Here is a 227,194-nt window from a genome sequence, read left to right as displayed (position 1 = left end):
CGGCGGCGCCAATCTCGGCGTCGGAGTAGGGCGCCACGTCTTCCTGCAGAAAGTCCACCAGGCGCGCCTCGCGCTGCAGCAGGCCCAGCAACTGCAGCGCGGCGGTGTCGGTGGCGACTTCGACGCGCTTTTCCACCACTTTCTCGACGGGCACCTCCACGCGGACCTCGACGATCTTCTCCACGATTGTTTCCACGGGCACTTCCACCCGCACTGCCTTGGGAGCCGGCGGCGCTACGTCGGCGGCCAGCGCTTCACCCGCGCGCAGGCGCTGGATGTCGGCGGCCAGGCGGCCGTTGCCCAGGATGGCGAAAAAGCTGCCGATGGCGATGGCCATGCGGCTCAGGAAGGAGGGGGGTGCTGGAGTGTTCATGGGCTGTCGCTGCAAGGGGGGCGCCGGGCCGAGGCGGCGCGGCGCACAGGGGCGGGTGCGGCGTTCGAGTGGTCCGGGAGGGGGGCGGTCGCCCGCGCGCGGCGCGCGAAGGCGGCGATGTTACCGAAAGGCGGCTATCCCTGGCCCGCGCGGGGTGGCGGGGCGGCCCGGCAGCGCGGGGGAATGGGGGACAATGCACGCGCCCTTCCTGGTCCGCTTCGCATGACGATCCATACCGACGACTTTGCCCCCTCTCCCCCTCCGGCGCGCGAGCGCGTGGTGTCGGCCGCGCCGGCCTCCTCGCAGGAGGAAGCGCTGGAGCGTGCGCTGCGCCCCAAGCTGCTGCAGGAGTACGTGGGCCAGGCCAAGGCGCGCGAACAGCTCGAGATCTTCATCGGCGCGGCCAAGAAGCGCGGCGAGGCGCTGGACCATGTGCTGCTGTTCGGCCCGCCGGGCTTAGGGAAGACCACGCTCAGCCACATCATCGCCACCGAACTGGGCGTGAACCTGCGCCAGACCAGCGGCCCCGTGCTGGAAAAGCCCAAGGATCTGGCAGCGCTGCTCACCAACCTGGAACGCAACGACGTTCTCTTCATCGACGAGATCCACCGCCTTTCGCCCGTGGTCGAGGAAATCCTCTACCCCGCGCTGGAGGACTACCAGATCGACATCATGATCGGCGAGGGGCCGGCCGCGCGCAGCATCAAGCTGGACCTGCAGCCCTTCACGCTGGTGGGCGCCACCACGCGCGCGGGCATGCTCACCAACCCGCTGCGCGACCGCTTCGGCATCGTTGCGCGGCTGGAGTTCTACACGCCCGATGAATTGGCGCGTATCGTCATGCGATCGGCCGGCCTGCTGGGCGCGCCCATCGATGCCGAGGGCGGCATGGAGATCGCGCGTCGCTCGCGCGGCACGCCGCGCATCGCCAACCGCCTGCTGCGCCGCGTGCGCGACTATGCCGAGGTGAAGGGTTCGGGCCACATCACTCTGGACATTGCCAACCGCGCGCTGACCATGCTGGACGTGGATCCGCAGGGCTTCGACGTGATGGACCGCAAGCTGCTGGAGGCCGTGGTGCATCGCTTCGACGGCGGCCCCGTGGGACTGGACAACATTGCCGCCAGCATCGGCGAGGAGAGCGGCACCATCGAGGACGTCATCGAGCCCTACCTGATTCAGCAGGGCTATCTGCAGCGCACCCCACGCGGGCGCGTGGCCACGCTGGCCGCCTACCGCCACCTGGGCGTGGCGCCGCCGCGCGCCGCGGGCGGGCTGTTCGAGTCCGCCTGATCGCTCAGGCCGCGTGGGGGGTGAGCGGCTGCGTCCGCGCGTCGGCTTGGTGCGCCGCGCCGCGGGTCAGCGCTGTGACCATCCCGCTCACGATGAGCACCTGGGCCGCATAGTAGGTGGCCAGCACCCACAGCTGCGACAAGGGCAGCGGCTGCACGAAGCGGTTGGTGGCCAGCAGCGAATCGCTGAGCATGAAGCAGCACGCGCCCAGCGCCACCGCAAGCGACGAGCGCTCGCGCAGCGCCGCGTGGCGCCCCCAGGCCTGCGCCGCCATCAGCGCGATCACCACCACATACACGGCCACCGGCACCCGCAGCGCGGCCGGCAATCCGCCGTGCCAGAGGAAGGCGTACATGCCGATGCCCAGCGCCAGCGTACCCCCGAGTGCCCCGCGGTGGCCGAACCACCCCACGCCCTGCTTGAACAGCGCGATGTAGCACAGGTGCGCTAGCAGGAAGCTCACCAGGCCGGGAATGAACAGGTGCTCTGACAGCATCAGGAACACGTCGCCCGCCAGCGAACCCAGCAGCGCGCCCAGCAGCAGCAAGTATGAGCGGTGCAAGCCAAAACGGCCTGTAGCGCTCATTGGATAAGCGCGAATAGCTACATAAGTGATAGCAATCGCCATGGTCAGCGGCTTGAACAGCAGGTGCCACGCTGTGAACCCCAGCGCGCTGGTCGCCGTGGCCAGCGCCCCGGCTTCGATCATCAGCGCCAACCCCATGCCAATGCGCCCCTGCATGGCCGCGCCCAGCGCCCACTGGCAGGCCAGCAGCGTGGCGAACCACACGGCGTTGGTCGCCAGCGGTGCGCCGTCGGCCTGCCACAGGAATGCCGCCACGCCCGCCAGCAGCAGCACGAACTGCACGCCGGCAAACCAGCGCAGCGGCGCGGACAGGGGCGGGTCGAACAGGGGCATGTCGTGGAGGTTGAAGGCCGGCTTGGGAAAGCGCTGCGCCACGTCGGCGGGGCGCCAGCCGGGGGCTTTCAGCCACACGCGCAGCTTGTCCGCCCAGCGGCGGGCGTGCCAGCTGTCGTGCAGCAGGCCTGCATACACCTGGGCGTTGGCCCAGAGCGGGTCCCAGCTGTTGAGCAGGCCGCGCGTGCCGTACACGCATTTCTCCCGCGGGTCCTCGTCCTTGAAGGTACCGAACAGGCGGTCCCACACGATCAGGATGCCGCCGTAGTTCTTGTCCAGGTAGCCGTCGTTCACGGCGTGGTGCACGCGGTGGTTGCTGGGGCTGCAGAACCAGCGGTCGAACCAGCCCAGCCGCCCCACCTGCTCGGTATGCACCCAGAACTGGTACAGCAGGTCGACCAGCCCCACCACCACGAACACCAGCGGCGGCACGCCCGCCAGCGCCATCGGCAGGTAGAACACCCAGCCCAGGACCGCGCCGGAACTGGTCTGGCGCAGCGCGGTGGACAGGTTGTAGTCCTGGCTCTGGTGGTGCACCGCATGCGCGGCCCACAGCACGGCCACTTCGTGCCCCATGCGGTGCAGCCAGTAGTAGCAGAAGTCGTAGAACACCAGCGCGATGAGCCAGCCGTACCAGGTGGTCCAGAACGCCTCGCTGCGCCACAGCGCCAGGTGCTCATAGGCCAGCGTGTACAGCCCCACGCGCAGCAGCACGGTGAACACCGCGCTGGTCTGGCTGAGCATGCCCAGGCTGACGCTGCTCACCGCATCGGCCAGCCGCAACGCGGGCCGCCCGCGCCAACGGCCGATGGCCCATTCCAGCGCCATGAGGGCGAGGAACACCGGGGTGACGAGGACGATGATCTGGCTGCCGGACATGGGAACGATTGTGGGCTGCAGCCAAGTCCGCCGCGAGGAGGGCAACCCTTAAGCGCCTGCGCCTGAAAATCGGGTAGGTGGGCCTGGTTGCGCTGAAGGGGGCCGCGCCCTTCCACGCCGCCGCAAGGCGACCCGCGTCGCCGTCATCGCTGTCCGTCCCCGCCGCCGGGGCCCGCGTCGTTCAGAACCGCTCCCACGGCTGCAGGTAGCGCCACTGCCCCTCGGGCACCTTGGCCAGGGGCACGCGGCCGATGCGGATGCGCTTGATGGCCCGCACGGACAGGCCCACGGCTTCGCACATGGCCGGGATCTGGCCGGGGCGGATGCCCTTGAGCGCGAAGCGCAGGCGTGTCTCGCTTTGCCAGCTGACCTTGATGGGCGGCAGCGGCCGGCCGTTGAAGCTCAGGCCGTGGCAGAGCTTTTGCAGGCCGCCGTCCGCGATCTGGCCTGCCACCTCCACGATGCACTCCTGTTCCAGCGTTTCGATGTCTTCCTGCAGCTTGCGGGCCATGCGCCGGTCCTGCGTGTAGACCACCAGGCCGCTGGCCTCGGTGGGCAGCGGCGTGAAGCATTCGAGCTGTTTGAAATGGCGCAGCAGCACGCGCGTGCCGGCGGCGTCTTCGGGCAGGTGCGACTGCGCGTTGAGCAGCGTGACGGCTTGCGGCGCGCCCTGGCTGCGGCTGCCGTGCGCGCCCGGTGCGCCGTGCGTCGCGCCAGTGACCAGGCCCAGCCCCGCCTCGTAGCCCGGCGGCTTGTGCAGCAGCAGGGTGACGGGGGTGAGTTCCATCAGATTGGCGTCTGGCGCCAGCACCACGCTTTGCGCGGACGCCACGCGCGCACCGGGCAGCTCGACCACCTGGCCGTCCACCGACACCCATCCGCCCTCGATGTACTGCTCTGCCGTGGTGCGCGAGCACTGGAACTGCTGCGCCACGCGCTTGGACAGGCGCACCGCGTCCGTTGGATGGCTGGACTCAGTCATTGCCGGGCTCCAGCATGCGGATGCGCTCTACATGCGCGAGCAGCGAGCGCTGCGCGATGGGCCACATGCGCGGCGGCACGTCGTCGTAGGCCAGGCGCACCCAGTCGTCCATGCTGCCTTCGGGCTGGGCCTGCATGGCGGCCAGCACCTTGGCCTCGCGCGCCAGGCGGTGGGCCTTCAGGCGTGCGATGGCGGTGCGCGCCCCATCTTCCGGGCCTCCCAGCACGTAGCCGTGCGCGGGCAGGATGAATTCGGCGCCGTGCTCGGCGCACAGCGCGTCCAGCCGGTCCAGCGAATCCAGGTAGTCCGCCATGTTGCCGTCGGGCGGGTCGATGACCGTGGTGCTGCCGTTCAGGATGTGGTCGCCCGAGAACAGCAACCCGTCCTCGCGCAGCAGCAGGCACAGATGGTTGGCCGCGTGGCCGGGCGCGTGGATGACCTGCAGGGTATGGGTGATTTCGCCGTCCGGCCCTTGTCCAGCAAGCGTGAGCAGCTCATTATCTTGTAGCGAGCGATCGGGCGTGAATTGGCTGGCTGCACGCGCCGTGGGCGCCGAGGGCAGTCCCAGGATGGGCGGTGCGGCGCGCCCGGCGCGCACGCACATCGCCTGCAGCGGCGCGGCGCCGGGAGAGTGGTCGGGGTGCGAATGGGTGCACACGATCATGCGGATGTCCCCCCCCGCGGCGCGCCAGAGCTTGTCCAGGTGCTCGGTGTCGGCCGGACCGGGGTCGATGGCGATGTAGCCCGTGGCCGGGTCGCCCACCAGGTAGCTGTTGGTGCCGGGGCCGGTCATCACGCCGGGGTTGGGGGCGGTGAGGCGCTGCACGTTCTTCAGCAGCGGCACGGGCGTCTCGCTCTGCCAGTCCAGCGCATGCTCGCCGCGGCCCGTGGGCGTGACCAGCGCCAGCTCGCCGAAAGGCGCCTCATCCTCCATGAAGCGGGCTTCTTTGCCGCCCAGCAGGCCCGAGCGCGGGCTGCTGACCCACAGAGGCTGCTCGTGCGCGACGGCGGCGAGCACGGCGTCTACGTCCGCAAACTGCGCCAGGCGCTGCAGCGTGCGGATGGTGGGGAAGATCATGAAGAACTGCCCCGCCTCGTGGCGCGCCAGCGCGTCGGCCGGGCTCACCCACACGGGCTCGAACTGCTCGGACTCGTCGGCCACGGGCTCCTGCCCCTCGGGCATGCGCGCGACGAGAAAGGGCACGGCGAAGCGCTTCGGTAAATTGCGGTCGGCCGTCCAGTGGGCCAGCCAGTACACGCGGTCGGCCGCCAGGCGCAGGCCGCGCGCGGCGCATTGCGCGGCGAACGTGGTGCCGGCCGGTGCTTGGCGTGCGATGGCGGCGATGTCGTCGGCCCCGGCCCAGCGGCCGTCGCCGTGGCGCGCCAGCAGCACGCCCAGCTCCTCGAAGCTTTCGCGGATGGCGGCCAGCGCGTCGGTCAGGCGCGCGGCGGTCTGCGCCGGGCGGTGGTCGGCCAGGGCGTGGGTGGCGGGGTCGGCGTCCTGCGTCTCGATGCCGCCGCCGGGGAACACGTAGGCGCCGGGCACGAAGCTGGCCTTGTCGGAGCGGCGCGTCATCAGCACCTGCAGCGTGCTGCCGCCGCCGGGTTGGGGCGCATCGCGCAGCAGCAGCACGGTGGCCGCGTGAAGGGGGGTGACCGGCTCGCGGTGGGGGTGTAGTTGTTGGCTCAGGCGTGGCATCGGCGCATTATCGGCAGGCGCACGCCGCCCGCCATCAGCCCTGCAGCGGGCGCAGCTGGGACAGGCGTTCCAGCACCGGGCCGATCAGCGGCTTGGCGCGCGGGATGCCCACGCTCCAGAGCATCTCCAGCAGCTCGATCAGCGCGGCGCCGTCGGCGCTGCGCTGCACGAGATGGGTGGCGGTGGCAACGTCTTCGGCATGCAGCCGGTCAAGTACGTCAACGGTCAGAGTCATGGTGGCCTCGCTCTCTCCTCGCTCTCTCTTTTCTGGGGGCGATCAAAGGGACAACCTGCCCATGCCGGCCGAACCGCATCCGCGGCGGACGTGTTCAATCCGTGGGACGCAGCTGCAGCAGCCGCTGGAGCACGGGCTCCAGCAACTGCGGCGCGCGCGGAATGCCGCAGTTCCACAGCATCTCCAGCAGTTCGATGAGCGCCACGGCGTCGGCGCTGTCTTGCACCAGTTCCGTCGCGGCATTCGGGTCGGCGGCATGCAGCCGGTCGAGTACATCCATCGTCAGGGTCATCGCACCTCCGTTGTCGTTATCGTGGCCCGCCGCGGCCGGCAGGGCGGCGCAGCGGGAACCCCGGATGCTCCCCATGCAGCCCAGGGGCGGGCTGATCGAAATCAATAGCCGAGCAAAAAACTCGGATGTCAGCCGTGCGGGGTTTCCCCGTGGTTGCACCCAGGCGACGCGCGCATGCGGCGGATAATCGCGCCATGCACATCCGCTTCACCAAGATGCAGGGCGCGGGCAACGACTTCGTGGTGCTCGACGAGACGCAGGGGCGCCTGGGGCTCACGCCCGCGCAGTACCGCTTTCTGGCCGACCGCCACTTCGGCGTGGGCGCCGACCAGATCCTCACCGTGCGCCCCTCGCCCGGCGCGGGTATCGACTTCGAATACGTGATCCACAACGCCGACGGCGGCCAGGTGGAGCAGTGCGGCAACGGCGCGCGCTGCTTCGCGCGCTATGTGCGCGACAAGGGCCTCACCGCGCAGGACACGATCCGCGTGCAGACCATGGCCGGCGTCATCGCCCCGCACCTGACCGCCGACGGCCGTGTGACGGTGGACATGGGCCGGCCCGAACTGGAGCCGGCGCGCGTGCCGTTCGACACCACGGGCCTCGCGCCCGTGTCGCAAGGTTCAGGCCAAAAATGGCCCCTGGCGCTTGATGGGCAGGCGTCAGCAGCTACGCTATTGGTAGCAGTGGTGTCCATGGGCAACCCGCACGCCGTCCAGTTGGTCGACGATGTGGACACTGCCCCCGTGGCGCAGACCGGCCCCTTGATCGAAAGCCACCCGCGCTTTCCCCAGCGCGTGAACGCGGGCTACCTGCAGATCGTGAACCGTGGTGAAGTGCGCCTGCGCGTGTACGAGCGCGGCGCGGGCGAGACGCTGGCCTGCGGCACGGGCGCCTGCGCCGCCGTGGTGGCCGGCATCCGCCTGGGGCTGCTGGATGCGCGCGTGCAGGTGCACACGCGGGGCGGCCTGCTCACCATCGACTGGGCCGGCGGCTTGCAAGACCCCGTGTTCATGACCGGCCCCGCTACCACCGTCTTCGAAGGCGAGATCGACATTCCGGACGCTTTATGACCTCTTCCTCTCCTGTATCCCCCATCACCGAAGACGACATCGCGCACTTCCTGGCGAACACGCCGGGCTTCTTCGAGCGCCATGCCGAGTTGCTGGCCAGTGTCACCATCGCCAGCCCCCACGGCCAGCGCGCCGTGAGCCTGCACGAGCGCCAGGCCGAGATGCTGCGCGAGAAGATCAAGGGCCTGGAACACCGCGTGATGGAGATGGTGCGCCACGGCACCGAGAACGCCGCCATCACCCAGAAGATCCACCAGTGGACGCGCGAGGTGGCCGCCGTGCGCGATGCGGCCCGCTTGCCGCGCGCCGTGGAGAACGGCCTGCGCACGCTGTTCGACGTGCCACAGGTCGCGCTGCGGGTGTGGAACGTCGCGCCCGAGCACGCGGGCCTCGTCGCCACCCAGCCGGTGAGCGAGGACCTGCGCCTGTTCGCCTCGTCGCTGACCATGCCGTTCTGCGGGCCCAACCTGGGTTTCGAGGCCACGGCCTGGCTGCCCCAGGCGGGCGAGGTGCAGTCGCTGGCGCTGCTGCCGCTGCGCGAAGGCGCGATCGACAGCGCCGACCAGCCGGCCTTCGGCCTGATCGTGCTGGGCTCGCACGACCCGCACCGCTTCGAGGCCACCATGGGCACGGAATTTCTCTCGCGCATGGCCGAGCTTGCCAGCTCGGCACTGTCGCGCATGCGATGAAAAAGTGAGCGGCTTGCGCTGAATGGATAAGGGTTTGCGTAGGTTTTTTGCCTGAAAACACCACGCATCAAGCGCAAGAAGCTCCTTATTCAGTAGCAAATGAACGACACGCCAGTTGCCCTGCACCTGCCGCCTGAGGCGTTGCAGTACCTGGAGCATGTGCGCGTGGAAAAGCGCCTGGCCGCGCGCACCCTCACGCTCTACACGCTGGACCTGCAGCGCCTGGCCGCCATGGCCGCGGGCGTGGATCTGCCGCTGCTGCGCCTGACCAGCGCGCACATCCGCCGCTTCGTGGCGCAGATGCATGCCGGCGGGCGCAGCGGGCGCGGCATCGCGCTCATCCTCTCGGGCTGGCGGGGTTTTTACACCTGGGCTGCGCGCCAGGGGCTGGTGCCGCACAACCCCGTGCAGGACGTGCGCGCGCCCAAGGCGCCCAAGCCCCTGCCCAAGGCCCTGCCCGTGGACGAAGCGGTGCGCCTGGCCGAGCACCAAGAGACGGGCGCCGACCCCTGGCTGGAGGCGCGCGACGCGGCCATCGTCGAGCTGCTCTACGGCTGCGGCCTGCGCGTGGGCGAACTGGTGGGCCTGGACGTGGCGCCCAGCCCCGCCGCGCACCAGCAGGGGCGCGGCTGGGTGGACCTGCAAGCGGGCGAGGCGCATGTCTTCGGCAAGGGCTCCAAGCGCCGCAGCGTGCCCGTGGGCCGTGCCGCCACCGCGGCCCTGCAGGCCTGGCTGGCGCAGCGCGCGCTGCCGTTGGGCGCCGCGGGCGCGGCGCGGCTGGAGCCAGCGCTGTTCATCGGCCGGCGCGGCGCGCGGCTGACGGCGCAGTCCGTCTGGTCGCGCCTGCGCCAGCGCAGCCAGGTGGCGGGCCTGACCACGCCCGTGCACCCGCACATGCTGCGCCACTCGTTCGCCAGCCACCTGCTGCAGTCCAGTGGCGACCTGCGCGCCGTGCAGGAGCTGCTGGGCCACGCCAACATCACCACCACCCAGGTCTACACGCGGCTGGACTTCCAACACCTGGCGCGGGTGTACGACGCGGCGCACCCGCGCGCGCGGCGCAAGTCCTAGGTGGGCGGCAGCGTGATCCGCACGCTCTGCGTCCGGCCGGGTGCGACAAAAGCGCTCACCCGCGCGCGCACAATCCGGGGATGAAAACCATTCGACTGAGACCCGGCAAAGAGCGTTCGCTGCAGCGCCGCCATCCCTGGATTTTTGAAGGTGCCATCGCCAAGGGCGGCGGCGACAGCGGCGAGACGGTGCGGGTGGAGTCGGCGGAGGGCCAGTTTCTTGCCTGGGCGGCGTTCAGCCCCCAGTCGCGCATCCGTGCCCGGGTGTGGAGCTTTGACGAGAAGCAGCGCATCGACGCTTCTTTTTTTATAGCTGCTTGCGCCCGATCCATAAGCGCTAGAGACCGTTTTCCCATTGAAAGCAATGGCGTGCGGCTGGTCCATGGCGAATCCGATGGGCTTCCGGGGCTGATCGTCGACCGCTACGAGGACACGCTGGTGGCCCAGTTCACCAGCGCGGGCACGGAGCGCTGGAAGGCCGTCATCGCCGATGCGCTGCTTCAGGCGACAGGCCTGTCGCGCCTGTACGAGCGCTCCGACGCCAGCGTGCGCCAGTTGGAAGGCCTGGCGCCCGCCACCGGCTGGCTGCGCGGGCAGGGGCCGCAAGAGCTGACGATCCGCGAGCATGGCTGGCGGCTCACGCTCGACATTGCCGAAGGGCACAAGACGGGCTTCTACCTCGACCAGCGCGACAGCCGGCACCATTTCTTTAGCACGGTGCAGCGCCTGGGCCTGCAGCGCGTACTCAACTGCTATTGCTATACGGGCGGCTTCACGGTGGCGGCGCTGGCCGGCGGCGCGGGGCAGGTCACGTCCATCGATTCTTCCGGCCCCGCGCTGGAGCGTGCGCGGGCGCACGTGCAATTGAACGGGTTCGACGCGGCGCGGGCCGAATTTCTGGATGCCGACGTGAATGGATCCCTGCGCCGCTTCCTGGCCGAAGGGCGGCGCTTTGACGCGATCGTGCTCGACCCGCCGAAGTTCGCCCCCACGGCGGCGCATGCCGAGCGTGCGGCGCGCGCCTACAAGGACATCAACCGTCTTGCGCTGCAACTGCTGGAGCCGGGCGGCGTGCTGTATACCTTTTCCTGCTCGGGCGGCATCAGCGCCGACCTGTTTCACAAGATCGTGGCCTCGGCGGGTGCGGATGCGGGCGTGGACGGCTACGTGCTGGGGCGCCTGGCCGGCGCGCCCGACCACCCGATGACGCTGGAGTTCCCCGAGGGCGAGTACCTCAAGGGTCTGGCCGTCATGCGCAAGCCGGCATGACGCTGCGGGCGCGAAGGTCTTGACAGGCTCTGTACACTGAAATTCGATTCCCATGCGGCGGTCGTCCAGGCCGCCGTTTTGCGTTTGCACTCCACGGAAAGCGACCCATGGCCCTGATTCCCGTCACCATCCTCACCGGCTTCCTCGGCTCCGGCAAGACCACGCTGCTCAAGCGCGTGCTGTCCGAAATGCACGGCCAGAAGATCGCCGTGATCGAAAACGAGTTCGGCGAGGAAAACATCGACACCGACATCCTCAAGACCGAGTCCAAAGAGCAGATTCTGCAGATGAGCAACGGCTGCATCTGCTGCACCATCCGCGAGGATCTGCGCGAAACCCTGCAGCTGTTGGCCGCCAAGCGCCGCAAGGGGCTGGTGGCGTTCGACCGCGTGGTGATCGAGACCACGGGGCTTGCCGACCCCGGCCCCGTGGCGCAGACTTTCTTCATGGACGATGAGATCGCCGAGACCTATCTCATCGATTCCATCATTACGTTGGTGGACGCCAAGCACGCCCAGCAGCAGCTGGACGACCGCCAGGAGGCACGCCGGCAGGTGGGCTTTGCCGACCAGATTTTCCTGTCCAAGACCGACCTGGTGAGCGAGGAGGAAAAGCACGACCTGATCCACCGCCTCAAGCACATGAACCCGCGCGCGCCCATCCGCGCGGTGCATTTTGGCGATGTGCCGCTGGCCGAGGTGCTGGACCTGCGTGGCTTCAATCTCAATGCCAAGCTGGACATCGACCCGGACTTCTTGAAGGAAGAAGACGCGCACGACCACAGCCATTGCGACCATGACCACGGGCACTGCGAACACGAGCACGACCATGGTCATGACCATGCGCACGGCGAGCACGGCGGCCACGACCATGGCCATGGCCATGAGCACAAGCATGACGAGCACTGCAAGCACCCGCATCACCACCACCATGACGACGACGTCAAGAGCTTCGTCTACCGCGCCGACCGTGCCTTCGATCCGGCCAAGCTGGAGGACTTCCTGGGCGCCATCGTCAATATCTACGGCCCGCGCATGCTGCGCTACAAGGGCGTGCTGAATATGAAAGGCACCGATCGCAAGGTGATCTTCCAGGGCGTGCACCAGCTCATGGGCAGCGACCTGGGCCCCCAGTGGGCCGAAGGCGAGGCGCGCCAGAGCAAGATGGTGTTCATCGGCATCGACCTGCCGCAGGACATCCTGCAACAGGGGCTGGAGCAGTGCCTGGTGTGAGACCCGTGGTGGCTGGCGGTAAAGTGCACTACGCCTGTGTGGTATCCACAACGTTTTGCGCTCGGCCAGCGCAGGTCTATACAATCGCGCCCCGGCAAAAACGCCCCCTGGGGCGCGTGCCATTCGCACCGTGCTGCACGAGGGGCCCTGGGCCCCGCACGCAGGCGGAAAAAGCCCGAACTGCGAGGAGACAGGAAGTGAAAGCCCAGTCCAGCAAAGCCCAGGCTGCGGCCCAGGCCAAGCGCGCGGGCGACGAACCCGCGCCGGTAACCGCGCGGCGCCTCCGGCCTTCTCCTTCCGGTTCCGGGCAATTGACCGTACCATCCAAGGCCACCGCGGCGGCGCCCGGCGCCCCCGAAGCCAGCTTTACCCAAACTATGCCTACGACCCTGCAAACCCCTGTGGCGGCCGCCAAGAAAGATCCCAAGCTGGCCAACAACTGGAAGACCAAGTCTGCCGAAGACCTGACGGACGCCGAAGTGCTGGCCATGCCCGAGAGCGAGTACATGAATGAGAAGCAGCTGGCGTTCTTCCGCCACAAGCTGACTCAGCTCAAGCAGAACATGCACCACAACGCGGGCGAAACCACCGAGCACCTGCGCGAGGACACCGTGGTGGTCCCTGATCCGGCCGACCGCGCGACGATCGAGGAAGAGCACGCGCTGGAACTGCGCACGCGCGACCGCGAGCGCAAGCTGCTCAAGAAGATCGAGCAGTCCATCGCGCGCATCGACGCCGGCGACTACGGTTATTGCGACGAGACGGGCGAGCCCATCGGCGTAGGCCGCCTGCTGGCGCGCCCCACGGCCACGCTGTCGCTGGAGGCGCAGCAGCGCCGCGAACTCAAGCAGAAAATGTTTGGCGACTGATCCAGCGGTCGATTGCCGCAAGACGCCCGCACTGCGCACGCCCATTTGCATCCATGAGCAAGGAAGACACCACCACATCCGGCGGCCTGCTGTCCAAGATGGTGCGGTTCGTGCGCAATCCCACCGTCAACTGGTCCGATCTCGATGCGATCGAGGCGGACCGCGAGAGCCAGTACAGCAAGCAGATGCTCAAGGAGATGATCGAGCGCAAGCGGCGCAACGATTTCGTGCGCCGCCGCGAGTTCGATCAGCTGCGCAAGCTGCGCCAGCGCGAGGCCCTGCACGGCCAGCGCCCTGAAGACATCACTGCGCGCACGTCGTTCTTCCAGACCAGCATGACCTCGCCCGATGAGCGGGCCGTCACGCTCAAGAAGATCGACGAAATCGAGGCGCAGATGTCGCAGCAATGGTGGAAGGGCAAAGGGTCGGGCGAAACCCCGGCCTCAACCCCTGCGGCGCCTGCGCCTGACGGTGCGGCGCTGCCCGCAGCGTCCGCAGCCCCCGCGCCGCGACCCGCACCGGTGGCTGGCGCGGCTTTTGCCGCTGCACCCACCGCAGGACAACCGTCGCCTGCGGCCGCGGCCATGGCGGCGGCGCTGGCCTCCAGCGGGCTGGCCGGCGACCCTGCGCGCGCCTTTGCGCCGACGGCGCCGCTGAGCCTGCCGCCGACGCTCGATAAGGCGCCCGCCGTCGAGCCGATGTTCCACGACGCGAGCCCGGTGGTCGTGCCCCCGCCGCTCGCGGAGGACGCGCCGCAGCCCGCGCCGTCCCAACCGGAGAAGTTCGTGCACGAACCCGACCTGGAAGAGGCCGCGATCCGCTTTGCCAATGGCGACTATGCCGGCGCGGAGTCGGGCCTGAAGGAAGTGCTGGTCCAACACCAGCACAGTGACCCCCAGCAGCAGCATGACATCTGGATGACCCTGTTTGACCTGTACCGGGCTACGGGCCAGCAGGAGCCTTTCGACGCGCTGGCCATTGACTATGCCGCTCGTTTCGGTCGCTCGGCGCCGCTGTGGTTCTCGTTGCCCGAACAGCTGGGTTTGAAGGCCATGACGCCTGACGTGGGTGCACCCGCCATCCCGCAGAGGGAACTGAGCTGGAGTGCGCAATCCACCCTCACGCAGCAATCGATTGCGGCGCTGCAGGCCTCGCTGGCGCGTTCCGCGCCGCCCTGGACCCTGAACTGGACGCGGCTGACCGCGATCGATCTGCCGGCGGTCACCGCGCTGGCCGAGCTGTTCGAGGCCTGCGCGGAGCGGGATGTGCAGATCCACTTCGTTGGCACCGCCGCGCTGCAGGGGGTCCTGCAGGCCCACACCCAGTCGGGGGACCGCGGCGCCGATCCACAGTGGTGGCGGCTGCGCATGGCGGCACTGCGGCTCATGGGGCTGCCCGATGAATTCGAACTCGTCGCGCTGGACTACTGCGTCACCTACGAGGTCTCGCCGCCATCGTGGGTGCCTCCGCGCTGCGGCTACAGCGGCGACGACGGTGCGCAGCCACCGGCCACGCCAGACGCGGCCGACAGCGCGCTGTACGCGTCGGGGTTCGCGCTGTCGCAGCCGGGCGGCGTGGACGAGGGGCCTGCCGCCACGCTCGAAGGCCACATCGAGGGGGATGCGGCCTCCGTCCTGGAGCCGCTGGAGCCTCTCGTGCGCCCCGGTGTGCCGCTGAACGTGGCCTGCGACCGGCTGATCCGCATCGATTTCGCTGCCGTGGGCTCGGTGCTGAACTGGGCGGCCACCCAGCAGGCGCAAGGGCATGTGGTGCAGTTCACCAACCTGCACCGGTTGGTCGCCGTGTTCTTCAACGTGATCGGCGTGAACGAGCACGCCTGGGTGGTGCCTCGCAAGAACTGAGGCCGCACCGGCTATTTGCTACTCCGAGGCCGTTGCCGAGAAGGTGCTCTGCCGTGCTTGCAAGGCGGCGCAGCGCCCCCATATGCACCAGCTATGGAACAGTACCACGGCACCACCATCCTCAGCGTCCGGCGCCAGACGGCAGACGGCATCCAGGTCGCCCTTGGCGGCGACGGACAGGTCACCCTGGGCAACATCGTTGTCAAGGGCACGGCGCGCAAGGTGCGCAAGCTCTACCAGGGGCGGGTCCTGGCAGGCTTTGCCGGCGCCACGGCCGATGCGTTCACGCTGTTTGAGCGTTTCGAGGCCAAGCTGGAAAAGCACCAGGGCCAACTGACGCGCGCGGCCATCGAACTCACCAAGGATTGGCGTACCGACCGCGTGCTGCGCCGCCTGGAGGCCATGCTGGCCGTGGCGGACCATTCCGCGTCCCTCATCATCACCGGCAACGGCGACGTGCTGGAGCCCGAGCAGGGCATCATCGCCATCGGCTCGGGCGGCGCCTACGCCCACTCGGCCGCCAAGGCGCTCTTGAGCAACACCGACCTGCCCGCGGCCGAGATCGTCAAGAAGTCGCTGGAGATCGCGGGCGAGCTGTGCATCTACACCAACATGCACCACACCATCGAGACGCTGTAGGCGTCGTGTGGTGGGCTATCTTTTTTGTAGCTGTTTGCGCTTGTCTATCAAGCGCTAGCGGCTCCTTTGACTCATAAAGACAGGCAGGCTGCAGCATGTCCTCCATGACTCCCCAGGAAATCGTCTCCGAACTCGACCGCCACATCGTCGGCCAGAACGGCGCCAAGCGCGCCGTGGCCATTGCGCTGCGCAACCGCTGGCGCCGCCAGCAGGTGGACGCCAGCCTGCGGCACGAGATCACGCCCAAGAACATCCTCATGATCGGCCCCACGGGCGTGGGCAAGACCGAGATCGCGCGGCGCCTGGCGCGCCTGGCGGACGCGCCGTTCATCAAGGTCGAGGCCACCAAGTTCACCGAGGTGGGCTACGTGGGCAAGGACGTGGATTCCATCGTCCGCGATCTGGTGGAAGTGGCCGTGAAACAGACGCGCGAAGCCGACATGAAAAAGGTGCGCGTGCGTGCCGAAGACGCCGCCGAGGACCGCATCCTGGACGTGCTCATTCCTCCGGCGCGCGGTGCCAGCGTCGATACCGCGCGCACCGGCGAGCCCGCGGGTGACAGCACGGCCCGCCAGGTGTTCCGCAAGAAGCTGCGCGAGGGCCAGCTGGCCGACAAGGAGATCGAGATCGACCTGGCGGATGCGCGGCCGCAGTTCGAAATCATGAGCCCGGCCGGCATGGAGGAGATGACCGAGCAGTTGCGTGGCATGTTCAGCCAGATGGGCCAGGAGCGGCGTCGCGCGCGCAAGCTCAAGATCGCCGAGGCCATGAAGCTGCTGGTCGAGGAAGAGGCCGCCAAGCTGGTCAATGAGGAAGAGGTCAAGACGCGGGCGCTGGCCAACGCCGAGCAGAACGGTATTGTTTTCATCGACGAGATCGACAAGGTCGCGTCGCGCCAGGAGGCCGGCGGCGCCGACGTCTCGCGCCAGGGCGTGCAGCGCGACCTGCTGCCGCTCGTGGAAGGCACCACGGTGTCCACCAAGTACGGCATGGTCAAGACCGACCACATCCTGTTCATCGCCTCGGGGGCGTTCCACCTCGCCAAGCCGAGCGACCTGATCCCCGAGCTGCAGGGGCGCTTCCCGATACGCGTGGAACTCACCTCGCTGTCTGTACAGGACTTCGAAGCCATCCTCACGCAGACCCACGCGTCGCTGGTCAAGCAGTACCAGGCGCTGCTGGAGACGGAAGGCGTCACCCTGGATTTCACGCCCGAGGGCATCACCCGCCTGGCCCACATTGCCTTCGAGGTGAACGAGCGCACCGAAAACATCGGCGCGCGCCGCCTGTCCACGGTGATGGAGCGGCTGCTGGACGAGGTGAGTTATGACGCCACGCGCCTCTCGGGGCAGACCGTGGTGGTGGATGCCGGCTACGTGAATGCACGGCTGCAGTCGCTGAGCCAGGACGAAGACTTGTCCCGATACATCCTGTGATGCCTGGTTGCGTGGGACGTCAAGCCTTCATAAACCACTTGCATACCTACAGCTAAGTGCTTAATCAATAAGGACATTTGCCCGATTCTCACCTTGGAAATCGGCGCTAAGTCCTTGATTTCATTGCAAAATTTTGTTGCGGCGCCTCTTGCCTGGTGTTCTTTTCCTGCTACAGTGCAAAAAAGTGCAATTAAGTGGTGAAAAGTGCCCTTTGTACCCTCTCTCGGGGTGGAAAGCGGCAGTAGCGGGCAAGGGGTTCCATCGGTGTTTCAAGGGGCGTCATCGCTGAGTCTGGATGCAAAGGGGCGGCTGTCCGTGCCGACCCGGCATCGTGACGCCCTCACGGCGCAGGCGGGCGGCCAGCTCACCCTCACCAAGCACCCCGATGGCTGCCTGATGGTCTTCCCCCGTCCCGAGTGGGAGAAGTTCCGCGAGCGCATTGCCCAGCTGCCCATGTCCGCGCAATGGTGGAAGCGCATCTTCCTCGGCAACGCGATGGACGTGGAGATGGACGGCACCGGCCGGGTGCTGGTCTCGCCCGAATTGCGCGAGGCGGCCGGCCTGTCCAAGGACGCCATCCTGCTGGGCATGGGCAACCACTTCGAGCTGTGGGACAAGGCCACCTACGAGGCCAAGGAAGCCGCGGCCATGCAGGCCGAGATGCCCGATGTCTTCAAGGATTTCTCTTTCTAGGGGCCGCGTGTGAACCAGCCCCTGCAACACACCACGGTCCTGCTCGACGAGGCGGTGCACGCCTTGCTGGGCGAGGGCGATGCGCCTGCGGGCACCTTCGTGGACGGCACCTTTGGCAGGGGAGGGCATTCGCGGCTCATCCTGCAGCGGTTGGGGCCGCAAGGCCGCCTGGTGGCGTTCGACAAGGACACCGAAGCCATTCAAGCAGCGGCGCGCATCACGGATGCGCGCTTTTCCATTCGGCACCAGGGGTTCAGCCATCTCGGGGAACTGCCCGCCGCCAGCGTGTCCGGTGTGCTGCTGGACCTGGGCGTGAGCTCCCCGCAGATCGACGACCCCCAGCGCGGGTTCAGTTTTCGTTTCGATGGTCCGCTGGACATGCGCATGGACACCACGCGTGGCCAGAGCGTGGCCGAGTGGCTGGCAGATGCCGAAGCGGCACAGATTGCGGAGGTGATACGTGACTACGGTGAAGAACGGTTTGCTGGCCCCATTGCAAAGGCGATTGTTGCTCGGCGCACGGAACGCGGCCCCATTGCAAGCACCGCCGAACTGGCCGACATCGTGGCTGGCGCGGTCAAGACCCGCGAGCCGGGCCAGAACCCTGCAACGCGCACATTTCAGGCTCTTCGGATTTTCATCAACGCCGAGCTTGAGGAGCTGCAGCATGCGCTAGAGGGTAGCCTGCATGTGCTGCGGCCCGGTGGCCGGCTGGTGGTCATCAGCTTCCACTCGCTGGAAGACCGCATCGTCAAGCAGTTCATCGCACAGCACTCCAAGGAGGTCTACGACCGCCGTGCGCCGTTCGCGCCGCCCCAGCCGATGCGGCTCAAGGCGCTGGAGCGCATCAAGCCAAGCACGGACGAGGTGGCCGCCAACGCGCGTGCGCGCAGCGCCGTGATGCGCGTGGCGGAACGCACGGAGGTGCCCGCATGAGCGACGCGCGGATGCGCCATGTGGCCACGCTGCACGCGCATGCACGGGGCGCGCTCGCTCCGCGGCACAGTCCTTCGAGCGTTGCAGGGCACGCGGGAGGCGGGCGATGACGCGCATCAGCCTTGTGCTGCTGCTGGCGGTGATGGCCAGCGCGCTATACCTCGTGCATACGCAATACCAGTCGCGAAGGCTGTTCACCGAACTCGATCGCGCGGTGGCTGAGTCGCGCCGCCTGGAGACCGAGCACCAGCGTCTGCAGGTGGAAAAGCGCGCGCAGGCCACGCCGCTGCGCGTGGAGCGCCTGGCGCGCGACCGGCTGCAGATGCGTACCGCCACGCCGGCCATTACCGAATACGTGACCGACGGCGGTAACGTCGTCGTGCCAGCTGGCGAGGGGCGCGCGCCGTGAGCAGCCGCAGCGTCAACTACACCTCCAGCCCTCTGCTGGCCAGCAAGACACCTGTCTGGCGCAGCAAGTTCATCGTCGCCCTGGTGGCGCTGGGTTTCGTGGGCCTGGCGGGGCGCGCCGCCTACGTGCAGGTGATTGGCAACGACTTCTTTCAGCGCCAGGGCGAGGTACGTTTTGCGCGCACGCTGGAGCTGCCGGCCAACCGGGGCCGCATCCTCGACCGCAATGGCCTCATCCTCGCTTCCAGCGTTCCGGCGGCCAGCATCTGGGCCATCCCTGAAGATGTGGAAATGGCCAAACCCGAGGTGCGCGCCAAGCTCAAGGACCTGGCGCGTCTCATGGACATGCCGCTGTCCACGCTGCAGGGCAAGCTGGCCGACGAGGACAAGACCTTCGTCTGGATCAAGCGCCAGCTCGACTGGGACGTGGGCCAGCAGGTCACCGCCCTGGGGCTGAAGGGCATCTACCTGCGCAAGGAATACAAGCGCCAGTATCCCGAGGGCGAAGCCGCCGCGCACGTGGTGGGCTTCACGAACGTGGAAGACCACGGTCAGGAAGGCATGGAGTTGGCCTTCGACAAGGATCTGGCGGGCAAGCCGGGGTCGCGCCGCGTGATCAAGGATCGCCTGGGCCGCGTGGTGGAGGGCGTAGGCGCCGAAGTGCCGCCCGTGGATGGCAAGGACATGCAGCTGTCCATCGACAGCAAGGTGCAGTTCTTCGCCTACCAGAAGTTGCGCGACACCGTGCAGGCGCACAAGGCCAAGGCCGGCAGCGTGGTGGTGCTGGATGCGCGCACGGGCGAGGTGCTGGCCTTGGCCAACTACCCCAGCTATGTGCCCGACAAGCGCCAGAACCTGACGGGCGAGCAACTGCGCAACCGCGCGCTCACCGACGTGTTCGAACCCGGCTCCACCATCAAGCCCATCACGGTGGGGCTGGCGCTGGAGAGCGGCCGCTTCAAGCCCGAAACCAGCGTGGACACCACGCCAGGCCGCTTGACCATCACCGGCTCGACGATCAGCGATACGCACAACTACGGGCTGTTGACCGTGGAGGGCGTGATCCAGAAGTCCAGCAACGTGGGTACCACGAAGATCGCGATGCAGCTGCCGGCGCAGGAAATGTGGGAAACCTTCTCTGCCGTCGGCTTCGGGCAAAAGCCGCAGATCGCCTTTCCGGGGGTGGCGAGCGGGCGGCTGCGCCCCTACAAGAGCTGGCGGCCCATCGAGCAGGCCACCATGTCCTACGGCTACGGGCTGTCGGCCAGCCTGTTCCAGATGGCGCGCTCCTATACCGTGTTTTCCAACGGCGGCAAGGTGATTCCCGCCACCATGCTGAAGACCCACGAAGCGCCCGTGGGCGTGCCCGTGTTCTCCGAACGCACCGCCAACCAGGTGCGCAAGATGCTGCAGATGGCCGCGGGGCCCGGCGGCACGGGCCAGAAGGCGCAGACGGTGGGCTATTCCGTGGGCGGCAAGTCCGGCACGGCGCGCAAGCAGGTGGGCAAGAGCTACGCCTCGGGCAAGTACCGCGCCTGGTTCACCGGGCTTGCGCCCATCGACCAACCGCGCATCATCGTGGCCGTGATGGTCGACGAGCCCAGCAACGGCGTGATCTACGGCGGTGCGGTCGCGGCGCCGGTGTTCAGTGAAGTGGTGCAGCAGACCCTGCGCATGATGGGCGTGGCGCCCGACATGGCTGTCAAGCCGCTCATCGTCTCCAACGGTGTGGAGGAATCGCTGTGAACGCACTGCACACGCTCACCACCCTGCAGGAGGCCGTGGACTGGCTGCGCCAGCGCGTCACGGGTACGCTGCAGACGGACAGCCGCCTGATCCAGCCGGGCGATGGGTTCATCGCGTGGCCCGGCGCGGCCACGGACGGGCGCGCCCACGTGGGCGACGCCGTGGCGCGCGGCGCTGCCGCCTGCCTGGTGGAGTGCGAGGGCGTGGAGCCCTTCGCCCTCGCGGGAGACCACATCGCGGCGCTGCGCGGCCTCAAGGCCGCGACCGGCATGATTGCCTCCGAGTGGTTCGGCCACCCTACCCAGCGCCTGCAGGTGTTGGCCGTGACCGGCACCAACGGCAAGACCAGCACGGCCTGGTGGCTGGCGGATGCGCTCAATCAGCTATCAAAAAAAGAGCTGCCAGCGCTTGCTGGATGCGCGCTGGTGGGTACTTTGGGTATGGGCGTGCCGCCAGCGTTGCAGACCACGGGCATGACGACCCCCGACCCGGTGCGCCTGCAGCGCGCCTTCGCGCAGTTTGCGGAAGCGGGCCATCGCGCCTGCGCCATCGAGGCATCGTCTATCGGCCTGGCCGAGCACCGCCTGGACGGCACACGCATTCACGTGGCGCTGTTCACCAACTTCACGCAGGACCACCTGGACTACCACCCGGGCATGGCCGCCTACTGGCAAGCCAAGCGCGCACTGTTCGACTGGCCGGGGCTGCGCGCATCCGTAGTCAATGTGGACGACCCGCAGGGCGCCGCTCTGCATGCCGAGCTGCAGGGCAGTGACCTGGATCTGTGGAGCGTCTCCCTGCAGGGCCCCGCCCGCCTGCAGGCCAAGCACATCGTGCACACGGGTGCCGGCCTGGCCTTCACGGTGGCCGAAGGCGCGCATACCGAGGTGCTGCAAACCCAGGTCATCGGCCTGTACAACGTGTCCAACCTGCTGGGCGTGATTGCAGGCATGCGTGCGCTGGGGGTGCCCCTGGCGCAGGCGCTCCAGGCCTGTGCGCGCCTGCGGCCCGTGCCCGGGCGCATGGAGCAGTTGGCGGCCGCTGGCCAGCCGCTGGTGGCTGTGGACTATGCCCACACGCCCGATGCGCTGCACCAGGCGCTGGCCGCGCTCAAGCCCGTGGCGGCGCAGCGCGGAGGGCGGCTGTGGTGCGTGTTCGGCTGCGGTGGCAACCGCGACGCCGGCAAGCGTCCGCTGATGGGAGCCGTGGCACAGCGCGAGGCCGACGAGGTCATCGTCACCAGCGATAACCCGCGGGGTGAGGAGCCGCAATCCATCATCCACCAGATCCTGCTGGGCACGATTGCAGGCACCAGCGTGCGTGCCGAGGTCGACCGCGCCGCGGCCATCGCGCAAGCGCTGGCCGAGGCCGGCGCCAACGATGTGGTGCTGATTGCCGGCAAGGGCCATGAGGACTATCAGGAGACGGCGGGCCAGCGTGTGCCGTTCTCCGACATGGCGCACGCGCGTGCAGCGCTCGCGCGCCGAGGAGGCGTGGCATGAGCCACCACCAGAACAACTCCCCCATGATGACGCTGCAACAGGCGTTTGATCTGCTGCGCGCCCGCATTCCTGGTGCGCGACTGATCGGCGAAGGTGCCACGCCGCTCGCGCGCGTGCACACCGATACCCGCACGCTGGCCGCAGGTGACCTGTTCGTGGCGCTCAAGGGTGAGCGTTTCGATGCGCACCAGTTCCTGTCCCAGGCGCGAGCGGCCGGCGCCGCGGCGGCCATTGCGCATGCGGGCCTGGCCGACGCCGGTCTGCCCGGCATCGAGGTCCCCGACACCCTGGCCGCCCTGGGAGCGCTAGCCGCTGGCTGGCGCGCGCAGCGGGATCTGCCGCTGATCGCCGTGACCGGCAGCAACGGCAAGACCACGGTCACGCAAATGATCGCGGCGGTGCTGCGGGCCTGGAAAGGCGACGCCGCGCTGGCCACGCAGGGCAACTTCAATAACGACGTGGGCGTGCCCCTCACGCTGCTGCGCCTGCGGCCGGGCCACGAGGCTGCGGTGGTCGAGTTGGGCATGAACCATCCCGGCGAGATCGCGAATCTGGCGGACATTGCCCGGCCCACCGTGGCCCTGGTCAACAACGCCCAGCGCGAGCACCTGGAATTCATGCACACGGTGGAGGCCGTGGCGCGCGAGAACGGCAGCGTGCTGTCTGCCCTGACGGCCGATGGCACGGCTGTGTTCCCGGCGGCAGATGCCTTCACGCCCTTGTGGCGCGAGCTGGCCGACACGCGGCACTGCCTGACCTTTGGCGAGGCCGCGGGCGAGGTGCGCTGCGCCGCAGCGCAATGGGGCGACGGCGCATGGCAGGTGCGCATCGACACCCCCAACGGCGCATTCGATACGCGGCTGGCCATCGCAGGGCGCCACAACGTCACCAATGCCCTGGCCGCCACGGCCTGCGCGCTGGCCGCGGGGGTGCCTCTGGCGAGCATTGCGCAAGGGCTGGCGGCTTTCGCGCCGGTCAACGGGCGCTCGCGGGCGCTGGCCGTGCGTTGCGGGGGGCGTTCCATCACGGTGGTGGACGACAGCTACAACGCCAACCCCGACTCGGTGCATGCGGCCATCGAGGTGTTGGCCGCACTGCCTGGCCCGCGCCTGCTGGTGCTGGGGGACATGGGCGAGGTGGGCGACCAGGGGCCGCAGTTCCACGCCGAGGCCGGCGCGCACGCCCGTGCGCGCGGCATCGAGCAGCTGTTTGCGCTGGGCGACCTAAGCGCCCACGCCGTGCAGGCCTGCGGGCCGACGGCACGGCATTTCAAGGACATGGCTGCGCTGCAGGCCGCGGTGGTGCAGGCCCTGCCCGCCGTGGGCAGCGTGCTGGTGAAGGGATCGCGATTCATGAAGATGGAACAGGTCGTGCAGGCGCTACAGGCCTTGCATGAGGGCGGCGCTGCGGGCGTCATCGTTGCCGCCGCTGCCGGGCAAGAGGGGGCTGCATGCTTGTAATGCTGGCGCAATGGCTGCAGGGCCTGTCTCCCGAATTCAGTTTTCTGCGCGTGTTTCAGTACCTCACTTTCCGCGCGGTAATGGCAGCGTTGACGGCGCTGCTCATCGGCCTGATTGCGGGCCCCAGGGTCATTCGCATGCTCACGGCGCTGAAGATCGGCCAGCCCATCCGCAGCTACGCCATGCAGACGCACCTGTCCAAGAGCGGCACGCCCACCATGGGCGGCGTGTTGATTCTGGGCTCCATTGCCATCTCCACGCTGCTGTGGTTCGACCTGTCCAACCGTTTCGTGTGGATCGTGCTGGCCGTGACGCTGGGGTTTGGCGCCATTGGCTGGGTAGACGACTGGCGCAAGGTGGTCAACAAGGACCCCGAGGGCATGCGTTCGCGCGAGAAGTATTTCTGGCAATCGGTGATCGGGCTGCTGGCCGCGCTGTACTTGGTGTTCAGCATTTCCGAGAACTCCAACACGCGGGTGTTCGAGCTGTTCATCACCTGGGTGCAGTCCGGCTTTTTGATGGACCTGCCGCCCAAGGCAGGCCTGCTGGTGCCGTTCTTCAAGGAAGTGAGCTACCCGCTGGGGGTGCTGGGCTTCGTGATCCTGACCTACCTGGTGATCGTGGGCTCCAGCAACGCCGTGAACCTGACCGACGGCCTGGACGGCCTGGCCATCATGCCCGTGATCATGGTGGGCGCCTCGCTGGGCATCTTCGCCTACGTGACCGGTAACGCGGGCTATGCGAAATACCTGCTGTTTCCTTATATCGCCGGCTCGGGCGAGCTGTTGATCTTCTGCGCCGCCATGGCGGGCGCGGGCCTCGCCTTCCTGTGGTTCAACACCCACCCCGCCCAGGTTTTCATGGGCGACGTCGGCGCGCTGGCTTTGGGCGCTGCGCTGGGCACGATCGCGGTCATCGTGCGCCAGGAGATCGTGCTGGCCATCATGGGCGGCATCTTCGTGGTGGAAGCGCTTTCGGTGATGCTGCAGGTGACCTGGTTCAAGTACACCAAGCGCAAGTATGGCGAGGGCCGGCGCCTCCTCAAGATGGCGCCGCTGCACCACCACTTTGAGAAGAGCGGCTGGAAGGAGACGCAGGTCGTCGTGCGCTTTTGGATCATCACCATGCTGTTGTGCCTCGTGGGTCTGACCACGCTGAAGCTGCGATGAACACTGGCCACCACGATCCCCTGCACCCCGACGCATTCGGCGCCGCAGCGACGACTGTGCCCCCGGCGCCCCCGTCCACGCCCACGCCCGGGGAGCGGGACGACGCGTTGCCGCAGGATGCGGCGCACGACAGTCCGCCGCAGGATCTATCGCCCTTGCCAGCGCCCGCGCAAGATGCAGCGGCGCGCTATGACTACACCGCACCCGCGGTGTCAGCCGCGGCCGCCGCGGCCGAGTTCGTGGCGCGCATCTTTGCCGACGCGGCTCCGGCGGACGGTGGCGCTGGCGCGTCTGCTGAAGACACACCCGTTTCTCCGGCTGCGGACCACGCCGTTGAGGAACCTGCCGTCGCGTCCGAGGAGGCCCCGCAGGCGCCGCCCGCGCTTGCCGGCAAGCAGGTGCTGGTGCTGGGCCTGGGCGCCTCGGGCCTGGCCATGGCGCGCTGGTGTGTGCGCTGTGGTGCGCAGGTCACCGTGGCCGACACGCGCAGCAGTCCGCCGCAGCTGGCGGTGCTGCGCGCAGAACTGCCGCAGGTGGAGTTCATCGCCGGCGCCTTCGATGAGACCCTGGTGCAGGGGCGCGCGCTGCACGCGGTATACCGCTCGCCAGGTCTGAGTCCGAATGAGATTGCTCCTGTTGTTATAGCTGCTCGCGCGTGCCAGATAAGCGTGGAAGGCGAATTGGGCTTGTATGCGCAGGCGCTGCGCGAGCTGCGCGCCGGTCAGGGCTATGCGCCCGCGGTGCTGGCCATCACCGGCACCAATGGCAAAACCACCGTGACCTCGCTCACGGGGCTGCTGGTGGAGTGCGCGGACAAGCGCGTGGCGGTGGCCGGCAACATCGGCCCCACGCTGCTGGATACGCTGGCGCAGCACATCGACGCGGGCACGCTGCCCGAGGTGTGGGTGCTGGAGCTGTCGAGCTTTCAGCTCGATGGCGTGCAGGGCTTCGAGCCCACGGCCGCGGCCGTGCTCAACATCACGCAGGACCACCTGGACTGGCACGGCAGCCTGCAGGCCTACGCACAGGCCAAGGGGCGCATCTTCGGCGAAACCGGCCTCATGGTGCTCAACCGCGAGGACGCGGAAGTCATGGCCCTGCTGCCGCCGCCAGTGCGCGTGAAGCTGCAAAAGCCCCAGTTGCGCGCACACGTGACCTTCGGTGGTGACATGCCGCAGCGCCCGGGGGACTTCGGCATCGAGGTGGTCAGCGGCATGGCCTGGCTGGTGCGTGCACACGAGGCGGACGAAACGGCCAAGCGCGGCAAGGCGCAGGACGCCGAGCTGCACATCCAGCGCCTGATGCCCGCCGACGCGCTGCGCATCCGCGGGCGGCACAACGCCATCAATGCCCTGGCTGCGCTGGCGTTGGCCCAGGCTGCGGGCTGCCCGCTCGCGCCCATGCTCTACGGCCTGCGCGAATACCGCGGTGAGCCGCACCGCGTGGAGTCCGTGGGCATCGTGCACGAGGTGGAGTACTTCGACGACAGCAAGGGCACCAACGTGGGCGCCACGGTGGCTGCGCTGACCGGGCTGGGCGCCGACCGGCGCCTGGTGGTGATCCTGGGTGGCGACGGCAAGGGTCAGGACTTCTCGCCGCTGGCCGCGCCCGTGGCGCGCTATGCGCGCGCGGTGGTGTTGATCGGGCGCGACGCGCCGCAGATCCGCGCCGCGCTGCAGGGCTGCGGCGTGCCGCTGCAGGACGCCGCCACGCTGCCCGAGGCCGTGCAGTTGGCCACACAGCGCGCCCATGTGGGCGACGCCGTGCTGCTGTCGCCCGCCTGCGCCAGCCTGGACATGTTCGACAATTACGCGCACCGCGCTCGCGTTTTCTGCGAAGCCGTGCAGGCGCTGGCCGAAGACGCCGGCCAGACGCTGGAAGGAGGGACGGCATGACCGCCGCGACCGCCGCTTCCCGTCCCTCGTTGTGGCAGCGCATGCGGGCCTGGGCGGGTGCCGCGCCGGCCGCAAACGCCGACGTCCTGCCCGTGCGCGTGGGCGGCACCGAATACCGTCGCACGGCCGCCACGCCCGCACGCGTGCTGGGCTTCGACCAGGCGCTGTTGTGGGTGGTGGTCCTGCTGCTGGCCTTCAGCGTGGTGATGGTGTATTCGGCCTCGATCGCCATGCCGGACAACCCGCGCTTTGGCAACATCGCGCCCACGCACTTCCTGCTGCGCCACGCGATTGCCATCGGCGTGGGGTTCGTCGCGGCACTGATCGCGTTCCAGGTATCGATGGACACTTGGGAGCGCATGGCGCCGTGGTTGTTCGTGGCCTCCATCGTGCTATTGATCGCGGTGCTGATCCCGCACGTGGGCACCATGGTGAACGGCGCGCGGCGCTGGCTCAGCCTGGGGTTCATGAACTTCCAGCCGTCCGAGCTGGCGAAGTTCGCGGTGCTGATCTACGCATCGGACTACATGGTGCGCAAGATGGAGGTCAAGGAGCGGTTCTTTCGCGCCGTGCTGCCCATGGCCGCCGCCGTGGCGGTGGTGGGTGCGCTGCTGCTGGCAGAGCCCGACATGGGCGCCTTCATGGTGATCGCGGTGATCGCCATGGGCATCCTGTTCCTGGGGGGCGTGAACGCGCGCATGTTCTTCCTGATTGCGGGTGTGCTGGTGGCGGCCTTCGCCATCATGATCGCCAGCTCACCCTGGCGCCGCGAGCGCGTGTTTGCCTACCTCGATCCGTTCAGCGAGCAACATGCCCTGGGCAAGGGCTACCAGCTCTCGCATGCGCTGATCGCCATTGGCCGCGGCGAGATCTTCGGTGTGGGGCTGGGTGGCAGCGTCGAGAAGCTGCACTGGCTGCCCGAGGCGCATACCGACTTCCTGCTGGCGGTGATCGGCGAAGAATTTGGCCTGGTGGGTGTGCTCACGCTGATCGTCGCCTTCCTGTGGATGACGCGGCGCATCATGCACATCGGCCGCCAGGCCATCGCGCTGGACCGCGTGTTCTCGGGCCTCGTAGCCCAGGGCGTGGCGATATGGGTGGGCTTTCAGGCCTTCATCAACATGGGAGTGAACCTGGGGGCGCTGCCCACCAAGGGGCTGACGCTGCCGCTGATGAGCTTTGGCGGATCGGCCATCCTGATGAACCTGGTCGCCATCGCGGTGGTCCTGCGTGTGGATTACGAAAACAAGCTGCTCATGCGCGGAGGCCGTGCATGAGGAACCTTATTCACCACCTCGGGCTGGTGGCAGTGCGTCGGTACTGCCGGCTTGCCATGCCCCTGCGCGCGCGCCGCGCACCAGGAGCGCCGACATGACGTCACGTTTCGGCCACAGCCAGCACCCCCGCCGTGGGCGATCCGCGCGCGCGCGGGCCGGACGGCGCGAGGGCGTTCAGTCCAACTTTCCCGCGACGCAGGTCCTGGAGCGCTCTGCGCACTCCCTTCCCGCGCGCCAACGCACGGCGCTGGTCATGGCCGGTGGAACGGGTGGACATATCTTTCCTGGCCTGGCACTGGCCGAGGCGCTGCGCGAACGTGGCTGGCAGGTGCATTGGCTGGGCACGCCCGGCAGCATGGAAGAGCGCCTGGTGCCGCCGCGCGGTTTTGCGTTCGAGCCCATCGATTTCTCCGGCGTGCGCGGCAAGGGCCTGAAGACGCTGCTGGCCTTGCCGCTGCGGCTGGCGCGCGCATGCCTGCAGGCGCGCGCGGTCGTGCGTCGGCTGCAGCCGGACGTGGTGATCGGCCTGGGCGGGTACGTCACCTTCCCTGGCGGCATTGCCGCGCGCCTGGCGCGCAAGCCGCTGCTGCTGCACGAGCAGAACTCCGTGCCCGGCATGGCCAACAAGCTGCTGTCGCGGCTGGCCACGCGGGTCTACACGGCCTTTCCCAATGTGCTGCCCGATGCGCAGTGGGTGGGCAACCCCATGCGGCGCGCCTTTACGCGCCAGCCCCGTCCCGAGCGGCGCCTTGCCGGGCGCGAAGGTCCGCTGCGCCTGCTGGTGGTGGGCGGCAGTCTGGGCGCCAAGGCGCTCAACGACATCGTGCCCCAGGCGCTGGCATGGATCCATGAGCAGGACCGACCCATCGTCACCCACCAGAGCGGAGAGTCCCAAATCGAGGCCCTGCGCCGCAGCTACGCGGCGGCGGGCGTCGAGGCCACGCTCACGCCGTTCATCGAGGACACCGCGGCCGCGTTCGCCGAAGCGGACCTGGTGCTGTGCCGCGCGGGCGCCAGCACGGTGACGGAGATTGCGGCCGTGGGGGCTGCGGCGGTCTTCGTGCCATTCCCGCACGCGGTGGACGACCACCAGACCACCAACGCGCAGTACCTGGTGAAGGTGGGCGGGGGCTGGCTGGTGCAGCAGGCCGACCTGACCGCCCACGGCCTGGCCGAGATGCTGCAGAACATGAAGCGCCAGGACCTGCTGGCCAAGGCGCAAAAGGCACGCACGATGCGAAAGATCAACGCAACCCGCGACATCGTCGCGGCATGTGAAAGGCTGGCACGATGAAGCAGGCCATTCGCCACATCCACTTCGTCGGCATCGGCGGCTCCGGCATGTGCGGCATTGCCGAGGTGTTGCACAACCTGGGCTATGTGGTTTCCGGCTCCGACCTGGCCGACAGCCCCACGCTGCGCCGCCTGCAGTCACTGGGCGTGGCCACCCATGTGGGCCACGCGGCGGCGCACATCGCTGGTGCGGACGCCGTCGTGACCTCCACCGCTGTGCAGGCCGACAACCCCGAGGTGCTGGCCGCGCGTGAGCGCAAGATACCCGTGGTGCCGCGCGCGTTGATGCTGACCGAGCTGATGCGCCTGCGCAAGGGCATCGCCATTGCCGGCGCACACGGCAAGACCACCACCACCAGCCTGGTGGCCAGCGTGCTGGGGGAGGCGGGGCTGGACCCGACCTTCGTGATCGGCGGGCGGCTGAACAGCGCGGGCACCAATGCCAAGCTCGGCCAGGGCGAGTACATCGTGGTCGAGGCCGACGAGTCGGATGGCTCGTTCCTCAACCTGCTGCCTGTGATGGCCGTGGTCACCAACATCGATGCCGATCACATGGAGACCTACGGCCACGACTTCGGCCGGCTCAAGCAGGCGTTCGTGGACTTCCTGCACCGTATGCCGTTTTACGGCACGGCCATCCTGTGCATCGACAACCCGGCGGTGCGCGACATCCTGCCGCTGGTGACCTGCCCGGTGACGAGCTACGGCCTGTCCGAGGATGCCGAGGTGCGCGCCGTGGATGTGCGTGCCGTGGGCACGCAGATGCATTTCACCGTGCAGCGGCGCAACGGCGTGACGCTGCCGGACCTGCAGGTCGTGCTCAACCTGGCCGGCGAGCACAACGTGCTCAACGCCCTGGCGGTGATCGCCGTGGCGGCCGAGCTGAACGTGCCCGACGACGCCCTGCTGCGCGCACTCGCTGGTTTCACCGGGGTGGGTCGGCGCTTCCAGCGCCACGGCGACCTGCCCGCGCAGGGTGGGGGGCACTTCACGCTCATCGAGGACTACGGGCACCACCCGGTGGAGATGGCGGCCACGCTTGCGGCCGCGCGCGGGGCGTATCCGGGGCGGCGCCTGGTGCTGGCCTTCCAGCCGCACCGCTACAGCCGCACGCGCGACTGCTTCGAGGACTTCGTCAAGGTGCTGGGCACAGCCGACGCGGTGCTGCTGACCGAGGTCTATGCCGCGGGCGAGGCTCCCATCGTGGCGGCCGACGGCCGGTCGCTGGCGCGCGCACTGCGCGTGGCCGGCACGGTGGAGCCGGTGTTCATCGACAACGTGGCCGACATGCCGCAGCGCATTGCCGCGGGCGCCCGGGATGGCGATGTGGTGCTGTGCATGGGGGCGGGCTCGATCGGTGGCGTACCCGCCAAGGTGGTTGATTTGCTACAAAAAAATGAGCTGCTAGCGCAGGAAGGACGGGCGCAATGAGCCAAAATGACCTCAAGATTGATGTGAAGGCGCTGGGCAAAGTGGCCGTGCTCATGGGGGGCACGTCGGCCGAGCGTGAGGTGTCGCTGATGTCGGGCGGCGGCGTGCTGCAGGCGCTGCGCTCGCGTGGCGTGGACGCGCATGCGTTCGACCCCGCGCACAGTGATCTGTCGGAGCTCAAGGCCCACGGCTACAGCCGCTGCTTCATCGCGCTGCACGGCCGCCATGGCGAGGACGGTACGGTGCAGGGCGCGCTGGAGCTGCTGGGCATTCCGTACACCGGTCCCGGCGTGATGGCGTCCAGCATCGCCATGGACAAGATCATGACCAAGCGCATCTGGCGCGCGGACGGCTTGCCCACGCCAGACTGGCGCCTGGTGTCCAGCAGTGCGGAGACGGCCCAGGCATTCCAGGAGCTGGGCGCGCCGATGATCGTCAAGCCCTCGCGCGAGGGCTCCACCATCGGCCTGACCAAGGTCACTTCGCTGGGGCAGTGCGAACAGGCATATCGGCTGGCCGCGCAGCATGACCCCGAGGTGCTGTGCGAGCAGTTCATCGATGGTGACGAGACCACCTGTCCCATACTGGGCCAAGGCGCCGAGGCGCGCGCGCTGCCGGTGATCCGCATCGAGGCGCCCCAGGGCAACTACGACTACCAGAACAAGTACTTCACCGACGTCACGCAGTACCACTGCCCGAGCGGTCTGCCCGAGGCCGATGAGCGCGAGATCCAGCGCATCGTCGTGCAGGCTTACCGTACGCTGGGTTGCCGCGGCTGGGCGCGCGCCGACATCATGATCCGCGCGAGCGATCGCAAGCCCTTCCTGCTGGAAATCAACACCTCGCCCGGCATGACCGGCCACTCGCTGGTGCCGATGTCGGCCAATGCCAGCGGCGTCAGCTACCCCGACCTGTGCCTGCGCATCCTGGCGAGCGCGTCGCTGGACGCGCTGCAGGGCCGGGCCGGTGCGGCAGGAGGACGGGAGCCGGTATGAACAACACGCTGCCCGCACCGCTGGACGTTCGCCTCATGAACATGACCGCCACGGTCCTGTTCCTGGGCTGCGCCCTGGCCGTGCTGGCGGTGGGCGGGGGCTGGCTGCTGCGCCATCCCGCGTTCTCGATCGGGCGCATCGTGGTGGAAGGCGACCTCGTGCACACCAGCGCGTTGAGCCTGCGTGCCAACGTTGCGCCGCAACTCGTGGGCAACTTCTTCACCATCGACTTGCAGGCCGCGCGCCGCGCCTTCGAGCAGGTGCCCTGGGTGCGGCAGGCCTATGTGCGCCGCGAGTTCCCCAGTGGCCTGCGCGTGCAGCTGCAGGAGCACGACGTGGTCGCCTACTGGGGCGCCGAAGGCAGCGACACCCTGGTCAATAGCCGGGGCGAGGTCTTTGAAGCCGACGCGGGCGACCTGGAGCAGGACAACCTGCCGCGCCTGATGGGCACGCCCGAGCGCTCCGCGGAGTTGCTGCAGATGTACCGCCAGCTGGCGCCCGCGTTGGCGCCGCTGGGTTCCGGCATCGACTCGTTGCAGCTCACGGGGAATGGAGGCTGGCGGGTCACGCTGGACAGCGGGGCGGTGCTGGAGCTGGGGAGTGGCTCGACGCAATTGCTGATGCAGCGCGTGTCGCGTTTGGTGCACACGCTGCCGGACGTGGCGCAGCGGCAGGGGCGTCGCGTGGATGCGCTGGAGTACGCCGACTTGCGGCATGAAAGCGGCTATGCGCTGCGCCTGCGCGGCGTCACCACCGTGAGTACGGATGCACAGAAGGCGGCTGCGCTGCGCGCGGCGTCGCATGCGCGCAGGGCGGGGCAGAACAACTGAGGGCAGGACAGAGAACTATGGCAAGAGAATACAAAGACGTGGTCGTGGGGCTGGACATCGGCACCGCCAAGGTCATGGCAGTCGTCGCTGAAGTGCTGCCCGGGGGCGAGCTGAAGCTGGCCGGCCTGGGCGTAGCCCCCAGCAATGGCTTGAAGCGCGGCGTGGTGGTGAACATCGACGCCACGGTGCAGAGCATCCAGCAGGCGCTGAAGGAGGCCGAGTTGATGGCCGACTGCAAGATCCAGCGCGTCTATACCGGCATCACGGGCAGCCATATCCGCGGCCTCAACTCCAGCGGCATGGTGGCCGTGAAGGACAAGGAGGTCACGCCGGCGGACGTGGCGCGCGTGGTGGAGACGGCCAAGGCCATCAACATCTCCAGCGACCAGCGGCTGCTGCTGGTGGAGCCGCAGGAATTCGTGATCGACGGGCAGGATGTCAAAGAGCCCATCGGCATGAGCGGCATCCGCCTGGAGGCCAAGATCCACATCGTGACCGGTGCGCAGAGCGCGGCCGAGAACATCATCAAGTGCGTGCGCCGCTGCGGCCTGGAAGTGGAGCAGCTGATGCTGAACCCGCTGGCGAGCAGCCAGGCCGTCCTTACCGATGACGAGCGCGAACTGGGCGTGGCCGTGGTGGACATTGGCGCGGGCACCACCGATGTGGCCATCTTCACCGGGGGGGCGATCCGCCACACGGCGGTGATCCCGATCGCGGGCGACCTGATCACCAGCGATATCGCGATGGCGCTGCGCACACCCACCAAGGACGCCGAGGACATCAAGGTGGAGAGCGGCTACGCCAAGCAGTTGCTCGCCGACCCTGAGGCGCAGGTCGAGGTGCCGGGCCTGGGCGACCGCAGCCCGCGCATGCTGTCCAAGCAGGCGCTGGCGGGCGTGATCGAACCGCGCGTGGAGGAGATCTTCTCGCTGGTGCAGCAGGTGATCCGCGAGTCCGGCTATGAGGAGGTGCTGTCCTCGGGCATCGTGATCACGGGCGGCAGCTCCGTCATGCCGGGCATGGTGGAGCTGGGCGAGGACATCTTCCTCAAGCCCGTGCGCCGCGGCATCCCGAAGTACTCCAGCGCGCTGGCCGACATGATTGCCCAGCCGCGCGCCGCCACGGTCATGGGCCTGCTGGAAGAGGCGCGCCTGGCGCGCCTGCGCGGCTTCAAGGTGGCAGCCAAGAGCGGCTCGGTGAAGACCGCGTTCGGCCGGTTCAAGGACTTCATCGTGGGGAACTTCTGACATGACCTTCCCCCCGCTCTGGATGGCACGCGCCAGTCCGCCGCCGCGGCGCCGCGGGCGATGGCGAAGTACCGCGCCTCCGCCCGACGGCAATGACCGTCCCCTAACAAACACCAACCTACGGCAATTGCAAATCACAACCCAAGTTTCAGGAGCACCATCATGACCATCGAAATGATCGAGTCCGAAGAGTTCAACCAGGGCACGCAGATCAAGGTGATCGGTGTCGGCGGGGGCGGCGGCAACGCCGTCGAGCACATGATCTCGCGCAACGTGCAGGGCGTGGAGTTCGTCACGGCCAACACCGACGCGCAGGCGCTCACCCGCAGCACGGCGCATCGCACCATCCAACTGGGCGCAAGCGGCTTGGGCGCGGGCAGCAAGCCCGACAAGGGCCGCGAGGCCGCCGAGGCTGCGCAGGAGGACATCCGGCAGGCCATCCAGGGCTCGCACATGCTGTTCATTACCGCCGGCATGGGCGGCGGCACGGGCACGGGCGCTGCGCCCGTGATCGCGCGCGTGGCCAAGGAGATGGGCATCCTCACGGTGGGCGTGGTCACCAAGCCCTTCGACTGGGAGGGCGGGCGCCGCATGAAGAACGCCGACGATGGGCTGGCCGAGCTCGAAGCCAACGTCGACTCGCTGATCGTCGTGCTCAACGAGAAGCTGCTGGAGGTGCTGGGCGATGACATCACCCAGGAAGAAGCCTTCGCGCACGCCAACGATGTGCTCAAGAACGCGGTCGGCGGTATCGCCGAGATCATCAACGAGTACGGCCAGGTGAACGTGGACTTCGAGGACGTGCGCACCGTGATGGGCGAACCCGGCAAGGCGATGATGGGCACGGCCACGGCCAGCGGCCCGGATCGCGCGCGCATCGCGGCCGAGCAGGCCATCGCCTGCCCGCTGCTCGAAGGCATCGACCTGTCGGGCGCCAAGGGCGTGCTGGTGCTGGTCACCGCAAGCAAGGGCAGCCTCAAGCTGGCCGAATCGCGGCTGGCAATGAACACCATCAACGCCTACGCCTCGCCGGACGCGCATGTGATCTTCGGCGCGGCATACGACGACACGCTGGGTGACGAGATCCGCGTGACCGTGGTGGCCACGGGCCTGTCGCGCCAGAACGCGCGCCGCCAGCCCATGCAGGTGGTGCAGGGCAGCCTGCGCACCGGCACGGACAACGTGGCGTACCAGATGCCGATGGCCGGCGCAGCGGTCGGAGTTTCCGCCGGCATGGTGGGCGGTGCGGCCCAGGCCGACTACGGCAGCATGGCCGTGCCGAGCGTCTGGCGCACCAACCGTTCCGTGGCCACGGCGCGCGTGGATGCGCTGTCTTCGGGCGGCATGGACGAACTGGAGATTCCGGCCTTCCTGCGCAAGCAGGCGGACTGAAGCTCCACCGGCGCCACGACCAAGGTGCCTGAATGAAAAAGCCGCTGGCGTGCCAGCGGCTTTTTCATGTGCGGTCGCGCATCCGCATGACGTGCGCTACACGGCGCGCACTGGCGCCTGTGAGTGCCGCACGGATCGGCGCGCGCCGCGGGGGCTGCAGCACGCGTGGGCGCCGTGGCGGGGCGGGGTCGCTGTACCTCGCCTGCCTGCACGCGGAACAGCGCCACCACGTCCGTCAGCTTCATGGCCTGCTCGCGCAGGCTGGCCGCCGCGGCGGTGGATTCCTCCACCAGCGCGGAGTTCTGCTGCGTCATCTGGTCAAGCTGGTGCATGGCGGTGCTGACCTGGGCAATGCCCTGGCTTTGCTCGGAGGTGGCGGCGCGCACTTCGCCAATGATGTCCGTCACCCGCTGAACGCTGCTGACGATCTCGGTCATGGTGCTGCCGGCGCTGTCCACCAGTGTCGTGCCGGAGCGGACCTTTTCCACCGAATCGTTGATCAACGCCTTGATCTCCTTGGCGGCTTGCGCACTGCGCTGCGCGAGCGTGCGGACCTCTCCGGCCACCACGGCAAAGCCCCGGCCTTGTTCGCCGGCGCGCGCGGCCTCCACGGCAGCGTTGAGCGCCAGGATGTTGGTCTGGAAGGCGGCACCGTCGATCACGCCGATGATGTCACTGATCTTGCCGCTGCTGGCGTTGATGCCTTCCATGGTGCTCACCACCAGGGATACCACGTCCCCGCCGCGTGCCGCCACCTGCGCGGCCGATGCGGCCAATTGGTTGGCGGTCTGGGTGGCGTCGGAGGTCTGGCGCACCGTGCTGGAGAGCTCTTCCATGCTGCTGGCCGTGGCCTGCAGGTTGCTGGCCGTGTCCTCGGTGCGATGGGCCAGGTCGTTGTTGCCCTGCGCGATCTCACTGGCCGCGGTGGCAATGCTGTCTGAGGCGCTGCGCACCTCAACCACGAGGCGGCGCAGCGAGGCCACCATCTGCGACGCCTTGCCATCCTTGCTGCGCTGCAGTGCGTCCGTGATCTGTTTGAGCAGGTCGTTGCCATCGCCGTCCTTGAGCTTGCCGGCCATGTCCTGGCCTTCCCACTCGGGCTTGATGGGATGCATCACGCCGCGGCTGTCCATGGTCCAGATGTAGAAATACTCGGTCTTGCCTTCCGCACCGCCGTAGCGCGACAGGCGCAGGGATTCCTTGGCGGCCTTCTGCGCGTCCTCTACGCTCATCGCGCCCTTGTCGGCCGCTTCCTTGTAAGCGGCGACGATGCTGTGCGCCGTCTGCACGGCGGTGGTCAGGGTTTCCTTGCGGGCGTCGATGATGAGCTTGCGCTCCTGCAGCAACGACAGGGTCGACATCACGATCAGCGCGAGCAGCGCCGTTCCCAGCATGGCAAGAATCTTCATCTTGAGGCTGAGCTTGGTCATGGGGGGCTTTCTCCGAAATTCGCCAAAATGGCGAGTTTTGTAAACATTTATTAACATAATTACCGCATTTGTTCCAATTTTGTTCGGCGACGCGCTCGTTGTCCGTATGTCAGCGCTTCTGCAGATCGACGCGCAGCGCAGGCGGCAGAACGTTTCGCTGCTATCAACGTCATAGAAAAGGGGTACTGCCGGCCCGTGTGTGGCGGACTAAAATCGGCGGATGCTTCAGCAACGCACCATCAAGACCCTGACCCGCGCCGTGGGCGTAGGCCTGCACGGCGGCCAGCGGGTCGAGTTGACGTTGCGCCCGGCACAGCCGGACACGGGGATCGTGTTCCGCCGCGTGGATCTGCCGGAGCCGGTGGACATTCCCATTACCGCCACGGCCGTCGTGGATACGCGCATGGCCTCGACCATTGGCGCTGGTGGTGCGAAGGTGCATACCGTGGAGCACCTCATGTCGGCCTGCGCAGGGCTGGGGCTGGACAACCTCTACATCGACATCACGGCGGAGGAGGTGCCGATCCTCGACGGATCGTCCGCTTCCTTCGTGTTCCTGCTGCAAAGCGCGGGGGTGGAGTTGCAGAACGCGCCCAAGCGCTTCATACGGGTCAAGCGCCCCGTGGAAGTGCGTGAAGGCACGGGCCAGCAGCTCAAGTGGGCGCGGCTGGAGCCCTACCATGGCTTCAAGCTGCGCTTCGACATCGACTTCGCCCACCCCGCCGTGGACTCCACCGGGCAGAGCGCGGAGTTCGATCTGGGCGAAGGCAACTACGCGCGCGACATTGCGCGCGCCCGCACCTTCGGCTTCACGAAGGACGTGGAGATGCTGCGCTCCAGCGGCCTGGCGCTGGGTGGCGGGCTGGACAACGCCATCGTCATGGACGACTACAAGGTGCTCAACGCCGATGGCCTGCGCTACGACGCCGAGTTCGCCCGCCACAAGATCCTCGATGCCATGGGTGACCTGTACCTCGTCGGCAAGCCGCTGCTGGCGGCCTATAGCGCCTTCCGCTCGGGCCACGCCATGAACAACCTGCTGTTGCGCGAACTGCTGGCCCACGAGGATGCGTGGGAGATCGTGACCTTCGAGAATGAGCGCCAGGCGCCCGCAGGTTTCACACAGCCGGTGCGTGCCTGGTAACGGACGGGGGACGCGTGCATGTTGATCTTCCGATGGGCTGTCCTTCTGCTGCTGCTGGCTGCCGGCGTGTCGTTTGCCTTTTTTGCCGCTACGGGACAGCAGCGCTACAAGCGTTTTGGACTGGTCATCGTCAAATGGACCGTGATCGCGGCGTCCATGTTCTTCCTGGTGCTGATCCTCGAGCGTCTGCTGTAAGGCACCTTGCTGGCGGTCAAGTCGCCTATACTCGGCCCCGCTCCGGGGTGCACGTAACGGCGTGCTGAGATGGCGGACCTGACCGCCGGAACCGCGAACTTGATCTGGTTCATGCCAGCGTAAGAAGAGCTGCAGTCGGATAGGGGGAAACGGGTACACCCGCAAGAAGGGTCGTGCTCCGTCCGTCCATCCGATCGATAGCGGAGCAATTCCATCCATCCCGCCGATGAAGGAGCTGCCCGCCATGAATGCCCCCGACAAGTTCGCCAGCCTGCTTGCGCTCACGCGCGAACCCTTTCCCGCTTCCACCAAGTCCTACCTCGCCGGCAGCCAGCCCGGGCTGCGCGTGCCGGTGCGCGACATTCAGCTCACCAACGGCGAAGTGGTGAGCGTGTACGACACGTCCGGCCCCTATACCGATCCTGCCGTGCAGATCGACGTGCGCAAGGGCCTTGCGAGCGTGCGGGGCAAATGGATTGCCGCGCGCGGCGACACCGAGGGCTATGAGGGTCGCGTGCGCAAGGCGCTGGACGACGGCCAGAAGGCCGAGGATGGCGACCGCCTGGCCCAGCTGCGCGCCGAGGCTGCGGCGCTGCAGCGCCAGCCGCTGCGCGCCAGGAGCGGCGCCAACGTCACGCAGATGCACTACGCGAAGAAGGGCATCGTCACTCCCGAGATGGAATACGTGGCCTTGCGCGAGAACGGTCGCCGCGAGTGGATGCAGCAATACATGCAGGACACCGCGCGCGAGCAGCGCCTGGCCGGCAACCCGCTGGGTGCGAGCATCCCGAAAATCATCACGCCCGAGTTCGTGCGCGACGAGGTCGCCCGTGGCCGCGCCATCATTCCCGCCAACATCAACCACCCCGAAGTGGAGCCCATGGCCATCGGGCGCAACTTCAAGGTGAAGATCAACGCCAACATCGGCAACTCCGCCGTCACGTCGAGCATCGAGGAAGAGGTGGAGAAGCTCGTCTGGGCCATCCGCTGGGGCGCCGACAACGTGATGGACCTGTCCACCGGCAAGAACATCCACACCACGCGCGACTGGATCGTGCGCAACTCGCCCGTGCCCATCGGCACGGTGCCTATCTACCAGGCGCTGGAAAAGGTCGGTGGCATTGCCGAGGACCTGACCTGGGAGATCTTCCGCGACACGCTGGTCGAGCAGGCCGAGCAGGGCGTGGACTATTTCACCATCCACGCGGGCGTGCGCCTGGCCTACATCCACCTGACGGCCCAACGCCGCACGGGCATCGTGTCCCGTGGCGGCTCCATCATGGCCAAGTGGTGCATGGCGCACCACCGCGAAAGCTTTTTGTACGAGCACTTCGAGGACATCTGCGACATCATGAAGGCCTACGACGTCAGCTTCAGCCTGGGCGACGGCCTGCGCCCCGGCTGCGCCTCGGATGCCAACGACGAGGCGCAGTTTGCCGAGCTGCACACGCTGGGCGAACTCACGCAGATCGCCTGGAAGCACGACGTGCAGACCATGATCGAAGGCCCCGGCCACGTGCCCATGCACATGATCCAGGCCAACATGACGGAGCAGCTCAAGACCTGCCACGAGGCGCCGTTCTACACCCTGGGCCCGCTGACCATCGATATCGCCCCCGGCTACGACCACATCGCCAGCGCCATCGGTGCCGCCATGATCGGCTGGATGGGCACGGCCATGCTGTGCTACGTGACGCCCAAGGAGCACCTGGGCCTGCCCGACCGCGACGATGTCAAGCAGGGCATCATTGCCTACAAGATCGCGGCCCACGCGGCCGACGTGGCCAAGGGCCACCCGGGCGCCCGCGCGCGTGACGATGCGCTCAGCCAGGCGCGGTTCGACTTCCGCTGGCAGGACCAGTTCAACCTGGGCCTGGACCCCGATACGGCCAAGGAGTACCACGACGAGACCCTGCCCAAGGACAGCGCCAAGGTGGCGCACTTCTGCTCCATGTGCGGGCCGAAGTTCTGCTCGATGAAGATCACGCAGGAAGTGCGCGAATTCGCCCAACAGGGCCTGCAGTCCAAGGCCGAGGAGTTCAACCGCACGGGCGGCGAGCTCTACGTGCCCATCCACCGCGCCGACTGACCCACGCAAAGCCGCCGGCCTGTCATGCCAGGCCGGCTCCAAGTGGCCGTATCAGGCCGCGGCCAGCAGCCGGGTGGGCATGGGCGACGGCAGTGCGTGCGCCAGTTCACCCGGCAGGCGGAAGCGGCTGACCTGCGCCGCCAGCTCATGGGCCTGGCCGCGCAAGCTCTCGGTGGCGGCCGCGGACTCTTCCACGAGGGCCGCGTTCTGCTGGGTCATCTGGTCCAGCCGCGACAGGGCCGAGTGGATGGAGAGGATGTCCTGCTGCTGCGCATGGTGGCTGGAGCGTATGTCGGCCATCGTGCGCGCGGCGTCCTGGATGGCCGCCACCACCTGCTCCATGGTCCGCTCCGCATCAGCGGCCAGGGTGGCGCCGGCATCCACCTGCTGCACGGACGCCTGGATCAGCGCCTTGATCTCGCGCGCGGCCTCGGCCGAGCGGTTCGCCAGGCTGCGCACTTCGCTGGCCACCACCGCGAAACCGCGGCCCTGTTCACCGGCACGTGCGGCTTCCACCGCGGCGTTCAACGCCAAGATGTTGGTCTGGAACGCGATCGAGTCGATCATGCCCGTGATGTCGCCGATCTGGTGCGCGCTGTGGGCCACTTGCTGCATGGTCTGCTCCATGCGCGTCACCACGTTGCTGCCTTCGTGCGCGGTAGCTGCCGCCTGTGCGGCGCGTGCCTCGGCATGCTCGGCGGTCTCGGCCGATTGTTGAACGGCGCGTGTCACATGCTCCAGCGCGGCGGCCGTTTCCTGCAGGCTGGCTGCGGCCTCCTCGGTGCGGGTGGACAGGTGGGCGTTGCCGTTGGCCATCTCGGACGAAGCCGTGTGCAGGCTGTGCACGGAGGTGCTCACCTGTCCGGCCAGGCTGCGCAGCGCGGACTGCATGACCGACAGGGACGTCAGCATGTGCCCGGTTTCGTCCCGGTCGTGGCCCACGATGTCCTGGCGCAGGTCCAGCCCCGCAACACGCTGCGCGGTGTCGCTGGCCAGTGCAATGGGCCGCGTGATGCTGCGCACCAGCCACAGCGCGAGCAGGGTGCCCAGCACCAGGGACAGGCTGCCGAACGCCAGCAGCGACCAGCGCGCCTGCTGGCTCCAGCCGCCCACGGCCAGGGCGGCCGTGTCGATGGACTGGCGCTGCGACTGCGTGAGCGCATCCAGCGACCCCAGCAATGCCTGAGACGCGGGCAGGAAGCGCTCGCCATACACCTGCTGAATGCGTGACGTGAGGCCGAAGTCGCGTGCCTGCACCAGTGCGGCCTGGGCCTCGTGGAAGTCGGCGGCCCGCGCCTTCACGCGGGACAGCAGTTCCTCGTCGGCTGTGCCGGCCAGCCGCTGTGCCAGGGTGGCTACCAGCCTGTCGTACTGCTGCTGCGTAGCGGCAATGTCGGCGCCGATAGCTTGTCCCACCTCGGGTTCTGAACTCAAGGCCACGGCCTTGTAGCGCTCGGCATTGATGGCCTGCAGCCGATAGGCGTCGGCCACCAGTCGTTCGTTGGCCACGCTGTGCTGAACCATGTCGTCCGTCGACTGGCCGATGTGCCGCAGCGACCACACGCCGATGGCCGAGCCGACCAGACTCAGCGCCAGCACCGTCATGAACAGGCCCAGCAGCCGGCGGCCCAGCGGGCCGATGGAAAGAGAGCGGGTAGGGGAAGAAGAGAAGGACATGCGCGTGTTCGGGGTGACCAAAGCCTTAGGGCCGAACCGCACTATGGACAAAGATTGTGACAATATGTTTTCTAGGCATGCCTTGCCGCGTTCCCTAAGCCCCATCTCACCAGAGACAACGGGACCGTGATTACCCTGCCTTGGGATTGAGCGCTTGCAACACACAGTTGCATTCCGGTCCGCCCACGAGGCGGTATCTCTGCCATGGCGTGGAACTTGCACACGCCGGTCATCATGTTCAGCAAAGGAATGCCATGAGGGTTCTGGGGCAGCTTTCCATTCGCGCGCGGCTGTATTTCGCCACGACTTTTTCCCTGGTCCTGCTGACTGCAGTGGGCGCTCTGGGCTACGTTGCGCTCGACCGCTCGCGCAGCACGCTGCAAGAGCTGTTCGCGCGCCAGGTGCAGACGCTCACCGACATGGCCGAACTTCGCACCGGCTTGGGGCACCTGCGCCGCGCCGAGAAGGACATCATCATCAACTTCAACAACGCCGTGGAGGTGCAGGCGCTGCGTGAGGGCTGGAGCCGCCAATTGGATGCGCTGCGCAAGAGCATGGCGCAGGTGCGCGAGGTGCAGGCCGGCAACGTGGAATTCACCGGCGCACTGGACAAAGCGCTGGCCGAGGTCGGGCAGTACGAAGGCGGGCTCGTGCCGATCTTCGACCAGATCGAGCGCGCCCTGCTTGATGGCGCGGGTGCGGGGGCGTATGCCGAGCGTTTCAAGGCCCACATGGACACCACCGATGCCCTGCTGGCCAGCCTGGCCACGCAGGCGCGCGGCCACATGGAAGAGGCGCGCGCCGCCCTGGACCAGCGCACCGCCACCATGTCCATGCTGATTGCTGCAGCCGTGCTGTTGGGGTTGGCGGTGCTGGTGCCGCTGACGTTGTTCAGCGTGCGTTCCATCACGCAATCGCTGGAGCAGGCGCGTGCGCTGGCCGAGCGCATTGCCGCGGGTGACCTGTCGCATGCGGTGCAGTCCCGCCAACGTGACGAGATCGGCAGCCTCGTGGCTGCCATGGGCCGCATGCAGGATGCGCTGCGCACCCTGGTGGGCCAGGTGCAGCAGGCTGCGGGCAGCATCGCCACGGCCAGTGACGAGATTGCCCTGGGCAACCAGGACCTGAGCCAGCGCACCGAGCAGACCGCCGCCAGCCTGCAGCAGACCGCCTCGTCCATGGAGTTGCTCACCGGCACGGTGCAGCACAGTGCCGAATCGTCCCGCCAGGCCAGCGGGCTCGCGGCCAATGCGGCCGAGGTGGCGGTGCGCGGCGGCGCGGTGGTTGCGCAGGTGGTGCAGACCATGGGCGAGATTTCCGACAGCTCGCGGCGCATCGGCGACATCACGGGCGTGATCGACTCCATCGCGTTCCAGACCAACATCCTGGCACTCAATGCCGCCGTGGAGGCCGCGCGCGCCGGTGAACAGGGCCGGGGCTTCGCCGTCGTGGCCAGCGAGGTGCGCAGCCTGGCGCAACGCAGCGCCGACGCCGCCAAGGAAATCAAGGCGCTGATCGGCGCCTCCGTCGAGCGGGTGGAGGGCGGCTCGCGCCTGGTGGCGCAGGCGGGCGAGACCATGACCGAGATCGTGGCCAGCGTGCGCCGGGTTTCCGACATCGTGGCCGAGATCACCAGCGCGGCCGCCGAGCAGGCGGGCAGCATTGGCCAGGTAGGCCAATCGGTCAGCCACCTGGATCAGATGACGCAGCAGAACGCCGCGCTGGTGGAAGAGTCCGCAGCCGCGTCGCAGTCGCTGCGCGACCAGGCGGGCCGACTGACCGAGGCGGTCAGCCGCTTCAAGCTGCAGGGCGGCGCGCCGCAGCCGGGGGCCGTGGCGTTGGCGCGCGCAACCACCGCTCGGGAAATGGCGGAGAAGGACGTTGGCTTGCCCGCGCTTGCTGCGTAGGGAAAGGCCCCAGAGGCAAGGGCCGCGTTCAGTCGTTCAGTAACTGCGCCCGGCCTTGTACATGGCGTGCTGGCGCCGCGTGAGCTGCGCGACCTCGCCCACGCGGGCCATGGCCGCGCCGGCGTGCGCGTGGGTGATGGCCAGGCCCAGGGCGTCGGCGGCATCGGTGCCCGGCAGGCCGGGCAACTCCAGCAGACGGCGCACCATCTCCTGCACCTGCGACTTGGCCGCGCGGCCGTGGCCTACCACGGCCTTCTTCATCTGCAGCGCGGTGTATTCGGCCACGGGCAGATTGGCATTCACCAGCGCGGTGAGCGCCGCGCCGCGCGCCTGGCCCAGCAGCAGCGTGGACTGCGGGTTGACGTTGACGAAGATGATTTCCACCGCCGCTGTGCTGGGCTGGTAGCGCGCTGCCACCTCGCTCACGCCGTCGAACAGCACCTTGAGGCGGCCCGGCAGATCCCCCAGCGCGAGGCCCGTGGCGCGCCCCGTGGTGCGGACGGTGCCGCTGGCCACGTAGCGCAGGCGATGGCCGTCCACGTCCACCACGCCGAAGCCCGTGGTCTGCAGTCCGGGGTCGATGCCAAGGATTCTCATGGACTATTAAATTTATAGCTGTTCGCGCTTGCTGCTATTGGTTTTGAGGCCGATTTTGCTTGTATGAATGACATGTGGTTCAGGGCAACTCGCTGCGCCCCATGCGCGCCAGCAGCGCGCGCGTGCGCCCGGCCAGGTAGGCCGAGCCGGGCGCCTTCTCGAAGCGTTTGGGCGCCGGCAGCATCACGGCCAGGCGCGCGGCCTCGGGCGCGGTGAGCTGGCGCGCGCTCTTGCCGAAGTAGCGCTGCGCGGCGGCCTCGGCGCCGAACACGCCTGCCCCCCATTCCACGTTGTTCAGGTAGATCTCCAGGATGCGCTGCTTGGGCAGGAGTTGCTCCAGCGCCAGGGAGAGCACGAATTCCTGCCCCTTGCGCACCAGGTTGCGCTCGCCCGACAGCAGCAGGTTCTTGGCCAGTTGCTGGGTGATGGTGGAGCCGCCGCGGATCTTGGGCGCGCGCCCCGTGGCCGACGGCCGGGCGGCCAGCTGCGCCTCGATGCGCGCATTGCGCTCCCAGGCCTTTTCGATGGCATCCCAGTCCACGCCGTCGTGGTTGACGAAGTTGTCGTCCTCCGATGCGACCACCGCGCGCTTGAGGTGGTCGGATATCTGTGCGTACGGCACCCACTGCTGGCGCCAGCGCATGCCGCTGCCTTGGGACCATTGCGCCCAGGCCTCGGACCGCTGGAAGGTGGTGGATTCCGGGTCGATCACCGCCATGGCCGCGATGCGCGCTACGAAGAACAGCTGCAGCGCCAGCAGTGCCAGCAGCACCAGCATGCACCAGCGCAGTGCGCCCCGCATGCCTCAGGCCCCCGCGGCGATGGCCGCGCGCAGCTCCTGCAGCACCGGGGCCGACGGCGGGCGCACGCCGCGCCAGAGCAGGAACGCCTCGGCCGCCTGCTCCACCAGCATGCCCAGCCCGTCGCGCGCGGTGGCGCCGTGGCCCGTGGCCCAGTCCAGAAAGGGCTGCGCCGCGGGGCCGTACATCATGTCGTAGGCCAGGCTGCCGGGGCGCAGCACGCTGGCGGGCACGGGCACCGGGCCGCCTTCCAGGCTGCTGGCCGTGGCGTTGATGATCACATCGAAATCGGCCCCTGGCGCTTGCATGTCCAGCGCCAGTAGCTCTGTTTTTTGTAGCGCTGCGAGCGCGGCGTGGCTGTCCACCAGTGCCTGGGCGCGCGCGGGCGTGCGGTTCACGACGGCGATGCGCCGGGGGTACTGCCGCAGCAGCGGGCCCAGCACGCCGGCGGCCGCGCCGCCCGCACCCACCAGCAACACGTCGCGCCCGGCGAGTGGAGCGCCCGCGCCTTGCGTGATGTCGGCCACCAGGCCCAGGCCGTCGGTGTTGTCGGCATGGATGTTGCCGCCGTCGAACACGAGGGTATTGGCCGCGCCGGCCAACTGCACGCGCTCGCTGCGCGTGGTGGCCAGCTGCGCGGCCTCCAGCTTGAACGGCACGGTGATGTTGCAGCCGCGCCCGCCTTCGGCGGCGAAGCTCTGCAGCGCCTGGGCGAAGCCGTCCAGCGGAACCAGGCGGCGCTCGTAGTGCAGCGACTGGCCCGTCAGTTGGGCAAAGCGCGCGTGGATCCACGGCGAGCGGCTATGGGCGATGGGATTGCCCATCACGCAGTAGAGGTCGGCGGCGGCGGTCATCAGCGCAGGTCGGTTTCCAGGGTCTGGTCGCGCGTGAACTTGAAGCGCGAGACCACGGCGATCTGATCGGCCTTGGCGCGCATCGCCGGGCCGAAGTGGCCAAAGGGCCCCGCGGCGCGGGCGATGGCCTCGGCGCGGCGGTCCAGCAGGCGGTTGCCCGAGCCCTGCACCACCTCGGTGGCCAGCACGCGGCCGTCATGGTTCACGGTCAGGATCATGATCAGCTCGCCGTAGAGCTTCTTGCCGCCCTGCTCGGGGAAGTTCTGCGTGCCCTTGTCCTCGACCTTGCGGCGCAGCGCGTCGTAGTACACGGCGTACACCTCTTCGCGCGTGGCGGGGCTGATGTAGCGCTTGCGCGGGCGGGCGTTTTCCTCGTTGATGCGCTTTTCGATCTCGGCCAGCAGCTTCACCAACTGGCGGCGCTTTTCTTCCTGGGCCTGGCTGTCGGTGCTCTGGCTGGGCTTGCGCGGGTCGGGCTCGGGCAGCACGGCGAGCTGCTTGCGCAGCTGGGCCAGCATCTGGGTCTGCTGCTCCAGCATCTGGTCCATCTTGCGCTGGGCTTCCTCCAGGTCGTCGCCGATCGTGGTGAGGGCCGAGTAAGGCAGGGGGCTGGTGGCGCGTCCCTTGGCGGCCTCGCCGCCACCGGCCAGCGACGCCTGCGCGATGGCCTGCGCCTTGTCGGGGCGCTCGTTGGACTGCGCGTTGACCAGGATCACCTCCAGCGGCGTGTCCTGGAACACGCGGTTGAAGCTCTCGGGGTCCACGAAGCGCACCGTGAGCAGTGCGGCATGCACGGCGATGGAGACGCCCAGCGCGATCTGCAGCGTCGTCAGGCGTTGAAGCAGGGTGGAGATTTTCATCGTCGGGCCGCCATCACTGCAGGCCGCGGCGCCCCTGTGGGGCGGCGCGCTGCATGGCGGTGGAGCAAGGGAGCGGTTGTCACGGCGCCCGATTATCAGCGGTGCCGCCGGCGCCCTCGCCCTCGGCCTCGTTGACATCGACCGCGATGGCGATCGGGCCGGCCACGGCCTCCTCGTCGCCCTCGTCCTCGTCCACCGGGCCGTCGTCGCTGGCATCCAGCGGGTCGTCCAGGCGCGCCACCAGGGTGCCCGCCACGTCCAGCGTGATCTCGTCGATCTCGCCGAGCTTGACGCGCACGCGTGCGCCGCGCGGCAGCTGCTGCGCGCCCAGCACGGGCAGCACCAGTGGCAGGGTGTCGGCGCGCACCAGGAAGCTGCCGTTCGGCCCTTCCTTGAACACGGTGGCGTCCAGCTCGGTGATCTGGTTCTGCTGCAGGTACTTGAGCGTCCAGAAGCGCTCCATGCCGGCCTGGTAGCCGTTGTAGGCGCTGTAGGCGGCATCGAAGCTGCTGATGATGGAGAACAGCTCCGCGTCCTTGGGCTTGAACGGTGCGGCCAGTGCAGCGGTCTTGCCGTGGCGCGCGCAGGCAATGATCTGCCACTGGTTCACCAGGTCCACGTAGCGGCGCAGCGGCGAGGTGGCCCAGGCGTAGCTCTTCACGCCGATGCCGGCGTGCGGCAGCGCCTTGGTGGACATGCGCACCTTCACACCGGGCGCCAGGCTCGCCTGGCTGCGGTAGATGCCGGGCACGCCGTGCTCGGCCAGCATGTTGCCCCAGGTGCTGTTGGCGACGATGGCGGCCTCGGCCACGATCAGGTCCAGCGGCGCGCCGCGCTTGCGGGTGGTGATGTGCACCTGTTCGCTGCCATCGGGCTCGGCGCCGTCGTTGCGGGGCTTGTGGGCCCCCACGCTTGCCGCTTCGCTGGCTGCGCTGCCCCCCGCGGGGGCGTTCGCGCCTTCGGGCGGCCGGGCGGCGCTCAGGCGGAAGGTGTAGTCCGGCCGGTTGAAGGTCTCGGGCTTGCCGCGCACCACCTCGCGCTGGGCCTTCAGGCTTTTCGCCAGGCGGTGCAAAAAGGAGAGCTGCTCGCGCAGATCCAGCAAGGCCTGTGGCGTGTTTTCATGTTGAATGGTTGGGTCGGCCAACCACTCTTCCGTCACGATGTGGTCGAGCTGGTCGTGGCGCAGGTTCACCGTCACGGGCACGCGCTCCAGGCGCGTCTCGGTGGCGGTGATGGCCAGCGTGGCCTCGTCGATCGTCACATACAGCGACACGGCCGGGTTGGCGCGGCCCTCGTCCAGCGTGTAGATCTGCACCACGTCGCCCGGCAGCATGGTGATCTTGTAGCCCGGCATGTAGACGGTGGACAGGCGCGTGCGCCCCAGCTTGTCCAGGTCGCCCCCGGGTTGGATCGCCAGGCCCGGCGCGGCAATGTGGATGCCCAGCGTCACGGTGCCGGTGCCCAGGCCCTGCACCGAGAGGGCGTCGTCGATCTCGGTGGTGGCCGAATCGTCGATGGAATAGGCCTGCACATCCGCCAGCGGCAGGTCGGCCGGCGGCTGGGGTGCCGCCAGCGGGGGAAAGCCCGTGCCCTTGGGGAAGTTGTCGAACAAGAAGCGCTTCCAGTGGAACTGGTAGCTGGAGTCGATCGCACCTGCGGCCTGCAACAGGTCCAGCGGAGCCTTCTGCGCGCTGCGGCTGGCCTCGACCACGGCCTTGTACTCGGGCGCGTTCTTGTCGGGGCGGAACAGGATCTTGTAGAGCTGCTCGCGCACGGGCTGCGGGCAGGTGCCGGCGACGAGTTCGGCGGCCCAGGCGTCGATCTGCGCCTGGATCTGCTTCTTCTTCTCGATGGCGGCGAGGGCCTGCTGCAGCACCTCGGCCGACGCCTTGCGAAAACGCCCCTTGCCCGCGCGGCGAAAGTAGTGCGGCGCCTCGAACAGCGCCACCAGCATGCCGGCTTGCTCGGTCACTGGCGCCTGGGCAGAAAAATAGTCGCGCGCCAACTCGGCGAAGCCGAACTCCTCCTCGGGCGCGAACTCCCAGGCCAGCGGAAGCTCCACGCCGGCGGCGATCTCGCGCGCCTGCGCCAGCAGCTCGGCCGGGGCGGGCTTGTCGAACTTCAACAGGATGTTGGCGGCCTTGACCTTGACGCGTTTACCCGAGTCGAGCTCAATCTGTGCCGAGCTGTCGGCTTCGGAGAGGATGCGGCCGGCCAGGAACTTGCCGGCTTCGTCGAACAGTGCATGCATAGGGGCGCGATTTTCCCATGGCGGCGGGCAGCGCCCCTGTTCGTGGCAGGTGATTGCGGGTGTTTGTCACGCCGGGCCTTCGGCGTGCGTCCAATGGGCAAAGGGTCTCAACGAAAGCGAGGCGAGCCATGCACCCATCCGAGGACCTGCCGCAGGCGGCGGTTGTCACTGCCACCCCCGCCGTCGACCGTGCGGCGGACGCGGCCCTGGTGGCCCGCGCCCTCGCTGGCGAGGCGGGAGCCTTTGCCGCCATCATGCGGCGCCACAACCGGCTGATGTTTCGCGCCGCGCGCGGCGTGGTGCATGACGACGCCGAGGCGCAGGACGTGGTTCAGGAGGCCTATTTGCGCGCCTTCACGCGGCTGCGGGCCTTCCGCGGCGATGCCGCGCTGGGCACCTGGCTGGCGCGCATCTGCCTGCGCACGGCCTTGGACGTCTTGCGCCGGCGTGCGCGCAGCGTGGCCATCGACCCCGCGCAGGCCAGCGACCAGGAGCCGCAGCCGGAGGATGCCATGTCCTATTTCGCCCCGCCCGACGACGCGCCCGACCAGGCACTTGCGCGTGCCCAGTTGCGCGCCCTGCTGGAGTCGGCCGTGCACAGCCTGCCGCCGCTGTACCGCAGCGTGTTCCTCCTGCGTGCCGTGCAGGAGATGAGCGTGCAGGAGGCGGCCTTTTGCCTGGACATCAGCGAAGAGCTGGTGCGTACCCGCTACCTGCGCTCGCGCGCCATGTTGCGCGACGCGCTGGGCGCGCGGGCGGAGGCCTGCGCCGACAGCGTCTTTCCGTTTGCGGGCTCTCGCTGCGACCAGGTCGTGCAGCAGGTGCTGGACGCACTGGCGCGGCGCGGGCTGCTGGCCTGACGGGCCGGCGCCACCCCGCCCACGCCTATGGCCCGTGCGCCGCTGTGCGCCGCGCCGATTTCCCGCGCCGCCGGCGCGGCCCTTGTCCCTTTCTTCAAGGAGATGACCATGAACCGCTCTTCCTTTCTCTTGACGCCTTCTTCCGCGCTGCTCGCGCGCCGCCGCACGTTGGGCGCGGCCGTGCTCTCGGCCTCGGCCGTGGCGTTGCTGGGTGGGCGCGACGCGCTGGCCGCCGCTGCCAAGACCGATGCGCGACAGCATGAGGCCGACGTGCGCATCCTCAACACCGCACTGGCGGCGGAGTACGAGGCCGTGGCCGCCTACCAGGTGGGCGCCGAGAGCGGTCTGCTCACCTCCGGCGTGCTGCCCCTGGCGCAGCAGTTCCAGGGCCACCACAAGGAGCATGCCGACGCCATTGCCGGCGCCGTGCAGAAGATGGGCGGCAAGCCCGTGCAGGCCAAGGCGCAGTACGGCTTCCCGACCGACAAGCTCAAGGCCGAAGCCGACGTGCTGCGCTTTGCCGCCGGACTGGAGCGCGGCGCCGTGTCGGCCTACCTGGGCGCGGTGCCGCTGTTTGCCGACCGTGCCCTGGCGCAAGTGGCCGCCAGCATCCTGGGCGACGAGGCCATGCACTGGGCCGTGCTGCGCCAGGCCCTGGGTGAGGCGCCGGTGCCCTCGGCGTTCCTGTCATGACCCGCGTCCAGGCAGGTGGGCGTAGGCGGGCCTGGGCGTTGGTGGGCGGATTGGCGCTTGGTGCTGCGGGCATGGCGGTCGCCGGGCCCGCACCGGCAACGCCAGCGCTGGCCGCGCCCCAGCCCATGGCGCCTGACGCGGCCCAGCTGGCGCGCGGCCAGCAGATCTACGCGCGCTGCGCGGGGTGCCACGCCATCGAGGGCCACCGCACGGGACCGCAGCACTGCGGCCTGTTCGGCCGCCGCTCGGGCACGGCGCCGGGGTTCGACGGCTACTCCCCGGCCATGAAGGCCAGCGGCATCGTCTGGGACGAGCGCACGCTGCAGCGCTTCCTGAAGGACCCGCCAGCCACCGTGCCCGGCACGTCCATGGGCTACGCAGGCGTGAAGGACGATGGCGAGCGTGCGGCGCTCATCGCCTGGCTGCGCCAGGCCACGCAGCCGGGGAGCGCCTGCACGCCCAGGTAGTCCATTGCTCTGCCTTTGATAGCTACCAGCGCTTGCTACAAAAGCGCTGGAGGCATTTTTGGCTTGAAGTGCGGCTGGTGCCATGGCGGCGCCTATGATGGGCGCCACCATGACGTCCACGATCGCCTTTGCACCACCACCCCGCCATGCGTCCTGATTTCGCGCCGCTGGCGGTTTTGGCGATGGCGCTGCCCTTCGTCTTTGGCATTACCGAGGCTCCGTACTCCAACTTTTGGCCGCTGCTGGCCAGCGGCGCCTGCGCCTGGCTGCTGGCGGCGCTGGCCTGGTGCGGCGCCTGGCGTCCCAGTGCCGCGCGCCTGGGCGCCCATCTGGCGGCGGGTCTGCTGCTGGCGGCGCTGGTGGCCGCGGCCATCGGCCTGGTGCAGTTCTTCATGGGCGACCCGGGGTGGGCGCCGTGGGTGCATGCCTCCAGCCCGGGCCTGGCCTTCGGCAACTTGCGCCAGCGCAACCAGCAGGCCACGTTGCTGGCGCTGGGCGTGTGGGCGCTGCTGTGGTGGGTGGCGCGCCTGCAGGAGCAGGTGGACGGCAACCCGGTGCTGGCAGGGCGCGGCGCGCGCTGGCCGGTGCTGGCGGCGGTCGCGGTGCCCTGGGCCATGGTGCTGCTGGCCACTGCGGGCGCGGCCACGGCCTCGCGCACGGGGGCGCTGGAGTGGCTGGTGGTGTTGGCGCTGCTCGCCGTGTGGCGGCGCAGCAGCGGCGCACTGGCGCTCGGCATGGCCGGCGTGGGGCTGGCGGTTTATGCGGTGGCCGCGTGGGGCTTGCCGCAGCTGTTGCTGCGGTGGACGGGCATGCGCATGGACGGCCTGTTCATGCGGATGGCCGATGGTTCCCAGACCTGCGTCGGTCGCACTACGCTGTGGTCCAACGTGCTGGAGCTGATCGCCCAGCGGCCCTGGGCCGGCTGGGGCTGGGGCGAGCTGGACTACGCGCACTACATCCACCCGTTTGCGGGAGAGCGTTTTTGCGTGCTGCTGGACAACGCCCACAACCTGCCGCTGCATCTGGCGGTGGAACTGGGCCTGCCGGCTGCGCTGCTGCTGTGCGGCGTGCCGCTGTGGGCCGCGCTGCGCGCGCGCCCCTGGCGCGAGGCGCAGCCCCACCGCCAACTGGCCTGGGGCGTGCTGGCACTTGTGGGCGTGCACAGCCTGCTGGAGTTCCCGCTGTGGTACGGGCCGTTCCAACTGGCCACCGCGCTGGCCGTGCTGGTGCTGCTGGCGCCCTGGCTGTCGCGTGCGGCGCGCTGGCGCCCCGTGGGTGCGGTGGTGGCGGGCGTGGCACTGCTGGCGGCACCGGCCATGGGGTTCGTGCTGGTACGGGACTACGCGCGCGTGAGCGCGCTGTACCGTCCCACGGCCGAGCGGCCCGCGGCGCTGCGCGCGCTGACGGCTGCCGACGCGGCGCGGCAGGTGTGGTTCTTCCGCGCGCCAGCGCAGTTCGCGCAGCTCACCACTGCGGTGGTCACGCCCGCCAATGCGGCCGAGATGCACGCCCTGGCGTTGCAACTGCTGCACTACTCGCCCGAGCCGCGCGTGATCGAGAAGCTCATCGCCAGCGCGCGGCTGCTGGGCCGCGAGGACGAGGTGGCGCTGCACACCGACCGCTACCGCCGCGCCTATCCGTACGACTTCGGGCGCTGGCAGCGCGGCCAGCCTTCCGGTGGCCCGCCGCTGGAGCGCTGATCAGACCAGGTCGCAGAACGCCAGCACCTCGGGCAGGTGCTGGGCGAAGTCGCTCAGCGCGTGGTCGCCGCCGGGCAGTACGCGCTGGGTGGCTTGCGGGTAGCGCGCGACCATCTCGCGCCAGTCCAGCAGTTCGTCGCCCTGCGCGGCGACCAGCAGCTCCGGCCCTGCGGGCGGCAGGTGGCGCACGTCCAGCGCCTGCAGCTCGGCGATGTACTCGGGGCGGAAGAAGAACCGCTCTTCGGGGTTGTGCCACGCGGTCTGCTCGCCGATGTAGCGTTCCAGGTCGCGCGCGGGGTGGACGGCGGGGTTGAGCAGCACGCTGGTACAGCGCGCCTGTTGCGCCACCCAGCTGGCGTAGTAGCCGCCGAGCGACGAGCCGACCACCGCCATGCCCGGTCCCTGCGGCCAGGTGGCGATGCCGCCTGCGACCAGCGCCATCGCCGCGCGCGGCGAAGGGGGCAGCTGTGGGCACCAGAACGTCACGCCCGGGTGGTGCTGCGCCACGTGCGCGGCCACCTGGCGGGCCTTGGTGGACTGGGGCGAGGAGCGAAAGCCGTGCAGGTACAGCAGGTGGGTGGTGGGCATGGCTGTCAGCGTCGGCGCTGTCGAAAGGCAAGTGCCGGTCCGGCAGCGGTTTTTAGTGGATGATGCGTGGATCTTGTAGCCAGCTTACGCCATGCCCGATTCCGTTTCCCGTCCGGCCACCCTGGGCGCTGCAGCGGGCGCCATGCCCGCTCGCCAGCGCCTGGGGCGATTCGAGTTGCAGCACGTGCTGGGCCGGGGTGCGCAGGCGACCGTATGGCTGGCGCGGGACACGCGCCTGCACCGCGACGTCGCGGTCAAGTGGCTGGCCGACGGCGGCGACGCGCAGGCGCAGGAGCAGTGGCTGCGCGAGGCGCGCCATGTGGGCCGGCTGTCGCACCCGCGCATCGTGCCGGTGTTCGAGGCCGACGTGCACGAAGGCCAGCCCTACCTGGTGTTCGAATATGTGCCGGGCTGCACGCTGGCCGAGCATCTGGCGCATCAGGGCCGCTGTGCGGTGCACGACGCGGTGGAGCTGATGGTGGACGTGCTCGAAGGACTGCAGGCGGCGCATGAGGCCGGCATCGTGCACTGCGACCTGAAGCCGTCGAACGTGATGGTGGATGTCCAGCGCCATGCGCGGATCATGGATTTCGGCATCGCCGCGGCCATGGCCAGCCCTGGGGGCGGCCCCATTGTGTGCGGCACGCCGGCCTACATGGCGCCAGAAGCGGTGGCGGGCGCGGCGCCCGCCACCGCGTCGGACATCTACGCCGCTGCGCTGGTGCTCGTGGAACTGCTCACCGGCAGGCGTTTGATTACTGAGCGCGATCCGGCGCAGGCGCTCGCGCATGTCGCCCGCCACGCGCCGCAGCTGCCCGACGATCTGGGTGCGGGCGTGGACGATGGGCTGCGCTCCATCCTGCGCCGGGCCCTGGCGCGCGACCCTGCCGAGCGCTACGCCAGCGCGCAGGAAATGTGCGATGCCTTGCGTGCCTGGGCGGCGCCGGTGAGCGCCCCTACGGCGGCAAGCAATGCCGCGCTGGACTTCCTGCTGCGGCGCATGCGCCACAAGAGTGACTTTCCGGCGCTGTCCGATTCGGTGGCGCGCATCCAGCGCATGACCCACTCGGAGGACGACAGCATTGCCGATCTGACCAACGAGATCCTCAAGAGCGTTGCCCTCACCAACAAGCTGCTGCGATTGGTCAACAGCGCCCCCTTTTCCCACCTGGGGGGCGGCATCGGCACGGTCTCGCGCGCGGTGAGCCTGGTGGGCTTCAATGCGGTGCGCAACATGGCGCTGTCGCTGGTGCTGCTGGAGCACATGCAGGACCGGGGGCACGCCAAGCAGATGCGCGAGGAATTCTTGCGCACCATGATGGCCGGCGCCGTGGCGGCGCAGCTGTGCGGGCCGAGCGACCAGCGCGAGGAAGCGTTTCTCGGCGCGATGTTCCAGGGCCTGGGGCGCATGCTGTGCTCGTTTTATTTCCCGGAGGAGGCGGCCCGGATCCGTGCGCTGGTGGCCTCTGACCGGCCGTCGGGGGGCGATGAAGCCGCGGCTTTGCAGGTGCTAGGACTGAGCCTGGAAGACCTGGGTGTCGGCGTGGCGCGTGTGTGGAGCCTGCCCGATTCCCTGCAGCGCTGCATACGGCCACCGCAGGGGCGGCCGCCGCAGCGCCGCCCGAGGGCGTGGAGCGGTTGCGCTGGGTGGGACGTGCCGCGAACGAGGCAGCCACCATCATGCTGCAGCATGAGCCGGAACCCGCGGGCGCCCGCCTGCAGCGGCTGGCGGCGCACTATGCGGTCGCTTTCTCGATGACGCAGCAGGAGTTCGTCAAGGCCACGGTGCTGGCACGCGAGCAGCTCATCGCCATGGCCGACGCCCTGGACTTGCGCGTGGACAAGGGCTCGCCCGCGGCGCGCCTGCTGGCTCCGCCCACCGCCCTGGATGCGCCGCCGGTATTGGCCGACCCGGCCACGGGCCATGAGCTGCATTACGACGCCCTGCAGACCCTGCCTCTGACGCTGGCGCAGTCCACTGATGCGGCGCCTTCCGCCAGCCAGGTGGCCGAGGTGCTGGCCGCTGGCATCCAGGAGGTCAGCAACGCCATGGTGGAGGACTTCCGCCTGAATGACATCGTGCGCATGGTGCTGGAAACCATGCTGCGTGCGCTGGGCGCGCGGCGCATCGTGTTCTGCCTGCGCGAGGTCAAGACCGAGCGCATGACCGGGCGCTTCGGACTGGGCGAAGGCAGCGCAGACGCCGTGCGCGCCCTGGCCGTGCCCCTGAAGGACGCGGATGACCTGTTTGCCGCCGTGTGCCAGCGGGGCGCCGATACCCTGATTGCCGACGCCACCGAGGAGCGTGTGCGAGCGCGTCTGCCGGCATGGTTCCTGGGCAGCTTCGATGCCACCAGCTTTCTGCTGCTACCGCTGTCGATCAAGCAGCGTCCCTTTGCTCTCATCTATGCCGACCATGAGCGCCCTGGCGGCCTGGTGGTGGACGACAAGGTGCAGGGGCAGCTGCGCACGCTGCGCAACCAGCTGGTACTGGCGTTTCGCCAGGCCGACTGATGCTTAGTCCTGGAATCACGCAGGGGGCCTGGCCTGGCGCCCGATAATCGCGCCCCATGGCCGCCGCTTTCGACAAACCTTCCCTGCCGCAACGCCTCCTGCCGCTGCTGCGCGGCTTTGACTGGCCGCTCATCGCGCTGCTGCTGGCGTTGTCATCCATCGGCCTGGTGGCCATGTATTCGTCGGGTTTCGATCATGGCACGCGCTTTTACGACCATGGCCGCAACATGCTGCTGGCCGCAGGCATCCTGTTCGTGGTGGCCCAGGTGCCGCCGCAGCGGCTGATGATGCTGGCTGTTCCGTTGTACACGCTGGGCGTGGCGCTGCTGGTGGGCGTGGCGCTGTTCGGCATCACCAAGAAGGGGGCGCAGCGCTGGATCAACGTGGGTGTGGTGATCCAGCCCAGCGAGCTGCTGAAGATCGCCACCCCGCTGATGCTGGCCTGGTGGTTCCAAAAGCGCGAAGGCCAGCTGCGTGCGCTGGACTTCGTGGTGGCGGGGGCGCTGCTCATGGTGCCCGTGGGGCTGATCATGAAACAGCCCGACCTGGGCACCTCGCTGCTGGTGATGGCCGCGGGGCTGTCGGTGATTTTCTTTGCGGGCCTGCCTTGGAAGCTGGTGGTGCCGCCGGTGCTGCTGGGCGCGGTGGGCATTGCGCTCATCGTCTGGTTCGAGCCGCAACTGTGCGCCGAGGGCGTGCGCTGGCCGGTGCTGCACGACTATCAGCAACAGCGCATCTGCACGTTACTGGACCCCACGCGCGATCCGCTGGGCAAGGGCTTTCACATCATCCAGGGCATGATCGCCATCGGCTCGGGCGGCGTGTGGGGCAAGGGGTTCATGGCCGGCACGCAGACGCACCTGGAGTTCATTCCGGAGCGCACGACCGACTTCATCTTCGCCGCGTTCTCCGAGGAGTTCGGCCTGGTGGGCAACCTCACCCTGATCGTCTGCTTTGTGCTGCTGGTGTGGCGCGGGCTGGCGATTGCGGCCAACGCCAATACGCTGTTCGGGCGCCTCATGGCGAGTGCCGTGGCGATGATCTTCTTCACCTATGCCTTCGTGAACATGGGCATGGTCAGCGGCATCCTGCCCGTGGTGGGGGTGCCGCTGCCGTTCGTCAGTTACGGCGGCACGGCCATGGTCACGCTGGGGCTTGCGCTGGGGGTGCTGATGTCGGTGGCACGCGCACAGCACCAGCCCGAGCAGGGGCCGCCGCGGGCGCGGTAGCGGGGCTGCGGGGGGAACCTGCGTGCACGCAGGGTCTAGGGCGCCTGCCTACAATCGGCCGATGATTTCCCGCGAACCCACCATTGAACGCCTGGGCCTGGCCCGTGAGCTGCTGCTCACCCCCTTCGGCCTGGACGAGTCCCACCTCTCCCGCGCCCTGGCGGAGATCCGCGCGCACCGCGTGGACGACGCCGACCTGTACTTCCAGTACACGCGCAGCGAAGGCTGGAGCCTGGAAGAGGGCATCGTCAAGACGGGCTCGTTCTCCATCGACCAGGGCGTGGGCGTGCGCGCGGTGAGCGGCGAGAAGACGGCCTTCGCCTACTCGGACGATATTTCCGAGGCCTCGCTGCTCGACGCGGCCCGTACCGTACGGTCCATTTCGGCTGCGGATAAGGTGGGACGTGCGCGAGTAGCTTCCAAAAAGATAGCAAACAGCCGTTCGCTGTACCCGCACATCGACCCCATCGCCTCGATGGACAGCACCGACAAGGTGCGCCTGCTGGAGCGCGCCGAGCAATGTGCCCGTGCCAAGGACCCGCGCGTGGTGCAGGTCATGGCGGGCCTGGCCAGCGAGTACGACGTGGTGCTGGTGGCGCGTGCCGATGGGCTGATGGCCGCCGACGTGCGCCCGCTGGTGCGCCTGTCGATCACCGTCATCGCCGAGCAGAACGGCCGCCGCGAGGTGGGCTCGGCCGGCGGGGGCGGGCGCTTTGGTCTGGCCTATTTCACCGACGAGCAGATCGGGCAGTATGTCCATGAGGCCGTGAATGCTGCGTTGGTCAACCTCGAGTCGCGCCCCGCGCCCGCGGGCGAGATGACCGTGGTGCTGGGCCCCGGTTGGCCCGGTGTGCTGCTGCACGAGGCCGTGGGCCACGGGCTGGAGGGCGACTTCAACCGCAAGGGGTCGAGTGCCTTCAGCGGCCGCATCGGCCAGCGCGTGGCGGCCAAGGGCGTCACCGTGCTGGATGATGGCACGCTGGCCGACCGCCGCGGCTCGCTCAACGTGGACGATGAGGGTCACGCCACGCAGCGCAACGTGCTCATCGAGGACGGCATATTGAAGGGCTACATCCAGGACGCGATGAATGCGCGCCTCATGGGTGTCAAGCCTACGGGCAACGGCCGGCGCGAGAGCTATGCCCACATCCCCATGCCACGCATGACCAATACCTACATGCTGGGCGGCGACAAGGACCCGCAGGAGATCGTCGCCAGCATCAAGAAGGGCCTGTACGCCACCAACTTCGGCGGCGGACAGGTGGACATCACCAGTGGCAAGTTCGTGTTCTCCGCGAGCGAGGCCTACTGGGTGGAAAACGGCAAGATCCAGTACCCCGTGAAGGGCGCGACCATCGTCGGCAGCGGCCCGGAGTCGCTCAAGAAGGTGACCATGATCGGCAACGACATGCGCCTGGACAGCGGTGTGGGCACCTGCGGCAAGGAGGGTCAGAGCGTGCCCGTGGGAGTGGGCCAGCCCACCATGCGCATCGATGGCCTGACGGTGGGCGGCACGGCCTGAGCGCCGCGGCCGGTTGTGTGCCATGCCCGTGCCACTCTCCAGCCGCCCGCAGACTTTCACCGATCCGGACCGTAACCCGCATGGCGGCGAGGCGGACGAGGACGCGCGTGCGCTGCGCGACAGCCTGGGCGAGCTGGCCCAGCATATCGAGGCCGCCACGCGCGCGCGCCGGGGGCAACTGGGGCCCGAGGCCGTGCGGCGCAGCGCCGAGGCGCTGGCGCATTGCGCAAGGCGCCACCAGTTGCACCTCACAGGGCTGGGGTCGGCCTGGCATGCGCTGTATGAATTCGGTGTCTACCAGCGCGCGTTGCGCGAATTGCGCGATGCCCTGGCGCAATGGCAGCAGGCCTTGCAGCAGCGCAGCCCCTCTGAGGCCGAGCGCTTCGGCGCGTTCGAGCGGCAGGCGTGGCGCACGCTGGGAGAGGCACGGCTGGTGCTCGACATCTATATGCAAGGCGACCCCTGCATGGAGCGATCGGCGCCCGACACCCGGCCTGCCGCGGAACGTCCGCCGCGTGCGCCACTGCTGGCGCGCCTGCGCCGGTGGTGGTTCGAGGGACGGCATCCGTAAGCGGTTGTAGCGCGACGGCAACACGGTGCCTATGTTGCGGTGCCGCAATACGTGCTACATTGGTTCGCATGTCAGTTCACAGCGCGTTTTACTTTTACTTTTGGTTCTCTGTCCCTGGCGGATGAGAGGTACGCGCGCACCCAGACTGAGCCCCCTTCTCTAAGAAACCGCCGAAGCTGAAAAGCCCGGCGGTTTTTTTTGTTATCTGTTCTCCGTTTTCCATCTTCACCCCCCCCCACACACCCGAGAGGAAGCACCCATGAACGCCCATGTCTCCAGCAGCGATGCCTGGTATCCCAACGTCGAGAAAACCAGCGAGACCGACGACCAACGCATCAAGGACATCACCGTGCTTCCTCCTCCAGACCACCTGATTCGCTTCTTCCCGATCCGCGGGTCGGAGGTGGAGTCGCTGATTGCCAACACACGCCGCAGCATCCAGCGCATCATGAGCGGCGAGGACGACCGGCTGCTCGTCATCATCGGCCCCTGTTCGATCCACGACCCGCACGCCGCGGTGGACTATGCGCGCAAGCTCAAGGCGGTGCGTGAGCAGTACAAGGACCAGCTGGAAGTGGTCATGCGCGTGTACTTCGAGAAGCCCCGCACCACCGTGGGCTGGAAGGGCCTGATCAACGACCCCTACCTGGACGGCAGCTACCGCATCGACGAGGGCCTGCGCATCGCGCGCCAGCTGCTCATCGACATCAACCGCCTGGGCGTGCCGGCGGGCAGCGAGTTCCTGGACGTGATCTCGCCCCAGTACATCGGCGACCTGATCAGTTGGGGCGCCATCGGGGCGCGCACCACCGAAAGCCAGGTACACCGCGAGCTGGCCTCCGGCATTTCGGCCCCCATCGGCTTCAAGAACGGCACCGACGGCAACATCCGCATCGCCACCGATGCCATCCAGTCCGCCAGCCGCGGCCACCACTTCCTGTCGGTGCACAAGAACGGCCAGGTGGCCATCGTGCACACCGCGGGCAACAAGGATTGCCATGTGATCCTGCGCGGCGGCAAGGCGCCCAACTACGACGCAGCCAGCGTTGCCGCGGCCTGCAAGGACCTGGAGGCCGCCGGCCTGCCGGCGTCGCTGATGGTGGACTGCAGCCATGCCAACAGCAGCAAGCAGCACGAGAAGCAGCGCGATGTGGCGCGCGACATCGCCGCGCAGATCGCAGGCGGCTCGCGCAGCGTGTTCGGCGTGATGGTGGAAAGCCACCTGCAGCCCGGAGCGCAGAAGTTCACGCCGGGCAAGGACGATGCCACGGCGCTGGAATACGGCAAGAGCATCACCGACGCCTGCCTGGGCTGGGACGACTCCGTTGCCTGCCTGGCCGAGCTGGCGGCCGCCGTGCAAGCGCGGCGCGCGCGCTGAAGCGGGCGCGGTGTAAGCTCGCGGCACGGGAATGGCGCGGCCGCGCCGTCCCGTTCACCCGTCAACACTATTCCATCAAGAGGCGAGACAGCTCATGCACAGCGAAGTATTGGTCACCCTGAGCCCCGATCAGGAATTCCGTCTGGACGCGCAGGGGGGACAGCCACTGTCGCACGAGGACGCGCGCCGCTGGCTGGACGATGAATTTCTACGCCTGGAATGCGAGCCGCTGCGCGCCAGCGGCAAGGTGCTGCTGGCCGACAAGGTGCTGACCGTGGCCCGCGCCGCGGGGGCGACGCTGCTGGCCGATCCTGCATGGTCCGGCCAGTTTGCCCGCGCCACCGTCGCTGCGCTTGCCAGGCCCGTCGTGCGCGTGGACGTGCCGGGCATGGCTGTCAGCTTCTAGGTCTCAAGCCAAAAAGGCTGCTAGCGCTTATTAATCAAGAGCTAGCAGCTATTGTTTTGATAGCTCTGCGAGCAGTTGGGCGTGCACTCCGCCAAAGCTGCCGTTGCTCATGCAGACGATGTGGTCGCCCGGCTGCACCGCCGCGCGGATCTGGCCCACCAGCGTGGGCAGGTCGCCCGCCGTCTGCGCGCGCGCACCCATGGGGGCCAGCGCCGCAGCGGCGTCCCAGTCCAGGCCGGCGGTATGGCAGAAGGCCAGGTCGGCCGGCTCCAGCGCCCAGGGCAGTTGCGCCTTCATGGTGCCCAGCTTCATGGTGTTGCTGCGCGGCTCGAACACCGCCAGGATGCGCCCGCGGCCTTCGCCCTTGGGGCCCACGCGCCGGCGCAGTCCGTCCAGCGTGGTGCGCAGCGCCGTGGGATGGTGCGCAAAGTCGTCATAGACAGCGATGCCCCGCACCGTGCCGCGCAGCTCCATGCGGCGCTTGACGTTCTCGAAGCGCGCCAGTGCCTCGGCCGCCTGGGCCGGCGTCACGCCCACATGCTCGGCGGCCGCGATGGCAGCCAGGGCATTGAGCTGGTTGTGCACGCCCGTCAGCGTCCACTGCACGCGTGCCACTGTGCGGCCCCGCTGCAGCACCTCGAAATCGTGCGGCGCGCCTTGCGCGCCGAAGTCGCTCACCGCGGTGCCAAAGTTGGCCACGCCGCTCCAGCAGCCGGCGTGCAGTACGCGTGCCAGGCTCTCCTCCAGCCCATTGACCACCACGCGGCCCGAGGGCGGCACCGTGCGCACCAAGTGGTGGAACTGCCGTTCGATCTGGCCCAGGTCGTCAAAGATGTCGGCGTGATCGAACTCCAGGTTGTTCAGCACGGCGGTGCGGGGGCGGTAGTGCACGAATTTGCTGCGCTTGTCGAAGAACGCGGTGTCGTACTCATCCGCCTCGATCACGAACAGCGGCGCCGTGGCGAGCGGTCCTGGCCCGGCCAGGGGCCGTACGGGTGCGCCCAGACGCGCGGATACGCCGAAGTTCATCGGCACACCGCCCACCAGGAAGCCGGGCGCCAGGCCCGCGCATTCCAGAATCCAGGCCAGCATGGACGTGGTGGTCGTCTTGCCGTGCGTGCCGGCGACGGCCAGCACATGGCGGCCCTGCAGCACATGCTCGGCCAGCCATTGCGGCCCGCTGGTATAGGGCGCGCCCGCGTCGAGGATGGCCTCCATCAGCGGAAACTTCGGCGTGCCGTCCGCCAGCCGCGCGCGGCTGACCACGTTGCCCACCACGAACATGTCGGGCTTCAGCGCGAGCTGGTCGGCGCCATAGCCTTCGATCAACTCTATTCCCAAGGCGCGCAACTGGTCGCTCATGGGAGGGTAGACGCCGGCGTCGCAGCCGGTGACACGGTGGCCCGCCTCGCGCGCCAGCGCGGCCAGGCCGCCCATGAACGTGCCGCAGATGCCCAGGATGTGTATATGCATGGCTCCCGATTCTATGGACCTCGGTGGAACCTCCAGGATTTATGAGAAAAATGGTTCTAACGCCCGTTGATAAAGCGCGAACAGCTATCGAATAAGGAGCAAATGGCGGATGCATGGTGCATTGCCCCTGCGGCGGGTGCGCCGTCAAGGTTGCGTCAACGGTATTGCGGGGCATTGGGGCGACAATGGACGTCCTGCGTTCTGGACCGTGCCGCCATGCAAAACGCCCTTGCCATCGAAATCGCCAATGCCGCAGCCCGCCTGGTGGTCGAGGAGGGGCTGGAATGGGGGGCGGCCAAGCGCCGCGCGGTCAAGGAACTGGGGCTGCCCCAGCGCACGCCGCTGCCCGACAACGACCTCGTCGAGGACGCCGTGCGGGAGTACATCGGCCTGTTTTGCGCCGATACCCAACCCTCCGAATTGCGGGCGCTGCGCGAATTGGCGCTGGTATGGATGCAACGCATGCAGGACTTCCGCCCCTACCTGGGCGGTGCGGTCTGGCACGGCACGGCCACACGGCTGTCCGACATCTACCTGGCGCTGTTCTGCGACGATCCCAAATCGGCCGAGATTGCCCTCATCGACCACCATGTGAATTACGAGCCGCGCACCGTCATGGGTTTCCGGGGCGAGCCGGTCGATGCCTTGAGTCTGAGCAGCCGATCCGCCGCGTTGCACGAAGAGATCGGCGTGCATCTGCTGATCTATGACCTGGACGACCTGCGTGGCGCGCTGCGCCCCGACGCCCGGGGGCGCGCGCCCCGGGGTGATCTGCAAGCCGTGCGCCGGTTGCTGCAGGAAATGCCTACTTCCACCCTGTCTTCATGAACGAGCCCACTCTTTCCTCTTCGGCGTCTGCCGATTCCGCAAAGGCGCCGAGCGCCCATCCGCTCCGCCGCCGCCGCTGGCTGCTGGTGGGGGCCGGTGCCCTTGCCGCCCTGGGGGGGGCGGGGCTGGCGGCCTGGCGGCTGCGGCCGGGCCCGGTGCAGGAGGGCGTGTCCGACGACGTCTGGGGCGCGCAGTTTGAAGGCCCGGCGGGCGAAGTGCTGTCCATGGCCGCCTTGCGGGGTCGCCCCCTGCTGTTGAATTTTTGGGCCACCTGGTGCCCCCCGTGCGTGGAAGAACTGCCGCTGCTCAATGCCTTTTATGGGGAACACCGCGCCAAAGGGTGGCAGGTTGTGGGCTTGGCGATCGATCAGCCTTCCAACGTGCGCAAATTTCTAGAGCGCATGCCTCTCGATTTCCCAATCGCCTTGGGGGGGCTGGGCGGCACCGACCTGGCACGCCGGCTGGGCAACGAAAAGGGCGGGCTGCCCTTTACCGTACTGTTTGGCGCAAATGGCAGCATTTTGAAGCGTAAAATGGGCCAACTGACGGCGCAGGATCTCCAAGGCTGGTCCACAACGTGGTGAGCGCCTGTGTTTCCTCAATGGAGATGGTGGCAATTGGGGTCGTTTCGGTGAAATAGTCCGAAATTAGGGTAAATTCGCTCCCCATTCCGTTTCTAGCCGTTGGAGCCCCCATGGATTTGCGAAAACTCAAGACCCTCATCGATCTGGTCTCCGAGTCGAATGTTTCTGAACTCGAGATCACCGAAGCCGAGGGCAAGGTCCGCATCGTGAAGAGCGGCGGGGCCGTGGTGCAGCAGTTCGTCGCCGCTCCCGTCCAAACCCCCATGGCCGCCGCGCCCGTAGCGGCCGCGCCCACCGCGCCCGTCGCCGAATTGCCTGCCCCCGCGGCGGCGGCCCCTTCTGGCCATATCGTCAAGTCGCCCATGGTGGGTACGTTCTATCGCGCGTCCAGCCCGGGCGCGAAGCCGTTTGTCGAGGTGGGCAGCAAGGTCAAGGAAGGTGACACGGTGTGCATCGTCGAAGCCATGAAGATCCTGAACGAGATCGAGGCCGACAAGTCCGGCACGGTGACCCGCATCCTGGGTGAGAACGGGCAGGCGGTGGAATACGGGCAGCCGCTGTTCGTCATCGAGTAAGCCGCGCATGAGCGCTTCAGCCCCCGCCGCATGCGCTCGTTGCGCATGCATGGCAGCACCAGGCGCTGGCGCGGGTTTTTGTCTGCATGCGGCCTTGAGCCGCGAGGCCAACCATGTTTAAGAAGATTTTGGTCGCCAATCGCGGCGAGATTGCCCTGCGAATCCAGCGTGCCTGCCACGAACTGGGCGTGAAGGCCGTGATGGTCTATTCCGAGGCCGACCGCGACGCCAAATATGTCAAGCTGGCGGAGGAGGCCGTGTGCATCGGCCCCGCGCCCTCGCCGCTGTCCTACCTCAACATGCCTGCCATCATTTCGGCGGCCGAGGTGACGGACGCCGAGGCCATTCACCCGGGGTATGGCTTCCTGTCGGAAAACGCCGATTTCGCCGAACGGGTGGAAAAGAGCGGGTTCCAGTTCATCGGCCCGACGCCCGACTCCATCCGCATGATGGGTGACAAGGTGTCGGCCAAGCAGGCCATGATCCGCGCGGGCGTACCCTGCGTGCCGGGCTCCGATGGCGAGTTGCCGGATGATCCGGTGCAGATCCGCCGCATTGCCAAGAGCATCGGTTACCCGGTCATCATCAAGGCCGCTGGCGGTGGTGGCGGCCGTGGCATGCGGGTGGTGCACACCGAGGCGGCGCTGGTCAACGCGGTGCAGATGACCAAGGCCGAGGCGCAGGCCGCTTTTGGCAACCCGGCCGTGTACATGGAGAAATTCCTCCAGAACCCGCGCCATATAGAGATCCAGATACTGGCCGACAAGTACCGCAATGCCGTGTACTTGGGCGAGCGCGACTGCTCCATGCAGCGTCGCCACCAGAAGGTGATCGAGGAAGCGCCGGCACCGGGTATTCCGCGCAAGCTGATCGAGAAGATTGGCGAACGCTGCGTGGCCGCCTGCAAGAAGATCGGCTACCGCGGTGCGGGTACGTTCGAGTTCCTGTACGAGAACGGCGAGTTCTACTTCATCGAGATGAACACCCGCGTGCAGGTGGAGCACCCGGTGACCGAGTGGATCACGGGCGTGGACATCGTGCGCACGCAAATCATGGTGGCTGCGGGCGAAAAACTGCCGTTCACCCAACGCCAAGTTCAGATCCATGGCCATGCGATCGAATGCCGGGTGAACGCCGAGGACCCCTACAAGTTCATCCCGTCGCCGGGGCGCATCACGATGTGGCACGCGCCTGGCGGCCCGGGCGTGCGCGTGGACTCGCACGCCTATACGAACTACTACGTGCCGCCGAATTACGACTCCATGATCGGCAAGATCATCGTGCACGGCGATACGCGCGAGCAAGCCCTGGCGCGCATGCGCACGGCACTGTCGGAAACGGTGATCGAAGGCATCAATACCAACGTGGCGCTGCACCGCGAACTCATGGTGGATGCCAAGTTCGTAGCGGGCGGCACCAACATCCACTACCTGGAGGAGTGGCTGTCGCAGCGCCAGCGCTGATCGTCAGCACTTCTGACCTGCCCGCTGGCATCCGGAAACGGATGCCAGCTTTTTTCATGGATCGCGTGCAAGGAGGCTGATCCCATGTTCGAGCTGAACCTGTTGTGTCCCGAGGAACGGGTGGAGACCGTGAGCGACGCGCTCGATGCGCTGGAAGCCTTGAGCGTCTCGGTGGAAGATGCTGACGCGCACACCGATGCCGAGCAGGCGCTTTTTGGAGAACCTGGCATGCCGGCCCCGCGTGAGGGTTGGCAGCGTAGCCGCATCACTGCCCTGTTTCCTACGCAAGAGGCGGCCGAGGAGGCGCGGCAACTGTTGCAGGCCCAGGATTTCTTCGAGGGCTGCATCGTGCAGGGGGTGAGTGTGGTGCAGGAGCAGGACTGGGTCCGGCTCACGCAATCCCAGTTCGCGCCGGTGGACATCACGCCCGATTTCTGGATCGTGCCGACGTGGCACGAGATGCCCGCGGCTGCGCGCCGTAGCATCCGCCTGGATCCAGGGCTGGCCTTTGGCACGGGAACCCACCCAACCACGCGCATGTGCCTGCGCTGGATTGCCAAACATGGCGACGCGGCCGGGCAGGCGCTGGGGCGCGTGCTCGACTATGGCTGCGGCTCCGGCATCCTGGCGATCGGCGCCGCGAAATTTGGCGCCACAGAGATCGACGCGGTGGACATTGACGCGGCAGCCGTGGAATCCACGCGACAAAATGCGCAAGCCAACGGCGTGCAGGTGAACGCGGGTCTGCCCGAGCGGGCGCAAGGGCAATACCAGACCGTGTTGGCGAATATTCTGGCGACGCCGCTGAAGGTGCTGGCGCCCTTGCTGAGCGGCCATGTTGCGCAGGGCGGGCACCTTGTGCTGGCCGGCATCCTGGAGCGGCAGGCGCAGGAGCTGCAGGAGGCCTATGCGCCGTGGCTGCAGTTGCAGGTGTCGGACCGTGAGGATGGCTGGATCCTGATGACCGCGCGTCGCTAACCGCGCGTCGCTGACCGCGCGGGCTGCGCGGGGGCCGTAGAGGGGCCCCTACAATCCACAGCCGATGAGCCAGATCACCCGCTGCCCCCACTGCTCCACCACCTTTCGGGTGGTTGCCGATCAGCTGCGGATATCGGAAGGCTGGGTGCGATGCGGGCACTGCAAGGAAGTGTTCGATGCATCGCAGCACTTGCAGGTGCAGGAGGCGGAGCCGTTGCTTTCCGACCTGCTTCTGGATGCGCTCAAGCCTCCGCCACAGCCCGTCGGTAAAGCTTCGGAAGGCATTCAGGTCTGGGGCAGTGCGCGGCATGTGGAGGCTCCAACGTCGCTTGCGCCGGACCCGGTGATGTCTGCAGCGGCCGCGTGCGCACCGCAGGAAGTGGTTCCCGCGGCGGATGAAGGCCTGCGTACGGAAAGCGAACCTCCACCATGGGTTCCCCCACCGCCCCCGGTCCCCGCCTTTCTGCTGGCGAATCCGGAGGGCGCAGCGCCTGCGAAGACGCCGAAAGCAATGGCTGCGCCCCCGGTGGATGCCGATGCGGCGCCCCTGTCTCCAGCCGCGCGCGATATTCCCGCCCCGCCAGTCCATACGCTCCCGCGGGGTTACGAGTTACCGGCGGCGCCTCTTGAGGAGGATGCGGAATCGGAGGAACCCAGCAGCCAGGAATCCGCGGAAGCATCTGCCGTCCTGGTTTCACCGATACCCACAGAGGAGGGGGGCACGTCCGCTGCGGGGAGGGCGGCGCAGGAGATCATCGAATCACCAGAGATGGCGCCCAGCCCGGCTGAACCGCTGGAGTCTCTGGCGCCATCGGAGGATGCAGGCGCGCCATCGCTGGCACAGGAAGAAGGACATGCCGACGACAGCACGGACCCCGTCATTGAACCTGGCTTCGTGAAGGCTGCGCGCCGCAACGCGTTCTGGCGCAGGCCCTCGGTGCGTGTGGGCCTGTCCTTGGTCGGCCTGACGTTGGTGGTGGCCTTGCTTCTCCAAATCACCATCCAGGAACGGGACGACATCGCATCGCGTCATCCCGCGGCCCGCGCATGGATGGAGCGACTGTGCGCGCGCTTGCAGTGCGTGCTGCAACCTCCACGGCACATCACGGCTGTGGTCATCGACAGCTCATCGCTTTTGAAGGCGCGTCACGACCCGTCCGGGTACCAGTTGCAGATGAGCATGAAGAATACGTCGACCCAGGCCGTTGCGATGCCGGCGCTGGAACTCACGCTGACGGATGCGCAAGACCAGCCGATTGTGCGGCGCGTATTGCTGCGTGACGAACTGGGGGCCCCCCTGGAATTGGCACCAGGTTTCGTGTGGAGCGGTGCACTGCCGTTGCAGGTGATCCAGGGCGCTGCGCAGGTGGCCGGCTATCGGCTGGTGGCCTTCTATCCCTGATTTTTTACTCTTGAGCTTTGACCCTATGGCTGCGCTGATTTGCGGTTCCCTGGCCTTCGACACCATCATGACGTTCGATGGGCGTTTTGCAGAGCAAATATTGCCCGAGCAACTGCATATCCTGAATGTGTCGTTTCTCGTTCCCACATTGCGCCGCGACTTTGGAGGATGCGCTGGCAATATCGCATACAGCCTCAAGCTGTTGGGAGGCAACCCGCTGCCCATGGCCATGCTGGGCGCTGATGGCGGCGAATACTTGGCGCGACTGCAGCAACTCGGCGTCGACACCCGCTTTGTCGGCCGCGTGGAGGATACATACACCGCCCAGGCGATGATCATGACCGATCGGGACAACAACCAGATCACGGCGTTCCACCCCGGTGCCATGATGCAGGCCCACCTGCACCGCATCCCGCCCGGGGCGGGTGCGCACGTGGGCATCATCGCGCCGGACGGCCGTGAGGCCATGCTGCAGCACGCGGCGCAATTCGTCGAGGCCGGCATTCCGTTCGTGTTCGATCCGGGACAGGGGTTGCCCATGTTCGATGGCGCAGACCTGCGTCGATTCATCGAGCAGGCGAGCTGGATCGCCGTCAATGACTACGAAGGCAAGATGTTGTGCGACCGTACGGGCTGGAGCCTGGCAGAGATCTCGCATCGGGTCCGCGGCCTGATCGTCACACTGGGAGCACAGGGATGTGAAATTTGGGAACAGGGTGTCAGGACGCATGTTCCCCCTGTTCAACCGGCGCAGGTGGTGGACCCCACGGGCTGCGGGGATGCCTGGCGTGGCGGTTTGCTCTACGGCCTGGAGAAGGGGTGGACCCTGGCACGTTGCGCTCAGTTGGGCAACCGGCTGGGCGCGCTCAAGATCGCGCAACGCGGCCCGCAGAATTACCAGCTGGACTTTCAACCTGACTGAGCGAGCGCCGGGATTGAAGCAGCGTTTCTGACTGCGGCTTTGCCATAAAAAAACCCGGTGCAAGCACCGGGTCGTAGGCTGGACTGTCCCGTAGCCTTATGGCTTGCCACCCGTAGGGAAGGGCCATGCGGCTTGCGGGTTCAGCGTTGTTTGCGCGACAGGAGCAGGCGCTGCGGCAGGAGCCTTAGCCTTCTTCGCGGGCGCGGCTGCCTTCTTGGCGGGCGCTGCCTTCTTGGCTGCTACGGCCTTTTTGGCAGGAGCGGCTGCCTTCTTGGCGGGTGCTGCCTTCTTGGCTGCTACGGCCTTTTTGGCAGGAGCGGCTGCCTTCTTGGCGGGCGCTGCCTTCTTGGCTGCTACGGCCTTTTTGGCAGGAGCGGCTGCCTTCTTGGCGGGTGCTGCCTTCTTGGCTGCTACGGCCTTTTTGGCAGGAGCGGCTGCCTTCTTGGCGGGCGCTGCCTTCTTGGCTGCTACGGCCTTTTTGGCAGGAGCGGCTGCCTTCTTGGCGGGTGCTGCCTTCTTGGCTGCTACGGCCTTTTTGGCAGGAGCGGCTGCCTTCTTGACCGGCGCTGCCTTCTTGGCTGCTACGGCCTTTTTGGCGGGCGCTGCAGCTTTCTTGGCTGGAGCCGTCTTCTTAGCGGGAGCTGCTTTCTTTGCAGCGGGTTTCTTCGCAGTTGCCATCATTTTCTCCTTGGGTCGATTTGCAAAGAGCACCCCACGCCTGCATTGGGCGTGGAGCGATCCATGGCGACGACTGAATATGCGTCACCACGAATGCGGAAACGCCCCAAGGCCGCAGCGCCGAACGGTGCTGTGTGCGCGGAGCGTGGTTGAAAAATCATGGCCTGGTCTACGAAGATGTCAGTCCCAGGACAAGGCGCCGCCCGACTGGTACTCGATGACGCGCGTCTCGAAGAAGTTGCGTTCCTTCTTCAGATCAATCATCTCGCTCATCCAGGGGAACGGATTTTCTTCATTCGGAAAGAGCGCTTCCAGCCCGATCTGTGTGGCGCGGCGGTTCGCGATGTAGCGCAGGTAGCCTTTGAACATGGAGGCGTTCATACCCAGCACGCCACGCGGCATGGTGTCTTCGGCATAACGGTATTCCAGTTCCACTGCCTTGATGAACAGGGCCTTGATCTCGTCCTTGAACTCGGCCGTCCACAGATGTGGGTTTTCGAGCTTGAGCTGGTTGATCAGGTCGATGCCGAAGTTGCAGTGCATGGACTCGTCGCGCAGGATGTACTGGTACTGCTCGGCAGCGCCGGTCATCTTGTTCTGGCGGCCGAGTGCCAGGATTTGCGTGAAACCCACGTAGAAGAACAGACCTTCCATCAGGCACGCAAAAACGATCAGCGACTTGAGTAGTGTCTGGTCGCTCTCGGGTGTGCCGGTCGTGAAGCGCGGATCCATGATCGCTTCGATGAAGGGGATCAGGAACTCGTCCTTGTCGCGGATGGACTGGACCTCGTTGTAGGCATTGAAAATCTCGCCTTCGTCCAAGCCCAGTGACTCCACGATGTACTGGTACGCATGGGTGTGGATGGCTTCCTCGAACGCCTGGCGCAACAGGAACTGCCGGCATTCCGGCGCCGTGATGTGGCGGTAGGTGCCTAGAACGATGTTGTTGGCGGCCAGCGAGTCGGCCGTGACGAAGAAGCCCAGGTTGCGCTTGACGATGCGCCGCTCGTCCTCGGTGAGGCCGTTCGGGTCCTTCCAGAGTGCGATGTCCCGCGTCATGTTCACTTCCTGGGGCATCCAGTGATTGGCGCAGGTGGCGAGGTATTTCTCCCACGCCCACTTGTACTTGAACGGCACCAGCTGGTTGACGTCGGTCTGGCCATTGATGATGCGTTTGTCGACCGCAGACACGCGGCGGTGTTGGGGTGCTGCAGACGCGGTAGGGGCAGTGCGCGTCGAAGTGCTGGCGACGGACTGCAACACGGGTGCTTGGAAACCGTTTGGCGGAGGCTCCACAGGGCGGTCGTTGGAGTGACTGCCGTCCAAGAGTTTTTGCGATGAGGGCTTGACTTCGTCGTCCCAGGTGAGCATAGGTTTTCCAGTGGTCGGATTATGGAAGCAGTGCTTCAAAATGAAAAGCACCGAAGCGTTGCCGGGCGTGATCTGTTGCTTCACGACACATGCGAACGAGGCGACGGAGTGTCACGCTGCGCCCGCATGCGCACGGCATCACTGGCAGGCTTCGCAGCCGGGGTCGTCAATGGCGCAGAACTTCACGTCGGTCGCAGGGATGGCAGCAGCCTGTGCCTGCGCTGCAGCCACGGCAGCGTTCAATGCCGAGCTTGGTGCCATCGTTCCCTCCCCCGTGTCGCTTGCGCCAGACGCGACGGCATTGAGCTGGCGTGTGTTCACGGTACTCATCTCCACATGCGTCGCGCTCTGCGTGCGCAGGTAGTAAGTGGTCTTCAGACCGCGTATCCACGCAAGCTTGTATGTCTCGTCGAGCTTCTTGCCTGAGGCGCCGGCCATGTAGATGTTCAGGCTCTGCGCCTGGTCGATCCATTTCTGTCGACGCGCCGCCGCTTCGACGAGCCAGGTGGGAGCGACTTCAAAGGCCGTGGCATACAGTGCCTTGACGGTGAGGGGAACGCGGTCGATCGCGTGCAGCGACCCCTTGAAGTGCTTGAGGTCCATGAGCATCACGTCGTCCCACAGGCCCAGCTGCTTCAGGTCGCGCACCAGGTACTGGTTGATGACCGTGAACTCTCCCGAGAGGTTGGATTTGACGGAGAGATTGCCGAAGGAGGGCTCAATGGAGGCGTCCACGCCAACGATGTTAGAGATGGTGGCTGTGGGCGCAATGGCGATGCAGTTGGAGTTGCGCATGCCGTCTTGCGCGATCTTGGCGCGCAGCATGTCCCAGTCCAGACGCGTCGTACGGTCCACCTCCACGTACCCGCCACGTTCCTGCTGCAGCAATTGCAGTGAATCCAGCGGCAGGATGCCCTGGGACCACAGAGAGCCCTGGTAACTGGAGTATTGGCCCCGTTCTTGGGCGAGATCGGTTGAGGCCCAGTAGGCGTAATAGCAGAGAGCCTCCATGGAGGTGTCGGCAAACTCCACTGCGGCGTCGCTCGCGTAGGGGATGCGCAGTTCATACAGCGCGTCCTGGAACCCCATCAGGCCCAGGCCGACGGGGCGGTGGCGCAGGTTGGAATCCTTGGCCTTCTGTACGGCGTAGTAGTTGATGTCAATCACGTTGTCCAGCATGCGCATGGCCGTGCTCACGGTTTTGCGCAGCTTGTCGTGGTCGACGCCTCCGTCCTTGAGATGGCGCGCGAGGTTCACCGATCCCAGGTTGCACACGGCCGTCTCGGCATCGCTGGTGTTGAGCGTGATCTCGGTACAGAGATTGGAACTGTGCACTACGCCTACATGCTGCTGGGGAGAGCGGACGTTGCACGGGTCCTTGAAGGTGATCCAGGGATGGCCGGTCTCGAACAGCATGGACAGCATCTTGCGCCAGAGGTCGACGGCCGGTACGCGTTTGAACAGGGGCAACTCGCCGCTCTCGGCCTTGGCCTCGTAGGCGATGTAGGCTTTTTCGAAGGCCTGTCCGTACAGGTCGTGCAGGTCAGGGACATCCGAGGGGGAAAACAGTGTCCACAGGCCCTTTTCCATTACGCGTTTCATGAACAGGTCGGGAATCCAGTTGGCCGTGTTCATGTCGTGTGTGCGTCGCCGGTCGTCGCCGGTGTTCTTGCGCAGCTCCAGGAATTCTTCGATGTCCAGGTGCCAGCTTTCCAGGTAGGTGCAGACGGCACCCTTGCGCTTGCCGCCCTGGTTCACGGCCACGGCCGTGTCGTTGACCACCTTGAGGAACGGCACCACGCCTTGCGACTCGCCGTTCGTGCCCTTGATGCGTGCACCGAGGGCGCGTACGCGTGTCCAGTCGTTACCCAGGCCGCCCGCGAACTTGGACAGCAGGGCGTTTTCCTTGATGGATTCGTAGATGCCCTCCAGCTCGTCGGGCACCGTCGTCAGGTAGCAGCTGGACAGCTGCGAGCGCAATGTGCCGCTGTTGAACAGCGTGGGCGTGCTGCTCATGAAATCGAAGGAGCTGAGCAGTTCGTAGAACTCGATGGCGCGGGCGTTGCGGTCGTCCTCGCGCAGCGCCAGGCCCATGGCCACGCGCATGAAAAAGGTCTGAGGCAGCTCGATGCGCGTTTTGCGCACATGCAGGAAGTAGCGGTCGTACAGCGTCTGTAGGCCAAGATAGTCGAACTGCAGGTCGCGCTCGGCCTTCAGTGTGCTTCCCAGGCGCTGCAGGTCGAATTCCATCAGGCGCGGGTCGAGCAACTCGTTGTCCACGCCCTGGCGGATGAACTGTGGAAAATTTTCGGCGTAGGCCAGGGCCATGTCGGCGGGATTCACGTCGCGGCCTAACACCTCGCGCACGATGGTGTGCAGCAACAGTCGTGCCGTCGCGTAGGTGTAGCCGGGATCTTTCTCGATCAGGGTGCGCGCCGCGAGGATGGATGCCTTGTACACCTCGTCCATGGGTACGCCGTCGTACAGGTTGCGCATGGTCTCCGCGATGATGGGCGCGGCCTGGACGTCCGATCCCAGGCCCGTGCATGCGGCTTCTACCAGGCTCTGCAGGCGCAGAATGTCAAGCTCCACGCGCTGACCTTGGTCCTGTACATACAGGGCCGGCATCTGGGGTAGCAGTTGTTCCTTCTTCTGTGCGCGTTCTTGCGCGCGGCGCTCGCGGTAGAGCACGTAGGCGCGTGCCACCTCATGATGGCTGCCTCGCATCAAGCCCAGCTCCACCTGGTCCTGCACGTCCTCAATGTGGAACGTTCCTCCCGCGGGGCGCGAGCGCATCAGCGCGCGCACGACTGCCTGGGTCAGCTGATCCACCACTTCGCGCACGCTCGCCGAGGCTGCTCCCTGTGCCCCGTGAACGGCCAGGAATGCTTTCATCATCGCCACGGCGATTTTTTGCGGCTCGAAGGGCACCACGGCGCCGTTGCGGCGAATGATCTGGTAGTGCATCAGTGGATGGGCCCCGGTCGGCGTGGCTGACGGGGTGGCCCGTGCAGGCGATGGGGTGTCAACAGGAACGGATAGGGGCGCAGCGTGCATGGAGGTCCTCGGAGGTGTTCGGAGAAATGGCCAGGCGGACGGGTAGTCACCTTCGGCCGGCGAAACGGCGGCTTAGACTGTCGCCGCACACTATATCTAGTGTGTCTTGATGGTTCAAGACACTAGGGGTAGTGTATCCCCGTAAGAGGCTGGCGAGATCGTTTCGACGTGATTGAACGCCTGGGCCTTCTACTGCCGTCGCAGCCCCCGTAGGATCAGGCCCGCATCCGACGGCTTGAGCCATGGTGCGGCATGCTGGCCGATCTTGCGCGCAAACGCGCGTGCAACTTCATCCTGAGCAGTGAAGGCGAGGCGAAGGCGCAAAGTGCGGCAATGCGTCCAGGTGCCTGGGAGGATCAACACCCTGGCGGAAAAAGAACACCCGTGCCGGCGAAGGCTCCATGAAGTACACGCCAGTCAAACCCAGGGCCTGGGTCGTGTTTGCGTTCAGGGGCGATGTGCTCATGTCCTGCGATGTAGCGCACGGGGTAGCGCTGCCGCAGCGCCTTGCAAAGGGTCACAAGGGTGGCGTACTGCGCTTGCTCGAAGCTCCCACCTTCCAGCCCCTCGAGCTCAACGCCGATCGAGTCGTCGTTGCAGGCATCGCGCCCCCGGTAGTGGGAACGGCCCGCGTGCCAGGCGCGTCGGCCCACGTCCACGAACTGCCACAGCACACCTGCGCGCGTGATGAAGAAATGCGTCGACACTTCCAGGCCGCGAATCTGCTGGAAATAAGGATGGGCGTCCCAGTCCAGCTGGTTCATGAAAAGCCGGTGGACATGGTCCCCGCCAAACTGCCCGGGGGGAAGGCTGATGGAATGCACCACGATGAGGTCCACGCTGGCCTGCGGGGGGCGTGGCCCGTGGTTGGGCGAGTCCATGCGTCTCGCATTCGCGAACCAGCCGCCGTGCCAGGCAGGCCGCCGGGCCGCAGGCTCAGGGCTGCGCGTCGCCATGGCTGTCGCCGTCTTGCGGTACCTCGATGTGCAGCCGGGCAATCCGGTAACGGATCTGGCGCAGGCTGATGCCCAGGCGGGCTGCGGTGGCCGTGCGGTTGAAACCCGCCTCGCGCAGGGCGCGCACGAGTATTTCCCGTTCCTGCTGGTCGAGCCAGGCTTGCAGATCGTTGGGCAGGGGCATGCCTTCGCTGATGCCGGACCAACGAGGGGGCGCGTGTGGCTCAGCGGGCTGCGCGATGGCTGGTGCGGACGGTACGGGCTGCGGTAGGGGCAGCGGTGCCTCCACGGTGGAGGCTGGCGCGCTTTCAACGTGCAGCTCATGGCCATCGCTGAGGGCTACCGCGCGGTGCAGCAGGTTTTCCAGCTCGCGCACATTGCCGGTGAGCGGGTGCTGTGCGATGCACTGCAGCGCTTCCTCTGTCAAGTGGGGAACGGCCACCCCCGATTCTTGCTCGATACGGGCCAGCAAGGCCTCGCACAGCGCGGGCAGGTCCTCTCGCCGCTCGCGCAACGGTGGGATCAGCAGTTCGATGACATTCAGCCGGTAATACAGATCCTGGCGGAAGCGCCCCGCCTGCACGTCAGCGGCCAGGTCTCGGTGCGTGGCGCTGACGATGCGCACGTCCACGGCTTCTTCCTGCGTGGAGCCCAGGGGCCGTACCGTGCGCTCCTGGATCGCACGCAGCAGTTTGGATTGCATGGGCAGCGGCAGGTCGCCAATTTCGTCAAGGAACAGCGTGCCTCCACGGGCGGCCTGGAAGTAGCCCTCCCGGTCGTGCGTAGAGCCGGTGTAGGAACCCTTGCGCGCGCCAAAGAACTCTGCCTCCAGCAGGTTCTCGGGAATTGCGCCGCAGTTGACGGCGATCAGTGGGCCTTCGGAGCGCTGGCTGCTGGCATGCAGCGCGCGGGCCACCAGTTCCTTGCCCGTGCCTGACTCGCCACGCACCAGCACGGGGGCCATGCTGCGCGCCACCTTGGCGATGCGCTGCTTCACATTGCGCATGGCTTCGGAGTCGCCGATCAGGCGATCCAGCACAGGATCTTGCATGTCCGGCCACTGCGTGACATTGCGTGCGCCGGGGCGGGTGGCTTTGGGCGCCGCCAGTACGGCGCCAATACCCTGCACCGCCGAGGCCACCACGGCACGGAATTGCTTCAGGTCCACGGGCTTGGTCAGGTAGTCGAACGCGCCCGCGCGCAGCGCCTCCACCGCGTTCTCGGCCGATCCATAGGCCGTCATGACCACGCAGCGTTCACGCCGCTGCTGGCTGCGCAGGTCGTGCAGCAAGTCCATGCCGAAGCCGTCGGGCAGCCGCATGTCGGTGATCACGACGTCGAACTTCTGCGTCTGCAGCTGTTGGCGCGCGTCGTCCACGCTGGCGGCGGTCTCCACGCGGTAGCCTTCGCGCAGCAGGGTCAGCTCATAGAGGGTGCGCAGATCGGGTTCGTCATCAACGACAAGAATGGAGGCGGTGGATGCATTCATGGTCTGTGGGCCGTGTCAGACCACGATTGTGTCAAACAGTGATGCGCTGTCCGTAGGGCGCGAAAGGCTGCGGAAGGTCACAGTGAAGGCGTTTCCCGCCACCTCGCCGCGCGCCAGGCTGCGTGTGGAGCGCTGGTGACCGATGTCCGCCCCGTGGCGCTGGCACAGCTCGCGGCAGATGTACAAGCCCAGCCCGCTGGAGCGGCTTTCGGATGAGAAGAAAGGCTCGAACAGATGCCGCTCCACCGATTTGTCCAGCGGTGCGCCATCGCTCCACACCTGCACGCCGGCCTTCCCGCCGGGGGTGGCGCGCGTCGCGAGGCACAGCGAATCGGGTTCGGGTCCCTTGTAGCGCAATGCGTTGTCCAGCAGGTTCACTAGCACACGCCGCAGGTGCTCGGCGTCGAACTCCACCTGCGCCGAGCCCGCGTCCAGTACCAGTTGCCCCTGGCGGCGTGCGGGGTCCTGCGCCGTCCAGTCGTTCCACACCTGCTGCACCGTGGCATCCAGTGCCACGGTGGAGGAGCTGGCCTGGTGGATCTGGTGCTGCACGCGCGCAATGTCCAGTACGTCCTCCGTGATGCGCACCAGCCGGTCGGCGTTTTGACGCACCATGTGTGTCAGGCGCTTCTGTGTGGGGTCGTCCAGGTCTTCTTCCAGCAGTTCGTTGGCCTGCACGATCGCTGCCAGCGGGTTGCGGATCTCATGTGCCACGGCGGCCGACATGCGCCCCATGGCGGCCAGCTTCTCGGTGCGCAGGCGCGCTTCCATTTCGCGCAGGTCGTGCAGGAACATCACGCACAGCGGCTCCCCCGGAGAGTCGTCCGGGGCGTCCTGCGTGTGGGTGAGCCATGCGCGCACGCGCAGGGCCATGGGGATCTGACCATCGTGCAGGACGTTGACATCGGCATGCTGGGGACGCTCCATCTGGAAAGTGGCGCACGCCAGATCCATGAGGGGTTTGAAGGCCGCCGTGTGCGTGAGCGTCAGGGAGGAATCTCCGGAGATCTTGTGGCCGAGCATCAGCAATGCCGCGGGGTTGGCCAGGCGGACCTGGCCATGCAGGTCCAGCACCAGCACGCCATCGGCCACGTGCTGCATCACCAGGGCACTGACCGCGCGGTGGGTGCGCGCATCCATCTGGCTGCGCCGGGCCATCTGCTGCTCGCTGGTGAGCTTGGCGGCCAGCAGGTGCACCAGATAGGCGACGATGAAGTAGCCGGTGCCTGTCAACGCCGCCTGCAGGTAGCGCTGCGTGCCGTCTCCGGCGCCGCCGTATGTGCCCAGCCACCAGGCCCAGGCCAGCAGCAGCAGCGTGGCGCCGGCCGTGGTTGCCAGAGCCAGTGTCAAGGATCCCAGCACGCCTGCCATCAGGACCGGAAGTCCGAACAACGGCGTGAAATTCAAGCCGCCCGACTGCTGCAGCGCCTGCAGCACGCTGACCAGCAACAGATCCAGCCCGATGGACGGCAACCACTGGATGCCGGGCCGCGGATCAGGGACGGCGCCGTGCCCCCACACCCGCAGCGCCACCGTGGCCACCAGGTAGCCCAGGCAGATGCTGAACAGCAGCGGTTCGCCGGCCTGGTTGAGTGCAATGCCCAGCAACTGCAGCAGCAGCAGCGCCAGCGCCACCATCACGCGCGCTGTGAGGAAGGCATTCCACAGGCGATGAAAGGGCGGGGGAGAGGCGGCGGCTGCCAGCTTGGAGGGCATCGGCTCAGGCGGGCCCACGGTCCCGGTGGGCGGTGCTGCAGTACATATGCGCCCCCCCGGGCACGGCATCGCCACGTGGCAGGTGCACGCCGCAGTGGGCGCAGCGCACCATGTCCTGTGGCGGTGCGATGGACGGGCGCTGGGTGTTGCCTTGCCGCGGCGCAGACGCACGGCGCTGCGCGCGCCACACTGCGTAGACCACGGCCAGCACAGCGAACAGGACCAGGTATTTCATGCCGCCCGCCCCAGCACCACTTCCATCACGAAGCGCGAGCCCACGTAGGCCAGCAGCAGCAGTGCCGTGCCTGCATACAGCACGCGCACGGCGCTGCGGCCGCGCCAGCCAAAGCGCGAGCGGCCCAGCAGCAGCACTGCGAATGTGATCCAGGCCAGCAGCGAGAACACGGCCTTGTGGTCCCACAGCCAGGCGCGGCCGTAGAGCTGCTCGCTGAACAGCCAGCCCGCCACCAGCGTGGCCGAGAGCAGCACAAAGCCCGCCGTCACGAAGCGGAACGTGAGCCGCTCCAGCGTCAGCAGCGGCATGCCGCTGTGCGAATCGGCTGCCAGGCGCATCTGGCGCTCGGCACGGCTCATGAGCCAGGCGTGCACCACCGCTGCTGCAAACAGGCCATAGCATGCAATGCCCAGCGTGAGGTGCAGCGGCAGCCAGGGCGAGGCGGATACGTGCAGTGGCCGGCCCGGAAACAGCGCCGCCACCAACACGGCCGCGCCGCCCAGTGCGCACAGCACCCAGCGCGCGCGCATCTGCGGAAACAGCTGCCGCTCAACGGCGTAGGTGGTCAGTACCAGCCAGGCCGTCATCGACAAGGCAGCGGCAAAGCCGAAATGCGGCGTGCTGCCCAGCAGGCCCCAGACCAGCGCGGCGCCATGCAGCGTCCAGGCAGGGGCCATGATGGCCAGTTGGCCGCGGCCTGTGGAGGTGCGCGGCGCCAGGGTTGCCGCCAGCGCGTAGGCGGCCGCGGTGGCCAGGGCGAGCAGCCAGCCGAGCGGGGAAGCACTGGGTAAAATCATGGGTTCGCAGTTTAGCCTTTCGCCCCTGGTCGTCGGGGCTGTGCCATCGGCCGGCATTACGCCCGGGCCGGTGCATCTGGAGCATTTGGCCATGGCCTCCGCACTCACCGAAAAACTCACCCGTCTCGTCAAGGAGATGCGCGGCCAGGCCCGCATCACCGAAGCCAACGTGCAGGACATGCTGCGCGAGGTGCGCATGGCCCTGCTGGAGGCCGACGTGGCGCTGCCCGTGGTGCGCGACTTCATCGCCCGCGTGAAGGAAAAAGCCCTGGGTCAGGAGGTGCTGGGCAGCCTGAAGCCCGGCCAGGCGCTGGTGGGCATCGTGAACAAGGAGCTGGCCGCGACCATGGGCGAGGGCGTGGCGGACATCAACCTCAACGCGCAGCCGCCGGCGGTGATCCTGATGGCCGGCCTGCAGGGTGCGGGCAAGACCACCACCACGGCCAAGCTGGCCAAGCACCTGATCGAAAAGCGCAAGAAGAAGGTGCTGACCGTCTCGGGCGACGTGTACCGCCCCGCCGCCATCGAGCAGCTCAAGACCGTGACCAAGCAGGCCGGCGCCGAGTGGTTCCCCAGCACGCCCGACCAGAAGCCGCGCGACATCGCCCTTGGAGCGCTGGACTACGCCAAGAAGCACTTCTTCGACGTGCTGCTGGTAGACACCGCCGGCCGCCTGGCCATCGACGAGGTGCTGATGCAGGAAATCAAGGACCTGCATGCCGTGCTGAACCCGGTGGAGACGCTGTTTGTCGTCGATGCCATGCAGGGCCAGGACGCGGTGAACACCGCCAAGGCTTTCAAGGAAGCGCTGCCGCTCACGGGCATCGTGCTCACCAAGCTGGACGGTGACTCGCGCGGCGGTGCGGCGCTGTCGGTGCGCCAGGTGACGGGCGCGCCGATCAAGTTTGCCGGCGTGTCCGAGAAGATCGACGGCCTGGAGGTGTTCGACGCCGAGCGCCACGCGGGCCGCATCCTGGGCATGGGCGACATCGTCGCGCTGGTCGAGCAGGTCACGGCCGGCGTGGACATGGAGGCGGCGCAAAAGCTCGCCGCCAAGGTCAAGAGCGGCGACGGGTTCGATCTGAACGACTTCCTGGCCCAGTTGCAGCAGATGAAGCAGATGGGCGGCCTGTCCAGCCTCATGGACAAGCTGCCCGCGCAGCTCACGGCCAAGGCCGGTCAGGTGGACATGGACAAGGCCGAGCGCGACATCCGCCGCAAGGAGGGCATCATCTGCAGCATGACGGCGCTGGAGCGCCGCAAGCCCGAGCTCATCAAGGCCACACGCAAGAAGCGCATCGCCCAGGGCGCCGGCGTGCAGGTGCAGGAGGTCAACCGCCTGCTCAACGAGTTCGAGCAGATGCAGGGCATGATGAAGAAGATGAAGGGCGGCGGCCTCATGAAGCTCATGAAGAAGATGGGCGGCATGAAGGGCGGCCTGCCGGGCATCGGAGGCATGCCGCGGTTCTGAACAGGGGAGCGGTGACCGCTCCTATAAATAGAGCTGCTCGCGCTGGTATTTCAAGGGTTTCAGGCGAAAAACCATCGGAAATCCAGAGGTAGCAAGCGCTGGTAGCTATGGTTTTTGAGGGTCATCCGACCGCGGTCGTGACCTCGCCCATCACCACCTCGCCGCGCAGCGTGTAGGTACGCGCCTCGGTGATCTTCACGTCGATCATCTGGCCGATCAGCCGCTCGTGGCCGGGGAAGTTGACCACGCGGTTGCATTCGGTGCGGCCCATCAGCTCGCTGCCGTCGCGCTTGGATACGCCCTCCACCAGCAGACGCTGCACCGTGCCCACGCGCTCCTGGCTGATCTCCAGGATGTTGCGGTTGATCACGGCCTGCAACTCCTGCAGGCGGCGCAGTTTCACCTCATGCGGCGTGTCGTCGTGCAGGTTGGCGGCGGGCGTGCCGGGGCGCGGGCTGAAGATGAAGCTGAAGGAATTGTCGAAGCGCACGTCGTCGATCAGCTTCATCATCTTCTGGAAGTCTTCCTCGGTCTCGCCCGGGAAGCCCACGATGAAGTCGCTGCTCATCGCCATGTCGGGGCGGATGGCGCGCAGCTTGCGGATGGTGCTCTTGTATTCCATGGCCGTGTAGCCACGCTTCATGGCCATCAGGATGCGGTCGCTGCCGTGCTGCACGGGCAGGTGCAGGTGGCTCACCAGCTTCGGGATCTTGGCGTAGGCCTCGATCAGGCGCGGCGTGAACTCGTTGGGATGGCTGGTGGTGAAGCGGATGCGCTCGATACCGGGGATTTCGGCCACGTACTCCAGCAGCAGCGCAAAGTCGGCTTTCTCCGCCGTGTCGCCCATGGCGCCCAGATAGGCGTTCACGTTCTGGCCCAGCAGCGTGACTTCGCGCACGCCCTGGTCGGCCAGGCCGGCCACTTCCACCAGCACGTCCTCGAACGGGCGGCTGACCTCTTCGCCGCGCGTGTAGGGCACCACGCAGTAGCTGCAGTACTTGGAGCAACCTTCCATGATCGACACGAACGCGCTGGCGCCCTCCACGCGCGCGGGCGGCAGGTGGTCGAACTTCTCGATCTCAGGGAAGGAAATATCCACCTGCGGCCTGGCCTTGGCGGCACGGGCGTTGAGCAGATCGGGCAGGCGGTGCAGCGTCTGCGGGCCGAAGACCACATCCACGAACGGGGCGCGCTTGATGATCTCCTCGCCCTCCTGGCTGGCCACGCAGCCGCCCACGCCGATGAGCACGCCCTTGTCCTTGAGGTGCTTGACGCGGCCGAGGTCGCTGAACACCTTCTCCTGCGCTTTCTCGCGCACCGAGCAGGTGTTGAACAGGATCAGGTCGGCTTGCTCCGGGTCGTCGGTGGGCTCATAGCCCTGGGCGGCGCCCAGCACATCGGCCATCTTGTCCGAGTCGTACTCGTTCATTTGGCAGCCGAAGGTCTTGATGAAAACTTTCTTGGACATGGCTTGTGTCTCTTCAATCTCGCGAAAGACCAGCCGCCGCGGCGCAGGCGGCAGCGGGGCGGTTGCGGGCTGGCCAGCGGGGCCGGCGAAACGCGAACGCGCGCCGGGCTTCAGCGCGGTGGATCAGCGCGGGTGTGTCAGCGCAGCGCGGCGGGCTTGGTGTCCCACTCGAAACGCACGTTGGTTTCCGTGTCGCTGCCCTTGCGGGGCAAGGCGGCCTCGGCGGGCGTGAGGATCCAGGCGGTGAGCAGCATGCCCGTGCTGGCCTCGGTCACGTAGTTCACCTTCAGGGGCTTGCCCTGCACGGTGTGGGTCATGACCAGCGCGTTCTGCGGGCTGAACAGGCGCATGCCCGGCGCCACCTGGATGGCATTGCCGTTGAGCAGGGCCGTCGTGCGGTCTTGGAAGTTCAGCGTGCCGCGCAGCGCATTGGCGGGGAAGGTGCGAGCAAGGCCGGTGGCCGCCACCGCCTGGGCCCTGGCGGCCGTGGGCGCGGTGCCGCCCAGCAGTGCCAGGCATGCGAGGGACGCCAGCCAGGCGCCGCGGGTGCGGGTGGACGCGAAGGTGCGGGTGTTGCAGCGATTCATGGTGTACATCCAGGGGCTGAAACGAAAATTCTAGTGGCAGGCGCCGGCCCGCCACGCGGCTAAAGAAAAACCCGCAGCACCTGGGGCGCTGCGGGTTGTATCTGGTGGTGGTACCGGGACTTGAACCTGGGACATCAGCATTATGAATGCTGCGCTCTAACCAACTGAGCTATACCACCGAAGCCGCGAATTATAGAACAAAAATTTATTGGTGCGTGAAGACTGCTGCGCGCTTGTTCACGAAGGCGTCCATGCCTTCCTTCTGGTCCTGGGTGGCGAACAGCGCATGGAACAGGCGGCGCTCGAACATCACGCCATCGCTCAAAGTCCCTTCGAACGCGCGGTTCACCGATTCCTTGGCGGCCATCACGGCGATCTGCGAGAAACCGCTGATGACGAGGGCCGCGCCCAGGGCTTCTTCCATCAGCTTGTCCAGCGGCACCACGCGGCTGACGAGGCCGGAGCGCTCGGCTTCCGTGGCGTCCATCATGCGGCCGGTGAGGGCCATGTCCATGGCCTTGGCCTTGCCCACGGCGCGCGGCAGGCGCTGCGTGCCGCCGGCGCCGGGGATCACGCCCAGCTTGATTTCGGGCTGTCCGAACTTGGCATTGTCGGCCGCGATGATGAAGTCGCACATCATCGCCAGCTCGCAGCCGCCGCCCAAGGCGTAGCCGCTCACCGCCGCGATGACGGGCTTGCGGATGCTGCGGATCTGCTCCCAGTTGCGCGTGATGTAGTCACCCTTGTAGGCATCGGCAAAGCTGTACTTGGCCATGGCGCCGATGTCGGCGCCCGCGGCGAAGGCCTTCTCGCTGCCCGTCAGGATGATGCAGCCGATCTTCTCGTCGGCGTCGAACGCCTTGAGGGCCTCGCCCAGCTCGGTCATGAGCTGGTCGTTGAGCGCGTTGAGCTGCTTGGGACGGGCGAGCGTGATGATGCCGACCTTGTCCGCTTCGGTGCGGACTTCGATGCATTCGTAGGCCAAGGTGATCTCCTGTTTGTAGTGGGTGGGATGCCGGGAATATACCCAAGCCTTCATGCCTGAGGACCCGGCTGGGCCGGCCCCAGCCAGCGCTGGGCCGCGGCGGCGTCCTGCACGTCCAGGCGCACCGTGTCAGAGGCCGCGCCGGCGCCTGGCAGAGTGAGCGCCAGGCGCATCAGACGCTGGTCGCGCGCCACCAGGGCCGTGATCTGGGTGGCGCTGGCGGCGTACAGCGGCACATCGTCCAACTTGTGCAGGCGCCAGGCCTGGCCCGGCGTTTCCAGCGCCAGCCATTCGTCGCCGGCCATGAAGCCGGCCGCCTCTGCCGCACCGCCGCGCAGCACGGTCTTGATGTGCACGCCGTGGTTCTCGTTCACGCGCAGGCCCAGGCGCTGGGCGATCTGCGCGGGCTCCGCCTGCAGCCGGATGCCATGGGCGGCCAGCAGCTCGGCCAGCGGCAGCTCCGCCGTGCCGTGCGCCCACTGCCCGATCTCGCCGGACCAGTCGCGCCCCGACAACTCCTGCAAAACGGCCAGCAGGTCGGCCTCGGCCATGGGGCCGCCGCCCGTGCGCTGCCACAACGCGCGCATCACGTCGTCCAGCGTGGTGCGGCCTTCGCGGCGCAGCGCGAGGTCCAGGCACAGGCCCACCAGCGCGCCCTTGGTGTAGTAGCTCACGGTGCTGTTGGGCGTGTTCTCATCCTGGCGGTAGTACTTGACCCAGGCGTCGAAGCTGGCCTGCGCCACCGACTGCACCTGGCGGCCCGGCGTCTGCAGCATCTGGTTGATGTTCTTGGTCAACAGACGCAGGTAGGTGGCGTGGTCCACCAGGCCCGCGCGGCGCAGCAGCAGGTCGTCGTAATAGCTGGTGAAGCCTTCGAAAAACCACAGCAGCTCGGTGTAGTTCTCGCGCGTGTAGTCGTAGCGCGCGAATTCGGCGGGGCGCAGGCGCTTGACGTTCCAGGTGTGGAAGTACTCATGGCTGATGAGGCCGAGCAGGGTGGTGTAGCCCTCGGGCGTGGCGGCCTCGCCCACGCGCGGCAGGTCGCGCCGGCCGCAGATGAGGGCGGTGGAGTTGCCGTGTTCCAGCCCGCCGTAGCCGTCGTGCACCACGTTGAGCAGGAACACATAGCGTGTGAACGGCGGCTGCTGCGCGCCATGCCAAAAGCGGATGGCCTCCTCGCAGATGCGTTGCACGTCGCGCAGCAGGCGCTCGCCATCCAACGACGGCGCGGCGCCGGCCACCACCAGCTGGTGCGTCACGCCGCAGGCGGTGAACTGGGCGCTCCAGAACGGGCCCATCTCCACGGGGCAGTCGACCAGTTCGTCATAGTTGCGTGCGCGGTACAGCCCGAAGCCGGACGGGGCGACCTCCACCGGCTCCAGCCCCGTGGCCAGCGACCAGCCGGCCAGCGCGGGCGGGCACGCGACCTCCAGCGTGTGCGGCGCCTCCTCTTGCCCGTGCACGCGCAGGCACAGGCTGGTGCCGTTGAAGAAGCCCCGCGTGGCGTCCAGCCAGGCGGTGCGCACCGAGGTGTCGTAGGCGGCCACCTCGTAATTCAGCACCAGCGGCGTGCCCGCCGTGCACTGCGCGCGCCAGCGGTGCTTGTCCAGCTGCTGCAGGGGCACGGGGGCGCCGCCCTGCTGCGCCTGCAGCGACTGCAGGTTCTTGGAGAACTCGCGCACCAGGTAGCTGCCCGGAATCCACACCGGCAGCGACAGCTCCTGCTGCGCCGCCGGCACCGCCACGGTGAGCGTGACGCGGTACAGGTGGGCGTGGGTCTGCGAGGGGTCGATGCGGTAGTGGACGGCGGCGGTGCTGGCGGCAAAAGACATGGCGGAATGCAGCGAGAGGGGTGATGTCAAAAAAAATAGCTGCTTGCGCTTACTACACAAGGGTTTCAATATGAAATGTATTGAAAGTCCTCAGTGAGCAAGCGCTAGCAGCTCTCATATTTGCAGCGCATGCGATGAAGGATGCGCGGTGGGCGGCAGTGGCGCCTTACTTCCCGGCAGCGGCCAGGCGCTTTTCCACGTCCTGCGCGCCGATGGCGCCGGGCACGCGCGAGCCGTCCGCAAAGATCAGCGTGGGCGTGCCGGTGATCTTGTGCTTGCGCCCGAACGCCAGGTTGCGCTGCAGCGCTGCCGTGTCGCAGCTGGCCGCTGCGGGCGTCTTGTCGCGCAGCATGTGGTCGTCCCACGCGGCCGCGCGGTCCTTGGCGCACCAGATGTTGCGCGACTTCTCGGCCGAGTCCGGGCTGAGGATGGGGTAGAGGAACAGGTACACCGTCACGTTGTCCACGTTCTGCATGTCCTTCTCGAAGCGCTTGCAGTAGCCGCAGTTCGGGTCCTCGAACACCGCCAGCTTGCGCTCGCCGTTGCCGCGCACCAGGGTGAAGGCGTCCTGCAGCGGCAGGGCCTTGAAGTCCACCGCCGTCAGCTTGTTGATGCGGTCCTCGGTGAGGTTGCGCCGCGCCTTGGTGTCGATCAGCTCGCCCTGGATCAGGTAGTTGCCCTGGGCGTCGGTGTAGAACAGGTCGGTGCCGATGCGCACCTCGTACAGCCCCTTCATGGGCGTGGAGCGCACTTCGTCGATCTGCTGCAGCTGCGGGATGCGCTCGGCCAGCGCCTTGCGGATCGCTGCGTCCTGTGCCGATGCGTTCAGGCCCAGGCACAGGGCAGTGGCGGCCAGCAAGGTGGGGAGGAGTTTCATTGCGTTGGTTTCCGTTCTACTCAGAAAAAGGGGCTCGTCGTATCAGTCAGCGCCCATGGCCTGGCGCGCCACCCAGGCCTTGAGCGGGCCGCTGCGCTCGAAGCCCTTCATGCCCCAGTTGCGCAGCGCGGCCAGCGCGCCCTCGCGCCGGGTGAAGAGTTGCTGCAGGCCGTCCATGGCCATGCCCATCGGCAGCAGCGCGGCCTTGCGTTCGCGCTCGTAGCTGCGCAGCAGGCGCAGATCGCCCACGCTGCGCCAGGCCGCGCGCTCGTGCAGCACACGCGCCAGCGTGCGCGCGTCGCCCAGGCCCAGGTTCAGGCCCTGGCCGGCCAGGGGGTGCACGTTGTGTGCGGCGTCGCCGGCCAGTGCCCAGCTGCGGCGCGCACCCAGGGCGGGCTGGCCGGGCAGGGCGCCGCACCAGCGGCGCGCCTGGGCCTGCTGCAGCGGCCAGCTGGCGCGCGGGCCCGCGAGCTGCAAAGCGCCCAGCGCATCGCGGCTGGCTTCGCGCAGGCGCTGGGTGAAGCTGCCCTCGTCGGCCTGCAGCCAGTGCGGAGCCTGCTCCTGCGGCACCGACCACACCACGGCCACGGCGCGCCCCTGGGCGCCGTCCAGCGGCAAGAAGGCGAGGATGCTGCCGTCGGGCAAGAACCACTGGCGCGCCACCTGGCCGTGGGGCCGCTCGCACACCAGCCGCGTGGCGATCGCGTGCTGGGCGTAGGGGGTGATGTCGAATTCGGCACCGAACTCGGCGCGCGTGCGGCTGGCGCGGCCTTCGCACACCACGGTGAGCGCGGCGTCCACGGGCGCGGCGACCGGCTCCACCAGCGGCTGAAAGCGCACGGCATCTGCCAGGCGCGCCTCCAGCGCGGGCACGTCCACGATCCAGGCCAGCGCGTCGTGGCCCTGCTGGGCCGCATCAAAGCGCACCTGGCCGTCCTGGTCGGCGTGCACCTGCATCTGCAGCACGGCCGTCGCATGCTGCGCGTCGGGCCAGCCGCGCACGGATTCCAGCAGCGCGCGCGAGGCGGCGTTGAGCGCGTAGGCGCGCACGTCGCCGTCGGAGGGGGCGCCCTCCGGCGGGCCCACCAGCGCCACGCGCAGGCGGTCGCGCGCCAGCAAGAGTGCCAAGGTGCGGCCCACCACGCCCGCGCCGCGGATACATACGTCAAATGTCTGCGCCATCCCGGGATTGTAGGAGCCGCGCTACGCCCCTGCGCCGGGTGGGGCGGCGGCACAATCGCGGGCCAATCCCCTCATCCATCGCCAGCGACAGGAGCAGCAGCGTGAGCTTTCGTGCAGACCATGATTTGACCGGTACCGTGGCCCGGCTGTTCATCCATCCCGTGAAGTCCTGCGCGGGCATCGAGGTGCAGCAGGCTCTGCTGACCGATACCGGGCTGGACCTGGACCGCGCCTGGATGGTGGTCGACGCGCAGGGCGTGTTCCTGTCGCAGCGCACGCTGCCGCGCATGGCGCTGATTCGCCCGCAGTTGCGCAGCGACGACCTGGTGCTGCGCGCGCCCGGCATGCTGGCGCTGCATGTGGCGCTGGACCGGGTGGAGCAGCCGGCCACCGTGCAGGTGTGGGACGACACCGTGCCCGCCTGGGACATGGGCGACCTGGCCGCGCAGTGGTTTTCGGACTTTTTGGGGCTGCGCTGCCGGCTGGTGCGGTTTGACCCGGAGCACCGCCGGCTGTCCAGTCTGCGGTGGACCGGCGGCATCGAGGCGCCCACCCAGTTCGCGGACGGCTTTCCGCTGCTGGTGGCGAGCCAGGGGTCGCTGGACGGCCTCAACGAGCGGCTGCTGGCCGCGGGCGAGGGGGCGGTGGGCATGGAGCGCTTTCGGCCCAACCTGGTGATTGCCGGGGTCGAGGCGCACGACGAAGACCGCATCGACGAGCTGTTCATCGGCACGGGCGAAGGCGAGGTGCGGCTGCAGCTCGTCAAGCCGTGCACGCGCTGCCCCATCCCCAACATCGACCCCGCCACGGCCGAGAGCACCCCGGCCGTCAGCACGGCCCTGCGCCGTTACCGCCAGGACCCGCGCATGGACGGCGCGATCACCTTCGCCATGAATGCCATCGTGCGCGAGGGCACGGGCACGGTGCTGCGCGTGGGCCAGCCCGTGGCGGCCAACCTGCGGTTCGACTGAGGGGGCCCTGCGGGGGGAGCCCGGCGAGGGGAGCGCCTGCGGGGCATTGGCGCGCGCGCTTCGCTTCATACCCCTCCCGTAAAATGGCGGGTTTGTCTCCCGAACCTACGAAAGCCCTGCCATGAGCCTGAAATGCGGCATCGTGGGCCTGCCCAACGTCGGCAAGTCCACCCTCTTTAACGCCCTCACCAAGGCCGGCATTGCCGCCGAGAACTACCCTTTTTGCACCATCGAGCCCAACACTGGCGTGGTGGAGGTGCCCGATCCGCGCCTGCAGCAGCTGGCAGAGATCATCAATCCCGAGCGCATCGTGCCCGCCATCGTCGAGTTCGTGGACATCGCGGGCCTGGTGGCCGGTGCCTCCAAGGGCGAAGGCCTGGGCAACCAGTTCTTGGCGCACATCCGCGAGACCGATGCCATCGTCAACGTGGTGCGTTGCTTCGAGGACCCGAACGTGATCCACGTGGCCGGCCGCGTGGACCCCATCGCCGACATCGAGGTCATCCAGACCGAGCTGTGCCTGGCCGACCTGGCCACCGTCGAGAAGGCCCTGCAGCGCTACAGCAAGGCGGCCAAGAGCGGCAACGACAAGGAAGCCGCCAAGCTGGTGCAACTGCTCACGCCCATCCAGGCTGCGCTGGATGAGGGCAAGCCGGCGCGCACCGTGCCCGTGTCCAAGGAAGACGCGCCGCTGCTCAAGCAGTTCTGCCTGATCACCGCCAAGCCGGCGATGTTCGTGGGCAACGTGGCCGAGGACGGCTTCGAGAACAACCCCCTGCTGGACAAGCTCAAGGCCTATGCCGAGGCCCAGGGCGCGCCCGTGGTCGCCATCTGCGCCAAGATCGAAGCCGAGATGGCCGAGATGGGCGACGAGGACCGCGACATGTTCCTGCAGGAAATGGGGCTGGAGGAGCCGGGCCTGAACCGCCTGATCCGCGCGGGCTTCAAGCTGCTCGGCCTGCAGACCTACTTCACGGCCGGCGTGAAGGAAGTGCGCGCCTGGACCATCCACGTGGGCGACACCGCGCCGCAGGCGGCCGGCGTGATCCACGGCGACTTCGAGCGCGGCTTCATCCGCGCGCAGACCATCGCGTTCGAGGATTTCATCCAGTACAAGGGCGAGCAGGGCGCCAAGGACGCGGGCAAGATGCGCGCCGAAGGCAAGGAATACGTCGTCAAGGACGGCGACGTGATGAACTTCCTGTTCAACGTCTGACGATTTTTGCTGGATCTCGGTGGCGTTCAGTAGCGCTTGGCGGACAGATTGGCCCGTTTCAAATCAATGGGTTACATAAACAATACGGTCTGCTGAGCGTTCCTATTGTTCATCGAGGTCTGAAAAAATCGGGGGTAGCGTTGGGGGTACCCGTGTTCAACCGTGGGGGTACATCTCCCCGCAGTGGAGTCCAACGATGCCCGAGAATCTACTCACTGATGCCAAGGTCAAGGCAGCCAAACCAACTGATCGAGACTGGAAACTTTCAGACGGCGGGGGCCTGTTCCTGCTGGTCAAGCCCACCGGCGGCAAGCTCTGGCGGTGGAAGTACCGGATGCAAGGCAAGGAGAACCTCTTTGCCATTGGCGGCTTTCCTCAAGTAAGTCTTGCAGAGGCGCGAGCGGTTCGAGAGAAGGCCCGCGCCTTGGTCAAGCAAGGCATTCATCCTGCCCATGAACGGCAGCAGGTCAAGCAGCGCAACCTTGAAGCGCTGGAGGAACGCAAGCGCGCAAAGGAAAGCTCGTTCGCCAAGGTGGCACAGGCGTACTTGGCCGAGATCAAGCCAGTCTTTGCGCTCAGCTCCTACCGCACGAAAGAGTCCCGCATCAGGAAGTACCTGTCGCCGAAGTTTGACGGGATGCCGATGAGCGATATCGGCGTGAAGCAGATTCGTCCGCTGTTGGAAGAGTGCAAGGCCCATGGCGCATGGGCGGCCATTCACGTCAAAGGTGATCTTTCGGCGATCTTCGAGTTTGCGGTGGTGCGTGGCCTGGTAGAGGCCAATCCAATTCCCAGTCTTCGCGGGCTGCTGCGCGTGCCGTTCAGCGAGAGCAAGGCGGCGATGACGCGAGAGCAAATCCAGAAGTTCTATCAGGAGTTGCGCGGCTACCGGGGTTATCCGGAAACCTCTTTGTGTCTGCGGTTGATTGCTCTGACCGCCTGCCGTCCAGGGGAAGCGGCGGATGCCGAGTGGGACGAGTTCGACTTTGAGGATGCGCTGTGGCGTCGGCCTGCGGCGAAGATGAAGGCGCGGCGTGACCATGTCAGCCCGTTGTCTGTGCAGGCTATTGCCGTGCTGAAGGATTTGCAGTGCATCACGGGCGGTGGCCGCTATCTGTTCCCACACCGGAGCGGCAAGGGCTTCACCACGCCCAATCGGCTGACCTACGCCATGCGCGACATGAACCTGGGCCGGGGCACAACGCCGCATTGCTGGCGGACGACCTTTTCGACCTGGGCCAATGAGAACGGGTACCGGCCTGATGCAATTGAGCGGCAGCTTGCCCACGCGGAAAGCAACAAGGTCCGGGCGACGTACAACAAGGCGCTGCTGCTGGATCAGAGAAGGACGCTGTTGCAGGACTGGGCGGACTATCTGGGTGCTGCGGAGGGCAGCGGCACAGCATAGAGACGGTTTGGCCGGGTATCGCAGCAGCGAGTGGGCAGAGCGGCCTTTTCCTTTTCTGGATAGGCCTGTTGCCCTTGAGTGCCGTTCCCTTGCCGTTTGCCTTTGCCCTGAGTTGGGCCTGGAAATGGGGTAAGCAATGGGGAAAATAGGGTAATTGTGAAATTATTGCCCTTTTTAGGCATTTCCTTCCTGATCGGCCATGCCGGCCCCTCGCGATCGGGCCTACGTTCAGGAAATGGGGTAATCAAACACATTTAATGAGGTATTTTTAGAGACAATGCCCCATTTAATGGCTATGATTACCCCCATTTAGACAGCCTGGGCTTACATTTACATGCACTCGCTCACACCCGAGTACCTTGCCGCGCTTCGCTTCGATGGCACCCAGGCCGCCACGTTGCGCACACTGGGCGAGTACCAGGGCAAGCAGCAACTCTACGCCGCGCAGTCGCCCGAAGCCCTCAAGGGCCTGCGCCAGATCGCGGTGGTGGAGTCCACCGAGTCATCCAACCGACTGGAAGGCGTTGTCGTCGCACCCTCGCGGTTGAAGTCTCTGGTCATCCGCAACGCAACGCCAAAGAGCCGTTCCGAACAGGAGATCGCCGGCTACCGTGACGCCCTGGAGCTGATCCACGAATCGGCCGCGCACATGCCCTTCAGTGAGGGCGTAGTGCTGCAACTGCACACCCTGCTGTACCGCTATATGCCGCAGGCGGGCGGGCGCTGGAAGGCTACCAACAATGACATCATCGAGCGTCACCCGGACGGCACTTCGCGTCTGCGCTTCCAGCCAGTCGCAGCGCACCTGACGCCGATGGTCATGGGCGATCTGTCCGGGCGCTACGCCACCGCGCTGGATCAGCACCTGGCCGACCCGTTGGTACTGGTGCCGCTGGCGATGCTCGACTTCCTGTGCATCCACCCTTTCCCGGACGGCAACGGTCGCATGTCCCGCTTGCTGACCCTGCTGCTGCTCTACCACTTCGACTATGCCGTGGGTCGCTACATCAGTTTGGAACGCATCTTCGAAGATACCAAGGAAGGCTATTACGAAACGCTGGAAGCCAGCTCGCTGGGTTGGCACCAGGGGCAGCACGACGTCAAGCCCTGGCTCGACTACTTCTGGGGTGCCTTGCTACGGGCCTATCGTGAGTTCGAGGAGCGTGTCGGGACCATCGAGCGAGGCCGTGGCAGCAAGGGCGACCGGGTACGCGCAGACGTCTTGGGTCGCAGTCTGCCGTTTTCGATTTCCGAGGTTGAAGAAGCCTGCCCAGGCGTGAGCCGGGATATGGTGCGGTTGGTGCTGCGGGCGATGAAGTCAGAGGGATTGATCGAATCGACCGGCAAGGGGCGAGGGGCGAAATGGATCAAGCGAGCGTAAGAGGAGCACGATGGAACTGATCGACAACATCAGCCGCTTGCTAGGCGACGATCTTAAGCAGACTCTCAGGACCGGCGCGCGCCTGAAGATCGCAGCCTCGTGCTTTTCAATGTATGCCTACGAGGCCTTGAAGTCCGAACTGGAAAAGATCGATGAACTGGACTTTATCTTCACCTCTCCCACCTTTGTGGCCGACGAAGTCACAGACAAGATCCGCAAGGAACGCCGCGAGTTCCACATCCCCAAGCTGGAGCGGGAGCGCAGCCTCTACGGCAGCGAGTTTGAAATCCAATTGCGCAACCAACTCACCCAGAGGGCGGTTGCCCGTGAATGCGCCGACTGGCTACGACGCAAGGCCAAATTCAGAAGCAATCGCAGCAAAGCGCCGATGCAGCAGTTCGCCTGCGTGCAGTCAGGCGGCACTGACACGGCTTATATGCCGCTACATGGCTTTACCGCCGTCGATCTGGGCTACCAACAGGGCAATGCCGTGTCCAACTTGGTCAACAAGATGGACGAACCCAGTTTCACGGCCACCTACCTGAGCCTGTTCGATCAAATCTGGAACGACCCGGAAAAGCTGGAAGACGTCACGGCCCAAATCTGCGATCACATCGCCTCGGTCTATCAGGAAAACGCGCCCGAGAGCATCTATTTCCTGGTGCTCTACAACATCTTCAACGAGTTCCTCGACGATATCGACGAAGACGTTCTGCCCAACGACCGCACCGGCTATCAGGACACGCTGATCTGGAACAAGCTCTTCAACTACCAGAAGGACGCAGTCACCGGCATCATCAACAAGCTGGAGACCTACAGCGGCTGCATCCTTGCCGACAGCGTCGGCCTTGGCAAGACCTTCACCGCGCTGGCCGTGGTCAAGTATTACGAACTGCGCAACAAGTCCGTCTTGGTGTTGTGCCCCAAGAAGCTGGCCGACAACTGGCTCAACTACAACCGCAACCTCAAGACCAACATCTTCGGCCGCGACCGGTTCAACTACGACGTCCTCTGCCACACGGATCTGTCCCGCACCAGCGGCGAGTCCTTCGGTACGCCGCTGAACCGGATCAACTGGGGCAACTACGACCTCGTCGTCATCGACGAATCGCACAACTTTCGCAACAACGACGCCTACAAGGATAAGGAAACCCGCTACCAGAAGCTGATGCGCAAGGTGATCCAGGAAGGGGTCAAGACCAAGGTACTGATGTTGTCGGCCACGCCAGTCAACAACCGCTTTACCGACTTGCGCAACCAACTGGCCCTGGCCTACGAAGGCGACTCCGAAAACCTCACAAAAAAACTGCGCACGGACAGAAGCGTTGAGGAAATTTTCAGAGGCGCACAAGCAGCCTTCAATGCGTGGTCGAAGCTCCCACCGGAAGAACGTACCGCGCGTGCGATCCTCGACTCACTGGACTTCGACTTCTTCGAGCTGCTCGACAGCGTCACCATCGCACGCTCGCGCAAGCACATTCAGACCTTCTACGACACCAGTGACAACGGTCAATTTCCGGAACGCCGCAAACCGCTGTCGTTTCACTGCCCGTTGACCGAGCGGTCGGACGTGTTGGGCTTCAACGAAATTTTCGAGCAACTCTCCCTGCTCAAGCTGGCCGTGTATGCGCCCATCAGCTACATCCTGCCAAGCCGTCTGAAGAAGTACGAGGAGATCTACGACACCAAGGTCGGCGGCAAGGGCACGCTGCGCCAAGCCGACCGCGAAAAGAGCCTGCAGGCCCTGATGACGGTCAACCTGCTCAAACGGCTTGAAAGTTCGGTGCAGTCGTTCCGGCTAACGCTGCAATCGCTGCGGGCCAACAACGAAGCCACCCTCGCAAAGATCGCCGCGTTCAACCAATCCGGTGGTGCGGCGACGGTGGGTGATCTCACGGAAGTGCTGGAAGGGCTGGATGCCGAGGACGACGACCTGCCGATGCCCGGTGGCGAAGGCAGTGAAATCGGCGGCAAGATCAAGATCAGCCTCGCCGACATGGACTTGCCATCCTGGGAGCACGAACTCAAGGTTGACTTGCAGGTTATCGACGCTCTGCTGGCCTCGATGAACAAGATCACCCCGCAGGACGACGCCAAGTTGCAGCACCTCAAGGCGCAACTGCTCGGCAAGATCGACAACCCCATCAACCCCGGCAACAAGAAGGTGCTGATCTTCACCGCATTTGCCGACACCGCCGATTACCTGTACGCCAATCTTGCGCCGGAGCTGCTGGCCAGGCACGCCATCCATACCGCCAAGGTCACCGGCAAGGGCGCACCACAGTCCACCCTCAAGAGCGGCACACACAAGCGCAGCTACGACTTCCAGGAACTGCTCACCCTGTTCTCCCCTCGCTCGAAAGAGAAGGCTGTAGTGCTGCCGGACGAGCCGCACGAAGTCGATCTGCTGATCGGCACCGACTGCATTTCCGAAGGCCAGAACCTGCAGGACTGCGACTACCTGATCAACTACGACATCCACTGGAACCCGGTGCGGATCATCCAGCGCTTTGGTCGGGTGGATCGTATCGGCTCGCCCAACACCAGCATCCAGCTTGTCAACTACTGGCCCGACATCTCGCTCGACGAGTACATCAACCTCAAGGAGCGCGTCGAGAGTCGGATGATGATCGCCGACGTTACCGCCACCGGCGACGACAACGTGCTGTCTGCGCAGGCCAACGACGTGTCGTACCGCAAGGAACAACTGCGCCGCTTGCAGGAAGAAGTCATCGAGCTGGAGGATTTGAAGACCGGTGTCTCCATCACCGATCTGGGCCTGAACGACTTCCGCATGGACTTGCTCAACTACGTCAAAGCCCACGGCGAACTGAACAATGCACCCAACGGTATGCACGCCGTGGTGCCCGCCAAATCTGAGATGGGGCTGCATCCTGGGGTGATCTTCACGCTGCGCAATCGCGCTCTTTCTTCAGAGGCGGGCGGGATCAACCTCAACCAGCACAACCGCCTGCACCCCTACTACCTCGTCTACATCAACCGCGAGGGCGAGGTCATCCACGACCATACCGAGGTCAAGCGCCTGCTTGATCTTGTACGCACCTGCTGCAAAGGACAGGACAAGCCCATTGTGGACGTGTGCCAGCGCTTCAATCAGGAAACGGCGGATGGCCGCCGGATGCAGCCGTACTCCGACCTGTTGGGCAAGTCCATCCGTTCGATGATCGAGGTAAAGGAAGAAAAGGATTTGGACAGCCTGTTCAGCGGTGGCAAGACCACGGCGCTGACTAACACCATCTCGGGCCTGGACGACTTCGAACTCATCAGCTTCCTCGTGATTCAGGAGGCTGGATGAGTCAAGGAGCGACCACACAAAAACCAGCGCTGATCGCCTACCCCAAACAAGCTGCTTTCGGACGCGTTCTGCCCAAGAATAAAATCTATGAGCACAGCGGGGCCAACACCCGGCTGAAGGAACTGTTCGTCGAGCAGGTCGAGCAGATCGTCTGGCAGTACAAGCTCGCCCCGGAGACGATCAACCTGCCTGCGCGCCTTGGCGTGCCGGAGATTCAGGTTTTCAGCATCCAGCTCAAAACGCCGGAACTGCACGCCGATGTGCTGCGCTGCATCGACGGGGCCATCCCGTTCCCCATTGTGTTCGAACTGACTTTCGACGGCAGAACGCAGGTTGTCGCCGCCTACAAGCGCCCGAACGAAGCCGACGCCAGCCGTTGGGTGCTCTCGGACTACTTTGCATCGGACTGGCTGCCAATGGATAGCGAACGCACTGTGATGCCCGTGGCCTTGCATCTGGGCGGCCTGTACGAGCAATTGCTGCACCGCTTGATCCCGCTGTTAGCGCGGCCACGGGAAACACTGGCCGAGCTGGTGGCGCGTGTCGAACAGGCACAAGCCAAGCAGCGCGAACTGGATAAGACCACGGCGCGGCTGGCCAAGGAAAAACAGTTCAACCGCAAGGTGGCAATCAATGCCGAACTGCGGAAGCTGAGAACCGAGCTGAACGGGTTAAAGTAACCAAGAATTGAGAGCCATGCTTCTGACAAGACAAGTACGGTTCTGAGAAAGGAGAAAGATCATGGCCACAGCCAAGTTGCTTAGACAACTTATTAAAACCGGAACCGAAGGTAATCAGGATGCCTTCAAACGTGTTTCCGAAGAGTTGATTCAGGAGGAGCGCGCTAAGAATCACCATTTGCTGGCGAACGACCTGGAGAGAATTCTCTATGGCCGCCGTAACGCTGGTGGGGCAGCCAACTCGCTGCTGATTGATCGCATACCTAAAGATAAAGAGCGCAACCTGCCTCTCTTACAGATCAAGGAGGCAGTCCGGCGCATGGAAGACATCGTCTTGTCGGATGAAAATGCGTCCTTGCTGAATGAGTTGCTGCAAGAACACCATCGAGCGGAAGCGCTGCAAAGCTATGGTTTGTATCCCGTAGATCGCCTGTTATTTTGCGGTCCACCCGGATGCGGAAAAACATTAACGGCAGAGGTGCTGGCCAGTGAGCTGGGCTTGCCGCTGGCAATTGTCCGCATTGATAGTGTGGTGTCTTCCCTTCTCGGGGAAACAGCAGCCAATCTGAGACAGGTCTTTGACTTTATAGCCACCGTGCCGATGGTTGTATTGTTCGACGAGTTCGATGCGTTGGCCAAGGAGCGTGCCGATACTGCCGAGCATGGCGAATTGAAGCGCGTGGTGAATGCCTTCCTGCAAATGCTGGATGCCTATGAAGGTAAAAGCATCCTGGTTGCCGCCACCAACCACGAGCGTATTCTCGATGCCGCCATCTGGCGCCGGTTTGATGAGGTATTGGTCTTTGAATCGCCCAATCTGGAGCAGTTGCGACGGCTGTTGACCATCAAGCTGCGTGGATTACGCCGTGAATTCGAGATTGAAGATGCCCGCATCACGAGCCTGTTCAAAGGCATGAGTCATGCCGATGTGGAGCGCGTTCTGCGTCGGGCAGCCAAAGACATGGTGCTGACTGGAAAAGAATTTCTCAGTGAGCGGCATCTGCAATCCGCCATTCGTCGTGAAGATGCCCGCAGGGCGCGCATACAAGGGAGCTAAGTCGTCATGGAGGAGAACTTTCCGCACCTGAACATACAACGAGAAGCACCAGTCAATGAAAAGCGAGCTGGACGTGCTATGTCTCCACCACCGCCAGCGGATGTTCGTGGCCATGGGCGTGGGCTGTTGACCAAACTGGTTCATGCACAAGAAGAAGCCAGTGAAGATGTAGGTGGCTTTGATGAGCGCAAGCTTTTCCGCTTTACGGTGCAGAAAGGATTCAACCCGGATGATCTGAGAAAGATTTCCACCGAAATCGAATTCGTCAGCCAGGAAGACGAAACCATCGTCATCGGCTTCGCCACCAATGCCGCATTGGCGCAGTTTGAAGCTCGGCTTTCCAGTATGGCTGCGGGTGAGCAGGTTACCAATAAAGAAGTGATCTATGCCCTGCAAAGCGTGGATGGCTGGAGTTCTGAAAATCGAAAAGGCTGGGCACTGAAGCAGCAAGGCTTCCCTGATCGGGATGAGTTCATGCTGGATGTTGAGCTATGGCCGCTGGAAGACAGTCATCAGGCGAGGCAGCAAGCCTGGCAAGCATTTGAAGGCTGGCTGGCAGAACAACATATCGAGAAGCTGGATCAGATCAAGAAGCCAGAGCTGACGCTTTATCGCGTGCGCTGCACAGCCGCACAGGCTGGCATGCTGCTTCAGCATCGGGATGTGCGATCCATTGACTTGCCGCCCAACTTTGCGCTGGAGCGCTCGGTCGTCTTTCAGGATATTCAGAAGATTCCTGATATCCAGGCTCCTTCAGTGCAAGCGCCGGGCGTGGTGGTGCTCGATAGTGGCATTGCCGATGGCCATCCTCTGCTGAAAGCCGCTGTCGGCGAGGCCAAGAGCTTCTTGCCGGGCGAAGGCCCGCACGATGAAAATGGGCACGGCACACATGTTGCCGGTTTGGCTCTTTACGGCGACTTTGAAAAACACCTGCGTGCCGGCACTTTTGTGCCCACCTTGCGCTTGTACAGCGGCCGGATTCTCGACAAACACAATGAGAACAGCACGGGCTTTGTAGAGAACCAGATAGAAGAAGCCGTTCGCTACTTCGTAAGAGATCACGATTGCAAAGTGTTCAACCTTTCTTTCGGAGATGCCAACAAGCCCTACTTGGGCGGACACCTGAAAGGCTTGTCGGTGACGTTGGATACCCTCTCTCGGGAACTGGGTGTGCTGTTTGTGGTGTCCTCTGGCAATCATCGAATCAATGAGCGCTCTCCCGACGGTTTGGAATGGCGTGATCAGTACCCTACCTATCTTTCGAGTGACGATTGGCGGCTCATCGAACCCGCACCGGCATTGAATGCGCTGACAGTTGGTAGTCTGGCGCGCCACAACCAAACCTTCAACAGCCAGTACCATTCTGCGGATCCTGCGGAACTACCGGTTGCACAGCCGGACCAGCCATCACCATTCACTCGTAGCGGCCATTCTGTCGATGGAGCCATCAAGCCCGAGCTAATGGCCTATGGCGGGAATTGGGCAATCAACACGCGCGCCAATTACGCACTGCTGGACAGGACTGCCGGGCTGGGTGTGGTATCGACCAGTCATCAATTTGCAAGTGGCCACCCTTTTATGGTCGATGTCGGCACCAGCATGGCCGCACCTCAAGTGGCGCATCTGGCCGCATCCGTACTGCATGAGCATCCGGATGCCACAGCCAATTTCGTGCGCGCTCAACTCTGTCTGAACGCTGTATTGCCGCAGGCCAGTCAACAACTGCTGGATGAGCATAAGGCGCTTAAATGTGCGTGTGGTTATGGGCAGGTGGATGAAACCGCACTACATCGCTCGCTGGAAAACGCCGTGACGCTGATTACGGATGGCAAGATCGAAAACAAGCGGCACCACTTCTACGAAATACCGGTTCCGCCGGAATTCACCAGCGGTGGCAAAAAACGCCTACGGGAAATCGCCGTCGCGCTGGCCTATACGCCGCCTGTGCGCTCAACACGCATCAAGTACCGCGCTACACGTATTGACTTCAGGCTGGTCGCTGCGCGTGACCTTGAACACGTCACGACCATGTTCAACAAGGCGACCAGAAAGGAAGATTACCAGAGCATCAAGGAGCTGGCTGGCGCCAGCATTGGGCAGGTGGCCCGCAGCAAAGGGACGGTTCAAGCCGATTTCTGGCGGTTCATACAGTTCCAGAAAGATTCGGCTCTACGAACCAAAAAGCTGTTTGTGGTGGTCACGCGCAATGACTTCCCGTGGGGTGAAAATCTGTGTGACAGCGAAGAAAGCTATTCGCTTTTGGTCAGCCTGCGTGACAAGGAGAACCTCCTAGCTCAACTCTATACCCAGATCAAGGCACGATTGGATGCCAGGGTTCCACCGTTGCGTGTCCGCACATAAACCAGATTTGTATTCATCAAAGAGGACAATTTATGGATATTAAATTCTTCAAAAAAAATGCTAGGCATGTGCTGCTTGAAGTCGAAGTCAATCCTGATCAAGCGGATAAATTTGAGGCGGACTATTTTGAAGCGACAAAGATACGCCCGGTCACAGGCCCACACTATCAACAACAGCCCAATAAGTGGGGCGCCGAATACCGCATCTACTTCAATTGCGATATAGATCTCACTGATGAGTTCAGGAAGATCGATATTCACGTGGAGCAAGCCGAACGCTTATACAGAGAAGAATGGAAATATCGAGTAAACAACAAAGATTTTTTCTGGGCGTTGATTTGCGCGGGCTATAGACTGGGGCAGAACTAGAATACGTCCATCAAATTAGAGAGCCGGTCTTATGGATACCCTAAAAATGCACTCGCCAAGCATCGTGGAAGAGAATATTGCCCGCATCCGGGAGATGTTCCCTCATTGCGTGACAGAAGCACGCGACGATGCAGGCAATCTAAGAAAATTAGTTGATTTTGAGAAGTTACGGCAAGAGCTTTCTCCCGTTATCGTGGACGGAATGCAGGAGCGATATCATTTAAATTGGCCCGGTAAGCGCGAGGCGGTGCTGACCGCGAATGCACCAATAGCCAAGACGCTACGGCCTGTCCGAGAGGAAAGCATAGACTTCGACACAACGAGAAATTTGTTTATCGAAGGCGACAACCTTGATGCATTGAAAATGCTGCAGGAGACTTATCTCGGGCGGATAAAAATGATTTACATCGATCCGCCGTACAACACTGGCAGCGACTTCATTTATGAAGATGATTTCGCTCAAGAGACCGAAGAATATCTACGCTCATCCAATCAAAAAGATGATGAAGGCAATAGGCTTAGTGCAAATACTTCAGCGAATGGTCGGTTCCATTCGGATTGGCTGAGTATGATGCTGCCGCGCCTTCGATTGGCACGGCATTTGCTGCGTGACGATGGTGTCATCTTCATTTCTATCGACGACTCCGAGGCGGCAAGCCTTAAGCTGCTCTGCGATGAGATTTTTGGTGCTCAGAATTTCTACTGCAACTTTGTTTGGAAGCGCCGCAGTGGTGCAATGGATTCAGTGGATAATACAAGCGTGGATCATGAATATGTCCTTTGCTACGGAAAAAACAAGGGAAGACTCGCAGGTATAGGGCGAACCTATGCGGGCTACACCAACCCTGACAACGATCCGCGCGGCCCCTGGAAAGCTGACAATCTGAGCGCCGGAAAAGCAGGCGGCGATGTTTATTACCCCATAAAAGATCCCGTTACGGGAAATGAATTCTTGCCGCCTCAAGGCCGCTATTGGCCCTACAGCCGGAAGACTATGGCAGAGAAAATCTCCGAAGGCAAAGTAATATTTCCCGCTGATGCATCCGGGCGCCCCATGTTGAAGCGCTTCAAGAACGAGGCAAAATTTGACACAGTTCCTGTGTCGACCTGGATGGTTTCAAGGGCGGATAACAAGGTTTCAAACTCATTGATCGCGCCGTCCAACACGCAGGCAACACGGGAGCTTCAAGACATATTAAATGCGAAGCTTTTCCCACATCCAAAGTCTACGCAACTCATCAAATCCTTAGCATCTCAGTGCCTTTCAGATGATGATGACGATGAGATTGTTCTCGACTTTTTTTCTGGTTCTGGCACAACCGCACATGCAATTCTGGCTCGAAATGCGACCTGCAGTACGAATACGAGATTCATCCTCGTGCAGTTGCCAGAAGTGTGCCCACCAGAAAGTGCTGCCGCAAATGCAGGATTCTCAACCATTGCAGATATTGCCAGAGAGAGAATCCGACGCGTTGGCGATCAATTCAGAAGCTCAGACGCAAAAGTGGACGTCGGATTTCGGAGCCTCAAGATCGACACCTCGAACATGGCCGACGTCTACTACGCACCTGATGCGCTAGACAAGGCCAACCTCGACCTGTTCGTGGACAACATCAAGCCCGACCGCACGGCGGAAGACCTGCTGTTCCAGGTGATGCTGGACTGGGGCGTTGACCTCGCCCTTCCCATCGAAAAGAAGGCCATCCAGGGCAAGGACGTGTTCTTCGTCGATGGCGATGCGCTGGCCGCCTGCTTCGATGCGCATGGCGGCGTGGATGAAGCCTTCGTAAAGGAACTGGCCACGCACAAACCGCTGCGTGTGGTGTTCCGCGATGCGGGCTTCAAGGACAGTGCCGTCAAGATCAACGTGGAGCAGATCTTCAAGCTCTTGTCGCCATCCACCGAAGTGAAGAGCATCTGAGGTGCGGCTATGACAAGGCTCACACCCGGCAGAAACTATCAGGATTTGCTGGAGCACATTTCCCGCACCTATACGGCAGGCCGTGCTGCGGCGCTGCAAGCGGTCAATACCCAGTTGGTGAATACCTACTGGCAGGTGGGGCAACACATTGTGGAGTTCGAGCAAGGCGGCAAAGACCGGGCCGAGTACGGCGCGGGGCTGATCACCAGGCTTGCTGCCGATTTGCGTCTGCGCCACGGCAAGGGGTTCAGCCGCAGCAACCTCATCTACATGCGCCTGCTGTACCTGCGTTATCCAATAGGTCAGATGCCGTCTGACTTATTGAGCTGGTCGCACTATGTGGAGCTTCTGATGCTGGATGACCCGCTGGAGCGCGGGTTCTATGAGCAACAAACCATTGCCGAACGCTGGTCGGTGGCGGAACTCAAGCGCCAAAAGGCCTCATCCCTGTTCTTGCGCTTGGCGGCCAGCAAGGATAAGGCAGGTATTTTGCAACTGGCGCAACAAGGGCAGGTCGTCGCACAACCCGAAGATTTGCTGCGTGAACCCTATGTGTTCGAGTTTCTGAAGATTCCTGAGACTGGGCAGGTATCCGAAACACAACTTGAAGCCGCACTCAGCCAGCATTTGCAGCAATTCTTGCTGGAGCTGGGCAAGGGCTTTACTTTTGTCGGTCGGCAGTACCGCATTACCTTGGGTGGCACTCATTACCGGGTGGATTTGGTGTTCTATCACCGCATTTTGCGCTGCTTCGTGCTGATTGATTTGAAGCTGGGTAATGTTCAGCACCACGATATCGGGCAGATGAATCTTTACCTGGGCTACTTTGCCAAGGAAGAAAACCAGCCGGACGACAACCCGCCAATTGGCATCATCCTGAGCAGAGACAAGGACGAGCTGCTGGTCGAGTATGCGACCTATCAGATGAACAGTCAGCTTTTCGTGCAGAAATACCAGCTCTACTTGCCGGATAGGGAAGAGTTGCGGCGTGAAATTGAGCAAACCTTGCGCGAGGCGGGCGAAGAATGACGATAAAGACCAAGCAATATCCACGCTGGGTATTTGTGCAGGCGGTGCTTGCACAAATGACAGCCAGCACGAGCTGCTTGTGGAGCGCAAAACCAGAACAGCGCTCCGCAATGCGCGGGGGAGTCGCATGAAGCTGAAATTCAAGACCCAGGCCTACCAGACCGCCGCCGTGCAGGCGGTGGTGGATTGCTTCAAGGGGCAGGTGCCGCATCATGGCGGCATTCGCTATCGCCTTGATCCCGGTACCCGCAAGGCGGCACCGGCCCACCCACAAGGGGCATTGGCGCTGGAGGCCGCGCCGGATGCGGCGGCAGAGCAGGAGGCGGCTTTCCGCAATGCCGACCTCACCCTGTCGGAATCGACCTTGCTGGATAACATCCACGCCGTACAGCGGGGGCAGAATTTGCCGCTGTCGGATGCCTTGGTCAAGACCAAGGTGGCCAAGGTCAATCTCGACATCGAGATGGAGACCGGCACGGGCAAGACCTACTGCTATATCAAGACCATCTTCGAGCTGAACAAGCAGTACGGCTGGAGCAAGTTCATCATCGTGGTGCCCAGCATCGCCATCCGCGAGGGCGTGGCCAAGTCGCTGGATATCACCGCCGAGCACTTCCTAGAGACGTACCAGAAGAAGGCGCGCTTCTTCATCTACAACTCCAAGCAACTGCACCACCTGGAGAGCTTCTCGTCGGATTCTGGCATCAATGTGATGGTGATCAACGTGCAGGCTTTCGCCTCACGAGGGGCAGACGCTCGCCGCATATACGGAACGCCAAGGGTGAATGCCAAAGGCGAGACTGAAATGGTCGGCTTGGATGATTTCCAATCACGTAAACCAATCGACATCATTAGCGCCAACCGCCCCATCCTGATTCTGGATGAACCGCAGAAGATGGAAGGTGCGGCCACTCTGAAATCGTTGGAAGAGTTCAAGGCGTTGGCGGTGCTGCGCTACTCGGCCACCCACAAGACCACCCACAACAAGATTCACCGGCTGGATGCGCTGGATGCCTACAACCAGAAGCTGGTGAAGAAGATCGCCGTGCGCGGCATCGCGGTGAAGGGGCTGGCGGGCACGGCGGGCTATCTGTACTTGCAATCCATCGAGATTTCGAGCAAGAAGCCACCCGAGGCGCGCATCGAGTTCGAGCAGAAGCTGGCGGGCGGCAACATCAAGCGCGTGGTGCGCAAGCTCGGCAAGGGCGACAACCTGTTCGAGATGTCGGGTGGATTGGATCAATACCGCGACTACGTGGTGGCGGACATCAACGCCAACACCGACACCCTGAGCTTTACCAATGGCGTGGAGCTGACGGTCGGCGACGCCATCGGTGACGTGACCGAGGCTGCGCTGCGCCGCATCCAGATTCGGGAAGCGATCAAGGCGCACTTCGACAAGGAACAGGCGCTGTTCCAGCAAGATGTGAAGGTGCTGACCCTGTTCTTCATCGACGAGGTGGCCAAGTACCGCGACTACGCGCAGGCGGACGAAAAAGGCGAATACGCTCGCATCTTTGAAGAGGAGTACACGCAGTACCTGAACGAGATGCTCGACCTGGACGAGACGGCCTACGTCAAGTATCTGAAGGGTATTTCGGCGGACAAGACCCACAGCGGATACTTCTCCGTCGACAAGAAGAGCAAGCGCGACGTTGATCCGAGCATTGCAAAGACAGGTGAAAACAAAGGTCTGTCGGACGATGTGGATGCCTACGACCTGATCTTGAAGGACAAGGAGCGCTTGTTGTCGCTTGCCGAGCCGGTGCGTTTCATTTTTTCGCACTCGGCCCTGCGTGAAGGCTGGGACAACCCGAATGTGTTCGTGATCTGCTTCTTGAAGCATCCCGACTACAACAACGAGGTCACACGTCGACAAGAGGTGGGGCGTGGCTTGCGGCTGTCCGTCAACCAGACAGGCGACCGGATGGATCATCCGGCAACCGTGCACGACGTGAACGTGCTGACCGTGGTCGCCAGCGAGAGCTTCAAGGACTTTGTGGCCGCGCTGCAGAAGGACATCAGCGATTCTCTGTCGGAACGTCCACGCGTGGCAAACGAGGAATATTTCACTGGCAAAGTGCTGAAAACGGCGACCGGCGACGTGCCGGTTACGCCGCAACTGGCGAAGCAAATCTACCGCTATCTGGTTAAGAACGACTACACAGACGATTCAGACCGGATCGCGGGTGCGTATCACGATGCCAAGAAGGCAGGAACGCTAGCCGATCTGCCAGACGAACTGAAGCCGCACGCGGCGCAGGTGTACCAGCTTATCGACAGTGTGTTCAGTGCCAGCCAATTGCCTGACATCGGCGACGACCGCAAACCCAAGAAGAACCCGCTCAACGCCAACTTCGACAAACAGGAGTTCAAGGCGCTGTGGAACCGCATCAACCGCAAGGCGGCCTACAGCGTCGATTTCGACTCGGACGAGCTGGTGCAAAAAGCGGTCAAGGAGCTGGACGCGGCCCTGCGCGTGACCCCGCTGCAATACACCATCCAGGCCGGCGAACAGATCGACCAGGTGACTGGCGAGGCGCTAAAGCGTGGAGATGGTTTCAAAGTTTCCGAGACAAAGACCGAATACAACAAGCAGTCGATCCATTCAGCGGTTAAGTACGACCTGATCGGCAAGCTGGCCGAAGGTACTCAATTGACTCGCCGCATGGTGGCGGAAATCCTCAAGGGTATTAACGTCGCGGTTTTTGCACAGTTCAAGACCAACCCGGAAAGTTTCATCGCCGAGGCCACGCGACTCATCAACGAACAGAAGGCCACGGTCATCATCGAACACTTGGCCTACGATCCCGTCGAGGACAAGTTCGACCTCGACATTTTCACCGCCGGGCAGACCAAACAGGACTTCAGCAAGGCCGGTGACAAGCTCCAGCGACACATCTACGACTATGTTCTGACCGACTCGAACATCGAGCGCGAGTTCGTGAAAGAACTGGACACAGCCAATGAAGTGGTGGTCTATGCCAAGCTGCCGCGCGGCTTCCTGATTCCCACGCCCGTGGGCGACTACAACCCAGACTGGGCGATCAGCTTCAAGGAAGGCGCGGTCAAGCACATCTATTTCGTGGCGGAAACCAAAGGGTCCATGTCCTCGATGGACCTGCGCGAGATCGAAAAGACCAAGATCAAGTGTGCCCGCAAGTTCTTCGACGAGATGAACCGCCGCTACGCCCCGGAGAACGTCAAGTACGACGTGGTGGACAGTTTCGGCAAGCTGATGGAGGTGGTGAAGTAGCGGATGCCAAGCTGTTTATCTTCCGAGATAAACAGCCGTAACTTGCAGCCGTTCGTGCCCAAGCTCTTGGCTGATGATTTGTCGTGCTGCGGTATCCTGGGTGCGCTGTGCATCGCTCAGCGCTCTGGCGGGTGGTCCTCCTGCTGCTGGTGCAGGCCACCCCGTCAGAGTCTCATAGCGGCTTTGCGCGTATTGATGCCGCAGCCCATGCATATTGCTCAGCCCCGCCGCCTTGCACTGACCATCGTAGATGTGCCGCTGCTGGATGAAGGTTTTGTGTGCCGGGATCAATGACCCTGTGCCGACCAGACGGTGCACGGCCTGGAGCACATCGCGTTGCTCTGTCGTGGTGATGGGCACAGTTCGTTCCCGACCGCCCTTGGTCCACGATCCCTTGAGGGCGATGTGGTCACCCCGATCCGCGTAACTGGGCTGGAACTTGATCGCTTCCTCCCGACGCAAACCAAAGGCGGCCTGTAACTGGAGACTCATGCGCACATGGGCATCCGTGATCTGATCGAGTCCCCTTCCCAGCTCGCGGGCCTTGCTGATGTTGGTCACATAACGGCGCTCGGCCACGCCAAGCTGCGTGTTGTCCGCTGGCAGGATGCCTGCCTTGCCGATCTTCTCGGCCCACCAGCGCAGGTGAGAGAGCCGATTCTTGATGGTGCCGGACGACAAGCCTTCGCCTTGCCAGCGGTCCAGCAGCGCCTGGACGTGCTTGCCCTTGAGCGACGACGCCTTCATCTGCCGGAAACCGGCTTCGCGCAGTTGCCGCGCGGCCAGCGACAGCGAACGTATCCGGTCGGCCTGCGTGGTGTAGCTGCCGTCACGGTTGCGCTGGCAAAGCTGCCGCAGGGTGTAGGTCAAGTCGTCCATCTTCCGGCCTCCAAGCAAAGCGCCGTACTGCGTTGTCCTGAAATTCAGTGGTTAGTGTTGGTGCCAACTCGCCAAAGCGAGATCCCGTGAGGACAAGGGCATGGTGTTCAGGAGACACCAGGGCCTCTAATGAGGCATCCGTCTTGCTTCCTGCGGGAAGCCCGGACGGAGGTACTACAAGACGAAAGTGATGTGAACGTGGACAAGTCCTCCTATGAAGTGAGTGAGATGAGAAATGCAGCAGGAGCCCTGTGCGTTGCACAGAGGTAATTGCCGCAAAGGACAGTGCGCTAGGCGGCGCGGTAGGGATGAGTTCAAACAGACGAAGAAGGCTCCGCCCTGGGTAGGGCCGGTATGCGGTCGGAGCCTGGGCATACCTGGGGTGGTTCCGCCCTGGCGGGCCAGCGCTTGCAGGAACCTGCGCTGTTGGGGCTGCCGATGTACGAAGCCCATCGGTCTTGGCAACTGCCCGGGCAGTTTAGGGCGGCCATCATCATGTATGCCGCACGCAATAGGAACTAGCTTTCGCCCGCATTGTTGGCGGCGTTGCGCGGGGCGTCACTGCGGCGTGCAGTGACGCCCCGTTTCGCGGCAGCATTTACTACACAGGATGCGGCTGCCATCCCCTGGCCTGCACTGCCTGCGCTGCGATGTCCCCAGCGTTCGTCGGGGCATTCAGCATCTTGCGGATGTTGGCGATGTGCGCCAGGGCGGTTTCACGCGATGCCGGTGGCTCAGTCGGTTCTGGGCGGTGTTCGGTGCGTGGCACACCGGCAGGCCGATTTTCGACAGGCCGTGGGGTGGCAGATGTCTCCTTACGACCTGCCCACAAGCGGAAATCGCCCGCAAAAACGCGCTTCACCAAGGCGAAGAAGTAGGCCACGACATTGCGTACGGTGCCGCTCTGGCTGCGTGCCTGCAACTCGTCGAGTACTTCCTGGCGATGCTGCGGCGGCAGCCGCCGCAAGGCGGCCTGCACGTCCTTTTGCTGATCTGCCTGGGCATTGCTCAGGCAGGGCGGCAAGCTCACCGACTGCGATGCCGTATTGCCGTCGCCTTCGCGCGCGCGGTACGTACGTTCTTTTTTATACATATACATCTTATACGTACTGCCCTGCTCAGCCGTCATGTGGCGAGCGTGTTCGGTCTGTTGCGGAACAAGCGTGCTGCCAGCGGAATCGCCAGACAATGGCAGTGGGTCGGCTGCCTCGCTCGCCTGCGATGGCGGCGTAGGGGGCAAATCATCGTCATCGTGACGCTGATCGTGGGTCGCAATGGAGGCGGCTTCAGGTGCCTGCGCCAGCGTTGCCTGAATGTGGACGGCCACCCGATCCACCTGGTTGTTTTCGTGGCCGATGGAAGATTGCAGAAGCGCGGACAGACTGGCATCGAGTGCGCAGGCTTGTTGGAAGTGCAGGGCGCTTTCGTGAACCCGATACAGGTCGCTGAGCACATGGCCGGTCAGAGGGTCGCGTTGCTGGCCCACCAGACTGATCCACCCCGTCAGCCGGAGCACGACGAGAACGCGCCAGGCCGTCTCGTACCCGGACCGCTGCCCCAACGGTGTAGTGGTGAGATAGCGGCGTAACTGCCCCAGGTTCGCCAGCGGGCTGATGCCCTCGGCAGAGCGCAGCATACGTAGAACCTGCCAGCCATTGCGCTCCAGCGGCGTGAGGCGGGCGTCGAGCATGAGCGAGGCAGGCGTGGTGAACAGGGCATCTTGCCCCAGCGGGTTGTGGTGGGTGTGATGGTCTGCCATGAGAGTTCTCCGAGGTCTGGGCCCCAGCGGCCCGTTCCCCTGCATCTCATCGCGTACCGTTCCAGACGTCAGCCAACAATGCGGTCTGCGCCATAACTGTTTTATCCGGCAGACGCAGCGCTGGCACCCGCATCCAGACTGATCTATCATCCCGATACCCCCTAGGGGTACAACTGGGGGTACTTCCAGCGATTCCCGCAAAGCCCGTGACGCGATTTCCCCGCGAAACCTAGCATTCACGGCCCTTTGCCGACCGATCAACGTTTAAACGTGTGATCAACGTCTGAGTCGCCAAGCCGTTTTCCTGATGTTTCATGAAACACCAGGAAAGCATGAAAACCCCCAATAAAACCGCGCAGTTGCGCGGTTTTATTGTTTCATAGCGCTGCTTCAAGTTTCCCGAGCAGTCAATGCATGCCTGAGTACGCTAGCGAGTACAGCTCTTGGAGTATGTACGAATAAGTGAGTATAGTGCCGCTGTCGCCATGACAAGGAGTCAGCCACCATGCTTACCGACACGCACTGCCGCAACGCCAAGCCCAGGGAGAAGCTCTACCGCTTGAATGACCAGCGCGGGCTTTACCTCGAAGTCAAGCCCAACGGAGTCAAGGCTTGGCGATACCGCTTCACACTGGATGGCAAGGCCAGCATGTTTGCGCTTGGCGAATACCCTGCTGTTACGCTCTCTGAAGCCAGGGAACGCAGCGAGGCCGCACGCAAACTGGTCAAGCAAGGCATCAATCCCGCGCAGCAAAGGCAGCTCGACCGCATCCGGAAAGCCAGCGAAGCAAAGAACACCTTCGAGATCGTCGCCAAGGAGTGGCTGCAGACAAAGGACTGGGAAGATGTCACCAAGAACCGGCGTCTGGATATGCTGGAACGCGTGGTGTTCCCCAGTATCGGCAATATGCCGGTTCGCGAAATAACGCCAACCCATGTCCTGGACATCCTGCAGAAAACAGCAAAGCGTGGCGCGCCCACGGTCGCCGCCGAGGCGCGGCGCACCATGTCCGCCGTATTCGAGTTCGCCGTCGCCACCTTGCGAGCCGACAGCGACCCGGTTTGGCCGGTGCGCAAGGCGCTACCGGCAAACAAGACCCAGCACAAGCCGGCACTGAGTAAAGAGCAGATCGGCAAACTGCTGAGCGACTTCGCAAACCACCGCTGCAGCTTTCAGGTAAGTCATTGCATGCAACTGATGTGGTGGACCCTAGCGCGACCGACCGAAGTGGCCGAGGCGGCCTGGGATGAGTTTGACCTTGAGAAGGCTGTTTGGCGTATCCCGGCGCAGCGCATGAAAGCGCGCAAGGAGCACGTCGTGCCTCTGCCACGACAGGCAGTGGAGATGCTCAAAGGACTGCATGCCATTACCGGCAACCGCAAGCACCTGTTTCCTGGCCGGGATGATCGCAACGCCCCTATGTCCGCCGCATCGCTTCGCCAGGCGCTCAAGGTTTTGGGGTGGAGTGGCGCTTATAGCCCACACGCCACACGGACCACCGGCAGTACCCGCCTTAACGAGATGGGCTACCGTCCCGATGCCATCGAAGCGCAGCTTGCCCATGCTGACCAGAACAATGTGCGTCGTACCTACAACCACGCCACCTATTTCGATGAGCGTCGCACCATGATGCAGGAATGGGCGGACAAGTTGGATGAATGGAAGGGGCAAGCATGAAGCCGATCAAAACATCAAGCGATGGGCATGCCTTTCTCCCCCTCGGTCAAATTGAATATGAAGTTTTCGCCCGCAGAACCCGTTGTGGCCTTCCTGTTTTCAGAGACCCCGCTGCTTTTTCCGAGCAGCTCAAAACTTTGGCGGCGTGGCATGCGGACCAAGTCAAGCCCCTCAGAGACGAAGAGAGAAAAAAACGCTACCAGGCCGTTGCCAAAGCCGTTCACCTACTGCAAGAAACATTGCTGGGTTTAAAGCCTGATGAAATCAAGTGGCTCCTAAGTGAGGAAAATCGATATTTGTCGTCAGGCACGCTTGATGCGGCAGCTAATGAGCCGGATGACGAGCAGTTGTGGGCGGAGCTAAATATCGAACCAGCACAATGCCATGAGCACGTCCTGATCCGACACAACCTACACACACTTCAAATGATTGCAGAAGGGCTCGCTTCTAACAAAAGAGGTAGGCCATCACTTACCGCCGAGCTTGATACCGCGGCGGAGTTCGTTTTGATTTGCCACATCGCTGGTTGGACGCTTGGCGTTGCAAATAGCGGGAGAGAGAGAAAACGGGGGGACCAAGTCCTAGCAGGCCGTTGAAAAATCCCCCGCCGACGCCCGCGTTGGCCGCTACGATCTGAAGCCATCGGTGAACGACCCAGACGAGGACGATGAGAGGCAGTCAAGATTTCCAGGGGGCGATGTTCAGCTACATCAGCCTTGAAGAGCGCGTGCCGCAGGCACACCCGCTGCGCAAGTTGCGCGCGGTGGTTGATGCGCTGCTGGCAACCATGAACCGCGAGTTCGAAGCGGTGTACGCCCGCCGTGGCCGCCCATCGGTGCCACCGGAGATGCTGCTCAAGGCCTTGCTGCTGCAGATCCTGTTCTCCATCCGCAGCGAGCGCCAGTTGGTCGAAGCGATCAACTACAACCTGCTGTACCGCTGGTTCGTGGGCCTGAACATCGAAGACAAGGTCTGGGACCACTCCACTTTCAGCGCCAACCGCGAACGTCTGTTCAACGAAGACCTCGCCCGCGCCTTCTTCGAGCGCGTCAAGCTCAGTGCCCAGTGGGGCAAGCTCGCCAGCGACGAGCACTTCAGCGTGGACGGCACGCTCATTGACGCCTGGGCCTCGCACAAGAGCTTCAAGCGCAAAGACGACGACAGCGGCACGCCGCCTGGGCGCAACCCCGAGGTGGACTTCAAGGGGCAGGAGCGCTGCAACGACACCCACGAGAGCACCACGGACGCCGATGCCCGGCTGTTCAAGAAGAGCCAGGGCGACAAATCCCGCCTGTGCCACATGGGGCACATCCTCATGGAGAACCGCAACGGGCTGATCGTGGATGTCGAGATCACCCACGCCAGCGGCACGGCCGAGCGCGAGGCGGCGCTGGCCATGTTGGAGCGTCGGGGCAACAGGAACAAACGGGCCACGGTCGGTGCCGACAAGGGCTACGACAGCAAGGCCTTCATCAAAGGCTGCAGAAAGCTCAAAGTCACGCCCCACGTGGCGGCCAAGGACAAACACTCGGCGGTGGATGCGCGAGTGACACGGCACGAGGGCTACAAGACCAGCCTGAAGGTGCGCAAGCGCATCGAAGAGGCCTTTGGCTGGATCAAGACCGTCGGTGGTCTGGCAAAGACCAAGCTGATCGGTCAGGCCAAGCTCACGGGCCAGGCGCTGCTGTGCTTTGCCACCTACAACCTTGTGCGAATGGGCAGCATCGGCGGCTGGTGGGACGCGCATCATGCGTGAGCCCAGGGATACGTGCGCCCGAAATGGGCGGGAGGGCCTGCAAACCGGCCAGATGGGCCGTTGCAATCGCTGCGCAGACGCGTCTGGGCAGCTCGTGTCTTCGCACTCAGCGTCCCTGATGCGTTCGAAAAGCACTTTTTCAACGGCCTGTTAGGCAGCTCATCAATAATGCTGGCTTCGGCGAGCGGCAATGCCAGTATCAGGGGCTTGCGGATGTCGATGGATTGGAAGCGATTTTCTGGATCTTCGACCCATTCGTTACCCGGTACACGTATGTAGTCAATACGCACCATGGGCAGCAATCTGCGCAAATCTAGCGGTTTACCGAACAAAACGATGCCAGCCAATGTGGGTTGCAAGGCACCATCCACACGCCTCAGTGCCCCCAGGGCTTCGAGCATGTCTTCGTCGCCATAGTCCAGCTCTTCCGCCTGGGGGTTGATGCGGGCACGTTCACGCCGATACGCGGCAATCGCGGTCGGGTCAAAGTCGTCGGCGCGGGCATCAGAAAGAATGCTTGAATCAGGGCCATGCAAGGGCTGGCTTTCACCGCGCAACACCCAGAGGTCTTCATCGACGCAGCGCTGGTCGCTTGAGCCGATGCGGCGGTAAGCGCCGCCTGGTAGGCCCGTGGCTTTTTTGTAGACGGGTTTGTGAGTGACGTCAGCCTCGGGCACATACACCACCAGCAGCGTCTTGCCACCCACTTGCTCCAACTGCATCTCTGGCCGCAGAGCGACGTTGAGCATGCTGGCACACTGGCTGGCGAGATCACGCTGCACCTTGTCCGGATCGGGCAACCCCACCGGCCGGTACACGGTATCGCCCTTGTCGTTGATCGCCCAGTCCACGCCCAGTAGCAGGTAGCCGCCATCCAGACCGGGCTCGTTGGCAAAGGCGATGACCGTTTCCATCACCGACTTACCCGTGTCGCTGGCACGCTTGGCTTCGATGCGGGCGGACTCGTCTACCGCATTGAGTTCATCCAGTAGATCGGTAGCGCTACGCATCGGCTGCCTCCTGAGCGACGAGGCCATCGAGCGTTTCGACCAGCGCATCCATCTGTTGCCAGAACGCGCGGCCATCGGTTTGCCATTGGTCCCAGGCCGAGCGCAGCGATACTGCGTCACCATTGCTGTCGGTGGCGATGGCGGCAGCAATGCGCTTCACGTACAGCGGGATCGACAGGTTGCCGGCATTGGCGCCGATTTCGGCCAGGGTGGCGACTTTGGCGAAACCGGGCACGTCCGCAAAGGTCTTGTAGGCGCTCAGGATGCGCTGCTGGTGCTCGGGCTTGAGAAAACTCTGCGCCCGCTCCCGGGTGACCTCGTTCACCGCGTCGATGAAGATCACCTTGCCCTTGCGAGCGGCGACCTTCTTGCGGTTGCAGATGACGATGCACGACTCCATAGGGGAGTTGTAGAACAGGTTGGGCCCCAGCCCGATGACCGCCTCCACCCAGTCTTGCTCGACCATCTTGGCGCGCATGGTCTGTTCCTCGTTGCGGAACAGCACGCCGTGCGGCCAGAGCACGGCACTACGCCCCTTGGCGGTGAGGCTAGTCAGGATGTGCTGCTGGAAGGCGTAATCGGCGCGGCCTTGCGGCGGCGTGCCCAGCGAGTTGCGGCCCCACTTGTCACTGCTCCAGGCCTCGCGATTCCACTGCTTGATGGAGTACGGCGGGTTGGCCAGGATCACGTCGAACTGGCGCAGGCGGTCGCCTTCGATGTGTTTGGGCTCGGCCAGGGTGTCACCCCGAATGATCTCGAAGTCCTCCACGCCGTGCAGGAACAAGTTCATGCGGGCGATGGATGAGGTAATGAGGTTGCGCTCCTGCCCGTAGAGCTTGAGCGTGCGGTACTCGCCTCCAGAACGCTTCACTTCGTCCAGCGCTGAAATCAGCATGCCGCCGGTGCCGCAGGTGGGGTCGTAGATGGACTCGCCGGCCTGAGGTGCAAGAAGTTGCGTCATCAAGTGGACGACGGTGCGGTTGGTGTAGAACTCGGCCGCCGTGTGGCCGGAATCGTCCGCGAACTTCTTGATCAGGTACTCGTAGGCGTTGCCCAACTCGTCCTCGGGGACGTTGGCTACCGAGAGCGTCTGCGTCGAGAAGTGCTCGATGAGGTTTTTCAGCGTTTCGTCGGGCAGACGCTCGCGGTTGGTCCAGGGCGCGTCACCGAAGATGCCGTCGAGCAGATCCGGGTTGGCGCTTTCGATGGCGCGCATGGCCTTCTGGATGGCGGCACCAACGTTCTTCGGGGTCTGGCGTATATCGTTCCAGTGCGCGCTCTCGGGAATCTGGAAGCGGTGGTTCTCCGCGAACTGCGCGTAGGAGAGGTCACCGCCTGAGTTGGCCAGCGCTGCCTGGTATTCCTCGTCCCAGACATCCGAGACCCGCTTGTAGAACAGCAGTGGGAAGATGAACTGCTTGTAGTCACCGGCGTCGATGAGGCCGCGCAGCAGCACGGCGGCGCCCCAGAGGTAGCTTTCGAGTTCTTGTTGGCTGATGCGTTTGCTTGGGTGACTCATTGCAGCCATCCCCCTTCAGTCATGACCTGCGCAAGCCGCGCTTCGGCTTCACGGCAGCGGGTGAGCGCGTCCTTGAATGCCGCGATGGCAGCGGGCAGCGGCGGGATGTCTTCTTGCAATGGTGGCAGGACATAGCGCGAAATGTTCAGCGTCCAGTCTTCGGCCTTGATCTCGTCGAGGCTGACCACGCGGGCCGCGTCCTGCACGTCAGCAAAGCCGCGATACCAGCTGAGGATTTCGGTGGCGTGCTCGGGCTCCAGATAGTTTTGCGCGCGGCCCCGGCGGAACAGGCGCGACGCATCGGCGATCAGCACCTTCTTCTTGTGCTTGGCCGGTTTGCGCTTGCGCAAGACCAGGATGCACGCGGCCAGGCCGGTGCCGTAAAACAGGTTGGGCGCCAAGCCGATTACGGCCTCGACCAGATCCATCTCCAGCAGTTTCTGGCGGATGTTGCCTTCTACTCCTTTGCGGAACAGCGCGCCCTGGGGCAGCACCACAGCCATCCGGCCGCTGACGTCGGCCATCGACTTGACCATGTGCTGCACCCACGCGAAGTCACCGCTGGATGAGGGTGGCAGGCCGGCAAAGTTGCGGCCGAAGGGATCGTTCAGCCACAGGTCCTCGCCCCACTTTTCCAGCGAGAAAGGGGGGTTGGCGATCACGCAGTCGAACGTGGCCAGTCGGTCGACCTCAAAGAAGGCCGGGTTACGCAGGGTGTCGCCGCGCACCACCTGGAAGTCCTCGATGCCGTGGAGGAAGAGGTTCATCCGCGCGATGGATGAGGTGGTGAGGTTCTTCTCTTGTCCGTACAGCTTGCCCCACAGCCGTTTCACGTCGCCATGCTGTTCCTTCACGTGCTGCACGGCAGCCAGCAACATGCCGCCGGTACCGCAGGCCGGGTCGTAGATGGTCTCGGCTTCTTTGGGATCGAGCATGTCGATCATCAGCCGCACGACGCTGCGCGGGGTGTAGAACTCGCCGGCCTTCTTGTTGGTGGCGTCGGCGAACTTCTTGATCAGGTATTCGTAGGCGTCGCCAAGCAGATCCGAGTTGACGTTCTTGTTGCCAAACGGCAGCTTGGAGAAGTGCTCGATCAGGTCCTTTAGCAAGGCATCAGACAGCCGGTCCTTGTTCGACCACTGGGCATCGCCGAACACGCCGTACAGGGTGTCGGGGTTGGCTTTCTCAATCTCGCGCATCGCGCGCTGAAGGGCCGTCCCGACATTGCTGGCCTTGGTGCGAACGTCGTTCCAGTGGCAGTCTTCCGGGATCTGGAAGCGGTGCGACTCGGGAAACCAGGCCAATTGCTCATCGCCAGTCTCATCGACGATCTCCTGGTACTCCTCGTCCCAGACGTCGCAGATGCGCTTGAAGAACAGCAGCGGAAAGATGTAGGTCTTAAAGTCAGCCGCATCCACCGGGCCGCGCAGGATGTTGGCGGATTCCCAGAGGTGGCTTTCAAGCTGGCTGAGTGTGATTGTCGAAGCTGCTTGCGTCATTTGGATGGCGTGCTCTTGACTGGCGTTTTCGCGAGGCCATCGGCGTGCAGATCGTGCGCGCGGGCGTACTCCAGCACCAGGATTTCGATCATCGAAGCCACCGAGCGGCGCTCGCGCTCAGCCGCCAAGCGCAAAAGCTGCTTGATCTCAGCGGAGGTGCGGATGGATAGGGTTTCGTCCTTCAGGCGTGACATGGCAGCGTCTCGTCAGTGATGTCACGCAAATGTACTGCATTTTGCCCCACCTCGCCACGATTCTCGTCAGGGCGTGGATTCCGTGCTTGAGGCGGCTCGATGACGCGGCCCCTTAGCAGGCCGTTGAAAAAGTGCTTTTCGAACGCATCAGGGACGCTGAGTGCGAAGACACGAGCTGCCCAGACGCGTCTGCGCAGCGATTGCAACGGCCCATCTGGCCGGTTTGCAGGCCCTCCCGCCCATTTCGGGCGCACGTATCCCTGGGCTCACGCATGATGCGCGTCCCACCAGCCGCCGATGCTGCCCATTCGCACAAGGTTGTAGGTGGCAAAGCACAGCAGCGCCTGGCCCGTGAGCTTGGCCTGACCGATCAGCTTGGTCTTTGCCAGACCACCGACGGTCTTGATCCAGCCAAAGGCCTCTTCGATGCGCTTGCGCACCTTCAGGCTGGTCTTGTAGCCCTCGTGCCGTGTCACTCGCGCATCCACCGCCGAGTGTTTGTCCTTGGCCGCCACGTGGGGCGTGACTTTGAGCTTTCTGCAGCCTTTGATGAAGGCCTTGCTGTCGTAGCCCTTGTCGGCACCGACCGTGGCCCGTTTGTTCCTGTTGCCCCGACGCTCCAACATGGCCAGCGCCGCCTCGCGCTCGGCCGTGCCGCTGGCGTGGGTGATCTCGACATCCACGATCAGCCCGTTGCGGTTCTCCATGAGGATGTGCCCCATGTGGCACAGGCGGGATTTGTCGCCCTGGCTCTTCTTGAACAGCCGGGCATCGGCGTCCGTGGTGCTCTCGTGGGTGTCGTTGCAGCGCTCCTGCCCCTTGAAGTCCACCTCGGGGTTGCGCCCAGGCGGCGTGCCGCTGTCGTCGTCTTTGCGCTTGAAGCTCTTGTGCGAGGCCCAGGCGTCAATGAGCGTGCCGTCCACGCTGAAGTGCTCGTCGCTGGCGAGCTTGCCCCACTGGGCACTGAGCTTGACGCGCTCGAAGAAGGCGCGGGCGAGGTCTTCGTTGAACAGACGTTCGCGGTTGGCGCTGAAAGTGGAGTGGTCCCAGACCTTGTCTTCGATGTTCAGGCCCACGAACCAGCGGTACAGCAGGTTGTAGTTGATCGCTTCGACCAACTGGCGCTCGCTGCGGATGGAGAACAGGATCTGCAGCAGCAAGGCCTTGAGCAGCATCTCCGGTGGCACCGATGGGCGGCCACGGCGGGCGTACACCGCTTCGAACTCGCGGTTCATGGTTGCCAGCAGCGCATCAACCACCGCGCGCAACTTGCGCAGCGGGTGTGCCTGCGGCACGCGCTCTTCAAGGCTGATGTAGCTGAACATCGCCCCCTGGAAATCTTGACTGCCTCTCATCGTCCTCGTCTGGGTCGTTCACCGATGGCTTCAGATCGTAGCGGCCAACGCGGGCGTCGGCGGGGGATTTTTCAACGGCCTGTTAAAGAGCAAATCGATGGGCCGACGGCGACCGCGCACCGACACCGGCTCGCCACGAATGACGGCAGACAACGAGGTCAGACGCTGTTGTCCATCGAGCAACAGGCGGGTGCTCTGATAAGGGTTATTGCTTTGGCTGACGGCAAAGCTTTGCAGGGGCACGGCCTCATCGGTTTCCCACAGCAGAATCGCCCCCGAGGGATAGCCCCGATACAGAGAGTCGAGCAAGTCGCGTACGCGCGTGGAGCGCCAGACATACTGCCGCTGCATTTCCGGCAAGCGCAGCTCACCGCGCTCGATCATCGAGACCAGTTCTTCAACGCTGGCTTCAGCCTTGGCCATGGTGCTTCCTTATCCTCTCAATCTCACTCAACTGCTGCGGGAGGCTCGGCAGCAGGGATGATCAACAACAGCTCGGAGTCATCCACTAGCCTGTAAACCGGCCGCTTGCCGGACAGCCGTTCACTTTGATCCAGAATGATCTGAACCCCTTCACCACGCTTGTCCATCATGGCGCTGCGGCCTGTGATCGCTTTGTCCGCCTCGGGCACGGAACATTTGGCCAGCAGGCTGGTGATGGCTTCGTTTCGCGCGGCCTGGCGGTAGGGAAGGCTCTCCACCGTCATGGTGTTGGGGATGGCGCCTGGCGAATACAGCTCCAGCCGGTCCGCAAACATCCGCAGGCGGATTTTGGCGCCATGGATCGAGTAATCCCGGTGTGCAACGGCATTGACCAGGGCCTCGAAGACGGCGGTCATGTCGTACTGCGGCAGATCGTGCCTGCCCTCATCCTTGGTGGCATAGACCTGCATGTTCTTGCGGACGAAGTGGCAAGCCGCCAGCACCTGGGCATCCAGCGGCCCGGTGATGTCCTGGGCGTCGAGCTGATAGGCCGTGTCGCCTTGCGGCAGCACCTCGGTGCCACGGTAGGCCACCGCCTGAATGAAGGCATTTGGCAGCCAGCGGCGGGGATCTGCGCTGGCCATCAGCACGCCGGCGATGGTTGGCCGAAGTGCGCCGTCGGTATCGGGGCGCGCCATGGCCAGTTTATCCAGCAGCACCGCACGCGTATCTTGCACGCGAGGACTGGCAAAACGTTGCCAGAGGTCATCTGCAAGGTCATCGAGCGTGGCGCCAGGCACCGGCTGCTCGTCGAAGCGGATGATGCGCGCCTGGCTGCGTTGCTGGAACAGCCGCGCCAGATAGTCCGGAGCCATTTCACGCTTGGCGCTGCCCACGCGGTGCAAATAGCCGCCGGGGCTTTTATGCACGAACAGGCTGCTTGCGATATCGACTTTCAATACAGGCAAGGGCTCGCCTGACGTGCTGGGCAGGCTCAGACGCTCGATCACCGGCGCGAGCGGCGGGGTGATGCTGTCCAGGCAAATCTGCCGGACGAAATCCTCCACCAGGTCCAAGCGCTCCAGCGGGATACCGAGCACTTCACGGGTGTCGTCCACGCCGAGCACGCACACACCACCCCGGCTGTTGGCGAAAGCGGCCAGCTCATCGGCCAGCGAATCTTTATGGGGTGCTGACACCTTTTGGCCAGCAAAGCGGACTTCCTTCAACTCCAGATAGGAGTCCTCTCCCAGGCGAATCTTGTCGATCAAGTCGGCGATGTTGTCGAACATGTCAAACCTCTCTTCCCAGGCGTTGGTAACGTCGTTCGAACGCTTCTTCGCCGCCTTCCATCACTTGGCAGACTTCGCGGCGCATAGCCTGATCCTGCAAAGAGCCGGTTTGCTTCACGTGGCACTGGTGGTTGAAGTCCAGTACGTGGATCAACTCCGCATCGCCATTGACCACGATGTTGGGGTTGTGGGTCACGATGATGAGCTGACGGCGCAGTTTGTTGCTGCGGATCTGCTGCACGACCAGTCCGTAGATCAGGTGGTTATCCAGGTCATCTTCTGGCTGGTCGAGCACCAGTGGCTCGTTGCCGTGCGCCAGCAGGAAGGCCAGCATGGCCGCCGCGCGCTGCCCGGCGGACGCCTGGCCGATGGACTGAAAGTCCCGCCCGTCACCTTTGCGGCTGTACTCCACCTGCAAACCGTCTTCGGGGAACCAGCACAGAATGTGATCGATGAATTCCGGGCGCTTGTCGGCTTCCGCTTTCAGGAAACTGTTAAATCGTGCGCCAAATTCGTCCTTTCCTACGGCTGCTTCAACGAGCCGCTTCTTCAGCGTCTCAATGGAGTTCTCGTATGCTTCGATGTCTTGGGAACTCGGCAACGTGTTTAAAGACAGCTCACTGAGCAGCATCAGATCGGCAACTACCCCTCGCGCCAAGCCCTCTTCCTGCGGTTCCTGATATATGTCGGCCTTGAAGCGCTCGTCGACAGCACCAAGCACCTCCCGCAAGGAGCGCTCGATGCCCTGCGCGTCCCGGCTGTACGGGATCAGCTCGATGCGCACAAAGGGATTGCCTTGCAGCGTTGCCTGCAGAAATGCGCTCCGTTGGGCGCTGATGGCGCGGCGGGCGGATTGCACCTGTTCCAGCAACGACTTGGCCTTCTCGCGCAACTCAGTGTGCTGCTTCTGCAAGGCTTCCAGCTTCTTCAGCTCGATTTCCTGGCGCTGCTTTTCTTGCACCAGACGACCGTACTCGCTGGGGTCGCTGACGCCTTGTTGCTGCAAGTCGGCCTTGAGCTGCTCGTAAGCCGTCTTGGCCGCGTCGATCCGCGCAAACCAGGGCGAAGCCTCCAGTTCACCTCTCAGGACTTGCCCACGCTCCTGCAGCACGTTTGCCGCGCGCTCGACGTCCTGCTGCGCCTTGGCGATGGCGGCGTGCAGCGCCTGGACAATGCTCAGTGCTGGTCCGTCTTCGGCGGTATCGAACAAGCCTTCCGGCAAGTCTTCCGCCAACAGATCGTCGGCAAGCGCTTTCAAGCGGGTTGCCAGTTCGGCGGAGGCGTCGAACTGGCGTTCCAGCTCGCGGCTTTGCCGGTTGGTGCGCTGATAGTTTTTCAGCAGGGCGGCATGATCGGCGCCCTCGAAGCGGGCCAGCTTGCGCTGAATATCTTGCAGGGCCAGCGTCAACGCTTCACGCCCTTGCAGCTTGCCATCCAGCTCGCGCATTTGCGCCCGTGCGGCCAGGAAGGCACGCTTGGCTTCCTCGAAAGCGGCTTGCTGCGATTGCGTGCCCGCCGCATCGTCAATCACCTTGAGCAGCGCCTGCTGGCTGTCACCGGCCAGCGCGGCGATCTGCCCCTGGCTGAACAGACGCACCGGAAAGCGTTGCTCGGTGACGGCCTGACTGGCCGAAGGCTTGAAACTGCCCGTAGCGGCGTTCCATTCCTCCACCGCATGGCCCTGGCCATCCTGCCGCCAGATCAGGCGATAGGGCATGCCATCGCGCTGCACTTGCACGCAGAGGCTGGTTTCCGCCCGTAGTCCGCCTTCGTCATTGCGGCCCCTGGCAACCTGATTGAAACGCTTGAAGGTCTGCCCGGCTTCCGAGCTGAGTGACAGCTCCTTCTCACGGCGATAAGCCAGACGCAGGGCATGCACGGTGGTCGATTTACCTGTGCCACGGCCACCTATCAAGGCATTGAAGTACGGATTGAGCGGCAACTCGGCAGGCTGCCTGCCGCGCCCCATGTAGCGAGCGTCGCGGATTTCAATCGACTCAATGAAATGCTCGGGCGTATTGAACGGCGCAAAGCCGTCGCTCTCATCGCTGCGCCGAACAGAGACTTCCTGCCCATCCAGCAAGGCAAGACGCAAGCCTTCCAAGCTAGGCCGCGCCATCTTGATCCAGGTGTAGCGCGAACCCGGAACAGCCGTACCTTGGAAGCTGTGGCAATCGCTGCCCACCACGCTGGCAAAGCGCAGTTTCAGCTCCTCCAGCACCATGGGCACAGGGCTGTTGGAGGCGGCCCACTCCAGCGCCAGGATGCCGGGCTCCTGCAAGATCGCCTTAACCGTATTGGCATCCATCATGCATTTACGCGTACCAGGTTCGACCTGTAGCAGCCCCTTGTCGCCTTCGACGTGTGCCGGAATGGCCAGGCCGCCCGCCGCCAGAATGCGCTCCACCACCTGGGCGGCACCGAGACGGGTAACGCCATCGCTGTCGCCACGCGTGCCTTGGTAATCCACCTGCGCTAGCAGGTCGCTGATGGTCTGACTGGTGGCGGACGGGTCAAAGATCGCCAGCAGATGAAAGCCGCCCTGCACCGAGATTTCCACACCGGGGAACAGGTGCAACTCACGGAAGCCGCCCGGCGGCGTGCCCGCGTCGGCCTCGCGCTTCATTTCCGCATAGGCCGCCTTGAGCCTGTCGATCCACTCGCCCGTGTTGTGGTCGGTGACGGCCACGCAGTCGATTTCGGCGGCCATGTATTTGAGCAGCCATGTCTGCGGCGTTAACTCATTCGGCGTGCCGATGGCTACCTGCCATGCCCCGGTATCCTTGGAAGCTGGGGTGTGGGTATGGAAGTCGAACTTCCACCAGCGTGCGCCGGGGTAAGGCCAGGATGGGCTTGCGTTGACGCTCATGTTCATTCCCTCAGTAATACTGCCGGATGTAGCTGTAGGCCTTCTCGAACAGCTCTTCATCCGCATGCAGCTTGTATTTGAAGAGGGCTTTGCGCAGGGCCTTCTTGACTTCACGCTCGCCGGCCTGCGTACCTTGCCAGCCCGGGAAGCGGACCAGTCGCACTATCTCGTCGATGTCCGTGACCACGCGTTCGACCATGATGGGCGTCTCAGAAGTCTTGACCTCGTTGAACAACTCGGTGAGAGCCGCCTTACCGCGATCCTCGTCCTCTTCGGACGGCACGTCCTTCTCGGCCTGCAGCGTCTCCTTGGCGATCTCCAGCAACTGACCTTGCCCCTGTTTCGTGTAGCTCTTAACCCACGGTTCACGCGGCCTTTTTACGCTGTGCCTCGTACCAGCGCTGCTCGTACTGCATCGGGCTGAGGTAGCCCAGCGACGAATGCAGCCTTCGGTGATTGTAGAAGGCCATCCAGTCCATCACCGCCTGCCTGGCCTGCTCACGGGTAGCAAATTTGCACCCATGTACGCTGGCTGTTTTCAGCCGGCCCCAGAAGCTCTCGGTCGGTGCGTTGTCCCAACAGTTACCCTTTCTGCTCATCGATGAACGCATGCCCCAGCCCTTCAAGGCATCCTGGAACTCATGGCTGCAATACTGGCTGCCCCGGTCGCTGTGGAATATCAGCCCAGGAGGCGGCCTGCGGCGCCACCACGCCATGGCCAGCGCGTCCTTGACCAGGCTGGCCTGCATGTGCGGCTGCAGGCTCCAGCCCACCACCTGACGGTTGAACAGGTCGATGACCGCAGCCAGGTACAGCCAGCCCTCGTCGGTTTGGATGTAGGTGATGTCGCCACTCCAGAGCTGGTTGGGCGCCTCGGGGTTGAAGCGCCGCTGTACCAAGTCGGGCGCCACCGGCAGGCTGTGGCGGCTATCGGTGGTCACCACGAACTTGCGTTTGGTCTTGGCCCTGATGCCGTGCTGCTGCATGAGCTTGCGCACCCGGTCTTTGCCCACTCGGATGCCCCGGGCCAGCAGTTCCTTGTGCATGCGTGGCCAGCCGTATTCCCCCTTCACCTCGGCGTGGATGGCGCGCATGTACGCCAGCAGGGCTTCGTCGCTGTGACGCCGGGCAGGTCCACCGTGGCCAGACTCACGCCGGCGCAGCCAGTTGAAGTACCCGCTCGCGCTGACCTCCAGCACCCCGCAGGACACACTCACCGGGTACAGCTTTCTCATTTGGTGAATCCAGGCGTACCTCGCAGCGTGTCCTGCGCGAAGTACGCCGCGGCTTTTTTTGCGATGTCGCGCTCCATGCGAAGGCGAGCATTCTCTGCACGCAACCGGGCTATCTCCATCTGCTCGGGCGAGACTTGGATGCCCTTGTCACCACCGCCCGCACCGTCCAATTCTCCCTTGGCTGACAGCCGCACCCAGTTGCCCAGGCTCGCTTTGGGGATGCCCAGTACCTTGGCCACCACCGCAATCGCCTGACCCGAGCGGACCTGCCGAACAGCCTCCTGCTTGAACTCTCGCGTGTACTGCGCACGCACCTGCTTGTCACTCATCTCTGAACTCCTTGTCGGTATCTTCAACAAGGGTTAAGAACTCCACTTTTCAGGGGCAACCTCAAACTGCTTCAGAAACTCGACGCTGTTGATCTGCCCGGATTCGAAGCGGTCCTTCAGCGCATCGAGCCGCTCCGACAGCTTCTTGAACTTGGGGTTGCCGCCATGCCCGCGCAGCCGGCGCTTGAGCTTGATCTCAATCTCCTTGGCCTTCTTCGGGTCTGGGTTCGACAGCACCGCTTCCAGCAGATCAGCGTCCAGCACCAAGGTGTCGAGGTCATCCCGCACCGCGTCGACATGCACGTTCTGGTGGATCAGCTCGATGGTCTTGGCGCCCAGCGAATGCCAGATCAACTTGCCGTGGCCACTAGAGGGCTGTACCGACTGGTACACCTGCGACAACCACTTGTAGTCCTTCTCGAAGGGGCCCAGAACGGTGTCCGGTGACAGCGCCTCCCAGATCTTGTTGAGCACGCTGTACTCGGCAGCAAAGTTGTCTCGCACCTCGTTATTGGGCAGACACTGCTGCGCGGCGATCAGGCCCTCGTAGCCTTGCAAACTGCGATCGCAGCCAGAGAAGAAGGCCAGGCACTTCTGCATGGCTTCGGGCAGCTTGTCCTTCAACTCCTGGATGTTGCTGACCACCTGCTTGACGCTCTGGTCGTCGAATTCCAGCGCCGCCGCGACGTCATCGAAGATGCCGAGGTAGTCCACGATCAGGCCGTGGGTCTTCTGCTCGGAGTAGGTACGGTTCACCCGGCAGATGGCCTGGAGCAGCGTGTGGTCGCGCAGCGGCTTGTCCAGGTACATGGCCTGCAGGATGGGCGCGTCGAAGCCGGTCAGCAGCTTAGCGGTGACGATGATCAGCTTCAGCGGGTCGGCCGGGTCGCGGAAGCGATCGAGCAGTCGCTCTTCTTCATCGCGGCTTCGGTCGTAAGGCGCGTACTCAGGGTGTTCTTTTTTGTCCGCCGCCTGCACCGACATCACGATGTCTGTAGCCTCGGGCGGCAGCAGCTTGTCCAGCTCGGCCTTGAACAGCAGGCAGGACTCGCGATCGAACGTTACGATCTGGCCCTTGAAGCCATTGGGCTCCACCTTGGCCTGAAAGTGCTCGACGATGTCTTCGCACACCTTGCGGATGCGCTCAGGCGTCTTCACCAGCACGGCCATCTTGGCGGCGGTTTTAGCGAGGTTGTCCTTGTCGAGATCCGACAGGCCGCCGGTCAGGTCTTTGTAGGCGGCGTCCAGCGCGGCCTTGTCGATGTGCAGATCAATCAAGCGCGGTTCGAAGTGCAGTTTTAGCGTGGCACCGTCGCGGATCGACTCCTCGAAGCCGTACCGGCTCATGTAGCCTTTCTCATCCTCGTCTGCACCAAAGGCGTAGAAGGTGTTGCGGTCGGCACGGTTGATCGGCGTGCCGGTCAGGCCGAACAGAAACGCGTTGGGCAGGGCTTCGCGCATCTTGCGGCCCAGGTCGCCTTCTTGCGTGCGGTGGGCTTCGTCCACCAAGGCGATGATGTTGCTGCGGTCGTTCAGGCTGCCCCCTTTTGTTGAGTTGGGGCCCTCGCCGAACTTGAAGATCGTGGTGATGATGATCTTGCGCACGTCCTGCGCCAGCAGCTGCTGCAGCTTCTCGCGGGTATCCGCCTTTTCCAGGTTGGGAATGTCCGCTCCGGTGAAGGTACCGGTGATCTGGCTATCAAGATCGATCCGATCCACCACGATCAGCACGGTGGGATTCTTCAATCCTGCGTGCATGCGCAGCTTCTGCGCGGCAAACACCATCAGCAGCGACTTGCCCGAGCCCTGGAAATGCCAGATCAAGCCCTTCCTGGGGTAGCCCGCCAGCACCCGCTCGACGATCTTGTTGGCCGCTTCAAACTGCTGGTACCGGCAAATGATCTTGATGCGCTGCTTTTTCTTGTTGGTGGCGAACAGGGTGAAACTGCCGAGGATGTCCAGCACCACATGCGGGCGCAGCATGCTCTCGGCCGACAGCTTGAGCGACTTCAGCGGATGGTGCTGACTATCCTCGCCATCACCATCCAGATGCCAAGGGCCCCAGTCCTTGACTGGTAGCCCGATGGAGCCATAGCGGTACGCCTTGCCCTCGGTCGCCACCGAGAACACGTTGCAGACGAAGAGCTCAGGCACGAACTTCTCGTAGTCATCGTGCACCTGCACCGCCGCGTCGACCCAGCTGATGCATTTTTTGACCGGGGTCTTGGCCTCGATCAGTACCAGCGGCAGGCCATTCACCAACAGCACCAGATCAGCCCGGCGTTCGGTGGGGCCTGCACGGTAGGTGTATTGCTGGGTGACGATGTAGTGGTTTTGCGACAGATCATCCAGGTCGATCAGCCGCACCGGCACATGCTCGTTGTTGTGGCCGAAGGGCATCGAGCGCTCACCGCGCATCCACGCGGTCATTTCCTCGTTGGCGCGAATCAGACCATCCGAGCGCACCGACAGCACGATGGCACGCAGCTTGTAGAGCACCTCGTCGGCCCGGTCCGGCTGGGCGGCGATCTCCGGGTTTAGACGAATCAGCGCGTCGCGCAGCCAGGGTTCAACCAGCACTTCCTGAATCTGGCGCGGCACCTCAGACGGAGCAGCGTAGCGCCAGCCGATGCCTTTGGGGCTGGGCCCGTAGCTAGCTTGGGGTTCCTGGGCGGTGTTGACTGGGGCAGCCTTGATGGGACCGGCGAGCAGATCACGGACATAGGCTTCGACGGTGTTGGATTCGTTAAACACTATGCCGCTCCCCCAATTGTTCTCATGGCAATGAGTCTTGTTAGCTGCCGCGCGGCATCCCAGCGTGCCTTTTGCGTTGCAATCGCGTTTTTAAATTGCTGCAGTTCATCGAGCGCCATTTCCTGGACATCAAGATCCGGCACGTTCAAGCGCACCTGCAGCAGGTTGGCACGATTGATCTTCTTCATGCTCGCACTGGTGCCCGCTGCAATTCGCATTAGGAATTCGCGGGCAGATGTGGTCTGTAACAAGGCCTCCAAGAAATGCGGGTGAACCAGTGCAGGGTTTGGCTGGAGGCGCATCATCGTGTCCGGAAAGGACACGTCATCACGGTTATCGCTGAAAATCCCAACGAACCCAACTCGATCCACTGTATTGGAGCGAGAAATCAGCATGTCGCCCATAGTGACCTTGCCCCTGTTTCGTGTAGCTCTTAACCCACGGTTCACGCGGCCTTTTTACGCTGTGCCTCGTACCAGCGCTGCTCGTACTGCATCGGGCTGAGGTAGCCCAGCGACGAATGCAGCCTTCGGTGATTGTAGAAGGCCATCCAGTCCATCACCGCCTGCCTGGCCTGCTCACGGGTAGCAAATTTGCACCCATGTACGCTGGCTGTTTTCAGCCGGCCCCAGAAGCTCTCGGTCGGTGCGTTGTCCCAACAGTTACCCTTTCTGCTCATCGATGAACGCATGCCCCAGCCCTTCAAGGCATCCTGGAACTCATGGCTGCAATACTGGCTGCCCCGGTCGCTGTGGAATATCAGCCCAGGAGGCGGCCTGCGGCGCCACCACGCCATGGCCAGCGCGTCCTTGACCAGGCTGGCCTGCATGTGCGGCTGCAGGCTCCAGCCCACCACCTGACGGTTGAACAGGTCGATGACCGCAGCCAGGTACAGCCAGCCCTCGTCGGTTTGGATGTAGGTGATGTCGCCACTCCAGAGCTGGTTGGGCGCCTCGGGGTTGAAGCGCCGCTGTACCAAGTCGGGCGCCACCGGCAGGCTGTGGCGGCTATCGGTGGTCACCACGAACTTGCGTTTGGTCTTGGCCCTGATGCCGTGCTGCTGCATGAGCTTGCGCACCCGGTCTTTGCCCACTCGGATGCCCCGGGCCAGCAGTTCCTTGTGCATGCGTGGCCAGCCGTATTCCCCCTTCACCTCGGCGTGGATGGCGCGCATGTACGCCAGCAGGGCTTCGTCGCTGTGACGCCGGGCAGGTCCACCGTGGCCAGACTCACGCCGGCGCAGCCAGTTGAAGTACCCGCTCGCGCTGACCTCCAGCACCCCGCAGGACACACTCACCGGGTACAGCTTTCTCATTTGGTGAATCCAGGCGTACCTCGCAGCGTGTCCTGCGCGAAGTACGCCGCGGCTTTTTTTGCGATGTCGCGCTCCATGCGAAGGCGAGCATTCTCTGCACGCAACCGGGCTATCTCCATCTGCTCGGGCGAGACTTGGATGCCCTTGTCACCACCGCCCGCACCGTCCAATTCTCCCTTGGCTGACAGCCGCACCCAGTTGCCCAGGCTCGCTTTGGGGATGCCCAGTACCTTGGCCACCACCGCAATCGCCTGACCCGAGCGGACCTGCCGAACAGCCTCCTGCTTGAACTCTCGCGTGTACTGCGCACGCACCTGCTTGTCACTCATCTCTGAACTCCTTGTCGGTATCTTCAACAAGGGTTAAGAACTCCACTTTTCAGGGGCAACCTCATAGAGAGTTTTGCCGCGACCATCTTGCTTGTTGGCTCGACGGGCTTGAAGTCCCCTGATACATATCCATCGCGAGACAGTGCAGCCAATCCGAGTACGAAATAGCCTGTGTCGGCATCCTTTGGCGGCGCACTGCAGCCGCTTTCCGGTGACCTCAATAAGAGGTCGCCCAGGAGAAAGGAATTTGCTAAGGACGATGTTTTGCGCAGAAGCAGTGAATCCTTGAACGACTGCAGCATCCGGCCTGCAGCGCGATGTGCAGCTTCGACGGCATGGCACTGGTCGGTTGCGGCGCTTAGTAGGGCTATGGCTGATTGCTGCTCATCAATGGGTGGCAGTACAAACTCAAACTTCGCCAAATCAGAAAAGTTGATGTAGGGATTGACTGATCCCTTTGAGTTCTTAACCGAGAAGTCGTTGAATGCCTCAGTCTGCATCAGGAACGGCAGAAACTCCGGCAGAAGTTCATTGGGGTTTTGCGGCTCCAACACGAAGGTCGTGTTCGCACAGATACCTTCAAAATCAGCTACCGCCACCTTTCGCAGATAGGTTCTGCGCGAGCCATAGAGAACTTGTCCGGGCTTGAAGCGCATGTGGAAGGCTGGCCCCAAGTAACCCGAGCCAATCTCACCCCAGCGACGGAGTCGAAGGTCGTCGGTGTCCATATGGTCACCAGCGATGTAACGCTCAAGGCCAGAGGTCTCGGGATCGGCCTTCTCTTTGCATTGGCGGACCACATCGCCAAACTTCACTCGACGCCAGCCAGGCTTTAAGTCCCTTTCAATCATTACTCTTGTCCTCTGGGGCAACATACGCCTGGTGTGGATGTTTGGCGCTTTCCGGGTAGCGGAAACGTAATTGGCCGTCACGCACCATGGGGATCAGATGCTTGTTACGCAGGTAGTCGCGGTCTTTTCCCAGCAAGGTTGCAAGTTGATCGCCGCTCTGGGGCGCCCACTGACACAGGCGGCGGATGCCGTCACGCAAGGCTTCGCTGCTGATCCGGCCCTGCAAGGTTGCAAGTAAGGTTGCAAGCTCAGGCGGCAAGGTTGCAAGCTGGGGGTTGCATGCTTGCTGGCCCGCTACCGCCTCTGCAGGCTGAGGCTGGCCAACAGGAGCGGTGAATGCTGGGAGATCCAGCGGCAGCTCTGACTGTGCGCTCTCCAGAGTCGGACGAGGCTCATTACCGGCCAGGGTGTAATAGGTGCGACTGCCTGCACCCCGCTTCTCAAGCAGGCCCCGGTCGCGCAGCCGGCGCAGTACCATGCTGGCGGCCAGGGTATCCGAGCCACAGAAGTCGCGGCAGGCGGTGTTATCCACCGCGCCGGTTGCCCGCACATAGATCAGCACCTTGGCTTCGTCGGGGCCCAGTGTGCTGCCGGCATAATTGCGCAGCCAGGTGTGGTCTTCTTCGGTGAGCAGGTTGTGCAGAAACAGGGTGAGCTTAAATTCATTGGCCTGCCGGTCTGAGTGGAACTCTGGCAGCGGCAAGCCTGCATCCGCAGCCAGGCGACGCATGGCACGAATCCCCGTACCCTTGGCTTCGGCCAGATGCAGATCATGCAGCACCGCTGCAATGGCTGGGTTGCGCAGACGTGAACCTGGCAAGCCCAGCTGCGCTGGCTCCTTGAGGGAGTAGCCGACGTTACGAATTTCGATGCGGTTGCTGTAGCGAATGATCTGCGTTGGGCTGTGTAGGGTGTAGTTGCGGTGCATGGCGGCATTGGCCAAGGCTTCGCGGATCACCTTGCGCGGCAGAATGGGCTCTTGCACGCTCTGTAGCTGGCCCTCCGGCAGGCGAAAGCCTTTAGCAGGCCGTTGAAAAATCCCCCGCCGACGCCCGCGTTGGCCGCTACGATCTGAAGCCATCGGTGAACGACCCAGACGAGGACGATGAGAGGCAGTCAAGATTTCCAGGGGGCGATGTTCAGCTACATCAGCCTTGAAGAGCGCGTGCCGCAGGCACACCCGCTGCGCAAGTTGCGCGCGGTGGTTGATGCGCTGCTGGCAACCATGAACCGCGAGTTCGAAGCGGTGTACGCCCGCCGTGGCCGCCCATCGGTGCCACCGGAGATGCTGCTCAAGGCCTTGCTGCTGCAGATCCTGTTCTCCATCCGCAGCGAGCGCCAGTTGGTCGAAGCGATCAACTACAACCTGCTGTACCGCTGGTTCGTGGGCCTGAACATCGAAGACAAGGTCTGGGACCACTCCACTTTCAGCGCCAACCGCGAACGTCTGTTCAACGAAGACCTCGCCCGCGCCTTCTTCGAGCGCGTCAAGCTCAGTGCCCAGTGGGGCAAGCTCGCCAGCGACGAGCACTTCAGCGTGGACGGCACGCTCATTGACGCCTGGGCCTCGCACAAGAGCTTCAAGCGCAAAGACGACGACAGCGGCACGCCGCCTGGGCGCAACCCCGAGGTGGACTTCAAGGGGCAGGAGCGCTGCAACGACACCCACGAGAGCACCACGGACGCCGATGCCCGGCTGTTCAAGAAGAGCCAGGGCGACAAATCCCGCCTGTGCCACATGGGGCACATCCTCATGGAGAACCGCAACGGGCTGATCGTGGATGTCGAGATCACCCACGCCAGCGGCACGGCCGAGCGCGAGGCGGCGCTGGCCATGTTGGAGCGTCGGGGCAACAGGAACAAACGGGCCACGGTCGGTGCCGACAAGGGCTACGACAGCAAGGCCTTCATCAAAGGCTGCAGAAAGCTCAAAGTCACGCCCCACGTGGCGGCCAAGGACAAACACTCGGCGGTGGATGCGCGAGTGACACGGCACGAGGGCTACAAGACCAGCCTGAAGGTGCGCAAGCGCATCGAAGAGGCCTTTGGCTGGATCAAGACCGTCGGTGGTCTGGCAAAGACCAAGCTGATCGGTCAGGCCAAGCTCACGGGCCAGGCGCTGCTGTGCTTTGCCACCTACAACCTTGTGCGAATGGGCAGCATCGGCGGCTGGTGGGACGCGCATCATGCGTGAGCCCAGGGATACGTGCGCCCGAAATGGGCGGGAGGGCCTGCAAACCGGCCAGATGGGCCGTTGCAATCGCTGCGCAGACGCGTCTGGGCAGCTCGTGTCTTCGCACTCAGCGTCCCTGATGCGTTCGAAAAGCACTTTTTCAACGGCCTGTTAATCTGGAGCATCCCGACCAACTGGCCGTCGTGACCGAAGTGGATGAGAACGGCGATGACGCCGAGGTCGATGAGGAAGGCGAACTGGGCGGCGACGAGGCCGACGCCAGCGAGGACGAACTGCTGACGCGCTTCAACAAAATGACCTTCGTGGTGGCGACCCGGAAGCTGGAGCAGTTGCCGCAGTGGGTGAAGGTATCCGAAGTCTTCAAGACCGACAGCGATGCGCCTTTCCTCAAACGTGCGGGCATCAGTGGCTTTGATGATCCGCGTTACGAGAAATACAGCCAGCGCCTAGCCCGGCTACGTGGCATTCGCAAGTACGTGTATCGCATGGACGTGCTGGAGCGAACACTGTCCTACGACGAGGTCACGGAAATCTTCGTGCGGGTCAACTCGCTGGGTGCCAAGCTGCGCAGCTCCGATCTGGCTCTGGCGCAGATCACGGCCAAATGGCGGCACTCGCTGCAGACCTTCCTGGACTTCCAGAATGCTTGCGCCCAGAACGGTTTCGAGCTGGATCTGGGTTTGCACCTGAAGAATTTGATGGCCTTTGCCACCGGGCAATCCCGTTTTCTGACCGTCGGCAGCCTGACCCTGGACGTACTGCAGCAAGCGTGGAAAGAAGCCTGCGAGGGGATGGAATTTGCCCTCAATTTCGCACGCAGCAATCTGGGTATCGACAGCCCTGCCTTGCTGTCATCGCCCTTCTTACTGGTGGTACTGGCCTACTTTGGACACCGCCGCGACTATGCCCTCAGCACGGAAGAGGCGCAGCAGTTGCGCTACTGGGCCTTGGCCGCCAATGCCAAAGGCCGTTTCTCGCGGGGTTCCAGCGAGACCATTCTGGATCAGGATTTGGCGACCATCCGCAATGGCGGCGGCGTCAATGAACTGATCGACCGGCTGCGTCTGCAGTTCGGCCGTCTTGACATCACGCCGGAAGAGCTGGAGGGGCGCAACCAGCGCAGTGCGCTGTTCAAGACCATGTTCCTGGCATTTCGTGCGGCAGGCGCCAAGGATTGGCGCAGCCACCTTGCCATTGCTCTGGACCACTCGGGCAGTCAGCACCGCTTGCAGTTTCATCACATTTTCCCCAAGGCATTGCTGCGCGGCAGCTACACCCCTCGCGAGGCCGACGACATCGCCAACCTGGCTTTCATCGGCGGCAAAACCAATCGTGCGATCAGCGACAAAGCGCCTGTGACCTACCTGTTGCCGCTGGTGGCGCAGCACGGTGAAACACCATTCGCATCACAGTGCATCCCGGTGGAGGAGGAACTGCTGGCACTGGATCACTACAAGGCGTTCTTGCAAGAGCGCCGCAAACGCATCGCGGCGGCACTGAATGCTTTCATCCATGCGACCGCTTGAGCTGTCAGTGCCACCGTGTTGCCACACTATGACCCACATGTCGCCACAATGCTGCCGCCATGTTCAACACAATGTTGCCACGCTGTTCACCACATTGACGCCACTTTGTGCACACAGTGTTGCCACCATGCCTGACACATTCCGGGTGGGACGCAGGCCGAGAGTCGCTTGTCCGCGGCGCGATGAGCACATTCTTTGTGCTGGCTCGCGAGAGCACAAAGAATGTGGCCGCTGGGCTCGATTTCGCCAGAAATCGGGCGCGGCGGCGTGGGGACAACGAATGGTCGATGCGTCCAGCCTGCACCTTATGAAACCCCGCTGCGGCCATGCGCCGGGTTGCCGCCCTGTGCGGCTGGCGGGTGAGAGCATGCCGCACAGGGCATGCCTGCTCGGTGGTGGGAGACTGAACTGACATGGCCAACCCTCGCTCGCTGGTCTACGCGCTTTACACCCATTGGGACACCGTGGAGCTTTTGGTGCGGCTGTCGCGCGAGTTTGCCGTGCTGACCAGCGATCAGGTGTTGAACGGCATTGCCAAGGTATCCGGGCAACGGGATGCCGAAACGCAGGGCGCGGTGCTACGTGCCTTGGTCAATGCGGACATCCTGCAAACCTTGCCGCGCAGCAGCGATCTGCAGCTCAATGCCTATGTGCTGGAGTTCGTGCGCGGCCTCACCCGTGAACATGAGCTGGGCCTGGCTGCCGTACTGCAGGCGCGTGTTGCGGCCATCCGTGAAGCCACCGAAGCACTCAATGAAGGGATGCTCGGGGCCGACATGGATCGCGTGCGCGGAGCCGCCAACAAGCTGGCAGAACTCTTCCGCCAGATCAGCCTGCAGCTCGATCAGGACCGGCACGCGCTCTTTGAACTGGCGGAAAACGCCAAAAGCGCCGACAGCAGCATGCCGATCAGCCAGCGCTACCGCGAGGTGCTGGAAGCCTACGATCATTATGTGGAGCCGATGAACCAGATGATGGACAGCGGCTCGCAGGGCACCTTCTATCGCTATCTGGAAGAAGCGGAGCGTGCGCTCGACTTGAGCCTGGAGCAATTGTCGGTACAGGGTGCGCTCTACTCGCATCGCCTGCAGTTGCGTCAGGTAGCGCACCAGGCCAAGGAGCTGCGGCGCTTTGGCCGGCTGGTTGCGCAACAGTGCGCCGATACACTGCTGCCCTTGCGCGAAGAGCTGCGTCAGCACAACGCCCTGACCAGTGCCATCAGCTTGCTGTTGGGGCAGGTGCGCAAACGCGGCCTGCGTCGCGCACTATCGCGCCCGGCGGATGAGACCGCACTCCCCGTCTGGCGCAATGAGCGTGGTTTCAAATTGCAATTGGGCGATGAGGTGCGGGCAGTCATGGCAGCCGCGCGCCAATACCAGCCGCAGGCGGTGGCCTTTCCGCAGGATGAACCCGGCGATGACGCTCCGTTGCTGGAGCAGGTGGACGAGACTGCCATTCGCGCGCATCTGGCCCGCAGCCTGCCGGTGGAAAATCTGCTCGATTGGCTGCACCGCCATTACGCCCATCTGCAGGATGCCACCCTGCTGCGCCTGTTTCATGACCTGCAACATGAGCCCGGCTGGCAGTTCGAGGCCGCCAGCCAGCCTGAAAAAACCACGCTGCAGACGATTCGCGTCCTGCATCACCCTCACCGCGTGAGTATCCCGCAATGACGATCCCACATGCTCTGGCAGCCGCGCTGTCACAGATGCCGGCATTGGCCGAGCTGTTCCGCTTGTTTCTCTCCGGCAAACACCTGAATCGAATGGCCGAGCCCACGCTGTGGGCGGAGCTGGAGCAGCACGAGGCCAGCTATGTCGGCTTGTTTGCCGCGCTGGGGTTCGAGCTGCGCCTGGATGCCAGGGGCTTTGCCTGGTTTCACAACAGCGACGCCAACAGCAACATTGGCAAGATCAGCCGCCAGCTGGCCTTGCTGTTCATGGTGATCTTCGATGCCCAGGCCAACGCCGGCAAGGCCCTGCAGCGCTTTACCGATTGGCTGATCGACAGCGCCTGGCTGGTCGAGGTCTACAAGCAACAGCAAGACCTGCTGGATGCCGAGGGCCTCAACCCCGACGCCCTGGTGGAGCTGCTGGGCCGCGCCTGCAACCTGGGCTTTGCCATGGCAGAGCCAGCGGGCTGGCGACTGCTGCCCGCTGTATGCCGTTACCTCGATCATTTCGAGAGCCTGGCGTTGACGGCCAAGACCGATGGCGACGAGCCGAGCGTGCCAACGGAGGATGACTGGGCTGCGGATGCACCAGACGACGAGGAGAACACCTGATGCAGTACGGCTTCCAACGTCTGGTCCTGCTGGGGAGTGCCGGCTACTCGCGCGCCGAGCTGCCGCTCGATGGTGCGGTCTCTCTGGTGGCGCCCAACAATACCGGCAAAACCAGCCTGATCAATGCCCTGCAGTTCCTGCTGATCATCGACCGCCGCCGTATGGATTTTGGTGCGCACGATGTGGATAAGAGCCGGCGCTTCTATTTCCCCAACAACAGCGCCTATGTGCTGCTGGAGGTGTCGCTGCCGGAGTCCGGCACCGTAGTGCTGGGCTGCGTGGGCAAAGGGGTAAGCTTCGAGTACGAGTATTTCGCCTATGCCGGGCCGCTGAAGGTCGAGGAGTTCTGCCTGCCGGATGGCACCTTGGTGGCACAACCGCAACTGGCCAGCCATCTGGCGAGCTTTGGGCGCCGGGTGTTCAGCTACAGCAGCAGCGAATTTGCCGACATGGTGTATGGCGGGCGCAGCCGCAAGCTCGCCAGTCAGCAGGACTTCTGCGTTTTCCGGCTGGAGCATGCCAGCGATGCCAGCGTTTTTCAGCGGGTGCTGACCCGCACACTGCGCTTGGACAAACTGCGCTCCAGCGAGGTAAAGGACTATCTGCTGCAGATTTTCCGCCGCGATCTGCCGGATGCCAGCATCGACTTCAAGGCCGAATGGGACAAGGCGTTTGCCGACCTCAACGCCGAACGCAGTCAGTACCTGGCCGCCGTGCGGCTGCAAGCCACTCTGAGCGAACTGGAACAGAAGCAGGAGGCCCGCTTGGTGTTGCGCGGCAAATTGCTGTGCTGGCGCCCCTTGATTGACACGGCACTGGGTCAGTGGCAACAGCATTACGAGTCCCGCCAGCAAGCCTTGCAGGATGAACTGGAACAGTGTGATGTGGCGCTGCAGCGCCTGCGCGAACAGGATATCCAGTCCGCACGCGAGCAGAACCAATGCGAGCAGGAACAACAACAGCTTCGCCAGCACAGCGAACAGTTGCGCGCGTTGCAGCAGCGTTTTGCCCTGATCCCCGACCGCGCCCTGCTGGAGGCGCGCCGCCGCGAGTTGCAGGAACAACGGGATGCGCTGGTGGTAAGGATCGGCCAGGCCCAGAGCCGCACGCCTGCGGCCATCGAGCGCGAGCTGGCCCGGATCGAACGGGAATCCGCGCAGCTGGCGCAGGAGTTGCGCACCCAAGGGCAGAACCTCTATCAGCAACTGGCTGGTGTCGTATCTGCGGAACAACTCAACGCGCTGAACAAGCTGCTGGCCAAGCCGGTACTGACCCTGGGCAGCGAGGATTTCCGCCTTGATGGCAAGGCCCTGCTTGCGGCCTTGGTCGATGCGAATGCCGGGCAATTCAATTTGCCTGGCCTGCAACTGCGGCTGGAAGCCCTGCCGGCACAGTATCAGCAACGGACCCTGGCGGAACTGAGCGAATTGCAGCAGGAGTTGCAGCAACAGCAGGCTCAGCTGCAAGAACAACTGGCCACCGCCCTGGCTCTGGAAAACGTCAAACAGCAACGCCAAGCGCTGGAGCAGCAACTAGCCGAACTGGATGCCGAGTTGCGGGACTACACGCACATGCAGGACTTGCAGCAAAGCGAGGCCGAGCGCGAGGAGCGGTTGCAGACACTGGCGCAAAAGCTCGCCGACCTCAGCGCCAGTCTGGCGCAGTCGGCAGAGCGGCACCGCGCATTGGATCAGCAGCGGCAGCAGCGGCAGCAGGATTTGGCGGCCTTGCAGCAGCAACACCGGCAGATCGAGCAACGCCGTCATCAGCGCATCGACCACGAAGGCCCCTTCACCTGGCTGGCCGACCTGCCGCACAGCCCTTGGTTGGCCCAGCCCGAGTTCGCGCTGGAACAGCTGGCCGAGCGCCTGCAGACCTATCAGGCAGACTGCCGCCAGTTGCTGGAGCTGGATGAGCAGATTCGCCATCTGCTGGGTGAAATCCATACCGCCGGATTGACCAAGTATCAGTTTGTCGGCGAACCGGAAAGCGAGATTGTTCGTCTCGTTGAATTCGCCCATCACCTGCCGCAGGAAGCCGAAGCCCTGGAAAAGAAAGTACGCTCGGCGGTGGTGAATGTGGCAGCCTGCCTGCGCGAACTGCGCGACGGCCTGTTTGCTTTCAAGCGCCGGATGCGCGAGTTCAACCGCAAGATCAGCGGCCGGCAACTTTCCGATCTGGCAGTGTTCAAGATCGAACCCGAAGACGAAACCATTCTGGTCGAAGCCATCGAACTGCTGATCAGTACCGCCGCCACTGTGGACAGTGGCGAAACCTTCGAACTGTTCAACCAGCAGAGCGTCCTTGACGACGAGCAGCTCAATCGCGCCAAGACCCTGCTGATCGAAGAGGGCAACGCCCGCCATGGCCTGCGTGTGGCCGACCTGTTTCGCCTGCGCTTCTGGGTCGGCAAGGCAGATCGCGAGCCGGAAGCCTTCGATGACCTCGACAGTGCCGCCTCCAATGGCACCGTGCTGATGGCCAAACTGGTGACGGGGCTGGCGATGCTGCATTTGATGCAGGATCAGCGTCGCCCTATCCAGGGCATCTGCTATCTGGACGAGGCACTGGCCCTGGACGCCCGCAATCAGCGCAGCCTGATCGACACGGCGGCGGAGTTCGGCTTCTCGTTGATTTTTGCCTCGCCCGCGCCGCTGACGACCGTGCGCTACTGCGTGCCGATTCACACGCGCAACGGCAGCAACCAGATCAGCCGCCATAGCTGGCAGATCATCGAACCGCTGGATGCCTGAGTATGGATCGAACCCTGCGCACAGCCTTGCTCAAGCTGCATGGCCAACAAACCCTGCCGGCCAGCCATTTCACCGCCGCTCAGCGCAGCGCTCTGGATCGCTTTGCCCGGCAGACAGGAGCGGTAATCTGCCAGCGTCAGGGGCGCGGGGATGTTTACCGTGTCAGCGATCCGCGACTATTCGATATCCATCTGAGCGCACTCTCCCCCCAGGTCGGGATGCTGGCCACGGACGACCTGCCGCTGCGGGCGCAACACATCGCCCACGCGCGCGACAGCAAAGCGCGCAATCATCAGCATGAGTGCTACTACCCCTTGCTCAAGGCCGTTGGCGAAAAGGTTCTCTGGCGGCAAGGCGAACACGGGAGCGAACTGCCACTCAGCCAGCTCACGCACCACTTCGGGGCTACCAGCCTGCGCATTGAAACTGGCGACACCTGGCAAAGCGGGCAGCCGCTCTGGCTGGTGGAGAACCAAGCACTGTTTGACCGCACAGATTGGCTGCCGGGCGGAACCCAGGGGACTCTGTTGTACTACGGTGGACAGCTTGATGGCCGACTCGTCGGCTGGTTAGCGCAGCACCCGCGTGCCAGCCGTGTCGTACTGTTCCCAGATTATGACGGTGTGGGACTGGCAAACTTCGCGCGACTTTACACACAGCTTGGCGACGCCTGCGAATGCTGGCTGATGCCCGACTGGCAAGGCAAGCTGGCACGTTATGGCAGCCAGCGGCTATGGCAGGATACGTTTCGGGAGTTCACCAGTGCTGTTCCGCAGTTACCTGATTATCTGGGCCCGTTAACCGAACAAATGCGCCAATCCGGACGGGCGCTCGAACAAGAAGCGGTCTGGCTATCTGTTCTGTAGATGCCCTTTGAGTAAGCTCGCAATGTCACCTGGGGCCAGGCCAGCCTCTAGGGACCGCCTCAGCGCCAGCTCCAGTTGTTGCCAGCCCTGCGCTGAAGAGACATTACTGCCTAATGTTTCGGTCAGACGGAACATCAGCCCTTCCAGCAGCTCTTCGTCACCCACGTCCGCTGCGGTCTGCTCCGCTAGTGCCAAGAGGACGTTGCGCGCAGATGCCAACGAGTCGATTGGCACCCCGGCCAATGCCGTAGGCGTAGTGATGACACGATCCACCCTGGCGACTGTCGCCAGATCAAGGGCCTGATCGACGCCCGGCTCGATCTTCATGCGGATCAGCACATCGCCAGCCAACAGAAAGCGCGTCTTGATAAGCCCCGGCTGCTCATCCTGAAACAACCACACCGGCTGGTTGTTGGTCTGCAACAGGCTTAGTACGAGCCTGCTGTCATCCAGTGCCCCGCGATCCTGCCACTGGTGCAACACGTCGGTACGCAGGCGGCCGCCTTCCACACCGAGGTGGTGCAGCAGGCCGATCAAACGTTTGGCGGAGATCACCTGTTCCTTGCCACGCAGCCAGACCGAGAGGTTGGCAGTACGGATGCCGGTGGCTTCGGCGATCCGCCCCAGCGTTTCCCCGCGCAGTCGTATCAAGGCGGCGGCAAAGCCTGGCAATTGTTCGTTGGCAATGCTTGGCATGTCGGGCTCTGTGAATTCACTGTAAATCACTATAAGACTTATTGACCGACAAGACGAGCGTGCGGAGTTTGGTGATTCGCGCAAACCACTGTTATAGTAATTTATAGTTAGGCTATTTGAGAGGCCATCATGCGTAAGCCAAAGCAAGCCCGTCCGTTGCGCCTGCGGGAATACGAAGCAGCCATTGCTGCACTCAAGGCGCAGCATCCCTGGCTTGCCCGGCAGATCGTCGAACCCGCGCCAGGGCATCTGGCCGTGGTGGCACATCTGTTTGCTCAGCTGGAATACCTGCTGCCGCCCACAGTGCTCGCACGCAAGGGCTCACTGTCAGTGAGCTGCAACCGGGATCGCCTGGCCATCCATTACCAGCCGCCGCGACGCCACAGCGAACGTGCAGCGGCCGTGCTCGATTTGATTGCCCAGACCAAGCATCTTTCGCAGCAACAATGCCCGGTTTGCGGTGCGCAGGTTGTCGGGGATGGCATCCGTCCGCAACGCTGTCCGCAACACGACGGCATCCAAGGATTGTTTGCCGAAGAAGTGCGCCGCAGCCGCCAGCTCATCGTCGAACAAGGTGTGCAGCAGGTGGTGCGCGACTTGGGCAAGGTAACGAGCGAGGATGCACGTGCCGCCGTGGCAGCTGAAAATGAGCCGGTCTTGAGTGAAGCCGAACCGGAGCAGGTTCAGGAACAGTCGACAGAAGCGGCCAAATCAGAGCCAGCGCCGAGCATCGTCTTTCTCGATGAAGCCGGGCTGGAGGCGTTCGTGGATCGCCACCGACCAAAAGGCGACGACAAGTTCAAGCGCGCACAGGCGATGGCAGAGCGGATCAAGCGGGCGGGCCATGGTAGCCGCCAACTGGGCCTGCTACCCCCGGACTGGAAAGCCCTGCTGGATGAGTTCGCGCAGGCTTTCCCAAACTTCCATGAACTGGCCGAGCTGCTGCGTGATCACTTCGCCTTGTCCAGTCTGGGCGATGGCCGCGTGTCCTGGCCTGCCGTGTTGCTGGTCGGCCCGGCGGGCATTGGTAAAACCGAGGCGGCACGCTGGCTGGCCGATCAGCTCGTGCTGCCGTTTCGGGTCTTCGATATGGCGAGCACGCAATCGAGTTCGCCGCTCGCAGGTTCCGAATCGTTCTGGAGCAATTCCGAGCCAGGCCAGCTCTTTGAGCTGTTGGCCTACCAGCCACTGGCCAACCCGGTGGTGGTACTCGATGAACTGGACAAGGCCAGTAACGGCAGACCGCAATACGATCCGCTGGCAGCACTCTATACATTGCTGGAACCGCGCAGTGCGCGGGATTTCATCGACCTGTCGATCCGCGACTTTGCCATTGACGCCAGTCATGTCAATTGGATGGCGACCGCGAATGAGCTGGAGGCGATTCCGGGGCCGCTACGCTCACGGCTGACGGTGTTGCACATTCAACCACCCAAGCCGGAGCAGGTCAGAAGCATCGCGCAGTCGATTTACAACCGACTCCGCGACGAGTCGAGCTGGGGCACGGCCTTTGCCGAGAGGCTGGATGATGATGTCCTGTCCCGTCTGCAAGCCTTGCCGCCGCGCAGTGTGCGTCTGGTTCTGCAGCGGGCCTTGGGTTCGGCAGCTCGTGATGACCGAGGAGTCGTCCAGGTGCAAGACATCAGGCCGCTGGTGGAGATCAGCCGCCGTGGCGTTGGCTTTGTCAGCGAGGGATGGAATTGAGGTTGGCGATCCAGGCCGCACCGGCGGCCAGCGCATCGGCCTCGCTGGCATAGGTTGTCGATGGGCCGCTGATGATGCAGGGCTCGGTTTCGCCGTCGCCTTCCACTGTCCATAGCTCCCAGGTTCCGTCGTTTTTCCAACTGGGGATGGCGGTGTAGGGTTTGTCTTTCAGCGCAGCCAGCGCGGCATCCACTTCGGGACGGATTTGCAGCTCACCCGAGTAGATATAAGGTGTCGCGCAGCGGGCATCAGATCGGCTCATGTTCCGTACTCCAGAAAAGTTCCAGTAGCGCACTCGCCTGCAGGTAAATACCGGGGTTGCGCGCTTCACTCGGGCCAGCAATGTTGAGAATAGCGATGGGATGGCTAAGCAACCAGCCTTGCCATGCCGTCAACAGATCTTCTGTAGGGTCATGCAAATCGCACAGCAGCAGCGGCTTGCCGTGTCCCGCCGCCAGATCGCGAGTGAGCAGGCTGCCGCCTTCGAGCCTGCCCCGGTAAAGGATCAGTGTGGCATCAGAGTCCAGCACATTGCGTTTGGTGCGCTGGCGGTAGCCGCTGGATTCGGTCTCCAGCAACTGGTAGCGAGCATCCAGTACGCCATCAGCGGCCCGTCGGCCTGCCGGGCACCAACCGCCGTGCGGAATCTGCCGGGCAATGGCGAAATCCAGCGCCGCCCGGTCTACGCCGGTCTGGCCGCCGGAGAGGATGCGCTGAATGCTCACCCTTGCTCCGTTGCGGCGACCGTGCAAGTCACTTGAACCTCTGCGCTGGGCTGATCTGCCGAGAGCTGGCCGATGCGCCCGCGCTGGCTGGCAAGCTTCAGTTGCTTGCGCACCTGTTCCAAGCTGCGCTTTTCGATCACTGCGGTATAGCTCGCACCCAATTCACCATCCGGGTCGATGAACAGCTCGATACGCGTCACCGGCAACCCGAACACTGTGAAGCTGCGTGCCGGTGTCAGCGACCAACTGCCGGGAGCATTGGGCGCAATGCCCTCCAGTACGTGCAACGGCAAGGCTTGACGGCATTCCACGGCGGCGACGATGGCTGGCTCGATTCGCAACCAGTGGTTGAGGTCTGGGGCAGTGCCATCCATCAGCACCACCGGCATGGCTGCCAGTAGAAACGCTTTCATCCCTTGATGTTCCTGATCCAGAAGCGGCGGTCATCGACCGTGAAGTTGGGGTCATAGCCGACCAGCGTCAGCAACGAACCAACATAGTAAAGGCCGAACTGATTTATCAGCCAGCGTTCCATCGCCGGGTCGCTGGGCAGCTTGCTGTACGGTGGGGTTGGCCCGTCACTGCGAACCTGGCCACTGGTTTTGCCAGTGATGGAAAAGCTCTTCCAGGTCAGCACGAAGTTGTTCGACTGTTTCGGCAACTCCGGTGCGCAAAGCGACAGATTGCTGAAGCGCTCGGAGCGCTTGGCATCGTGCCAGAGCACGGCGTCAAAGCGAATGCAATCACTGGCTTTGAGCGTGAGGCTACGGGTCAGCGTCATCTGATCGGCCGGAATTTGCAGATTGCTGATCACCACCTTGGGCCACTCCGGGGCGCGACCGTCGGTAGACAGATTCTGGCGCAGGGCGTTATGCAGCGGAGTGCCCAACAAACTGTTGCGGCTTGCTGCGCTTGCGGGCGTAGCCGCTTGCGACAGACTGGTTCCAATGGATTGTCCCAGTCCGTTCAGGGAATCCAGCGCCCCCTGCATGTCGGTGGTGGCACAGCCTGTCAGCACGAACGGCAGAAGCAACAAGCTCCGGTAGTGTTTCATCGCAGTTCCTCGCGAGGTTATCCGTTGAAGAGGGCATTGAGCCGGGCACACCAGGTTTCCGCCGCCCGGCGGCTCATGGGGAAACTGAGCACTGGTCGTTGCGGATCGGCGGTTTGCAGCTCGATGGCGAAGTCTTTCGCGCGCACCGTGCGCTCGAAGGTCGGCACGCTCATGCCGCTGGCGTTGACCTGACGGCTACCGCCGTTCATCTCCATGCTCTCGACCTCGCGCCAGGTCATCTGCCAGCCGAGCAGCCAGGAGAAGTCGTGCAGTTTGTATGCCTCATTGACCACATCGCAGGCCGCGATCTTGCGATTCCGGGAGTCAAAAACAAGGAATGCCGGCGCGGGATAACCCAGGAGATGTCCAGCATCGAATGACAGCCCCTGCTGGGCGTTGAGCTTGGCGACAAGGGCCTGGCAGCGGGCCTGCAGACGTGCCAGAAAGCGGAAGGACAGCGTGAAGATCGCCAGCGAAATCAGTAGATACAGCGCCCATTCGCTGGTCATCAAGGTCCACCAACTTGGCCTCCCCCACAGAGAGCCAGCTGGCCCCATGTTGGATAGCCCAGCCTGCACGATGATGAGCACAAACACCGCCGCCATCAGCCCAGCTATTCCCGCCACCGGAACTGCCAGCCCCGCCGCCACTCCCATCCCCGCAGACTTCCAGACGCTTGCCATACGTCATTCCCTCCATTTTGTTACTCATAGAGGTCATTTTATGGCGCATGCATTCAATTGTCACTTATAGTACGGGTACTTATCGGGCGTAGCCCTATAGAGGGGGTACTCATAGAGTCATTTCTCTTTAAGAAGAGAAAAATATGGCCCTTGATCCCCGACTACGCTTCGGCCTGAAGCTGATAGAAATCAGAAAGACCAGAGGGTGGTCGCAAGAACGCCTGGCACTGGAAAGTGGCTTGGCCCGTAGCTATTTGGGTGGGGTTGAGCGTGGTCAGCGCAACATCGCATTGCTCAACATCTTCAAGCTGGCCGAGGCGCTGGGGGTGGAGCCTTCAGTACTGCTGGAGGCGCCGGCGGCTGGACAGGAGCCTGCACCGTAACATCGTAGCGCTACGGTATCGTAACGTTACGATGGTCACTGCCTAGTCGCTCGCGGCAGCTATCGCAGCCATCTGCTTTCAAGAATAAGTAAAGTCCACTAAAATGGTACTTACGCAATTTCTTACGCGTTAAGGGTCATAAAAGTGACTTTTCATCTCTCGACTCCCGCTGAGATCCTGCACGCGCTGGGTGTTCGTCTGCGCGAGCAGCGGCTTGCCCAATCGCTTACGCAGCGTGAACTGGCGCAAATGGCCGGACTGTCCTTGGGGGCGTTGCGCAAACTCGAAAGCGACGGTCAGTGCTCGCTGGAAACGCTGGTCCGTGTCGCGCAGGCACTTGGCTTGCTGGAGGCGCTGGACGATCTCTTTGTACTCAAACGGCAATCCATCGCCCAGATGGAGCAGGTGGACCTTGTGAGCCGCCGCCAGCGTGCGCCGCGTAAGAAAACATCATGAAGCTGCTTACCGTACATTATTGCGGCTGGGGAGAAGACTGGCCGTTGGGACGCTTGGCCGATGACGGTCAATCCCTGCTCTTCGAATATTCTCCCGAGGCCTTGTCTCAAGGCTTGGAACTGTCGCCCTTGCACCTCAAGCTGCGTGCGGATGCCTACGGAGGTTTTCCGATCCATTTGCATCGCCTTCCGGGCCTGATCGCCGATAGTCTGCCTGACGGCTGGGGTTTGCTGCTGATGGATCGGTTGTTCCGTCAACACGGCTTGCGCCATCCCGGGCCACTGGACCGGCTGGCCTTCATTGGTGAGCGCGCGATGGGCGCGTTGCGCTTCGTTCCGGCAAGCGACGCCGGCGCCCACGAGCCCGACTGGTCCTTGCTGGCGCTGGCCGAGCAAAGCCGTCTCGCGCTCGCGGGCGAGGCGGGGGCAGCCCTGCGCGAGCTCGCGCTCACCGGCGGCTCACCGCAAGGGGCTCGCCCCAAGGCCTTGGTGCAGTACGACGCAATGACCGGGCAAGTCAGCACCCGTCCGGATGCGCCCGGCAGTCCCTGGCTGGTCAAGTTCCCGGCGCAGAACGAACACAAAGAGGTTTGCGTCATCGAGCAGCTCTATGCCGAGTTGGCTCGGGACTGCGGACTGGATGTGCCCGAAAGTCGTTGGTTCGACCTTGGCCCCGAACTGGCCGCCTTCGGCGTCGCGCGCTTCGACCGGGAGGGAGGGCAACGCGTCCCGGTGCACAGTCTGGCTGGATTGTTGCAAGTGGATTTTCGCCTGCCCGGTGCCACCGACTATACCGCCTTCCTGCGGGCTACCCGTTTCCTGACGCGCGACGAGCGCGAAGTGGAGAAAGCCTACGCACGAGCCGTCTTCAATGTGCTTTTCCACAACCGTGACGACCATCCCAAGAATTTCGCGTGGCGTCTCGGGCCTGACCGGCGCTGGCGTCTGGCTCCGGCATTCGACCTGACCTTCAGCGAAGGCCCGATGGGCCAGCATCACCTGGACGTTTGCGGCGAAGGTGCTGCCATCGAACGCCGGCATTTATTGCGTCTGGCGGAGGAAGGTGGCGTCCCAAGGAAACGGGCGGAAGAGGTCATCGAACGGATGTTGCTGCAGGCAAGCTCATTGGGTGAGCGGTTGGAGCGTGCGCCGATCAGGCAGATGCTGGCGCAACAGATAAAATCCAGTATTGATGCCTGTCGCCGGCGTCTGGAAAGCTGAATCCGAGCCGGCGCAACGGCGCCAGATCACGGTTGAACGTACTCAATGCTGAGTTTCTTGAGTACAAACATGAGTATGTTTTTTTAATGGAGCAGCATGGTGAACTGTTCATTCAATGACTTGCAGTCACAATCGCTGTTCAACGTCTGACCCGCACTTCGGCTGGCAGCGCCCGCTTGACGGGCACAAAGGCCCAGGAAAGCCCACGGTGCCTGGTGTGCATGCGCGGGAGCCAGCACCCGCGCTGCCGCACTTGCTGAAGCTGTGGCGCGCCGTGCGTCCCCTCGCGTGACCCCCGGCGCCGGGTGCGAGTGGCGCGCCCGTATGCCGTGCGATCAGGGATACAGCCAGCGTACCCAGTCGCCCGGCACCAGGTACAGCAGGCCGGCCGTCATGCTGGCATAGCGGAAGAACTTGCCAATCGCCATGTAAGCCAGGCAGGGCCAGAACGGCATGCGCAGCCAGCCGGCCACGGCGCACAGCGGGTCGCCCACCACGGGCAGCCAGCTCAGCAGGCAGGTCTTGGGCCCCCAGCGGCGCAGCCACACGCGGGCGCGCCGTTCGGTGCGGCTCAGTTCGCGGGCGGGCTTGGCGGGGGGCTGCGCATGGCCCGCGTGGCGGTGCCGGCGCGCGGCGTCCCAGGCGCGGTGCGCGCCCAGGCCCATCCACCAGCTGACCGCGCCGCCCAGCGTGTTGCCGGCCGTAGCCACCAGGATCGCGGGCCAGAGCAGTTCGGGGTTCAGCTTGACCAGGCCGAACACCGCCGGCTCCGAGCCCACGGGCAGCAGCGTGGCGGAGATGAAGGCCACGATGAACACCGTGCTCAGGCCGAATTGGGGCAGAGCCAGCAGGTCCAGCAGTTGGTGCATCCAGATTTCCATAGCAGGGCTGCAAGTGTAGGGGCAGCGGTGCGCTGGCTGCGTCGCCACCCGCGGGCGCAACATGCGCAATCCCAGTGCTGGCTTTTCGGTTGCTGAAATTTTGGGCAGGTAGAATCCGCCCCTTCGCCCACACACCCCCAGCCCGCCCGTACCGTCCATGCAGATCGGCCCCATTCCCTTGGCCAACCGCCTGTTCGTCGCCCCCATGGCGGGCGTGACGGACCGGCCGTTTCGCCAGCTGTGCAAGCGGCTGGGCGCGGGCTATGCGGTGAGTGAGATGGTGACCTCGCGCAAGGACCTGTGGAACAGCCTCAAGACCAGCCGCCGCGCCAACCACGAGGGCGAGCCCGGCCCGATCGCGGTGCAGATCGCCGGCACCGACGCGGCCATGATGGCCGAGGCCGCGCTCTACAACATCGACCGCGGCGCACAGATCATCGACATCAACATGGGCTGCCCCGCCAAGAAGGTCTGCAACAAGTGGGCGGGCTCCGCCCTGATGCAGAACGAAGCCCTGGCCGTGGAGATCGCCGAGGCCGTGGTAGCCGCCTGCGCACCGCGCGGCGCGCCCGTCACGCTGAAGATGCGCACCGGCTGGTGCCAGCAGCACAAGAACGCCGTGGTGCTGGCGCGCCGCTTCGAGGACGTGGGCATCCAGATGCTCACGGTGCACGGCCGCACGCGCGAGCAGGGGTACAAGGGCCAGGCGGAGTACGACACCATCGCTGCCGTGAAGGCCGCGGTGCGCGTGCCCGTGGTGGCCAATGGCGACATCACGTCGCCCGAGAAAGCCCGGGCGGTGCTGGCCGCCACAGGCGCCGACGCGGTCATGATCGGGCGCGCGGCCCAGGGCCGGCCGTGGATCTTCCGCGAGATCGGCCACTACCTCGCCACTGGCGAGCACCTCGCGCCGCCGCTGGTGGCCGAGGTGCGCCGCCTGCTGCTGGAGCACCTGCAGGACCACTACGGCCTGTACGGCGAGGCCAGCGGCGTGCGCAGCGCGCGCAAGCACATCGCCTGGTATGTGCGCGCGCTGCCGGGCGGCGAGGCACTGCGACAACACATCAACACCATCGAGGACTGCGCGGCGCAGTGGCAGGCGGTGGCCGATTTCTTCAGCGCGCTGGGCGCGCAGATGGACCGGCTGCCGTCCGCACACGACGGCGCCGACGCGGTCCCGCCCGTGAGGGAAACAGAGCATGAGCCGGAACAACATTGAACAATGCGTGCGCGAGAGCCTGCAGGGCTACTTTCGCGACCTGGGCGGCGAGACGCCCGACGGCGTGTACGACATGGTCGTGCGCCTGGTGGAAAAGCCGCTGCTGGAGGTGGTGATGAGCCACGCCGACAACAACCAGTCCCGCGCCGCCGAATGGCTGGGGCTGAACCGCAACACGCTGCGCAAGAAGCTGGTGGAGCACAAGCTGCTCTGATGTTGCTTCTAAAAGAATAGCTGGTGGCGCTTTCCCATCAAGCGCTACAGCCCGATTTCATCAAAACCATCACGAGTCCCCCATGAACGCACTCCTCTCCGTCTCCGACAAGACCGGCATCGTCGAATTTGCCCAGGCACTGCATGCGCTGGGCATCCGCCTGCTGTCCACCGGCGGCACCGCCAAGCTGCTGGCCGAGAGCGGCCTGCCCGTCACCGAGGTGGCCGAGGTCACGCAGTTCCCCGAGATGCTGGACGGCCGCGTGAAGACGCTGCACCCCAAGGTGCATGGCGGCCTGCTGGCGCGCCGCGAGCTGCCTGCGCACATGGCGGCGCTGAAGGAGCACGGCATCGACACCATCGACCTGCTGGTGGTCAACCTGTACCCGTTCGAGGCCACGGTGGCCAACGCCGGCTGCACGCTGGCCGACGCCATCGAGAACATCGACATCGGCGGCCCCGCCATGGTGCGCAGCGCCGCCAAGAACTGGAAGGACGTGGGCGTGGTCACCTCGGCCGACCAGTACGACGCGGTGCTGGGCGAGTTGAAGGCTGCCGGCAAGCTCTCCGACAAGCTGCGCTTCGCGCTGTCGGTGGCGGCGTTCAACCGCATCGCGCAGTACGACGGCGCCATCAGCGACTACCTGTCGTCCATCCAGTTCGACGAGGCCAAGCTGTCCGAGAGCTACGTGCCCGAACGCGCGCTGTTCCCCGGCCAGAGCAACGGCATCTTCACCAAGATCCAGGACCTGCGCTACGGCGAGAACAGCCACCAGCAGGCCGCGCTGTACCGCGACCTGCACCCCGCGCCCGGCTCCATCGTCACCGGCGTGCAGCTGCAGGGCAAGGACCTCTCGTACAACAACATCGCCGACGCCGACGCCGCCTGGGAATGCGTCAAGAGCTTCAAGCTGCCGGCCTGCGTGATCGTCAAGCACGCCAACCCCTGCGGCGTGGCCGTGGGCACGAGTGCGCTGGAGGCCTACAGCAAGGCCTTCCAGACCGACCCGACGAGCGCCTTCGGCGGCATCATCGCGCTGAACCGCCCCGTGGACGGCGCGGCCGCGCAGCAGATCGCCAAGCAGTTCGTCGAAGTGCTGATGGCACCCGACTTCACGCCCGAGGCGCTGGAGGTGTTCAAGGCCAAGGCCAATGTGCGCCTGATGAAGATCGCGTTGCCCGCCTCCGGCGGCGCCACGGCGTGGGAGCAGGGGCGCAACCTGATGGACGCCAAGCGCGTGGGCTCGGGCCTGCTGTTGCAGACCGCCGACAACCATGAGTTGCAACTGCCCGATGTGAAGGTGGTGACCCTCAAGCAGCCGACGCAGGAAGAGATGCAGGACCTGCTGTTCGCCTGGAAGGTGGCCAAGTACGTCAAGAGCAACGCCATCGTGTTCGTGAAGGGCGGCATGACCATGGGCGTGGGTGCGGGCCAGATGAGCCGGCTGGATTCGGCGCGCATCGCCAGCATCAAGGCGCAGGCCGCGGGCCTGTCCCTGCAGAACACCGTGGTGGCCAGCGACGCCTTCTTCCCGTTCCGCGATGGGCTGGACGTGGTGGTCGACGCGGGCGCGACCTGCGTGGCTCAGCCCGGCGGCTCCATGCGCGACCAGGAGGTCATCGACGCGGCCAACGAGCGCGGCGTGGCCATGGTCTTCACGGGCGTGCGCCACTTCCGTCACTGACACGCGCTGACCACGCCGCATGCCGGTGGACCCAGACCCGCTGCACGACGACACACCGCTGCCCCGGCCCCGCTGGCTGGGCTGGGCGCTGGTGGTGTTCATGGTGCTGGTGGTGCTGGGCGTGCTCAACGTGGGCTGGCGCATCCTGCAGCCGGGGCCCGCAGCCCAGGCGCTGGACGCCGCCCAGCAGGCGCACCCGGAACGGGCCGCGGGCCGCGCGCTGGTCGAGGCATCGGATTGCCTGCGCTGCCACGGCCTGGAGCGGCACGCCGTGGGCCCGGGCTTTCGCCAGATCGCCGCGCGCTACGCCGGCCGCAGTGATGCGGCCGCGTACCTGGCCGGCAGGATCCGCGAGGGCAGCGTGGGCGTATGGGGCCGCACGCTGATGCCGCGCCATCCCCAGATCACCGAGGCGCAGGCCCTGCAGATGGCGCAGTGGCTGTTGGCGCTGCCGCCCGCCGAGGGTGGTGTGCTATTGAATCAATAGCTGTTAGCGCTTATTAGACGGGCGTTAGAGTCAGAAAACGCTGTAAACCACTCGCGTGGACGGCGGCACCGCTTGCGCCGTCCCGCTCACACCTTCAGCAGGCTGCCCGGCGTGCCGGCCTGTACGGCCAGCGTGGTCTCGGCGCTGGTGGTGAACTGGCGGCTGGTGATGGTGTTCACGTACACCCACTGCGCACGGCATTCGGTGGCCGTGGCGGTCACCACCATGTAGCCGCGGCGCGCGGTGTCGCAGTACTTGAGCGGCTCCACCAACTGCAGCAGCGCCGCCGACAGCGTGGCCGGGTTTTCATTGGGCAGGTATTCCTCGAAGCCCGGTGAACTCACCGACGAGGTGGCGAACTCCACGCCCACGGGGTTGCCGTTCATGTCGTTCAGCTCGCTGGCCCAGGCATTGTGCGTGTCGCCCGCCAGCACCACCAGGTTCTTGTTCATGGCGCGAGCCATGCCCAGCACCGTCTCGCGGGCGGCCTGGTAGCCGTCCCACGCGTCCAGGTTGTAGGGGATGGAGGGCTGCGCCAGGATGGCTTGCTCCTCCGGCGTGAGCGTGGCGGGCGCCGTGCGCGCCTTGGCGACGATGGCCGCGTAGCGCGACACCGTCACACCGCTGCCGGGCTGCAGCGTTTCCATGAGGATGGGCGCGGGGATGTTCATGCGGCCCATCAGCACCTGCTGGCCCAGTACCTGCCAGGTAGCGCTGGAGGCGGCCATCTGCTGCTGTAGCCATTGCGTCTGCGCGGTGCCCAGCAACTGGCGCGCGGGATTGCCCACGGCCGCGGTGAAGCCCGCTGCGTCGAAGCCGCCGGGCTTGAAGAAGGCGGTGTAGTCGACCTGCGCATCGCGTCCCACCACGCGCGTGTCCAGCATGTGCAGCGCCAGCAGGTTGCCGAAGGCGAAGCTGCGGTAGATGACGTCCGGCTGCGCGTTGCGTGTGGGCATCCACTCGTGGTAGGCCTGCAGCGCCACGGCCTTGCGCGCGGCGAAGCTGCCTTCGGCGGCTTGGTGGTTTTCCGCGCCGTTCATCCAGGTGTCGTTGGCGATCTCGTGGTCGTCCCACACGGCGATCATGGGCGCGGCGGCGTGCAGCGCCTGCAGGTCGGCATCGGTCCGGTACTGGGCATGGCGCGTGCGGTAGTCGGCCAGGCTCAGGATCTCGTTGGCCGGCTGGGACAGGCGGCTCAGCGCCGCCGCGTTGCCCGAGGCGTAGCCGCCCTGGCCGTATTCGTAGAGGTAGTCGCCCAGGTGCACGGTGGCGTCCAGGTCGCCGCGCCGGGCGGCATCGGCGTACACGTTGAAGTAGCCGGCCGGGTAGTTGGCGCACGAGAACACGGCCAGCTTCACCTGGGCCACGCTGCCCGTGGGCAGGGTGCGGGTGCGTCCCGTGGGCGAGGTGGCCTCGAAGGCCTTGAAGCGGTAGTGGTAGGCGGTGGCGGGCTTCAGGCCCGTGGCGTCCACCTTGACCGTGTAGTCGCGCGCGGCGCTGGTGCGCACCTCGCCGCGCGCCACGATGCTGGCGAAGGCGGCGTCGCTGGCCACCTCCCACTGCACGGGGATCTCGGCACTGAAGTCGGCGGGCGGCGTGACGCGCGTCCAGAGCATGACGCGGTCGGCCAGTGGGTCGCCGCTGGCCACGCCGTGCGCGAACTGTACGGTGGGTGCGTCATCGTCGCCGCCGCCACAGGCCGCCAGGGGCAGGGTGCCCAGCGCGGCGGCGCCCAGCGTGATCTGCCGCACGAAACGGCGGCGCCCGCCGTCTGCGGCGGGCGGGGTGCTGGCGTGCGCAGCCTGCAGGAGGTTGGTGAGGGGCTTGGAATCGTCGTGTCGCTGCATGGCGGGCGGGTGAAAGGTGATGAACCCGCCAAGGCTCGCAGCAAGGGATGACGGTTTCATGAACCACCGTCGCGCACGCGTCAGTGCGCCCATCCGCCGGTCACCCGCAAGGATGGTCGCGGGCGAGTAAGCACGTTTTATGCCTCCAGCGCTTTCCCATCATGCGCTGGAAGCTATGAAAACTATAGCTTCTGGAACACGTCGCGCGCCACGGCCACGGTGTCGGCGATGTCCTGCTCGGTGTGGGCGGCACTCACAAAGCCGGCTTCGTAGAGCGCCGGGGCAATGTAGACGCCGCCGTCCAGCAGGCCGTGGAACAGCGTGTTGAAGCGCATGCCGTCGGTGTTGAGCACCTCGGGGTAGTTCTGCGGCAGTTGCGACAGCAGGAAGAAGCCGAACATGCCGCCCTGGGTGTCGCCGCAGAACGGCACACCCGCAGCGCTGGCAGCGCCCGCGAGGCCGTCGATCAGGGCGCGGGTGCGGGCGCCCAGGGCGTCGTAGAAACCGGGCTTGGCGATCTCGCGCAGCGTGGCCAGTCCGCAGGCCGTGGCCACCGGGTTGCCCGACAGCGTGCCCGCCTGGTAGACCGGGCCCAGCGGCGCAAGCTGCTCCATCACGGCGCGCGAGCCGCCGAAGGCCGCCAGCGGCATGCCGCCGCCGATGACCTTGCCGAGCACGGTGATGTCCGGCTTGAAGCCCGGGATGGCCTGGGCGTACAGGCTTTGCGCCCCGCCCAGCGCCACGCGAAAGCCGGTCATGACCTCGTCGATGACCAGCAACGCGCCGTGCTGCGTGCACAGCTCGCGCGCGCGGCGCATGAAGGGCACGCTGGCGCGCACGAAGTTCATGTTGCCGGCGATGGGCTCCATGATCACGCAGGCGACGTCGGGGCCGTGCAGCGTGAAGGCCTCCTCCAGTTGGGCCACGTCGTTGTATTCCAGCACCAGGGTGTGCTGCACCACCTCTTGCGGCACGCCGGCGCTGGTGGCGTGGCCGAAGGTGGCCAGGCCCGAGCCGGCCTTGACCAGCAGCGAGTCGGCATGGCCGTGGTAGCAGCCGTTGAACTTGATGATCTTGTTGCGCCGGGTGGCGCCGCGCGCGAGGCGGATGGCGCTCATGCCGGCCTCGGTGCCTGAGCTGACCAGGCGGATCATCTCCATGGACGGCACGTGGCGGATGATTTCCTCGGCCAGCTCCACTTCACGCTCGGTTGGCGCGCCGAAGCTGAAGCCCTCCAGGGCTGCTTTCTGCACGGCCTCCAGCACGGCCGGGTGGCCATGGCCCAGGATCATGGGTCCCCAGGAGCCGATGTAGTCGATGAAGCGCTGGCCGTTGGCGTCCCACATGTAGGCGCCCTGGGCACGCGTGATGAAGCGGGGCGTGCCGCCCACGGCGCGGAAGGCGCGCACCGGCGAATTCACGCCGCCGGGGATGAGCGCCTTGGCACGTTCGAAAAGGGGGAGATTGAGATCAGTGTTGTGTGTCATGGGGTGGCAAATCGAAGCCCTCCACGACCGCGGAGGGAGATACGTCGTCGTCGGTGTCCTCATCGTCGGGCTGGGCCCAGAACATGCGGTCGGGCAGCACATGGCCCATGCCGGGGCGGAATCCGTGCTGCAGGCAGCCGTCTAGGTAAGTGAGCGCTTCGCTCGTGGCCTCGCCCAGGTCGCTGCCGGTGGCAATGAGCGCCGCCAGGGTGGCCGACAGGGTGTCGCCCGCTCCGATGAAAGTCACTTCAAAGCGTTCGAAGCGCCCGCTGCCCAGCACCGTTTGCGGTGAGGCGAGCACATTGTCGATGTGCCGCTCCGCCGCGGGAATGCCGGTCACCAATAGATAGGGCACGCCTATCTCCGCGACTGCCATGGCCAGGTCGCGTGCCGAGGGTGGGCGCTCACTGCCCCAGTCCGGCAGCAGCCAGCGCCACAGGGTGCTGTGGTTTCCAACCAACACCGATGTCTGCGGCAGCAACAGCTCGCGGAAGGCGTCGTGGTACTGGTCGATCAGGTCGTCCTGCCACCACGACAGGTCCGGCATGAAGGCGATGACGGGCACGTCCGCATAGTCGGCGGCGATCTCGGAGATGGCGCTCAGGTTCTCGGGGCTCCCCACGAAGCCGACCTTGATCGCGTGCAGCGGCATGTCTTCCAGCACGGCACGGGCCTGCTCGGCGACCGTCTCGTCTTCGAAGGCGTAATGGTCGAATATCTCGGCGCTGTCACGCACATAGGTCCCGGTCACCACCGGCGCGACATGCCCTCCGACCGAGGACACCGCCGAAATATCGGCCGCCAATCCTCCCGCGCCGCTGGGGTCGTTTGCATTGAAAACCATCACGCAGATGGTGGGGGCGGTGGATTCGCTGTCATCCGCCGTCAAGCTTTGGCTGTCGGGTGCTGAAGGGGTATTCGATTGCATGGGTGGGTGCCAGCGTAACCGGTGGCACGAAAGCTGCATCCGGCAGTGATGACTAGATACAATCGTTGCATTCTATGTGAAGGCCCCTTAAGCTGTGACGGACCCAAAAACTTGGATGTGTTTGATTTGCGGTTGGATATATGACGAAGCTGCGGGCTGCCCCGAGCACGGCATTGCCCCCAACACCCGCTGGGCAGACGTTCCCATGAACTGGACCTGTCCCGAATGCGGCGCCCGCAAGGAAGACTTCGAGATGGTCGAGATTTGAGGCGCGGCTCCTGCCAGCGTTGTTTTTTCGTTCCTCAGGAGCAGCGAGAAATTGGCTACGACGACGACCGGTCCCACCTTCCGTGTCCTGGTGGTGGACGACAGCAATACCATACGGCGCAGCGCCGAAATTTTCCTCAAGCAGGGAGGGCACGAGGTTTTATTGGCCGACGATGGTTTCGATGCCTTGGCCAAAGTCAATGATTACCAGCCTCAGCTGATTTTCTGCGACATCCTCATGCCCAAGCTGGATGGTTATCAGACCTGCGCCATCATCAAACGCAACGCGCGTTTTGCTGATACGCCCGTGGTAATGCTTTCATCCAAGGACGGGGTTTTCGATAAGGCGCGCGGCCGCATGGTCGGTTGCCAGGAATATCTGACCAAACCATTTACCAAAGACCAGTTGCTGCAGGCTGTGCAGCAATTTGGAAATGCCCAATAAGGAGTTTTGTAATGCCGATTCAGAAAGTTTTGGTCGTGGACGACTCGAAGACCGAGTTGATGTTTCTGACCGACTTGCTGCAGAAAAAGGGCATGCAAGTGCGTACCGCCGAGAATGCCGAAGAGGCATTTCGCCGTCTGGCCGAGGAAAAGCCGGACCTGATCCTGATGGACGTGGTCATGCCCGGCCAAAACGGTTTCCAGCTGACCCGTGCCATTACCCGCGATCCGCAGTATGCGGATGTGCCCATCATCATGTGCACGAGCAAGAACCAGGAAACCGATCGCGTGTGGGGCATGCGCCAGGGCGCGCGCGGCTACATCACCAAGCCAGTCGATCCTGCAGAACTGCAGGCCAAGATCGACGCGCTGAACTGAGGCCGGCTGCATACCCATGGCTAACCGCGAAGCCCTGAAAGAGCTACAGACACGACTTGCCGCCCGGCTGCAGGCTGCCAGAGGCGAGGGTGTGTCCGTGTCGTCCTGGTTGGCCGTGGAGTCTGCCGGACGCTATTTCCTTCTTCCCCTTGGACAATCGGGGGAGATCTTCCCCTGGGGCGGGGTGCAGCCCGTTCCGTATACCCAACCGTGGTTCCTGGGCGTGGCCAACCTGCGTGGCGCGCTCACCGGCGTGGTGGATCTAGCGGGCCTCCTTGGCGCCGCGCAGATGCGCACGGAGCAGGCCTTGGCAGAGTCCAGCCTGCTGGCCTTCAATGGTGCGCTGGACGTGAATGCCGCCTTGCTCGTGGACCGGCTGTCCGGCCTGCGGGGAATGGAGGCCTTCGTCGCCTCCGAGCCGCCGGAGGCCGATGCGCCCCCCTATTTCGGCACCACCTATCTTGATGCACAGGGCACGCGTTGGCAGGAATTGAACCTGCACGCTCTTTCCCAGCATCCCGCTTTTCTCAGCATCAGCGCTTGATTATTTCTGTAAGGCAGCACCATGTCCGTCGTCAATCCATTTGGAAAATTGTTTAACCGCAAGCCCGCCGACCCGGATGCTGAGCTGAACCCCACTGACTTGGCGCAGCACCCGGCGGGCGGACTGCTTGCCGATGCGTACCAGACCGATGGCATGGCCAGCGTGCAGGGCGATCCCGGCGATGCGGCGCAATATCCCGAAGGGGAGTTTGCGGATGAAGACTTGGTCTCGCTGCCTCTGCTGGGCCGCGCAACCACTGCCGTCCACCAGCGCCGCCTGCTGATGCTGCTGGGTGTTGGCTTGGTGGTGCTCGCCTTGATTGCCGGCTGGGTGCTGCAGCAAGCCAACCGCTCGGCGCAGCAGCTGACGGCGACCGGCCAGTCGCTGATGCAGTCGCAGCGGCTTGCAAAGTCCGTGTCGCAGGCCTTGGTGGGCAGCCCCCAGGCCTTCCCCGAAGTGGTGGAGAGCTCGGGCGTGCTGGCGCGCAACGTGCGCGCACTCAACGGGGGCGACAACGAACTGGATGTGCAGGCACTGGGTGAGCCTTTCCGCCCCGAACTGGATGCCATCACGCCGTTGGTGGAGCGTGCCGAGCGCAACGCGGGCGTGGTGATGGGTCAGCAAAAGATCCTGACGCAGGTGGGCGACGCTCTGCGTACCATCAACCGCCAGTCCTCGGACCTGCTGGAGATCGCGGAGACGGTCTCGTCCCTGAAGCTTCAGCAAAATGCGCCGGCCTCCGAGATTTCTGCCGCAGGCCAGCTGGTGATGTTGACCCAGCGTATCGGCAAGTCGGCTAACGAGTTCCAAACGACGGAGGGCGTGAGCCCCGAGGCGGTGTTCCTGCTGGGCAAGGACTTGAACTCCTTCAAGGAAATCGCACAGGGCATGCTGGACGGTAGCGCCGACCTCCGCCTGGCTGCCACCCGCGACGCCCAAACCCGCGAGCAACTGGAGTCGCTCATCAAGCTGTATGAGCAGATGCGTACGCAAGCCGGCGCCATCCTGGGCAACCTCCAGGGTCTGGTATCCGCACGTGAGGCGCAGTCGGCCATCCTGGCAGACAGCGAACCGCTGCGCCGTCAACTGGAAGGTCTGCAAAGCAAGCTGTCGGCACAATCGGGCATGGGGGCGGGCCAGTTCGCCGCGCTCGCCGTGGCCGGTATCTTCGTGCTGCTGTGCGGCGTGGGTATTTCGCGCGTGCAGCTGCTGGACAGCCGCAGCCGCCAAGCCACGGCCGAAGCGCAGCAGCGTGATGCCAAGCGCCAGGAACAGGAAGCCAAGCGCATCAACGACGCCAACCAGGCGGCCATTCTGCGACTGATGAACGAACTGCAATCGGTCGCTGAAGGGGACCTGACGCAGGAAGCCACCGTGACGGAGGACATCACGGGCGCCATCGCCGACTCGGTGAACTACACGGTGGAAGAACTGCGCCAACTGGTGGGCAGCGTGCAGAAGACGGCAACCCGGGTGGCGCAGACGACGGCCATGGTGGACAACACCTCCACGGAGCTGCTCGCAGCGTCCACCGAGCAGCTGCGAGAAATCCGTGAAACGGGCCGTTCGGTGCTCGAGATGGCAAGGCGTATTAACGACGTGTCTTCGCAAGCGCAGGAATCCGCCTCGGTGGCCCGCCAGTCGCTGCAGGCCGCCGACCAGGGTCTGCAGGCCGTGCAAAACGCCATCGGTGGTATGAACGCCATCCGCGACCAGATCCAGGATACGTCCAAGCGCATCAAGCGCCTGGGCGAGTCATCCCAGGAGATTGGCGAAATCACCGAGCTGATCTCGGACATTACCGAGCAGACCAACGTGCTGGCTCTGAACGCGGCCATCCAGGCTGCCTCTGCCGGTGAAGCCGGTCGCGGCTTCTCGGTGGTGGCGGAAGAAGTGCAGCGTCTCGCGGAGCGCTCCGCAGACGCCACGCGCCAGATCTCGGCGCTCGTGAAGGCCATTCAGACCGACACCCAGGACGCGGTGGCCGCTATGGAGCGTTCCACCCAGGGCGTGGTGGAAGGAGCGCGTCTATCGGACAGCGCAGGAACGGCGCTTTCGGAGATCGACCGCGTGTCGCGGCGGCTGGCCGAGCTGATTGAGCAGATCTCATCGTCAGCCTCCCGCGAAGCGGACCTCGCCAACGGCGTGGCAGACAACATCCAGCATATTTTTGCGGTGACGGAGCAGACCGGAGAAGGTACCCGTACGACTGCGCAGCAGGTGCGTGAACTGTCTCACGTGGCCGAGGAACTGCGCCAGTCGGTGGCGCGATTCAAGATTGCCTGACGTCTTCCATTAACGAACTTGCTCCGGATCAGCCGGGGACGAATCCATGTCATCTGTTGACGCCGCAAACGCACAGGGCGCCGATTGGGCCCAGGGCGAGCAGGATCTTGGGCCGCTCGCATGGGTGCTCGATGAACTGCGCAAATCCTTGGATGGTGCCGTCAAGGCCATGCGCCGTTTCGTGCGCGATGCCGAGATAGCGCGGGAGTCCGATCTCGCCTCACTGGACGCGGGGCCCTTGCGCATCGCACGCCAGCAACTCCACCAGGCCAGCGGCGCGCTGGAGATGGTGGGGATGGCGCCTCCGGCCCTGGTGTTGCGCGCCATGGAAACGGCGGTCCAGCGGTTCGTTCAGCGGCCGGAGACCTGCAGCGATGATGCAGCGGCCGTCATCGAGCGCGCCAGCTTTGCCTTGATCGAATACCTGGAGCATGTGCTCGCAGGCAAGTCCGTGTCGCCGGTGGCGCTGTTTCCCCAGTACCGCGAGGCGCAGACGCTGGCGGGGGGCGAGCGGGTGCATCCAGCGGACTTGTGGCCCGTGGAGCGGCGCTTCCATGATCCTGACGTGCCGGTTGCCGCTGCGCCGCTGCCCTATGGATCGGAAGCGCGTGCGCGGCTGGACAGCGCGGTACTGCGGCTGGTGAAGAATGCGGACCCGGGCGCCGCTGCAGACATGCAGACAACCTGCCTGGGCTTCGCCGCGGCGCAGACCGACCGCCAGGCTCGCGCTTTCTGGAAGATCTGTGCAGGCTTTTTCGAGGCGTTGGCGCAGCAGGCACTCAATCCGGACCTGTATGCCAAGCGCGTCGCTTCGCGCGTGCTGATGCAATACGCCACCTTGGCCAAGGGGGACACGGCGATCAGCGACCGTCTGGTGCAGGATCTTCTGTTCTTCTGCGCCCAGGCCGTGGTGCCTGCGACGGCGGATGCAGCTTCCCGCATGCCGGTACTGACGGCCGTGCGGCGCGCGTTTGATTTGAATCGCTACCAGCCGGTGGACTATGACCAGCCGCGCTTCGGTCTTTTCGACCCTGCCATTCTTGCGCAGGCGCGCAAGCGCATTGCCGCGGCCACGGAAACCTGGTCCGCACTTGCGGGTGGAGACCGCAACAAGCTCAAACCGGCAGCGGACCAGTTCAGCCTGGTGTGCGATTCATTGCGCAAACTGCACCCGGACAGCGAAAGCCTGGCACTGGCCCTGACGCGTGCCCTGGAGGCCACCACGCGGTCGGGCGAGCCTCCTTCGGCAGCGCTGGCCATGGAAGTGGCCACCTCTGTGCTGTATCTGCAGGCGTCCTTCGAGGAACTGGATGCCGCCCAGCAGTACATGGCGGAGCGAGCTGCGCGGCTGTCCGAGCGACTGGACAGCGTGGTTGCCGGCGGGGAATCGCAGCCTCTTGAACCCTGGATGGAAGAGCTGTATCGCCGCGTCAGTGACCACCAGACCATGGGTAGCGTGGTCGGTGAACTGCGTGCGACTCTGGCAGAGGCAGAGAAGTCCATGGACCAGTTCTTCCGCAGCCCGGAAGACATGACCCTGCTTGCCTCCGTGCCTGGCAGCCTGCAGCAGATGCGCGGCGTGCTGTCCGTGCTGGGACTGGATCAGGCCTCCTTGGCCGTGGTGCGCATGCGCGACACGGTCGAGCGCATGCTGACCAACGACCTGCCCGAGGAAGAGCGCCCGCAGGTTTTCGAGAAACTGGGCAACAGCCTGGGAGCGCTGGGCTTTCTCATCGACATGCTGAGCTACCAGCGTGCCATGGCGCGCAAGCTCTTCGTTTACGACGAAGAGCTGGGCGAGTTGCGTGTCCTCATGGGGCGGGCGCGTGCGCAACTGCCTCATCCGGGCGCGCATGATCAGGAAGCGCCTGCCGTACCCGCGTTGGAGCTCCCATTCCCCGACGCACCCGAACCCGCGGCGGCGGCTGTGGTCGAGAGCGCCACGCCGTCTGCACTGGCGGACATTGATTTTTCGCTGCTTGACGTGGACGTGGCGACGTCGGAAGGCGCCGTTTCGGCGGTGGTCGCTCCGGAAGAGCCCGCGCTTCCAGTGGTTCCTTCGAGCAACGTCGCTGCCGCAGCCCTGCCGGAGGACGATGGCGAGGATGAACTGCTCGACATCTTCCTGGAAGAGGCGCGCGAAGTTGTCGCCACCGGCTTGTCGGCCATCGACGCGCTGCGTGCTGCACCGGGTGACCTGAGCGAGCAGACCACGCTGCGGCGGGCCTTCCATACCCTCAAGGGTAGCTCGCGCATGGTGGGGCTGAACGAATTTGGTGAAGCCGCGTGGTCCATGGAGCAGACGCTCAATGCCTGGCTGGCCGAGCAAAAACCCATCAAGGAAGCGCTGCTGCAACTCTCCTCCGAGGCGTTGGGCGCCTTTGGTCGATGGGCCGATGACATCGCAGCAGGAGCTGCCGACCCGTGGAAGGCCGAAGCCTTCCGGGTTGCGGCGGATGCGATGCGCACGGATGGCACGCTGCTGCCACTGGGCGTGCCCTCCTCCGATTCCGCGGACACCACTGCGGCCTTGGCGCCGCAAGTGCCCGCAGAACCGCTGCTGCCTGACGAGCCCGTGTTGTCGGTGCCAGACCTTCCGGAGCCCGCGGCCGAACCACAAGCATTTGCCATTGAACCGCCTGCACCGCTCGAAGCTGTTGACGCCCACGCCAACGCTGCCGCGCTGGAGTTTGATCTGGTGCTGCCGGATGTCGACGTGCCGTCTCAGGACGCGACGGCGGGCCATGAGGAAGTGGGCGGCGACTTTGTCGACACCTTCATCGATGCGGATGAGGCCGACCAGGCCGTGTTGCCGGTGGAGGAGGTGCCCGCAGCTCCCGAGACGGTGACGGAGGAGGTGGATTTCTCCCTGTTCGAGGCTGCGCTGCAAGCCACCGATGCGCCAGCACAGGAGGTCGGCCAACCCGCTTCAACAGTAGCGGCTGACACGGTGGCGGAGCCGGCGGATAACGCATCCGCGGTGCGGCAGGACGAGACATTCTTTATCGGCACGGATGGCGTCCAACCCGAGTTCATCCTGGACGAGCAGCCAGCGGCGGACGTACCGTCTGCGCAAGCCGCCGAAACCGCGGTTGGGACGGACGGTCCGGTGGAGGAAGCGGTCGACGAAGCGGTCAAGGTCATCGAGCACCTGCGCATCGGCATACCGCTGTACAACGTGTACCTCAACGAGGCCGACGAATGGTCGCGCCGCCTCGTGACTGCGTTGCAGGAATGGTCGCTGGAATTGCACCAGCCGCTGCCGGACAGCGCGGTGGCGTTGGCGCACTCGCTGGCAGGCAGCTCTGCCACTGTCGGGTTCTCGGCACTGTCCAATCTTGCGCGTACCCTGGAACATACGCTGCAGCATGTTCAACTGCTGCAGCAGGGTCTCCCCGAGCATGCGCAGGCATTCAACGCCGCTGCCGAGGACATCCGGAGGTTGCTGCACCAATTCGCCGCAGGCTTCCTGAAGGAGCCCAGCGCCTCGGTGCTGGAACAGCTCAACGAGATCCTGCAGACCGAAGTGATCAGCGGCATGGTGTCGCTGGAAGACCGTGCTTTCGCCGAGGCAGAGGCACAGGCACAGGCACAGGCACAGGCACAGGCACAGGCACAGGCACAGGCACAGGCACAGGCATTTGAGACGCTGGAGCCGGCTCCGGCAACGCCTCAGGGCACGGCGCATGCGACGGCCGTCGACGAGCCGACTGCCCCATCGCCCGTGGTGGCGCCTACGCTCCCCGTAGGCCACGACCGCGTGATTGGCGATACTGCCGCGCCTGCCGTGTCGACCACCGTCGATATCGATGACGACATCGATGCGCTGGACAACATCGACCCCGATCTGTTCCCCATTTTCGAGGAAGAAGCGGTTGAACTGTTGCCCACGCTGGGTGGGGCGTTGCGCCAGTGGTCGTCCCGGCCGGAGAACCTGGGCGCACGCAGCGAACTGCTGCGCGCCCTGCACACCCTCAAGGGCAGTGCGCGCCTGGCAGGCGCGATGCGGCTTGGCGAAATGGCGCACCGCATGGAAACGGCCGTGGAGCAGATCGACACGGAAACCGTGGCGGCCGCAGACATTGAGCCCTTGCTGGTCAACTTCGACGCGTTGCAGGCGAGTTTCGACGCGCTGCGCGCAACTGGAGCGGAGCCGGCGGTACCGGCCGCTGAGCATGGACAGGACGCACAGGTGGTCCAATCCGCTCCCGCTCCAGGGCTTTCCCAGCCGCTCGCTCCGCCCGTTGCGTTGCGTGCGCCGTTGGGTGCGGCCCCTGCGCCGGCCCCCCTGCGTGCGGCAGGTGGGCATTCCGTGCGCGTACGTTCGCAACTGCTCGACCGGCTGGTGAACCAGGCTGGCGAAGTGATGATCGCGCGTTCGCGGCTGGACGTGCGCATGTCGCAACTGCGCAGTTCACTGACCGATTTGTCGGGCAACCTGGAGCGCCTGCGCCAGCAGTTGCGTGACATCGAGGTACAGGCGGAATCGCAGATGCAGTCCCGCTTGGCCCTGTCCAAGGACATGGCGGCGGGCTTCGACCCGCTGGAATTCGACCGCTTTACCCGCGTTCAGGAACTGACGCGCATGATGGCGGAGTCGGTCAACGACGTGGCCACCGTGCAGCGCAACATGCAGCGTGCGATGGAAGACGCCGAAGACGATCTGATCGCCCAGGGACGCCAGGCACGTGAGTTGCAGCGCGACCTGCTGCGCACGCGCATGGTGGAGTTCGAGGGCATCTCGGAACGCCTCTATGCGGTGGTGCGCCAGGCATCCAAGGAAACGGGAAAGCAGATCAAGCTGGACATTTCGGGCGGTTCCATCGAAATGGACCGCGGCGTGCTGGACCGCATGACCCCTGCTTTCGAACACCTGCTGCGCAACTGCGTGGGGCACGGCATCGAGGAACCCGAGACGCGCGCTGCTGCCGGCAAGGCTCCTGTGGGCTCGATCTCCATCGACTTGCGGCACGAGGGCAACGACGTGTCGGTGGCGTTCCGCGACGACGGGGCAGGCCTGAACATCGCCCGCATCCGGGACAAGGCCGTGGCGCAAGGGTTGATTGCGCCCGATGCGCAGCTGAGCGATGGCGAGGCGGCCAACCTGATCTTCATGCCGGGCTTCTCCACGGCGTCGGAGATCACGGGCCTTTCCGGCCGTGGTATCGGCATGGACGTGGTGCGCTCGGAGGTGAATGCCCTGGGTGGCCGCATCGAGACCTCTACCGAGGCGGGCAAGGGAACGTCCTTCCGCATGGTGCTGCCGCTCACGACAGCGGTGACCCAGGTGGTGATGCTGCGCGCGGGCAACCTGACCATCGGCGTGCCAGCCAACCTGGTGGAGATCGTGCGCCGTAGTTCCGGCACCGAGCTCGACGCTGCCTACGCCAGCCATACCTTCTCGGATGGCCTGGAGAATCTGCCCTTCTACTGGGCGGGTGCATTGCTCCAGTCGTCCTCGCGCAGCACGGAGGTTACGGGCAAGAGCCGCCCCGTGGTGATCCTGCGCAGCGCGTCGCAGCGCATCGCGATGCACGTGGACGAAGTGCTGGGCAACCAGGAAGTCGTGGTGAAGAACCTGGGGCCGCAGCTGTCGCGTCTGCCAGGCCTCGCGGGCATGTCCGTGCTGGCTTCGGGCACCGTGGTGCTGATCTACAACCCGGTGGCGCTGGCCACGGTGTACGGCGACCAGGTGCGCGCGGCCACGCACGCACCGGCGGTGGACCAGGCCGGCGCGGTGGTGGCTGCCGAGGGCGGCACGCCCGCCGCTTCGCTGTTGGTGCCGGTGCAGCAGGTGCCGTTGATCCTGGTGGTGGACGACTCGATCACCGTGCGCCGCGTCACGCAGCGCCTGCTGCAGCGCGAAGGCTACCGCGTGGCCCTGGCGGCCGACGGCCTGCAGGCGCTGGAGCGCCTGCAGGAAGAGCGCCCCGCGGTCGTGTTGTCCGACATCGAGATGCCGCGCATGGACGGTTTTGACCTCGCGCGCAACATCCGCTCCGACGCTGCGCTGCAGGACCTGCCGATCATCATGATCACTTCGCGCATTGCGCAGAAGCACCGCGACCATGCGATGGAACTCGGCGTGAACCACTACCTGGGCAAGCCCTACTCCGACGAGGAGCTGATGAGCCTGGTGCGCCACTACGCCAGCCTGAACACGGAGGCAGTGACCGCCTGACGGCGACGCAGTCCAGTGTCACCCAGGCCCGGCAGGCTGCACGCCTGCCGGGCCTTGTCTTTTGTGCGCCGGGGCGATGCCCTCGGATAACGGGCCGATGCGGTGGTTGGCCGTAAAATTGCCGCATGCCTGCCGATACCGCGCCCATGAATCTGACGCACCACTTCCTGATCGCCATGCCGGGCGTGGAAGATGCCTCTTTTTCGCGCAGTGTGGTGTATTTGTGCGAGCACAGCGAGCGCGGCGCGCTGGGGTTGATCATCAACAAACCCACGCCTATCAGCCTGGAAGGGCTGTTCGAGAAGGTGGACCTGTCCCTCGGGCGAGAGGATCTCACGCTGCAGCCGGTATTCCAGGGCGGCCCGGTACAGACCGAGCGCGGCTTCGTGCTGCACGAGGCCATGCGCGGCCCGCAAGAGAGCGAGGACGAGTCGCCCTACGCCTCCACGATGACGATCCCCGGCGGGCTGGAAATGACCACTTCCAAGGATGTGCTGGAGGCGTTGGCCCATGGTGCGGGCCCACGGCGCGTCCTCGTGACGCTGGGCTACTCGGCCTGGGGCGAAGGTCAACTGGAGTCCGAATTGGCCGAAAACAGCTGGCTCACCGTGGGTGCGGACGTGTCGGTCATCTTCGAAACGCCTGTGCAAGAGCGCTATGACCGTGCCCTGGGGTTGCTGGGCCTGCAGTCGTGGATGCTGTCGCCCGAAGCGGGGCATGCATGAGCGGCCAGCCTGCTCCAGCCGTCGTCCCCGCGCATTTCCAATCCTTTCTGGCTTTCGATTACGGGCTCAAGCGCACCGGCGTCGCCGTGGGTACGCGCATGCTGCGCAGCGCCACGCCCCAGGGCACGATCCGCGCGGAGGGCGATGCCCGCTTCGCCCAGGTGGCCGAGCGCATCCGCGAGTGGCAGCCCGATGCCCTGGTGGTGGGCGTGCCGCTGCATCCCGACGGGGCTGCCCATGAGAACACCGCCCGTGCGCTCAAGTTCGCGCGCCAGCTGCGCGGGCGCTTCGGCCTGCCGGTCTTCGAGGTTGACGAGCGCTACAGCACCACCGAGGCCCTTTCTGCGGGCGCGGCTGATGCCGACGCCGCGTCGGCCTGCATCATCCTGGAACAGTTTTTGAGGAACCTGCCATGAGTTCTGCTACGACCCCGCCGGGTGCCACGCGCCCGGGCCATCTCACGCTGGATGCCGAGGCGCTGTACGCCGAGCTGCTGCGCGGCGTGCGCATGCTGCGCGAATCTGACACCTACTTGGCGGGCATCGCCTCGGGCGGTGCTTGGCTGGCCGAGCGTCTGCAAAAAGACCTGGGCTTGCCGGGCCAGGCCGGGGTGCTGTCGTCTGCCATGCACCGCGACGATTTCTCCCAGCGGGGCCTGGCCTCCAGCGCGCAGACCACGCTGCCGTTCGACGTGAATGGTGCGGACATCCTGGTGCTGGACGATGTGCTCTACACCGGCCGCACCATCCGCGCCGTACTCAATGAGCTGTTCGACTACGGCCGCCCGGCGCGCGTGCGCCTGGCGGTGCTGGTGGACCGCGGCGGCCGCGAGCTGCCGGTGGCCGCCGAGTTCGCTGCGGCGCGCGTGGCGCTGCCGCCCACGCAATCGCTGGCACTGGCCCGCAGCGAGGCCGGCGCTTTCCATTTCGACGTCAAAGAGGTCTGACGGTGCTGTACAAGCGCAACCCCCAACTCAACAAGAACGGCGAGCTGATCCACCTGCTGTCGATCGAGGGCCTGCCCAAGGACATCGTCACGCACATCCTGGACACGGCCACCAACTTCGTCAGCGTCCAGGAGCGCGAGGTCAAGAAGGTGCCGCTGCTGCGCGGCAAGAGCGTGTTCAACCTGTTCTTCGAGAACAGCACGCGCACGCGCACCACTTTCGAGATCGCGGCCAAGCGCCTGTCGGCCGACGTGTTCAATCTGGATATCGCGCGCAGCTCCACCGCCAAGGGCGAGACGCTGCTGGACACCATCGACAACCTGAGCGCCATGGCGGCGGACATCTTCGTCGTGCGCCACAGCGAATCGGGCGCGCCCTACCTGATCGCACAGCATGTGGCACCGCACGTGCACGTGGTGAACGCCGGGGACGGCCGGCACTCGCACCCCACGCAGGGGCTGCTGGACATGTACACCATCCGCCATTACAAGAAGGACTTCTCCAACCTCACGGTGGCCATCGTGGGCGACGTGCTGCATTCGCGCGTGGCGCGATCGGACATCCATGCCCTGACCACTCTGGGCGCAGCCGAGGTGCGCGTGGTGGGCCCACGCACGCTGGTGCCTTCCGACATGGCGCAGATGGGCGTGCGGGTGTTCCACAACCTGGAGGAAGGCATCAAAGGCTGCGACGTGGTCATCACACTGCGCCTGCAGAACGAGCGCATGAGCGGTGCGCTGCTGCCTTCCAGCCAAGAGTACTTCAAGAGCTTCGGACTCACGCCCGAGAAGCTGCGGCTGGCCAAACCCGATGCCATCGTCATGCACCCGGGCCCCATCAACCGCGGCGTGGAGATCGACTCCGCCGTGGTGGACGGTCCGCAGGCCGTGATCCTGCCGCAGGTCACCTTCGGCATCGCGGTGCGCATGGCGGTCATGTCCATCGTGGCAGGGAATGAAGCATGACCTCGCTGAGCCGCTTCGCGCAATCCCCCCGGGGGACGCCGCGAACGCGGCGGGGCGGCCCTTGCACGGCGGCCCTGACCTGGGTTGCGCCAGTTTCATGGGGTGTGGGTGGCGCACGGCGCCATGGATCACCAGCATGACTTATTTGCTATTGTGTTGATAGCTGCTAGCGCTTGTGGGACGGGCGCTAACGGCCAATTTGGCTTAGAACCATGAAAATCCTCATCCAGAACGGCCGCGTCATCGACCCCGCCAGCGGCCTCGACAAGGTGTGCAACGTGGCGCTGGCGGCGGGCCGCATCATCGCGGTGGACCGCGAGCCCCAGGGTTTCACGCCCACCCGCGTGATCGATGCCAGCGGCTGCCTGGTGCTGCCGGGTCTGGTGGACCTGGCGGCGCGCCTGCGCGAGCCGGGGCATGAGCATGAGGGCATGCTGGAGTCCGAGATGGCGGCGGCCGTCGCGGGTGGCGTGACCAGCCTGGTCTGCCCGCCCGACACCGACCCGGTGCTCGACGAGCCTGGCCTGGTGCAGATGCTCAAGTTCCGCGCCGAGAAGCTGCACCAGGCGCGGCTGTTCCCCTTGGGCGCAGTCACGCGCGGGCTGGCCGGCGAGGTGCTGACCGAGATGGCCGAGCTGACGGAGTCCGGCTGCGTGGGCTTCAGCCAGGCCGAGGTGCCGCTGACCAGCACCCAGGTGCTGCAGCGCGCGCTGCAGTACGCCGCGACCTACGGCTACACCGTCTGGCTGCGCCCGCAGGAACTGCACCTGGGCAAGGGCGTGGCCGCCAGCGGCCCCCTGGCCACACGGTTGGGCCTGTCGGGCGTGCCCGTGGCGGCGGAGACGATTGCACTGCACACCATCTTCGAGTTGCTCAAAACCACGGGCGCGCGCGTGCACCTGTGCCGCCTGTCCAGCAGCGCGGGGGTGGATCTGGTGCGGCAGGCCAAGGCGGCCGGCCTGCCGGTGAGCTGCGACGTGAGCATCAACTCGCTCATGCTCACCGATGCGGACATCGGCTACTTCGACAGCCGCGCGCGCCTCACGCCGCCGCTGCGCCAGCAGCGCGACCGCGATGCGCTGGCCGCGGCGCTGCTGGATGGCACCATCGACGCGTTGGTGTCCGACCACACGCCTGTGGACGAGGATGCCAAAGCTTTGCCATTTGCCGAGGCCGAGCCCGGCGCGACGGGGCTGGAGTTGCTTCTGTCCGTGGCGCTCAAGTGGTCGCAGGAAGGCGGCGCGCCGCTGCAGCGTGCGCTGGCCGTGGTCACCGCAGAGCCCGCGCGGGTGCTGGGCACGTCGCTGGGCACGCTGCAGGCCAGCGTGGGCCGCATTATCGAAGGCGGGGTGGGCGACCTGTGCGTGCTGGACCCTGCGGCGCATTGGACCGTGCAGGCCGACGCACTGGCCAGCCAGGGCAAGCACACGCCGTTCTCGACCTATGAACTGCCGGGCCGGGTGCGCTGCACGCTGGTGGGCGGCCAAGTCGCGTTCGAGCGCGGCTGAGCGACGCCGGCACACGCACATGCTGCGGGGATTACGGGCCTGCTGGCGGGTGTTGCGGCTGGTGCTGCACGCTGCACAGGGGCTGCTCGTGGTGGCGTTGCGCTTCCCACGCCTATCGGTGGAGCAGCAGCAGGCGCGGGTGCAGGCGTGGGCGCTGGGCCTGCTGGCCTGCGCGGGGGTCACGCTGGAGGTGCGCGGCACCCCGCCGAGCCAGGGGCCGGTGCTGCTGGTGGCCAACCATCTGTCCTGGCTCGACATCCCGGTGATGCATGCGGCGCGCTACTGCCGCTTCATCTCCAAGTCCGACGTGCAGGCTTGGCCCATCGTCGGCACGCTCGCCACGGCAGCGGGCACGCTGTACATCGAGCGCGCGTCGCGGCGCGATGCCCTGCGCATGGTGGGCAGCATGCGGGATGCCCTGTTGCGGGGCGAAATACTCGCGGTGTTTCCCGAAGGCACGACCGGCGACGGGCGCACGCTGCTGCCCTTTCACCCCAACCTGCTGCAGGCTGCACTGCAGGCGGACGTGCCCGTGCAGCCCATCGGCCTGCGCTTCGTGGACCGCGCAAGCGGCCAGACCACCCACGCCCCGAGCTATATCGGCGACGAAACGCTGGTGGGCTCCATCTGGCGCACGCTCACCGCGCCGCCCATCACGGCGGTGGCGCATTTCGGCATGCCCGAGCGTGCGCAGGGGCGCGACCGCCGGGTGTGGGGCCAGGCATTGCATGCCGCAGTGGACGATCTGCGCCAACGCTGAATAGCCTCCTGCTGTCGCCAAAAGTGCACATGTGTGTGCAACGGGGCTGTAACGGTCTGTTTACATCCATCGCATCGACATGCGCCTGCAGTATGGTGCGCCTCTTTGCCAATAACCGAGGGAGGGATGCATGCAACTGATGGAGCGCGTGAAGGGGATTTTGCTCAAGCCCCGCGAGACCTGGGCCGCCATTGATGGAGAGCCTGCCGATACGGCACGCCTGTTCACGGGCTACCTGATGATCCTCGCGGCCATTCCGGCCGTCTGCGGATTCATCGGCATGTCGCTGATCGGCATGGGAGGCTTTGGCTTCAGCATGCGCGTGCCGGTGCTCGCCGGGCTTGCCAACATGGCCGTGTCCTATGTGTTGAGCCTGGTCGGCGTGTATGTGCTGGCCCTGGTCATCAATGCGTTGGCACCCACGTTCGGCGGCACCCAGAACCAGGGACAGGCGCTCAAGGTCGCGGTCTACGCCAGCACGGCCGCCATGCTGGGCGGCGTGTTCAGCTTGTTGCCGGCGCTGGCCATCCTGGGCTTGGTGGCGGCGCTGTATTCGCTGTACCTGCTGTACCTGGGCCTGCCGCTGCTGATGCGCAGCCCGGCTGCGCGCGCCGTGCCCTATACGGCGGTGGTCGTGGTGGTGGCCATCGTGCTGGGCATCGTCATTGCGGCCATCGGTTCGCTGTTCATGCCGCATGGCCCCGCCATGTGGGGCAGTGCGGGCGGCCCGGCCGTGGTCATCGACACGCCGCGTGGGCAGGTCACGCTGGATACCGCCAAGCTGGAAGAGGCCGGCAAGAAGATGGAAGAGGCTGCCCGCCGTATGGAGCAGGCGCACAAGAGCGGCGATACCCAACAGATGACCGAAGCCGCAGGCCAGGCGATGGCGGCGGCCATGGGAAGTGCCAAGCACCAGACGGTGGGGGTCGATGCGCTCAAGGCCGCGCTGCCCGCCAAGCTGGGATCGCTGGAACGCACCAGCTATGAGGTCCACGACGGCGCTGCCACAGGCCTGCCGACCAGCCAGGCGGAGGCCGAGTACGGCAACGGTGACAAGGTTGTGCGCATTTCGGTCGTGGATGCGGGTGCATTCGGCCAGTTGGCCCAACTGGCAGGCATGGTGCAGGGCGAGCGCGAGAGCGACGGCATCGTGGAAAAGACCTGGCAGGAGAATGGCCGCACGTTGCACCACAGCTACGCCAAGGACGGCAGCCAGGCGGAACTGCGCGCGGTGCTCAAGAACGGCGTGGTGGTCACGGTGGAGGCCGAGAACCTGCCGTTGAAGGACGTACAGGGCTTCATGGGCCAGATCGACCTGGCCGCGCTGGAGAACCTGCCGCGCAAGGACAAGTCCTGAGCCTGGCGCCCCCCGACGGCAGGGGCGCTTGAGGGGGCCGCGGTCAGCGTGCGGCGCTCTCCCGTGCGAACGCCACCACGTGGTCGACCTGGGTGCGGATGCCGATCCATTCGCCCATGGCATGGTCATGGTGGCTGGGCACGTGGGCCATCACGGTGAGGCCGTTGGCCAGTTCCAGCGTGTACAGAAATTCCGAGCCGCGGAAGGCCTTGCGCACGATGCGCGCCCGCACGGGTGAGCTGTCGTCATGCACCACGTCGTCGGCACGCAGCAGCACGTCGCATTCGCCGCCGGGGTAGCTTGCCGGCAGCAGGCAGCCGTCGATGTCGGTCAGGTCGCCCAGCGGGGTGCGCGCCACCACATGGCTGCCCTGCTGCACCAGCGTGGCGGGGGCGAACACGCCATGGCCGATGAAGTCAGCCACGAAGCGCGTGGCGGGGCGGTGGTAGAGGGAGTAGGCATCGTCCCACTGGTGCAGGTGGCCGCCCTCCAGCACGCCGATGCGGTCGCCGATGGCGAAGGCCTCCAACTGGTCGTGCGTGACGAACAGTGCCGTGGCGCCGGCGGTCTTGAGGATGCTGCGCACCTCGTGGGCCAGTCGCTCGCGCAAGTCCACATCCAGGTTGGAAAACGGCTCGTCCAGCAGCATCAGCCGCGGGCGTGGTGCCAGCGCGCGCGCCAATGCCACGCGCTGCTGCTGGCCGCCCGAGAGCTCGTGCGGAAAGCGCGCCTCGCTGCCCTCCAGACCCACCAGAGCCAGGGACTCGCGCACGCGTTCAGCCTGCTCCGCGCGGGGGAGTGCGTGAATGCCGAAGGCCACGTTGCGCCCGACGCTGAGGTGCGGAAACAGCGCATAGTCCTGGAACACCATGCCCATGCGCCGCTGCTCGGGGGGCATGCTGCGCCCCGGTGCGCCCACCACCTCGCCCCCCAGGCGGATGGCTCCTTCGGCGACGGGTTCCAGCCCCGCCACCGCGCGCAGCAGGGTGGTCTTGCCGCAGCCCGAGGGGCCGATGAGCACACCGATCTCGCCGGCGGCCAGGCCCAGGGTCACGCCGCGCACGGCGGCTTGCGGGCGGTTGGCGTACCGCACGTCCAATTGAGACACTTCCAGAAACATGGCGTGAGTTTAGGGCGTGTCCTGCCCTGAATGACCCCACGCCGCAGCGCCGTACTGTGCAGGCGTGGCCCCGCGCTGCGCCGCCTGGGGCGCGCCGCACCAGGGCCCACATGCCGGCGGGGGCGCGGCCGACCTGCGGCCCGCGGTTGCGTAGAATTGTTCCCATTTGCATCACAACTGCCAGGGTTCACCGGGCAGGCGGTGGATGCGCTCTCTTCGCCTTGCACCTCGCTACCGGCCGTCCCTTGCTGCCACGAATCCGCCGCGCCCTGCGCTCCACTTCACTGATCCTGTTGGCCTTGCTGCTCACGCTGCCCCTGCTGGCCGTGCTGGGGGCTTGGCTGCCCTGGGGCGAGGGCGGCGCGCAGTCCGGCGCCATCCTGCGCGCCATGGCCACCACGGTGCTGCCGGGGTACCTGTGGACCACGCTGTGGCTGGGTCTCGCCGTGGCCGTGGGCGCGGCCGTGGTGGGCACGGCCTGCGCTGCGGCGGTCACGCTGTTCGACTTCCGTGGCCGGCGCTCGCTGGAGTGGCTGCTGCTGCTGCCCCTGGCCATGCCGGCCTATGTGACGGCCTACGCCTATACCGACTTCCTGCAGTTCAGCGGCCCGCTGCAGGTCTGGCTGCGCGCCACGTTCGGCCTGGAGGGCCGCCTGCTGCCCGAGGTGCGCAGCCTGGGCGGTGCGGTGTGGGTGTTCATCTTTTCGCTTTACCCCTACGTGTACCTGCTGGCGCGCACGGCGCTGGGCGAGCGTGCGGCGCACCTCATGGAGGCGGCGCGTCTGCTGGGCGCATCGCCCGCGCGGCGCATCCGCAGCGTGGCGCTGCCGCTGGCACGCCCGGCGGTGGCCGCGGGCGTGGCGCTGGTGCTCATGGAGACGCTGGCCGACTTCGGCGTCGCGGCGTACTTCGGCATCCAGACCTTCACCACGGGCATCTACAAGGCCTGGCTGTCCATGGACGACCGGCTCGCCGCAGCGCAGTTGGCCACCGTGCTGCTGGTGCTGGTGGTGCTGCTGCTGCAGCTGGAGCTGCGCGCGCAGCGGCGCATGCGCTTTGCCACGGGCGGCGTGGGCCGCGCCGGCTCGACCGAGGCGCAGCCCACGCGGCTGCACGGTGCAAGCGCCGTGGCGGCGTGGCTGGTGTGCGCCCTGCCAGTACTGATGGGCTTCGTGGCGCCGGTGCTGTTCATGCTGCGGCCGCTGGCGGCCGACTGGTCGGTGCTGCCCTGGTCGCGTTTCATCGAATGGGCGGGCAACAGTGTGCGGCTGGGGGGCATTACGGCCGTGCTGGCCGTGGGCATTGCCCTGGTGCTGGCGTTTGCCGTGCGCCGCCGGCGCGATGCGCTCACGCGTGGCGTGGTGCAGCTGGTCAGCCTGGGCTACGCCGTGCCCGGTGCGGTGATCGTCGTGGGTCTGCTGCTGCCCGTGGGCTGGATGCAGGCCGCGGCGCCCGGCTGGGGGCTGCCCGCGATCATCACCGCCACGGCCGTGGGCATCGTCTGGGCCTACCTGGTGCGTTTTTGCGCGGTAGCGCTGCAGTCGGTGCAAAGCGGCTACGCGCGCGTCTCGCCCAGCCTGGACGACTCGGCGCGCATGCTGGGCGTGGGCAGCCTGGGCGTGCTCACGCGCGTGCATTGGCCGCTGCTCAAGCGCTCCACCGCGGCGGCGGCGCTGCTGGTGTTTGTGGACGTGATGAAAGAGCTGCCGGCCACCATGGTGCTGCGCCCCTTCAACAGCGACACCCTGGCCGTGGTGGCCTACCAGCTGGCCCGCGACGAGCGCCTGGGCGAGGCCGCGCTGCCCTCGCTGGCGCTGGTGGCCGTGGGGCTGGTGCCGGTGATCCTGCTGAGCCGCACGCTGCGCGCGTCGTCGCGCTGACCCGGCGCCGCCTCATTGGACACCGAGGCGGCCCGGTACGGCCCAGCGTGGCGGCCTACACTGCGCGCATGACCCCTGCCGACATCACCATCTACCACAACGCCCGCTGCAGCAATTCGCGCGGCGCCTTGGCGCTGCTGCGCGAGCGCGGCATCGAGCCCACCGTCGTGGACTATCTCGCCCAGCCGCTGGATGCCGTCCAGCTCACCGCCTTGGTGGCGCGCCTGGGCGTGCCCGTGCGCGAAGTCATGCGCACCAAGGAGGCCGCCTACACCGCGCTGGATCTGGCCGACCCGGGCCGCACCGATGCCGAGCTTATCGCCGCCATCGCCGCGCACCCGGTGCTGCTCAACCGCCCCATCGTCGTGACGCCGCGCGGTGCCCTGCTGTGCCGCCCGCCCCAGCGGGTGCTGGAGTTGCTCTGATACCGGGCCATCGGAATTTCGGGTATTTCGGTTAAATTGGCCTGTAACGCTTATGTTTAAAGCGCTAATAGCTATTAAATAAATAGCAAAAAGACCCATTCCCTGGCGCCGCGCCGCTTTCCTACAGTCGCGCGCGGCGCCGGGCCGATATGCTGGGCGGCATGCTGCCTGTTCCGGGCCGTGGGAGAGCGCCATGACACCACCCGTACCGCCAGAAGAATGCGCCCCGCATGCGGGGCCCATGCATGCGGTCGCTGGCCGTGCGGCCGCGGCGCGCGCTGTGCAGCAATGGTCGTTGGCGGGCCCTCGCCGCGTGCTCCACCCCCGCGCATGATCCGCGTGGCCGTGCTCTCGGGCCTGGGCCACGCGATCTTCGTGGCCGTGGGGCTGCTGGTGTACGTGATGGGCACGCGCATCGGCCACCAGCGCCGCCACCCCTCGGCCGCGATGGGCTGGGTGCTGGGCATCGTCACGTTTCCCTATCTGGTCGTACCGCTGTTCCTCTTGTTCGGCACGCGCAAGTTCGCGCGGCCCGCGCGCCGCCCGCACGGCCCGCCGCTGGAGGCAACGGAAGGCGGGCCGCCCTGGGCCACGCGGCTGCTGGCCAGCCTGGAGCTGGCGCCCGCCGTGCGCAATGCGCAGGTGGTGCTGCATGCCGACGGCACGCAGGCGCTGCAGGGGCTGCTGGCCACCATTGCGTCGGCCCGCCACCGGCTGGACCTGTGCACCTACGTGTTTGCCTACGACGAGGTGGGGCGCGAGGTGGCGCGCGCGCTGCTGGACTGCGTGCACCGCGGCGTGCGCGTGCGCCTGCTGGTGGACGCCTTGGGCAGCATGCGCACGCCGCCCGGCATGCTGCGCGCGCTGCGGCGCCAGGGCCTGCAGGTGCGCCGCTTCATGCCGCTGCTGCACAACCCGCTGCGCGGGCGCACCAACCTGCGCAACCACCGCAAGCTGGTCGTGGCCGACGGCGAGCGGCTGTGGAGCGGCGGACGCAACCTGGCCTGCGAGTACTTCATCGACCGGCCGGGCCACCCCGCCTGGGCGGACTTGAGCTACGAGGTCCATGGCCCGCTGGCCGCGCAGGCGCAGGCCCAGTTCGCCACCGACTGGCGTGTGGCGCGCGGCCTGGTGCTGCGCCGCCGCCGCAAGGCGCGGAGCACCGCCGCGCCGGCGCTGCCCGCGCCGCCTGCACACGGCCCGTTGGCGCAGTGGCTGCCCAGCGGTCCCGACCATGCCGACGACACCGTGCATGCGCTGCTGCTGGCGGCTGCCTACCATGCCCAGCGGCGCATCGTGGCCGTCACGCCGTACTTCGTGCCCGACGACGCGCTGCTGGACGCCTGGTGCCTGGCCTGCCGGCGCGGCGTGCAGGTCAGCGTGGTGGTGCCGGCGCGCTCCAACCACCGCCTGGCAGACCTGGCCCGCGAGCGCGCGCTGCGCCAGCTGGCCGCCGCGGGTGCGCGGGTATGGCTGTCCCCGGCCATGGTGCATGCCAAGGCGGTGCTCATCGACGACGAACTGGCTCTCGTCGGCTCGCTCAACCTGGACGCGCGCAGCCTGTTCCTGAACTACGAGGCCATGACCGTGTTCTACGGCCCGCAGGAACTGCACTGGCTGGCGCAGTGGAGCGACCAGCTGCTGGCCCGCGCGCGCCCCTACCACGCGCGTGCGCCCTCCTGGCTGCGCGACGTCATCGAAGGCGTGGTGCGCTCGGTGGGTTTTCAGCTCTAGGCGGCTGCCGCGCCCGTTCAGGGCAAAGGCATGCCGGCGCGTTCGCTGCTGGGCGGCGCCGCTGTGATGGGGTAGTCGTGGTGCGCCGGTTGCCTGGCGCGGGTGCGCCGCACGTCCCTTCGGACCCATGGGGCGTGGGATGCGCGATCGGGGCCGTGCAGTGATGCGGTGGCGCCCTCGTCCGACACGCCTGCGGCCGGCTGGCGGGCACGCCCGCAGCCACCTCCACACTACAACGGGGGTATCGGGCGCACGCAGCGTGCGTCCACCACTGTTTTAAGGAGTGCGCCATGAACGCCACCGATCCGCGATTTCCCCAGAACCCACCCATCGACCCCGACCTGGCCGAACAGGCACGACCCGGCCACGGCGTGCCGTCGCAAGACCCGGAGCCGCAGGCACAGCAGCCCCTGCCGCCCGAAGACCAGGAGCGTGAATCCAAATCGGTGCTGATGGGCGGTGGCGCGATGGCGGGCGCAGCTGCCGGCGCGGCCGTAGGCGCTGCCACGGCGGGGCCGGTGGGCGTCTTTGTGGGCACCCTGGCGGGCAGTGTGGCGGGGGCGCTGGGCGGCGCTGCGGCGGGCCGGCTGGTGGACACCGACCCCACCGCACCTGAAACCGACCCCAAGTCTGGGACGGATGGCGAGCGCTAGATCCTGCGCCGGCATCTGCCCGGAAAGTGGTCCCTCCGACAGGAATCGAACCTGTATCTAGCGCTTAGGAGGCGCTCGTTCTATCCATTGAACTACGGAGAGGGAGGCAAGATTGTAAGGGCGGTGCCATGCCGCCCTTATGCTATTTATTTAATAGCTGCATGCGCTTGAAGGGAAAGCGTTACGGCCGATTTTTGGCATAGAACTTCAGTCGTAGCGCACCGTGTAGATCAGGTCCACCGCGCTTTGCATGCCCGTCTGGCCGCGCAGGGTAAGGTGCTGCGACAGGTCGTAGAAGATGTACAGCGTGCCCAGCACGCCCGAGAGGCTGCGCTCGTAGGTCACGTACAGGTCCTTGGACAGGCGTTTGCCGAAGGTGAGGGCAGCGGCGCTCGCGTCCTCGCCCGTGCCGGGGCCCTTGAAGCCGATCTCGTCCAGACCTACGCGCTTGGCGATACCGCCGGTGCCGCTGCCGGAGCCCCCGCCCAGCAGGGCCAGCGCGGCCTGCTGCAGCAGCGCGGCCTCGGCGCCGCCGCTGGCGGCGCTGCGGCCCAGCACCACCCACGAGAGCTTCTCGGCATCCGGCAGGTCGGGGTCGGCATACAGGCGCACGCGCGGCGACTGGGCCGTGCCGGTGACCTGCACGCCGGCGCGCACGCTGATGTTGGGCCGGATGGCCAGCACGTCCAGCGACGGGTTGTCGTAGGGGCCGTTGAAGCGCAGCAGGCCCGTCTCCACGTCCAGCGCCTGGCCCCAGGCGCGGTAGCGGCCCTGCACGGTGCGCACCTCGCCGGTCACGCGCGGCGGGGCGCCGGCCGTGCCGCTGCTGCGGATGTCCAGCTGCCCCGTCAGGCGTGTGGTGATGCCGTGGCCCTGCAGGGCGAAGTCGTTGCCCAGGTCCAGCGTGACGGCGATGTCGGGCGGGCGCGCGGCCTGCACCTGCCCGCCGGCCTCGGCCTTCTGGGCCTGCTGCGCGTCGCGCGCGGCCTTGGCGGCGGCTTGCTTGTCCAATGCGGCGGAGCGCACCACCACGTCGCTGCCCAGCGTGGGCGCGCCCGCCTCGGGCAGGATGATGGTGGCGCGGTCGGTAGTGAGCTGGCCGCGCAGCGTGAATTGCCCGCCCTGCAGCCGCGCCGTGAGGTCGCCCGAGACGCTGACCTGCCGGTCGGCGCGCACCAGCAGCTGCAGCGCCCGCGCCTGCGCGCGCAGGTCCATGCGGATACCGGCGCCACCTGCGCCTGCCGCGCCCCACGATACGGTGCCGCCGCCGGTGAGCGTGCCGCCGTCCTGCGGCGCCGCGGTGCGGTTGCCGCTGTAGCCCGCGATGCGTGCGCGGCTGCCCTGGCCGCCGTGCAGGCTCAGCTCGGTGATGGTGAGCCGGTCGCCCTGCAGCGCGGCGCGCAGGCGCCCGTCCTGCAGGTCCACGCCGTCCAGCAGCGAGCGGATGGCGAACTGGTCCGCCGCCAGCTGTCCGCTCCACTGCGGCGCGGTGCGCGTGCCGGACAGGCGCGCGTCGGCGCTCAGCGTGCCGCGCACGCGCCAGCCCGGCGGCGCCAGAGCGGACCACACGCCCACGTCGGGCAGTTCGGCACGCACGGTGGCGGCCAGTGGGGCCTCGGCGGGCCAGGTCCAGCCGTCGGGCGTGCGCGCCAGTTGGGTGCTGCCTTCGGCGTGCAATTGGCCGGCGCGCTCACTGTCCCAGTCCAGTCGGGCACGCAACGCCGGGCCTTCGGCGCTGACCGTGAGTTCGGCCCGGCGCACGCCGGCGGGCGTGCCGCGCGCGGGCACGGCCTGCGCCGCCTGGGCGCCCTTGCCCTGGCCGCTGCTGTGCACCACGGTGGTCGGCGTGGCATCCAGCGTGAGGATGCGCAGATCGCCGCCGCTGCGCCGCAGGCTGGCACTGGCGCGCAGCGTGTCGCCGGCGTCGATGTCCCAGGTGCCGTCCAGCAGCAGGTCGCCCGCCAGGCCCGCCCGCTCCAGCATGCCGTCGCCGTCCATGCGCCAGGCGTTGACCCAGTCCAGCGGCAGGCCCTTCAGTTCGCCCTGGCTGCGCAGCTGCAGGGCACCCTGCGCGCCCTGGGCATAGCGCAGGGGTTGCCAGCGCAGTTGCAGATGACCGGGCCGCGGCCCTTCGACGAAGGCCTGGCCGGCGCCGGCCTCCACCACCAGCTGGGGGAACTGGCGCAGCTGGATGGCCACCGGCTCGGCCAGGCGCAGCTTCCACGGGCCGGGCTGGCCGGCCGCGTCGGCCTGCATCTGCAGGGATTCCAACTGGGCCTGCCATTGGCCCGCGCCGCGGCTGGCCGCCGTGGCGCGCAGGCGCAGCTGGGCACGCTGGCCCGTGAGGGTGGCGCTGCGGGCGGAAGGGCCCTCGTCAGGCTGCGGGCCGTGGCGCAGCTCGCCATCCCAGTCGAGCGCGGCCCGCGCCAACGAGCCCTGCAGCGTGGCGGTGGTGCGCCGCAGCTCCAGCGTGAGCGGGCCCGCGTCCGTGCCGGGCTGGGGTGCGCGCGCGATCTGCAGGCGCGGCGCGGACAGCTGGGCCTGCAGGTCAAAGCGCTGCGGCGCGGTTGCGGCAGCCACGGCCGTGCCTGCCGGCAGGCCCGCGGCCTGCAGTTGGCGCTGCAGGTCGTGCCAGCCGCCGCGCCAGGTGGCGGCCAGCGTGGCGTTGCCGTCCAGACTCCAGCCCGCCAATGCAGCGGGCAGGCCCGGCAGGCCCTGCAGCCAGCGCTGCGCGCGTTGCGTGTCCGTCATGTGCAGGGCCAGCGTGCCATTGCCGCGCTGGGGTGCGAGTTGCCCGTCGAACTGCGCGCTGGCGCCGGGCAGCGTGGCCTGCAGCGCGCCTTGCACGGCCGGTCCCGCCAGGTCGATGCGCAGCGCCTGGGCGCGCACTTGCGCCCGCAGGGCGTCCAACTGCAGACGGGCGATGTCGATCCGATCGCCCTGCCACTGGCCCTGCACGGTCAACTGGTCCAGGCGCAGCGGCGCGGGGGTGCTCGCCTTCGCCGCGGCCGTGGGGGCGGGGCGGCCGGCGGCGCGCAGGTCGGCGCTGAAGCGCACGGCGCCGCCCTCGGCAGCATCGCGGCTTTCGGCGCTGGCGGTGCCGTTCACGGGCGCGGCGTCCAGCAGGGTGTGCAGCGCCGCAGGGTTGAGGGCGCGCACCTCGGCTTGGCCCTGCAGCGCGCGCGTGGCGGGTGTGTAGGCGCCCTGCAGTGCGACGCTGCCGCTGCCCACCCGCGCCAGCGATTCGGACACGGTCCAGGTGGTGCCGTCGAACGCGGCGCGGGCCTGCAGTGTGTCGACAGGCAGGCGCTGCTGGTCCCACGGGCCGGGCAGGGCGTTGCGCAGCGCGGCCTGGAACTGCCAGCCGGGCGCGTTGGCCTCGGCGGGCTCCAGCGCGGCGGTGCCGCTGAGCTGGGTGGCGGGCGCCTGCGGCCACAGCGCGGCGAGGTCCAGGGCCTGCACCTCGGCCGCGGCCTGCAGCAGCGGTTGGTCGGCCCAGGGGGCGATGCGCGCTTGCAGGTCGGCGCGCAGCGGTGGATGGGTGGGGCCTGCGCCATCGGTGCCGCGCAGCTGGGCCGTGAGCTGGATCTGTGCGCCCGCGCCGGCCAGCGTGCCCTGCGCGCTGGCCTGGGCCAGGGCCTGCAAGGGTTGCGCGCTGCCGGGCACCGGCGTGCGCAGCGTGCCGTTGAGCGTGGCGGTGAGCGCCATGGGTGCCTGGGCCTGCAACGTGGCCAGCAGCGCGTAGCGGCCCTGGGCCAGCGTAACCTGGTCCACCGCCAGGCGGTGTTGCTCGCCGTCGTAGCGGTAGGTGCCCTCCAGTTGCTCGGCGACGGTGCTGCCGGCCCAGTCGATGCGGTCCGCGTGGAAGGGCAGCTCGATCCGCAGCGGCAGCACCAGCTGCTGCAGCGGCGGGGTGGGCGGCTCCTGCGGACCGGGCGCGTCCTGCGGCGTGATGAGCACCTGCGCGGCCCGCACTTCGCCCAGGCGCAGTTGGCGGCGCAGCAGCGGCGCGACGCTCCAGGCGATGCGCGCGTCGTGCACCTCCACGGCCAGCGTGGGGCTGCTCCAGCGCAGCCAGCCAATCGTGCCGCCCGAGCGCAGCGAGCCGCTCACGTCGCGCGCCTGCAGGCTCTGCCCCTCGGGCAGGTATTGCGCCGCGCGCGCCAGTGCGCTGGCCAGCGAGGTGTTGCTGCCGGCCCACCACCACAGCCCGCCCAGCAGCACCAGCGCCGCCATGAGCAGGCCCCCCAGCGTAGCCAGCACCCAGCGCCCGGCGCGGCGGCGCGGCCGCCGCCGCGGCGTGGGCGTCGCGCCTGCGGCGTAGGGCTGGTGGCTGGAGGGGTGGGTCATGGAGGTTCAAAAACAATAGCTGCTAGCGCTTGCCAGCAAAGGAATTCGAAACGAAAACCATCAGAATCCCTTGTGTATCAAGCGCTGGCAGCTCACTTTTTTGCATATCAGAACGTGTAGCCCAGCCGTAGGTGCAGCCGTACCTGGTGCGTGTGCAGGCCATAGGCCAGGTCGGCCTGCAGCGGGCCCACCGGGCTTTGCCAGCGCAGGCCTGCACCCACGCCCACGCGCGCCGTGAGATCGCCAGGTGTGTCGGCCACGGCGCCGGCGTCGATGAACAGGGCGCTCTCAAAGTCGGTGCGGTTGCCGCGCACGGTGATGGGGCGCTGCCATTCGGCGCTGCCCACGGCCATGTAGCGCCCGCCGAAGAGCTTGTCCGCGTCGGTGCGCGCGCCGATGCTGCGGTAGCCGTAGCCGCGCACGGTGGTGTCGCCGCCGGTCAGGAACAGCTGGGTGACGGGGATGTCGGCGCCGTCGCGCGCCAGCACCGCGCCGCCCTCCAGGCGCAGCGACAGGCGGCTGCCGCGGCGCACGTTGTTCCCCAGGTCCACGCGGCCCAGGCCGACGAAGGACTGCCAGCGCAGCAGCGTACGCACGAAGGGGTCGCGCTCCGGGCGCAGCGTGGTGCCCACGCCCAGCTCGGCCGCCAGGCCCCAGCCGCGCGTGGGGTTGGTGTTGTTGTTGAAGTAGCGCCCCGTCCAGCCGTAGTTGGCGGAGATCGCGCTGCTGGACGGCGGCGCGTCCTCGCCGCCGTTCTTGGCCGTGTCGTGCTGCAGGAAGTAGCTGCGGTCGATGCGGTCCGTGCTCTTGGTGCGCCCGGCGCGCAGCCGCGAGCTGTCCACGTCGTAGCTGCCCGTGGCCTCGCGCTGCAGCTGCAGGCCCGCGAACCAGCGCCAGCCGTTCGCATGCGGCAGCCCGGTCCAGTCGGTGGACAGCAGCTTGCGCTTGTTGTCCACCGCCACCTTGCTCACGGCGCGCCAGCCCAAGCCCGGCAGGCGGTTGTGCGTGTGGTCCATGGACAGGCGCGGTCCGCTGTCGGTGGAGATACCGACGCCGAAGACCATTTTTTGCAGCGGTGCGTCTCGCACCTGGGCAATCACGGGGGCGGACTGCGGGTCGCCGTGCTCGGTGTCCAGCGTGAGGAACACCGCGTCGTAATAGCCGCTGCTGGCCAGGCGCTGCTGGGTGTCCAGCAGGCGCGCCTCACTGTAGTCCTCGCCCGTGGGCAGGCGCGCAATGCGGCGCAGGCCCTCGTTGTCGTAACGCTCGCCACCCTGGATCTGCAGGGTGCCAAAACGGTAAGCCGGGCCAGGCGCGTAGGCCACCTGCAGCTTGGCCTCGGCGCGGTCGGCGTCCACCTCGGCGCGGCTGCTGGCGATGCGCGCCGTGGGGTAGCGGCGCGCCTGCAGATCGCGCAGGCCCTGGTTCTTGGCACTGTCCCAGCCCTCCTGCGTGAACGGCTCGCCGGGCGGCAGCGACCAGCCGCGCTGCAACCGGGCCTGGCGGCGCGCGAGCTCGGTCGCGTCGGCACCCTGGCCGTCCTCGCCCATCAGCGTGATGTCGGCACTGGCGATGTGCGTGCGCGGGCCGGGCGACACGTTGACCAGCACGGTGCGCGGGGGCGCGTCGGCGTCGGTGGCCTGCTCGCGCAGCTCGATGGTGATCTCGGGACTGAAGTAGCCCTGCGTGGCCAGCAGGTCGCGGGCGTTCGCGTCGGCCGAACCCAGCAGCCGCGTGAGTTCATGCGCCTGCAGGTCGGGCAGTTGGCGAAAGCGCTGCAGCTCCAGATGGCGCGTGAGGTACTCGCGCAGGGTGTCGTCCTCCACCTGCACATCCAGCGCGAACGCATGGGGGCCGGAGTCCGGGACCGCCTCGGAGGTGATGGAAGAGGGTGCGTCGTGCGGCGCGGGGGAGGGGCGCTGCAGCAGGCTGCAGCCCTGCAAGAGGGCCAGGCCGATCAGCAGAAACAGCAACGCCGACCACCGGGCCGGCGCTGAGCTTGGCTTGGTCATGCGGGCTATTTTGACAAAAGCCGCATCGTTTCTTCGAGGCCTTTGAGTGACAAAGGGTACATGCGATCGCCCATGAGCTGCTGGATGATGCCAATGCTCTGGCGGTACTGCCACACGCCCTGGGGTTCGGGGTTGATCCACGCGAACCGGGGGAAGGCGTGCGTGAGGCGCTGCAACCACTCTGCGCCGGGCTCTTCGTTGTTGTATTCCACGCTGCCACCGGGCTGCAGGATCTCGTACGGGCTCATGGTGGCGTCGCCCACAAAGATGAGTTTGTAGTCCTTGTTGTACTTGCGGATGATGTCCCAGGTCGGGAACTTCTCCGCGAAGCGGCGGCGGTTGTTCTTCCACATGAAGTCGTAAACGCAGTTGTGGAAGTAGTAGAACTCCAGGTGCTTGAACTCGCTCTTCACGGCAGAAAAGAGTTCCTCCACGCGCTGGATGTGCTCGTCCATGGTGCCGCCCACGTCCATCAGCAGCAGCACCTTCACGTTGTTGTGGCGCTCGGGCACCATCTTGATGTCCAGCCAGCCCGCGTTGGCCGCCGTGGCGCGGATGGTGTCCGGCAGGTCCAGCTCCAGCTCATGCCCCTCGCGCGCGAACTTGCGCAGGCGGCGCAGCGCCACCTTGATGTTGCGCGTGCCCAGCTCCTGCGTGTCGTCGTAGTCGCGGTAGGCGCGCTGCTCCCACACCTTCACGGCGCTCTTGTTCTTGCCCGCGCCGCCGATGCGGATGCCCTGCGGGTTGTAGCCGCCGTGGCCGAAGGGGCTGGTGCCGCCCGTGCCGATCCACTTGTTGCCGCCTTCGTGGCGCTCCTTCTGCTCCTCCAGGCGCTTCTTGAGCGTCTCCATCAGCTCGTCCCAGCCCATCTTCTCGATGGCGGCCTTCTGCTCGGGCGTCAGCTCGCGCTCCAGCATCTTGCGCAGCCAGTCGGCGGGGATCTCCTTGCGGAAGTCGGCCAGCATCTCCACGCCCTTGAAGTAGGCCGCGAACGCGCGGTCGAACTTGTCGAAGTGCTTTTCGTCCTTCACCAGCGCGGTGCGCGCGAGGTAGTAGAAGTCGTCCAGGCTCCAGGCATCGTCGGACTTGGGGCCGACCACGCCGGCCTGCAGCGCCTCCAGCAGCGTGAGGAATTCCTTCACGGACACCGGCAGCTTGCCGGCGCGCAGGGTGTAGAAGAAGTCGATCAACATGAAACAGGCCTCCAGCGCTTATTCAGCGGGCGCATGGCGCTGCAGAAGGTATAGCAACTGCGCGCGCGCTTCGGGCCATTCGCCGCTGCGCATGCTGTACATCACCGTGTCGCGGATGGTGCCGTCGCGGCGCAGCGCATGGCCGCGGATCACGCCGTCCTTCTTCGCGCCCAGGCGTTCGATGGCGCGCTGCGATGCAAAGTTGAAGTTGTCCGTGCGCCAGCCCACTACGTGGCAGCCCAGCGTGTCGAAGGCATGGCCCATCATCAGCAGCTTGGCAGTGGTGTTCACATGCGTGCGCTGCACGCTCTGGCGATACCAGGTGTAGCCGATCTCCACCCGCTTCACGGCGGGCAGGATGTCGTGGTAGCTCGTCGTGCCCAGCACGCGGCCCGTGGCATCGTCGAGCACGGCAAACGCGAAACGGTTGCCCTCGTCGCGCATGCGCAGCGCCGTCTCGATGTAGGCGCGCGTGTCCTGCGGCTCGGGCACGCTGGTGACGCGCAGTCTCCACAGCTCGCCGTCGGCCGCGGCGGCGGCGAGGCCGGCTTCATGCGCCAGGGCCAGGGGCTCCAGCCGCAGGCCGCTCTGGCGCAGGGTGACGGGCTCGACGAAGGCCATGGACGGTTGCTCCTTGCTCATTCTTTCCGCGCGCTGCGGGCCGCACGCCAGCGCCGTGCCAGGTGCAGGCCCAGCCCGCCCCCGATGCCCACCAGGGCGATGCCTGCAATGCTGGCCGCCCCGTAGCCCTCGCTGAAGATATCCATCCCCAGCAGCAGGCCCACGCCATAGCCCGCGAGCGCGCCGCCCACGAACCCTATCGCGTCGGACGCACCTTCCATCAGAAGCCGCTGTGCAGTGCTCATGACGGGCTCTGGCTCAGCGGTTGCGCTGGTTCATGAAGACCAGCTTCTCGAAGAGGCTCACGTCCTGCTCGTTCTTGAGCAGCGCGCCCACCAGCGGCGGCACGGCCACCTTGTTGTCGGCGCTTTGCAGGGCTTCGAGAGGGATCTCCTCGGCCACCAGCAGCTTGAGCCAGTCGATGAGCTCACTGGTCGAGGGCTTCTTCTTCAGGCCGGGCAGGTTGCGCACGTCGTAGAAGGTCTTCATCGCCACGGTGAGCAGTTCGCTCTTGAGCGTGGGGAAGTGCACGTCGACGATCTTCTTCATCGTCTCGGCCTCGGGGAACTTGATGTAGTGGAAGAAGCAGCGGCGCAGGAAAGCGTCGGGCAGCTCCTTCTCGTTGTTGGAGGTGATGAACACCAGCGGGCGGTGCTTGGCCCGGATCATCTCGCGCGTTTCGTAGCAGTAGAACTCCATGCGGTCGAGTTCGCGCAGCAGGTCATTGGGGAATTCGATGTCGGCCTTGTCGATCTCGTCGATCAGCAGGGCCACCGGCTTGTCGGCCGTGAAGGCCTGCCACAGCACGCCCTTCACGATGTAGTTGTGGATGTCCTTGACGCGCTCGTCGCCCAGTTGCGAGTCGCGCAGGCGGCTCACCGCGTCATATTCGTACAGGCCCTGCTGCGCCTTGGTGGTGGACTTGATGTGCCACTGCAGGAGCGGCATGTCCAGCGCCTGGGCCACTTCCTCGGCCAGCATGGTCTTGCCCGTGCCGGGCTCGCCCTTGACCAGCAGCGGGCGCTGCAGTGTGATGGCTGCATTCACCGCGAGCATCAGGTCCTGGGTGGCAACGTAATTCTGGGATCCTTGGAATTTCATGGGCCTGGGAATAGGGAAATCGTTGATGAAAGGGCTTGACAAGCGCTGGCTATAATCGTCCACGAACTAGAACGCGGAGACAACCAATCGCCTGATTGTGCGCGCAAAATGAAGAAGACACTGACCACGATATTCGGCCTGTCTGTCGCTTGTGCGACCGGTTTTCTCCATGCCGAGGAGATCAAGGGAGATGCCAAAGCTGGGGCGCAAAAGATCGCCATGTGCATCGGGTGCCACGGCATCCCGGGCTACCAGGCCAGCTTCCCCGAAGTGCACAAGGTGCCGATGATTTCCGGCCAGGGTGCCAAGTACATCGCCTCCGCACTCGACGCCTACAAGAAGGGCGATCGCAAGCATCCCACCATGCGCGGCATCGCCGATTCGCTATCCGAGCAGGACATCGCCGATGTGGCGGCCTACTATGCCGAGCACGGCACGAGCGCCGGGGCACCCGCCAAGCCCTCGCGCGAACCCAATGCCCAGGTGGCGCAGCTGCTGCAAAAGGGCGCTTGCGTGTCCTGCCACGGCGAGAACTTCGCCAAGCCCATCGACCCGTCCTATCCCAAGATCGCGGGCCAGCATGCGGACTACCTGTTCGTGGCGCTCAAGTCGTACAAGACCGACAAGGGCGCGTACGTGGGCCGCAGCAACGGCGTGATGGCCGGCATCGCCAAGCAGTTTTCCAACGCCGAGCTGAAGGCGCTGGCGGGTTACCTGGGTTCGCTCGATGGAGACCTGCAGGTCGTTCCGCAACCGCGCTTTCGCTGACCGTGGCACGCACCCGAAGAAGCCCGCCAACGCGGGTTTTTTTACGCCCGGGTGAGGCACGCGGGCCGGGTTCCCTTATCTGGCACGCCCAGGTGCGGAATGGTTGCCCCGGAGGGAGGGACTTCCTACAATCGGCACTATGCGTTTCCTGGTTTCCACCCCGTGCGTCCGTATCGCGCGGCTTGCATCTGCAGCCGTCGTGATGGCGCGCGCCATGCGCAGGATGGGTGTTCTGAAACCAGCTTCGCCGGCCGCAGATCACTAGGCCCGGCGGTTCTCCACTCCTTTCATCCAAGCGTCACGCGTACCGCCGGGCAGCCAGCTCCGGTGCGCTGGGGCCTGCTTGCCGCGCGCGCCGCCGTGCGGCACCCCGGATGCGCACCTTCTCTTCCCGCCGATGACGCGCCGCTGACGGTCGCTTTGTGCGCCGTTGTTCCCGCTTGTTGACCAGGAGTTTTGACCATGCGCCTTCAGACCATTGTGGCCCTCACCGATTTCTCGACCGCGGCGGAGCATGCGCTTGACCGTGCCGCGCTGTTGGCTGCCGAGCACAAGGCGCGCCTGCATCTTCTGTTCGGTGCGGAGCAGCCGGACCCGAAGTTCGTCGACCCGCAGGCGCGGCTGGAGCAGCGCGCGCGCCAACTGGCGCGCCGCCACGACCTGCCGGTCAAGGCCCTGGCGTACCGCGGCGCCGGCGTGGTGGATGAGGTCTTGCGCGCGGCCGAGGGCGCCGACCTGCTGGTGCTGGACAAGCGCGCGCACCAGGGCGTGGAGCAGTTGTGGCGCGGTGGCACGTTGAGCCAGATCCTGCGGCGCAGTCCGTGCCCCGTGCTGGTGGTGCAGCGTGCGGCGCGCGAGGCTTATGCGCATGTGCTGCTGGCCGTGGATTTTTCGCCGGCGGCCGATGCCATGGTGCGCTACGCGAGCGGGCTGGACACTGCCGCTGCGGTGGAGCTGTTCCATGCCGTAGACCTGCGCGATGAGGCCAAGCTGCGCAGTGCCGAGGCATCGGCCCAGGCCGTGCGCGCGTGGCGCGCGCAAATGCAGCGGCATGCGCACGACCGGCTGGTGCGGCTGTCCGATGCCTTCGAGGCGCGGCGCAATCGTGTGGGAATGACCGTCGGCATGGGCGATGTGGCGCGGCAGGTGGCCGTGCAGCAGGAGCGCTCGGGCGCGGAGCTGGTGGCGCTGATGCACCGGCGCCGGGGATGGATGCTGGATCTGCTGCTGGGCAGCGTAGCCCAGCGGCTGCTGGGGGGCGTGGGCTGCGACGTGCTGGTGTACCCGCACGACTACGCAGGCGCCGCACCGCGCGGCACCACGGCTCAGCCCCGCGTGGCGCGCCGCTGGACGCAGGCGATATAGGCGTCGCCGTCGGGTGCCCGGCCCGCGCGCTGGGCCTCCCACAGCATGGTGCCCAGGCACTCCATGGCGGCGTGGTGCGCGTCGTGCAACGATCCCAGGCGCGCGGCCAGCAGTTCCACGGCCTGGCGGATGCCGCGCGGCTGGTCGATGCTGCACTGCTCGCTGATCGAGAGGTGCATCGACAGGTGCAGGAAGGGGTTGGTGCGGTCCGGCGTCTCGTCGTAGTTGCGCGCAAGGGCGGTGTCCACATCGGCCAGCTCGGGCTGGTACTCAGGATGCTCCGCGATCCACAGGCCGGCCAGCGTCTCGATGGCCTCCATGGGCTGGCCGGCCTGCTGCTTGGCATGCGTGGCGCAGAAGAAGCGGCGTACGTCGGCTTGGGTGGGATTGAACATGGATTCCAGAGTAGCATGCAACGCGGCGGCTCTGCCGCAGGATGTCGCGGTGGCCTCCTACGCCGGCGGGGTTACGCCCGGCTCTACAGTAGCAGCGGGCGCCGCTGGCGGTTGCCAACCCTACGACCAACATAAAAAAGAGGTGGACACCATGACGGGCATGCGCATTCTGGGCGTGATCTTGCTGATTCTGGGCCTGGCCGGGTTCTTCACCGGGGGCTTCAGCTTCACCAAGGAAACCACGCAGGCCCGCATCGGGCCGCTGGAGCTGTCGGTGAAGGAAAAGGAATCCGTCAATGTGCCGCAATGGCTCAGCATTGGCGCGATCGCCGTGGGCGCCCTGGTGCTGGTACTCAGCATGCGCAAGCCCTGACGCAGGTTCCATGGCCGCGCACGGTTCGCGCCGTGCGCGCGGGTGTTGGCCCAGGTCCTACGTGCGTCAGGGCCGGCGCGTGCCCAGCATGCGCGAGATGGTCTGGGCCGTGGCCAGCAGTTCGGGCAGCAACTGCTCGCGCAGCATTTCGGTGCTGGTGCGATTGGCCTGGCCGCTGATGTTCAGGGCCGCCACCACCTGGCCCGCCCGGTTCTTGAGTGGCGCTGCCACCGAAATCAAACCCTCTTCCAGTTCCTGATCCACCAGGCACCAGCCCTGGGCGCGTGCCTGGGCGATGCGCGCGAGCAGCGTCGCATCGTCCAGCACCGTGTGGCGCGTGAACTGCTGGCGCGGCAGCGCGGACAGCCGGGCGCGCAGGTCCTGCTCGGGCAACTCGGCCAGCAGCACGCGGCCCAGCGACGTCCAGAACGCCGGCAGGCGTGAGCCCACGGCCAGGTTGGTGCTCATGATCTTGTGGGTGTGTACGCGCAGCACATAGACGATGTCCAGCCCGTCCAGTACGGCGGCGGAGCAGGACTCGTGCACGCGGTCGGTGAGGGCCTCCATCAGCGGCTCGGCCAGGTCCCAGATGGGCATGGAACTGAGGTAGGCAAAGCCCAGGTCCAGGATGCGCGGCGTGAGGCGGAACAGCCGGCCATCGCTCTCTAGATACCCGAGCGTCTGCAGCGTCAGCAAGATGCGGCGCGCGCCTGCGCGCGTCAGGCCGGTGCGTGCCGCGACTTCGCTCAGGGTCTGCTGCGGCGCCGCCGCGCTGAAGGAGCGGATCACCTCCAGCCCGCGTGCAAACGACTGCACGTAGCTATCCCCCGGCTTGTGGGTATTACTTACGGAAAGGGGAGTGTCATCCATGGCTGTTCGTCCTAAAATTCATTATACGAACATTTGTTCTATATACGAACAAAGTGACACGATCACGACAGCCGGCCCGGGCCGGCTCCTTTTCCCCTCACTGGACCAGCAACACATGATCAACAAGATTGCGGATTCCGTTGCCGAGGCGCTCGCGGGCGTGCAGGACGGCGCCACCGTACTGATTGGCGGCTTTGGCACTTCGGGCAACCCCATTGAACTGATCAACGGCCTGATCGCCCAAGGCGCGCGCGACCTCACCGTGGTCAACAACAACGCCGGCAACGGCGATGCCGGCCTGGCCGCGCTGCTCAAGAGCGGGCAGGTGCGCAAGATCATCTGCAGCTTCCCGCGCCAGGTGGACAGCTATGTGTTCGACGAGCTGTACCGCAGCGGCAAGATCGAGCTGGAACTGGTGCCCCAGGGCAACCTGGCCGAGCGCATGCGCGCCGCGGGCGCTGGCATCGGCGCCTTCTTCTGCCCCACGGCCTATGGCACGCAGCTGGCCGAAGGCAAGGAAACCCGCGAGATCAACGGCAAGCACTACGTGCTGGAGTACCCCATCTACGGCGATGTGGCCTTGGTCAAGGCCGAGAAGGGCGACCGCTGGGGCAACCTGACCTACCGCATGTCGGCGCGCAACTTCGGCCCCGTGTGCGCCATGGCGGCCAAGTACACCGTGGCCACCGTGCACGAACTGGTGGAGCTGGGCGAGATGGACCCCGAGGCCGTGGTCACCCCCGGCATCTACGTGAGCAAGGTCGTCCAGGTGCCGCGCGTGGCCACCCAGGCCGGTGGATTCAAGAAGTAAAGCCCGTTCAGCCCAAGGAGATACAGCGTGAGCAGCTATCAAAAACGAACCAAGGACGAACTGGCCGCACGAGTGGCACAGGACATCTTCGACGGTGCCTATGTGAACCTGGGCATCGGCCAGCCGACCCTGGTGGCCAACCACATCCCCGCAGGCCGCGAGGTGGTGCTGCATTCCGAGAACGGCATCCTGGGCATGGGCCCCGCACCCGCCAAGGGCCAGGAGGACTATGACCTGACCAACGCCGGCAAGCAGCCCGTGACGCTGCTGCCCGGTGGCTGCTACTTCCACCATGCCGACAGCTTCGCGATGATGCGCGGCGGCCACCTGGACATCTGCGTGCTGGGCGCCTTCCAGGTGTCGGCCACGGGCGACCTGGCCAACTGGAGCACCGGCGAGCCCGGCGCCATTCCCGCCGTGGGCGGCGCCATGGACCTGGCCGTGGGCGCCAAGTCCACCTGGGTGATGATGGATCTGGTCAGCAAGACCGGCGAATGCAAGGTGGTCCAGGCCTGCAGCTACCCCCTGACGGGCCTGGCCTGCGTCAAGCGCATCTACACCGACCTGTGCACGCTGGAATGCACGCCCCAGGGCCTGCGCCTGATCGACACCGTGCCCGGCCTCTCGCACGAGGAACTGGAGCGCATCGTCGGCCTGCCGATCCAGCCCGCACAGCAATAAGTACCAAAACGGCCTCCAGCGCTTGATGCACAAGCGCTGGCAGCTCACTTTTTTGATATTCCCCTCGGAGACACCATGAGCAACGCCCGCCAAGCCTTCATCTGTGACGCGATCCGCACCCCCTTCGGCCGCTACGGCGGCGCCCTCTCCAGCGTGCGCACCGACGACCTGGGCGCGTTGCCCATCAAGGCGCTGATGGAGCGCAACCCCGGCGTGGACTGGGCGGCCGTGGATGACGTGCTGTATGGCAACGCCAACCAGGCCGGCGAGGACAACCGCAACGTGGCGCGCATGTCCAGCCTGCTGGCCGGCCTGCCCATCGACGTGCCCGGCGCCACCATCAACCGCCTGTGCGGCTCGGGCCTGGACGCCGTGGGCTCCGCCGCGCGCGCCATCAAGTCGGGCGAGGCGCGCCTGATGATCGCCGGCGGCGTCGAATCCATGAGCCGCGCGCCCTTCGTGATGCCCAAGGCGGAAAGCGCCTTCAGCCGCAGCAACGCGGTGTACGACACCACCATCGGCTGGCGCTTCGTCAACAAGCTGATGAAGGCGCAGTACGGTGTCGATTCGATGCCCGAGACGGCCGAGAACGTGGCCGACGATTTCAAGATCGAGCGTGAAGCCCAGGACCGCATGGCCCTGGCCAGCCAGCAAAAGGCCGCCGCCGCGATGGCCGCCGGCTACCTGGCCAAGGAAATCGTCAACGTCGTCATTCCCCAGAAGAAGGGCGACGCCGTCGTGGTCAGCCAGGACGAGCATCCCCGCGCCACCACGCTGGAGGCGCTGGCCAAGCTCAAGGGCGTGGTGCGCGAGGGCGGCACCGTCACGGCCGGCAACGCCAGCGGCGTGAACGACGGCGCCTGCGCGCTGCTGCTGGCCGATGAGGCGGCCGCCCAGCAATACAACCTGGTGCCCCGCGCCCGCGTGGTGGGCATGGCCGTGGCCGGTGTGGCGCCGCGCATCATGGGCTTTGGCCCCGCGCCCGCCGTGCGCAAGGTGCTGGCCCAGACCGGCCTGACGCTGGACCAGATGGACGTGATCGAGCTGAACGAAGCCTTCGCCGCACAGGGCCTGGCCGTGCTGCGCGACCTGGGTGTTGCCGATGACGACAAGCGCGTCAACCAGTGGGGCGGCGCCATCGCCCTGGGCCACCCGCTGGGGGCCTCGGGCGCGCGCCTGGCCACCACCGCCGTGAACCAGCTGCACACGCTGGGCGGCCGCTACGCGCTGTGCACCATGTGCATCGGCGTGGGCCAGGGCATCGCCGTGGTGCTGGAGCGCGTGTAAGCGCGCGGCGTGACCCGAGGAGCGAGCATGAACAAGCAAGAACGCTGGGTGGACGTGCAAGGCGGGCGCCTGCGCGTGTGCGTGCAAGGCCCCGAGGGCGCCCCGGCCCTGGTGTTTTCCAACTCCCTGGGCACCACGCTGGAGATGTGGGACGCGCAGGCCGCGCGCTTCGCCCAGGACTTCCGCGTGGTGCGCTACGACACGCGCGGCCACGGCGCGAGCGTGGTGACACCTGGCCCCTACACCTTCGAACTGCTGGGCGGCGACGTGGTCGCGGTGCTGGATGCGCTGCGGATCGAGCGTGCGCACTTCTGCGGCATCTCCATGGGCGGCTTCACGGGCCTGTGGCTGGGCGTGCACCAGCCCCAGCGCCTGCTGAGCCTGGCCGTGTGCAACAGCGCCGCCAAGATCGGCACGGCCGAAGGCTGGCAGGCCCGCGCCGCGCTGGTGCGCGAAAAGGGCCGTGACGCCATGGCGGAGCTGGCCGCATCGTCACCCGCGCGCTGGTTCACCCCAGCCTTCTGCGCGGCCGAGCCGGACGTGGTGCTGCGCGCGCAGAGCTGGATTGCCGGCATCGCCCCCGAGGGCTATGCCGCCTGCTGCGAAGCCCTGGCGCTGGCCGACCTGCGCTCGCAGGTCGGTGGCATCGACGTGCCCACGCTGATCGTGGCTGGCAGCGCCGACCCCGTGACCACCGTGGCCGACGGCCGCTTCATGCAGGCGGCCATTGCCGGTGCGCGGCTGGCCGAAGTGCCGGCTTCGCACCTGTCCAACCTGGAAGCGCCGCAGGCCTTTGACGAGGCCCTGGCGCAGTTCCTGCGCGGCTGAGACCGCAGGTAGCGATGCAGTGCGGCTTGCTGCGCTGCCCACGCCGCTCCCTTCCATTCATCCAATCCTAGAGAAAGAGGAAACAAGCATGACCAACCTTCGTCACACCACCCGCCGCACGCTGCTGGCCTCCCTGGCCGTGGCCGCCGCCGGCGCGCTGCCCCTGGGCGCCCTGGCGCAGAACTTCCCCACCAAGCCCATCACCATCATCGTGCCATTCTCGGCCGGCGGCACCACCGACATCCTGGCGCGCATCGTGGGCCAGGGCCTCACCACCGAGCTGGGCCAGTCCGTCGTGGTGGACAACAAGCCCGGCGCGGGCGGCAACATTGGCGGATCGCTGGCCGCCAAGGCCGCAGCCGACGGCTACACCCTGTTCATGGGCACGGTGGGCACGCACGCCATCAACCAGTCGCTGTACAAGAAGATGCCCTTCGACCCGGTGAAGGACTTTGCGCCGCTGTCGCGCGTGGCCACGGTGCCCAACCTGCTGGTGGCCCACCCCAGCCAGCCGTTCAAGACCGTGAAGGAAATGATCGCCTACGCCAAGGCCAACCCCGGCAAGATCACGTTTGGCTCGCCCGGCAGCGGCGCGTCGCCCCACGTGTCGGGCGAGCTCTTCAAGAGCATGACCGGCACCGACCTGCTGCACATCCCCTACAAGGGCAGCGCCCCCGCCATGACCGACCTGCTGGGCGGCCAGACCTCCGTCATGTTCGACAACATGCCCTCGGCCATCCAGCACGTGCGCTCGGGCAAGCTGCGCCCCATCGCCGTGACCACCGCCAAGCGCTCGCCCGAGCTGCCTGACGTGCCGACCATCGCCGAAGCCGGCGTGCCCGGCTACGAGGCAACCTCCTGGTTCGGCATGTTTGCGCCGGCCGGCACGCCCAAGCCGGTGCTGGACAAGCTGCACGCCGCGCTGATCAAGGTGCTGAACCAGGCCGACGTGAAGAAGAAGATCGCCGAGCAGGGCGGTGACGTGGTGGCCGAGACCCCCGCGCAGTTTGCCGCCTTCATCAAGGCCGAAAGCGTGAAGTGGGGCAAGGTGGTGAAGGAGTCCGGCGCGACGGCCGACTGACCCTTCGCTGAGCGGTTCAGCCGCTTACCCCTCCCTCACACGGGGTGTGGAGGGGTAGCGGTAATCTGCTATTGATACGAGAGCTTGTAGCGCTTGATAGGCGGGTGCTACAGGCTCTTTTGTTATGGAGCCTTGGGTGCCTGGGGCACATCGGGCGGCAGGCCGGCGCCAGCCTCCGCCGCGGCCATGCGTTCCTGGCGCTCCTTGGCCATCTGCTCCACCAGCTGGGCGCGGCCCTGCTTGGCGACGGCGATCATGGCCTCGCGGTCGTTGTGGTGCTCGTACATGCGGTTGGACAGCGCGATGTTGTGCGCGCGGAAGCGCTCGGCCAAGGTGTCGGCCTCTTGCGGCGACAGGCCGTTGAGCTCCAGCACCGTGCGTGCGGTGCGCAGGCTGGACTCGAACACCTCGCGCTCCACATGCTCCACGCCCAGATCGCGCAGCGCGTGCCAGTGCGTCACGTCGCGCGCACGCGCCACGATCTGCAACTGGGGAAAGTGCTTCTTCGCCAGTTGCACGATCTTGAGCGACTGCTCCGGCGCGTCCACCGCCACCACCAGGATGCGCGCATGCTCGGCGCCGGCCATGCGCAGCAGGTTCACGCGCGTGGCGTCGCCATAGAACACGCGGTAGCCGAAGGTGTGGGCCACCTCCAGCATCTCCACGCTGTGGTCCAGCACCGTGGCGGGCACGCCCTGCGCCAGCATCATGCGCGCCACGATCTGCCCATAGCGCCCGAAGCCGGCAATGATCACCGGGGCCGACTGCGGCTCGGAGATCTCCTGCACCTGCGGGGCGGTCTTCAGCGTGGCAAAGCGCTTGAGCAGCACCCGGTCCAGCAGCACCAGCAGCAGCGGGCTGATCAGCATGGACAAGGCTACCGCGCCGATCAGCAGCGACGCCATCTCGGCCGGAATCGCGCGAAAGCCCGCGCCGGCCTGGAACACCACGAAGGCGAACTCGCCGCCCTGCGCCAGCAGCAGCGTGAACACCGGCCGCTCCTGGTAGGGCATGGCGGTCACGCGCGCCAGCGTCCAGATCACCAGTGCCTTGATGCCCAGGAAGCCCAGCAGCAGCGCCAGCATGCCCCAGGGCGTGCGCAGGATCACGCCGAAGTCGATGCTCATGCCCACCGCGATGAAGAACAGGCCGAGCAGCAGTCCCTTGAAGGGCTCGATGTCGGTCTCCAGCTCGCGGCGGAACTCGCTGTCGGCCAGCAGCACGCCGGCAAGGAACGCGCCCAGCGCCATCGACAGGCCCACCGAGAGCATCAGCATGGCGATGCCCACCACCAGGAACAGCGAGGTGGCGGTGAAGATCTCGGGCGTCTTGCTCTTGGCGATCCAGCGCAGCAGCGGGCGCAGCGCGAGCCGCCCGCCGAGCACGATGGCGCCCACCACGCCCAGGATCTTGGCTGCCTCCAGCAGCAGATCCTGCACTTCGTGCGGATGGTCCAGCTCGGCCGCGCGCGCGGCCACGCCCAGCAGCGGCAGCAGCGCCAGGATGGGGATCGCCGCCACGTCCTGGAACAGCAGGATCGAGAAGGCCTTCTGCCCGCTGTCCGTGCGCATCAGGTTGCGCTCGTGGATCACCTGCAGTGCGATGGCGGTGGACGACAGCGCCAGCCCCAGCGCACCCACCAGCCCAACGCGCCATGGCAGCCCGAAGGCCCAGGCCGCGGCCCACAGCAGTGCGGCGCAGCCCACCATCTGCGCCGTGCCCAGGCCGAAGATGGGGCGGCGCAGGCTCCACAGGCGGCTGGGTTGCAGCTCCAGCCCCACCAGAAACAGCATCAGCACCACGCCGAACTCCGCGAAATGCAGGATGTCCTGCACATTGCTCACCAGCGCCAGGCCCCAGGGGCCGATGGCGATGCCCGCGGCCAGGTAGCCGATGATGGCGCCCAGCCCCAGCGCGCGGGCGATGGGGACGGCGATCACGGCCGCGGCGAGATAGGTGAATCCGTAGGTGAGCCAGACGGGGGCTTGGGCCATGGTGTGCAGGAAGAGGGCGCGAAAAGTGATGCGGGGAAGTGCGTGCGCCGCACTCGGGCGCGGGCAGAAATTGTGCACCCGGCCCGCGGGCGGCGCAGGAGCGGGGGGCCGCCGGGCGGGCAGGGTGCCGTGGATGCTCTGTTTTTGATAGCTGTTAGCGCTGGATGGAGAAGCGCTAGGCCGCGTTTTCATGCCGGACGCCCGAGGACCGCCGCGCAGCGTGCCGGCTGCGTCGGCCGATAGAATCGCCGCATTCCTTCCCCCCTCATTTCCCAACGGACCATGACATGGACTGGCATACCTGGATGGCTTTTTTTGCGGCGTCGTGGGTGATCGCCATCTCGCCGGGCTCGGGCGCCGTGCTGTCCATGAGCCACGGGCTGTCCTACGGCGTGCGCAAGGCGGGCGCCACGATCCTGGGGCTGGAGCTGGGCCTGCTGCTGATCCTGGTGGTGGCCGGCGCCGGCGTGGGCTCGCTGCTGGTGGCGTCGGAACTGGCCTTCAGCATCGTCAAGGTGCTGGGTGCGTGCTACCTGATCTACCTGGGCTTCATGCAGTGGCGCGCGGGCGCCGCCGGCACGCTGCAGGGCGACCTGCAGGCGCAGCCCGCGAGCTGGCGCCGCCGCGTGCTCACCGGCCTGCTGACCAATGCCACCAACCCCAAGGGCATCATCTTCATGGTGGCCGTGCTGCCGCAGTTCATGACCGACACCCGCCCGTTGTGGAGCCAGCTGCTGGTGATGGCTGTGACCATGGTCTGTGTGGACCTGGTCGTGATGAACAGCTACGCCGCAGGCGCCAGCGCCCTGCGCACCCTGATGCGCAGCGGCCGCGCCATGCGCACGCAAAACCGCGTGTTTGGTGGCCTGCTGATGCTGGTGGGCGCAGGGTTGTTTTTCGTCAAGCGCGGCACACAGCACGGGTAGTCGGTGGTTTGCTATTTTTATAATAGCTATTAGCGCTTGATGGGCGCGCGCTAAGGCCTGTTTTTGCTTATGTGGAGCCAGCGGCCGTGACCGCCGGCACTACGATGCGGGCTGGCCCCGCGCGGGTACGGAACACAGGAGGCAGGCATGACCGTGGTCGCAGTAGCAAATCCCAAGGGCGGCGTGGGCAAGTCCACGCTGGCCACCAACATCGCCGGCTACTACGCCAGCCGCGGGCATGCGGTGGTACTGGGCGATGTGGACCGCCAGCAGTCCGCGCGGCTGTGGCTGCAGCAACGCCCGGCCGCGGCGCGCCCCATCGGCGCGTGGGATGTGGAGCCCGATCGCTTCGACAAGCCGCCCAAGCATGCCACCCACGCCGTGCTCGACACGCCCGCGGGCCTGCACGGCTGGCGCTTGAAGGACATGCTCAAGCTGGCCGACCGCATCATCGTGCCGCTGCAGCCCAGCGTGTTCGACATCTTCGCCACGCGCCAGTTTCTGGACGAGCTGGCCGCGCACCGTCGCAGCGCGGGCGTGCCGATCGGCATCGTGGGCATGCGCGTGGACGCGCGCACCATCGCGGCGGACAAGCTGCATGCCTTCGTGGACAGCCTGGGCCTGCCGGTGCTGGGCTACCTGCGCGACACGCAGAACTACATCCACCTGGCGGCGCACGGCCTGTCGCTGTTCGATCTGTCGCCCGGCCGCGTGGCGCGCGACCTGGAGCAGTGGCAGGGCATCTGCGCCTGGCTGGACGGCGCCTGACGCGCGCGCTGGCCGAGTTCCGGCGCCTGGGCTGTCGCGGTGCCGACAGGCGCCCGCGCGCGCAGGCCGCTACAGTGGCCGCATGAAAACCTTCCGCAGCTATTCCGAAGTGGCCTCCTGCGTCGGGCAGGAAGTGGCCGTCACCGACTGGGTGGAAGTCACCCAGGCGCAGATCGACCGGTTTGCCGACGCCACGGGCGACCACCAGTGGATCCATGTGGACCCGCAGCGCGCAGCGCAGGGGCCGTTCGGCACCACCATCGCGCACGGCTTTCTGACACTGTCGCTGCTGCCGCGCTTCATGGAGGCATCGTTTGCCATCACCGGCGCGCGCATGGGCGTGAACTACGGGCTCAACCGGGTGCGCTTCCCCGCTCCCGTGCCCGTGGGCAGCCGGCTGCGCGCGCACATGGTGCTGGCAGCGGCCGAGCCCGTCGCGCCCGACGGCATGCAGATGACCTGGGAGGTGACCCTGGAGCGCGAGGGTGGCGACAAGCCCGTGTGCGTGGCCGAGGCGCTGGTGCGCAGCTACGGCGCACCCGCCTGACGGGGCTGCGCCGGGGGGGCTGCCGGTCCGGTTCAGGCAGGCTGGGTCTGCGTGGGCGGAATGAGAAAGCTGTTTTGCCGCCACGCCTCGTAGACCGCCACGGCCACGGCGTTGGACAGATTCAGGCTGCGCTGGTTGGGCAGCATCGGCAGGCGCAGGCGCTGCGCGGGGGGGAACGTCTCGCGCAGTTCCGGCGGCAGGCCGCGCGATTCGGCACCGAACACGAACCAGTCGCCTGGCAGGAAGCCCGTGTCGTACACCGACTGCGTGCCATGGGTGGTCAGCGCGAACATGCGCGACAGGTCGGGCTGCATGTCGCGCAGCAGGGCCGTCCAGCCCGGGTGGCGGCGCACCTCGGCGTACTCGTGGTAGTCCAGTCCCGCGCGGCGCATGAGAGGGTCTTCCATGGAGAAGCCCAGCGGTTCCACCAGATGCAGCATGCAGCCGGTATTGGCGGCCAGGCGGATCACGTTGCCGGTGTTGGGCGGAATCTCAGGCTCGACGAGGACGATGTGAAACATGGTGGCTATTGTCGGCGGCCCGCGGGTGGCAGGCTGACGGATGAGGCGGCAGATGGTAATGAATCGTATACCGGCGGCCATGCCCGCGCGTCACGGCGTGCGGGCCAGCACCAGCGCGCAGACCTGCAGCGCACCCGCATCGCGCAAGGGCGCTGCGGCCGCATGCAGCGTGGCGCCGGTGGTCATCACGTCGTCCACCAGCAGCACCCGCTTGCCGGCCAGTTGCGCGGCCCGCAGCGGGTCGGGCACGAAGGCGCCGCGCAGGTTGCGCAGCCGTTCGGCACGCGCCAGGTGGCTCTGCGCCTCGGTATCGCGCACGCGCAGCAGCATCCGCGCGTGCACCTGTGGATGGCCCAGCGCGCGCGCCAGCAGCAGGGCCTGGTTGTAGCCGCGCTGGCGCAATCGCTCGGGTGACAGCGGCACGGGCAACACCAGGTCGGCCTGGGCCAGCGCTGCCTGCGCGCCTGGGGCACGCGCCATCAGTTGCGCCAGGGCGCCGGCCCAGCCGGGCTCCGCATGGAACTTGAACTGGGCCAGCAGGTCGGCCCAAGGAAAGGCGTAGCTCACCGCGGCCACGCAGGCATTCAGCGGCGGAGGGTGGCGCAGGCAGTCGCCGCACTGCGCGACGCCGTGGGGCAGCAACCGCGCGCAGGTGGCGCAGCGCGGGAGCGGCGGAGCAAACTGCATGCGGCAGGCGTCGCACACGGGGCGCGCGGGCCAGGCATGGCAGACCGCGCAGCGGCTGGGCACTGCCGCGCCCATGCGGGCCAGGCCGCGCGATATCCCTGCCAGGTGCGTGGCCAGATGCGTGAATAGCATGGGCTCAATATACTCGCGGCCATTTGCGGCCCGCCATGTCCGAACACCTTCCGCCCACCATCGACCCGGTTGCCGCTGCACGCTGGCATGCCATGGTGCCCGAGGTCTCGCCCTGGTTGCACGAAGAGGTGGCGCAGCGCATGCAGGAGCGGCTGCAGTGGATAGTGCAGGCGCCGCAGGCCTGGTGCGACTGGGATCCGCTGCGCGGCGGCGTGCAGGGCCATGGCCTGGTGGGGCAGCATTTCGAACAAGCCACCAGCCATATCACCGAGACTTCATCACCCGCGGGGGAGGCGCTGGCGCGCGTGCGCTTCGCAAAGCCCTGGTGGAGCCCCGCGCGCTGGTCCGCGGCGGCGCCGCGCTTCGGGGTGCCGCCCGAGGGCAGCGTCCAGATGCTGTGGTCCAACATGGCCCTGCACATGGCGGCGGACCCGCAGGCGCTGATCACCCAGTGGCATCGGGCACTGGCGGTGGACGGTTATCTGATGTTCTCGTGCCTGGGCCCTGACACGCTGCGCGAGCTGCACGCGCTGTATGCCGAGCTGGGCTGGCCCGCCGCCGGCCACGCCATGACCGACATGCACGACTGGGGCGACATGCTGGTGCATGCGGGGTTTGCCGAGCCTGTCATGGACATGGAACGCATCACGCTCACCTTTGCCACGCCCGAGCGGCTGCTGCAGGAGCTGCGCGGCCTGGGGCGCAACCTGCATCCGCAGCGCTTTCCCGCGTTGCGCGGGCGCCACTGGCGCCAGCGACTGGAAGAGGCGCTGGCCCAGCGGCTGGCCGATCCTCGCCATGAGGGGCAGCTTGCATTGACCTTCGAGGTCGTCTACGGCCATGCCTTCAAGCCCGCGCCCCGCGTGCGCGTGGAGGGCAGCAGCGCGGTGTCGCTGCAGGACATGCGCGCCATGCTCCACGCAGGACGCACGCTGCCGCGCTGAGGGGGCTGCAGCGCAATTTGCGCTGTCAATGACCTCAATCAATGCAGGCTACAATTCTTTAAGATTGCAGATTCGGAACTCTCTTGGCGCGCCTGCATCGGGTGGTCGCCCGCGGCCGGCGTCGCGTCTTCTGGAGTTCTGATGGCGCCACGCGGCGCCCTCAGGCCTCCTTTCTGCGTCACTTCTTGGCAGTGTTCTCTCGGGACTAACGTGTATTGCAGCCATGTCCCGTGCTGGGCATGCTGAATGCGATCAAGAGAGTCCGTGTTGGATTGCGGAGACAACAGGCTGCCAGGAAAGCGGTCTGGACTGATTGGTGAAAGCGGGTGCACGGCATGCCCGCATGGCTTTGTGCGCCGCCTGACCCCACGCAGGCGCGCACCGAGGGATTGGTCAATTGGAGCTTAGAAGTAAGTGAGAACTATGAAGAGCATTTCCAACAAGCTGGCTTCTGGGCTGCTGATGGCCGGAGCATGGGTGGGCACGGCGGCCCATGCGGTTCAGAGCCTGCCCGGCGGCCCGGCGGTGAACCAGCTGAACTTGCACCCCCCCGTGACCAAGATCGCCGAGGAGCAGCACTTCCTGCATTGGATGATGCTCATCATCTGCACGGTGATCTTCGTCGGCGTGTTCTCGGTGATGTTCTATTCGATCTGGAAGCACCGCAAGTCGCGCGGCGCCCAGGCCGCCAATTTCCACGAGTCCGTCACCGTCGAGGTGGTCTGGACGGTGATCCCCTTCATCATCGTGGTTCTCATGGCCCTGCCGGCCACCAAGGTGCTGGTGGCGCAAAAGGACACGACCAATGCCGACCTCACGGTGAAGGTGACCGGCTACCAGTGGAAGTGGGGCTACGACTATCTGTCGGGCGAGGGCGAGGGCCTGTCTTTCATCTCCACGCTGGACAGCAGCCATCGCCGGATGTCCGACAGCGGCAACGTGGCCAACGCGCCAGCCGACTACCTGCTGAAGGTGGACGCACCCCTGGTGGTGCCGGTGGGCAAGAAGGTGCGCGTGATCACCACGGCCAACGACGTGATCCACGCCTTCATGGTGCCGGCATTCGGCATCAAGCAGGACGCGATCCCCGGCTTCGTGCGCGACACCTGGTTCCGCGCGGAAAAGGTGGGTGACTACTACGGCCAGTGCGCCGAGTTGTGCGGCAAGGAGCACGCCTACATGCCGATCCACGTCAAGGTAGTGTCCGCACAGGAATACACGCAGTGGGTGGATGGCGAGAAGAAGAAGGCCGCCGCCAAGCTGGACGATCCCAGCAAGGTCTGGACGCTGGACGCGCTGCTGCCGCGCGGCGAGAAGGTCTACGCTGCCAACTGCGCCGCCTGTCACCAGGCCAACGGCAAGGGGGCCGGCCCCATCAAGCCGCTGGACGGTTCGGCCATCGTCACAGACGCCGACCACGCCAAGCAGATCCAGGTGGTGCTCAAGGGCGCTGCCAACGGCGCCATGCCCGCCTGGGCGCAGCTCAGCGACACCGATCTGGCCGCCGTGGTGACCTACACCAAGAACGCCTGGTCCAACAAGACGGGTCAGCTGGTGCAGCCGTCTGAAATCGTGGCCCAGCGAGGCAAGTGAACCGCAACGCCCAACGCATTGAGGAATCGAACATGAGCGCAGTTCTGGACAATCACGGGCACGCCGGCGGCCACGCACACGACCACGGTGATCACCATCACGGCCCCACCGGCTGGCGCCGTTGGGTGTTTGCCACCAACCACAAGGACATCGGGACGCTGTACCTGCTGTTCTCGTTCACCATGCTGATGATCGGCGGCGTGCTCGCGCTGCTGATCCGTGCCGAGCTGTTCCAGCCCGGGCTGCAGGTGGTGAACCCCGAGCTGTTCAACCAACTCACCACCATGCACGGGCTGATCATGGTGTTCGGCGCCATCATGCCGGCCTTCGTGGGCTTTGCGAACTGGATGATTCCGCTGCAAATTGGCGCGTCCGACATGGCGTTTGCGCGCATGAACAACTTCAGCTTCTGGCTGCTGATTCCGGCGGCGCTGCTGCTGGTGGGCTCGTTCTTCATGCCCGGCGGCGCACCGGCTGCGGGCTGGACGCTGTATGCGCCGCTGACGCTGCAAATGGGCCCGTCCATGGACGCCGGCATTTTTGCCATGCACATCATGGGCGCCAGCTCCATCATGGGGGCGATCAACATCATCGTCACCATTTTGAACATGCGCGCGCCGGGCATGACGCTGATGAAGATGCCCATGTTCGCCTGGACCTGGCTGATCACCGCCTACCTGCTGATCGCCGTGATGCCGGTGCTGGCAGGCGCCATCACCATGACGCTGACCGACCGCCACTTTGGCACCAGCTTCTTCAACCCCGCCGGCGGCGGCGACCCGGTGATGTACCAGCACATCTTCTGGTTCTTTGGCCACCCCGAGGTGTACATCATGATCTTGCCGGCCTTTGGCATCGTCAGCCAGGTGGTGCCGGCGTTCAGCCGCAAAAAGCTGTTCGGCTATGCGTCGATGGTGTATGCCACCTCGTCGATTGCCATCCTGAGCTTCATCGTCTGGGCGCACCACATGTTCACCACCGGCATGCCGGTGACGGGCCAGCTGTTCTTCATGTACGCCACCATGCTGATCTCGGTACCCACGGCGGTGAAGATTTTCAACTGGGTGGCCACCATGTGGCGCGGCTCCATGACCTTCGAAACGCCCATGCTCTGGGCCGTGGGCTTCATCTTCGTGTTCACCATCGGCGGCTTCACGGGCCTGATCCTGGCCATGGCGCCGATCGATATCCAGCTGCAGGATACCTACTACGTGGTGGCCCACTTCCACTACGTGCTGGTGGCCGGTTCGTTGTTCGCCATGTTCTCGGCCTACTACTACTGGAGCCCCAAGTGGACGGGCATCATGTACTCGGAGACGCGCGGCAAGATCCACTTCTGGGGCTCGCTGATCACCTTCAACATCACCTTCTTCCCCATGCACTTTCTGGGGTTGGCGGGCATGCCGCGCCGCTATGCCGACTACCCCATGCAGTTTGCCGACTTCAACGCGCTGGCGTCCGTCGGGGCACTGGGCTTTGGACTGATGCAGGTGTACTTCTTCCTGTTCGTCGTGCTGCCGGCCATGCGCGGGCGGGGCGTGAAGGCGCCGCAAAAGCCCTGGGAAGCCGCTGAAGGCCTCGAATGGGAAGTGCCGTCGCCCGCGCCATTCCACACCTTTGAAGTGCCGCCCAAGCTGGACGCTACGGCCACGCGGGTGATCGGCTGACATTGCGGGAGATCGCCATGACCACGCCGGAGCAAAAAAAATCCAACCTGCGCATGGCGCTGATCCTGGCGTCGGTGGCGGCGGTGTTCTTCATCGGATTCATGGTGAAGATCGCCTGGCTGCATTGACGAAAGGGCGGGACCATGGGTGCGCGTAGCGAGAACCTGAAGATGGTGGGCAAGCTGGCCGTGGTGACGATCGGCATGTTCGCCTTCGGCTACGTGCTGATCCCGATCTACAAGCACATTTGCGAGATGACGGGCATCAACATCTTGTCGCTGTCGGAGCGGCAGGTGCCCGGCAACGGCACGGCCGGCCGCAACGCCCAGGTGCCCGCCAACAGCCAGGTGGACAAGACCCGCCTCATCACTGTGGAGTTCGATGCGAACGCGCGTGGTCCGTGGCAGTTCCGGCCCGCGCAGCGCTCCGTGCAGGTGCACCCGGGCGAGCTGGCCACGGTGATGTACGAGTTCCAGAACGTGCAGGACCGCCGCATGGCCGCGCAGGCCATCCCCAGCTATGCGCCGCGCCAGGCGGCCGCCCACTTCACCAAGCTGGAGTGCTTCTGCTTCAACCAATACACCCTGGAGCCCGGCGAGAAGAAGGAATGGCCCGTGGCCTTCGTGATCGACCCGCGCCTGTCCAAGGACGTCACCACGATCACGCTGTCCTACACCTTCTTCGAAGTCGGCGGCAAGACGCCGGCCGCGCCCCAGTCCACGGCCGCCGCACTGCCGGCGACTTCCGCGGAGGCCGGTTCATGAGCCCCACGCCCCCGCGTCCGCCGCGCAAGGGATCGCTGTTGCGCACCCTGCGTGCCGTGGCATGGTCGCTGATCGGGTTGCGCAAGGGGGATCAGTACCAGCGCGACCAGGAGATGCTGCAGCCGCTGCACATCGTGTTCGTGGGATTGGTCGCTCTGTTTGTGCTGGTGCTGCTGCTGATCGGACTGGTGAACTGGATTGCTTGAGGCCTGCCGCCGCTGATAACAACGAGACAACCGAGAACTTTGAGAACGAGGAGCTGAAATGAGTGCATCTACCCACGGCACGACGCCTTACTACTACGTCCCCGCGGAGTCTCGCCACCCCGTGCTGGCGGCGGCGGGGTTGTTCTTTGTCCTCCTCGGCGCGAGCCAGTGGATCAACGGCCATGACTGGGGCAAGTATTCGCTGGCCTTCGGCCTGGCGTGGTGGCTGTTCGTGCTGTACCAGTGGTTCCGCGATGCTGCGCGCGAGAGCGAGGGCGGGCTGTATGGCCGCAAGATCGACATCTCGTACCGCTGGAGCATGAGCTGGTTCATCTTCTCGGAGGTGATGTTCTTCGGCGCTTTCTTCACCGCGCTGTGGTGGGCGCGTGCGCACTCCGTGCCGGCCCTGGGCAGCCTGGACAACGCGCTGCTGTGGCCCGACTTCAAGGCGGTCTGGCCCAGCCTGGCGGCCGGGGCGACCGCCTCGCCGGCCAACACCGTGGAGCCGTTCCAGACCGTGGGCCCATTCTGGCTGCCCACCATCAACACCGCGCTGCTGCTGACGTCGGGCGTCACGCTCACCATCGCCCACCATGCGCTGCGCGAAGGCCAGCGCGCCAAGACCATCGCCTTCATGTGGGCCACGGTGCTCCTGGGCTTTGTCTTTTTGTGCGTGCAGGGCTACGAGTACTTTCACCTCTACACCGACCTGAACCTCAAGCTCACCTCAGGCGTGTTCGGTTCCACCTTCTTCATGCTCACGGGCTTTCACGGTTTCCACGTGTTCGTGGGCATGCTGATGCTGCTGTTCATCACGCTGCGCCTGCACAGCGGCCACTTCACGGCCGAGCGCCACTTCGGCTTCGAGGGCGCGGCCTGGTACTGGCACTTCGTGGACGTGGTCTGGCTGGGCCTGTACATCCTGGTGTATTGGATGTAATCCCGTCTCCGGATCGGGAAAAAGCGCCGCAAGGCGCTTTTTTTACGCGGAGGTGGTTGCTTCAAAAACAGGAGCTGCCTGCGCTTGATAGATAAGCACTTTGGATATAAATACTATTGAAAGCCCTGTGCACCAAGCGCAAGGCGCTCACTTTTTTGATGGCCATCGGCGTGCGCCTCAGCGCACTGCGGCGGGCAGCCCGGTTGGCTGGATGTACCCCAGCTTCCAGGCCAGCAGCAGGCACAGGAACAGCACGATGGACAGCCCCACGCGCAGCCCCAGCGCGCGGGCCATGCGCTTGCCCTGCTGCTGGTCGTCGCCCTTGCCGCGCATCATGAAAAACAGCGCCGAGCCCAGGCTTGCGATGATGGCGAGAAACGCCAATGCCACCAGAATCTTCATGAGGCCCATTATCCGGTGAACCCTGCCCGACAACCCTTCGGCCTGCGCTTCTGGCTGGTGACCCTCGCGGCGCTGGTCGCCATGGTGGTGACCGCGTCCCTGGGCCGCTGGCAGCTATCGCGTGCCGCGCAGAAGACCGCGCTGCAGGCGGCCATGGACGAACGCCAGTCCCGCGCACCGCTGCAGGGTGCCGAACTGGCACAGGCGCTGCAGTCGGCATCGCAGGAGGCCACCGCGCCGCTGCTGCACCGCCGCGCCGAGCTGCGCGGCCAGTGGCTGCCCGAGGCCACGGTGTTCCTGGAGAACCGCCAGATGTACGGGCGTCCGGGCTTTTTCGTGTTCACGCCCCTGCAACTGGCGGACAGCCCGCGCGTGGTGCTGGTGCAGCGCGGCTGGGCGCCGCGCAACTTCCTGGAGCGCACGCGCCTGCCGGAGATCACCACCCCTGCCGGACCAGTGCAGTTGGAGGGGCGGCTCGCTGGCCCGCCGGCGCGGCTGTACGAGTTCACCCCCACCGCCCAGGGCGAGGGGTCTTCGCGCATCCGGCAGAATCTGGACCTGGCCGCCTATGGGGCCGAGACCGGCCTGGCGCTGGCGCCCCTGACCGTCGTGCAGACCGGCGCCGCCAGCGACGGGCTGCAGCGCGACTGGGCGCCCATCGACAGCGGCGTCGACAAGCATTACGGCTACGCATTCCAATGGTTCGGGCTTTGCTGCCTGGTGGCAATCCTCTATGTCTGGTTCCAATTCGTCCGACGCTTCCTTCGCCCAGGCCGCCAGCGTGGTGCCTGAGACCGGCGGCCAGCAGCCGCTGGGCCTCACGGTGCACAGCCTGCCCCAGGCCGGCGATGCCATGGCGGCGCTGCAGCGCTCGCGCAGCGGCCGCTGGCAGATGCTGGGGCTGTTGCTGGTGTGCGCGGCGCCCGTGATCGCTTCGTACTTCACCTATTACGTGCTGCGTCCCGAGGGCCGGCGCAACTTTGGTGAGCTCATCGAACCCCAGCGCGCCTTGCCCGCGCAGGCCGCAGCCACCGCATTGGACGGCACGGCGCATACGCTGGGCGAGCTGCGTGGCCAGTGGCTGCTGGTGAGCGTCGCACCCGGCGCCTGCGACGACGGCTGCCGCAACAACCTGTACCTGCAGCGCCAGTTGCGCGAAACCATGGGCCGCGAGAAGGAGCGCATGGACTGGGTCTGGCTGGTGTCCGACGGCGCCGTGCCCCCGGCGGAGATCGCCCCCGGCCTGCAGGGCGCCACCGTGCGCCGCGTGGATGCCGCCACCTTGGCCACCTGGCTGCAACCCGCGCCCGGCCATACGCTGGAAGAACACCTGTACGTCGTAGACCCGCAGGGCCACTGGATGATGCGCTTTCCCGCGCGGCTGGACCGCGCTGGCGCGGCCAAGGCCAAGCGCGACCTGGACCGGCTGCTGCGCGCCTCAGCATCATGGGACCAGCCGGGCCGCTTGCAGGAGGCCCCGTGACGGACATGCAGCCGCTGTACGACCTGGCGCCGGCCCTGGAGCTGATGGCCCTGGGCATCGTGATCGCCCTGGGCCCGCTGGCCTGGGTGTGGTGGCGCGGGCGGGGCGGCACACCGGTGCGGCGTCTGCAGGCGCTCACCGTGCTCACGCTGTTCCTCACCTTCGACCTGGTGCTGTTCGGCGCCTTCACGCGTCTGACGGACTCCGGCCTGGGCTGCCCCGACTGGCCGGGCTGCTACGGCAACGCCAGCCCGGTGGGCGCGCGTGCGGAGATCTCCGCCGCACAGGAAGCCATGCCCACCGGCCCCGTCACCCACGGCAAGGCCTGGGTGGAGATGATCCACCGTTACCTTGCCACCGGCGTGGGCGTGCTGATCATCGCGCTCACCGTGGGCGCGTGGCGCCAACGCCGCGCAGCCGCACAGTTGCCTCAGTTGGCAGGGGCGGCGCCCGCGCTGAGCCCCTGGTGGCCCACCGCCACGCTGGTGTGGGTGTGCCTGCAGGGCGCTTTCGGCGCGCTCACGGTGACCATGAAGCTGTTCCCGGCCATCGTCACGCTACACCTCATCGGCGGGCTGGTGCTGTTGGCGCTGCTGTGCGTGCAGGCCGTGCGCCAGACGCAGATGACGCAGGGCGTGGTGCCCGTGGCGCTGCCACGCGGCCTGCGCTGGCTGCTGGGCGTGACGGCGGCGCTGGTGGCGCTGCAGGTCGTGCTGGGGGGCTGGGTCAGCACCAATTACGCGGTGCTGGCCTGCACCACTTTCCCGCAGTGCCAGGGCAGCTGGTGGCCCGACATGGCGTTTGCCGAGGGCTTTCAGGTCTGGCGCGCGCTGGGCCTGCTGCAGGACGGCAGCCACATCAGCTTCGCCGGGCTCACGGCCATCCATTACGTGCACCGGCTCGCGGCCTACCTGGTGCTGGCGGCGCTGGTGGTGCTGGCCTGGCGCCTGCGCCGCGCGGGCGTGTTGCGCGACCCGGCGCGCTGGCTCGCAGGCCTGGCGCTGCTGCAGTTTGTCACCGGCCTGTCCAACGTGGTGCTGGACTGGCCGCTGGTGGCCGCCGTGCTGCACACGGGCGGCGCTGCCGCGTTGGTGGTGGTGCTGACCTGGGCGCTCACGGCCAGCCGCGGCACCGCCGGCGCCACGGCTTCGCAGCCGCGCGCCGGTGCCGATTCCGTCGAGAGAGTTTCCGCATGAGTGCCGCTCCTGCTCCCGCCCCCGCCGCCGCAGCGCCGCGCGCTCTGCCGTCGCGGCTGTCCCAGTTCTACGCGCTGACCAAGCCGCGTGTGGTGCAGCTCATCGTGTTCTGCGCCTTCATCGGCATGGTGCTGGCCGTGCCGGGCATGCCCAGCGGCGCGCAGTGGGCGTTGATGGCCGTGGCCAGCGCGGGCATCTGGCTCGTGGCTGGTGCGGCGGCGGCGTTCAACTGCATCGTGGAGCAGGGCATCGACGCCAAGATGAAGCGCACGGCCTGGCGCCCCACGGCCAAGGGCGAGCTGTCCAACACGCAGACGCTGCTGTTCTCGGCGCTGCTGTGCGCGGCGGGCTCGGCGCTGCTGTACTGGTGGGTCAACCCGCTGACCATGTGGCTGACGTTCGCCACGTTTGTCGGCTATGCGGTGATCTACACGGTGATCCTCAAGCCGCTCACGCCGCAGAACATCGTGATCGGCGGCGCCAGCGGCGCCATGCCGCCCGTGCTGGGCTGGGCCGCGATGACTGGCGAGGTGGGCCCCGAGGCACTGATCCTGTTCCTCATCATTTTCCTGTGGACGCCGCCACACTTCTGGGCACTGGCGCTGTACCGCGTGGAGGACTATCGCAAGTCCGGCCTGCCCATGCTGCCCGTCACCCACGGCAACGAGTTCACGCGCCTGCAGGTGTTTCTCTATACCTTGATCCTGTTCGCAGGCTGCCTCATGCCTTTCGTGTACGGTATGAGTTCGTGGATCTACCTTGCAGCCGCCGTGGTGCTGAGCGCGGGCTTTTGCCTGTACGGCTTCCGGCTGTGGCGCGACTACTCCGACACGCTGGCGCGCAAGACCTTTCGTTTCTCGCTGATCCACCTGAGCCTGCTGTTCGCGGCGCTGCTGGTGGACCACTACCTCCTGTGAAGCAAGCTTATGGATAAACGTGATGCTCTGAAAAAAATAGCTGCTGGCGCTCTCTGGATGGGCGTTGCAGGCACTTTTGCCGCGTGTTCTCCGAAGGCGCCCAAGTTCCAGGGGGTGGACCTCACGGGTGCCGAGTACGCGCGCGACCTGCAGTTGACCGACCACAACGGCCAGCCGCGCAGCCTCAAGGACTTCGCGGGCAAGGTGGTGGTGGTGTTCTTCGGCTACACGCAATGCCCGGACGTTTGCCCCACGTCGATGTCCGAACTGGCCGACGTCAAGCGCGCCCTGGGCGCGGACGGCGACAAGCTGCAAGGCATCTTCGTCAGCGTGGACCCCGAGCGCGACACGCCCGAGGTACTCAAGGCCTACATGGCCAACTTCGATCCCAGCTTCCTCGCGCTGCGCGGCACGCCCGAGCAACTGGCCGCCGTGGCCAAGGACTTCAAGATCTACTACAAGCGCGTGGAGGGCCAGACCCCCACGAGCTACACCATGGACCATTCCGCCGGCAGCTATGTCTATGACCCTGCCGGCCGCCTGCGCGTGTACCACCGCTACGGCAGTGGGGCACAGAGCCTGGCGGCCGACGTGCGCGCTCTGCTGGACGAAACCCGCTGATTCCACGCGCTCCACGCGCCCAGGGGCTGGCGTGTGGCAAAAACCACATTGCCCGTAGGGCCTGAATTGACGTGTGCGTCACCTTGGGTGGCGATAGGCGCCAGGAGAGCGTCGCGCCTGCCTAGAGTGCACAGTGGCTGGCCGCCAGGCGCATCGACGGTGATGGCGCAGGCGCCGGCCACGGCCTCAACCTACCGACGCCCTACCGACGCGCCATGGATTCCTTTGCCCCTGCCGCCCGCCCCCGGTCCGAGGACGGCGTGACGCACCCGCCGCCCCATCGGACCGATGACGCCGCCGACGACAGTGCGGCGGCCTTCCTGCAGCGCATCGGCAGCCTGAGCGCGGGAACGCTGGAGCGCGCTGCCATGGATGCGGCGCCCGACGGCATCGTGCTGGCCGACCGACAGGGCCGCATCCTCATGGTCAACGCCCCCATGGAGACCATCAGCGGCTACACCAACGCGCAGTTGTGCGGCCAGTCCATCGACCTGCTGGTGCCGGTGCACGCGCGGCCCGAGCATGGCCAGCATATGCAGCGCTACCACCAGTCTCCCAGCCGCCGGCCCATGGGCATGGGGCGCGACCTGTGGTTGCAGCGACGCGACGGTAGCCAGGTGCCGGTGGACATCGCCCTCGGCCATTCCTCCTCCCACGGGGGTACGGTGGTGGCTTTTGTGCGCGACGTCTCCGACCTGCGGCGCCTGGAGGCGCGCATGCACTACCAGGCCACGCACGACACGCTGACCGGCCTGCTCAACCGCTGGAAGTTCGGCCAGCGGCTGGAACAGGCGATCGCGGAGCAGGCGGGAGCGCAAAGCCCGCCCTTCGCGCTGCTGCTGCTCGATCTGGACGACTTCAAAGCCATCAACGATGGCTACGGCCATGCCGCCGGCGACCAGGTGCTGCAGGAGGTTGCGCGGCGCCTGCGGGGTGCGCTGGGCACGGGCGACATCCTTGCGCGCCTGGGCGGCGACGAGTTCACCGTGCTGTTGCCCGGTGTGGCCTGCGCCGCGCAGGCCGAGGGCGTGGCCGCGCGGCTGATGCAGGCGCTGTGCGTGCCCTGCCGCGTGCAGGGGTTCGAACTGAACTTCGGCGCCAGCATGGGCATCGCGCTGTGCCCGCAGGATGCGGGCGACGCCGCCACGTTGCTGCGCTATGCCGACATGGCCATGTACCACGCCAAGCACCGCGGGCGCGCCAACTTCGCGTTCTACGCTCCGTCCATGGGCCGCAAGATGGCCGAGAAGATCCAGTTGCACGACCGGCTCAAGCTGGCCCTGGCCTACGGCGGGCTGACGCTGCATTACCAGCCGCAGGTCGATGTGGCCACCAACCGCATGGTGGGTGTGGAGGCCCTGCTGCGCTGGCACGACCCGCAGCTGGGCGAGGTGTCGCCCGAGCGCTTCGTGCCCGTGGCGGAGGCCACGGGACTGATCCTGGAGTTGGGCGCCTGGGTCATGGCCGCGGCCTGTCGCCAGATCGCGGCGTGGGAGCGCCAGGGCATGCGTTTGCGCGTGGCAGTGAACCTGTCCGCCCAGCAGCTGCGGCAGACAGACCTCGTCGAGCAGGTGGCGCGCAACCTGCGCATCCACCATGTCCCGCCCGAGTTGCTGGAACTGGAGGTGACCGAGTCGGAAGCCCTGGCCGACCCCGAGCAGGCCTGCCAGGTGCTGAACGAGCTGCGCGCGCTGGGCGTGGCCGTGGCGCTGGACGACTTCGGCACGGGCCACTCGTCGCTGGCCTACCTCAAGCGCCTGCCGGTGTCGCACATCAAGGTGGACCGGGAATTCATGCGCAACGTGCCTGCCAGCGGAGGCGACACCACGCTGGTGCGCGCCGTGGTCGCGCTGGCGCACACCATGGGGCTGCGGGTGGTCGTGGAGGGCGTGGAAACGCACGAGCAGCTGCAGTTTTTGCGCGAGATGCAGTGCGCCTGCTACCAGGGCTGGCTGTTTGCCAAGGCGCTGGCGCCCGACGACGTGGCCCTGCTGTACGCGGCCGGTGCCGACGTGGCGGCGGAAGGTGCGCTGGGCTGAGGTGCCGGCAGCGACGCTGGCTTACAGCGCGGCGTGCACCGGCGCTTGCGCCGCAGGGGTGGTGCGCGCAGCCGCACGCGCCTGGTACAGGTTGGCCGCCGAGCGGCGGCCGCCGCGCGTGAGCGCCAGCAGCGGCGCGCGCTGGATCTCGCAGTGCCAGCGGTCGCGCCGCAGCACGCCTTGCTCCTGCGCCAGCAGCGCCAGGGCGCGCGCCACGGACTCGCGCGTGGTGGCGAGCAGGGCAGCCAGCACCGTATGGCTGGGCAGGCGCACCAGCGTGCTGCGCTGCAGCTCGGCCAGTTGCAGCAGCGCGCCCGCCAGTTGGCCCACCACGCCGCGGATGCGGGCGATGCGGCCCCAGTCGGCCAGGCGCGCGTTGGCGTTCAGTTGTTCGCGCGCCAGTTCCAGCAGGAATTCGCCTTGGAACTGGCGACCGGCCCCCAGCAGGGGCGCCAGGTCCAGTTGGCAGACGCGCCCCGGCGTGACCGCCACGTAGGACAGGTCCGCCGGCTGCTGCAGCAGCGCGGGGGCGCCCAGGGCCTCGCAGCAGCCCGCCATGCCTACGGGGTGCTCCACTCCATCGTCGCCGCGGCGTTGCACCAGCAGCGTACCGATCTTGACCACCTGCACACTGTGGATGCTCTCGCCCTGGCGCTGCAGCATCTCGCCCTTGCGAAAGTGCCGTTCCGTCAGGTGCCCGCGCCAGCCCGCGCGCGTTTGCGGGTCCAGGCGGCCCAGCAGGCACTGCTGCTGGCAGGCGCAGTCGTTGCAGGTATGGCCGCCGGAGGACGGATGGTCGGTCATGAGTACAAGCCAAAATGGGCTTCAGCGCTTGTCTGGTAAGCGATGGAAGCTATGAATACCGTAGCGCCTCGCGGAGGGCCGGTCAACGGCCTCGAGTGCTGGGGATTGGCGGAGAGTGTGCAAGGCGGGGCCGTCCTGCCCCGTGACCTAGGTCAACGTTTGGGACCAAGTGCCTGCACTGCGCGCCCCCGGCCGCGCCCCCGGCCGGCCCTTACCGGCGTGGCCGCCGCGCTGCGGCGGTGCGCGGTCACTCGGCGCGGATGCCCTGTTCGCGGATGACGCGGCTCATGGTGGCCGTGTCGGCCTGGATCCGGTTGGCCAGCCCCTCGGCCGACGAGCCAATGGCCTGCCAGCCCTGCTGGAACAGCTTGGCGCGCACTTCCGGGCTGCGGGCGATCTCGCCGATCACGCGGGACAGCCGTGCGCGCACCGGGGCGGGCATGGACGCGGGTGCGGCAAAGGCGTTCCAGATCTCCAGCTGGAAGTCGTGCACGCCGGCCTCCGCCAGGCTGGGCACCTCAGGCGCCAGCGTGCTGCGGCCCGCGGAGGTCACGCCGATCAGGCGCAGCTTGCCCGCCCGTGCCTGGGCCTGCGCGAGCGCGGGCGGCAGCAGCGCCATTTGCAACTGGCCACCCAGCATGGCGGTGGCTACCTGCGGGTAGCCGGGGTAGGGTACGTGCACCGGTGCAATGCCGGTGCGCGCCTTGAGCAGCTCGGTGCCCAGGTGGCCTACGGTGCCCACGCCGGGGGTGCCGTAGCTCCAGCGGTCGCCCGCGGTGCGCGCGGCCTGCAAGAAGGCGCGTGCGTCGGCGCCCGCGGGCACGTCGGGCTGGTTTACGGGAGCGGTCAGGACCAGGGGCGATACGCCGATCAGCGACAGCGGCGCGAAGTCCTTCATGGGGTCGTAGGGCACGTGCGCGTTGAGCAGCTTGGCGATCGTCAGGTTGCCGTTGATGAACAGGCCGATGGTGTGGCCGTCCTGCGCCTTGGCGACCGCATCGGCGCCGATGTTGCCGCCCGCACCCACCTTGTTTTCCACGACCACGGGTTGGCCCAGGGCCTGGGACAGTGGCTCGGAGAAGGTGCGCGCCGTCAGGTCGGGCGAAGAACCCGGTGGGAAGCCCACGATGATGCGCAGGGGCTTGGCGGGCCAGCCGGGGGTGGCGGGCGCGGCATCCTTCTGGGCCACGGCGGCGCCGCAGGCCGAAGCCAGGGCCAGTGCCAGCAGGCCGCGGCGGGCGAGGGGGTGGGGGAACATGGGTGGCGATCTCCAGGTCTGGGCCGGGCAGCCAGGTGCGGCCCCGCCGGCAAAGAAAAAGGCGCGTAGCCGGTGAGGGCTGCGCGCCTGGATTATCTGCCCGCGATCCGGGCTGCTGGGCGAAGGCTCAGGCGTACTCGGCCAGCGCCTTCTTCATCTTTTTCATGGCGGCCACCTCGATCTGGCGGATGCGCTCCGCGCTCACGCCGTACTCGGCCGCCAACTCGTGCAGTGTCATGCCGCCCGAGCCATCGTCGTTCACCTGCAGCCAGCGCTGCTCCACGATGCGGCGGCTGCGTGCGTCCAGGCTGTCCAGGGCGGTGGCAATACCGTCCGTGGCCAGCGCGTCACGCTGGCGCGACTCGATCATGGCGGTGGGCTCATGGCCCGCGTCGGCGAGGTAGGCGATGGGGCCAAAGGCCTGCTCGCCGTCGTCGCTGGGAGCGGGGTCCAGCAGCACGTCGCCACCGGACAGGCGCGTTTCCATCTCGATGACTTCCTCGCGCTTCACGTTGAGCTGCTCGGCCACCAAGTCGATCTCGTGGTCGGATAAGGTCTCGCGGTGCGTGTCGGCGTCCAGCGCGTCGGCCTTGAAGCCCTGCTTCATGGAGCGCAGGTTGAAGAACAGCTTGCGCTGCGCCTTGGTCGTTGCCACCTTGACCATGCGCCAGTTCTTCAGGATGTACTCGTGGATCTCGGCCTTGATCCAATGCATGGCGTAGCTCACCAGGCGAACGCCCTGGTCAGGGTCAAAGCGCTTGACGGCCTTCATCAGGCCCACGTTGCCCTCCTGGATGAGGTCGCCATGCGGCAGGCCGTAACCCAGGTACTGGCGCGAGATGGACACGACCAGGCGCAGGTGCGACAGCACCAGGCGGCTGGCAGCCTCGACATTGTTGTCATCCTTGAGCTGGCGCGCGTAGCGCTGCTCCTCCTCCTGCGTGAGCAGGGGAAGGCGGTTGACGGCGGAGATATAGGCGTCCAGGTTGCCCAGCGGGGGAACCAGCGCCCACGGGTTCGCGGGCGAGAGGGTCGTCACGGAGGTTGCAGTCTGGAGTGCCATATCGGTAGTCCTTTCTTCCATGCAAATCATATTAGCACTCCATTGGATAGAGTGCTAAAGGCATAGTTCCCCTACGGATGTAGGAAATAACCACCAAGAGGCGCAACGACGGCCCTTAAAACGCAGGTGCGGCTGCTTCCCCGCGCGTCAAGGGCCGTTGTGCAGTTACGCCTTGTGCCAGACTTCGATCATGACATCTTCCCCAGACGCCCAGATCGCCGTTGTGACCACCACCGTGGGCGACGCCGCCGCCGCACACCGACTGGCCAGCGGCGCTGTCCAGGCGCGCCTGGCCGCCTGCGTGCAGGTGGAGGCCATCACCTCGCACTATGTCTGGCAGGGGGTGCAGCAGGCGGAAGCAGAGTGGCGGCTGGTGTGCAAGACGCTGTTGTCTGCCGCGCCCGCCTTGCGGGACTGGCTGCGTGCCCAGCACCCCTACGAAGTGCCGCAACTGCTCACCCATGCCGTGCAGGCAGAGCAGGACTATGTGCTGTGGGTGGCGCAGCAGGTGGACCCGGCCTCGATAGCCGGGCCTGCTCAAGCGCCGCGTTGAAGCAATGGCTGGCGGATGCCGCCTGCATCCGCCCACAGGGGGTAACTATCTCAGGTCAGCAGGGCCTGGGCGAATTCGCGTGCGCTGAAGGTCTCCAGGTCTTCCACTTTCTCGCCCACGCCAATGAAGTACACGGGCACGGGCCGCTCCTGCGCGATGGCGGCCAGCACGCCGCCCTTGGCCGTGCCGTCCAGTTTGGTGACGATCAGGCCGGTGAGTTGAAGCGCGTCGTCGAACGCGCGCACCTGCGCCAGGGCGTTCTGGCCGGTGTTGCCGTCGATCACCAGTAGCACCTCGTGCGGGGCGCTGGCATCGGCCTTGGTGACCACGCGGCGGATCTTCTTCAGCTCTTCCATCAGGTGCAGCTGCGTAGGCAGGCGGCCGGCGGTGTCCACCAGCACCACATCTTTGCCGCGCGCGCGGCCGGCGGTAACGGCGTCAAAGCTCACGGCGGCAGGGTCGCCCCCTTCCTGGCTGACGATCTCCACCGTGTTGCGCGTGGCCCAGACACCCAACTGCTCGCGCGCCGCGGCGCGGAAGGTATCGGCGGCGGCCAGCAGCACGCTCTCGCCATGGTCGGCCAGGTGCTTGGTGAGCTTGCCGATGGAGGTGGTCTTGCCCGCGCCGTTCACGCCGGCCACCATGATCACGGTGGGTGTGTGCTCGCCGATCACCAGCGGCTTTTCCAGCGGCCGCAGCAGGTCGGCCAGCGCATCGGCCAGCAGTCCCTTTACGGCAGCAGGCTCGGTGGTCTTGGTCTCTTTCACGCGGCGCTTGAGGTCCTCCAGCAGGTGCTGTGTGGCTTTCACCCCGGTGTCGGCCATGAGCAGGGCTTCCTCCAGTTCGTCGTACAGCGCGTCGTTGATCTGCGTGCCCGTGAAGACGGTCGCGATGCTGCTGCCGGTCTTGCGCAGGCCGGATTTCAGCCGGTCCATCCAGCCCTGGCGTGCGCCCCCGGGCTTCGGGGTGGGCTCGGGGACGGCAAGGGGCACGTCGATGGCTGCGGGGGCGCCGGCCGAAGGGGCAGCCGGCTCCGCCACGCTGGTGGCGCCTGCGCCAAAGGGCTTGCGCAGCCAGCCGAATGCTCCGCCACTGGCGGGGGCGTCGGCTGCGGGCGGCGCCGCAGGGCTGGCCACGTCCTCGGGTGCAAGGGCGGGTTCGGCGGGGGCGGGCGATTTTTTCTTGAAAAAACTGAACATTGGCGGGTTCTTAGAATCGCAGCCATTCTATGAAACGCGCTATCACCCTTGTGGGCCTGCTGGCCTGTCTGCACGCCTGGGCGCAAAACCCGGCGCATGTATCCCAACCTGCTGCGTCTGCCGCGGCGGCGCACGCCCAGGCCACCACGGCCAGCGGTGCGCAGCAATTCACCCTGAAGAACGGCATGCAGCTCATCGTGCAGCCCGACCGGCGCGCGCCCACGGCGGTGCACATGGTCTGGTTGCGCGTAGGCGCCATGGACGAGGTGGACGGCACCTCGGGCGTGGCGCATGTGCTGGAGCACATGATGTTCAAGGGCTCGAAGGCCGTGCCGCCGGGCGAGTTCTCGCGCCGCGTGGCGGCGCTGGGCGGGCAGGAGAACGCCTTCACCAGCCGCGACTACACCGGCTACTACCAGCAGATCCCGGCCGGGCGGCTGGCCGACGTGATGCAGCTCGAATCCGACCGCTTCGCCCACAACCAGTGGCCCGACGCGGAGTTCACCAAGGAGATCGAGGTCGTCAAGGAAGAGCGCCGCATGCGCACCGAGGACCAGCCGCGCGCCGCGCTCATCGAGCAGCTGTTCGCCTCCACCTTCATCGCTTCGCCCTACCGTCGCCCGGTGGTGGGCTGGATGAGCGATCTGGACTCCATGACCCCCGACGACGTGCGCCGCTTTTACCGCGACTGGTACGTGCCCGGCAATGCCGCCGTGGTGGTGGCGGGCGACGTGGACCCGGCGCAGGTGCTGGCCCTGGCGGAGAAGACCTACGGCACCATTCCCGCACGTGCCCTGCCGGCGCGCAAGCCGCGCACCGAGCCGGCGCAGCAGGGCCTGCGCCGCATCGCCTTCAAGGCGCCGGCCGAGCAGGCCTACGTGGCGCTGGCCTTCCGCGTGCCGGGTGTCACGCGCCTGGAGGACATGACCGATGCCGACCGTGACGGCCTGGCGCTGCTGGTGCTGTCGGCCGTGCTCAGCGGCTACGACGGCGCGCGCCTGGAGCGAGCCCTCACGCAGGGTGCGGACCGTGTGGCCGACGGCGCGGACAGCCAGGCGTCCATCCTCGGGCGCGGACCGGCGCTGTTTCTCATGACCGGCGTGCCCGCCGCGGGCAAGACCTCGGCCCAGGTCGAGGAGGCGCTGCGCGCCGAGGTGGCCCGCGTGGCGCGCGAGGGCGTGAGCGAGGCCGAGCTCTCGCGCGTGAAAACGCAGTGGGCGGCCTCCACCATCTACGCGCGCGATTCGCTTTACAGCCAGGCCAGCGATCTGGGCAGCAACTGGGTGCAGGGCCTGCCGCTGGACGCGGACGAGCGCATGCTCAAGCTGCTGCGCGCGGTCACGCCGCAGCAGGTGCAATCCGTGGCGGCGCGTTACTTCGGCGACGATCAGCTCACCGTTGCCACGCTGCTGCCCCAGCCCGTGGCGGCAGGCACCAAGCGTGCCGCCCCAGCACCCGACGCTGCCGGTGGCCGCGTGCATTGAGCCAAGGTGTCAGCGATGTACAAAACTCTTAAAACGATAGCTGCTCGCGCCTTTCTGATAAGCGCTGGAGCCATTTTTTATACCCAATCCGCGTGGGCGCTGCTGCCCATCCAGCACTGGACCGAGCCCAGCGGCGCGCGCGTGTGGCTGGTGGAAAGCCCGGCCATTCCCATGGTGGATGTGCAGGTGGACTTCGATGCCGGCGCGCGCCGCGACCCTGCGGCCCAGGCGGGCCTGGCCGCGGCGGCCGCGCTCATGAGCTCCAAAGGCGTGACCGCGGGCGGGCCGAACGAGCCCCCGATGGACGAGAACGACCTGGGCGAGGCCTGGGCCGACCTGGGCGCCAGCTTCGAGGCGGGCGCCGAGCGCGACGGCCTGGCGTTCTCGCTGCGCTCGCTGACCGAGCCCGACTTGCTGGACCGTGCCGCGCGCCTGGCCGCGCGCCAGCTGGGCCAGCCCAGCTATGCACCGGACGTGTGGCAGCGCGAGCGGGCGCGCTGGAGCGCCGCCATCAAGGAGGCCGACACACGCCCCGGCACCGTGGCCAGCAAGGCCTTCAACGCCGCAGTGTTCGGCGGCCACCCTTACGGCCAGCGCGCCACGGCCGAGACACTGAACAACATCCAGCCGGCCGATCTGCAGGCTTTCCATGCCCAGTACCTGCAGGCCTGCCGTGCGCGGGTGAGCATCGTGGGAGCCCTCACGCGTTCCCAGGCGCAAACGTTGGTGCAGACGCTGCTGTCGCGCCTGCCTGCGCCCCAGGCCGGGGCCTGCGCGCCGTTGCCACCCGTGGCCGAGGTGCAGCCGCTGGCACGCGCCGTGCAGGTGGATGTGCCCTTCGCTTCGGCACAGGCCCATGTGCTCATCGGCCAGCCGGGCTTTGTGCGCCGGGATCCGGACTTCCTCGCGTTGCTGGTGGGCAACCACATCCTGGGTGGCAGTGGCTTCACCTCGCGCCTGACCAATGAGGTGCGCGAGAAGCGCGGCCTTTCCTACAGCGTGGGCAGCAGCTTCTCGCCTGGCCTGAACGCCGGGGCCTTCGTCGTCGGCCTGCAGACCCGGCCCGATCAGGCCGCCCAGGCCGTGCAGGTCACGCGCGACGTGCTCGCGCGCTTCGTGGCCGAAGGACCCACCGAGGCCGAACTGCGCGCCGCCAAGGACAACCTCGTCGGCGGCTTTGCACTGCGCATCGACAGCAACCGCAAGCTGCTGGCCAACGTGGTCAACATCGCCTGGAACGACCTGCCGCTGGACTACCTGGAGCACTGGACCGACCGCGTGGAGGCCCTCACCGTGGCCGACATCCGCGCCGCCCTGCAGCGCAAGCTGCAGCCCGAGCGCATGGTGACCGTCATCGTGGGCGCGCAGCCGGCCGCCACGGCAAAGGCCCGGCCATGAACCGGCGCGCCGCGGCGCCAGCCGCCCCGCGCACAGCCCGGCGTTCGGCAGTGCGTGCGCCCGCCAAGGGCGCCGGCGAGGTGCGCATCATCGGCGGGCAGTGGAAACGCACGCGCTTGCCCGTGCTGGACAAGCCCGGACTGCGCCCCACGCCCGACCGCGTGCGCGAAACGCTGTTCAACTGGCTGGGCCAGGACCTGACGGGCTGGCGCTGCCTGGATGCCTTTGCCGGCACGGGCGCCTTGGGTTTCGAGGCCGCATCGCGCGGCGCGGCCAGCGTGCTGCTGGTGGAGGGCGACGCCGCACTGGCCGCACAGCTGGAGACGCTGCGCCAGCGCCTGCAGACGAGCGCCGTGCGCGTACATCGGGGCGACGGCGTGGCCGCGCTGCGCCAGTGCGCGCCGGCCAGCATGCACCTGCTGCTCATCGACCCGCCGTTTGGCGGCGAGCTGTTCGCCCCCGCGCTGCAAGCAGCCGCACAGGCCGTGGCGCCCGACGGCTTCATCTACCTCGAGGCGCCCGCAGCCTGGACGCAGGAGCAGCTTGGCCCGCTGGGGTTGGTGCTGCACCGGCACCTGAAGGCGGGGGCCGTGCACGCGCACCTGCTCCACAAAGCCTGATTGCTATTGATATAGGAGCTGCTAGCGCTTGTTGGTAGGGCGCTGAAGGCTGATTTGGCTTCAATCGCCCATGGGCAGGCCTGCGCTGCATAATCCGCCCCACGGAGCCCGTGCGGGCTCCGCCACTGCAAGGAGACCCCACGCCATGGCGCATGTGCTCGCCGTTTATCCCGGAACCTTCGACCCCATCACGCTGGGGCATGAGGATCTGGTGCGCCGCGCGGCAAGACTGTTCGACCGCGTAATCGTGGCCGTGGCCATTGCCCACCACAAGAAAACCCTGTTCAGCCTGGACGAGCGCATGGAGATGGCGCGCCAGGCGCTTGCCGACTGTCCGCAGGTGCAGGTCGAGTCCTTCGAGGGGCTGGTGACGGAGTTCACTGCCGCGCGCGGCGGCACGGCCATGGTGCGCGGGCTGCGCTCGGGCACGGACTTCGATTACGAGTTCCAGCTTGCCGGCATGAACCGCGCGCTGGTGCCCGGTGTCGAGACGGTGTTTCTCACACCCGCGAGCCAGTACCAGTTCATCAGCAGCACGCTGGTGCGCGAGATCGGCACGCTGGGCGGCGACGTGGCGCAGTTTGTCTCGCCCGGCGTGCACGAGCGCCTCTTGCACAAGCTGGGCCGCACCGCCGCGGCGTGATCAGCGCCGCGCCACGGTGTCGTGCACGAAGCGCAGCTTGCGCAGCGCGCCCGTGGACAGGGCAAACGGATAGGCATCGCGCTGGCCCATGCTGCGGTTCAGGCTGTTGAGCAGCAGCGTCAGCGGCATCCACGCCGAGACCATGGCATCAAAACCGGGCGCCGGCTGTGCAAACGGGTCGGGCATGGCGTAGTGCTGCGCGTGGTCGGGTGTCGTGCCGGGAATGGCCATGCGGGTCTGAAAGCTGGCGGCCGTCTCCAGCAGATCGACCAGGTGCAGGTAATGCGCCCACGTCTCGGCCCAGTCCTCCCAGGGGTGCGCGGCGGCATAGGCGCTGACGTGCTGCGGCTGCCATTGCGCAGCGGGCAGGGGGGCACGCTGGTAGTGCGCCTGCAGCGCCTGGGCGTAGTCGCGCCGCTCGTCGCCGAAGAGTGCGCGGAAGGCCTCCACATGCCCGGCGCGCAGCACCAACTCTTCCCAGTAGTAGTGGCCGGATTCATGCCGCAGGTGACCCAGCAGCGTGCGGTAGGGCTCATGCATGGCCTGGCGCCGGCGCGCGCGCTCGTCGTCATCGGCCTCGGCCACGTTGAGGGTCACGACACCCTGGGCATGCCCCGTCATGACGGGCGGCGCGCCCGCCACGTCCGCCAGGAATTCATACACCGGCCCGGGCTGCTGCGTGCTCAACAGTCCCAGGCGCGCCAGCGTGTAGAACAGGTGCCGCTTGGCGCTCTCTATCTGCGACCAGCGGCGCAGGTTGTCGGGCACGGACAGGTCCGGCAGCACGCGCGTCCGGCGGCAGGCGGCGCACAGCCCGCCATGCGCCTGGGCATCTGCGGCCGGTAGCGCAAAGGTGCAGGCGCCATAGGTGGTGCGGTTGGTGCATAGCTGGTACTGGGCCGGCGGCGCAGCACCGTCGCTGCCGCGTGTAGTAACGCGCTGCCAGGTGCGCGACAGGGCGTGGTCGCCGTCGTCCGCAGGCGCGAGCGCCAACATGGCCATGTCTTCGGGAGAGAACGCCAGCGTGCAGCCGCAGTGCACGCATTGCACGCTCTCGAAGAACACGAGGGAGCCGCATTGGCCGCAGTGGAACAGTCGCATGCGTAGGGATTCTGACGCAGGTAGTGCGCGTCACCTGCCAGTGAAAAAAAAACGCCGCCCAGAGGGCGGCGTTCCTGCGCAGTCGTGTGCGTCACGGGCGCACGACGATGCTGTTGCGCACCTCGCGCACATGCTTGGTGTTGCGCGCGATGGCTTCGGCGCGGTCCTTCTCGGCCTGGGTCTTGGCAAAGCCCGAGAGCTGGACGGTGCCGTTCAGCGTCTCCACGCTGATGGCGGTGGCAGAGACGCTCTTGTCCTCTGCCATCTTGGCCTTCACGGCGGTGGTGATACCCGCGTCGTCCACGTAGGAGCCCACGGTTTGCTGGTTGCGTGCTACCGAGCAACCGGTGGAAACGATGGTGGCACCTGCAAGCAGGGAAAAGGCGATGGCACGTGCGTATTTCATGGTTGTGTCCTTGGGTTATGGTTGAAAACACGGGTGCTGGGATAACCCCGCTGCGGCCTGTTGCACCCTCCGGTGGCCTCAACGGTTGGGAAAGGGAGGCTAGCGGTGCAGCCAGTCCTTCAGTTCATCCGCATGCTCCTCCTCGTCGGCCAAGATGCCTTCGAGCATGCGCCGCGTGGTGGGATCCTTTTCGCCGATCAGCTGGATCATCTGGCGATAGGCCTCCACGGCGATGCGCTCCGCCACAAGGTTGGCGCGCACCATGTCTTGCAAATCGGACGACTCATCGTATTGCGCATGGCTGCGCGACAGCAGCGTAGAAGGGGAGAAGTCCGGCGATCCGCCCAACTGCACGATGCGTTGGGCGAGCAGATCGGCATGGGCTGCCTCCTCGTTGGCGTGCACCAGGAACTCTGCCGCGATCGCCGGCGACTCGCGGCCGTCCGCCGTGAAATAGTGCCGCTTGTAGCGCAGCACGCAGACCAATTCGGTCGCCAGAGCGTCGTTGAGCAGGGCAATGATGGCATCGCGGTGTGGGCCGTACGCGGGCGTGACTGCGCCTTCGTCCAGATCCGCGGTGGCTGCCTGGCGCAGCGCGGCTTCGTCAAGCTGAAGCGGGCTGGCGTGGGTATCGCTGTGCATCATCGGGTCGGTTCCTGCGGTGGTCTCAATAACGCTCGCTGCGGTGCCGTGTCCACATCAACGCAGTGGCAAAGGCGGCGCCCACGGCTGCGGCGATCAGCAGGGACTTGCCGGGTTGTTCGGTGACGTAGCGGTTCGTGGCGTCCGCAGCCTGGTGGAACTGGCGCCGAGCGCGTTCGCCGGTGTGCGCGCAGTACGAAATGCCGCGCGTGGCCAGGTCCTGCGCCTTGGCGGCCAGGTCGTCGATCATCGGGTCCACGCCCTCTTGCATGCGCTGCATGCGGGTCTCGGCCTTGTCGATGGACTCATTGGTCATCCGGCGGGTGGACTGCAGTGTTTCGGACGCCTTGTCGAACACGCCTTCGGCCACGTTGTGCGCCGTCTCTGCCGCCTTCTGGGTGGTGGTTTGGATCGTCATTGGGGGATTTCCTTTCTGTGGTGGCATCTGCCTGGCGGGCCAGGTTGATGGGGCGTCAGCCCCTCTTCAACAAGCTGAGCACGAAGGTCACAACAGCCATGATCACGAACACGAAGAACAGGATCTTCGCGATGCCCACGGCACCGGCGGCGATGCCGCCAAATCCGAACAGGGCGGCCACCAACGCGATGACCAGGAATACCACTGCGTAATGCAACATAACCAGCTCCTTGTTTTCGGCGCGGTGCGCCGGGTGGTTGCGAATGCGCCTGAGCACATGGCTTGACTGTAGGGAGGCTGGCGTTGCATGAGTGCCGGTGGCTGGCGCACCCCGCTGTAGGACGCCACCGATCAGATGAGCAGCCCGGACGCAGGGCTGCGAACGCGTCAGGTCAGCGTGTGCGGCAGCACGGCGCTGACCAGGGTGCCCTCGCCGGGCGTGGACGTGACCGTGAGCTTGCCGCCCGCCGCCTCGACACGGTGGCGCATGCCGAACAGACCATGCGCGTCGGGGGCGATGCTTGAGATGTCGAACCCGTCGCCGTCATCCCGCACCTGTACCGATACATGGTTGGGATAGCTGTGCACCGACACCAGCACCTTGCGCGCGTTGGCGTACTTGCTGATGTTGGTCAGCGACTCCTGCACCAGCCGGTAGACGGTGAGCTGCGCTGCGTCGGACAGCTTGGCGGACTCCAGGCTGGTGTCTATCTGCAGGTTGCTGCGCTGCGCGAAGTCGCGCGTGAGGATTTCCAGCGACGTGTTGAGCCCGAGATTGGAGAGCGACGAAGGGCGCAGGTCCTCGATGATGCGCCGCTTGAGCGCGATGCCGCTGTTGAGCGTTTCGGTGAGGTGCTGCACGCGCTCGGCGTTCTCGGGGGTGTGCAAATCGATGCGCGACTTCAGGCGCGCCACGTCCAGCTTGGCGGCCGTGAGCAAAGCACCCAGCTCGTCGTGCAGCTCGCGCGCCAGGTGTGCGCGCTCTTCCTCGCGTACTTGCTGCAGATGGCTGGCCAACTCGGAGAGCGCGGCAGTGCGTTCACGTACCAACTGCTCCAGTCGGTCGCGTTCGCGCGCCAACACCTCCTGTTCGCGCGCATGCGCAGCCTGCAAGGCGCTGGTCTGGCGCAGGTACAGGTAGAACGCCAGCAGCCCCACCACCGCCACGGCGGCGATGCCGATGCGCGAGAGCATCAGCGAATGCAGGATCTCCTGCGTGCTGTGTTCCGTTTGCTGGGCGCTGCGCGCCACCAGTCGGGCTGCGATCGCCCGAATGGCATCCATGTTCTCCTTGCCCACGTCGGTGGAGAGCACGAACTTCCAGGCGTCGTCGTTGTCCTGGCGGCGCAGCTTGAGGCTGAGGTCGAGTTCGGAAAGCTTGCGCGTGATCTGCTGCGACAGCTGGGAAAAGTCGTCCAGGTCCTGCGGTGCGCGCCGGTAGGTCTGGCGCAGCTCATCAAGGTTGGTATTGATGGTGGCGACCGCCTGCTCGTAGGGCTGCAGATAGCGCTCGTCGCCAGTGAGCAGGTAGCCGCGCAGCCCCGTCTCGGCGTTGAGCATGTTCTGCAGCAGCCGGTCGAGCGCAGCGCGCGTGGCGTGCGAGCGAGCCAGGTCGCCCACGGCCGCGTGCGAGCGCATGTACCCGGTTTCGTTGATGCCGACCAGCAGGGCCACAGCCAGCAATGCCAGCGGCAGACTGACGGCGATCTTGCGCAAACGGGACCAACTCATGCTTGGGCTTCTCCACGGGGACTGGCAGGGCACGGTTGAAAATGCATATCATCGGCTTGCGCTGCCATGCTAGTGCAATGCAGAGCAGATGGGCAGATCTTCAGACCATACCTTACCGGGGAGCAAGGCGCTCTCCTCTTGAAAGAAGGCTCAATGATCAAGATTGGCATTGTGGATGACCATGCGATAGTCCGTGCCGGGCTGCGCCAATTTCTCTCGGAACATGTGGACCTGCGGGTCGTTGGCGAGGCAAGCAACGGCAGGGAAGCCATCGATCTGGTGCGCGTTCACGAGATCGACGTGCTGGTGATGGACCTGTCCATGCCCGGCCAGAGCGGCTTGGATGCGCTGGCCATGCTGCGCGCCAAGGCGCCCGACATGGGCATTCTTATCCTCAGCGGCTACCCCGAGGAGCACTATGCGATCAATCTGATCCGCCAGGGTGCGAGCGGCTATCTGAACAAGGAATGCGAGCCCAAGGAGATCGTGGAGGCCATCCGCACCATCGCCCTGGGTCGCCGCTACCTGACCCCGTCCGTGGCTGACCTGCTGGCCCAGCAGCTCAACCGCAAGG

General features: G+C 65.8%; 202 protein-coding genes, 2 tRNA genes, 1 pseudogene and 1 riboswitch (2 of these 206 only partly in view). Of the genes and pseudogenes, 124 read left to right on the top strand and 81 right to left on the bottom strand.

The window, feature by feature from the left end:
* Positions 1 to 373 carry the 5' portion of a DUF2760 domain-containing protein gene (locus K2L43_RS16155; RefSeq protein WP_220637988.1) on the bottom strand. Its footprint begins 266 nt before the window's first position, so 373 of the gene's 639 nt are visible here — the first part of the coding sequence; it begins with the start codon at positions 371 to 373; its stop codon lies off the left edge, out of view.
* A 222-nt stretch (positions 374 to 595) separates the two neighbouring features.
* Between K2L43_RS16155 and ruvB the strand changes: the two genes are divergently transcribed.
* Positions 596 to 1,666: a Holliday junction branch migration DNA helicase RuvB gene (ruvB, locus tag K2L43_RS16150; RefSeq protein WP_011806788.1), complete on the top strand. Its 1,071-nt coding sequence runs from the start codon at positions 596 to 598 to the stop codon at positions 1,664 to 1,666.
* A 4-nt stretch (positions 1,667 to 1,670) separates the two neighbouring features.
* Here ruvB and K2L43_RS16145 read toward each other — a convergent pair whose 3' ends face one another.
* The 5 genes from K2L43_RS16145 to K2L43_RS16125 form a co-directional block, all read right to left on the bottom strand.
* A complete protein-coding gene (locus tag K2L43_RS16145) occupies positions 1,671 to 3,464 on the bottom strand; it encodes a lysoplasmalogenase family protein (protein ID WP_220637987.1) in 1,794 nt (597 codons plus the stop codon).
* A gap of 181 nt (positions 3,465 to 3,645) precedes the next feature.
* Positions 3,646 to 4,446, bottom strand: coding sequence for an rRNA pseudouridine synthase (locus K2L43_RS16140; RefSeq protein WP_220637986.1), 801 nt, complete (start codon positions 4,444 to 4,446; stop codon positions 3,646 to 3,648).
* On the bottom strand, positions 4,439 to 6,145 hold the full coding sequence (locus K2L43_RS16135; protein ID WP_220637985.1) for an MBL fold metallo-hydrolase: 1,707 nt from the start codon (positions 6,143 to 6,145) through the stop codon (positions 4,439 to 4,441). Before K2L43_RS16135 ends, K2L43_RS16140 begins: the two co-directional genes overlap by 8 nt.
* Positions 6,146 to 6,179: 34 nt before the next feature.
* Positions 6,180 to 6,380, bottom strand: coding sequence for a hypothetical protein (locus K2L43_RS16130; protein WP_011806784.1), 201 nt, complete (start codon positions 6,378 to 6,380; stop codon positions 6,180 to 6,182).
* Between the two features lie 94 nt (positions 6,381 to 6,474).
* On the bottom strand, positions 6,475 to 6,672 hold the full coding sequence (locus tag K2L43_RS16125) for a hypothetical protein (protein WP_015914278.1): 198 nt from the start codon (positions 6,670 to 6,672) through the stop codon (positions 6,475 to 6,477).
* A 194-nt stretch (positions 6,673 to 6,866) separates the two neighbouring features.
* On the opposite strand from K2L43_RS16125, the gene dapF reads away from it, so the two are divergent.
* The 24 genes from dapF to ftsZ all read left to right on the top strand — a co-directional run bounded on the left by dapF (position 6,867) and on the right by ftsZ (position 35,085).
* Positions 6,867 to 7,745, top strand: a complete 879-nt coding sequence (gene dapF, locus K2L43_RS16120; RefSeq protein WP_088888328.1) for a diaminopimelate epimerase — start codon at positions 6,867 to 6,869, stop codon at positions 7,743 to 7,745.
* Positions 7,742 to 8,434 carry a DUF484 family protein gene (locus tag K2L43_RS16115; RefSeq protein ID WP_088888329.1) on the top strand — a complete coding sequence of 231 codons (693 nt, stop codon included), beginning with the start codon at positions 7,742 to 7,744 and terminating at the stop codon, positions 8,432 to 8,434. The genes dapF and K2L43_RS16115 overlap by 4 nt, the downstream gene beginning before the upstream one ends.
* A gap of 99 nt (positions 8,435 to 8,533) precedes the next feature.
* On the top strand, positions 8,534 to 9,505 hold the full coding sequence (locus tag K2L43_RS16110; protein WP_220637983.1) for a tyrosine-type recombinase/integrase: 972 nt from the start codon (positions 8,534 to 8,536) through the stop codon (positions 9,503 to 9,505).
* Positions 9,506 to 9,585: 80 nt separating this feature from the next.
* Entirely contained in the window at positions 9,586 to 10,773 is a 1,188-nt protein-coding gene (locus K2L43_RS16105) for a class I SAM-dependent rRNA methyltransferase (protein ID WP_220637982.1), read from the top strand.
* Between the two features lie 107 nt (positions 10,774 to 10,880).
* Complete coding sequence (locus tag K2L43_RS16100) at positions 10,881 to 12,005, top strand: GTP-binding protein (protein WP_220637981.1); 1,125 nt, start codon at positions 10,881 to 10,883, stop codon at positions 12,003 to 12,005.
* Positions 12,006 to 12,028: 23 nt separating this feature from the next.
* Positions 12,029 to 12,874, top strand: coding sequence for an RNA polymerase-binding protein DksA (gene dksA, locus K2L43_RS16095; RefSeq protein ID WP_370633115.1), 846 nt, complete (start codon positions 12,029 to 12,031; stop codon positions 12,872 to 12,874).
* A 53-nt stretch (positions 12,875 to 12,927) separates the two neighbouring features.
* Positions 12,928 to 14,736, top strand: coding sequence for an STAS domain-containing protein (locus K2L43_RS16090; RefSeq protein WP_220637980.1), 1,809 nt, complete (start codon positions 12,928 to 12,930; stop codon positions 14,734 to 14,736).
* A gap of 93 nt (positions 14,737 to 14,829) precedes the next feature.
* On the top strand, positions 14,830 to 15,375 hold the full coding sequence (gene hslV / locus K2L43_RS16085) for an ATP-dependent protease subunit HslV (protein WP_041836099.1): 546 nt from the start codon (positions 14,830 to 14,832) through the stop codon (positions 15,373 to 15,375).
* A 95-nt stretch (positions 15,376 to 15,470) separates the two neighbouring features.
* Positions 15,471 to 16,811, top strand: coding sequence for an ATP-dependent protease ATPase subunit HslU (gene hslU, locus K2L43_RS16080; RefSeq protein WP_220637979.1), 1,341 nt, complete (start codon positions 15,471 to 15,473; stop codon positions 16,809 to 16,811).
* 264 nt (positions 16,812 to 17,075) lie between these two features.
* Positions 17,076 to 17,504, top strand: coding sequence for a division/cell wall cluster transcriptional repressor MraZ (mraZ, locus tag K2L43_RS16075; RefSeq protein WP_011806773.1), 429 nt, complete (start codon positions 17,076 to 17,078; stop codon positions 17,502 to 17,504).
* A 9-nt stretch (positions 17,505 to 17,513) separates the two neighbouring features.
* Positions 17,514 to 18,440 (top strand): 16S rRNA (cytosine(1402)-N(4))-methyltransferase RsmH, encoded by a 927-nt coding sequence (rsmH, locus tag K2L43_RS16070; protein ID WP_220637978.1) that lies wholly within the window; start codon positions 17,514 to 17,516, stop codon positions 18,438 to 18,440.
* A gap of 106 nt (positions 18,441 to 18,546) precedes the next feature.
* Complete coding sequence (gene ftsL, locus K2L43_RS16065) at positions 18,547 to 18,849, top strand: cell division protein FtsL (RefSeq protein ID WP_088888337.1); 303 nt, start codon at positions 18,547 to 18,549, stop codon at positions 18,847 to 18,849.
* Positions 18,846 to 20,594, top strand: a complete 1,749-nt coding sequence (locus K2L43_RS16060) for a penicillin-binding protein 2 (RefSeq protein WP_220637977.1) — start codon at positions 18,846 to 18,848, stop codon at positions 20,592 to 20,594. The genes ftsL and K2L43_RS16060 overlap by 4 nt, the downstream gene beginning before the upstream one ends.
* A complete protein-coding gene (locus K2L43_RS16055; RefSeq protein WP_220637976.1) occupies positions 20,591 to 22,096 on the top strand; it encodes a UDP-N-acetylmuramoyl-L-alanyl-D-glutamate--2,6-diaminopimelate ligase in 1,506 nt (501 codons plus the stop codon). Before K2L43_RS16060 ends, K2L43_RS16055 begins: the two co-directional genes overlap by 4 nt.
* Complete coding sequence (murF, locus tag K2L43_RS16050) at positions 22,093 to 23,556, top strand: UDP-N-acetylmuramoyl-tripeptide--D-alanyl-D-alanine ligase (protein WP_047350617.1); 1,464 nt, start codon at positions 22,093 to 22,095, stop codon at positions 23,554 to 23,556. Before K2L43_RS16055 ends, murF begins: the two co-directional genes overlap by 4 nt.
* Positions 23,547 to 24,725: a phospho-N-acetylmuramoyl-pentapeptide-transferase gene (gene mraY / locus K2L43_RS16045; protein ID WP_220637975.1), complete on the top strand. Its 1,179-nt coding sequence runs from the start codon at positions 23,547 to 23,549 to the stop codon at positions 24,723 to 24,725. The genes murF and mraY overlap by 10 nt, the downstream gene beginning before the upstream one ends.
* Positions 24,722 to 26,620 (top strand): UDP-N-acetylmuramoyl-L-alanine--D-glutamate ligase, encoded by a 1,899-nt coding sequence (gene murD, locus K2L43_RS16040; protein ID WP_220637974.1) that lies wholly within the window; start codon positions 24,722 to 24,724, stop codon positions 26,618 to 26,620. Before mraY ends, murD begins: the two co-directional genes overlap by 4 nt.
* Positions 26,617 to 27,897, top strand: a complete 1,281-nt coding sequence (gene ftsW / locus K2L43_RS16035; protein ID WP_015914263.1) for a putative lipid II flippase FtsW — start codon at positions 26,617 to 26,619, stop codon at positions 27,895 to 27,897. The genes murD and ftsW overlap by 4 nt, the downstream gene beginning before the upstream one ends.
* 94 nt (positions 27,898 to 27,991) lie before the next feature.
* Positions 27,992 to 29,191 carry an undecaprenyldiphospho-muramoylpentapeptide beta-N-acetylglucosaminyltransferase gene (murG, locus tag K2L43_RS16030; RefSeq protein WP_011806764.1) on the top strand — a complete coding sequence of 400 codons (1,200 nt, stop codon included), beginning with the start codon at positions 27,992 to 27,994 and terminating at the stop codon, positions 29,189 to 29,191.
* Positions 29,188 to 30,621: a UDP-N-acetylmuramate--L-alanine ligase gene (gene murC, locus K2L43_RS16025; RefSeq protein ID WP_011806763.1), complete on the top strand. Its 1,434-nt coding sequence runs from the start codon at positions 29,188 to 29,190 to the stop codon at positions 30,619 to 30,621. The genes murG and murC overlap by 4 nt, the downstream gene beginning before the upstream one ends.
* Positions 30,618 to 31,616 carry a D-alanine--D-alanine ligase gene (locus K2L43_RS16020; RefSeq protein WP_220637973.1) on the top strand — a complete coding sequence of 333 codons (999 nt, stop codon included), beginning with the start codon at positions 30,618 to 30,620 and terminating at the stop codon, positions 31,614 to 31,616. The genes murC and K2L43_RS16020 overlap by 4 nt, the downstream gene beginning before the upstream one ends.
* Entirely contained in the window at positions 31,613 to 32,446 is an 834-nt protein-coding gene (locus K2L43_RS16015; RefSeq protein ID WP_011806761.1) for a cell division protein FtsQ/DivIB, read from the top strand. The genes K2L43_RS16020 and K2L43_RS16015 overlap by 4 nt, the downstream gene beginning before the upstream one ends.
* Positions 32,447 to 32,463: 17 nt before the next feature.
* Positions 32,464 to 33,693 carry a cell division protein FtsA gene (ftsA, locus tag K2L43_RS16010; protein ID WP_015914259.1) on the top strand — a complete coding sequence of 410 codons (1,230 nt, stop codon included), beginning with the start codon at positions 32,464 to 32,466 and terminating at the stop codon, positions 33,691 to 33,693.
* Between the two features lie 162 nt (positions 33,694 to 33,855).
* The gene (ftsZ, locus tag K2L43_RS16005; RefSeq protein ID WP_011806759.1) at positions 33,856 to 35,085 is read left to right on the top strand and encodes a cell division protein FtsZ; all 1,230 of its coding nucleotides are present in this window, start codon (positions 33,856 to 33,858) and stop codon (positions 35,083 to 35,085) included.
* A gap of 71 nt (positions 35,086 to 35,156) precedes the next feature.
* Here ftsZ and K2L43_RS16000 read toward each other — a convergent pair.
* Positions 35,157 to 36,515: pseudogene (locus tag K2L43_RS16000) on the bottom strand (methyl-accepting chemotaxis protein); the annotation flags it as partial.
* 220 nt (positions 36,516 to 36,735) lie between these two features.
* Here K2L43_RS16000 and lpxC point away from each other — a divergent pair.
* From lpxC to thiC, 3 genes are all read left to right on the top strand, one after another.
* Positions 36,736 to 37,659, top strand: coding sequence for a UDP-3-O-acyl-N-acetylglucosamine deacetylase (gene lpxC / locus K2L43_RS15995; RefSeq protein ID WP_220637972.1), 924 nt, complete (start codon positions 36,736 to 36,738; stop codon positions 37,657 to 37,659).
* Between the two features lie 18 nt (positions 37,660 to 37,677).
* A complete protein-coding gene (locus K2L43_RS15990; RefSeq protein ID WP_011806756.1) occupies positions 37,678 to 37,854 on the top strand; it encodes a hypothetical protein in 177 nt (58 codons plus the stop codon).
* Positions 37,855 to 37,887: 33 nt separating this feature from the next.
* Positions 37,888 to 37,997: riboswitch (TPP riboswitch) on the top strand.
* Between the two features lie 101 nt (positions 37,998 to 38,098).
* Entirely contained in the window at positions 38,099 to 39,943 is a 1,845-nt protein-coding gene (gene thiC / locus K2L43_RS15985; protein ID WP_220637971.1) for a phosphomethylpyrimidine synthase ThiC, read from the top strand.
* A gap of 51 nt (positions 39,944 to 39,994) precedes the next feature.
* Here the strand turns inward: thiC and K2L43_RS15980 are convergent, their stop codons facing one another.
* Positions 39,995 to 41,620: a methyl-accepting chemotaxis protein gene (locus tag K2L43_RS15980; protein ID WP_220637970.1), complete on the bottom strand. Its 1,626-nt coding sequence runs from the start codon at positions 41,618 to 41,620 to the stop codon at positions 39,995 to 39,997.
* A gap of 254 nt (positions 41,621 to 41,874) precedes the next feature.
* Here K2L43_RS15980 and K2L43_RS15975 point away from each other — a divergent pair, with 254 nt between their 5' ends.
* Positions 41,875 to 43,527, top strand: a complete 1,653-nt coding sequence (locus K2L43_RS15975; RefSeq protein WP_172208484.1) for a methyl-accepting chemotaxis protein — start codon at positions 41,875 to 41,877, stop codon at positions 43,525 to 43,527.
* Positions 43,528 to 43,563: 36 nt separating this feature from the next.
* On the opposite strand, the gene ruvC is transcribed toward K2L43_RS15975, so the two are convergent.
* The 5 genes from ruvC to K2L43_RS15950 form a co-directional block, all read right to left on the bottom strand.
* Positions 43,564 to 44,124, bottom strand: coding sequence for a crossover junction endodeoxyribonuclease RuvC (gene ruvC / locus K2L43_RS15970; RefSeq protein WP_011806752.1), 561 nt, complete (start codon positions 44,122 to 44,124; stop codon positions 43,564 to 43,566).
* 79 nt (positions 44,125 to 44,203) lie between these two features.
* Complete coding sequence (gene mtgA / locus K2L43_RS15965; RefSeq protein ID WP_220637969.1) at positions 44,204 to 44,926, bottom strand: monofunctional biosynthetic peptidoglycan transglycosylase; 723 nt, start codon at positions 44,924 to 44,926, stop codon at positions 44,204 to 44,206.
* Positions 44,927 to 44,929: 3 nt separating this feature from the next.
* Positions 44,930 to 45,778, bottom strand: a complete 849-nt coding sequence (gene aroE / locus K2L43_RS15960; protein ID WP_220637968.1) for a shikimate dehydrogenase — start codon at positions 45,776 to 45,778, stop codon at positions 44,930 to 44,932.
* The gene (locus tag K2L43_RS15955) at positions 45,778 to 46,638 is read right to left on the bottom strand and encodes an energy transducer TonB (RefSeq protein WP_041836422.1); all 861 of its coding nucleotides are present in this window, start codon (positions 46,636 to 46,638) and stop codon (positions 45,778 to 45,780) included. Before K2L43_RS15955 ends, aroE begins: the two co-directional genes overlap by 1 nt.
* A 79-nt stretch (positions 46,639 to 46,717) precedes the next feature.
* Positions 46,718 to 48,889, bottom strand: a complete 2,172-nt coding sequence (locus tag K2L43_RS15950) for a ribonuclease catalytic domain-containing protein (protein WP_220637967.1) — start codon at positions 48,887 to 48,889, stop codon at positions 46,718 to 46,720.
* Positions 48,890 to 49,017: 128 nt separating this feature from the next.
* Between K2L43_RS15950 and K2L43_RS15945 the strand changes: the two genes are divergently transcribed.
* The 4 genes from K2L43_RS15945 (at position 49,018) to K2L43_RS15930 (ending at position 52,609) form a co-directional block, all read left to right on the top strand.
* Positions 49,018 to 49,749, top strand: coding sequence for an RNA polymerase sigma factor (locus K2L43_RS15945; protein WP_220637966.1), 732 nt, complete (start codon positions 49,018 to 49,020; stop codon positions 49,747 to 49,749).
* Between the two features lie 108 nt (positions 49,750 to 49,857).
* Positions 49,858 to 50,442 (top strand): ferritin-like domain-containing protein, encoded by a 585-nt coding sequence (locus tag K2L43_RS15940; protein ID WP_220637965.1) that lies wholly within the window; start codon positions 49,858 to 49,860, stop codon positions 50,440 to 50,442.
* A gap of 71 nt (positions 50,443 to 50,513) precedes the next feature.
* Complete coding sequence (locus tag K2L43_RS15935) at positions 50,514 to 50,909, top strand: cytochrome c family protein (RefSeq protein WP_255580474.1); 396 nt, start codon at positions 50,514 to 50,516, stop codon at positions 50,907 to 50,909.
* Positions 50,910 to 51,055: 146 nt separating this feature from the next.
* On the top strand, positions 51,056 to 52,609 hold the full coding sequence (locus K2L43_RS15930) for a Wzy polymerase domain-containing protein (RefSeq protein ID WP_220637964.1): 1,554 nt from the start codon (positions 51,056 to 51,058) through the stop codon (positions 52,607 to 52,609).
* Here K2L43_RS15930 and K2L43_RS15925 read toward each other — a convergent pair whose 3' ends face one another.
* Positions 52,610 to 53,197: a YqiA/YcfP family alpha/beta fold hydrolase gene (locus K2L43_RS15925; RefSeq protein ID WP_172208472.1), complete on the bottom strand. Its 588-nt coding sequence runs from the start codon at positions 53,195 to 53,197 to the stop codon at positions 52,610 to 52,612.
* Between the two features lie 91 nt (positions 53,198 to 53,288).
* On the opposite strand from K2L43_RS15925, the gene K2L43_RS19255 reads away from it, so the two are divergent.
* The 7 genes from K2L43_RS19255 to K2L43_RS15895 all read left to right on the top strand — a co-directional run bounded on the left by K2L43_RS19255 (position 53,289) and on the right by K2L43_RS15895 (position 60,817).
* On the top strand, positions 53,289 to 54,956 hold the full coding sequence (locus K2L43_RS19255) for an HDOD domain-containing protein (protein WP_370632996.1): 1,668 nt from the start codon (positions 53,289 to 53,291) through the stop codon (positions 54,954 to 54,956).
* Entirely contained in the window at positions 54,878 to 55,711 is an 834-nt protein-coding gene (locus K2L43_RS19250) for a hypothetical protein (protein ID WP_370632994.1), read from the top strand. Before K2L43_RS19255 ends, K2L43_RS19250 begins: the two co-directional genes overlap by 79 nt.
* A 56-nt stretch (positions 55,712 to 55,767) precedes the next feature.
* Complete coding sequence (rodA, locus tag K2L43_RS15915) at positions 55,768 to 56,940, top strand: rod shape-determining protein RodA (RefSeq protein ID WP_011806742.1); 1,173 nt, start codon at positions 55,768 to 55,770, stop codon at positions 56,938 to 56,940.
* A gap of 61 nt (positions 56,941 to 57,001) precedes the next feature.
* Positions 57,002 to 58,462, top strand: a complete 1,461-nt coding sequence (gene tldD / locus K2L43_RS15910; RefSeq protein WP_103737173.1) for a metalloprotease TldD — start codon at positions 57,002 to 57,004, stop codon at positions 58,460 to 58,462.
* A 22-nt stretch (positions 58,463 to 58,484) separates the two neighbouring features.
* On the top strand, positions 58,485 to 59,033 hold the full coding sequence (locus K2L43_RS15905; protein ID WP_135148882.1) for a hypothetical protein: 549 nt from the start codon (positions 58,485 to 58,487) through the stop codon (positions 59,031 to 59,033).
* 259 nt (positions 59,034 to 59,292) lie between these two features.
* Entirely contained in the window at positions 59,293 to 60,411 is a 1,119-nt protein-coding gene (locus K2L43_RS15900; protein WP_047350663.1) for a 3-deoxy-7-phosphoheptulonate synthase, read from the top strand.
* Between the two features lie 94 nt (positions 60,412 to 60,505).
* Complete coding sequence (locus K2L43_RS15895; RefSeq protein ID WP_011806738.1) at positions 60,506 to 60,817, top strand: hypothetical protein; 312 nt, start codon at positions 60,506 to 60,508, stop codon at positions 60,815 to 60,817.
* A gap of 48 nt (positions 60,818 to 60,865) precedes the next feature.
* Here K2L43_RS15895 and mpl read toward each other — a convergent pair whose 3' ends face one another.
* Entirely contained in the window at positions 60,866 to 62,290 is a 1,425-nt protein-coding gene (mpl, locus tag K2L43_RS15890) for a UDP-N-acetylmuramate:L-alanyl-gamma-D-glutamyl-meso-diaminopimelate ligase (protein ID WP_172208468.1), read from the bottom strand.
* Positions 62,291 to 62,506: 216 nt separating this feature from the next.
* Here mpl and K2L43_RS15885 point away from each other — a divergent pair, with 216 nt between their 5' ends.
* The 7 genes from K2L43_RS15885 (at position 62,507) to K2L43_RS15855 (ending at position 69,042) form a co-directional block, all read left to right on the top strand.
* Complete coding sequence (locus tag K2L43_RS15885; RefSeq protein WP_103737170.1) at positions 62,507 to 63,118, top strand: hypothetical protein; 612 nt, start codon at positions 62,507 to 62,509, stop codon at positions 63,116 to 63,118.
* Complete coding sequence (locus K2L43_RS15880) at positions 63,115 to 63,702, top strand: TlpA disulfide reductase family protein (protein WP_196994998.1); 588 nt, start codon at positions 63,115 to 63,117, stop codon at positions 63,700 to 63,702. The genes K2L43_RS15885 and K2L43_RS15880 overlap by 4 nt, the downstream gene beginning before the upstream one ends.
* 110 nt (positions 63,703 to 63,812) lie before the next feature.
* Positions 63,813 to 64,277, top strand: a complete 465-nt coding sequence (gene accB / locus K2L43_RS15875; protein ID WP_011806734.1) for an acetyl-CoA carboxylase biotin carboxyl carrier protein — start codon at positions 63,813 to 63,815, stop codon at positions 64,275 to 64,277.
* 113 nt (positions 64,278 to 64,390) lie between these two features.
* Complete coding sequence (accC, locus tag K2L43_RS15870) at positions 64,391 to 65,740, top strand: acetyl-CoA carboxylase biotin carboxylase subunit (protein ID WP_011806733.1); 1,350 nt, start codon at positions 64,391 to 64,393, stop codon at positions 65,738 to 65,740.
* An 84-nt stretch (positions 65,741 to 65,824) separates the two neighbouring features.
* On the top strand, positions 65,825 to 66,718 hold the full coding sequence (gene prmA / locus K2L43_RS15865; RefSeq protein ID WP_011806732.1) for a 50S ribosomal protein L11 methyltransferase: 894 nt from the start codon (positions 65,825 to 65,827) through the stop codon (positions 66,716 to 66,718).
* A 64-nt stretch (positions 66,719 to 66,782) separates the two neighbouring features.
* A complete protein-coding gene (locus tag K2L43_RS15860; RefSeq protein ID WP_220637963.1) occupies positions 66,783 to 68,120 on the top strand; it encodes a zinc-ribbon and DUF3426 domain-containing protein in 1,338 nt (445 codons plus the stop codon).
* Between the two features lie 25 nt (positions 68,121 to 68,145).
* Positions 68,146 to 69,042 carry a carbohydrate kinase family protein gene (locus K2L43_RS15855; protein WP_047350669.1) on the top strand — a complete coding sequence of 299 codons (897 nt, stop codon included), beginning with the start codon at positions 68,146 to 68,148 and terminating at the stop codon, positions 69,040 to 69,042.
* Between the two features lie 96 nt (positions 69,043 to 69,138).
* Here the strand turns inward: K2L43_RS15855 and K2L43_RS15850 are convergent, their stop codons facing one another.
* The 8 genes from K2L43_RS15850 to K2L43_RS15815 form a co-directional block, all read right to left on the bottom strand.
* Positions 69,139 to 69,720: a histone gene (locus K2L43_RS15850; protein ID WP_220637962.1), complete on the bottom strand. Its 582-nt coding sequence runs from the start codon at positions 69,718 to 69,720 to the stop codon at positions 69,139 to 69,141.
* Between the two features lie 180 nt (positions 69,721 to 69,900).
* Positions 69,901 to 71,091: a ribonucleotide-diphosphate reductase subunit beta gene (locus K2L43_RS15845; protein WP_011806728.1), complete on the bottom strand. Its 1,191-nt coding sequence runs from the start codon at positions 71,089 to 71,091 to the stop codon at positions 69,901 to 69,903.
* Between the two features lie 138 nt (positions 71,092 to 71,229).
* Positions 71,230 to 74,148: a ribonucleoside-diphosphate reductase subunit alpha gene (locus K2L43_RS15840; RefSeq protein ID WP_220637961.1), complete on the bottom strand. Its 2,919-nt coding sequence runs from the start codon at positions 74,146 to 74,148 to the stop codon at positions 71,230 to 71,232.
* Positions 74,149 to 74,504: 356 nt separating this feature from the next.
* Entirely contained in the window at positions 74,505 to 75,104 is a 600-nt protein-coding gene (gene ampD, locus K2L43_RS15835) for a 1,6-anhydro-N-acetylmuramyl-L-alanine amidase AmpD (RefSeq protein WP_220637960.1), read from the bottom strand.
* Positions 75,085 to 76,593, bottom strand: coding sequence for a sigma-54 dependent transcriptional regulator (locus K2L43_RS15830; protein WP_220637959.1), 1,509 nt, complete (start codon positions 76,591 to 76,593; stop codon positions 75,085 to 75,087). The genes ampD and K2L43_RS15830 overlap by 20 nt, the downstream gene beginning before the upstream one ends.
* 15 nt (positions 76,594 to 76,608) lie before the next feature.
* The gene (locus tag K2L43_RS15825) at positions 76,609 to 78,309 is read right to left on the bottom strand and encodes a PAS domain-containing sensor histidine kinase (RefSeq protein WP_220637958.1); all 1,701 of its coding nucleotides are present in this window, start codon (positions 78,307 to 78,309) and stop codon (positions 76,609 to 76,611) included.
* 4 nt (positions 78,310 to 78,313) lie between these two features.
* Positions 78,314 to 78,544, bottom strand: a complete 231-nt coding sequence (locus K2L43_RS15820; protein ID WP_015914229.1) for a PP0621 family protein — start codon at positions 78,542 to 78,544, stop codon at positions 78,314 to 78,316.
* On the bottom strand, positions 78,541 to 79,341 hold the full coding sequence (locus K2L43_RS15815) for an inner membrane protein YpjD (RefSeq protein WP_172208452.1): 801 nt from the start codon (positions 79,339 to 79,341) through the stop codon (positions 78,541 to 78,543). The genes K2L43_RS15820 and K2L43_RS15815 overlap by 4 nt, the downstream gene beginning before the upstream one ends.
* A 91-nt stretch (positions 79,342 to 79,432) precedes the next feature.
* On the opposite strand from K2L43_RS15815, the gene ffh reads away from it, so the two are divergent.
* Entirely contained in the window at positions 79,433 to 80,812 is a 1,380-nt protein-coding gene (ffh, locus tag K2L43_RS15810) for a signal recognition particle protein (protein WP_011806721.1), read from the top strand.
* A 121-nt stretch (positions 80,813 to 80,933) separates the two neighbouring features.
* Here the strand turns inward: ffh and miaB are convergent, their stop codons facing one another.
* The 7 genes from miaB to K2L43_RS15775 all read right to left on the bottom strand — a co-directional run bounded on the left by miaB (position 80,934) and on the right by K2L43_RS15775 (position 87,743).
* The gene (miaB, locus tag K2L43_RS15805; protein ID WP_088888371.1) at positions 80,934 to 82,280 is read right to left on the bottom strand and encodes a tRNA (N6-isopentenyl adenosine(37)-C2)-methylthiotransferase MiaB; all 1,347 of its coding nucleotides are present in this window, start codon (positions 82,278 to 82,280) and stop codon (positions 80,934 to 80,936) included.
* Between the two features lie 137 nt (positions 82,281 to 82,417).
* Positions 82,418 to 82,867, bottom strand: a complete 450-nt coding sequence (locus K2L43_RS15800; RefSeq protein WP_220637957.1) for a hypothetical protein — start codon at positions 82,865 to 82,867, stop codon at positions 82,418 to 82,420.
* 102 nt (positions 82,868 to 82,969) lie between these two features.
* Positions 82,970 to 83,046: transfer RNA gene (locus tag K2L43_RS15795), tRNA-Met, on the bottom strand.
* A 26-nt stretch (positions 83,047 to 83,072) separates the two neighbouring features.
* Positions 83,073 to 83,852, bottom strand: a complete 780-nt coding sequence (locus tag K2L43_RS15790; RefSeq protein WP_015914224.1) for an enoyl-CoA hydratase — start codon at positions 83,850 to 83,852, stop codon at positions 83,073 to 83,075.
* Positions 83,853 to 83,902: 50 nt separating this feature from the next.
* Positions 83,903 to 85,684: a M61 family metallopeptidase gene (locus K2L43_RS15785; RefSeq protein WP_220637956.1), complete on the bottom strand. Its 1,782-nt coding sequence runs from the start codon at positions 85,682 to 85,684 to the stop codon at positions 83,903 to 83,905.
* 166 nt (positions 85,685 to 85,850) lie between these two features.
* The gene (locus K2L43_RS15780; protein WP_011806716.1) at positions 85,851 to 86,561 is read right to left on the bottom strand and encodes a DsbC family protein; all 711 of its coding nucleotides are present in this window, start codon (positions 86,559 to 86,561) and stop codon (positions 85,851 to 85,853) included.
* A gap of 42 nt (positions 86,562 to 86,603) precedes the next feature.
* Entirely contained in the window at positions 86,604 to 87,743 is a 1,140-nt protein-coding gene (locus K2L43_RS15775) for an FAD-dependent monooxygenase (protein WP_220637955.1), read from the bottom strand.
* A gap of 101 nt (positions 87,744 to 87,844) precedes the next feature.
* Here K2L43_RS15775 and K2L43_RS15770 point away from each other — a divergent pair, with 101 nt between their 5' ends.
* From K2L43_RS15770 to K2L43_RS15715, 12 genes are all read left to right on the top strand, one after another.
* Complete coding sequence (locus tag K2L43_RS15770) at positions 87,845 to 88,714, top strand: MOSC domain-containing protein (RefSeq protein WP_011806714.1); 870 nt, start codon at positions 87,845 to 87,847, stop codon at positions 88,712 to 88,714.
* Between the two features lie 121 nt (positions 88,715 to 88,835).
* Positions 88,836 to 89,930: a redox-regulated ATPase YchF gene (gene ychF, locus K2L43_RS15765; protein ID WP_011806713.1), complete on the top strand. Its 1,095-nt coding sequence runs from the start codon at positions 88,836 to 88,838 to the stop codon at positions 89,928 to 89,930.
* A 196-nt stretch (positions 89,931 to 90,126) separates the two neighbouring features.
* A complete protein-coding gene (locus K2L43_RS15760; RefSeq protein ID WP_220637954.1) occupies positions 90,127 to 91,338 on the top strand; it encodes an integrase arm-type DNA-binding domain-containing protein in 1,212 nt (403 codons plus the stop codon).
* A 334-nt stretch (positions 91,339 to 91,672) separates the two neighbouring features.
* Positions 91,673 to 92,719 carry a Fic family protein gene (locus tag K2L43_RS15755; RefSeq protein ID WP_220637953.1) on the top strand — a complete coding sequence of 349 codons (1,047 nt, stop codon included), beginning with the start codon at positions 91,673 to 91,675 and terminating at the stop codon, positions 92,717 to 92,719.
* A gap of 10 nt (positions 92,720 to 92,729) precedes the next feature.
* Positions 92,730 to 96,035: an SNF2-related protein gene (locus tag K2L43_RS15750; RefSeq protein WP_220637952.1), complete on the top strand. Its 3,306-nt coding sequence runs from the start codon at positions 92,730 to 92,732 to the stop codon at positions 96,033 to 96,035.
* Positions 96,032 to 96,715, top strand: a complete 684-nt coding sequence (locus tag K2L43_RS15745) for a DUF4391 domain-containing protein (RefSeq protein WP_220637951.1) — start codon at positions 96,032 to 96,034, stop codon at positions 96,713 to 96,715. The genes K2L43_RS15750 and K2L43_RS15745 overlap by 4 nt, the downstream gene beginning before the upstream one ends.
* Before the next feature lie 61 nt (positions 96,716 to 96,776).
* Positions 96,777 to 97,772 carry an AAA family ATPase gene (locus K2L43_RS15740; RefSeq protein WP_220637950.1) on the top strand — a complete coding sequence of 332 codons (996 nt, stop codon included), beginning with the start codon at positions 96,777 to 96,779 and terminating at the stop codon, positions 97,770 to 97,772.
* A 6-nt stretch (positions 97,773 to 97,778) separates the two neighbouring features.
* Positions 97,779 to 100,133 carry a S8 family peptidase gene (locus K2L43_RS15735; protein ID WP_220637949.1) on the top strand — a complete coding sequence of 785 codons (2,355 nt, stop codon included), beginning with the start codon at positions 97,779 to 97,781 and terminating at the stop codon, positions 100,131 to 100,133.
* Between the two features lie 32 nt (positions 100,134 to 100,165).
* Entirely contained in the window at positions 100,166 to 100,501 is a 336-nt protein-coding gene (locus tag K2L43_RS15730; protein ID WP_220637948.1) for a hypothetical protein, read from the top strand.
* Between the two features lie 31 nt (positions 100,502 to 100,532).
* Positions 100,533 to 102,422 carry a site-specific DNA-methyltransferase gene (locus tag K2L43_RS15725; protein ID WP_220637947.1) on the top strand — a complete coding sequence of 630 codons (1,890 nt, stop codon included), beginning with the start codon at positions 100,533 to 100,535 and terminating at the stop codon, positions 102,420 to 102,422.
* 9 nt (positions 102,423 to 102,431) lie between these two features.
* The gene (locus K2L43_RS15720) at positions 102,432 to 103,451 is read left to right on the top strand and encodes a YhcG family protein (protein ID WP_220637946.1); all 1,020 of its coding nucleotides are present in this window, start codon (positions 102,432 to 102,434) and stop codon (positions 103,449 to 103,451) included.
* A gap of 127 nt (positions 103,452 to 103,578) precedes the next feature.
* On the top strand, positions 103,579 to 106,707 hold the full coding sequence (locus K2L43_RS15715; protein ID WP_220637945.1) for a type III restriction-modification system endonuclease: 3,129 nt from the start codon (positions 103,579 to 103,581) through the stop codon (positions 106,705 to 106,707).
* A gap of 15 nt (positions 106,708 to 106,722) precedes the next feature.
* Here K2L43_RS15715 and K2L43_RS15710 read toward each other — a convergent pair whose 3' ends face one another.
* Together K2L43_RS15710 and K2L43_RS15705 are read right to left on the bottom strand one after the other, a co-directional pair.
* Positions 106,723 to 107,586: a phage integrase N-terminal domain-containing protein gene (locus K2L43_RS15710; RefSeq protein ID WP_220637944.1), complete on the bottom strand. Its 864-nt coding sequence runs from the start codon at positions 107,584 to 107,586 to the stop codon at positions 106,723 to 106,725.
* 601 nt (positions 107,587 to 108,187) lie between these two features.
* A complete protein-coding gene (locus K2L43_RS15705) occupies positions 108,188 to 109,345 on the bottom strand; it encodes an STY4528 family pathogenicity island replication protein (RefSeq protein ID WP_255580473.1) in 1,158 nt (385 codons plus the stop codon).
* Positions 109,346 to 109,850: 505 nt separating this feature from the next.
* On the opposite strand from K2L43_RS15705, the gene K2L43_RS15700 reads away from it, so the two are divergent.
* From K2L43_RS15700 to K2L43_RS15690, 3 genes are all read left to right on the top strand, one after another.
* On the top strand, positions 109,851 to 111,023 hold the full coding sequence (locus K2L43_RS15700) for an integrase arm-type DNA-binding domain-containing protein (protein WP_011806712.1): 1,173 nt from the start codon (positions 109,851 to 109,853) through the stop codon (positions 111,021 to 111,023).
* A complete protein-coding gene (locus K2L43_RS15695; protein ID WP_255580472.1) occupies positions 111,020 to 111,619 on the top strand; it encodes a hypothetical protein in 600 nt (199 codons plus the stop codon). Before K2L43_RS15700 ends, K2L43_RS15695 begins: the two co-directional genes overlap by 4 nt.
* A gap of 71 nt (positions 111,620 to 111,690) precedes the next feature.
* Entirely contained in the window at positions 111,691 to 112,779 is a 1,089-nt protein-coding gene (locus tag K2L43_RS15690) for an IS5-like element ISDisp1 family transposase (protein WP_011803559.1), read from the top strand.
* On the opposite strand, the gene K2L43_RS15685 is transcribed toward K2L43_RS15690, so the two are convergent.
* The 15 genes from K2L43_RS15685 to K2L43_RS15615 all read right to left on the bottom strand — a co-directional run bounded on the left by K2L43_RS15685 (position 112,770) and on the right by K2L43_RS15615 (position 130,738).
* Positions 112,770 to 113,789, bottom strand: a complete 1,020-nt coding sequence (locus tag K2L43_RS15685) for a helix-turn-helix domain-containing protein (protein WP_220637942.1) — start codon at positions 113,787 to 113,789, stop codon at positions 112,770 to 112,772. The genes K2L43_RS15690 and K2L43_RS15685 overlap by 10 nt on opposite strands.
* Complete coding sequence (locus K2L43_RS15680) at positions 113,782 to 115,308, bottom strand: class I SAM-dependent DNA methyltransferase (RefSeq protein WP_220637941.1); 1,527 nt, start codon at positions 115,306 to 115,308, stop codon at positions 113,782 to 113,784. Before K2L43_RS15680 ends, K2L43_RS15685 begins: the two co-directional genes overlap by 8 nt.
* A complete protein-coding gene (locus tag K2L43_RS15675) occupies positions 115,305 to 116,807 on the bottom strand; it encodes a class I SAM-dependent DNA methyltransferase (RefSeq protein WP_165563883.1) in 1,503 nt (500 codons plus the stop codon). The genes K2L43_RS15680 and K2L43_RS15675 overlap by 4 nt, the downstream gene beginning before the upstream one ends.
* Positions 116,804 to 117,001 (bottom strand): hypothetical protein, encoded by a 198-nt coding sequence (locus tag K2L43_RS15670; protein ID WP_011806707.1) that lies wholly within the window; start codon positions 116,999 to 117,001, stop codon positions 116,804 to 116,806. Before K2L43_RS15670 ends, K2L43_RS15675 begins: the two co-directional genes overlap by 4 nt.
* Positions 117,002 to 117,267: 266 nt before the next feature.
* The gene (locus K2L43_RS15665; protein WP_011803559.1) at positions 117,268 to 118,356 is read right to left on the bottom strand and encodes an IS5-like element ISDisp1 family transposase; all 1,089 of its coding nucleotides are present in this window, start codon (positions 118,354 to 118,356) and stop codon (positions 117,268 to 117,270) included.
* 30 nt (positions 118,357 to 118,386) lie between these two features.
* Complete coding sequence (locus K2L43_RS15660) at positions 118,387 to 118,779, bottom strand: DUF262 domain-containing protein (protein ID WP_255580471.1); 393 nt, start codon at positions 118,777 to 118,779, stop codon at positions 118,387 to 118,389.
* 23 nt (positions 118,780 to 118,802) lie between these two features.
* The gene (locus tag K2L43_RS15655) at positions 118,803 to 120,071 is read right to left on the bottom strand and encodes an ATP-binding protein (RefSeq protein ID WP_011806700.1); all 1,269 of its coding nucleotides are present in this window, start codon (positions 120,069 to 120,071) and stop codon (positions 118,803 to 118,805) included.
* A 1-nt stretch (position 120,072) separates the two neighbouring features.
* Positions 120,073 to 122,940, bottom strand: a complete 2,868-nt coding sequence (locus K2L43_RS15650; protein WP_011806701.1) for a TrlF family AAA-like ATPase — start codon at positions 122,938 to 122,940, stop codon at positions 120,073 to 120,075.
* 10 nt (positions 122,941 to 122,950) lie between these two features.
* Positions 122,951 to 123,265, bottom strand: a complete 315-nt coding sequence (locus tag K2L43_RS15645; protein WP_255580470.1) for a hypothetical protein — start codon at positions 123,263 to 123,265, stop codon at positions 122,951 to 122,953.
* A gap of 40 nt (positions 123,266 to 123,305) precedes the next feature.
* Positions 123,306 to 124,504 (bottom strand): IS3 family transposase gene (locus tag K2L43_RS15640; RefSeq protein WP_103738857.1). Its coding sequence is split into 2 segments (ribosomal slippage): positions 123,306 to 124,237 and positions 124,237 to 124,504, totalling 1,200 coding nucleotides; the frame shifts between segments, so codons are not numbered across the junction.
* 33 nt (positions 124,505 to 124,537) lie between these two features.
* Entirely contained in the window at positions 124,538 to 127,258 is a 2,721-nt protein-coding gene (locus tag K2L43_RS15635) for a type I restriction endonuclease subunit R (protein WP_255580469.1), read from the bottom strand.
* Complete coding sequence (locus K2L43_RS15630) at positions 127,258 to 127,653, bottom strand: restriction endonuclease subunit S (RefSeq protein ID WP_255580468.1); 396 nt, start codon at positions 127,651 to 127,653, stop codon at positions 127,258 to 127,260. The genes K2L43_RS15635 and K2L43_RS15630 overlap by 1 nt, the downstream gene beginning before the upstream one ends.
* Before the next feature lie 50 nt (positions 127,654 to 127,703).
* A protein-coding gene (locus K2L43_RS15625; RefSeq protein ID WP_103738857.1) for an IS3 family transposase occupies positions 127,704 to 128,902 on the bottom strand; the annotation gives its coding sequence in 2 pieces (ribosomal slippage) (positions 127,704 to 128,635 and positions 128,635 to 128,902; 1,200 coding nt in all).
* A 23-nt stretch (positions 128,903 to 128,925) separates the two neighbouring features.
* Positions 128,926 to 129,753 (bottom strand): restriction endonuclease subunit S, encoded by an 828-nt coding sequence (locus K2L43_RS15620; protein WP_255580467.1) that lies wholly within the window; start codon positions 129,751 to 129,753, stop codon positions 128,926 to 128,928.
* On the bottom strand, positions 129,746 to 130,738 hold the full coding sequence (locus tag K2L43_RS15615) for an ATP-binding protein (protein ID WP_255580466.1): 993 nt from the start codon (positions 130,736 to 130,738) through the stop codon (positions 129,746 to 129,748). Before K2L43_RS15615 ends, K2L43_RS15620 begins: the two co-directional genes overlap by 8 nt.
* Positions 130,739 to 130,858: 120 nt before the next feature.
* Between K2L43_RS15615 and K2L43_RS15610 the strand changes: the two genes are divergently transcribed.
* From K2L43_RS15610 to K2L43_RS15585, 6 genes are all read left to right on the top strand, one after another.
* Complete coding sequence (locus K2L43_RS15610) at positions 130,859 to 131,947, top strand: IS5-like element ISDisp1 family transposase (RefSeq protein WP_011803559.1); 1,089 nt, start codon at positions 130,859 to 130,861, stop codon at positions 131,945 to 131,947.
* Positions 131,948 to 132,129: 182 nt separating this feature from the next.
* Positions 132,130 to 133,473: a hypothetical protein gene (locus K2L43_RS15605; protein WP_255580465.1), complete on the top strand. Its 1,344-nt coding sequence runs from the start codon at positions 132,130 to 132,132 to the stop codon at positions 133,471 to 133,473.
* A 413-nt stretch (positions 133,474 to 133,886) separates the two neighbouring features.
* Entirely contained in the window at positions 133,887 to 135,146 is a 1,260-nt protein-coding gene (locus K2L43_RS15600; protein WP_011806698.1) for a hypothetical protein, read from the top strand.
* Positions 135,143 to 135,757 (top strand): hypothetical protein, encoded by a 615-nt coding sequence (locus K2L43_RS15595; RefSeq protein ID WP_011806697.1) that lies wholly within the window; start codon positions 135,143 to 135,145, stop codon positions 135,755 to 135,757. The genes K2L43_RS15600 and K2L43_RS15595 overlap by 4 nt, the downstream gene beginning before the upstream one ends.
* Positions 135,757 to 138,510: a hypothetical protein gene (locus K2L43_RS15590; RefSeq protein ID WP_011806696.1), complete on the top strand. Its 2,754-nt coding sequence runs from the start codon at positions 135,757 to 135,759 to the stop codon at positions 138,508 to 138,510. Before K2L43_RS15595 ends, K2L43_RS15590 begins: the two co-directional genes overlap by 1 nt.
* A gap of 2 nt (positions 138,511 to 138,512) precedes the next feature.
* A complete protein-coding gene (locus K2L43_RS15585) occupies positions 138,513 to 139,376 on the top strand; it encodes a hypothetical protein (protein WP_011806695.1) in 864 nt (287 codons plus the stop codon).
* Here K2L43_RS15585 and K2L43_RS15580 read toward each other — a convergent pair.
* Complete coding sequence (locus K2L43_RS15580) at positions 139,362 to 140,072, bottom strand: hypothetical protein (protein WP_023446983.1); 711 nt, start codon at positions 140,070 to 140,072, stop codon at positions 139,362 to 139,364. The two genes, K2L43_RS15585 and K2L43_RS15580, sit on opposite strands and share 15 nt — an antisense overlap.
* A 129-nt stretch (positions 140,073 to 140,201) precedes the next feature.
* On the opposite strand from K2L43_RS15580, the gene K2L43_RS15575 reads away from it, so the two are divergent.
* Positions 140,202 to 141,776 (top strand): AAA family ATPase, encoded by a 1,575-nt coding sequence (locus K2L43_RS15575; RefSeq protein ID WP_011806694.1) that lies wholly within the window; start codon positions 140,202 to 140,204, stop codon positions 141,774 to 141,776.
* Here the strand turns inward: K2L43_RS15575 and K2L43_RS15570 are convergent.
* Genes K2L43_RS15570 through K2L43_RS15550 form a run of 5 tightly spaced genes read right to left on the bottom strand, consistent with a single transcriptional unit; the run spans position 141,757 to position 144,238 of the window.
* On the bottom strand, positions 141,757 to 142,038 hold the full coding sequence (locus K2L43_RS15570) for a hypothetical protein (RefSeq protein WP_011806693.1): 282 nt from the start codon (positions 142,036 to 142,038) through the stop codon (positions 141,757 to 141,759). The two genes, K2L43_RS15575 and K2L43_RS15570, sit on opposite strands and share 20 nt — an antisense overlap.
* Positions 142,025 to 142,501, bottom strand: coding sequence for a putative molybdenum carrier protein (locus K2L43_RS15565; RefSeq protein ID WP_011806692.1), 477 nt, complete (start codon positions 142,499 to 142,501; stop codon positions 142,025 to 142,027). The genes K2L43_RS15570 and K2L43_RS15565 overlap by 14 nt, the downstream gene beginning before the upstream one ends.
* Positions 142,498 to 142,890, bottom strand: coding sequence for a hypothetical protein (locus tag K2L43_RS15560; protein ID WP_255580464.1), 393 nt, complete (start codon positions 142,888 to 142,890; stop codon positions 142,498 to 142,500). The genes K2L43_RS15565 and K2L43_RS15560 overlap by 4 nt, the downstream gene beginning before the upstream one ends.
* Positions 142,891 to 142,910: 20 nt before the next feature.
* Entirely contained in the window at positions 142,911 to 143,555 is a 645-nt protein-coding gene (locus tag K2L43_RS15555; protein ID WP_094226298.1) for a hypothetical protein, read from the bottom strand.
* Positions 143,556 to 143,572: 17 nt separating this feature from the next.
* On the bottom strand, positions 143,573 to 144,238 hold the full coding sequence (locus tag K2L43_RS15550; RefSeq protein WP_011806688.1) for a hypothetical protein: 666 nt from the start codon (positions 144,236 to 144,238) through the stop codon (positions 143,573 to 143,575).
* A gap of 143 nt (positions 144,239 to 144,381) precedes the next feature.
* Here K2L43_RS15550 and K2L43_RS15545 point away from each other — a divergent pair, with 143 nt between their 5' ends.
* The 3 genes from K2L43_RS15545 to K2L43_RS15535 all read left to right on the top strand — a co-directional run bounded on the left by K2L43_RS15545 (position 144,382) and on the right by K2L43_RS15535 (position 146,297).
* Positions 144,382 to 144,621 carry a helix-turn-helix domain-containing protein gene (locus K2L43_RS15545; protein WP_011806687.1) on the top strand — a complete coding sequence of 80 codons (240 nt, stop codon included), beginning with the start codon at positions 144,382 to 144,384 and terminating at the stop codon, positions 144,619 to 144,621.
* A 144-nt stretch (positions 144,622 to 144,765) separates the two neighbouring features.
* Positions 144,766 to 145,077 carry a helix-turn-helix domain-containing protein gene (locus K2L43_RS15540; RefSeq protein WP_011806686.1) on the top strand — a complete coding sequence of 104 codons (312 nt, stop codon included), beginning with the start codon at positions 144,766 to 144,768 and terminating at the stop codon, positions 145,075 to 145,077.
* Positions 145,074 to 146,297 (top strand): type II toxin-antitoxin system HipA family toxin, encoded by a 1,224-nt coding sequence (locus tag K2L43_RS15535; RefSeq protein WP_041836094.1) that lies wholly within the window; start codon positions 145,074 to 145,076, stop codon positions 146,295 to 146,297. The genes K2L43_RS15540 and K2L43_RS15535 overlap by 4 nt, the downstream gene beginning before the upstream one ends.
* A gap of 335 nt (positions 146,298 to 146,632) precedes the next feature.
* Here the strand turns inward: K2L43_RS15535 and K2L43_RS15530 are convergent, their stop codons facing one another.
* Positions 146,633 to 147,166, bottom strand: a complete 534-nt coding sequence (locus K2L43_RS15530) for a YqaA family protein (protein WP_220637939.1) — start codon at positions 147,164 to 147,166, stop codon at positions 146,633 to 146,635.
* A gap of 169 nt (positions 147,167 to 147,335) precedes the next feature.
* Between K2L43_RS15530 and dusB the strand changes: the two genes are divergently transcribed.
* The 4 genes from dusB (at position 147,336) to K2L43_RS15510 (ending at position 150,782) form a co-directional block, all read left to right on the top strand.
* Positions 147,336 to 148,397 carry a tRNA dihydrouridine synthase DusB gene (gene dusB, locus K2L43_RS15525; RefSeq protein WP_220637938.1) on the top strand — a complete coding sequence of 354 codons (1,062 nt, stop codon included), beginning with the start codon at positions 147,336 to 147,338 and terminating at the stop codon, positions 148,395 to 148,397.
* Positions 148,378 to 148,611, top strand: a complete 234-nt coding sequence (locus K2L43_RS15520) for a Fis family transcriptional regulator (protein WP_011806682.1) — start codon at positions 148,378 to 148,380, stop codon at positions 148,609 to 148,611. The genes dusB and K2L43_RS15520 overlap by 20 nt, the downstream gene beginning before the upstream one ends.
* 82 nt (positions 148,612 to 148,693) lie before the next feature.
* The gene (gene purH, locus K2L43_RS15515) at positions 148,694 to 150,295 is read left to right on the top strand and encodes a bifunctional phosphoribosylaminoimidazolecarboxamide formyltransferase/IMP cyclohydrolase (RefSeq protein ID WP_135148211.1); all 1,602 of its coding nucleotides are present in this window, start codon (positions 148,694 to 148,696) and stop codon (positions 150,293 to 150,295) included.
* Between the two features lie 19 nt (positions 150,296 to 150,314).
* Positions 150,315 to 150,782, top strand: coding sequence for a c-type cytochrome (locus tag K2L43_RS15510; protein ID WP_220637937.1), 468 nt, complete (start codon positions 150,315 to 150,317; stop codon positions 150,780 to 150,782).
* 86 nt (positions 150,783 to 150,868) lie between these two features.
* Here K2L43_RS15510 and K2L43_RS15505 read toward each other — a convergent pair whose 3' ends face one another.
* The 3 genes from K2L43_RS15505 to K2L43_RS15495 all read right to left on the bottom strand — a co-directional run bounded on the left by K2L43_RS15505 (position 150,869) and on the right by K2L43_RS15495 (position 155,044).
* Positions 150,869 to 152,629, bottom strand: coding sequence for an alkaline phosphatase (locus tag K2L43_RS15505; RefSeq protein ID WP_220637936.1), 1,761 nt, complete (start codon positions 152,627 to 152,629; stop codon positions 150,869 to 150,871).
* 182 nt (positions 152,630 to 152,811) lie between these two features.
* Entirely contained in the window at positions 152,812 to 154,116 is a 1,305-nt protein-coding gene (hemL, locus tag K2L43_RS15500) for a glutamate-1-semialdehyde 2,1-aminomutase (RefSeq protein ID WP_220637935.1), read from the bottom strand.
* The gene (locus tag K2L43_RS15495; protein ID WP_011806677.1) at positions 154,100 to 155,044 is read right to left on the bottom strand and encodes a bifunctional hydroxymethylpyrimidine kinase/phosphomethylpyrimidine kinase; all 945 of its coding nucleotides are present in this window, start codon (positions 155,042 to 155,044) and stop codon (positions 154,100 to 154,102) included. Before K2L43_RS15495 ends, hemL begins: the two co-directional genes overlap by 17 nt.
* A gap of 115 nt (positions 155,045 to 155,159) precedes the next feature.
* Between K2L43_RS15495 and K2L43_RS15490 the strand changes: the two genes are divergently transcribed.
* From K2L43_RS15490 to K2L43_RS15430, 13 genes are all read left to right on the top strand, one after another.
* Entirely contained in the window at positions 155,160 to 155,312 is a 153-nt protein-coding gene (locus K2L43_RS15490) for a rubredoxin (protein WP_011806676.1), read from the top strand.
* 51 nt (positions 155,313 to 155,363) lie between these two features.
* On the top strand, positions 155,364 to 155,756 hold the full coding sequence (locus K2L43_RS15485) for a PleD family two-component system response regulator (RefSeq protein ID WP_015914196.1): 393 nt from the start codon (positions 155,364 to 155,366) through the stop codon (positions 155,754 to 155,756).
* 11 nt (positions 155,757 to 155,767) lie between these two features.
* Entirely contained in the window at positions 155,768 to 156,133 is a 366-nt protein-coding gene (locus tag K2L43_RS15480; RefSeq protein WP_011806674.1) for a PleD family two-component system response regulator, read from the top strand.
* 16 nt (positions 156,134 to 156,149) lie between these two features.
* The gene (locus tag K2L43_RS15475; protein WP_011806673.1) at positions 156,150 to 156,677 is read left to right on the top strand and encodes a chemotaxis protein CheW; all 528 of its coding nucleotides are present in this window, start codon (positions 156,150 to 156,152) and stop codon (positions 156,675 to 156,677) included.
* A 21-nt stretch (positions 156,678 to 156,698) separates the two neighbouring features.
* The gene (locus K2L43_RS15470) at positions 156,699 to 158,963 is read left to right on the top strand and encodes a methyl-accepting chemotaxis protein (RefSeq protein WP_220637934.1); all 2,265 of its coding nucleotides are present in this window, start codon (positions 156,699 to 156,701) and stop codon (positions 158,961 to 158,963) included.
* Positions 158,964 to 159,009: 46 nt separating this feature from the next.
* Complete coding sequence (locus K2L43_RS15465; protein ID WP_220637933.1) at positions 159,010 to 165,144, top strand: Hpt domain-containing protein; 6,135 nt, start codon at positions 159,010 to 159,012, stop codon at positions 165,142 to 165,144.
* A 125-nt stretch (positions 165,145 to 165,269) separates the two neighbouring features.
* The gene (locus tag K2L43_RS15460; protein WP_011806670.1) at positions 165,270 to 165,869 is read left to right on the top strand and encodes a YqgE/AlgH family protein; all 600 of its coding nucleotides are present in this window, start codon (positions 165,270 to 165,272) and stop codon (positions 165,867 to 165,869) included.
* Positions 165,866 to 166,285 carry a Holliday junction resolvase RuvX gene (gene ruvX / locus K2L43_RS15455; protein WP_015914192.1) on the top strand — a complete coding sequence of 140 codons (420 nt, stop codon included), beginning with the start codon at positions 165,866 to 165,868 and terminating at the stop codon, positions 166,283 to 166,285. Before K2L43_RS15460 ends, ruvX begins: the two co-directional genes overlap by 4 nt.
* A complete protein-coding gene (pyrR, locus tag K2L43_RS15450; protein WP_011806668.1) occupies positions 166,282 to 166,815 on the top strand; it encodes a bifunctional pyr operon transcriptional regulator/uracil phosphoribosyltransferase PyrR in 534 nt (177 codons plus the stop codon). Before ruvX ends, pyrR begins: the two co-directional genes overlap by 4 nt.
* 2 nt (positions 166,816 to 166,817) lie before the next feature.
* Entirely contained in the window at positions 166,818 to 167,780 is a 963-nt protein-coding gene (locus tag K2L43_RS15445; protein ID WP_011806667.1) for an aspartate carbamoyltransferase catalytic subunit, read from the top strand.
* 212 nt (positions 167,781 to 167,992) lie between these two features.
* The gene (locus tag K2L43_RS15440) at positions 167,993 to 169,288 is read left to right on the top strand and encodes a dihydroorotase (protein WP_011806666.1); all 1,296 of its coding nucleotides are present in this window, start codon (positions 167,993 to 167,995) and stop codon (positions 169,286 to 169,288) included.
* A gap of 19 nt (positions 169,289 to 169,307) precedes the next feature.
* The gene (locus K2L43_RS15435) at positions 169,308 to 170,048 is read left to right on the top strand and encodes a 1-acyl-sn-glycerol-3-phosphate acyltransferase (RefSeq protein WP_015914191.1); all 741 of its coding nucleotides are present in this window, start codon (positions 169,308 to 169,310) and stop codon (positions 170,046 to 170,048) included.
* A gap of 130 nt (positions 170,049 to 170,178) precedes the next feature.
* Entirely contained in the window at positions 170,179 to 171,405 is a 1,227-nt protein-coding gene (locus K2L43_RS15430) for a Yip1 family protein (protein WP_220637932.1), read from the top strand.
* A gap of 43 nt (positions 171,406 to 171,448) precedes the next feature.
* Here the strand turns inward: K2L43_RS15430 and K2L43_RS15425 are convergent, their stop codons facing one another.
* On the bottom strand, positions 171,449 to 172,525 hold the full coding sequence (locus tag K2L43_RS15425) for an ABC transporter ATP-binding protein (protein WP_011806663.1): 1,077 nt from the start codon (positions 172,523 to 172,525) through the stop codon (positions 171,449 to 171,451).
* A gap of 245 nt (positions 172,526 to 172,770) precedes the next feature.
* Here K2L43_RS15425 and K2L43_RS15420 point away from each other — a divergent pair, with 245 nt between their 5' ends.
* The 4 genes from K2L43_RS15420 (at position 172,771) to K2L43_RS15405 (ending at position 177,217) form a co-directional block, all read left to right on the top strand.
* Entirely contained in the window at positions 172,771 to 174,405 is a 1,635-nt protein-coding gene (locus K2L43_RS15420) for an iron ABC transporter permease (protein ID WP_199856208.1), read from the top strand.
* A 68-nt stretch (positions 174,406 to 174,473) separates the two neighbouring features.
* A complete protein-coding gene (gene arsC, locus K2L43_RS15415) occupies positions 174,474 to 174,830 on the top strand; it encodes an arsenate reductase (glutaredoxin) (RefSeq protein ID WP_041836417.1) in 357 nt (118 codons plus the stop codon).
* A gap of 330 nt (positions 174,831 to 175,160) precedes the next feature.
* Positions 175,161 to 176,564 carry a phosphatidylserine/phosphatidylglycerophosphate/cardiolipin synthase family protein gene (locus K2L43_RS15410; protein ID WP_220637931.1) on the top strand — a complete coding sequence of 468 codons (1,404 nt, stop codon included), beginning with the start codon at positions 175,161 to 175,163 and terminating at the stop codon, positions 176,562 to 176,564.
* Between the two features lie 290 nt (positions 176,565 to 176,854).
* Positions 176,855 to 177,217 (top strand): hypothetical protein, encoded by a 363-nt coding sequence (locus K2L43_RS15405; protein WP_220637930.1) that lies wholly within the window; start codon positions 176,855 to 176,857, stop codon positions 177,215 to 177,217.
* Between the two features lie 27 nt (positions 177,218 to 177,244).
* Here K2L43_RS15405 and K2L43_RS15400 read toward each other — a convergent pair.
* The 7 genes from K2L43_RS15400 to K2L43_RS15370 all read right to left on the bottom strand — a co-directional run bounded on the left by K2L43_RS15400 (position 177,245) and on the right by K2L43_RS15370 (position 186,494).
* A tRNA-Arg gene (locus K2L43_RS15400) sits at positions 177,245 to 177,319 on the bottom strand.
* A gap of 105 nt (positions 177,320 to 177,424) precedes the next feature.
* A complete protein-coding gene (locus K2L43_RS15395) occupies positions 177,425 to 181,567 on the bottom strand; it encodes a translocation/assembly module TamB domain-containing protein (RefSeq protein WP_220637929.1) in 4,143 nt (1,380 codons plus the stop codon).
* A 107-nt stretch (positions 181,568 to 181,674) separates the two neighbouring features.
* On the bottom strand, positions 181,675 to 183,579 hold the full coding sequence (locus tag K2L43_RS15390; protein ID WP_220637928.1) for an autotransporter assembly complex family protein: 1,905 nt from the start codon (positions 183,577 to 183,579) through the stop codon (positions 181,675 to 181,677).
* A gap of 5 nt (positions 183,580 to 183,584) precedes the next feature.
* Positions 183,585 to 184,772, bottom strand: coding sequence for a VWA domain-containing protein (locus K2L43_RS15385; protein WP_220637927.1), 1,188 nt, complete (start codon positions 184,770 to 184,772; stop codon positions 183,585 to 183,587).
* Between the two features lie 18 nt (positions 184,773 to 184,790).
* Positions 184,791 to 185,393: a GNAT family N-acetyltransferase gene (locus tag K2L43_RS15380; RefSeq protein ID WP_135149825.1), complete on the bottom strand. Its 603-nt coding sequence runs from the start codon at positions 185,391 to 185,393 to the stop codon at positions 184,791 to 184,793.
* A gap of 17 nt (positions 185,394 to 185,410) precedes the next feature.
* A complete protein-coding gene (locus K2L43_RS15375) occupies positions 185,411 to 185,638 on the bottom strand; it encodes a hypothetical protein (protein WP_011806654.1) in 228 nt (75 codons plus the stop codon).
* Positions 185,639 to 185,651: 13 nt separating this feature from the next.
* Positions 185,652 to 186,494: a MoxR family ATPase gene (locus tag K2L43_RS15370; protein ID WP_011806653.1), complete on the bottom strand. Its 843-nt coding sequence runs from the start codon at positions 186,492 to 186,494 to the stop codon at positions 185,652 to 185,654.
* A 108-nt stretch (positions 186,495 to 186,602) separates the two neighbouring features.
* Here K2L43_RS15370 and K2L43_RS15365 point away from each other — a divergent pair, with 108 nt between their 5' ends.
* Positions 186,603 to 187,262: a cytochrome c gene (locus K2L43_RS15365; RefSeq protein WP_015914180.1), complete on the top strand. Its 660-nt coding sequence runs from the start codon at positions 186,603 to 186,605 to the stop codon at positions 187,260 to 187,262.
* Between the two features lie 462 nt (positions 187,263 to 187,724).
* On the top strand, positions 187,725 to 188,627 hold the full coding sequence (locus tag K2L43_RS15360; protein WP_220637926.1) for a universal stress protein: 903 nt from the start codon (positions 187,725 to 187,727) through the stop codon (positions 188,625 to 188,627).
* Here the strand turns inward: K2L43_RS15360 and K2L43_RS15355 are convergent.
* A complete protein-coding gene (locus K2L43_RS15355; protein WP_041836092.1) occupies positions 188,588 to 189,022 on the bottom strand; it encodes a DUF1841 family protein in 435 nt (144 codons plus the stop codon). The two genes, K2L43_RS15360 and K2L43_RS15355, sit on opposite strands and share 40 nt — an antisense overlap.
* Before the next feature lie 151 nt (positions 189,023 to 189,173).
* On the opposite strand from K2L43_RS15355, the gene K2L43_RS15350 reads away from it, so the two are divergent.
* The gene (locus K2L43_RS15350; RefSeq protein WP_015914177.1) at positions 189,174 to 189,395 is read left to right on the top strand and encodes a hypothetical protein; all 222 of its coding nucleotides are present in this window, start codon (positions 189,174 to 189,176) and stop codon (positions 189,393 to 189,395) included.
* Between the two features lie 66 nt (positions 189,396 to 189,461).
* Here the strand turns inward: K2L43_RS15350 and K2L43_RS15345 are convergent, their stop codons facing one another.
* Positions 189,462 to 190,265: an IclR family transcriptional regulator gene (locus K2L43_RS15345; RefSeq protein WP_047349744.1), complete on the bottom strand. Its 804-nt coding sequence runs from the start codon at positions 190,263 to 190,265 to the stop codon at positions 189,462 to 189,464.
* Between the two features lie 115 nt (positions 190,266 to 190,380).
* Between K2L43_RS15345 and K2L43_RS15340 the strand changes: the two genes are divergently transcribed.
* From K2L43_RS15340 to K2L43_RS15320, 5 genes are all read left to right on the top strand, one after another.
* A complete protein-coding gene (locus tag K2L43_RS15340; protein WP_015914175.1) occupies positions 190,381 to 191,076 on the top strand; it encodes a 3-oxoacid CoA-transferase subunit A in 696 nt (231 codons plus the stop codon).
* Between the two features lie 27 nt (positions 191,077 to 191,103).
* Entirely contained in the window at positions 191,104 to 191,757 is a 654-nt protein-coding gene (locus K2L43_RS15335) for a 3-oxoacid CoA-transferase subunit B (RefSeq protein ID WP_088888401.1), read from the top strand.
* 75 nt (positions 191,758 to 191,832) lie between these two features.
* Entirely contained in the window at positions 191,833 to 193,044 is a 1,212-nt protein-coding gene (gene pcaF / locus K2L43_RS15330) for a 3-oxoadipyl-CoA thiolase (RefSeq protein WP_123676185.1), read from the top strand.
* 27 nt (positions 193,045 to 193,071) lie between these two features.
* The gene (gene pcaD, locus K2L43_RS15325; protein ID WP_220637925.1) at positions 193,072 to 193,872 is read left to right on the top strand and encodes a 3-oxoadipate enol-lactonase; all 801 of its coding nucleotides are present in this window, start codon (positions 193,072 to 193,074) and stop codon (positions 193,870 to 193,872) included.
* A gap of 88 nt (positions 193,873 to 193,960) precedes the next feature.
* Positions 193,961 to 194,953: a tripartite tricarboxylate transporter substrate binding protein gene (locus tag K2L43_RS15320; protein WP_220637924.1), complete on the top strand. Its 993-nt coding sequence runs from the start codon at positions 193,961 to 193,963 to the stop codon at positions 194,951 to 194,953.
* Between the two features lie 122 nt (positions 194,954 to 195,075).
* On the opposite strand, the gene kefC is transcribed toward K2L43_RS15320, so the two are convergent.
* Positions 195,076 to 196,947, bottom strand: coding sequence for a glutathione-regulated potassium-efflux system protein KefC (kefC, locus tag K2L43_RS15315; RefSeq protein ID WP_220637923.1), 1,872 nt, complete (start codon positions 196,945 to 196,947; stop codon positions 195,076 to 195,078).
* 287 nt (positions 196,948 to 197,234) lie between these two features.
* Between kefC and K2L43_RS15310 the strand changes: the two genes are divergently transcribed.
* The 3 genes from K2L43_RS15310 to K2L43_RS15300 all read left to right on the top strand — a co-directional run bounded on the left by K2L43_RS15310 (position 197,235) and on the right by K2L43_RS15300 (position 199,188).
* A complete protein-coding gene (locus K2L43_RS15310; RefSeq protein ID WP_220637922.1) occupies positions 197,235 to 197,873 on the top strand; it encodes a LysE family transporter in 639 nt (212 codons plus the stop codon).
* Positions 197,874 to 198,020: 147 nt separating this feature from the next.
* On the top strand, positions 198,021 to 198,641 hold the full coding sequence (locus tag K2L43_RS15305; RefSeq protein ID WP_047349749.1) for a ParA family protein: 621 nt from the start codon (positions 198,021 to 198,023) through the stop codon (positions 198,639 to 198,641).
* 82 nt (positions 198,642 to 198,723) lie between these two features.
* Positions 198,724 to 199,188, top strand: coding sequence for a MaoC family dehydratase (locus K2L43_RS15300; RefSeq protein ID WP_011806640.1), 465 nt, complete (start codon positions 198,724 to 198,726; stop codon positions 199,186 to 199,188).
* 32 nt (positions 199,189 to 199,220) lie between these two features.
* Here the strand turns inward: K2L43_RS15300 and K2L43_RS15295 are convergent, their stop codons facing one another.
* Both K2L43_RS15295 and K2L43_RS15290 read right to left on the bottom strand, forming a co-directional pair.
* On the bottom strand, positions 199,221 to 199,709 hold the full coding sequence (locus K2L43_RS15295) for a tRNA (cytidine(34)-2'-O)-methyltransferase (protein WP_220637921.1): 489 nt from the start codon (positions 199,707 to 199,709) through the stop codon (positions 199,221 to 199,223).
* A gap of 90 nt (positions 199,710 to 199,799) precedes the next feature.
* A complete protein-coding gene (locus K2L43_RS15290; protein WP_220637920.1) occupies positions 199,800 to 200,528 on the bottom strand; it encodes a ComF family protein in 729 nt (242 codons plus the stop codon).
* A gap of 35 nt (positions 200,529 to 200,563) precedes the next feature.
* On the opposite strand from K2L43_RS15290, the gene K2L43_RS15285 reads away from it, so the two are divergent.
* From K2L43_RS15285 to K2L43_RS15255, 7 genes are all read left to right on the top strand, one after another.
* On the top strand, positions 200,564 to 201,472 hold the full coding sequence (locus K2L43_RS15285; RefSeq protein WP_135149425.1) for a class I SAM-dependent methyltransferase: 909 nt from the start codon (positions 200,564 to 200,566) through the stop codon (positions 201,470 to 201,472).
* 423 nt (positions 201,473 to 201,895) lie between these two features.
* The gene (gene coxB / locus K2L43_RS15280) at positions 201,896 to 203,065 is read left to right on the top strand and encodes a cytochrome c oxidase subunit II (RefSeq protein ID WP_015914165.1); all 1,170 of its coding nucleotides are present in this window, start codon (positions 201,896 to 201,898) and stop codon (positions 203,063 to 203,065) included.
* A 32-nt stretch (positions 203,066 to 203,097) separates the two neighbouring features.
* Entirely contained in the window at positions 203,098 to 204,732 is a 1,635-nt protein-coding gene (gene ctaD / locus K2L43_RS15275; protein WP_220637919.1) for a cytochrome c oxidase subunit I, read from the top strand.
* Positions 204,733 to 204,749: 17 nt separating this feature from the next.
* Positions 204,750 to 204,860: a cytochrome oxidase small assembly protein gene (locus tag K2L43_RS15270; RefSeq protein ID WP_011806633.1), complete on the top strand. Its 111-nt coding sequence runs from the start codon at positions 204,750 to 204,752 to the stop codon at positions 204,858 to 204,860.
* 15 nt (positions 204,861 to 204,875) lie between these two features.
* Complete coding sequence (locus tag K2L43_RS15265; RefSeq protein WP_011806632.1) at positions 204,876 to 205,496, top strand: cytochrome c oxidase assembly protein; 621 nt, start codon at positions 204,876 to 204,878, stop codon at positions 205,494 to 205,496.
* Positions 205,493 to 205,702: a DUF2970 domain-containing protein gene (locus tag K2L43_RS15260; RefSeq protein ID WP_220637918.1), complete on the top strand. Its 210-nt coding sequence runs from the start codon at positions 205,493 to 205,495 to the stop codon at positions 205,700 to 205,702. The genes K2L43_RS15265 and K2L43_RS15260 overlap by 4 nt, the downstream gene beginning before the upstream one ends.
* 58 nt (positions 205,703 to 205,760) lie before the next feature.
* Positions 205,761 to 206,642 carry a cytochrome c oxidase subunit 3 gene (locus K2L43_RS15255; RefSeq protein WP_220637917.1) on the top strand — a complete coding sequence of 294 codons (882 nt, stop codon included), beginning with the start codon at positions 205,761 to 205,763 and terminating at the stop codon, positions 206,640 to 206,642.
* A 177-nt stretch (positions 206,643 to 206,819) separates the two neighbouring features.
* Here the strand turns inward: K2L43_RS15255 and K2L43_RS15250 are convergent, their stop codons facing one another.
* Entirely contained in the window at positions 206,820 to 207,044 is a 225-nt protein-coding gene (locus tag K2L43_RS15250; protein WP_187305989.1) for a twin transmembrane helix small protein, read from the bottom strand.
* A gap of 15 nt (positions 207,045 to 207,059) precedes the next feature.
* On the opposite strand from K2L43_RS15250, the gene K2L43_RS15245 reads away from it, so the two are divergent.
* From K2L43_RS15245 to K2L43_RS15220, 6 genes are all read left to right on the top strand, one after another.
* Positions 207,060 to 207,836, top strand: coding sequence for an SURF1 family protein (locus K2L43_RS15245; RefSeq protein ID WP_220637916.1), 777 nt, complete (start codon positions 207,060 to 207,062; stop codon positions 207,834 to 207,836).
* Positions 207,778 to 208,527: a hypothetical protein gene (locus K2L43_RS15240; protein ID WP_011806627.1), complete on the top strand. Its 750-nt coding sequence runs from the start codon at positions 207,778 to 207,780 to the stop codon at positions 208,525 to 208,527. The genes K2L43_RS15245 and K2L43_RS15240 overlap by 59 nt, the downstream gene beginning before the upstream one ends.
* A complete protein-coding gene (locus tag K2L43_RS15235; protein ID WP_220637915.1) occupies positions 208,524 to 209,723 on the top strand; it encodes a heme A synthase in 1,200 nt (399 codons plus the stop codon). The genes K2L43_RS15240 and K2L43_RS15235 overlap by 4 nt, the downstream gene beginning before the upstream one ends.
* Entirely contained in the window at positions 209,720 to 210,640 is a 921-nt protein-coding gene (cyoE, locus tag K2L43_RS15230) for a heme o synthase (RefSeq protein ID WP_011806625.1), read from the top strand. Before K2L43_RS15235 ends, cyoE begins: the two co-directional genes overlap by 4 nt.
* Positions 210,641 to 210,697: 57 nt before the next feature.
* The gene (locus tag K2L43_RS15225; protein ID WP_015914157.1) at positions 210,698 to 211,261 is read left to right on the top strand and encodes an SCO family protein; all 564 of its coding nucleotides are present in this window, start codon (positions 210,698 to 210,700) and stop codon (positions 211,259 to 211,261) included.
* A gap of 215 nt (positions 211,262 to 211,476) precedes the next feature.
* Positions 211,477 to 213,300, top strand: coding sequence for a bifunctional diguanylate cyclase/phosphodiesterase (locus K2L43_RS15220; RefSeq protein WP_220637914.1), 1,824 nt, complete (start codon positions 211,477 to 211,479; stop codon positions 213,298 to 213,300).
* A gap of 21 nt (positions 213,301 to 213,321) precedes the next feature.
* Here K2L43_RS15220 and K2L43_RS15215 read toward each other — a convergent pair whose 3' ends face one another.
* The 3 genes from K2L43_RS15215 to rpoH all read right to left on the bottom strand — a co-directional run bounded on the left by K2L43_RS15215 (position 213,322) and on the right by rpoH (position 216,425).
* Entirely contained in the window at positions 213,322 to 214,104 is a 783-nt protein-coding gene (locus K2L43_RS15215; protein ID WP_220637913.1) for a Crp/Fnr family transcriptional regulator, read from the bottom strand.
* Between the two features lie 247 nt (positions 214,105 to 214,351).
* Positions 214,352 to 215,362 carry a tripartite tricarboxylate transporter substrate binding protein gene (locus K2L43_RS15210; protein ID WP_103737130.1) on the bottom strand — a complete coding sequence of 337 codons (1,011 nt, stop codon included), beginning with the start codon at positions 215,360 to 215,362 and terminating at the stop codon, positions 214,352 to 214,354.
* 127 nt (positions 215,363 to 215,489) lie between these two features.
* Positions 215,490 to 216,425 carry an RNA polymerase sigma factor RpoH gene (gene rpoH / locus K2L43_RS15205; protein ID WP_220637912.1) on the bottom strand — a complete coding sequence of 312 codons (936 nt, stop codon included), beginning with the start codon at positions 216,423 to 216,425 and terminating at the stop codon, positions 215,490 to 215,492.
* A gap of 190 nt (positions 216,426 to 216,615) precedes the next feature.
* Between rpoH and cutA the strand changes: the two genes are divergently transcribed.
* Positions 216,616 to 216,978: a divalent-cation tolerance protein CutA gene (gene cutA, locus K2L43_RS15200; protein ID WP_220637911.1), complete on the top strand. Its 363-nt coding sequence runs from the start codon at positions 216,616 to 216,618 to the stop codon at positions 216,976 to 216,978.
* Between the two features lie 50 nt (positions 216,979 to 217,028).
* Here cutA and ftsY read toward each other — a convergent pair whose 3' ends face one another.
* Entirely contained in the window at positions 217,029 to 218,177 is a 1,149-nt protein-coding gene (ftsY, locus tag K2L43_RS15195; protein ID WP_196995883.1) for a signal recognition particle-docking protein FtsY, read from the bottom strand.
* Between the two features lie 29 nt (positions 218,178 to 218,206).
* On the opposite strand from ftsY, the gene K2L43_RS15190 reads away from it, so the two are divergent.
* The 4 genes from K2L43_RS15190 (at position 218,207) to coaD (ending at position 222,322) form a co-directional block, all read left to right on the top strand.
* Positions 218,207 to 219,661 carry a pitrilysin family protein gene (locus tag K2L43_RS15190; protein ID WP_220637910.1) on the top strand — a complete coding sequence of 485 codons (1,455 nt, stop codon included), beginning with the start codon at positions 218,207 to 218,209 and terminating at the stop codon, positions 219,659 to 219,661.
* 15 nt (positions 219,662 to 219,676) lie between these two features.
* Complete coding sequence (locus K2L43_RS15185) at positions 219,677 to 221,059, top strand: pitrilysin family protein (RefSeq protein ID WP_220637909.1); 1,383 nt, start codon at positions 219,677 to 219,679, stop codon at positions 221,057 to 221,059.
* The gene (gene rsmD, locus K2L43_RS15180) at positions 221,056 to 221,679 is read left to right on the top strand and encodes a 16S rRNA (guanine(966)-N(2))-methyltransferase RsmD (RefSeq protein ID WP_220637908.1); all 624 of its coding nucleotides are present in this window, start codon (positions 221,056 to 221,058) and stop codon (positions 221,677 to 221,679) included. Before K2L43_RS15185 ends, rsmD begins: the two co-directional genes overlap by 4 nt.
* A 145-nt stretch (positions 221,680 to 221,824) precedes the next feature.
* Positions 221,825 to 222,322, top strand: a complete 498-nt coding sequence (gene coaD, locus K2L43_RS15175) for a pantetheine-phosphate adenylyltransferase (protein ID WP_011806614.1) — start codon at positions 221,825 to 221,827, stop codon at positions 222,320 to 222,322.
* Here the strand turns inward: coaD and K2L43_RS15170 are convergent, their stop codons facing one another.
* From K2L43_RS15170 to K2L43_RS15145, 6 genes are all read right to left on the bottom strand, one after another.
* Positions 222,323 to 223,423 carry a putative zinc-binding metallopeptidase gene (locus tag K2L43_RS15170; protein WP_220637907.1) on the bottom strand — a complete coding sequence of 367 codons (1,101 nt, stop codon included), beginning with the start codon at positions 223,421 to 223,423 and terminating at the stop codon, positions 222,323 to 222,325.
* 91 nt (positions 223,424 to 223,514) lie between these two features.
* On the bottom strand, positions 223,515 to 223,829 hold the full coding sequence (locus tag K2L43_RS15165) for a BON domain-containing protein (RefSeq protein ID WP_103737122.1): 315 nt from the start codon (positions 223,827 to 223,829) through the stop codon (positions 223,515 to 223,517).
* A 99-nt stretch (positions 223,830 to 223,928) separates the two neighbouring features.
* On the bottom strand, positions 223,929 to 224,474 hold the full coding sequence (locus K2L43_RS15160; protein WP_220637906.1) for a bacterioferritin: 546 nt from the start codon (positions 224,472 to 224,474) through the stop codon (positions 223,929 to 223,931).
* Between the two features lie 22 nt (positions 224,475 to 224,496).
* Entirely contained in the window at positions 224,497 to 224,889 is a 393-nt protein-coding gene (locus tag K2L43_RS15155) for a hypothetical protein (protein WP_220637905.1), read from the bottom strand.
* 55 nt (positions 224,890 to 224,944) lie between these two features.
* Positions 224,945 to 225,109: a DUF1328 domain-containing protein gene (locus K2L43_RS15150; protein WP_011806609.1), complete on the bottom strand. Its 165-nt coding sequence runs from the start codon at positions 225,107 to 225,109 to the stop codon at positions 224,945 to 224,947.
* A gap of 167 nt (positions 225,110 to 225,276) precedes the next feature.
* Positions 225,277 to 226,620 (bottom strand): CHASE3 domain-containing protein, encoded by a 1,344-nt coding sequence (locus tag K2L43_RS15145; protein WP_220637904.1) that lies wholly within the window; start codon positions 226,618 to 226,620, stop codon positions 225,277 to 225,279.
* A gap of 153 nt (positions 226,621 to 226,773) precedes the next feature.
* Between K2L43_RS15145 and K2L43_RS15140 the strand changes: the two genes are divergently transcribed.
* Positions 226,774 to 227,194, top strand: the 5' portion of a protein-coding gene (locus K2L43_RS15140; RefSeq protein ID WP_015914143.1) for a response regulator transcription factor. It continues 212 nt past the right edge of the window; the window shows 421 of its 633 coding nt (coding positions 1-421); the start codon lies at positions 226,774 to 226,776; its stop codon lies beyond the right edge, outside the window.

It is taken from the genome of Diaphorobacter sp. MNS-0 (assembly GCF_019602835.1).
GTDB classification, from domain to species: Bacteria; Pseudomonadota; Gammaproteobacteria; order Burkholderiales; family Burkholderiaceae_C; genus Diaphorobacter; species Diaphorobacter nitroreducens.
Note: the sequence above shows the minus strand (reverse complement) of the source record. Positions and strands in the feature narration are given on the sequence as shown.

Bases quoted from the DNA above. Each gene is read 5' to 3' on its own strand.
- mpl (WP_172208468.1), bottom strand. From the start codon at position 62,290: ATGCATATACACATCCTGGGCATCTGCGGCACGTTCATGGGCGGCCTG.
- K2L43_RS15290 (WP_220637920.1), bottom strand. From the start codon at position 200,528: ATGCTATTCACGCATCTGGCCACGCACCTGGCAGGGATATCGCGCGGC.
- K2L43_RS15725 (WP_220637947.1), top strand. From the start codon at position 100,533: ATGGATACCCTAAAAATGCACTCGCCAAGCATCGTGGAAGAGAATATT.
- K2L43_RS15550 (WP_011806688.1), bottom strand. From the start codon at position 144,238: ATGGCAAGCGTCTGGAAGTCTGCGGGGATGGGAGTGGCGGCGGGGCTG.
- mraY (WP_220637975.1), top strand. From the start codon at position 23,547: ATGCTTGTAATGCTGGCGCAATGGCTGCAGGGCCTGTCTCCCGAATTC.
- K2L43_RS15320 (WP_220637924.1), top strand. From the start codon at position 193,961: ATGACCAACCTTCGTCACACCACCCGCCGCACGCTGCTGGCCTCCCTG.
- K2L43_RS15355 (WP_041836092.1), bottom strand. From the start codon at position 189,022: ATGTTCAATCCCACCCAAGCCGACGTACGCCGCTTCTTCTGCGCCACG.
- K2L43_RS16105 (WP_220637982.1), top strand. From the start codon at position 9,586: ATGAAAACCATTCGACTGAGACCCGGCAAAGAGCGTTCGCTGCAGCGC.
- hslU (WP_220637979.1), top strand. From the start codon at position 15,471: ATGTCCTCCATGACTCCCCAGGAAATCGTCTCCGAACTCGACCGCCAC.
- ampD (WP_220637960.1), bottom strand. From the start codon at position 75,104: ATGGCGACGCGCAGCCCTGAGCCTGCGGCCCGGCGGCCTGCCTGGCAC.
- K2L43_RS15490 (WP_011806676.1), top strand. From the start codon at position 155,160: ATGTGTTTGATTTGCGGTTGGATATATGACGAAGCTGCGGGCTGCCCC.
- K2L43_RS15260 (WP_220637918.1), top strand. From the start codon at position 205,493: ATGAGCCCCACGCCCCCGCGTCCGCCGCGCAAGGGATCGCTGTTGCGC.
- K2L43_RS15535 (WP_041836094.1), top strand. From the start codon at position 145,074: ATGAAGCTGCTTACCGTACATTATTGCGGCTGGGGAGAAGACTGGCCG.
- ftsZ (WP_011806759.1), top strand. From the start codon at position 33,856: ATGACCATCGAAATGATCGAGTCCGAAGAGTTCAACCAGGGCACGCAG.
- K2L43_RS15830 (WP_220637959.1), bottom strand. From the start codon at position 76,593: ATGAATGCATCCACCGCCTCCATTCTTGTCGTTGATGACGAACCCGAT.
- K2L43_RS15555 (WP_094226298.1), bottom strand. From the start codon at position 143,555: ATGAAACACTACCGGAGCTTGTTGCTTCTGCCGTTCGTGCTGACAGGC.
- K2L43_RS15255 (WP_220637917.1), top strand. From the start codon at position 205,761: ATGAGTGCATCTACCCACGGCACGACGCCTTACTACTACGTCCCCGCG.
- K2L43_RS15825 (WP_220637958.1), bottom strand. From the start codon at position 78,309: ATGCCCTCCAAGCTGGCAGCCGCCGCCTCTCCCCCGCCCTTTCATCGC.
- K2L43_RS15155 (WP_220637905.1), bottom strand. From the start codon at position 224,889: ATGACGATCCAAACCACCACCCAGAAGGCGGCAGAGACGGCGCACAAC.
- K2L43_RS15730 (WP_220637948.1), top strand. From the start codon at position 100,166: ATGGATATTAAATTCTTCAAAAAAAATGCTAGGCATGTGCTGCTTGAA.
- K2L43_RS15385 (WP_220637927.1), bottom strand. From the start codon at position 184,772: ATGTTGATCGACTTCTTCTACACCCTGCGCGCCGGCAAGCTGCCGGTG.
- K2L43_RS15685 (WP_220637942.1), bottom strand. From the start codon at position 113,789: ATGCGTAGCGCTACCGATCTACTGGATGAACTCAATGCGGTAGACGAG.
- K2L43_RS15760 (WP_220637954.1), top strand. From the start codon at position 90,127: ATGCCCGAGAATCTACTCACTGATGCCAAGGTCAAGGCAGCCAAACCA.
- K2L43_RS15905 (WP_135148882.1), top strand. From the start codon at position 58,485: ATGCCCGTGCCACTCTCCAGCCGCCCGCAGACTTTCACCGATCCGGAC.
- K2L43_RS16140 (WP_220637986.1), bottom strand. From the start codon at position 4,446: ATGACTGAGTCCAGCCATCCAACGGACGCGGTGCGCCTGTCCAAGCGC.
- ftsL (WP_088888337.1), top strand. From the start codon at position 18,547: ATGACGCGCATCAGCCTTGTGCTGCTGCTGGCGGTGATGGCCAGCGCG.
- K2L43_RS15715 (WP_220637945.1), top strand. From the start codon at position 103,579: ATGAAGCTGAAATTCAAGACCCAGGCCTACCAGACCGCCGCCGTGCAG.
- K2L43_RS15630 (WP_255580468.1), bottom strand. From the start codon at position 127,653: ATGCTGATTTCTCGCTCCAATACAGTGGATCGAGTTGGGTTCGTTGGG.
- K2L43_RS15945 (WP_220637966.1), top strand. From the start codon at position 49,018: ATGCACCCATCCGAGGACCTGCCGCAGGCGGCGGTTGTCACTGCCACC.
- K2L43_RS15465 (WP_220637933.1), top strand. From the start codon at position 159,010: ATGTCATCTGTTGACGCCGCAAACGCACAGGGCGCCGATTGGGCCCAG.
- K2L43_RS15700 (WP_011806712.1), top strand. From the start codon at position 109,851: ATGCTTACCGACACGCACTGCCGCAACGCCAAGCCCAGGGAGAAGCTC.
- arsC (WP_041836417.1), top strand. From the start codon at position 174,474: ATGACCCCTGCCGACATCACCATCTACCACAACGCCCGCTGCAGCAAT.
- K2L43_RS15300 (WP_011806640.1), top strand. From the start codon at position 198,724: ATGAAAACCTTCCGCAGCTATTCCGAAGTGGCCTCCTGCGTCGGGCAG.
- K2L43_RS15295 (WP_220637921.1), bottom strand. From the start codon at position 199,709: ATGTTTCACATCGTCCTCGTCGAGCCTGAGATTCCGCCCAACACCGGC.
- K2L43_RS15240 (WP_011806627.1), top strand. From the start codon at position 207,778: ATGTCTGGTTCCAATTCGTCCGACGCTTCCTTCGCCCAGGCCGCCAGC.
- K2L43_RS15750 (WP_220637952.1), top strand. From the start codon at position 92,730: ATGGAACTGATCGACAACATCAGCCGCTTGCTAGGCGACGATCTTAAG.
- ffh (WP_011806721.1), top strand. From the start codon at position 79,433: ATGGCCTCCGCACTCACCGAAAAACTCACCCGTCTCGTCAAGGAGATG.
- K2L43_RS15620 (WP_255580467.1), bottom strand. From the start codon at position 129,753: ATGATTGAAAGGGACTTAAAGCCTGGCTGGCGTCGAGTGAAGTTTGGC.
- K2L43_RS16110 (WP_220637983.1), top strand. From the start codon at position 8,534: ATGAACGACACGCCAGTTGCCCTGCACCTGCCGCCTGAGGCGTTGCAG.
- K2L43_RS15250 (WP_187305989.1), bottom strand. From the start codon at position 207,044: ATGAAGATTCTGGTGGCATTGGCGTTTCTCGCCATCATCGCAAGCCTG.
- K2L43_RS15310 (WP_220637922.1), top strand. From the start codon at position 197,235: ATGGACTGGCATACCTGGATGGCTTTTTTTGCGGCGTCGTGGGTGATC.
- cyoE (WP_011806625.1), top strand. From the start codon at position 209,720: ATGAGTGCCGCTCCTGCTCCCGCCCCCGCCGCCGCAGCGCCGCGCGCT.
- K2L43_RS15495 (WP_011806677.1), bottom strand. From the start codon at position 155,044: ATGCAATCGAATACCCCTTCAGCACCCGACAGCCAAAGCTTGACGGCG.
- K2L43_RS15470 (WP_220637934.1), top strand. From the start codon at position 156,699: ATGTCCGTCGTCAATCCATTTGGAAAATTGTTTAACCGCAAGCCCGCC.
- ychF (WP_011806713.1), top strand. From the start codon at position 88,836: ATGAGCCTGAAATGCGGCATCGTGGGCCTGCCCAACGTCGGCAAGTCC.
- K2L43_RS15860 (WP_220637963.1), top strand. From the start codon at position 66,783: ATGAGCCAGATCACCCGCTGCCCCCACTGCTCCACCACCTTTCGGGTG.
- K2L43_RS15265 (WP_011806632.1), top strand. From the start codon at position 204,876: ATGGGTGCGCGTAGCGAGAACCTGAAGATGGTGGGCAAGCTGGCCGTG.
- tldD (WP_103737173.1), top strand. From the start codon at position 57,002: ATGATTTCCCGCGAACCCACCATTGAACGCCTGGGCCTGGCCCGTGAG.
- K2L43_RS15370 (WP_011806653.1), bottom strand. From the start codon at position 186,494: ATGAAATTCCAAGGATCCCAGAATTACGTTGCCACCCAGGACCTGATG.
- K2L43_RS15430 (WP_220637932.1), top strand. From the start codon at position 170,179: ATGCAACTGATGGAGCGCGTGAAGGGGATTTTGCTCAAGCCCCGCGAG.
- K2L43_RS15930 (WP_220637964.1), top strand. From the start codon at position 51,056: ATGCGTCCTGATTTCGCGCCGCTGGCGGTTTTGGCGATGGCGCTGCCC.
- K2L43_RS15185 (WP_220637909.1), top strand. From the start codon at position 219,677: ATGTACAAAACTCTTAAAACGATAGCTGCTCGCGCCTTTCTGATAAGC.
- K2L43_RS15285 (WP_135149425.1), top strand. From the start codon at position 200,564: ATGTCCGAACACCTTCCGCCCACCATCGACCCGGTTGCCGCTGCACGC.
- K2L43_RS15710 (WP_220637944.1), bottom strand. From the start codon at position 107,586: ATGGACGACTTGACCTACACCCTGCGGCAGCTTTGCCAGCGCAACCGT.
- K2L43_RS15820 (WP_015914229.1), bottom strand. From the start codon at position 78,544: ATGAAATACCTGGTCCTGTTCGCTGTGCTGGCCGTGGTCTACGCAGTG.
- K2L43_RS15150 (WP_011806609.1), bottom strand. From the start codon at position 225,109: ATGTTGCATTACGCAGTGGTATTCCTGGTCATCGCGTTGGTGGCCGCC.
- K2L43_RS15885 (WP_103737170.1), top strand. From the start codon at position 62,507: ATGCAAAACGCCCTTGCCATCGAAATCGCCAATGCCGCAGCCCGCCTG.
- K2L43_RS15340 (WP_015914175.1), top strand. From the start codon at position 190,381: ATGATCAACAAGATTGCGGATTCCGTTGCCGAGGCGCTCGCGGGCGTG.
- K2L43_RS15440 (WP_011806666.1), top strand. From the start codon at position 167,993: ATGAAAATCCTCATCCAGAACGGCCGCGTCATCGACCCCGCCAGCGGC.
- K2L43_RS15590 (WP_011806696.1), top strand. From the start codon at position 135,757: ATGCAGTACGGCTTCCAACGTCTGGTCCTGCTGGGGAGTGCCGGCTAC.
- K2L43_RS15145 (WP_220637904.1), bottom strand. From the start codon at position 226,620: ATGAGTTGGTCCCGTTTGCGCAAGATCGCCGTCAGTCTGCCGCTGGCA.
- K2L43_RS15210 (WP_103737130.1), bottom strand. From the start codon at position 215,362: ATGTTCCCCCACCCCCTCGCCCGCCGCGGCCTGCTGGCACTGGCCCTG.
- K2L43_RS15350 (WP_015914177.1), top strand. From the start codon at position 189,174: ATGACGGGCATGCGCATTCTGGGCGTGATCTTGCTGATTCTGGGCCTG.
- K2L43_RS15655 (WP_011806700.1), bottom strand. From the start codon at position 120,071: ATGTTCGACAACATCGCCGACTTGATCGACAAGATTCGCCTGGGAGAG.
- K2L43_RS16015 (WP_011806761.1), top strand. From the start codon at position 31,613: ATGAACAACACGCTGCCCGCACCGCTGGACGTTCGCCTCATGAACATG.
- K2L43_RS15855 (WP_047350669.1), top strand. From the start codon at position 68,146: ATGGCTGCGCTGATTTGCGGTTCCCTGGCCTTCGACACCATCATGACG.
- K2L43_RS16130 (WP_011806784.1), bottom strand. From the start codon at position 6,380: ATGACTCTGACCGTTGACGTACTTGACCGGCTGCATGCCGAAGACGTT.
- K2L43_RS16090 (WP_220637980.1), top strand. From the start codon at position 12,928: ATGAGCAAGGAAGACACCACCACATCCGGCGGCCTGCTGTCCAAGATG.
- K2L43_RS15900 (WP_047350663.1), top strand. From the start codon at position 59,293: ATGAACGCCCATGTCTCCAGCAGCGATGCCTGGTATCCCAACGTCGAG.
- K2L43_RS15775 (WP_220637955.1), bottom strand. From the start codon at position 87,743: ATGGCGCAGACATTTGACGTATGTATCCGCGGCGCGGGCGTGGTGGGC.
- K2L43_RS15510 (WP_220637937.1), top strand. From the start codon at position 150,315: ATGCCGGTGGACCCAGACCCGCTGCACGACGACACACCGCTGCCCCGG.
- kefC (WP_220637923.1), bottom strand. From the start codon at position 196,947: ATGGCCCAAGCCCCCGTCTGGCTCACCTACGGATTCACCTATCTCGCC.
- K2L43_RS15360 (WP_220637926.1), top strand. From the start codon at position 187,725: ATGCGCCTTCAGACCATTGTGGCCCTCACCGATTTCTCGACCGCGGCG.
- K2L43_RS15935 (WP_255580474.1), top strand. From the start codon at position 50,514: ATGGCGGTCGCCGGGCCCGCACCGGCAACGCCAGCGCTGGCCGCGCCC.
- K2L43_RS15585 (WP_011806695.1), top strand. From the start codon at position 138,513: ATGGATCGAACCCTGCGCACAGCCTTGCTCAAGCTGCATGGCCAACAA.
- K2L43_RS15215 (WP_220637913.1), bottom strand. From the start codon at position 214,104: ATGACCGACCATCCGTCCTCCGGCGGCCATACCTGCAACGACTGCGCC.
- dapF (WP_088888328.1), top strand. From the start codon at position 6,867: ATGCACATCCGCTTCACCAAGATGCAGGGCGCGGGCAACGACTTCGTG.
- K2L43_RS15650 (WP_011806701.1), bottom strand. From the start codon at position 122,940: ATGAGCGTCAACGCAAGCCCATCCTGGCCTTACCCCGGCGCACGCTGG.
- coxB (WP_015914165.1), top strand. From the start codon at position 201,896: ATGAAGAGCATTTCCAACAAGCTGGCTTCTGGGCTGCTGATGGCCGGA.
- K2L43_RS15780 (WP_011806716.1), bottom strand. From the start codon at position 86,561: ATGAAACTCCTCCCCACCTTGCTGGCCGCCACTGCCCTGTGCCTGGGC.
- K2L43_RS15395 (WP_220637929.1), bottom strand. From the start codon at position 181,567: ATGACCCACCCCTCCAGCCACCAGCCCTACGCCGCAGGCGCGACGCCC.
- murC (WP_011806763.1), top strand. From the start codon at position 29,188: ATGAAGCAGGCCATTCGCCACATCCACTTCGTCGGCATCGGCGGCTCC.
- K2L43_RS15190 (WP_220637910.1), top strand. From the start codon at position 218,207: ATGAAACGCGCTATCACCCTTGTGGGCCTGCTGGCCTGTCTGCACGCC.
- K2L43_RS15545 (WP_011806687.1), top strand. From the start codon at position 144,382: ATGGCCCTTGATCCCCGACTACGCTTCGGCCTGAAGCTGATAGAAATC.
- miaB (WP_088888371.1), bottom strand. From the start codon at position 82,280: ATGTCCAAGAAAGTTTTCATCAAGACCTTCGGCTGCCAAATGAACGAG.
- K2L43_RS15425 (WP_011806663.1), bottom strand. From the start codon at position 172,525: ATGTTTCTGGAAGTGTCTCAATTGGACGTGCGGTACGCCAACCGCCCG.
- K2L43_RS15345 (WP_047349744.1), bottom strand. From the start codon at position 190,265: ATGGATGACACTCCCCTTTCCGTAAGTAATACCCACAAGCCGGGGGAT.
- K2L43_RS16100 (WP_220637981.1), top strand. From the start codon at position 10,881: ATGGCCCTGATTCCCGTCACCATCCTCACCGGCTTCCTCGGCTCCGGC.
- K2L43_RS15405 (WP_220637930.1), top strand. From the start codon at position 176,855: ATGAACGCCACCGATCCGCGATTTCCCCAGAACCCACCCATCGACCCC.
- K2L43_RS15380 (WP_135149825.1), bottom strand. From the start codon at position 185,393: ATGGCCTTCGTCGAGCCCGTCACCCTGCGCCAGAGCGGCCTGCGGCTG.
- K2L43_RS15170 (WP_220637907.1), bottom strand. From the start codon at position 223,423: ATGCGACTGTTCCACTGCGGCCAATGCGGCTCCCTCGTGTTCTTCGAG.
- K2L43_RS15570 (WP_011806693.1), bottom strand. From the start codon at position 142,038: ATGAGCCGATCTGATGCCCGCTGCGCGACACCTTATATCTACTCGGGT.
- K2L43_RS15735 (WP_220637949.1), top strand. From the start codon at position 97,779: ATGGAGGAGAACTTTCCGCACCTGAACATACAACGAGAAGCACCAGTC.
- K2L43_RS15975 (WP_172208484.1), top strand. From the start codon at position 41,875: ATGAGGGTTCTGGGGCAGCTTTCCATTCGCGCGCGGCTGTATTTCGCC.
- K2L43_RS15530 (WP_220637939.1), bottom strand. From the start codon at position 147,166: ATGCACCAACTGCTGGACCTGCTGGCTCTGCCCCAATTCGGCCTGAGC.
- K2L43_RS15460 (WP_011806670.1), top strand. From the start codon at position 165,270: ATGCCTGCCGATACCGCGCCCATGAATCTGACGCACCACTTCCTGATC.
- K2L43_RS15755 (WP_220637953.1), top strand. From the start codon at position 91,673: ATGCACTCGCTCACACCCGAGTACCTTGCCGCGCTTCGCTTCGATGGC.
- mtgA (WP_220637969.1), bottom strand. From the start codon at position 44,926: ATGCGGGGCGCACTGCGCTGGTGCATGCTGGTGCTGCTGGCACTGCTG.
- prmA (WP_011806732.1), top strand. From the start codon at position 65,825: ATGTTCGAGCTGAACCTGTTGTGTCCCGAGGAACGGGTGGAGACCGTG.
- pcaD (WP_220637925.1), top strand. From the start codon at position 193,072: ATGAACAAGCAAGAACGCTGGGTGGACGTGCAAGGCGGGCGCCTGCGC.
- ruvX (WP_015914192.1), top strand. From the start codon at position 165,866: ATGAGCGGCCAGCCTGCTCCAGCCGTCGTCCCCGCGCATTTCCAATCC.
- K2L43_RS15560 (WP_255580464.1), bottom strand. From the start codon at position 142,890: ATGCCGGTGGTGCTGATGGATGGCACTGCCCCAGACCTCAACCACTGG.
- K2L43_RS15980 (WP_220637970.1), bottom strand. From the start codon at position 41,620: ATGTCCTTCTCTTCTTCCCCTACCCGCTCTCTTTCCATCGGCCCGCTG.
- ruvB (WP_011806788.1), top strand. From the start codon at position 596: ATGACGATCCATACCGACGACTTTGCCCCCTCTCCCCCTCCGGCGCGC.
- K2L43_RS15690 (WP_011803559.1), top strand. From the start codon at position 111,691: ATGAGAGGCAGTCAAGATTTCCAGGGGGCGATGTTCAGCTACATCAGC.
- K2L43_RS16115 (WP_088888329.1), top strand. From the start codon at position 7,742: ATGACCTCTTCCTCTCCTGTATCCCCCATCACCGAAGACGACATCGCG.
- K2L43_RS15695 (WP_255580472.1), top strand. From the start codon at position 111,020: ATGAAGCCGATCAAAACATCAAGCGATGGGCATGCCTTTCTCCCCCTC.
- accB (WP_011806734.1), top strand. From the start codon at position 63,813: ATGGATTTGCGAAAACTCAAGACCCTCATCGATCTGGTCTCCGAGTCG.
- K2L43_RS15815 (WP_172208452.1), bottom strand. From the start codon at position 79,341: ATGATTTTACCCAGTGCTTCCCCGCTCGGCTGGCTGCTCGCCCTGGCC.
- K2L43_RS15610 (WP_011803559.1), top strand. From the start codon at position 130,859: ATGAGAGGCAGTCAAGATTTCCAGGGGGCGATGTTCAGCTACATCAGC.
- K2L43_RS15595 (WP_011806697.1), top strand. From the start codon at position 135,143: ATGACGATCCCACATGCTCTGGCAGCCGCGCTGTCACAGATGCCGGCA.
- ctaD (WP_220637919.1), top strand. From the start codon at position 203,098: ATGAGCGCAGTTCTGGACAATCACGGGCACGCCGGCGGCCACGCACAC.
- K2L43_RS15375 (WP_011806654.1), bottom strand. From the start codon at position 185,638: ATGAGCACTGCACAGCGGCTTCTGATGGAAGGTGCGTCCGACGCGATA.
- K2L43_RS15520 (WP_011806682.1), top strand. From the start codon at position 148,378: ATGAGCCGGAACAACATTGAACAATGCGTGCGCGAGAGCCTGCAGGGC.
- cutA (WP_220637911.1), top strand. From the start codon at position 216,616: ATGACATCTTCCCCAGACGCCCAGATCGCCGTTGTGACCACCACCGTG.
- K2L43_RS15745 (WP_220637951.1), top strand. From the start codon at position 96,032: ATGAGTCAAGGAGCGACCACACAAAAACCAGCGCTGATCGCCTACCCC.
- K2L43_RS15955 (WP_041836422.1), bottom strand. From the start codon at position 46,638: ATGAAAATCTCCACCCTGCTTCAACGCCTGACGACGCTGCAGATCGCG.
- K2L43_RS15220 (WP_220637914.1), top strand. From the start codon at position 211,477: ATGGATTCCTTTGCCCCTGCCGCCCGCCCCCGGTCCGAGGACGGCGTG.
- thiC (WP_220637971.1), top strand. From the start codon at position 38,099: ATGAATGCCCCCGACAAGTTCGCCAGCCTGCTTGCGCTCACGCGCGAA.
- K2L43_RS15365 (WP_015914180.1), top strand. From the start codon at position 186,603: ATGAAGAAGACACTGACCACGATATTCGGCCTGTCTGTCGCTTGTGCG.
- K2L43_RS15435 (WP_015914191.1), top strand. From the start codon at position 169,308: ATGCTGCGGGGATTACGGGCCTGCTGGCGGGTGTTGCGGCTGGTGCTG.
- K2L43_RS15390 (WP_220637928.1), bottom strand. From the start codon at position 183,579: ATGACCAAGCCAAGCTCAGCGCCGGCCCGGTGGTCGGCGTTGCTGTTT.
- K2L43_RS15160 (WP_220637906.1), bottom strand. From the start codon at position 224,474: ATGATGCACAGCGATACCCACGCCAGCCCGCTTCAGCTTGACGAAGCC.
- K2L43_RS16125 (WP_015914278.1), bottom strand. From the start codon at position 6,672: ATGACCCTGACGATGGATGTACTCGACCGGCTGCATGCCGCCGACCCG.
- K2L43_RS15670 (WP_011806707.1), bottom strand. From the start codon at position 117,001: ATGTCACGCCTGAAGGACGAAACCCTATCCATCCGCACCTCCGCTGAG.
- K2L43_RS15705 (WP_255580473.1), bottom strand. From the start codon at position 109,345: ATGGCAGACCATCACACCCACCACAACCCGCTGGGGCAAGATGCCCTG.
- K2L43_RS15480 (WP_011806674.1), top strand. From the start codon at position 155,768: ATGCCGATTCAGAAAGTTTTGGTCGTGGACGACTCGAAGACCGAGTTG.
- rpoH (WP_220637912.1), bottom strand. From the start codon at position 216,425: ATGGCACTCCAGACTGCAACCTCCGTGACGACCCTCTCGCCCGCGAAC.
- K2L43_RS15660 (WP_255580471.1), bottom strand. From the start codon at position 118,779: ATGGCCAAGGCTGAAGCCAGCGTTGAAGAACTGGTCTCGATGATCGAG.
- K2L43_RS15680 (WP_220637941.1), bottom strand. From the start codon at position 115,308: ATGAGTCACCCAAGCAAACGCATCAGCCAACAAGAACTCGAAAGCTAC.
- lpxC (WP_220637972.1), top strand. From the start codon at position 36,736: ATGCTTCAGCAACGCACCATCAAGACCCTGACCCGCGCCGTGGGCGTA.
- K2L43_RS15785 (WP_220637956.1), bottom strand. From the start codon at position 85,684: ATGTCTTTTGCCGCCAGCACCGCCGCCGTCCACTACCGCATCGACCCC.
- ftsW (WP_015914263.1), top strand. From the start codon at position 26,617: ATGACCGCCGCGACCGCCGCTTCCCGTCCCTCGTTGTGGCAGCGCATG.
- coaD (WP_011806614.1), top strand. From the start codon at position 221,825: ATGGCGCATGTGCTCGCCGTTTATCCCGGAACCTTCGACCCCATCACG.
- rodA (WP_011806742.1), top strand. From the start codon at position 55,768: ATGGCCGCCGCTTTCGACAAACCTTCCCTGCCGCAACGCCTCCTGCCG.
- ruvC (WP_011806752.1), bottom strand. From the start codon at position 44,124: ATGAGAATCCTTGGCATCGACCCCGGACTGCAGACCACGGGCTTCGGC.
- murF (WP_047350617.1), top strand. From the start codon at position 22,093: ATGAGCCACCACCAGAACAACTCCCCCATGATGACGCTGCAACAGGCG.
- K2L43_RS15225 (WP_015914157.1), top strand. From the start codon at position 210,698: ATGGGCGTTGCAGGCACTTTTGCCGCGTGTTCTCCGAAGGCGCCCAAG.
- K2L43_RS19255 (WP_370632996.1), top strand. From the start codon at position 53,289: ATGCCCGATTCCGTTTCCCGTCCGGCCACCCTGGGCGCTGCAGCGGGC.
- K2L43_RS15665 (WP_011803559.1), bottom strand. From the start codon at position 118,356: ATGAGAGGCAGTCAAGATTTCCAGGGGGCGATGTTCAGCTACATCAGC.
- dusB (WP_220637938.1), top strand. From the start codon at position 147,336: ATGCAGATCGGCCCCATTCCCTTGGCCAACCGCCTGTTCGTCGCCCCC.
- murD (WP_220637974.1), top strand. From the start codon at position 24,722: ATGAACACTGGCCACCACGATCCCCTGCACCCCGACGCATTCGGCGCC.
- K2L43_RS15575 (WP_011806694.1), top strand. From the start codon at position 140,202: ATGCGTAAGCCAAAGCAAGCCCGTCCGTTGCGCCTGCGGGAATACGAA.
- K2L43_RS15940 (WP_220637965.1), top strand. From the start codon at position 49,858: ATGAACCGCTCTTCCTTTCTCTTGACGCCTTCTTCCGCGCTGCTCGCG.
- K2L43_RS16145 (WP_220637987.1), bottom strand. From the start codon at position 3,464: ATGTCCGGCAGCCAGATCATCGTCCTCGTCACCCCGGTGTTCCTCGCC.
- K2L43_RS15850 (WP_220637962.1), bottom strand. From the start codon at position 69,720: ATGGCAACTGCGAAGAAACCCGCTGCAAAGAAAGCAGCTCCCGCTAAG.
- K2L43_RS15505 (WP_220637936.1), bottom strand. From the start codon at position 152,629: ATGCAGCGACACGACGATTCCAAGCCCCTCACCAACCTCCTGCAGGCT.
- K2L43_RS15950 (WP_220637967.1), bottom strand. From the start codon at position 48,889: ATGCATGCACTGTTCGACGAAGCCGGCAAGTTCCTGGCCGGCCGCATC.
- rsmD (WP_220637908.1), top strand. From the start codon at position 221,056: ATGAACCGGCGCGCCGCGGCGCCAGCCGCCCCGCGCACAGCCCGGCGT.
- ftsA (WP_015914259.1), top strand. From the start codon at position 32,464: ATGGCAAGAGAATACAAAGACGTGGTCGTGGGGCTGGACATCGGCACC.
- K2L43_RS15740 (WP_220637950.1), top strand. From the start codon at position 96,777: ATGGCCACAGCCAAGTTGCTTAGACAACTTATTAAAACCGGAACCGAA.
- K2L43_RS16020 (WP_220637973.1), top strand. From the start codon at position 30,618: ATGAGCCAAAATGACCTCAAGATTGATGTGAAGGCGCTGGGCAAAGTG.
- K2L43_RS15800 (WP_220637957.1), bottom strand. From the start codon at position 82,867: ATGAATCGCTGCAACACCCGCACCTTCGCGTCCACCCGCACCCGCGGC.
- K2L43_RS16135 (WP_220637985.1), bottom strand. From the start codon at position 6,145: ATGCCACGCCTGAGCCAACAACTACACCCCCACCGCGAGCCGGTCACC.
- pyrR (WP_011806668.1), top strand. From the start codon at position 166,282: ATGAGTTCTGCTACGACCCCGCCGGGTGCCACGCGCCCGGGCCATCTC.
- K2L43_RS15475 (WP_011806673.1), top strand. From the start codon at position 156,150: ATGGCTAACCGCGAAGCCCTGAAAGAGCTACAGACACGACTTGCCGCC.
- purH (WP_135148211.1), top strand. From the start codon at position 148,694: ATGAACGCACTCCTCTCCGTCTCCGACAAGACCGGCATCGTCGAATTT.
- pcaF (WP_123676185.1), top strand. From the start codon at position 191,833: ATGAGCAACGCCCGCCAAGCCTTCATCTGTGACGCGATCCGCACCCCC.
- K2L43_RS15410 (WP_220637931.1), top strand. From the start codon at position 175,161: ATGATCCGCGTGGCCGTGCTCTCGGGCCTGGGCCACGCGATCTTCGTG.
- accC (WP_011806733.1), top strand. From the start codon at position 64,391: ATGTTTAAGAAGATTTTGGTCGCCAATCGCGGCGAGATTGCCCTGCGA.
- K2L43_RS15270 (WP_011806633.1), top strand. From the start codon at position 204,750: ATGACCACGCCGGAGCAAAAAAAATCCAACCTGCGCATGGCGCTGATC.
- K2L43_RS15880 (WP_196994998.1), top strand. From the start codon at position 63,115: ATGAACGAGCCCACTCTTTCCTCTTCGGCGTCTGCCGATTCCGCAAAG.
- hslV (WP_041836099.1), top strand. From the start codon at position 14,830: ATGGAACAGTACCACGGCACCACCATCCTCAGCGTCCGGCGCCAGACG.
- K2L43_RS15925 (WP_172208472.1), bottom strand. From the start codon at position 53,197: ATGCCCACCACCCACCTGCTGTACCTGCACGGCTTTCGCTCCTCGCCC.
- K2L43_RS15720 (WP_220637946.1), top strand. From the start codon at position 102,432: ATGACAAGGCTCACACCCGGCAGAAACTATCAGGATTTGCTGGAGCAC.
- K2L43_RS15600 (WP_011806698.1), top strand. From the start codon at position 133,887: ATGGCCAACCCTCGCTCGCTGGTCTACGCGCTTTACACCCATTGGGAC.
- K2L43_RS15305 (WP_047349749.1), top strand. From the start codon at position 198,021: ATGACCGTGGTCGCAGTAGCAAATCCCAAGGGCGGCGTGGGCAAGTCC.
- K2L43_RS15990 (WP_011806756.1), top strand. From the start codon at position 37,678: ATGTTGATCTTCCGATGGGCTGTCCTTCTGCTGCTGCTGGCTGCCGGC.
- hemL (WP_220637935.1), bottom strand. From the start codon at position 154,116: ATGACACACAACACTGATCTCAATCTCCCCCTTTTCGAACGTGCCAAG.
- aroE (WP_220637968.1), bottom strand. From the start codon at position 45,778: ATGACCGCCGCCGCCGACCTCTACTGCGTGATGGGCAATCCCATCGCC.
- K2L43_RS15675 (WP_165563883.1), bottom strand. From the start codon at position 116,807: ATGACGCAAGCAGCTTCGACAATCACACTCAGCCAGCTTGAAAGCCAC.
- K2L43_RS19250 (WP_370632994.1), top strand. From the start codon at position 54,878: ATGCTGCAGCATGAGCCGGAACCCGCGGGCGCCCGCCTGCAGCGGCTG.
- K2L43_RS15580 (WP_023446983.1), bottom strand. From the start codon at position 140,072: ATGCCAAGCATTGCCAACGAACAATTGCCAGGCTTTGCCGCCGCCTTG.
- K2L43_RS15165 (WP_103737122.1), bottom strand. From the start codon at position 223,829: ATGAAATACGCACGTGCCATCGCCTTTTCCCTGCTTGCAGGTGCCACC.
- K2L43_RS15895 (WP_011806738.1), top strand. From the start codon at position 60,506: ATGCACAGCGAAGTATTGGTCACCCTGAGCCCCGATCAGGAATTCCGT.
- K2L43_RS15845 (WP_011806728.1), bottom strand. From the start codon at position 71,091: ATGCTCACCTGGGACGACGAAGTCAAGCCCTCATCGCAAAAACTCTTG.
- ftsY (WP_196995883.1), bottom strand. From the start codon at position 218,177: ATGTTCAGTTTTTTCAAGAAAAAATCGCCCGCCCCCGCCGAACCCGCC.
- K2L43_RS15840 (WP_220637961.1), bottom strand. From the start codon at position 74,148: ATGCACGCTGCGCCCCTATCCGTTCCTGTTGACACCCCATCGCCTGCA.
- murG (WP_011806764.1), top strand. From the start codon at position 27,992: ATGACGTCACGTTTCGGCCACAGCCAGCACCCCCGCCGTGGGCGATCC.